The organism is Nocardia sp. NPDC056100, assembly GCF_042266325.1.
GTDB lineage: Bacteria > Actinomycetota > Actinomycetes > Mycobacteriales > Mycobacteriaceae > Nocardia.
The window spans coordinates 55768-281119 of sequence record NZ_JBHJVY010000004.1; the positions used below are offsets into that span (position 1 = coordinate 55768).

Below are 225352 nucleotides of genomic sequence, written 5' to 3' on the forward strand. Positions count from 1 at the left end.
GGAGACGCGTTGCTGGACAAGCTCTCCGAATCGGAGCGGGCGCGCGTGGAACGGGCGGCGGTGCTGCTGCCCGGGGTGGTCGATACGGCCAATTCCATCGCGGTGTTCAGCGCGAATGTGGGATGGCGGGATATCGAAGTCGGCTCGCGCTTCACCGAACGGTGGGCCATGCCGGTGGTGATCGAACACGATGTCGCGGCCGCCGGATGGGCCGAATGGCGCTTCGGGGCGGGTGGTGATCGTGACAGTGTGTGCGTGGTCATCATCGGCACCGGGATCAGCGGAACCCTCTCCGTCGGAGGGCGATTCGTGCGCGGCGGGATCGGGCAGGCCGGGGAGTACGGGCATATCGCGGTGCGGCCGGACGGACTGCCCTGCCCCTGCGGCAATACCGGCTGCGTGGAAACGGTCGCCTCGGCCGCTGCGATAGCGCGCGCCTACACCCGGCGAACGGGTATCGAATGTGACAGCGCGGCAATGGTATTCGAGCGACTTGCGGACGGCGGGGACGATGCCGACGCACGCGATGGCGGTACGCGCGTGTACGACGAGCACGCGCGCGCCGTGGTGGACGATGCCGTCGACGCACTCGCGGACGGCCTGCTCGGTGTCATCCACGCCGCCTGCCCCGAACGCATCGTGCTGGGCGGCGGTCTCGCCGGTGCGGGTGAAGCGCTCGCCCAGCCCCTGCGCGATGCGCTCGCCGCACGGCTGCGCGTCGTCCCCGCGCCCGAAGTGGTGTTGGGAGCCTTCGGCGCTCGCGCGGGCCTCACCGGCGCGGCGCTCTTCGCGCGGTACGGGGTGCTGGCATGAGGCGCGGGCTGAGCTCACCATCGCACCGAAATCCGCTGGTGCGCGGCCGGTGTGGATCCCGGCCAAAAGCACGCCGGGATGACGAGGGGCGGTCGCGTTGCGACGCCGGGCGGCGTGGTGTTGGGCGATATATGGATGGGGTGGGGGTATGAGTCGGTCTAGTCGGAGCAGGTCGCGGCGGAAGGCTGAAGTCGAGGACGCTGCGGTGAGTGTGCCTAGCTTCGCGGTGGATGCCGGGGTGCATATTCGCGGGCGGGTTTTCGCGCCGAGCCATGTGGTTGAGGATGGGGTGATATCCGTTCTGGGGGAACGGATTATCGCGGTGCGGACGCATGAGCAGTGGGCGGTGACGCATCCCGGGTCGGGGGAGTTGCCGTTCGAGGGGATGCTGTTGCCGGGGTTGGTGGACATTCATGTGCACGGTGGGGCGGGGCATCGGTTCGATACGGTCGATCAGGAGGAGGCCGCCGGGGCGGCGGCGTATCACCGGTCGCGGGGGAGCACCACCGTGCTAGCGGGGATAGTTACGGCCGCGCCCGACGATATGGTCGCGCAGGCGGCGGCGCTGCGGGAGCTGGCGCAGGACGGGGTGATCGGCGGGATATACGCCGAAGGGCCGTTCCTCTCCGAAACCCGCTGTGGCGCACAGGATGCGCGCTATCTCAGTGATCCAGATCCGGTGCTGGCGCGGCGGTTGCTCGAAGCTGCGGGCGGGCATCTGCGCATCATGACCATGGCACCCGAACGGGACGGGTACGCCACCGTGGCGAGTCTGCTCGCCGATCACGGGGTGACCGTCTCGCTCGGGCATACCGACGCCGAGTTCGGAGTCTTCCGGGATGCCGTGCAGCCCAACGGTGTTGCCCGCTCGGTCACGCATCTCGCCAACGGAATGCGGCCGCTGCATCATCGATCGGGCGGGCCGGTGGCGGCCGCCGTCGCGGCCGCCGCGCGCGGGCACGCCACCGTGGAACTCATCGGCGACGGGGTACATGTCGACGCCGGTTTCGGCGCACTGGTTTTCGCCGCCGCCCCACAGCGGATCGCACTCATCACCGATGCCATGTCCGCGGCCGGAATGCCGGACGGCGCGTACCGGCTCGGACCGCAGGAGGTTCAGGTCAGCGAGGGTGTGGCGCGCATCGCGAGCGGGTCCATCGCCGGTGGCACCGCGCATCTGCTGCGCTGCGTGGCCTGGGCGGTGTGGGAATGCGGTGCGTCCCTGGATGATTCGGTGCGCGCCGCCACCATGACCCCGGCGACCACGGCCGGGCTCACCGATATCGGGGATATCAAGCCGGGCGGATACGCCGACATCATCGCCGTGGACGAGCAGTTGGCATTGCGCCGGGTACTGCATCGCGGGCGGTGGTTGTCGTGATCCTCACGGTCACCATGAATCCTGCCTACGACCTCACCTATCGGCTGGAGAAGTTCGAATACGCTGCGGTGCAGCGCATTCCGGCGGTCGAACAGCGAGTCGGTGGTAAGGGCTTGAATGTCGCCCGGGTACTTCGCGCGCTCGGGCACGAGGTCGTGGCGATGGGATTCGCCGATGCGGCCTTCGCCCGCGCGGCCGCGGCGGAACTGCCGGTCGATTTCGTCGAAGCGCTCCCGTTCGTGCGGCGCACGGTCGTGCTCAGCGAGGCCGACGGCACCACCACCGGCCTGTGGGAACCCGGTGCGGCACTGAATGATCCGGCCGCCCCCGACGACCTGAAAGACCGCATCGCCGCCCGGCTGCCGCAGGCACGCGGCCTGGTCATCTCCGGCTCACTACCCGCCGGTCTCGACCCCGCCTTCCCCGCCGCCCTGGCCCGCCTCGCGATCCGCGCCGACGTACCGGTCATCTGCGATGTCGACGGCGAAGCCCTGCGGCAGGCCGCCAAGGTCGAGGGCGTCGTGCTCATGCCGAACGCAGACGAACTCGCCGCGCTACTGGGCGGGGTCGCGGGCGACCGTGCCGCGCCGGTCGGAGCTGTGCCGGACGATCCGGGGCGGCTGCTGGATGTGGTGCAGCCGCTACAGAAGTCGGGGGCGGCGGTGATCGTCGCGACGCGCGGCCGGGACGGGGTGTTCGCGATGGTGCGCGGTAAGGGCTGGTCCGCCGCGCCACCCGCCGAGATCAGCGGGAATCCGACCGGGGCGGGGGATGCGGCCGCCGCCGCGCTCATCGCGGGGTTGGCGGCGCTGCCCAAACTTCCGCGCCATATTCCGCCGGAGCTGCCGTTTCTGGCGACCGTCCCGCCCGGGTGGCTCGGTGCGCCCGAACTCGATTGGCCCGCACTGGTCGCCGAGGTGGTGGCAACCTCCGCCGCGGCCGTGGCCCGGCCGGTGGCGGGGGAGATCGATCTCGACCTACGCGCCCGCCTCATTCCGGAGATTCGGGTGCGGGAGTGGAACACCTGGCTCTACTAGGAGAATTCATGCTCACCCCGATTCCACGACTGATCGAACTGGCCCGGCCGGGCGGACTCGGCGCGTTCAATGTGATCACCCTCGAACACGCCGAGGCCATCGCCGCCGCCGCGGAAGCCGTGGAAAGGCCCGCGATCCTGCAGATTTCGGAGAACACCGCGCGCTATCACGGGAGTGTGAAACCGCTGGCCCGCGCCTGCCTGCAGATCGCGCAGGACAGTTCGGCGGCGCTCGCGGTGCATCTGGACCATGCCACCGAGATCGACCTGATCAAGGAGGCCGTCGAGGTCGGGATCGGCTCGGTCATGTACGACGGGGCGGCGCTCGACTATGCCGAGAATGTCGCTGTCACAGCGGAGATCGCGCGCTGGTGTCATGAGCGCGAGGTCTACGTCGAGGCCGAGCTGGGTGAGGTCGGCGGCAAGAACGGCGCGCACGTCCCGGGCGTGCGCACCGATCCGGACGAGGCGGTGGCCTTCGCCGCCGCGACCGGGGTGGACGCGCTCGCCGTCGCGGTCGGTTCGACGCACGCCATGCAGACCCGCGCCGCGACCCTGGACACCGATCTCATTGCGAGGTTGGCGAAGGCGCTGGATATCCCGTTGGTCTTGCACGGTTCCTCCGGTGTGCCCGATGATGGCCTGCGGTCTGCCGTGCGGCACGGCATGGTGAAGATCAATATCGGCACCCGGCTCAATATCGCGCTCACCGAAGCGGTCCGCACCGCGCTGGCGGCGGCCCCTGCCAGCTCCGATCCGCGAAAGTATCTGGGCCCGGGGCGGATCGGCATACAGCGCGATGTGGAACATCACCTCCGCGTACTCGGCACCAGAATCCTGCGGGCCGTACCGAACTGATCGGCCCGGACTGCCGCCTTTGCGAACCCTTTCACTGCCCATTCGCGAGGTTTGGGTCTTGCGCCCGTTGTGCTGACATGAACTAGTTGTCAGGGTGATCCTCACCGTGACCATGAACCCCGCCTACGACATGACCTATCGGGTCGAGCAGTTCGAACGGGGCCGCGCACACCGGGTGCGCTCGGTGGATCAGCGGCTCGGCGGCCGCGGCATCAATGTCAATCGGGTACTGAATCAGCTGGGCAAATACGCCCGCGCCACCGGATTCTCCGACCACTCCTTCGCCGCCGCGGCCGAATTGGAGATGCCCGTCGACTTCGTGCACGCCCTGCCCTGGGTGCGGCGCACCGTGGTGATCAGCGAATCCGGGGACGGCACCGCCACCGCGCTCTGGGAACCCGGACCGCGCATCTCCGAACCGCACGCGGTCGATCAACTGCGGGTACGGGTCGCGGGCATGCTCTCGGATATGAGCGGCATGGTCATCGCCGGATCACTACCCGGCGGCGTCGATCCCGGCCTGCCCGCCGAACTCGCCCGCACCGCCGTGCACGCCGGGGTGCCCACCATCTGCGACCTCGACGGTGCGGCGCTGGAACTCTCCGCGCGGGTACCCGGGATCATCCTGACCCCCAATACCGAAGAGCTGGAACGACTCACCGGCCGCCCCGCCACCACCGTCCCGGAGGTGCTGGCGGCGGTCGACCCGCTCATCGCCGACGGCGCGGGCGCGGTCATCGTGACCCGCGGCGGTGCGGGCATGATCGCGGTCACCGCCAATCGCGCGTGGTCCGCCGCCCTGCCCGAACCCCTCGCGGGCAACCCCACCGGCGCGGGCGACGCCGCGGTGGCGGCCATCATCGCGGGCCTCGCGGGCACCCGCACCCCCAACTGGCCCGCCCTGCTCACCGACGCCGTCGCCACTTCGGCCGCCGCCGTTGTCATTCCGGTCGCGGGCGAGATCGACCGGGTACTGCGCGACCGCTTGATGCCGACCGTTCGAGTCACCGAATTGGAACCGGTGGCCGCTCGCTCATAGTTAGCGGGTAATCCCCACGGCGGCTGTGCATGACTGTGGACAGGTGGCGCACGGCACTCTCGCACGGCGGCGTGGTGACCGGATCGGCTCGGCCCGGCGGGGTAAATTCGCTGGGATGCCGGATCTGCGGACCCCGTCCGACCACGGACAGGGAGTGGACGAGACGTACCGGATGCCGCGGGCGGTGCGCGCGGCACAGTTCATCGCGGTGCTCATGGCCCTGGTCGGAATCCTGTGCACGGCCTCCTCCGGCTGGTTGCTGGGAAGTAGTTCCGCCATCCAGACCGCGATTCCCTTCATCCCGGCGTGGCTGCTCGGGCTGGTGGCGTTGACCTTTCAGTCCGAGGGGCAGTCGGTGCGCATCGGCGCGATTCTGCTGGCCGTGCTCAATATGCTGTGGACGGTGCCGTCGATCACCGACGGGCATCCGCCGGGGCCGCTCGGGCCGATCACCTCACTCGTGGTGATAGTGCTGCTGTTTCGCCGGGAAGCCCGGGACTGGTTCGAACCGTCCGGCTGGTGAGGGTTCGGTAACCGGATTCGGGCGTCAGTCGTAACAGGCTCGAAATCAAGTCTGCCGATTCGCAATCTCGGTGCAATTCCCTGCTCCTATCGTGACCCTATGAGCTCGGGCGGAACAGGCATACACATCAGCGGTTTGAGCAAGACCTTCCGCTCCGGGCGGCGCAGCGTCGCCGCACTGGATTCGGTCGACCTGCATACCGACGAGGGCGCGTTCCTGTCGTTGCTCGGCCCGTCCGGCTGCGGGAAATCCACCATCCTGCGCATCCTCGCCGGACTCGACACCCCGAGCGCGGGCACCGCCCGCATCAATGGTGAGACACCCGCCGAACTGCGGCGCAGACATGAATTCGGCATCGCCTTCCAGGATTCGGCGCTGCTGCCCTGGCGCACCGTCGAATCCAATATCAAACTGCCTCTCCAGGTCGCCGGACTGCCCGCCGATCCCGGACTGATCGCGGACCTGATCGCGCTGGTCGGACTCGAGGGCTTCGAGAAGGCCAAACCCGCGCAGCTCTCCGGCGGTATGCGGCAACGGGTTTCGATCGCCCGCGCGCTGGTGGTGAAACCCAAGATCCTGCTGCTGGACGAACCCTTCGGCGCACTCGACGATATGACCCGGCAACGGCTCAATCTGGAACTGCTGCGCATCTGGACCGAAAAGCCCGCCACCACACTGATGGTCACGCACGGCATCGCCGAAGCCGTCTTCCTCTCCGATGTGGTCGCGGTGATGAGCCCGCGCCCGGGCCGCGTGGTCGAGGTGGTCGATATCGATCTGCCGCGCCCGCGCACCCCGGAAATGATGCGCACCACCGAATTCCACAAACTCTGCGACTATCTCTCCGAACTGCTGTTCGGGCGCACCGGACAGGGCGGGGTGGTGACCGAATGACAAGTACGGCAACCGAATCGGTGCGGGACGAGCCGCGCGGTGCGCTGAGCGCGCTGCGCGGGCAACTGCGCATCTCCACGCTCGGCGGCCTCGCGGGCATCGTGATCCTGGTGGGAGTGTGGGCGGTGCTCGCCGCACTGCACGTGGCCAATGGCACCGTGCCGGGACCGTGGCAGGTGCTGCACACCATGTACACCGACGGCTGGTCCCTGTACGGGCCGAACTTCAAGGTGACCGCCTGGGGCGCGCTCCAAGGTTTCGTGTGGGGGAACACCCTCGCCATCGTGCTGGCGCTGCTGGTGGTGCTGATCCCGCCGATCGAAATGCTCGTCACCCAGCTGGCCATCCTGAGCTACTGCACCCCGCTGCTGGCGCTCGGGCCGATCATCCTGGTGGTCTTCGGCGGGCGCACGCCGACCGTCTTCCTGGCCGCCATGTACTGCTTCTTCCCGACCATGGTCGGCGCGGTCTCCGGCCTGCGCTCGGCCGACGGCACCAGCTTGGACCTGGTGCGCGCCTACGGCGGCGGCCGCTGGCAGCGCATGCGGCGCGTGCAATTGGTGTCGGCGCTGCCGAATACCTTGGCGGCGTTGAAGATCGCCGCACCCTCGGCGGTGCTCGGCGCGATCATCGGCGAATATCTGGGCGGGGTGGACAGCGGTATCGGCGTCGCGCTGACCGCCGCGCAGACCGCGTACAACGTGCCGCGCACCTGGGGCATGGCCCTGGCCGCCGCCGCACTCGCCGGGCTCGGATACGCGGTGGTCGCCCTGATCGCCCGCGCCGCCCTGCCCTGGACCCGAGCAGAGGTGCGATGAAAGCCCTGAACATCCTGCGGCCCATTGCCGGATTCCTACTGCCGCTGGTGGTTTCGCTGATCCTGCTGGTCGTGCTCTGGTACGGCTTCCTACAGCTCTATCCACAGGTCGGGCTGGTCGGCAAGAGTCCGGGCGATGTGTGGAAGTACCTGGTCACCGGGCCTACCTCCGGGACCGCCCGGCACGCCATCTTCGCGGAGCTGCGAATCACGCTGCGCGACGCGGGAATCGGGTTCATCGCCGGTCTCGGCGGTGCGCTCGCGGTGGCGGCGCTGTTCGTCGGCGTTCCGGCGGTATCGCAGGCGTTCCTGCCGGTGGCCATGCTGCTGCGGTCGGTGCCGCTGGTCGCGCTGACCCCGATCATCGTGCTGGTATTCGGGCGCGGGCTGCTCGGCGTCACCGTCATGGCGGCCATCGTGGTGTTCTTCCCGGCGCTCGTCATGATCATGACGGCGTTGCGCGGAGCGCCGAAACAGGCGATGGAACTCGTTGCCGCGTACGGCGGTTCGCGCTGGACCGCCATGCGCATGGTGTCCGTGCCCGCGGCGCTGCCCTCGGTGTTCGCGGCCGCCCGGGTCTCGGTTCCGGGTGCGCTCATCGGCGCGCTACTGGGCGAATGGCTGGGCAGCGGAACGGGATTGGGCGCGGGGCTGATTCGCGCCATCCCGACGTTCCAATACAACCGGCTGTGGGCGTCCATCGCGCTGGTCACCGTCGTCTCGGTGTTCGCGTACGCGGTGGTCGGCGTGCTGGAGAAACTCGTGCTGGCGCGGTTCGCTCCGCAACAGGGCCGCGATTAGCCCCGCGGCAGGCCGCGATCTGCCCTGCGACAGACCGCGCTCGGCTCAGCGCGCGAGCAGCAGCAGCCCGGCCGCGACGATCTCGACGCCGCAGTAGAACCAGTTGGGATAGAAGCCGGTGGCATCGCCCAGCAACCGGGAGATGATGCGCCCCAACGCCATTCCGCCCAGCGCCGCCGCCACCGCGACGACCGCACCCGGGCGGATATCGCCCACGTCGGCGGCGGTCGCACCCAGCAGCGCCGCGATGGCCAGCCCGAACCCGCCGTAGACGGCCCGGATCTCCGAACGCGCCACCGGCGACTCGATGCGAATACCGAACGGCTGCGCCAGCGCCGCGGGCACGGCCAGCGCGTACAGGCCCATCAGCAGGAAGAACGCCGCGACGACGAGGATCAGAACGGTGCCCATGGGACCTCCCGGAAACGATGCGCCGCCCGCTGCGGCCACCATGCGATGATCGGCGCTGTGCCCGCCGACCCGCTTCCGGAAACGTGCTACCCGGCCACGGTGTGGCTCGGGCCGGGGTATGCGGTCTACCTCGGGCCGTCGCTGCGCCTGGACCCGCACTCCGGTTCGGTGCACTGCCTGGTGATCGGCGTCGACGCGCCGTTCACGCTGCGCATCGGCGATGACGAACAGGTGCTGCGCAGTGCGCTGATTCCGCCGCGCACCACCCATCAGGTGATCGCGGGCGGTGAGCGCATGCTGTTCCAGTACATCGATCCGGTCGCGATGGATGCGCGAATCACGGCCGCGCTGAAGACGATTCGCGCCGATATCGCGATGAACCCGGCCGCCGCCGAACTGGCCGCGGACGCCAATCTCTCGGTCTCGCGATTCCTGCACCTGTTCTCCGCCGAGACCGGCACCAGCTTCCGCCGCTACCGGAACTGGGCGCGCATGGCGCAGGTCATGCGCGCGGTGGCGGCGGGAGCCGATTTCACCACCGCGGCCGTCGACGCCGGATTCGCCTCACCGAGCCATTTCAGCGATACCTTCCACGCCATGTTCGGGCTGACCGCCGGTGCGCTGCTGCCGAACACGCGATTGGTGGTGTGCGGTGACGAACCCTGAGTCGCCCATCGCGCGTTAGTTAACCTGGCGCACACAAATACGTCGGCGAAAGCAAAATAATCGAAACTGAATGGCCCTAGGTTCGGTACATGAGTCGTTTGCGTCAGCCGGGTTCGGTTTCTCCCTTGTCCATGGATCGGCGATCCTTCCTTCGCGCCGCCGGGCTCACCGGCGCACTGGTCGCCGGCGGTGGCCTGCTCGCCGCGTGCGGAAAGGACTCGTCTAGCTCGGGTAACGGCAGCACCGCCGACGGATCCAAGTACGGGACCGTCGCGGTGCAGCTGTCCTGGCTGAAGAACATCGAATTCGCGGGTGAGTACTTCGCGGATTCGAAGGGGTATTTCAAGGACGCCGGATTCGGCTCGGTGAATCTGGTCGCCGGTGGCGCGGCCAGCACCTCGGTGGAGGCGGGCCTTGGCACCGGGAAGATCTGGATCGGCATGTCCGCGCCGCAGACCACCGCGCCCGCCGTCTTGGAGGGCTTGAACGCCAAGATCGTCGGCGCGACCTATCAGAAGAATCCGTTCTGCATCGTGAGCTCGGCCGCCAAACCCATCAACTCACCGCAGGATATGAAGGGCCGCAAAATCGGTGTGCAGGACACCAATCAGCTGATTTTCAACGCCCTGCTCACCGCCAACGGCATGACGCCCAACGATGTCACCATCGTGCCCGCGCAATTCGATCCGAGCCCGCTCGCCAACGGTGAGGTGGACGGCTGGGTCAGCTATGTCACCAATGAGCCGATCACCTTGAGCGCCAAGGGATTCGCGAACTCGAACTTCATGTTCGCCGATTACGGACTGCCGCTCACCGCGGAAACGCTCACCGTCAGCCAGCACACCATCGACAATGAGCGCGAGAAATTGAAGGCGTGGCTGGTCGCCGACATCAAGGGCTGGCGGGACGCGGTGGCCAATCCGGCCGAATCCGCGCGACTGGCCGTCGAGGTATACGGCAAGGATCAGCGCCTGGATCCGGAAGAGCAGAAGAAAGAGGCGATCGCGCAGAATGCGCTGGTGGTGTCACCGGAAACCCAGTTCGACGGACTGTTCACCATGAGCGACGCGTTGATCGCGCACAACATCACCGCGCTGGGCAAGGCCAAGATCGATATCACGGCCGACAAGCTGTTCGATATGTCGATTCTGAAAGAGGTCTACGCGGAACATCCGGAACTCAAGCAGGGCTGAGGATTTCGGCACTCCGGGAGTTACGACACCAGCGTGTGCCGCTGCGGCGGGCCACCCAGGCTCGACAGCGGTTCCGCGCTGGTGCTGTTCCGGGTCGCCAGCAGTTCGGCGGTGATCGAGACCGCGGTCTCGGCGGGGGTGCGCGCACCCAGATCCAGCCCCGCCGGGGCATGCAGTCGGGACAGCGTCTCGTCGTCGAAACCGCCGGCCTGCAGGGCCTCCATCCGATGCGCGTTCGCGGCCCGGGAACCCAGCGCTGCCAGGAACCCGAGCTCGGGTAGTCGCAAAGCGATCGTCAGCAGCGGTATCTCGAACTTCGCGTCATGTGAGAGCACCACAACCGCTGTGCTGGAATTGATCTCACCCGCCGCGGCGAGCGTATTGAGATAGCGGTGCGGCCAATCCACCACCACCTCGCAGCCGGGATAGGCATCGGCATTGGCGAAGGTGGGCCGGGCGTCGCACACCGTCACCCGATAACCGAGCAGCCGGGCCTGAATCGCCAGCGCACCGGCAATCGCATTGGCCCCCACGATGATCAGGCGCGGCGGCCGGGTGAACGAGGACACGAACACATCCGAATCCGGCAGCGACACCAACTCGGTGCCGTGCTTGCGATCGGTGATCAGATGCTGCCCGATCACATCCGGATCCGAATGCCACACCACGGTGAAAACGGTGACCTGCCGCTGCGCCGCGATATCCGCCGCCACATCCGGGAATTCCGGAAAATGCCTGCGCGAGAACGGTTCCGTGAAGACATCCAGGGTGCCGCCGCAATCCATACCGGCATCGAGGCCACTGCCCGGGGCGAAACGATGCAGACCCCGGCGACCGGTGCGCGCCGCCTCCACCGCAGCCTCGTATGCGGCCGCCTCGGCGCAACCCGCCGATACCGAACCGAAGGCCCGGCCCTCAGCGTCGACCACCATGGCCGCGCCGATCGGAAGCGGAGTGGAACCCATCGTGCGCACCAGCGTGGCGAGCCCGCCCGTCCGGCCGCTGTGCCACACCCGTAGCAGGTCGTCGACGATATCGCGCATCACTAGCTCCCGATCACCGTGTGCCGCACGGGTAGTCCCGGTCGATCCCCGTCGCTAGGTCATCACACGTGACGCACACCATATCCGCTCTTCCTCGCAAATAAGTCCCCGCCCCATAATTTCCTGTGGCATTCACCATCACGTCGGCCCAATGCGCGCGGCCCAATACCACCGGATGTCCCGGAGTCTTCCCGAAAAAGGCGCGCGCCAAACCGCTCTCGGCGATGCGCGCCGCCTCGATCACCCGGCGCACCACATCCGGGCCGACATCGGGCGTATCCACCGGCATGATCGCGACGTGACTCGGCGGGCCGGAAATCATGTCCGGAACGCTAATGCTCCCGGTGCGGGAATTATCGGCCGCAGTATTCCCCGCGGAGGTAATACCGTCGGCAGCAGTCCGCGCCGCAATGAATTCGCCGGGTGTGATTTCGCCCGGTGGAAAGGCGATTCCCGAAGGCGATGCGGGCGCGGTCACGAGACTCGGCGCGGCCGATACAGCAGCCAGACCCGCCTTCATCGAGGCGCTCACCCCGGTCGCCCAGTCCGACGCCCACACCGGATGCGCACCCTCGGGCACCGGGATGCGGGGCGTTTGCGAGACGAGCCGGCGTGGGCCGGAACCGGATTCGCCATCGCGCTGTGCCGGGCCGGTCGCACCCAGCACCACGAAGACTCGCGCACACCCGCCCGCCCGCAGCGCGTGCACCGCCGTGCGCAACCACGCGCCATCCTCGGCCAGCGCTTTCGGCATGCCGTAGCGGGTGCCTGCGCCCGCCGCCAGCACGATGCCGTCACAGCGTTCGGGGGTCATGCTGGGCAGGGTAACCCCGGGCGATGATCTTCGCCCCTCGAGTGGCGGGCGCGGTTGCCATCACCGATGCTGGAGGCGATGACGGACAACCCGATCGGCCTCGACGAATTCACCGCGCTACCCGAGGCGGCGGCGGTGGAATTACTGCTGACCTGCTGCTCCTCACCCGCCTGGGCGCGCGCCGTCGCCGCGCGGCGGCCCTTCGCCGGAATCGACGAACTGCTGCGCGCCGCCGATGCGGAACTCCGTGAGATCTCCCAAAGTGAAATGGAACGTGCCCTGTCCGGGCACCCGCGCATCGGCGATCGCCCGGACAGCGCCGCCTCCGCGCGCGAACAAGCCGGAATGGCCGACGCCGACACCGCCGTGCGCGCCGCGATCGCCGCCGGGAACCGCGACTACGAGGCAAAATTCGGGCAGGTGTACCTGGTGTGCGCCACCGGGCGGACGCCGGCCGAACTACTGGCCACGCTCACCGCTCGGCTCGGAAACGACCCGGATACCGAAAGGCGCATCGTGCGAGAGGAATTGGTGAAGATCAATCGAATCCGGCTGCGGCGGTTGCTCGATGCGGGAGCCGACGCGTGAGCACACTGAGCACCCACGTCCTGGACGCGGTCCTCGGCACACCCGCCGCCGACGTCACCGTGACGCTGTTCGCCTGGGACGGAACCGAATTGGCCACCGGCCGCACCGACGCCGACGGGCGGGTCGGCGCACTCGCCGAACTGCCGATCGGCGACTATCGGCTGCGCTTCGACACCGGTGGCTATTTCACCGCGCAGGGCATCGACGCGTTCTACCCTGAGGTGATCATCGCCTTCACCGTCACCGGGGACCGGCACTACCACGTGCCACTGCTGCTCTCACCCTTCGCGTACTCCACCTATCGAGGGAGCTGAGTCCCATGAATGCCGCTGCCGCACAGCACAATGACGGAGCACCGGTGAGCGCGCACGCGCGGGTCGGCAGTGGCGCGGCAGCGGCTCGTGACGCGGCGGCAGCGGCCGGTGACGTCGGCGTACTGATTATCGACGGCTGTGCCATCGCCACCGTCGACGCGGCCGGAACCGAATATCGGGACGGGCATGTCATCGTGCGCGGAAATCGAATCGAGGCGCTGGGAGCGGGGCCCGCGCCCGATGTGCCGGGGGCCACGCGCATCGACGGGCGGGGCTGCCTGCTCACGCCCGGGCTGATCAATACCCACCATCACCTCTACCAATGGGTCACGCGCGGGCTGGTGCCCGATGCCACGCTGTTCGAATGGCTCACCGCGCTCTATCCGATCTGGGCGGGGATCGACGCCGACGCCACCCGGATCGCCGCCACCGGTGGACTCGCCTCGCTGGCGCGCACCGGCTGCACCACGACCACCGATCATCACTACGTCTTCCCGCGCGACGCCGGTGATCTGCTGGCCGCCGAGATCGATGCCGCCGCACAGGTCGGGTTGCGCTTCCAGCCCTGCCGGGGCTCGATGGATCTGGGCCGCAGTGCGGGCGGGCTGCCGCCGGATTCGGTGGTCGAGACCCTGGACGACATTCTCGCGGCCAGTGCGGACGCGGTCGCCCGGTACCACGACCCCGGGTTCGACTCCATGCTCCGTATCGCGCTCGCACCGTGCTCGCCGTTCTCCGTATCCGCGGATCTGCTGCGCGAATCCGCGCTGCTGGCAAGGGAACTCGGGGTCCGGCTGCATACGCACGTCGCCGAAACCATGGACGAGCAGGAGTACTGCCTCGCCACGCACGGCGTCACGCCCGCCGAGTACATGGACAAACTCGGCTGGGTCGGGCCCGATGTGTGGTGGGCGCACGCCATTCACCTCGATGACAGCGCCATCGCGACCATGGCCCGCTCCGGCACCGGCGTCGCACACTGCCCCACCTCCAACGGTCGCCTCGGCGCGGGCATCGCCCGCACCGCCGACCTGCTCGCCGCCGGGGTCCCCGTCGGACTCGGTGTGGACGGCGCGGCCAGCAATGAGGCGAGTTCGCTCATCGAGGAACCCCGCAACGCGCTGTTCTTCGCCCGCCAGCGCGGCGGTCCACAGGCGCTGTCGGTACGCACCGCACTGGCGATGGCCACGATGGGCGGAGCCCGAACCCTCGGCCGCGCAACCGAAATCGGCTCCATCGAACCCGGAAAACTCGCGGACCTCGCGCTCTGGGACCTGTCGACACCCGCGCACGCGGGCATCGAAGATCCGGTCACCGCGCTGATCCTGGGTTCGGCTCCGCCGCTGGCCGCGCTGCTGGTGAACGGCCGAATCGTGGTGCGCCACGGCGAAATTCGAACCATCGACGAAGAACAGGTCGGTCGTGACGTCGCCCGGGCTCAAGCCGCCCTGGTGGCCAAGGCGGGCTGACGCCACCTTCGGAGACTCGGCCGCGATCCCGGCGCGCGGCCGCCGCGATCGGGGTATGCGGTGGGACGGAATGGTCGGATGATCGGATCATGGGGAAGAGTTACCCGCACGAAACAGGTGTGAGGGGTGTCGCAATCTCCGCGCAACTCGTGGCTCGTAATCTGAAAGGGAAGTCGTTACCAGCTGGCGCGGGGACGGCCCCGCAGGTGAGAGCAGGTGATGACAATGGATCTGGATACGATCCGAGAGGTGCTGATCGCCCGCGAACGGGCGGATCTGAAGGGATTGGGCGCGGGCACGGCGGTGCTCGCCGGGGGTACCTGGCTGTACTCCGAACCACAGGATCACCTGGAAAAGCTGATCGATATCACGCGCCTGGGATGGCCGCCGCTCACCATCGATGACGCGGGGCTGGAAATCGCCGCCACCTGCACACTCGATGAATTGGCCACGGGGGAGTACCCCGCGCGCTGGGGTGCGGTGCGGCTGTTCGAGCAGGCGTGCGGCGCGCTGGTCGCCTCGCACAAGATCCGGCGCACGGCCACGGTCGGCGGGAATGTCTGCCTGGCGCTCCCGGCGGGCGCGGTGGCGGCGGCCTTGACCGCACTTGGCGGATTCGGGCTGGTCTGGGGACCGCGCGGCGATCAATGGATTCCGCTGTCGCACTTCGTGACCGGCGTGGGGGAGACCGTCCTCATGCCCGGTGAGATGCTGCGGGCCATTCGGATACCGGAGTCGAATCTGCGCTCGCGCACCGCATTCCGCAAGCTCGCGCTCGCCCCGCTCGGCCGATCGGGAGTGGTGGTCATGGGCCGCCGCGATGCCGACGACGCGTGCGTGATCACCCTCAGCGCCGGGACCACCCGGCCGGTGGTGCTCGAGTTCTACTCGTTGCCGACCATCGGCGAACTGTCGGCAAAGGTCGCGGAGCTGAATTCCGCGCTCTGGTACGACGATCCGCACGGTGCGCCCGACTGGCGGCGGGAGATGAGCGGCCGCCTCGCCGCCGAGGTGCTCGCCGAATTGGGCGGGCGGCCATGAGATTCCAGGTCGACGGCGAAGCGGTGGACCGCGCCGCTCGCCCGGGGCAATGCCTGCGCACCCTCCTGCGCGAAACCGGCCACCAGGCCCCGAAGAAAGGTTGCGACGCCGGCGACTGCGGCGCGTGCACCGTCCTGGTCGACGGCGCGGCCGTGCACTCCTGCGTCTACCCCGCCCACCGGGCGGAAGGTCACACCATCACCACCGCCGCCGGACTCGGCACGGCTGAACCAACAGACCTGCAACGCCGATTCATCGAGAACGCCGCCTTCCAATGCGGCTTCTGCACCGCCGGAATGCTGGTCACCGCAACCGAATTGGAGCGAACGGGCGACCTCACCCCCGCCACCCTCCCCGAAAAACTCAAAGGCAACCTCTGCCGCTGCACCGGCTACCGCGCCATCACCGATGCGCTCACCTCCGGCCGCCCCGGCTGTGCCCCGAATGATGCGACCGTCCCTTGCGGCTCGCGGTCGGACGGGGTGGGGGCCGGGGTCGGGGCGCTCGCGGGTGGGCGGATTGTGCGCGGGGTGGAGCCGTTCACGATGGATGTCGATATGGGGGAGCAGGATTCGGGGAAGGTGCCGCCGGGGGAGGTGTTGCGGCTGGAGGTGGTGCGGAGTCCGCATGCGCATGCGCGGATCGTGTCGATCGATACCGCTGGGGCGGAGGCTGTTCCGGGGGTGCGGGCGGTATTCACGCACGCCGATGTGCCTGATCTGCTGTATTCCACTGCGCGCCATGAGATTCGCGAGGACGATCCGGACGATACGGTGATGCTCGATCGGATCGTGCGGTTCCGGGGCCAGCGGGTGGCGGCCGTGGTGGCGGATTCGCTGGCGGCCGCGCGGGCGGGGTGTCGTGCGATCAGGGTCGAATATGAGCTGTTGCCAGCGGTTTTCGATCCGGAAGAGGCGCTCGCGAAGCATGCGCCGCTGCTGCACGCCGAGAAGGGGCCGGAGTCGCGGATAGCCGATCCCGGGCGCAATGTGGTCGCTGCCGCGCAGGGCCGGGTCGGGGATGTCACCGCGGGGCTGAGCGCGGCCGTCGAGGTGGTGCAGGGGGAGTGGCGGACGCACCGGGTGCAGCATGTGCACCTGGAGACGCACGGCAGCATCGGCTGGCTGGATCGGGACGGGCGGCTGGTATTGCGCACCAGCACCCAGGTGCCGTTCCTGGTGCGTGATGAACTGTGCCGGTTGTTCGGGCTCGAGCGTTCGGGCATAAGGGTTTTCGCCACGCGCGTGGGCGGCGGCTTCGGCGCGAAACAGGAGATGTTCACCGAGGACTTGGTGGCCCTGGCCGTATTGAAGACCGGACTGCCGGTGCAGTACGAGCTGACCAGATCCGATGAATTCCTGACCACCTGCCGCCATCCCATGCGTGTGCGGGTCACCGCCGGGGCCGATGCCGACGGCCTGCTCACCGCACTCGCGGTCGATGTGCTCGCCGATGCCGGAGCCTACGGAAACCACAGCGCCGGAGTACTTTTCCACGGCGTCGGGGAATCCGTCGCCATCTACCGGTGCCCGAACAAGCGCGTCGACGGGCACGCGGTCTACACCAACAATGTCCCCTCCGGCGCGTTCCGCGGCTACGGCCTCGGCCAGGTCATGTTCGGCGTCGAATCCGCCCTCGACGAACTCGCCCGCCGAATCGGCCTGGACCCCTTCGAATTCCGCCGCCGCAATCTGGTGCGGGCCGGTGACGAACTGATCGGCGGTGCGGGCCACGCCGAACCGGACCTCACCATCGCCAGCTACGGCCTCGACCAATGCCTGGACCTGGCCGAACAGGCGCTGCGGCGCGGTAACGGCGTACCCGCCCCCGGCCCGGACTGGCTGATCGGCGAGGGTATGGCCCCCGCCATGATCGCCACCGTCCCGCCGCGCGGCCACACCTCCACCGCGCACGCCACCCTGCGCGCCGACGGAACGGTCGAACTACGCGCGGGCACAGCCGAATTCGGCAATGGCACCACCACCGTGCTGGCCCAGATCGCCGCCACCGTATTGGGCACCGATACCGCGCATATCGTCATCCGGCACGCCGACACCGATGTCACCGCCCATGACACCGGCGCTTTCGGCTCCACCGGCATCACCGTCGCCGGTCGCGCTGTGCACGCCGCCTGTGCACAACTTCGCGAACACGTCCTGCGTAGGGCGATCGCCCTTACCGGGGCGGACGCCGACCGGCACATCTTCGAACCCGGTGGCATTCGCGTCGATGGCAGATTCCTCACCGCCGCAACACTTGTCGCGGACGGTGAACTCACCGCCACCGCCACCCACGACGGCACCCCGCGTTCGGTCTCCTTCAATGTGCACGCCTTCCGCGTCGCGGTGCAGCCGGATACCGGTGAGGTGCGCATCCTGCACTCGGTGCAGGCCGCCGACGCGGGTACGGTCCTGAATCCGGTGCAATGCCGCGGTCAGGTGGAGGGCGGGGTGGCGCAGGCCATCGGTTCGGCGCTGTATGAGGAGATCCGCGTCGAACAGGGCGAGGTCATCACGAAAACCCTGCGGCACTACCACCTTCCGCAGCTCTCCGACCTGCCCCGCACCGAGGTGCTGTTCGCGGAGACCGCCGATCCGCTCGGCCCGCTGGGCGCGAAATCCATGAGCGAATCCCCGTACAACCCGGTGGCCCCGGCGCTCGCCAATGCCATCCGGGACGCGATAGGCGTTCGCCCGCAACAGCTTCCGATGACCGCGGATCGGATCTGGCGGCTGCTGCGTGATGCCCGAACGACAGCGGCCCCGCACCTGGGGGTGCGGGGCTGATGACCGTGCGGTCGTGACGGGCCGGGACCGTGTGGTCCCCGACCGATCAATGCGGTGCGATCGTGACTGATCAGGGTGGTGCGATCGTGACCGATCAGAACAGGGCGACCGCGATACCCAGTCCGGCCAGCGCGACGGCCTGGAGTCCGACCCGGTAGGGCAGGATGCTGTCCCAGCGATCCTGCAGCGCACGGGCATTCGCGGGAATGACACCGGATTTCGCGGCGGCGGTCTGTGCGGTGTTGACCGGCTTGGCGACCCGCACGTAGAAACCGAGCCAGCTCACCAGGGCCAGCACCGCGATCCCCGCGGCGATGGCCGCGCCGAAATGGCCCGACAGCAGGGCGGCCGCGGTGGTCAGCACGGCGGTGACGACGCCGCCCGCGCCGAAGATCGGCATCCGCTTATCGCCGTAGTAGTGCCCCCACCCGGCGGCGATCGTCACGGCCGCGTCGTCGAGGTGCTTGTTGACCGAGCGGGTGATGGCGGTCGCGGAGATATCGGTGCCGTAGACGGCCCCGTTGGCGAGGATGGCGGCGATGGCGAGGATCTGGCCGGTGGTGGTGAGCATGTCGGGTGCCTCTTCCGATTGATATCTAGCAACGCTAGGAACTGGAGCAACCATAACAGTAGCCCAGCTATGTTGTCTAGCGTTGCTAGATTTCAGTCCGGAAACCGGCGTTGATCAGGCAAAGAGATTGCGCACGAACGGAACCGAGTCCGGCAGCGAGGCATTCACGGTGCCATCGTGATTGGTCGGATAGGTGTGCAGCGTGACCGGCTGCCCGCCCGCCTGCAAGCGCGCCGCGAACGCCAGCGTCGCCGGGGTGATGACATCGGTGTCCAGCAGGCCCTGACCCAGGAAAAGCGGCTTGTCATAACCGGATTCGGGCAGTCCCATCACCCGGGTCAGCACACCGGGCAGATCCGGGATCTGCGACAGCGGGCGCGAGAACAGATCCCCGACGACCACATTGCCCGCGCTCAACTCCTCGCCGAGCGCCTCCAGGCAGGAGGTGTTCGCGTGATCGAGCCAGTACCGTCCCGAATCGGTCAGGTACGACTCGATATTCAGCTCCGGATACGTCGTACGCAGGCCGTTCAGGATGTACAGCACATATCCGGTGCTGTGCGGCGGCAGCTTGGCCGGCGGCACGCCCGGGCCCAGCGGCAGCAGAATGTCCTCGATATAGGCCGGTACGCCGGTGCCGACCGCACCCCGGTAATCGAGTCCCGGTCCGCCGAATTCGGTCGCGTAGCGCGCGGTGAAGACCGCCGCACCGCCGCCCTGGGACTGGCCGACCACCGCCCACTTATGCGACAGCGAGGAATAGTGGCTGGTCGCGGCCTTGACCGCGTCCACGACGTTATGCGCCTCGACCGTGCCGTTGAGGTACGGATGATCGCCCGGGGTGCCCAATCCGGCGTAGTCGGCGGCCACGATCGCGTAGCCCTGCTTCAACCAGGTGCCCAGGTAGGCCCAATCCCGTTCGCGCGCACCCGGACCGGCGATGGAGTACGCGCACTCGTCGCCGAGACCGATGGTGCCGTGCGCCCAAGCGATCACCGGCCAGCCCCCGGCGGGCGCGTCACCGGGCGGGAAGTAAACCGCGGCACTCGTGGTTGTGGGTCGGTCGCCCACGGTGGTGCTGCCGTAGAGAATGCGTTCCGCGCGGGCCGAGCCGGGCAGTACGGCGGCCGGTGCGAGCGGTTCCACCGAACTCACCGCGCCGATCTCGGTGGCAGGGGCTGCCATCGCGCTCGGCACGCTGACCAGCGCCGCGATCGAAGTGGCGGCCAGGGCCGTTGTGCACAGCCATCGTTTCCGCATCGAAGCTCTCCTTAGGTTCTCTGACGTCGCACCTGCGCTGGACGCGTGTCCAGATTAGGGCCTTTGGGGTACCCCGGGTGGTGTGCCCCACAGCCATCAAGATCACAATCGATTGTGAAGGTCCTCACAGCTCGCCGTCCATCGGCGCGTCGCGTGCCGGTGGCCGTCGTCACCCAAACAGTACGGGCGTTATGCAAAACTGCACGTCAGAGCTACTCGCAAGTAGATCTCCCGGCTGCAATTAACAAGCAAATTTCGCAGCATTAGCAAAAGCAGGGCCAAAGCTAGCCGGGATTCACACTTGCAACAGGTAGACGGACATTTTTTCCTGTGCCATCGTGTGGAAGTACACCTCGCGGGCATAGCAAGCCTGCAAATTGCCGCTCCAGCAGTGTCCGAATCATCGCGAGAGGGTTCGACCGGCGGGGCAACCGAGACCGAACGAAGAAGTGGAGTCAGAGATGTCGACTGTCGGCACCCCGAAGACCGCTGCGGAGATCCAGAACGACTGGGACACCAACCCCCGTTGGAAGGGCATCACCCGTAGCTACACCGCCGAGCAGGTTGTGAAGCTGCAGGGCACCGTTGTCGAGGAGCACACCCTCGCCCGCCGTGGTGCCGAGATCCTCTGGGATCTGGTCAACAACGAGGACTACATCAACTCCCTGGGCGCCCTCACCGGCAACCAGGCCGTGCAGCAGGTGCGCGCGGGCCTCAAGGCTATCTACCTGTCCGGTTGGCAGGTCGCCGGTGACGCGAACCTGTCCGGCCACACCTACCCGGACCAGTCGCTGTACCCGGCGAACTCGGTTCCGTCCGTGGTGCGTCGCATCAACAACGCGCTGCTGCGCGCCGACGAGATCGCCAAGGTCGAGGGTGACACCTCGGTCGCCAACTGGCTGGCCCCGATCGTCGCCGACGCCGAGGCCGGCTTCGGTGGCGCGCTGAACGCCTACGAGCTGCAGAAGGCCATGATCGCGGCCGGCGCCGCGGGCGTGCACTGGGAAGACCAGCTCGCCTCGGAGAAGAAGTGCGGCCACCTCGGTGGCAAGGTGCTGATCCCCACCCAGCAGCACATCCGCACCCTGACCTCGGCTCGCCTCGCGGCCGACGTCGCCGGTGTCCCGTCGGTCATCATCGCGCGCACCGACGCCGAGGCCGCCACCCTGATCACCTCCGATGTGGACGAGCGCGACCGCGAGTTCCTCGATGGCACCCGTACCGCCGAGGGCTTCTTCGGCGTGAAGAACGGCATCGAGCCCTGCATCGCGCGTGCCAAGGCCTACGCCCCGTACTCCGACCTCATCTGGATGGAGACCGGTGTGCCGGACCTCGAGGTCGCGCGCAAGTTCGCCGAGTCGGTTCGCAGCGAATTCCCGGACCAGCTGCTGGCCTACAACTGCTCGCCTTCGTTCAACTGGAAGGCGCACCTGGACGACGCGACCATCGCGAAGTTCCAGCGTGAGCTCGGCGCGATGGGCTTCAAGTTCCAGTTCATCACCCTGGCCGGCTTCCACTCGCTGAACTACGGCATGTTCGACCTGGCCTACGGCTACGCCCGCGAGGGCATGACCGCCTTCGTCGACCTGCAGGAGCGCGAGTTCAAGGCCGCTTCCGAGCGTGGCTTCACCGCCGTCAAGCACCAGCGTGAGGTCGGCGCCGGCTACTTCGACACCATCGCCACCACCGTGGACCCGAACACCTCCACCGCGGCCCTGAAGGGCTCGACCGAAGAGGGCCAGTTCCACTGAGCCATCCCGTGACCAGCTGTCACCCTGTGTGACAACGGGTTTCGAGATCTCACCTCGGGGCGGCAGTCGCATCACACCTTCCGCCGCCCCGGGGCCTGGAACCCGTCGAGGGGGATTCGTCCCCCTCGACGGTGTTCACCCGCCCTTCCCGTCGACAGCCCCGGCGGGGAGGGCATTTTCCTATAGCTTTTTGAATGAACGACCTTACGAAGGCGCAGGGTCACAAGTAAGTCCGACGCCTTCACCCATAAGCCACGACGGCTAACCAACAGCAGGAGCGGGACGTGAGCAGCGAGAAAATTCAGCGCGTTGGAATCATCGGCGCCGGACAGATGGGCGCGGGTATCGCCGAGGTTTGCGCTCGGGCACACGTCGATGTGCTCGTGTTCGAACAGACCCGTGAACTCGCCGCTGCCGGTCGCGCCCGCATCCTGCGGTCGCTGGACCGCGCCGTCTCCAGCGGCAAGATCTCCGAGCGTGAGCGCGAGCAGACCGCCTGGCGGCTGCGCTTCACCTCCGATCTCGCCGATTTCGCGGATCGTCAGCTGGTCGTCGAGGCCGTGCTGGAGAACGAAGATGTGAAGACCGCCATCTTCGCCGAGCTGGACAAGGTCGTCACCGACCCGAACGCCGTGCTCGCGTCCAACACCTCCTCCATCCCGATCATGAAGATCGCCGTCGCCACCAACAACCCCGAGCGGGTCGTCGGCATGCACTTCTTCAACCCGGTGCCGGTGTTGCCGCTGGTCGAACTGGTCACCACGCTCAAGACCACCGAGGCCGTCTCGCAGCGCGCCGAGCAGTTCGCCTCCGATGTGCTCGGCAAGCAGGTCGTGCGCTCCGCCGACCGCTCCGGCTTCGTCGTCAACGCGCTGCTGGTGCCGTACCTGCTCTCGTCCATCCGCATGGTCGAATCCGGTTTCGCCACCAAGGAAGACGTCGACAAGGCCATGGTGCTGGGCTGTGCCCACCCGATGGGCCCGCTGGCGCTGACCGACCTGGTCGGCCTCGACACCGTGAAGTCCATCGCCGACTCCATGTACGCCGAATTCAAGGAGCCGCTGTACTCCGCGCCTCCGCTGCTGATGCGCATGGTCGAAGCGGGTCTGCTGGGTAAGAAGTCCGGCGCGGGCTTCTACCAGTACAACCGCTGACGACTGGCACGCGGGTACGAGTCTTTCGTCGTCCGCGTGGGCATAAGCTGCAATAAAGGGCTGGTGTCACCGGCCAGCCCACTCGGGGTGGACTCGAGTCCATTCCAAATCAGGGCGCAAACTGTGCGGCGCTCACCTTCGGTGGTGGGCGCCGCACAGGTGACTTAAGGAGGAGTGGCGCGCTCATGGCCAACGTCACCGATGGCTTCGGATCAAGCATTCTGGGCTATCCCCGCATCGGACCGCACCGCGAACTCAAGCGTGCTCTCGAGTCTTATTGGCATGGAACGCTTTCTCGGGAAGAGCTGGTCGAGGTGGGTCGCGAGATCCAGGAATCCCAGTTCCTCGAGCTGGCTGCCACCGGGTTGACGCAGGTCCCCGGCAACACCTTCTCTTATTACGACCACGTGCTCGACAACGCGCTGCTCTTCGGTGCGGTGCCCAAGCGGTTCGAGCCGTATCGCGAGGGGCTGGATCCGCTCGATTTCTATTTCCTGATGGCGCGCGGCAATCCGGATGTGCCGCCGCTGGAATTGGTGCGGTTCTTCAATACGCCGTATCACTATCGGCAGCCCGAACTCGACACCGATACCGAATTCTCCCTGCACCCCGAGGCTTTGCTCGACGAATTCGATCGGGCCAAGGCGCGCGGCATCGAATTGCGGCCGGTCGTGCTCGGCCCGCTGTCGCTGCTGTTGCTGTCGAAGACCGGACACGTTCCGGGCGAGACCGAATTCGACAAACTGGTGCTGCTGGACAAGCTGCTACCCGTGTACGAGGAGCTGTTCGAGCTGCTCGCCAAGCGCGGCGCCACCTGTGTGCAGCTGGACGAGCCCTGCTTCACCAGTGACCGCTCGCCGTCCACCATCGAGGTGTTCGAGCAGGCGTACAACCGGCTCTCCAAAGCCTCGCTGCGGCCGCGACTGCTCGTCACCGGACAGTACGGCGATTTCGGTGAGGCCCTGGAAGCGTTGGCGCGCACCAAGGTCGAGGCCATCGGACTCGATCTGGCGAACTTTCGCATCCGGCCCGAGGATCTGGCCAAGATTCCCGGCATCGGCCGCAAGCGGCTGTACGCGGGCGTCATCAGCGGCACCAATGTGTGGCGCGCGGACCGCGTGGTCGCGCTGGAATACCTGAACGAGCTCGCCAAGGTGTGCCCGGACATGGTCGTCTCCACCGGTGCGACGCTGCTGCACGTGCCGTACGACCTGCTGGTGGAATACGACCTGGAAGAGCATGTCGCCGACCGGCTCGCCTTCGCGAAACAGAAGGTGCTGGAAGTGGTTTCGCTCGCCAAGGCGCTCACCGAAGGGCCTTCCGAGAAGTGGCGCAAGCGGCCCACCTCGGTGCACTTCAAGCAGAAACACGCTGTGCGGCAACGCGTTTACAACGTCACGCCGGAGATGCGCGAACGTGCGCCGTATGCCGAACGCCGGGTCGCGCAGCAGGCCAAGCTGAATCTGCCGCTGGTGCCCGCCACCACGCTCGGCTCGTTCCCGCAGACCAATGCCGGACGGCAGGCGCGCTACGAACTCGGTCAGGGACGGCTGTCCTACGACGACTACCGCAAGCGCATCGAAGCCGAGATCGAAGGCACCATCCGGTTGCAGGAGGACATCGGCCTCGACGTCTTCGTGCACGGTGAGCACGAACGCAATGACATGATCCAGTTCTTCGCCGAACAACTGGACGGCTTCGCCACCACCCACTTCGGCTGGGTGCAGGTGTACGGATCGCGTTGTGTGCGACCGCCGGTGCTGTACGGCGATGTGTCCCGCCCCGCGGCCATGTCGGTCGAATGGACCGCCTACGCGCAATCGCTCACCGAGAAGCCGGTCAAGGGCATGGTCACCGGACCGGTCACCATGCTGGCGCGCTCCTTCGTGCGCCAGGACCAGCCGCTGTTCGAGACCGCCGACCAAGTGGCGCTTGCCATTCGGGACGAAGTGGTGGATCTGGAGCGCGCCGGTATCGCCATCATCCAGGTGGACGAGCCGTCCATTCGCGAACTGCTGCCGCTGCGGGTCAAGGGGCGGGCTGAATACCTGCGCTGGGCCGTCGGCGCGTTCAAGCTCGCCACCTCGGGCGTGCTGCCGGAAACCCAGATCCACACGCATATCGGCTATTCCAGTCGCGGTGACGTGGTGCAGGCCATCGAGGAACTCGATGCCGACGTGACGGCCATCGTCGCCACCCGCTCCATCGAATGGGTGCTCAAGGCGCTGGAGGAAGACAATGCCGAGGGCCGCGGGCTCACCCACGGCGTCGGACCCGGTGTGTACGAAAGCCGTTCGGCGCGCATCCCGGATATCGACGAACTGGATGAGGCCCTCACCGCCGCTGCCGCGGCCGTGACACCGCAGCGGCTGTGGGCCAATCCGGACGGCGGGCTCAAGACCCGGCACCACTGGCAGCTCGATCCGTCACTGCGCAATATGGTCGCGGCCGCCCGCCGCGTCCGGCGGCGCGCGCTGGCGGCGGAAGCCGAAGCGGCGAAGTAACTTCCGCACGCGATACGACAGCGCGGCGGCACCGGATGTGATTCCGTGCCGCCGCGCTGTTTCGTATTCACGATCCCGTCACGATGAAGGAATTAGCCTGCGGGCATACTTCTTTCGAGACAGGAGGCGGATATGGATCCGACGGGTAAAGGGGATCAGCCGGACCCGGCCGAGAACACCAAGAGCTTCAATGAATCCGCGCAGAACAAGAGCGATCAGGTGGACCCGGATCAGCCCTGGAAGAGCGGGAACTAGTCGCCAACCACACACCCGTCGTTCCACCGTCCCGGTCGGCGCGGCCGATAGCCTGTGGCCGAGGTTGATTCGAGATAGGAGTACGACGGTGGGTCTGTTCGACAATCTGAAGGACGCGGCGGGCAAGGCGGCCGAACTGGCGAGCGAGCACGCGGACAAGCTCGACCCGCTGGTCGACAAGGTCGGCGACGTGGTCGACGAGCGCACCGAGGGCAAGTACGCCCAGCACATCGACAAGGTGCAGGACGCCGCCAAGAAAGCCCTGCACGAGCAGGCGCAGAAGTAGTTTCGGCCGGTCCCGCGCGGCAGTGCGCGGGACCTCCGGCGGGGCAGTAGTGGATCGCGCTCGGCGTTGAGCTGCCGGCGGCCACACTGCCGTCGGAATCCGCTAGTGCGTCACCAGCCGTTGTGGCTGTCGTGGCCGCTGTTGTGGTCGCGCTGGTAGCGGTCGCGGTAGTGGCCCCAGCAGTAGTTCCAGTCGAAGCCGCGGCTGTCGCGATCGCAGTACCAGTGGTAGTCGTCGCGGTCGTAATTGGTTGCGGCGGTGCCGGTTCCGGCGGGCAGGGCGGACGCGATGCCCGCGCCGAACGGGAGAATGAACAGGGTGGCCGCCAGGGCGGTGGTGATGCGCTTCGCGGTGGTGGTCATGTGGTCGGCTCCTCTTGCCTGGTCCCGGGAGGTGTTTCCCGATGCATGCAATGGTGCTGGTCAGCGGCCGAATACTCTGTCGTCGCATGGACACTGGAAGTGTGTCCGCGCCGACACTTCCGGGCGGGCTCTAGCGGTGATCGGCGACCTTCCACAACCGCACGGTGTTGTCGGCGCTGCCCGTGGCCAGCAGTGCGCCGTCGGGGCTGAACGCCACCGAATGCACCGCGTCCGAATGACCGCCCAGCGGATTTCCGATCGGTGTGCGAGTCCTGTTGTCCCACAGGCGAACCGTGCCGTCCCGGCTGCTGCTCGCCATGAGGCTTCCGTCCGGGCTGAAGGCGACCGCCAGCACCGGCTCGGCATGACCGCTCAGCGGATCCCCCGACGCGGCGCGAGTATCTGTGTCCCACAGGCGAATCGAGGCATCGTCACCGGCGGTGGCGAGCAACGTCCCGCCGGGGTGGAACGCCACCGCTCGTATCGCGCCGCGATGGCCCGCGAGAGCCGCACCCGAGGCGATGCCCGTTCCGCCGCGCCACAGTCGCGCCGTGGCGTCCTGGCTTCCGGTGGCGATCAGCGTGCCTTTCGGATGGAAGGCCACCGCGCGCACGGGGCCGGTGTGCCCGGTCATGGTGGTACCGGCGGGCTGGCGGGTCTGCACCGTCCACAGCTGCGCGGTGTTGTCGTCACTACAGGTCACCATAAGACTGCCGTCCGGGTGGAAGGCTATGCCGCGCACCGCGTTGGTATGCGCGGTCAGCGGCCCGCCGATCGGCTGGCGCGTATGCGCGTCCCACAGTCTCGCGGTGCGATCGTCGCCACCGGTGGCCAGCAGCTTGCCGTCGGGGCTGAACGCCACCGCGCGAATCGAATTGCTGTGCCCGGTAAGCGAATTGCCGCTCTCGGCACCGGTGTGCACATCGATCAGCCGGGTCGTATTGTCCTTGCCGCCCACCGCCAGCAGGGTGCCGTCCGGACTGAACGCGATCGTCATCACCTGCGTAGGCAGCGTGAGTTCACTTGGTACACCGGGTGTTTGCGTCGGCGCGGCCGTAGGCGTGGAGTTATCGCCGCCGCCGGTCAGTGCGATTCCGGTTGCCGCGGCGGCACCGCCGATGACCACGGCACCGCCGAACAGCGCCCACCGCCGGGTGAATCGGCGCGGTTGCCCGGTTGCCGTGGGCGGTGAGAGTGCGGTTTCCGCATCCTCGCCCTGCCAGATCAGCGGCGGTTCGGTGCGGTCCCGGCGGCCGGAATCGGTCGGAAAGTACTGTCCCGCAACAGTGGAGCCGGAGCGGTCCACGGCCTCGCGGGCCGCCGCGGCGAAGGTTGCGCAGTCGGGGAAACGGTCCTCCGGACGTTTGGCGAGGACTGTGGCGAGCACCTCGTCCAGGCCGTGCGGCAGTTCCGGGCGGTACTGGGTGGCGCGTGGAGGCGGGGCGTGCAGGTGGGCCGCGACCACGGCCGCGTCATCGGCGCGGGGGTACGGCGGTTCGCCGGTGAGGAGTTTGAACAGGGTGCAGCCCAAGGAGTACTGGTCGGCGCGGTGATCGGTCGGGCCGCCCGCGAAACGCTCGGGCGCGGCATACGCGAGGGTGGCGCTCACCCGGGAATTGGTCTCGGCGTCCTCGATACTGCGGGCGATCCCGAAATCGGTGACCACGGTGCGCTCGATACCGCCGATACCGCGCTCCACCAACAGATTCGCCGGTTTGATATCGCGATGCAGGATGCGATGCCGGTGCGCGTGATCGAGCGCGCGGCCCGCATCGCCGATCATCCGCACCGCCCATTCGGCGGATACCCGGCCGCCTTCGCGGGCGAGCATGGCGGCGGCGTCACCGCCGTCGATGTATTTCATGGAGATCCACAGCATGGGATCGCCCGGCGAATTGCGGTCGTAGATGGGCACGATATTCGGGTGGTCGAGGGTGGTGATGAGCGCGGCCTCACGCTCGAATCGCGCTCGCGCCCGGTAATCCTCGGCGAAGGTGTCATTGAGGACTTTGAGCGCGACCGACCGCTCCAGCCGGGGGTGGCGCGCCAGATACACCACGCCCATACCGCCCGCGCCCAATTGCCGTTCGATGGTGTAGCCCGCGAAATTTGCGCCCGCCTGCAATCGCATTCGGCTCCCACCCTCCGCGCCGTGCTCGCCGTCCAGCGACAGTATGCCGTGACGGCGGGCCGGGTCACCCGAGTTTGCCCGCCCTCCCGGTGGTTACGGGCGCGGCGCTCATCGGGTTCATTCGGCCGGGGGAGTGGTGCTCTTATCGCGCCGGAAGCGGTCGGCGAGTGGTTTGCGCTCGCGCGGTGCGGGTTCGGTCTCGGTCGGGGACTCGACTTCGTAGCGGCGGATGTACGCGCCGATGAACGCCTGCGCGGACGCGGTGACCGGGATGGCCAGTAGCGCGCCGGTCGCGCCGAACAGGGCCGCGCCCGCGAGCACCGCGCCGAACGCCACGGCCGGATGCATATCCAGGGTGGTCGCCGTAATGCGCGGTTGCAGCACGTAATTCTCGAACTGCTGATAGATCACGATGAAGCCGAGAATCCAGAGCGCGGTGCGCGGACTGTGCGATAGCGCCACCAGCACCGGCAGCGCCCCGGCCAGATAGGTGCCGACCGTCGGAATGAATTGGGAGACAACGCCGACCCAGAGCGCGAGCGCGATGGCGGAGGGGATATCGAGTATCCGCATGGCCACGAAATGCGCGATCGTGGAGCAGAGTGCCAGCAGCGCACGGGAATACAGGTAGCCGCCGGTCTTCTCGACCGCGATATCCCAGGCGCGCAACACATGTCGCTGCCGCTTGGGCGGCAGCACCGAGCACACGGCATTGCGGAAACGCGGTCCGTCGGCGGCGAAATAGTAGGTGAACAGCAGCACGCCCAGCGCCTGGAACAGCACGCCGATGGCGGTGGTGCCGATACCCCACACATCACCGGCCAGCCCTACCAGCCACGACTCCAGCTTGGAACTCAATTGCGAGGCGCGCTCGGTGATATCGGTACCCGAGAGCTCGGTGTGGAAGGTGCGGTTGATCCAGGCGACCAGATCCTCGGCATTATGCGGTGCGTTCTTCACCAGCGCGGTGACCTGATCGATCACCAGATCGCCCATGGCCCAGGCGAATCCGACGATCGCCACCAGCACGATCAGGAATACCGCACCGGTCGCCGGACCGCGCCGCCAGCCGCGCGCGGCCAGCTTGTTCACCGCCGGTTCGATGGCGAACGCCAGGAACAGCGACACCACCAGCACGGTCAACAGCCCCTGCAACTTCTGCAACGACCAGAAGGTGACCACGATCCCGGCCACCGTGGCTGCCGCGAGCAGGTACGCGCGCGGCAGCCACGGCGGAATCGCCACCGTCAGCCGCAATGGTGTGTCATCGTCCCCGCTCGCATCGATCCGCGCGGGTGTGTCGTTCTTCTCGGCCGCCTCGCCGGGCGCGCCGTCACTCTCATCGGGCACACCGCAAACGTAGCGGCGCGGCAGCTTTCCCGGTGGGAGCGGCGTGTTGTGCTACATGGTGGCGGCGTCGATGACGAAGCGGTAGCGGACGTCGCTGGCGACGACGCGGTCGTAGGCCTCGTCGATGCGGTCGGCGGAGATGACCTCGATTTCCGCGCCGATACCGTGTTCGGCGCAGAAGTTCAGCATCTCCTGGGTTTGCGCGATGCCGCCGATCATGGAGCCCGCCAGCGAGCGCCGGTAGCCCGCGATGGTGAAAGGCTTTACGCTGAGCGGGTTTTCGGGCAGGCCGAGGATCACCAGGGTGCCGTCCAGGGCCAGCAGTTTCATGTAGTCGTCGATGGGCAGATCCGCCGACACCGTATTGAGGATCAGGTCGAAGCGCCCGCGCAGCCCGCGGAAGGTCTGCCGATCGCTGGTCGCGTAGTAGTGGTGCGCGCCGAAGCGCTCACCGTCGGCCTGCTTGCTCAGCGAATGGCTCAGCACGGTGACCTCCGCGCCCATGGCGGCGGCGATCTTCACGCCCACATGCCCGAGCCCGCCCATACCGATGATGGCGACCCGCTTACCGGGCCCCGCACCCCAGTGCCGCAGCGGCGAGAAGAGCGTGACGCCAGCGCACAGCAGCGGCGCGGCCTCGTCCAGGCCGATGCCCTCCGGAATGCCGACCACGAAACCCTCGGTCACCACGATCTGCGTGGAGTATCCGCCCATGGTGTACCCGCCGGCCTGATCCTGCGCCGCAACCGGGGTGTTGTAGGTCATGGTCGCGCCCGGCTGGCAGTACTGCTCCTCGCCAGCCACGCACGGATCGCAGACGCCGCACGAATTCACCATGCAGCCCACCCCGACCCGATCCCCGACCTTGTGCCGGGTGACCTCGGAACCGACCGCGGCGACCAGGCCCGCGATCTCGTGCCCCGGTACGCAGGGGTAGCGGGTGCCGCCCCATTCATCGCGGGCGGTGTGGATATCGGAGTGGCAGATACCCGCGAATTTCACATCGATCAGCACATCTCGGGGTCCGAGTTCGCGGCGTTCGATGGCGAGCTTCTCGAACCGGCCATCGGGCGCGGAAACGGCATAGGCGGCAGCAGTGCTCATGCGTACATGCCTACCATTCCGGCGCGGCGTGCTCACGGCGCGCCGCCGGATCGGCATGCTGAAGCCCGTGGCGATTCTGCTGGCACTGGTGTCGATGTGCTCCACGTTCATCGGCGGACTGGTCGCGGACCGGCTCGGTGAGCGCAAACGCCTGGTCCTGGGCCTGGCCGCGGGCGTCATGCTCGGCGTGGTCGCCTTCGACCTGCTGCCCGAGGCGCTCGAACACGACACCCGCGTCGCACTCGGTGTTCCGGTGCCGCTGCTGGCCGCGGTGGTCGGCTTCTTCACCGTGCACATCGTGGAGCAGACGGTGGCGCTGCACACCGGGCACGAGGACGAATTCGGTACGCACCACCACGATTTCGCCTCGATCGGCCTGGTGGCCGCGGGCGGACTGGTGTTCCACAGCTTCCTGGACGGGCTCAGTATCGGACTCAGCTTCCAGGTCGGCGCGGCCACCGGGGCGGCCGTCGCCATCGCGGTGATCAGCCACGACTTCGCGGACGGCTTCAACACCTTCACCCTCACCACGCTGTACGGCAATGCCCGCAAACGCGGGCTGACCATGCTCGCCGCCGACGCCATCGCACCGGTATTCGGTGCTGTCGCAGGCACTTTCCTGAAGGTGCCATCGCAATTCGTCGGCATGTACCTCGGCTACTTCGCGGGTTTCCTGCTGTATCTGGCGACCGCGGACATCCTCCCGGAGGCGCACGCGGGCAAACCGTCCAAGGCCCCGCTGCTGCTCACCCTGCTCGGACTGGGTTTCATGCTCCTCATCGCCGCACTGAGCCACTGAAAACCTGGTACACCAATAGATACAGAGTTCGCAGCCGACGCAGCAGCGGAGGATTCCGATGTACGACCACCCGCGTCGCACGAACAATGCCGGTGGCGGACGACTATTCGCGCTGTTCTGCGTGGCCGTCGTCGGAATCACCGCGTTCCTGGGCTATCACGGTGATCTGGCGCGCTGGCCCTTCCGGCAGGATCCGCCCACCGCCAGCCTGATCGGACCGCCGCTGCCGCCGCTGGACACCCAACTGGTGTCACACCTGGTGGATCCGGTACTGGTGAACATCACCGCGGCCATGCGCCCGTACGGTCTCGGCGCATCCGGTTCCGGCATCGTGCTCACCGCGAACGGTGAGGTGCTCACCAGCCATCACGTCATCAAAGGCGCTGACACCGTATCGGTTTCGGATATCGGCACCGGTGCGACCTTCCCGGCCACCGTGCTCGGCTACGACTCCTCGGCCGATATCGCGCTCATCGCGCTCACCGGCGCGGACGGCCTGCCGATCGCGCGCATCGGGAGCTCCGCCGGATTGCGGCTCGGTGACCAGCTATTGGCCATCGGCAATGCGGGCGGCACCGGATCGCCGACGTCGGTCGGCGGTGCGATCACCGGTCTGGACAGCAGCATCGTGGCGCGCAACTCCGCGGATCTGTCGCGAAAGTCCTTGCACGGCTTGATCGAAGTCGCGGCCGCCGTCGCCGCCGGACAATCCGGCGGGGCGCTGGTGGATCGCTACGGCGCGGTCGTCGGCGTGGTCACCGCCGCCTCCGGAGATCTACAGGCGGCACTCGGCCGCGGACCCGAGGGCTATGCCGTGCCGATCGACGCCGCCATGGCCGTGGTGCGCCAAATCCGTTCCGGCACACCGACGGACACCGTGCACATCGGACCCACCGCCACCCTCGGCATCATCACCTCGGACGCGCAACCGGCGGGCGCGCGCATCGATGTGGCCGTGTACGGGCAACCGGCGTTCGCGGCCGGACTCGCCGAGGGGGAGGTGATCACCGCCATCGACGGCCGGGTCGTCGCGAGCACCCAAACCCTCAAGGCCGCACTGAATCTGCACAAACCCGATGACGTGGTGCGCCTGGATCTCACCGCACCCGGTGGCGGGCAGCGGACCGTGAACGTGACGCTCACGGTCGGGCCGCCCAACTAGCTCACAGGTGATCGCGCCAGTAATCCTGGAATTGGATGTACAGGATCAGAATCACCACCGCGTAGTAGATGGCGACGACGGTCCAGCGCCACTCCACCACGATCTGCAACAGTCCGCGGGACTTACCCCACAGTTGCCCGGTCACCACCGCCAGCAGCAGCGGCGTCACCGCCCACACCACCATGCACCACGGGCACAGCGCGTGAATCTGGAACACCGCCTGATAGATCAGCCAGCCGATGAACCCCATGCCGAGGACGAGCCCGGCCCACAGTCCGCCCCAAATCCAGCGCGGCAGACCGATATTGGCCACCGCGAGCACCCCGAGCGTCACCACCACCGAGAATCCGACCACACCGATGATCGGATTCGGGAAACCGAACGCCGCCGCCTGATCCGACTCCATGATCGTGGTGCAGGACAGCGTCGAATCGATACTGCACAGCGGTTTGAAACCGGGTTCGGTGAACAGCTTGAACTTGTCGACCAGCAGGGTCACCGACGCACCCCAGCCGATCAACGCGCCGATCAACAGCGGCCAGGCGGACCGGGGTGGAGCCGAGATGATCACTTCGCCGCGGCCTCGATGACCGGCTTCAGGCCGTTCGGGCTCATCAGCGACTGCTGATCGCTGATCTGCTTACCGTTCACGTACACCGAGGGGGTCGACTTGATGCCGGTGTCGAAAACGCCCTTGGTCTCATCCTTCACGAACGCCGCGTACTTCTGATCCTTGATGCCCTGTGCCACAGCGGGATCGGTGTAACCGACCGACGCGGCGATCTGAATCAGCTGATCGTCGGTCATGCCGTTGCCGCCCTCCTTGGGCTGCGCGCTGTACATCGCGGACAGCCAGGCCTGGAACTTCGACGGATCCGCCGAGGCGACCACGTAGGCCGCGCTCGCCGCGCGCGTGGAGAACTGGTTGCCGCTGGAGGCGCGGTCCAGGAACGAGATGATGTTGTACTCCACCACCGCGGTGCCGTTCTTCACCTCGTCCTCGAGCACGGCCGAGTTATTGCTCTCGAACATCTGGCAGGCCGGGCACTGCAGATCGGCCACGACCTGCACCCGTACCTTGGCGTCCGACTTGCCGATGCGGATCGCGCCGCCCTCGGTCAGATTCGGCGGCGTCGCGCCCGTGCTCGAGTCATGGGTGACGACCGGAGCGAACGACGAGGTGTTCTTGTCGTCGGACTTACGCATCGCCAGGCCGATACCGATGGCCGCGATCAAACCCACCAGGACGACACCCACGCCGACCTGAATGAGGATCTTGCGATTGCGATCGGCCTGTTGAGCCTTGGCCAGAGGATTCTTGCGATCACCCGGTTTGCTCACCGCGCGTTCACCACGCCTTTCGTAGTCACGACTGCTGCGGCCCCATCTTCACCCGCGAACCTGAGAGATTCCTGGTGAAACACCGCCGTTGTCGGCAACGGCGGTGTATGGGCGGCGCGAATCACGCCTGGGCGAGCTTCTTCTTCTCGGCTTCCACATCGAAAGTGGCGGCGGGCCAATCGAGTTTCAGGCCCTGCATGGCGTCGATGAGCAGTTCGGTCACGGCCAGGCGGGCGTACCACTTGGAATCGCAGGGGAGTACGTGCCAGGGCGCGTATTCGGTATTGGTGCGATCCAGGACCGCCTGGTACGCCTCCTGATACGCGGGCCAGTAGGCGCGCTCGGCGAGATCGTTGGGACTGTACTTCCAGTACTTGTCCGGGCGCTCCAGCCGCTGGGACAGGCGCTTCTTCTGCTCGTCGAGGGAGACGAACATGGCGACCTTGACCACCGTGGTGCCGTCGTCGACGAGTTTGCGCTCGAACTTGTTGATCTCGTCATAGCGCTTGCCCCACACCTCCGGCGGCACCAGATCGTGCACGCGCACCACGAGTACGTCCTCGTAGTGCGAGCGGTCGAAGACGCCGATCTGACCGCCGCGCGGCAGCTGCTTGCGAATGCGCCACAGGTAGTGGTGTTTCTTCTCCTCGGCGGTCGGCACACCGAAGGCCGCGTGATCCACACCCTGCGGATCCACCGAGCCGATCACATGCCGGACGATGCCGCCCTTGCCCGCGGTGTCCATGCCCTGCAACACCAGCAGCACACTGCGATTGTCGCCGTGCCTGCCGTTCGCGTAGAGCTTCTCCTGCAACTCCGACAAAACGCCTGCGCGCTCGGCCAGCAATTGCTCCCCGGCCTTCTTGTCACCCTTGAAACCGGGAGTCGCGGATGTGTTCAGTTCGCTGACCTGCACACCGTCGGCCCGCAGGGCTTTGGTGACCGGTTTCGACCAGGATGTTGCCTTCGCCATCCGTCATGCGTAACACGCGGCGCGGCCCGGTGGGGGCAAGCACGCCGAAATTCTCCCGGTGAACCCGAGGTGATCCGTATCCGAACGCCGGGTGTCCGGCCGGTTACACCCGGGCCAGGCGCACCAGATGTTCGGCCAGTTCGGCATCGCCGACCGGGGTGAGGGTGAGATCGGTGGCGGTGGTGAGCAGATAGCGGCCGTCACCGGTGAAATCCAGCCAGGTGCGATGCCGGGTGGGTGGGGACAGCGGATTCGCGGGCTCCACCGTGACGGTGATGAAACCGCGCCCGTCCACCGGCTCGCGCAATTTGCGGCGGAAGTTGTCGGCCGCCAGATCGGACGAATCCGGTTGGGCGGCAATATCTTCGGCATGCTCGCCCGGTTCGGCCGGAAGTAATACCGCGTGCTGCGGTTCGCTCATCTGGGCCTGCTGCCCGGCGGGCGCGGAGCCGATGATCTCCACCAGCTCCTGACCGAGTTGATCGGCGGGACAGATCATCACCGAGACGGCGTCCGGGAGCGCGACCAGAATGCCCGCGCGCTGCTGCGCCACCGCCGCGAAGGCGAGAATGCGGCGCGGCGCGGGATTGGTGCATTCGCCGTACAGCGTGACGGTGGTGGTGTCGGTGCGCGCGCACAGCATGAGCGCTGCGGACAGGTCCGGATCGGTGCGGCCCAGATAGCGGTGCCGCGGACGCGTGGCGGCGCTCGCGGTGCCGCGAGTCAGGGTGTCGAGGGGATAGGGGCGGCGTTCCAGCTCGGTTTCGCGGGTCCAGACCAGCGCGAATTCGTCCGGGGTCAGCATCCATTTCATGCAGAGTCCGGCCTGCTGTCCGTCAAGGACATACGGGCGTCCCCCTTTCCTGCGGTACGACCCTCCGTCCCGATCGCGACCCTACCGGAGCGTTTCGACGGCCGCGTCCCCTCGCGTAAGGGGGCTTACTGTGACGTACCGCACGGTAGGGTTCGGCGCGTCGGTGTGCGATCATCCCATCTTGGTCGAACGACCAGAGCTGTGTGCCGTTGTGCCGCAAACAGATAGCCGGAGGCAGAAATGCATATCGAATATCCGGCGGCGGCCGCGCCCACTCCGCGACCCGCGCGCCGCACCCGGGCGTCGAGCCTGGTGAGCGCCCTGCTCGCCGCCGGAACCCTGGCACTCACCGCCGGAACCGCCGGGGCCGCACCCATTCCCGCCCTGCCCGGACCGGACTTCCTCGGCACACCCGCCACCGCACAACCCGTCACCGGAGTGCCCGCGGTCCCGCAGCACCCCGGACTCGCCGCCAACGGGAACTCCGGCATCCACGGCGACGGCTGGATGAGTGACACCTACACCCGGCCCGGCCCACTCGGACATGACACCCGGGTTGACTCGCTGCTGCTCGGCAGCGAATGCGGATCGGTCGCCTTCGACCGCGCCGGGCGCATCATCTCCACCTGCCCCGGCCTCAATCCCGGTCTCTACCTGATCGATCCGGCTGGAATGAAGGTGCTCGGCAAATACGCGCTGCCGGGTCGCGGCCCGGGGGCGATGCTCGAGCCCGGAGCCTTCTCCAATTTCGGTGGCGGCGCGTACTTCTTCCTCGACAATCAGGACCGCGCGGTGGTCGGGTCCAGCAGCGGGCACGTCCAGATCTTCGCGGAAACCCCCGCGGCGGACGGCTTCACCCTCGAACACGACTACGACCTCACCGGCGCGCTGCGACCCGGCGAAACCCTGAACTCGGTGCTGCCCGACTCCAACGGCCTGCTCTGGTTCGTCACCAAGACCAACGGCGTCGTCGGCACCCTCGACACCGAAACCGGTGCGATACAGGTGATCCGGCTCGGCGACGGCGCGGAGGGCGAGATCGAGAACTCCTTCGCGGTCGGCAATGACGGCGACGTCTACATCGCCACCAACCGCGAAATGCTGCGCTTCGACGCCGGACCCGGCGGCAGCCCCGAGGTCACCTGGCGCATCGCCTACGCCAACAGCGGCCAGCGCAAACCCGGCCAGGTCGACGACGGCACCGGCACCACACCCACCGTGCTGCCCGGCGGCTACGTCGCCATCACCGATAACGCCGACCCCATGAACGTGGTCGTCTACCGCACCGCCCGCGACACCGCCCAGCGCGAAGTGTGCAGCGTCCCGGTCTTCGCGAAAGGCGCTGGGAATACCGAGAATTCGCTCATCGGCGCGGGAAACTCGCTGATCGTGGAGAACAATTTCGGCTACTCCGGACCCGAAGCCACCCTGGCGGGCCGCACCACCACCCCCGGCTTCGCCCGCGTCGACATCGACGCCGACGGCTGCCACCTGGTCTGGACCAACTCCACGGTCGCCGCGCCCAGCGTGGTCGCCAAACTCTCGCTCGCCACCGGACTGATCTACACCTACACCAAGGGCAACGACCCGACCGACCCCTGGTACTGGACGACCCTGGACTTCCGCACCGGAAACCTGGTGTGGCAGCGGCGATCCGGCTCCGGCCCGCAGTTCAACAACAACTACGCGGGCCTGGCCCTCGGCCCGGACGGCACCGCCTACCTCGGCGTCCTCGGCGGCCTCATCTCGCTGCGCGACGGCAGTTAGCTGACGCATCGTCAGCCGCCGACCGGCCCGGCGAACGGCAGCACCACCGTGCACCCCACGGGCACAGCGTGTTCCGGATCGAGTGCGTTCAGCACCACCCGCACCGCCACCGGGTCATAGGTGAGTTCGTTGTGCTCGGTGAAATCGGTCGCGCACAGGTCCTGGAGCACCGCGTTCCGCACATTCGGGCCGTCCAGCAGCCCGGTCGTATAGGGCGTGGAGATCTCGTCGTAGCGCGTAACCACCATGGTGAAACGGATATTCGGCGCTTTCGCAGGATCGGGATCGAGCGTGCGCAGGAACGGCTCACCCGGGGACAGGCCGCACGGGCCGCATTGGCGCAGCAGTTCCCGGCCCGGTTCCACGGCCGCGGCGAGCGGCTGTAGCGCGGCCAGACCGCTCACCGTGGATCCGTGCAGGGGAGCGGCCAGCGCGACGAAATGATCGACGTTCGGAATGCCGCCGAGCTGATTCAGGTAGTAGAAGGCCACCGCACCGCCGATCGAATGGGTTACCAGATCGACCTTTTCGGTACCGGTCGCGGCACGCACCTGATCGATGAACGCGGAGATCTGCCGCGCGCTGTCCTCGACAGGTGTGAAGGCGCCGATCAGCGGGCCCGCCGCACCCACCCCGTAGGTGGTGGTGAAGACACAGTATCCGGCCCGGGCGAGCACCGGAGACAGCGTGTTCCAGGAGATCGCGTCATTGGACAGGCCGTGCAACAGCACCACCGGATTCGGATGTGCCGCAGTGGGTTTGCAGTTCCAGTCGTTCGCGCCGGGCGGCGGCTGGCCGGGGCTGGTGAACTGGGCGGCGAGCCCGCCGGGATAGCTGTAGGACGGTTCGGGATCAGCCGCCGCGCTACCCGCCGCCAGGGTCGGCAGTGCGATCGTCAGGGTCGGCAGCGCGATCGTCAGTGCCAGCAGGCCGAATGTCCGGGCGGCGCGGATCTTCGCTGATCGCATTGCGGGACTCCATGTTTCGTGGACCGGTCGTCTCCCGCCGTCCCCTGCGCGGCGGGATGACCGACCGGTCGGTCACAGGTTAGCGTGAGTGGGTACCCTTCGGGAAGAGCCAATCGCCGAGAGGATTACATCGATGCCACGTCCGCCCGAACCGGGACGCAATGCCTTGCTCACCGCCGGAGCGGAAATCGCCGGGCGCGAAGGGATGCGCGGCCTCTCGGTCAATGCCGTGGTCGCCGCCGCCGGAATGGCGAAAGGCACCTTCTACCACCACTTTCCGGACCGCCGCAGCTATGTGGTCGCGCTGCATCACCGCTATCACGAGGAACTCGGCGCGGTCATCCTCGCGGCCATCGCCGGATGTGAACCCGGTGCGGAACGTTTGCGCACCGGTATCGCCGCGTATTTGGACGCCTGCCTGGCGACCAGCGGCACGAAAGCCTTTCTCGCGCAATCCCGTACCGATACCGACCTGATCGACCAGGTGCACGAGCGCAATCAACTGTTCGCCGCGATGATCGGCCCCGACCTGACCGAGCTGGGCTGGTCCGATCCCGAGCCGGTGGCGCTGCTGGTCATCGCCATGGTCGCCGAAACCGCGCTGGCCGAACTCTATTCGGCCGGTCCGCAGCCGGACCTGCGGGCCGCGCTGACGGCCCTGATGGAACGAGACCCCCGCCACCAAGGGTGAGCGGGGGTCTCGCGGGGGTATGGATCAGGCGACGTCGACGTCGATTGTCATGCCCGCCTTGCGAAGTCGATCGGTGAGGGCATCGCTCATCGCCGCGGCGGGGGTGAGAATACCTGCCAGCTCGGGCAATTGGTCGAAGGCCAGGGCCAGGCCGGACTGGCCGAGCATGACCGAGGTGGCGGCGTAGCCCGGATCGCCCTTACCGGCGAAGGTGCACACGTACTTCGCGCCCGAGGTGGTGTTCGCGAATGTCTTCATGGTGAACCAGCCGCTGTTGCGGGCCTTTTCGCTCGGACCGGTACCCGGCTTGGGCACCAGGCGGTCCAGCAGACGACGGCCGACGGCGACCCGGGACAGCACCGCGCCCGCCGCCATGCCCGCCACGATTCCGCCCGCCATACCCGCCGCCACCAGGGGAGCGGTGGCCGAGGTGCCCGCGCTCATCACCTCGCGGTAGCGGAAGTTCTTACCGTACGGCCAGCCCAGCAGGCCATTGCTGCGGCGCACGATCTTGGTGTTGTGCGCGCCCATGACGAAGGTGGCGACCCAGCCGCGCAGGCTCGGATCGATATTCGCCGCGCGCTCCAGCGCCTGATCGCTCTGCCGGCCGACATCGGGCTCGAGGGACTTGTCCGGGCTCAGCGAATACGGGTGCGACATGATCGCGCCCTTCTTCGGATCCGCGGCGATGGCCTCCATCATGGCGCGCCCGGAATCCACCGTGCCGCCGGAGACACCGCCCTTGAGCCAGGCCACCAGGGTGACATCGGTGAGTTCACCGGTGTTGTCGTCCACGCTGCGCTTGTACAGCTGATACACGCTCAGATCCGACGGAATCGAGTCGTAGCCCGCCGAATTCACGATCTTCGCGCCGGTCTCGGCGGCCCGATCCGCGAACCGGTCGATGCATTCGCGAATGAACAGCGGCTCACCGGTGAGATCGGCGTAGTGCGTGCCGTTCTCGGCGCACGCCTGCACCAGCGGCAACCCGTAGCGCAGGTACGGCCCGACCGTGGTCACCACGACCTTGGTGCGCGCCGCGAGCGCGTTCAGGCTGGCCTGATCCGTCGAATCCGCCTGTACCAGCGGCCATTCCGCGGCACCCGGGCCGAGTTCGGCGCGTACCGCCGCCAGCTTGTCCAGCGAGCGCCCGGCCAGTGCGATGCGTGCCCCGGCGGGTGCGGCCCCGATCAGATATTCCGCGGTCAGTTTGCCGACGAAACCCGTCGCGCCGAATAGCGCTAGGTCGAATTCCCTGTCTGCCATGATATTTCCCGTCCGGTGGGGTTACGCCTTCGCGGCGCGTTTGCGAGTGGTCTTCTTCTTGGGTCCGGTGGTCGGCGTCGGCGCGGGCCGGGTGGCCAGCCAATCCCGGTGTGCGATACCGAGTTCGGTGACCGGGTCCTCCTTGTACAGCCACTCCCGGGAGATGCGATGCCAATTCCCGGTCGCTTCCAGCTGCCCGAGCATGCCGAAGGTCAGGAAGTCCGCGCGCCGCGAGAACAGATGCTCCGGCGGCAGATTCTGCTGCTTCATTCCGGAGAACTCGCTGGCCCGCGGGTCGACGGCGAGAATGAAAGCGCCCGAGGCGAGCTCGGGCGTAATGGTGAGATCCTCATCGACCAGCGCCCATTCACAGGCCGCCAGCACGTACTCCAGACATTCCTCCGGGGTGATCTCGTCCGGGGAATCGATGACGCCGCGCTGAATCATCAAGTCGCGCAACTCTTCCGCATGATCCTCCGCGGCGGCGCGAATGCAGGTGGCCTCGAATTCGACGTGTTCGGGATCCATTCGGTTGTAGAGCCCGAAGTCCAGGAACGCCACCCGGCCGTCCGCGCCCAGCAGCAGATTGCCCGGATGCGGATCGCCGCAGAACTCGTTGAAGGTGAACAGCGAACCCACGTAGAACCGATAGATGATCTCGCCGATGCGATTGCGCTCCTCGGCGGGCAGCGCCCGGATCTCCTCGAACCCGCGCCCCGGGAAATACTCGCTCACCAGCACCCGCTGCGTGGACAGCTCCGGCATGGTGTCCGGCACCACGATGAACGGATGCCCGCGATACAGCGCCGCGATCTGCGACTGCGTATTCGCCTCGGCGACGTAATCGAGTTCGCTCTCCAGATTCAGCCGCAGCTCATCGAGTACCGCCGGGGTAACCCACGGCATGGCCGATTGCAGAATGCGCCGGAACATGGCCAGGTTCTTCAGATCCGCGCGCACCGCCGAATCGATGCCCGGGTACTGCACCTTCACCGCGACCGTGCGGCCGTCATGCAGCTTCGCCCGATAGACCTGCCCGATCGAGGCCGCCGCGATGGGTTCGGGTTCGAAATCGGCGAAGACCTCCTCCAGCGTCTTACCGAAATCCTCCTCGATGACCGCGCGCATCACCTCGAACGACACCGAGGGCGCGCTGTCGCGCAGCACCGCCAGGCGGCGCTGGAAACGTTCACGATGCTCGGGCGGCACCAGATCCAGATCCAGCACCGAGAGCATCTGCCCGAGCTTCATGGCGACGCCCTTCATGGTGCCCAGCACCATGACCATCTGCTCGGTGGCCCGGATCATCGACTCCTCGGCCATGCGCTCGCGCACCGCCTCCGAGCGCCCCCGCATCGATCGCCGCGTCTTCTGAGCTCGTATGGCATTACCGGCGACGGCCATTCCCAGCTTGGTTCCCCGCGCAAGCCTGGATGTGGGCAGCTCTTTCGCCATCAGTGACCCTCCATTGAACCGGCGCCCCCATTGGTGCCGAAGCGGGCGGAAACCAGACCCGCCTCCCCGAAACTCTAGCGCGCGGCTAAGAGCCGTCGAGGGTTGATTTTGCGGCCTGCGGTCTGGTACGGAACCTATTTTGGACGTACCCCTGGAGTTACCCAGACCTTACGAGATCAGTTGTCGCGTTGGGTCAGGGCTTGTTTTCCGGATCGGGTAGTACGTGCGGCTTGGAGTTGAAGTAATTCCGGTCACCGCCCGCGCGCACCATGCCCTCGATGGCGCTCCACGCCATCATGGTCAGGTAGTCGAGCATCTCCTCGCTGGACATCGTGCGGTTGGTGATCCACCAGTCCGTGGCCAGCTGGACGCCGCCGACCAGGACGTAGGCCCAGAGCATCGCGCCCTCGGTCTGCACCTTGCGGTCGAAGGCCTTGTCGATGATGACCGCCGACACCACCTGCGCGAACAATTTCTCGAAATCGGCGAGGGTCGAGGTGTCGGTCGAAGCGCCGTTGCCCATGATGAAGCGGTAGACGTCGGTATCGGCGTCGACGGTGTGCACGTACGCGGCGAGCGTATTGCGGACCAGCTGATACTCATCCAGATCATCGCTGATCGCCTCGTAGATGCGCGGCATCAGCGTGGTCTCGATGAACCGTTCCATGGTGGCCCGGGTGAGATCCTGCTTATCGGAGAAATACCGGTAGAGCACGGTTTTGGAGACGCCGATCTCCGCGGCGATCTCATCCATCCCGGCATCCCCGCCGCGGGCGCGAATGGCCGCGAGGGTGCCGTCGACGAGCTCTTCCCGGCGGTCGATCTTGTGTTGCTGCCAGCGCCTTTTGCGTCCGTCCTCTCGACCCGGTCGAGGGGTGGCGCCGTCGGCTCTGGCGCCGGCGTCGACGGCTCTTTGGGTGGACAGCGTGACTCCCGTGGTTCGTGTTGTGGGCTGGGCCTATTCAGCTTAAGCCTCGCATGCGCCGGATCGCCGACGTTCGGGACCGGCCCGGTGGCCGGGAGTAATTTCCGGGAAGCAGCAGAATGGAACATATGGAGCAACCTGCCGGCACCGCCGAGGTCCTCGAATCGAGCGGGCGTGCGTCGCAGCCCGCCCCCGCACCGGGTGGCGCCTTCGCCGACCTGCTGGGTGACGAAGGTAAAGCGAAGGACCTGTGGCGGATGAAGGCCATCGCCACCGCGTTCCTCGCCGCCGCCACCGTCATCTACCTGTTCTGCCGCTGGACCGAATCACGCGGCGCGGGCGGCGACTGGGTCGGCTACGTGCGGGCCGCGTCCGAGGCGGGCATGGTCGGCGCGCTCGCCGACTGGTTCGCCGTGACGGCGCTGTTCCGCCATCCGCTCGGCCTGCCGATCCCGCACACCGCCATCATCCGGAAGAAGAAGGATCAGCTCGGCGCGGGCCTGGGCGATTTCGTGCGTACCAATTTCCTCTCACCCGATGTGGTTGTGACGAAACTCAATTCCGCGCAGATCTCGTTCCGGCTGGGTCGCTGGATGGCCGATCCGGAGCACGCCGAACGCGTCGCCGAGGAGAGCGCCACCATGCTGCGCGCGTTCATCGGCGTGCTGCGCGATGAGGACGTCGAGCAGATCATCGACCAGACCATCGTCAAACGCGTCGCCGAACCGCTGTGGGGTCCGCCGCTGGGCAAGGTGCTCAAGGAGCTCATCGCGGACAACAGACAGGCGCCGCTGCTGGACCTGCTGGCCGAGCGCGCACACCAGTGGGCCCTGGACTCGCAGGAGACCCTGGACCGCATCGTGAACCGGGACGCGCCCTCATGGGCTCCGAAGTTCGTGAATTCGATGCTGGCCGAACGGATTTACCGCGAATTGGTGGAGTTCACCTGGAAGGTGCGCACGCAACCGGATCATGAGATCCGGCTGGCGGCGAATCGCTTCCTGGAGGATTTCGCGAACGATCTGCAATACGACGACGTCATGATCAAGAAGGCCGAGCGGGTCAAGGCCGAGCTCATGGGCCGCGCCGAGATCACCGGCCTGGCGCACGCGACCTGGCGCGCGGCCAAGCGGATGATCCTGGAGTCCGCCGAGGACCCGAATTCCACGCTGCGCCGCAAGGTTTCGGAGAATGTGCAGAACCTGGGCCAGCGCTTGTCGTCGGATGACGGCATGCGTGACAAGGTGGACGGGTGGCTGGAGCGCGGTGTCCGATACCTGGTCTCCAACTACGGTGATGAATTCGCCACGCTGGTCAGCGATACCGTTGCCCGGTGGGATGCCGACGAGGCCAGCCGCAAGATCGAATTGGCGGCGGGTCGCGATCTGCAATTCATCCGCATCAATGGCACGGTCGTCGGTTCCCTGGCGGGCCTTGCGATCTACGCCGTTTCAAATTTGCTGTTCAATGGCTGATCCCGGTACCGCCGGCGGTTTGCCGCAACGGTGCTAGCAGAGCGCTTGCAAGAGTTAGCACCCCCCTTTAGAATTGACCGCACAACCGCCGGAAGGTCAGTGATGACACACGATCCCGAGGTTCCCGAATCGATCGACGGCACACAGGCGGAGACGTCCGCCGCCGACGAACGAGCGGGCCGCGTAGCCAACGCGGCGCACGACATCGGGGGCTTCATCCGCGCGCAGCGTGAGGCCGCTCAGGTCTCCCTGCGTCAGCTGGCCCAGCTGGCGGGGGTGAGCAATCCGTATCTCAGCCAGATCGAGCGCGGACTGCGCAACCCGTCCGCCGAGGTGCTCGCGCAGATCGCGAAGGGTCTGCGGGTGTCCTCGGAGGTCTTGTACATGCGGGCCGGGTACCTCGAACAGAGGCCGCACGGCCCGGTCCGGGACGCACTGCTCGCCGATACGGAAATCTCCGAGCGGCAGAAGCAGGTCCTCCTGGACATCTATGAATCGTTCCGCCGAGAAAATGCGCAGAACGAGGACAGAGGGGACGCGACGAACCAATTGGGGGGCGCTCCCGGGGGAATCGAGGGCGCGAATGCCCTCAGGGACAACGAGGTTCCGATCCGTACTACCGAAGTTCCGCCACGCCAGGAGAACGAAACATCATGACTGAACCCACCCGTACCGCCACCGTGACCAAGCCGATCTACGCGACGGTCGGCGCCGGCGACGCCATCTACGCCTCCGTGCTCGACACCATCGACAAGGTCCGCACCCGTGCGGCCGCCGCCGATGTGAACGGCCGCGTCGAAGAGGCCCGCGAGCGCTTCGCGAACCTGCCGGCCGATGCCAAGGGCCAGGTCGACGTGGTGCGCCAGCGCATCGCCGCCCTGCCGTCCGAGCTGCCGGAGGACCTCGCCGGACTGCGCGAGAAGGCCACCCCCGAAGAGCTGCGCAAGCTGGTCGACCAGTACTACCACCAGCTGCTGGACCTCTACGCCGACCTGGCCGCCCGCGGCGAGGAGACCGTCGAGAAGATCAAGACCAGCAACCCGGCCTTCGAGGAGCGCTTCGGTCAGGTCGAGTCGCTGTACACCGATCTGGTGAACCAGGCGCAGGACGTCATCGGCAAGGTGTCCGATCAGGTCGCCCCGCTGCTGGGTGGCGCGAAGGAAGCGGCCGCTGAGGTCGAGGAGACCGTCGAGGCCGAGGTCGTCGGCGTGACCACCGAGTCCGAGCCCGCCGCCCCGGTCGCCGAGCCGGTCGCCCCCGCGAAGAAGGCTCCGGCCAAGAAGGCTCCGGCCAAGAAGGCCGCGCCCGCCGCCAAGAAGTAACAGGCGCTGAAACAACCTGCGGCCCTCGCGCATTCATTGCGCGGGGGCCGCGGTCGTCGTGTCGGCCGCGAGTAGCGGGAATGGGCGCGACAGCCCTCGTATGATGGGTGGGGTGATGGGAATTCCCGGGTTGATTCTGTCGGCGTTACTGCTGCTCGAGTTCGGCATGGTGGTGTTCGCCCTGGTGCATGCCCTGCGGCAGCGTTCGGACGCGTTCCCGGCGGTCGACAAGCTGACCAAGCCGGTGTGGCTGGCGATTCTGGTGGCTTCGCTGGGCGGGTTGCTGCTCACCCGGAATCCGGTCAATTTCCTCAGCCTCGCGGCGGTGATCGCGACGGGTGTGTACCTGGCCGATGTGCGGCCGAAGGTGGATGAGGTGCAGCGCGGGCCGCGCTGGTAGCTGTACACGGAGACTTTCGTCGGCCGTCTTCCCTGGTCAGGGGAGGGCGGCCGATTTTTTATTTTTCCGGGTGCTTGCACTAGCAAGCACGCTCTCGCGGAGTTACTGTATCTAGCAGTAACACAAAGGAGTGTGTCCCCATGCGAGCAATGCTGCGAGCGCACCGGGCGAACCTGCGTACCCGGACCTATGCCAACGCGGACCTGAACCCGCCGGCCGGTCCGTACGAGACCATTCCGGTCACCACCACCGACGGCGCGCGCCTGCGCGTACACGCCTACGGCCCCGCCGACGGCGATGTGCTGGTGCTGGTGCACGGCTGGACCTGCTGCCTCGAATACTGGAATCCGCAGATCAACGCCTTCGCGGGCGAATACCGCGTGATCGCCTACGACGTGCGCGGGCACGGTGAGAGCGAAGCGGGCACCGCGCCGCTCAGCACCGATCAGCTCGCCGATGATCTGCAGGCCGTGCTGGAGGCGTCCCTGAAGCCCGGCCAGCGCGCCGTCATCGTCGGCCACAGCCTCGGCGGTATGACCACGCAGGCGTGGGCCGGGCGGCATCCCGAGCAGGTGCGCAAGCGCGCCGCGGCGGTGCTGCTCACCAATACCGCCGCCGGACAGCTCATCGCCGAGACCACCGTGGTGCCGCTGTTCAATCGCGGCTTCCTGAAACTGCCCTTCAAGATGGGTCTGCTGGGCCTGAGCCTGCCGATCGTGTTCCCGCCGATCGCACCGGTGCAGTGGCTGTTCCGGCGGCAGATCATGAGCCTGGCCACGGTCGGCGATGTGGCGACCTTCGCGCAGGACATCGTGCGTTCCTGCCCGGCGCGGGTGCGCGGCCGGTTCGGCACGCTGCTCTCGCATTTGGATGTGGGGCGCGGCGCGGTGCATCTCACCGTGCCGACCTCGCTCGTCGCGGGCTCCGCCGATGACATGACCCCGGTCGTGCATTCGGATCGGATCGCCGAAATGCTCCGGGAGGCGGGCAGTCTCGACGGCTACCTGATTCTGCCGACCGGTCATCTCGGCAATGTCGAGGCGTACCAGGAGTTCAACGCCGAACTCGCGCGGGTTGCCCGCTCCGCCTTCGGAATTCCCGCGGCGGTTGTGGGCGCGTAGGCGGCAGGTGTGGGTTTCCCACCCCTGGGGGCCCTTCATCCGGGCACAAAACCTCGCCAGGATGTGTTCTAGGTAACAGCAGATTTCCGGTCCGCCGCCTCCGAAATGGCGAATGTGGTTGCGGCGGATGGGTATCCCAGGAAAGACGGGGCGCAATGCGGCGGGTTCGAAAAAACCCGCCGCTTGCTCTAGCAAGCACCACTGCTAGCGCGGTACTGTGCCCTGGAACACAAAGGAGTGCTCATGCTGGTAAAGCTTCCTGAGGCCGGTGCGGACATGATGACCGCGCCCTTCCGCAGCTCCCTACGGTCCCGCACCTACGCGACCGAGACCTTGAATACGCCCGTTCCGGCCGAGGTCATCCCCGTCACCACCCACGACGGCGCCCGCCTGCGCGTACACGCCTATGGCCCGGCCGACGCCGAGGTCATCGTGCTGGCGCACGGCTGGTCCTGCGCCCTCGAATACTGGAACCCGCAGATCAACGCCTTCGCCGGGGACTACCGCGTGATCGCCTTCGATCAGCGCGGCCACGGCGAGAGCGAGAGCGGCACACGGGCTTTCGGCGCCGAACAGCTCGCCGACGACTTCGCGCAGATCCTGGACGCGGTGTTGCGCCCCGGCCAGCGCGCGACCCTGGTCGGGCACAGCATGGGCGGTATGACCATCCAGGCGTGGGCCGAGCACTACCCGGAGCAGGTCGCCCAGCGCGCTTCGGCGGTGCTGCTGGCCACCACCGCCGCGCGGCAGATTCCCAACCGCGCCACCGTGATTCCGTTCCTGAACGATCTGGTGCCCGCCCCGAGCTGGGTGGCCAAGCTGATGTTCGGAACGCCGCTGCCGCTGCCCGGCGGTTCCGCCGTCGGCGCGATCGCCAAGTACCGCCTGATGACTCCGGCCGCGACCGCCGATGAGATCAACTTCGGCCTGTCCATCGTGCGGTCCTGCCGTCCGTCGGTGCGCGCCGCCGTGGCGCGTGGCCTGCTGCATCTCGACTTGCACGGTGCGGCAGCCAATCTCACGGTGCCGACCACGGTCATCGCCGGTTCGGCGGACCGCCTGCTGCCCGAAATCCATTCTCGTGAAATCGCCGACACCCTCGCCGATGCGGGTTACCTCGACCGCTACGTCATTCTGCCCACCGGTCACCTGGTGAATATCGAAGCGCCGCAAGCATTCAACGCCGAATTGCAGCGCACCATTCGCATGGGTCGCCGCGGGCTGGTCGCGGTCGCGGGCTGACAAAGGCTTTTTCCGGATAGCAGCAATGCCCCCTCCACAACGGCGTGGCGGGGGCATTGTGATGTCCGGGCGAAAAGTGTTTCAGGAGAACACGACTGTGCGGCGGCCGTGCACCAGCACCCGGCCCTCCAGATGCCAGCGCAGGCCGCGCGCCAGCACCACGCGTTCGATATCGCGGCCCTGGCGGACCATATCGTGCACGGTGTCGGCGTGATCGATGCGAGTGACGTCCTGTTCCAGGATCGGCCCGGCATCCAGTTCGGCGGTCACGTAGTGGCAGGTCGCGCCGATCAGCTTGACGCCGCGCGCGAACGCCTGGTGATACGGGCGCGCGCCGACGAAGGACGGCAGGAAGCTGTGATGGATATTGAGCGCCTTACCCGCCCAGTGCTCGCACAGTTCGGCGGGCAGCACCTGCATGAACCGGGCCAGCACCACCGCGTCCGGTTCGTGCGCGTCGACCAGTTTGCGGACCTCCTCGAAGGCCGGGCCGCGTTCGGCCGGATCCTTCGGGAACGGCACGTGATGGAAGGTGATGCCGTGCGCCTCGGTGATCGCCGCCAGATCCGGATGATTGCCGATGACGGCCTCGATGGTGGCGGGCAGTTCCCCGCTGGCCGCGCGGCCCAGTAGATCGTGCAGGCAGTGCGCGTCCTTGCTGACCAGCAGGACCGCGCGGCGGCGCACACCGGTGTCGAGCACATCCCATTCGGTGTCCGGTCCGAGTTCGGCGGCGACGGTGGTGAAGCGCTCGCGCAGTTCGTCCAGATCGAACGGGACGGTGGCGGCCTTGATGGCCTGCCGGGTGAAGAACCAGCCGGTATCCAGGTCGGAGTGGTATCCGGCCTCCACGATCGAACCGCCGAAATCGGCGATGAACGAGGTGATGCGGGCGATGATGCCCGGACGGTCCGGGCAGCCCAGGGTCAGCACGTAGCGACGGTCATCAGGGTTTGCCGGGGTGGAACTCATACCGGTAATAGTCGCAGTAAGCGCTGCTACAGCTCGTAGAAGGGGTCGGCGTAGCGGAATTCGCCCTTGATCTCCGGGTCGTAGGCGGCGAGGGCGCGGATCTGGAAATGCGAGGTCCAGTCCGCCTGGTCGGGTGCGATGCCGAGCCGGACGCCGGGCACGAAGCCGAAGCGCGGGTAGTAGTCGAGGCTGCCCAGCAGACCCACCAGGGGCTCGTCCAGGGCGTCCGCCGCGCCCAGGGCGGCGTGCATGAGGGCGGAGCCGATGCCGTGCGCCTGGGCGTCCGTACGGACGCCGATGGGGCCGAGGGCGAGCACCGGGAACGGGCCGACCCCGGCCCGGGTGAGGCAGACGTGGCCGACGATGTCGTCGTGCGATTCGGCCACCATGGACAGGGTCGGCATCCAGCCGGAACTATCGCGCAGCTGCCGGACCAGGCCGACTTCGACCGGGTCGGCGGTGGGGGCGGGGGAACCCGGCGGGCGGTCGCCATTGGCGTTCGCGAACTCGCGTGCGAAGGCGCTGCGGTGTACCGCGTCGATCGCGGCGTTGTCGCCGGTTCGTTCACGACGGATCAGCACAAGTACGAGTGTGGCCGACCGCGGTGGCGGCCCGCAATGAAATTCGCCACGCATATGCCAAACTCCATGCTCATGGCTGAGATTTCCCGTCGAGACGTGGCCGCGATGATCGACCACACCCTGCTCGCACCAGAAGCGACTGCTCAGGACGTCGACGCGCTGATCGATGAGGCCCGGGAACTAGGCGTGTTGGCGATTTGCGTATCGCCGTCCATGCTGCCGGTGCGCGCACCCGGGCTGATTGTCGCGACCGTCGCGGGATTTCCCTCCGGCAAACATCATTCGCTGGTGAAGGGCGCGGAAGCGCGACTCGCCGTGGAGCAGGGTGCGAACGAGGTCGATATGGTGATCGACGTCGGCGCGGCCCGCGCGGGCGATTACAACGCGGTGCTCGGCGACATCATCACCGTGCGCGAGGCCGTGGGTGACCGGGCCGTGCTGAAGGTGATCATCGAATCGGCGGCGCTGAGCGATGCGCAGATCGTCGAGGTGTGCCGGGCCGCGGAGAAGGCCGGAGCCGATTTCGTGAAGACCTCCACGGGTTTTCACCCCGCCGGGGGTGCGAGCGCGCACGCGGTGCGGCTGATGGCCGACACCGTCGGGGGGCGACTGGGTGTGAAGGCCAGCGGCGGCATCCGCACCTCGGAGGCGGCGGCCGAGATGATCGCCGCCGGAGCCACCCGCCTGGGTCTCTCACGCTCCCGCGAAGTCCTGCAAGGCTTTCCGGTCTGAAGACGCGAACGCCCGGACGGCGTCGGGCCGTCCGGGCGTTGCGGTAAGTGCTTGTCAGCAGGTCACATTGGTGGTCTTGCCGGTGGAATCGGTTGCCTCCAAGGTGGTTTTGCCACCCTTGAGGCTGACGTGGATTCCCGTCGAGGTGACCTCGACCTTGGTGGGCTGCAAGCCCATCGGGTAGGTCTGCAGGCTCTCGGTCATGAGTTCCACGATGCCCGAGACCAAATCGGTGGGCAGGCCGAAGCCGAGCAGTGAGGCGGACATGGTCTCCACCTCGACCTTGTCGCCGACGATCTTCGGCTTGACCTGGAGTTGTGCCAGGCCGCCGAGCACATTGAAGCTCAGCGTGCCCGCGCTCGGATCGGAGGTCGCGCCGGATACCAAGCCGCCCAGCGTTTTCACGATGCCGTCATTGCTCCAGTCCACCTCGGCCTCGGAGCTGCCGATGGTGCCGCCCGCGCGACCCTGATCCTGCACCTCGATGTCGTGGAAGGTGGCGTGCACGACCATGCCGACCGCCGGGCCGAACTTGGTGTCGTCACTGTCGACGGTCACCTTGCCGACCTTGTTGTCGAACATGGTGAGCAGCATGGGTTTCGCGCCGAACGAGACGTCGATCTTGGAGCCCATCTGCGCCTCGAACTGCGAACTGATGCAGTTCTCGACGGTGCGCCGGGCATACGCCTCGCCACCGGCCAGACCGCCGACCACGATCAGCGCGGCCACCAGTCCGACGATCAGGAGCGTCCGCTTCTTCCGGCTCTTGCGCGGCGAACCGCCTTCCCCGCCAGTGTTGTTCGCGGTGGGCGGCGGTGTGCCCGGCGGTGGCGGGGTGCCGCCGACGGTGGCGGCACCGGCCGCGTACGCGGCCGCCTCGCCCGGATCCAGTACCTGGGTGTGGTGTGAACCGGTGGTTCCAAGCACCTCGGTCGGATTCGGGCCGCTCCTACCGGCATCGGGATAACCGCCCTGGGCCGCTCCGCTCGCGGGGTCACCGCCCTGACCGTTGATGACCTGGGTGCGTTGATCGATGACCTCGGTGGCGGGCTCGGTGGCCTGGCCCTCATGCCACCATTCGGTCGCTCCGGCAGCGGGTTCGGCCTCGCCGCTCTGCTTGCTGAAAGCCGTGGTGGGGGCATCGCCCTCCGTGGTCGCCGGAGCCTGTGGTGCGTTCTTGCCGCCGATCACCTTGGTGGTGTCGTTGGTGCCGCCCGCGCCCGCCGGATAGGGCGCGCCGCCTAGGATCTCGGTCTGCGGTTCGGCGGTTTCGGGCTTGTCGAGACGGGCTGCCGGTGCGCCGGAATCGGCTGCGCCGGAGGGGATCTCGTAGTTCGCCGCGCCCGGGTGTGCGGGTGAGGTGCCATTCGCGCGCGAGGTCTCGGTATCGGGTTCCGGGCGCTTCGCGTCGTCCGAGGTGGGGTTCGAACTCATGCGGCCGATTCTTCCCGAGCTTTCTGTGTGAGCTCTGTGCTTCCGATGAGGTGTCGGTGGAGTCCGAGCTGATTGTGACGTAACACACAGGAGGTCGGCGTAGCCTGAGTGCATGGCTGGGAACCCCGCAGCGGAGCCGGACCCCGAACACGGCTGGCAGGCGCTGCAAGAGCTGGCCGGTCGGCACGCCGGATACTTCACCACCCGACAGGTGCTGCAAACGGGCTGCGAGGCGCGCATACGCGACGGCCTCCGCGACGGATCGGTGCTCCGCGCGGGCGTCGGACTGCTCCGCCTGGGCCGCTGGCCGGACGGGCCACTCGACGAATACGCCATGTGGTCGGCGTGGTTCGACGGCGCGGCCGCCGTCTCGCACCACAGCGCCGCCGAACTGCATGGTTTGGGCCGCCTGCGGCCGCGTTTCGTGCACATGTCCGCGCGCATCGGCCGTTTTCCGCTCTCCCCGCGCCTGGTGGTGCTGCGCCGCACCTTCGCCCGCAAGGATGTGGAATCCGCGGGCACCTTCCTGGTCACCACCCCGCTGCGCACGGTGCTGGATCTGGCCGAAGCGGGCATCGGCCAGGCCGCCCTCGACGAGGTCGTCGCCGACGCCGTCGCCATCCACCGCTGCGCCCGCGCCGAAATCCGTTCCGCCAGCGACGCTCTCCCACCCCCCACCGCCGCCCGCCTGCACCGCGCCCTGATCCGCGTCTGAAAGTTCGAGCTGGTGGGAGGGCCTGGGCGGGCTTTACAGAATTCGCTGTTCGTTCGGCTTGATTCGAGTTTTGCGCGCGCCGGTTTCGTGGCAGGGTGACCGGTATGGGGACGGTCCGTAATGGCATGTGGGATCTGGCTTTTCCACCCGGACCGCCCGAGCGGATCGCCGAGATGTTCTCGGCGGCGGTCGTCGCCGACGCGGTGCGCGAGTACGACGCGGATCTGGCGCAGTCGGTGGAGACGTGCCGGGACTGGCGGCATGATCATCGGCGCGTGTTCCGGGCCATGACCGCGCTGGCGGTGAGCGCGCCGGAAACCTCACTCGGAATCGCCGCGGCGGGGCTGCATTCGGTGCGCACCATGCTGCGATTCGCGGCCGGGCGCACCGTGACCGCGCTCGACGCGGTGGATGTGACGGCGGTGGCGCAAGGGTCGCGACTGGAGACCGAGGAGGTTTCCGGGACCGGTGCGGCGGTGCCGCGACTGGAGCTGCCGTGGCAGGGCAAGGTGCTGTTCGAGGACGAATTGCGGCGGCAGCTCGATGACTGGGAGCGGCGCGGGATCTTCGAACCCGGATTCGTTGCCGTGCTGCGGCGGGTGATCGACCATCCGGAGTGGTTGCGGCTGCCGGGTTTCCGGCTGTCGATCATCGGCGCGGCGGCGGAGTTGAGCCCGCTGCGGCCGCTGCTGGCCTGGGGCGCGGAGGTGCTCGCGGTGGACCGGCCGGGCCGGGCGCGCTGGGATCGATTGCGCGCCATGGCGAGTGCCGGTGCGGGGACCATGCGATTCCCGGTCGCCGCGGACGGGCCGGGCGTGGATATCACCAGATTCTTTCCGACCCTGGCGAAATGGCTGATCGCGCACACCGACGCGCGGCTCGCGCTGGGTCTGTACGCGGGACTGCCGGGGGCCGCCGGACTGCGGCTGGCGGCCGCCTCGGACGTGCTGGCCGAGCATCTGCTGCATGAGCGGCCCGATGCCGCACTGGCGCTGCACGGTTCATCGGCGGACTGCTACGCCGTTCCCGAATCGGTGGTGCTCGCGGCGCGGGAACAATTGGCGCGGCGCGGTATTCGCGGTGCCGCGCAGGACATCCTGCATCGGCTCTCGCCGAACTCCCTGTACCGCTTGAACTATCTGCGCCCGATCGTCGACGCCGACGGCGCGCGCTGGGGTCTGTTCGACAATCTGCCGTACCTCGGCGGCCCGGATTACGCCCTGGCGCAACGCCTGCCGCGCTGGCGCGCGGTCTCGGCGCACGCGGGCGGCCATACGGTCTCCTACACGGTCGCCCCGCCCGCGTGGACCACCTCGGTGCACCGGAGCTCATTGCGCACGGCCGCGCATCGCACCGTCGGCCATTTCGGCGTGGAGGTCTTCGATCCCGCTACCGCGCGAATCCTGCTGGCCGCCAAGCTCGTCGGCGATCTCATGGCCCCCGTTCCCGAGCCTTCCTCGAATCCCGAGGCGCTGTTCACCGCGGGTGCGGCGCACGGCGGGTTGTGGCGGCAGCCGTTCGCGCCGCGCTCGCTCGTCGCGCCCGCGGTGGTATCCGGGACCGTGCAGGAACTGCGGGATCGCGCGGCGAATGCCTTCGGCATCGGGAACCCGTAGAGATCAGTCGGGCAGGGGTGCGACGGCCGACCAGGGGATGGTGAGGAGGTTGTCGCGGAGGCGGCGACGGTAGGGGCGGAGCGGAAAACCCTCCTGGCGAAGGAGATTCGCGGCATGCCGCCAGCGGATGCGGGGGCCGTAGGGGGCCAGGGGCGCGGCGTGCGACCAGGCGCGGTCGGCGGCGGTCAGCAGGGCGTGGATGGGTTCGCCGGGGATGTTGCGGTGGATCAGGGCTTTCGGGAGGCGTTCGGCGATATCGGAGGGCTGGTCGACGGTGAAGGGGTCCCAGGCCAGGGTCAATGACAGCGGTCCGGTGCGGTCGAGCAGGACCCAGGCGCAACGGCGGCCGAGTTCATCGCAGGTGCCGTCGAGGAGCAGGCCGTCGGGGGCCAGGCCGGACAGGATGGTCGACCAGGCTTCGGGGACAGCGGATTCCGGGTATTGGCGCAGTACGTTGAAGGCGCGCACCAGGTTCGGGCGCAGGCCCGCGAGTTCGAAGCCGCCGCGGGCGAAGGTGACATTCTCCTGCGCGGGCACCACGCGGGCCGGATCGATTTCGAGTCCGGTCACGCGCAGATCCGGCCGAATGGTGCGCAGTCGCCGCGCCATTTCGAGGGTGGTGACCGGGCTGGCCCCGTAGCCGAGGTCGACGACCAAGGGATTCGGGGCATCCAGCAAACGGCTAGTGACCAAGGGGTCGTGCATGAGCCAGCGGTCCCCGCGGCGCAGCCGGTTGATACCGGTGGTGCCGCGGGTGATCGCCCCGATCGGTTTGATCAGGCGACGCGATGCTGTTGATCCAGCCAGCGCTGTGTCACCTCGGCCTCGGCTCGGAAAAGGTCGATCAGGTTCACCAGCATGAGCTGTTCGAGCTTGCGTCCGAGGAACGGTAGTTGCACGGTGGCGTACGAGGAGGTGCGCAGGGTGCACCCGGTCTCGGTCGGGAAGAGCCGCATGGTGCCCTCCAGGGTGCCGGGACCACCGGGCAGGAATGTGGTGTATTCGCCGGTCACCTCGGGTCCGAAGGCGCTGTAGCGCTCGGTGCGGGTGATCGTCATGTCCTTGCGCATGACGGCCTGCGCGAGATCGGGCAGGCTTTCGCGCGGCAGCACATGCCGGGTTTCCACCTCGATGCCGTTATCGCCGGATTCGAGGCGTACGAGATCGTTGGGAGAGTGTTTGCGCATCTCCTCGATCCGCGCGTCCCATAGGTCGCGGTTCTGCAGCGCCGCGTACACCTCTTTGGTGGTGTGCAGCGGATAGCGCGCGGAGTAGTCCAGTCGACGAGGCACGATCGGTCAGACTACTGCCGTGCGGGACATGTCCGTGCGAACTCGGGCAATCTCACTGCGAACTCGTGGCAATCGCATTGCGAAGCGGGGGTGGTCGCGGAGCGAATCGCTCAGTGCGAGCTCAGCCAGCTGTCGGTGAATTCGGCTTCGCGCTCCAGCAGTTCGGTGAGGTGTCCCTGGATGGCGGCCTCGATCTTCTTGCCGAAGAGCGGGATCTTCACCTCGATGGTGGCATCGACGGTGAAATCGGATCCGGTGCCCGCCTCGCGCATGATGAGGCTGCCGTTCACGGTGGCCGGAACGCCGTCCACGTGCGCTTCCACGGTGCCGCCCTGGCCGTTCCAGGTTTCGGTGCGCGGAATGACCAGATCGCCGGGGCGGACCGCGGTCACCTGCGGGGGCAGCTCGGACGCCGGGATCGCCTGGATCATCTCCACGCGCACGTCATCGCCGTTGATGCTGATCGATTCGATGCGCGCGTTCGGGCCGCCGACCGCTTCGATGCGGTCCTTCCAGTACTGCTCGTTGGCGAAGGCAGCGCGCACGGCGGCGGTGGAATGGGTCGAGTGCGCAGTGAAGGCCAGAGGTGTCGCCATGGTCGGACAGGCTACCGTCTGTGCCTGTGCGTACTACTGGGGTGGTGTCCTTCGACGACGTCCGGGACCGGTTGGCCGGGACCGGCGCGAGCCTGCGGGCCGCGGTGCCGCTGGCCGAGCTGACCACGCTGCGGGTCGGCGGCCCGGCCATCGTGGCCGAGTGCGTGTCCACCGAGTCGCTGGTGGCGACGGTGCGGGCGCTGGACGCGGCCGGTATTCCGGTGCTGCTCATCGCCGGTGGCTCGAATCTGCTCATCTCCGATGCCGGTTTCCCGGGTGTGGCGGTGCGCATCGCCAATGCCGGGGTGGAGCTCGGTGACGACTTCCTGATCGCGGAGGCGGGCGCGAATTGGGATGCGGTGGTGGCGAAGTCGGTCGCGGCGGGGCGGGGCGGCCTCGAATGCCTTTCCGGCATACCGGGTTCCGCCGGGGCGACGCCGGTGCAGAATGTCGGCGCGTACGGCGTCGAGGTGGCGGCGCTATTGCGCCGGGTGCGGCTGCTGGATCGGGCGAGCGGTGAGATCCGCTGGGTGGAACCGGGCGAGCTCGGATTCGGTTATCGCACTTCGGTGTTGAAGCACAGCGCTGCCGCGGTGGTGCTGGCGGTCGAATTCGCGCTGCGCGCGGATGGCTCCAGCGCACCGCTGGGGTACCGCGAATTGGCGAGCGCCCTGGACGCGCAGGAGGGGGAATCGCGTCCGGCGGAGCTGGTGCGCGCCGAGGTGCTGCGGCTGCGCGCGAGCAAGGGCATGGTGCTGGATGCGGCGGATCACGACACCTGGAGTGCGGGCTCGTTCTTCACCAATCCGATCGTTCCGGACAATCGGGTCGAGTCGGTGCGGGCGGCCATCGCCGCGCACCTCGGCGACGATGTGACGGTGCCCACATGGCCGGTGGACGGCGGGGTGAAGTTCTCGGCGGGCTGGTTGATCGAGCGCGCCGGTTTCGCCAAGGGTTTTCCGGGTACGGGCGCGCCCGCGCGACTGTCCACCAAACACACGTTGGCTCTGACCAATCGCGGTGCTGCCACTGCCGAGCAGCTCGCCGAACTCGCCCGCGAAGTTCGCCAGGGAGTTGCTGAGCGCTTCGAAATCCACCTCGAACCCGAACCTGTCACAGTGGGAGTCGCCCTGTAGGGGTGGCAGGTACCACGGTTTCGGCGGCTGGAGGACTCGGTTTGCGGGGGTAACGTCGAGGAAGTGAGTAGACGAGGATTCCCGGTCCGGCGGGCGACGGCTGTACTGGCCGCGCTACTGGCCGCGGTGGCGCTGGTGGCCGGATGCACGTCCGACAAGGGCGGAACCCCCGATAAACCTGCCGCTCCGGCCGCCAAGGTGACCCCCGAACCCGGCGATGGCGCACAGAATGTCAACCCGACCACACCCGTATCGGTCTCCGTCAGCGGCGGCCGCATCGACCAGGTGGCCCTGACCAACCCGAACGGTAAGCAGGTCACCGGCGAATTCAGCCCGGACCACAGTAAGTTCACCGTCAACGAGGCCCTGGGCTACGGCATCACCTACACCTGGTCCGGCACCGCCACCGGTACCGACAACAAGCCGGTGCCGATCGACGCGAAGTTCACCACCGTCAATCCCAAGACCGAGGTGAACGCGACGATCAATATCGCCGACGGTCAGGAGGTCGGCATCGCCGCGCCGATCATCCTGCAATTCAACAAGCACATCGACAACAAGGCCGCGGTCGAGAAGGCGCTCACCGTCACCACCACGCCCGCCGCCGAAGGCTCCTGGGCCTGGTTGCCGGATGACAACGGCGGCTCCCGCGCACACTGGCGGCCGCGCGAGTACTGGGTGCCCGGCACCGCCGTGCACGTGGGCGCGAAGCTCTACGGCCTCGATATGGGCGCGGGCTCGTTCGGCGCCGCGGACATCACCTCGGACTTCAAGATCGGCCGCTCGCAGATCGTGAAGGCCGTCGCCACCAGTCACCGCATGCAGGTGATCCGCGACGGACAGGTCGTATTCGACTTCCCGGTCAGCTACGGCGAGGGCAATGAGGACCGCAATGTGACGCGCTCCGGCGTGCACGTGGTGACGGAGAAGTACGAGGACTTCGTCATGTCGAATCCGCCGTTCTACACAAATGCCCGCGAACGCTGGGCCGTGCGCATCTCCAACAATGGCGAATTCATTCACGCCAACCCGGAATCGTCTGCCGCGCAGGGCAACACCAACGTCACCAACGGCTGCATCAACCTCAGCACCAATGACGCGCAGTCCTACTTCCCGACCGCGCTCTACGGTGATCCGGTGGAGGTGTCCGGCACCCGCATCAACCTCTCGGCCGCCGACGGCGACCTCTACGACTGGACCATCGACTGGGCCACCTGGAAGTCCATGTCCGCCATCCAGGGCGAACCGGCACCCGTGGTGACCGCCGCCCCCGTCCCCCCGCAGGCTCCCGGCGGTCGCTGACCGCAACGCTCACCGGCACGGCGCGGGCACTCGATACGAGTGCCCGCGCTGTCCCGTTTCCGGGCCTTGTACGGCCGCTCGCCCGCACGGGATGCGAACCCCGCCACCTCGCACTAGTCTCGCCGGACAGGCGCGGCGAGAGGCTCTACGGTGGTTGCGAGCAGAACGGCAACGACGACAACCGATTCCGGCCGCGAACTGAGCCCCTCGGAACGCTGGTTCTGGATCATCGACCGCATCTCCCCGGCGAATTGCGTCGGCAGGGTCCGGGTGCACGGGCGGCTGACCACGGAGCAAATCGAACGCGCGACCGCGGCGGTGCTCGCCGAATACCCGCTACTGCGCATGGGCGTCGTCGACACCGGTGACGGGCACCCGCGTGCCGAACCTCTCGATGAGCCGCGAATTCCGCTGCGGCAGTTCGGCTGCGCGGAGAACGACGCCTGGCAGCGCCATATCGACACCGAAATGATCACGCCGATCGAGGTGTCCGCGGGCTTCGCGCGTCTCACCGATATCGCCTATGCCCCGGGCACTTCCGGCGAACATCACGACCTCGTCCTGACGATCTCGCACATCATCGTGGACGGTCGCTCCCTGATGACCGTGCTGCGCAAGATCATCGAATACGCCGTGCGAGACGAGATCGAACCGGTCGCGAGCCGCCCACCCATCGCACCGTCCGATGACCTGATTCCCGTTGCGGCACGCGGATTCTGGCGCTACGTGTACACGACGATGTTCGACCAGGCGGCCGCTCTCGCCCTGCGGCCGCGACGGCTGCGCGGAAGCGCTCCGGTCGCACTGCCGGACCGGCTGACCCGGGTGGTCTATCGGAAGGTGCCCGCCGAACCGCTGGCCGAACTGGCTGACGACTGCCGCCGGGCCGGGGTCACGGTGCACGGGGTACTCGCGTCGGCGGTCGCACGAGCGATCGGAGAGGCATCGGGATCCACCGGCGGGATAGCGGGAATCGGCTCCCCGGTGGACTTCCGGGGTCTGCTGGAGCCGCAACCGGGGACGGACGAACTGGGCAACTACGCGCCCGTGCTGACGGCATTCGTGCGGTACGGGGCGGGTATCTCGCCGTGGAAGGCGGCGAGATCGGTGAACCGGCAGCTGTCGCGCGGTGTGCGGCAGCGGCGGCATCTGGCGACCGTGGCCGGAATGCGTTTCGGGACACCGCGCACCGTGCACACGGGCACGCGGATTGTCGAGATGGTGGATCGCCGCGCACCGTGGAATGTCTCGGTGACCAACCTGGGCCGCGCGGATTTCCCGGAAGAGGTTGGCGGCCTGCGTCTTTCGGGTATCACGGTGGCCGCCACCAACTCATGTGTCAGCGCGCTCACCGTGGCCATCGTGACCGCGCACGAGGAAATGCGAATCGCCTTCTGCTACGTCGACGGAGTACTGAACGCCGCGCAGACCGAACGCTTCGCCGACCGCGTGATCGCCGAAATCATTTCGCGCCCTGCGGTATAGCGCTACCTCTCCGTCATCCCGGCATGCTTTTGGCCGGGATCCACACATTTTGTGGTGCGCTGATCGGTGTGGATCCCGGCCAAAAACGCGCCGGGATGACGAGGGGATGGTGCGCGGAAAGGGTTCCTTGGCAGCGTATTTCAGTTGATTCGGGCGGCTAGTCGGGTGCGCAGGGCGGCGCGGTCGGGTTTGCTGGTGCGGCCGGAGACCGGGATTTCGTCGACGAGGATTATGTCGTCGGGGAGGGCGGAGATGTCGATCAGGGTGGGGAGTTCTTTGCGCAGGCGCGAAACGATATCCGCCGCATCGGGATCGGGGACTATGGCGAGAATGATGCGTTCGTCGCCTATTTCGTCGGGGAGGCCGATCATGATGGCTTGCCGCACACCGGGGATGGCATTGATGGCCGGTTCGTAGAGGCCGGGGTAGATATTGGTTTTGCCGCGCAGCATCATGTCTTTCTTGCGGCCCATGAGGATCAGGGTGTCGCCGTCCAGGCGGGCCAGGTCGCCGGTGCGGATCTCGGTCAGGGGTGGTTCGCCGAGGTAGCCGTGGCAGAGGTTGGGGCCGGACAGGATGAGTTCGCCGTCTTCGGCGATGGTGGCGGTGACGCCGTGCACCGGCGCGCCCAGGGGGTCTCCCGCACCGTCGAAGTCGAGTTTGGCGGTGCCGGAAGTTATTGCCACCGGCAGGATTTCGGTCATACCGTAGATGGCGAGGAATTCGCAGCCGGGGAGCGCCGCGCGGGCGCGGCGCAGCAGTGCCGTGGTGACCGGTGCGCCGCCGAGCGATATTTCGCGCAGGGTCGGGGGCGCGGTGAGTTTCCCGGTTTCGATGGCGGTCAGCACCACGGCCAGATCCGCCGGGGTGAAGAAGGCGTGTGTCGCGCCGGTGAGGTTCCGGGCGAATCCGATCGGTTCGATATGGGTGCCGAAGCGCGGGTAGCGCGGCATGGACCACTGCGCACCCGCCAGCAACGCGGGCAGTCCCATCATCAATTGTTCGGTGTGCAGGTGCGTGCCGGGTCCGAGGCTGCTGCGCCCGGCCATGGCGGCCAGGCCCGCGCCGAGTGAACCGCGGCTGTGCACAACGGCTTTGGGGGCCGCGGTGGTGCCGGAGGTGAAGACGATCAGCGCTTCGGCGGTCGGATCCGCGGCCGATTCCGCCGAATCGCTCGCGACGGGCGCGTCATCGAGCAGATGCCGCAGTGGTAGCGAGCCGCCCGGGGTTCCGGGCAGTCGCGGGCCACTGTGTATGTGCCGCACGGGAAGTCGCCCGAACGCGGGCAGGGACAGCCCCCGCATGCGGCCGACTCGGCTCAGTGGTCCGCTCAACATATAGAGCAGCGATTCCGTTGCCGCCCAAGCGGGTTCAACCAGTCCGACGCGTCGTGCGAACAGCTCCGGACCGACCCCCGGATCCACGAACACGATGGTTCCACCCGCCGCGATGGTCCCGAAGATCAGCACCACCGCGTCCACGCACGGCCGAATGGAGAACAGCATTCGATCGCCCGCCCGGAAACCATTGGCGCGCAGGCGTTCCGAGACCGTGGTGATCCGGTCGTCGAGTTCGGCGAAGCTGAGCGGGCGTTCCCCGACCATGCCCAGTGCCGGACTGTCCGGCTTGTTCCGGACCTGTTCGCGCAGCAGATACAGGAAGTCGCTCGCCGGTGCGGTCACCGAATATCCACCAGTTCCGGTTTGTAGCGGTGATCGGCGTACCAGGCGAGGGTCTTTCGCACGCCCCAGGCGCGCACCCGCCGGTTGGACGCGTGCACGCGCACATCGCGCCGCAGCCCGTAGTCGGTGGTGAGCATGCGCACCGCGTTCACCAGCGCCCGATCCTCGTGCAGATCCTCGATGGCGGTGCGCGGGAACCCGCCCGCGGCTTCGTACAGTTCGCTGGTGATCGCCATATTGCAGCCGGGCGTCATGACGTACGGTCCCAGATAGCGCGGGTCCTGATTACCGGGCCGCAGTTTGCCGAACGCGGACGCCACTTCCAGCACGATCCGGATGATGGTCCGGTCCCGCCAGCGCACGCCCTCATCGGTGCGGGGGATGAGCTGTCCGCTGACCAGCCGCAGCCCGGAGTCGAATCCGGCGTTGATCCGCTCGATCCACTCCGGATAGGGCAGGCAGTCGGCGTCGGTGCGGGCCAGCCGGGTGGCTCCACCCGCGATGGCGTACCGCATTCCGGTGTCGGAGGCGGCCCCGGTGCCCTTCTGGGTTTCGGTGATGATCTCGACGCGCATTTCCGGATGCGCGGCCGCGAACGCCTCGATCACGCCGACGGTGCCGTCGGTGGAGTTGTTGTCCACCACGACCAGCGTGAATTTCGGGTCCCGCTGGGCGGCGAGCGCGTCCAGCGTGGCGGATATGCCGTGCTCTTCGTTGTATGCGGGCACGATCACCCAGAGTTCGCTCATGATCATCCCTCCGGCGTCGATTATGCCGGAGGCAGGCGATACGCGATGGCCGCGGCGGCGGGCCCCGCTCCGGCGGCCACGAACAGCGCCACGTCGGCGGTGGCGAGTCTGCCGCTGTCCCGGGCCGCGAGATAGGCGGCGGGCAGGGCGGAGGTGTGCGCATCGCCCTCGACGTCGGCGGCCTGCACGGCATCGGCGGGCAGGCCCAGCCGGGCGGCGAGCAGCGCCGGGAAATCGGCTGTCGGACGACTGCAGATCAACAGGGTGCGTGCCGGATCGGCCTCGGCGACCTCGAGCGCTTCGCTGGCGGCCGAAACCGCATGGTGCAGTAGGTCTTCCACGGTATTGACGGTCCGGTCCACGATGATGGTGGAGCGCCCGGTGCTGCCCATCTCGGGTAGTCGCACATAGCCGACCGGTTCGGGCGTCGCCGCGGTCGCGCTGATGTGCAGCGCGCCGAACCCGGCCGCGCCCTCGCCCTGCTCCAGCAGCAGTGCCGCACCGACCGGGGTGATCGGGAAACCATCCTGTGGCGCAGTGGATTTCGACGGATGCGCGTCTCCGCTGACCACCAGCACCCGATGCACGTTCGGCGCCTGCAACAGCGCCTGGCTCACCTGGATGGCGTTGAGCACACCGCAGGCGCCGTTCATCAGATCGAAGGACAGGCAGGGCACATCGCCGCTGTGATATTCGAGCCCGATGCCGGCGGCCTGCTGTACGAGCGCGGACATGGCCGGTTCCACCATGTTCGAATCCCGGTAGACGCCGGTATTGATCAGCGCGTCGATCTGTTCGGGTGCGCTGCCCGCCTCGGCGATGGCGCGTTTGGCGGCCGCCGCGGCCTGTTCGATGGAACTGCCGCAACCGGTTTCGACGGCGACGGCGGAAATAACAATATTCATGCTCATCACACCCGCAGTTCTCCGAGAGTCACCGACAGAAACCCCGCTACTACACCGGAGGCCGCGGGCACCATCAGCACCTTCGCTCCGGACGCTAGCCGCTGCTGTCGCAGCGCGTCGTGCAAAACCACGAAATGCGAGGTGGAGGCCGTATTTCCGTACCGGTCCAGGACCGCGATACCGGGCGGAACGGCGGCGTCGAATTCACGCTCGGCGATTTTGTTGATCAATTCGACTGCGGGACCGCTGAATTGGTGGTGAATGACGTGGTCATAGCCTTCGGCGGCGAAATCGCTGTTCCGTTCGGCCAGGAAATCCCGTTGCCGCGTGGTCCACAGCAGGTAGCGGGATTCGTTGTGCATGGCGCGATTGTCGGTGTACAGCGCGATGCCCGGACTGCGGTCGCTGGGCATGCCGAGGCACAGTTGCGCGAAGGCGGCGCTGGTATTGAGTTCGATGTAATCGATGCCCTCGTCGGCGGTGCCCGCGTTGTCGAGGATGACCGCGGCCGCACCGTCGCCGACGGTGAGCGAGGCGAACTGCGGATCGTACTTCTCGGACATCTCGCGCACGGCGGTATCGGAGATGGGGGTGATGTATTCGCCGGACACCACCAGCCCGTTCTTGACGATGCCCGCGCGAATCATGCGTTCCAGCACCAGCACCCCGGTCAGCATGCCCGCGCAGGCGTTGGAGACGTCGAAGTGGATGGCTCCGGTAGCGCCGAGTTCATTGCGCAGCAGCAGCGCGAAGGACGGCTCGACCCAGAAGTCGTCCTCGCGTATCCGCGTGATCGAACAGGAGATGACGATATCCAGTTCGTTCGCCGCGTAGCCGGAGTTGGCCAGCGCGCCGTGTGCGGCGGCGAGCGCGACGGTGAACGAGTCCTCGCGCTGTCCGTCGGCGTCCACGCCGCAGCGGCGGCGATGTTTGACGCCGCTGACCTTCTCCAAGTCGATGGGGGATTCGACGTCGAGTTGCGTCAGCAGCTCGGCGGTAGATACTTCCAGGGTGGGCAGGTAGGAGCCCACCGCCTCGATTCGTGCTCGCACCATGTGATCACTCCAAACTGCCCACGGTTGCGGCGACGGTAGCAGTGCCGGTATTGCCAATATGAAAATTCCGCAATTCACTTTGTGTGAAGTGAACTACATTGGGACGCAACATGATCAACGCAGCCACCCGGCACGAACTGACGCTGCTCGCCGCCGGTCAACCCTGGCTGCCCGCCGTCCTGCTGGCGGGCCGCGCCGCCAAACCCATCCGCAAACTGCCCAAACTCGGCTGGTTCGTCGCCGATCCCCTGGTCGCGCGGCAGATCTTCAATGACAGCAACCACTTCAGCATCGTCGCCGAGGGCGCGGCCGGGCACTGGTGGGCGCAGGTCATCGGCGACTGGGTCGAGGACCTGTTCGAAGGGCCCGGGCACACCGCGCTGCGCACCAAGGTCCGCGACCTGTTCACCGCCGCGCACACCGATGCCCTGGTGGACGGGGTGCTCGGACCCGCGCTGAAGCAGATCACCGCCGACCTCGCCGACGGTAAGACCGTGGACATCGCCGAACGCGCGCGCGTGCTGGTCGGGCGCAGCGTCTCCGATCTGGTCGGCATGCGGCCCGCCGATATCGCCGCCATCTTCGCCGAGGACGGCGCGGCGCTCGACGAGAGCGATGATCCGGACCAGCCCTTCCGGATCCTGTTCGAACACGTCGAGGAATTGGTCAACCTCGCCATGGGGACAATGGCGTCAACCACCCTGGACCCGGTGGCCGTGGCGCGCGCCCGCACCCTGGCCACCAAACTCGCCACCTCGGTGCCCGACGCCTACGAACGCGCCGATCCCGCCACCACGCTCGGCCGCTGCCGTGAACTCGGCCTGGAACTCGAACACGCCTCGGGCCTGGCCATTCTCATGGCCGTCGCCGGAACCGACACCCTCGCCAGCGCCATGACCCGCATGGTCGCGCTACTGCACGACAGCGGTGATCACCGGGAACTGATCGCACGGCCCGAGCGCATGCCCGATGCCGTGCGCGAGACGCTGCGCGTCACCAGTCCGGCCTATCTGGTCGGGCGGTCGGTGATCGGTGATGTGGAGGTCGCGGGGCGGCAGCTGCGCGCGGGCGAGCACGTCAAAATCCTGACCTGGTCGATCAACAACGCGGCCGGGCCGTTCAGCATCGACCGCGACTACAACCCCGAGACCCGGCAGCTGTGGTTCGGCGGCGGCCGTCACCTCTGCGTCGGGCTGCAACTGGTGCACTCGGAGCTGACGTCACTGCTGGAAGCCTTGACCGCCAACGGCCGCCCGTGGGAGATCGTCGAACGGCGTTACCGCCGAAAGGTTTTCATCCCCACCTACGAGACCCTGCGAATTCGCTTGCTGCCCTAGCGGATTCAGCGGCGCGCGAAGCGGCCGGCCTCGGCCTGATCGCGCGGCTTCACCACGATGGTGTCCAGGTTGACGTGCGCCGGGCGCGAGGCGACGAAGCCGATGATCTCGGCGATGTCCTGCGCCACAAGGGGATCGATGCCCTGGTACACCTTGGCGGCGCGGTCGGCGTCACCGTCGAAGCGCACCAGCGAGAACTCGGTCTCCACCGCACCGGGCGCGATCTCGGTCAGCCGCACCGGCTGGCCCAGCAGCTCACCACGCAGGGTCCGGTGCAGCACCGCCTGCGCGTGCTTGGCGGAGGTGTAGCCGGAACCGTTGTCGTAGTGCGTCATCGCCGCCACCGAGGTGATGGTGACGATCAGGCCGTCGCCCGAGGCGATCAGCTTGGGCAGCAGCGCCTTGGTGAGGCGCAGCGTGCCCAGCACATTGGTCTCCCACATCCAGCGCCAGTCATCCAGATCGGCGTCGGCGACCGAGGCCAAACCCTTTGCGCCACCGGCATTGTTGACCAGCACGTTGACCGCGCCGATCGCCTCGGTGAACGCGCGCACCGACTCCTCGTCGGTGACATCGAGCGGCAGCGCCGTGCCGCCGATCTCCGCGGCCAGCTTCTCCAGCCGATCGACCCGCCGCGCTCCGACGTACACGTGGTACCCCTGCTTCGCGAGCTCCCGGGCAGTAGCCTCCCCGATTCCCGAACTTGCCCCGGTCACAACAGCGGTACGAATGCTCATGTCATGAGCTTAGGCAAGGGTCGGAAAACGCTCCCGGTTAGCCTGACCGGTATGGCAATTCGGGAAGTGGTCAGCGCGGACGGCACGAATATCGTTTACCGGGTCACCGGACCCGAAGGCGCACGACCTCTGGTGCTGTTGCACGGTTGGTCCGGAACCCTGCGCTGCTGGGGCCGCGCCGCCGACGACCTGGCCGGGCGTTTCCGGGTGATCGCCCTCGATCTGCGCGGGCACGGCTACTCCGACGCCCCCGACGCCGGATACGACGATCCGAAGAACTGGGCCGCCGATGTGGCGGCCGTGCTGGCCGCGGAGGGCATCTCCGCCGGTGCGGTGCTGCTCGGCTGGTCCTACGGCGGCATCGTGCTCAGCGACTACCTCACCGCCTACGGCACCGCCGCCGTCGCGGGCGTCGTCTACACCGGTTCTCAGGCCGGTATCGGCAAGAACGTGCCCGGGGCCGCGACCGGCCCGGCCATGCAGAAGGCCATTCCGGACGTGTTCGAGGAGAGCGCCGGTCGCGCCATGCGCGGTTTCGCGGCCTTCGGCAATGCCAATACCGGTCCCGGCCGGGATAAGGGCGGCGATGCCCAGCGCCTGTTCGGCGGCAGCGTCGCGACCCTGCCCCGGGTGCGCAAGGCGCTGTTCTATCGGACGGTCGACAACACCGAAACCCTCGCGAACCTCGATGTCCCGGTCTTCGTCATGCACGGTGAGGCCGACCCGGTGGTGCCGGTCGAGAACGGCCGGTACATCGCCGATACCGTCCCGAATTCGAGCACCTCGTTCTGGCCGCAAGCCCAGCACGGCCTGTTCATCGAGGACCCTGAACGCTTCGTGGCAGAGCTCACCGGCTTCGTCGAAACCCTGTCCTGACCGGGGCTTCCCATGTGAGAGAGGTCACTAGGTCGGGTAACCCACGTATATTCGCTTACCGCGGGCGTGCACACTGGTGTAGTGAGTCAACGTTCCGACCTACGGCCCAATCGGATTGCCGTGCTATCGGTGCACACCTCACCCCTGGCCCAACCGGGTACCGGCGATGCCGGCGGCATGAATGTGTACGTCCTGCAGACGGCCATCGAATTGGCTCGCCGCGGTACCCAGGTGGAGATCTTCACCCGGGCCACCTCCTCGAATGACGAACCCCTGGTGGAAGCCGCGCCGGGGGTGCTGGTTCGCAATGTCGTGGCCGGGCCGTTCGAGGGTCTGGACAAGCATGATCTGCCCACCCAGCTGTGCCCCTTCGCGGGTGAGGTGCTGCGGCAGGAGGCCCGGCATCTGCCCGGGCATTACGACCTGATCCATTCGCACTACTGGTTGTCCGGACAGGTGGGGTGGCTGGCACGCGATCGCTGGCGGGTGCCGATGGTGCACACCGCGCACACCCTGGCCGCGGTCAAGAATCTGTATCTGGCCGAGGGGGACACCCCCGAACCGGCCGCCCGCGTGATCGGTGAGAAGCAGATCGTCGCGGAGGCGGACCGGCTGGTCGCCAATACCGGTGAGGAAGCCCGGCAGCTCGTCGAGCTGTACGGCGCGGATCCCGAACACATCGATGTGGTGCTGCCCGGCGCGGACCTGAACAGGTACCGCCCGGGTGATCGCGCCGCCGCGCGCGCCGAACTCGGCCTGCCCGACAATGAGCGAATCGTGGCTTTCATCGGGCGAATTCAGCCGTTGAAGGCACCCGACGTGCTGGTCCGCGCGGCCGCACAGGTGCTGGCCGAGGAGGCCGCGCTACCGCAGCGCCCCGGGCGGCCGCTGCGCGTGCTGATCGTCGGCGGGCCCTCCGGCAGTGGCCTGGAGCGCCCCGACGCGCTCATCGAATTGGCTGCGGCACTGGGCATTTCCGATCGCGTCACCTTCCTGCCGCCGCAGCCGCCGCATCGCCTGGTGCAGGTGTACCGGGCGGCGGATCTGGTGGCGGTGCCCAGCTATAACGAATCCTTCGGCCTGGTCGCCATCGAGGCGCAGGCCAGCGGCACCCCCGTGCTGGCCGCCGATGTGGGCGGGCTCGGCACGGCCGTGCGCGACGGCGTCACCGGGCTGCTGGTGCCCGGCCACCGCACCCCCGAGTGGGCGAGCGCGCTGCGCTCGCTGCTGGAGAATCCGGGCCGCCTGGACGTGATGGGCGCGGCCGCGGTCGAACACGCCGCGAACTTCTCCTGGGCGCATACCGCCGACGGCATGCTGGACAGTTACGCCGCCGCGCTCGGCCAGTCCCGGGACCGCCGCAATCGCACCGGTAGCGTGCACACCGAAACCAATCAAGCCAGATCACTGGCGCTCTGGCGGCGCCGGATGGGAGCCGTACGCCGATGAGCGACCCCGTACAACCGGGTGATAGCGCCGCGCCTTCGAACGGTGCAGGGGCACAGTCGAATCCCGGTGGGGCCGAGGCCACCGCGCGGATCGTCGACCAGACGCTGCGCGACCGCGAGATCGAATACTCGCGCGAGGCCGACGGCACCTTCGTGGTGGTGCTGCCCGGTGAGCGCAAACTCAAGACGGTCATCGGCGTCACGGTCGGCAAGCACGGCATTCGCATGGAATCCTTCGTCTGCCGTAAACCGGACGAGAATTTCGAGGGCGTCTACAAATTCCTGCTGCGCCGCAATCGCCGCCTCTACGGCGTGGCGTACACGATCGACAAGGTCGGCGATATCTACCTGGTGGGCCGCCTGTCCAACCACGCCGTCACCCCCGATGAACTCGACACCTGGTTCGGTCAGATCCTCGAGGCCGTGGACGCCGATTTCAACACCCTGCTGGAATTGGGATTCGCGGAATCCATTCGCCGGGAATGGAAATGGCGGGTCTCGCGCGGGGAATCGCTGAAGAACCTGCGTGCCTTCGAACACCTCGTCGACGCCGAGGACAAGCTGTAGTCTCCCCGCCATGGTGGCATTGGCGCTGGATATCGGTGCGACGAAATTCGCGGCGGGCATTGTCGGCGCGGACGGCGGAGTGGAATCCGTCCGCCGCATCCAGGTTCCCGAGACGAAGGTCTGGACGGCCTGTCTGGAACTGCTGCTGACCGTCGCGGGCACCGCCGAGGTGACCGCGGTCGGCATCGGCGCGGCCGGACCGGTGGATGTGCGCACCGGCGTGACCGGACCGCTCAATATCCCGGAGTGGGTGGACGGTTTCCGGCTGGTGGACGCGGTCCGGGAGTTGTTCCCGGACGCGAGGATTCGGTTCGCCATCGACGGCGTCTGCCTGGTGCTGGCCGAACAGCGCTTCGGCGCGGCGCGCGGGGTGCCGAATGTGCTGGCGCTGACGGTGTCCTCCGGGATCGGCGGCGGCGTCATCTCCGATGACCGGGTTGTCATGGGCCGCACCGGAAATGGCGGGCATATCGGCCACATCATCGTTCCCGGTAACGAAGAGCCCTGCGCCTGCGGCGGTTTCGGCTGCGTCGAAGCCGTGGCCAGCGGGAAATCCTCGGTGCGCTGGGCGCGCGGGCAGGGATGGACCGGCAGCACCGGAATCGAACTGTCGAAAGCCGCGCACGCCGGGGACGAGATCGCGGTGGCGGCGCTGCATCGCGCGGGCACCGCCATCGGGGCGGCGGTCGCGTCGGCGGCGGCGCTGCTCGACACCGATCTGGTCGTCATCGGCGGCGGCTTCGCGCAATCGGGGGAGCCGCTCTGGGGTCCGCTGCGCGAGTCGGCCGCCGCGCACGCGCGGCTGACATTCCTGCGTGAGCTCCGTGTCGTTCCCTCCGAACTCACTGATCAGGCCACCCTCGTGGGCGCCGCGCTGCTCGTGGAAAGATGACCCCCATGACGTACACCCTCGTGCTGCTGCGCCACGGCGAGAGCGAATGGAATGCCCTCAACCTGTTCACCGGCTGGGTGGACGTCCGTCTCACGGATAAGGGTGTCGCCGAAGGCAAGCGTGCCGGTGAATTGCTGGCCGAGCACGGGATTCTGCCCGATATCGTCTACACCTCGCTGCTGCGCCGTGCCATCAGCACCGCCAATAACGCGCTCGACGCCTGTGACCGGCATTGGATTCCGGTCGTGCGCGATTGGCGTCTGAACGAGCGGCATTACGGTGCGCTGCAGGGCAAGAACAAGGCGGAGATCAAGGACGAGTACGGCGACGAGCAGTTCATGCTGTGGCGCCGCAGCTATGACACCCCGCCGCCGCCGATCGAGGCGGGCAGCGAATACAGCCAGGACGCCGATCCGCGCTACGCCGGTATCGATGTGCCGCTGACCGAATGCCTCAAGGATGTCGTGGCTCGGATGGTGCCGTACTGGGAGGACACCATCTCCCAGGATGTCACCGCCGGTAAGACGGTTCTCATTGCGGCGCACGGTAATTCGCTGCGTGCGCTGGTGAAGCACCTGGAGGGCATCTCGGACGACGCGATCGCCGAGCTGAACATCCCCACTGGTATTCCGCTCAAGTACGAGCTGGACGAGAACCTGCGCCCGCTGGGCCCGGGTGAGTACCTGGATCCGGAGGCCGCGGCCGCCGGTGCCGCCGCCGTCGCCAATCAGGGTGGCAAGTAACAGTAAGTAACGCGAACGCGCTGTAGCCGGATTACTTGGCTACAGCGCGTTTTTCATTTCTCCGGACAATTCGTGTCTCACGCTTATTCATAGCGTGAATGACTTACGATGTGATGCACCTCTCAGTACGGCACCGTAGGGTATTCCGCCGCAAGGCATTTCAAATTTGCCGGAATTTGCCCATTTAAAACGGTACGTGTAACCGGGGTTTGCAACTTACTTCTCGGTAGTTATGCTCTGGACGTTCGACCATTTGCGAGAGGTAGATCACGTTCGATGAAGCACGCGCTACGGGCCACTGTGCTAGCCACGGCAGCCACTCTTTTCGTTCCTTTGACCGCCATCACAGCGGACGCGGCCCCGATTCCGGCCGGTCCCGACGGTGGCGCGGCGGGAGCGGCCTGGACCGCCACCGAAGACGGTCAGCAGCAGTACCCGAACGTATTCATCGAATGGGACGTCCCCATCACGATGAGCGACGGAACCGTGTTGAAGGGCAACGTCTATCACCCGGCGGACGCCTCGGGCCGCCCCATCGACACCCCCACGCCGACCGTGCTGAACCTGACGCCCTACACCAAACTGGTGTCGAACGTCGCGGACAGCGCCTTCGCGATTCCCGGCCTGGGCGACGCCCTGGTCAATGTGTTCCGGAACATCAACCTCTCCGGCACCCCCATCTCCGGCTTCGGTGAACTGCTGAATGCCGCGGGCAACGGCGAACTCCGCAACTTCTCCGTCGACCGCCAGCTCATCAAATCCGGATACACGCAGGTCGTCGTGGACGTGCGCGGTACCGGATTCTCGCAGGGCGAATGGGACATGCTGCGCGGCCGCGAGCAGCAGGACACCGTCGAAACCATCGACTGGGCGTCCAAGCAGAGCTGGTCCAACGGCCGGGTCGGCATGAACGGACTGTCCTACAGCGCCATCAACCAGGTGCAGGCCGCGGAGAAGCAGCCGCCCGCGCTGAAGGCCATCTTCCCGATCGTGCCCGGCAGCGACCTCGTCGACGATGTGCTCGCGCCCGGTGGCGGCTTCGGTTTCAACTTCATCCCGCTGTGGCTGAGCGCCATCAACGGGCTCAAGTGGGTGCCGGATCTGGCCTCGATCGCGCAGGGCAAGTTCGACTTCAAGTGGTTGCAGGACCGCGCCGACGATCCGTTCACCTATCTGGACGTGCTCATGTCGGCGTACACCAGCACCGATATGAACAGCCTCGACCCGCGCGTGAAGGCGATGCTCAACGATCTGTCGTCCGAGCGCAAGGATTGGCTCGGCGATCCGAGCCGCATCCAGGTGCCGACCTTCGTCACCGGCGGCTGGCACGACCTGTTCACCTACTCGGAATCCAAGATCTACAACGAGATTCCGCTGCCCGCCGGGCAGAAGCAGCTGCTCATGGGCAACACCTACCACGTCACCTCGGGGTCGGAAGCCGGTCGCCCCGGCCTGCCGCCGCGCCTGGACGTGCTGCAGCGCGCCTGGTTCGACAAGTGGCTCAAGGGAATCGACAACGGCATCGACAAGTACGGCCCGGTCACCCTGCGCCAGCAGGGCGGCGGCTGGATCACCCAGGGCGGCTTCGGCACCTCCGCGCCCTCGGAGGAGGCCGCGCGCTACCGCCGCATGTACCTGTCGTCGCAGCGCAGCGGCACCGCCAACAGCCTGTACGACGGTTCGCTGACCGCCGAGGCCAATGGCGATACCGACCGGCTCAGTGTCGCAATGGGTTTGACCACGCTGTGCTCGAATGACGCCGCACAGGGCAGCGCCGGTGTGCTGTCCATCATCGACGGCTGCGCGCTGGATTCACGGGTCGCCGAGCTGAACGGGCTGACCTTCACCAGCGCCCCGGTCGCCGAGGCCACCACCATCTCCGGCCCGATCGCGGTGCACCTCAACACCGTTCAGGACGCCGCCGACGGCTACTGGACCGTCACCGTCAATGACGTTGCGCCCGACGGTAAATCGACCGTGCTGACCTCCGGGCAGATGATGGCGTCCATGCGTCAGATCGACGAGGCCAACAGCGCGCGCTCGGAGAACGGCGACTACACCGATCCCCGCGCCCTCACCTCGCTGGACAAGAGTGAGCCGACGGTGCCGGGCGAGGCCACCACCCTCGATATCGCGCTCAGCGGTACCCAGGGTCTGCTGCAGCCGGGACACCGGTTGCGGGTGGACGTTTTCGCGGGCAACTTCCCCAAGGGCCTGCCGATTCTGCCGATGCTCATCGATACCGGTCTGAAGCCGCAGCATGTGCAGCTCGACCCGAATCGTCCGAGCTTCGTGAATGTCCCGGTTCGCGGTAACACCGGCTGGTGATTCCGCTCTTCCGGGCCTGAAATCCGAGTGTGCACAACGGCGTGCACACTCGGTTTTTCTTTTTTTGTGCAGTTTCACGGACTTCCGGGGAAACTGTCCCAGACTGTTGTCTCCGCACCTAGCTTGGCGACCATGCCGCTCCTGTTGCGAGTCGCGGTGGCCATGACGGCCGCCGTGGCGCTGACGCAGTTCGTCTCACCCACCGCCGCCGCCGAACCCGTCGGCCCGGACGGCGGTGCCACCGGCGCGGAATGGGCTGCGACGGAAGATAATCCACAGGTTTATCCCAATGTGTACATCGATTGGGATGTGCCCATCACCATGAGCGACGGGACCGTGCTCAAGGGGAACGTCTACCATCCGGCCGATGCGTCCGGGCAGCCGATCACCGCGCCGACGCCGACCATCGTGAACCTCACGCCCTATACGAAACTCGGGTCCATGATCGCGGATTCGGCGCTCTCGGTGCCGGGACTGTCGGATCTGCTGGTGCAGGCGTTCCGGAATATCGATCTGTCCGGTACACCGATCTCGGGATTGACCGACCTCACCAAGGCGCTCGGCGGGGGACTGCTGCGCACCTTCACCGTCGACCGGCAGCTCATCAAATCCGGGTACACCCAGGTCGTGGTCGATGTGCGCGGAACCGGCTTCTCCCAAGGGGATTGGAACCTGCTCGGGGCGCGGGAACAACAGGACACCGCCGAGGTCATCGACTGGGCGGCGCGGCAGGGCTGGTCCACCGGGGATATCGGGATGAGCGGCATCTCCTACTCGGGACTCAACCAATTGCAGGTGGCCGCGAAACAGCCGCCCGCGTTGAAGGCCATCTTCCCGGTCGTGCCCAGCCGCAACCCCTTCCGCGATCTGGTCGCACCCGGCGGGGCCGTCGGCGCGGCCTTCATGCCGCTGTGGCTGGCGGCCGTCAACGGCGGCAAGCTCGTTCCCGATATGACCGCGCTGCTCCAGGGGCGGTTCGATATGCGCTGGCTCGCCGACAGATTGGCCGATCCGTTCACCTTCGTGGACGCGTTCCTGGAAGTGTTCCTGCAACCGAATATCGATCAGCTCAGCCCCAAACTGCGGGCGCTGCTGGAGTCCGGCAGCGATATGCGGCAGGCGTGGGAAACCGATCCGACGCGAATCACGGTGCCCACCTTCATCACCAGCGGTTGGCATGACGTCTTCGTCAACTCACAGGCCGATGTGTACCGGCGAATCCCGTTGCCACCCGGGCAGAAACAGATCCTCGTCGGCGACGGCTACCACATCTCCAACGGCAATGAATCCGGCCGCCCCGGCCTGCCGCCGCGCATGGATGTGCTGCAACGGGCCTGGTTCGACAAGTGGCTCAAGGGAATCGACAACGGCATCGACCGGTACGGTCCGGTCACCATGAAGGAACAGGGCGGCGGCTGGATCACCGCCGCCGCCTTCCCGCAGGCCGAGACCGACTACCGCCGCATGTACCTGTCCGCCGCGCCCAGCGGCACCGGCGGGCACAGCGCGCACGACGGTTCACTGTTCGGCGCACCGGGCGAGAGCGTCGACACCCTCACCGTCGCACCGGGTCTCACCGGACTGTGCTCCCGCGACGCGGCACAGGAGACCATCGGCATCATCTCGGTCATCGACGCCTGCGGTAAGGACTCGCGCATCTGGGAATCCAACGGCCTGACCTTCACCAGCACGCCGGTCGCCGAGCCGACCACCATCTCCGGACCCATTGCGGTGCACCTGAATACGGTGCACGACGCCGCCGACGGCTACTGGGTCGCCACCGTCAACGACGTCGCCCCCGACGGACAATCCATCACCCTGTCCTCCGGGCAGCTCGTCGCCTCCCTCCGCGCCATCGACGAATCCCGCAGCACCCGCCTGCCCAACGGCGACTACACCGATCCCGTCCCCGATATCTCCCTGGACACCCGCCGGCGCACCATCCCCGGAGTCCCGGTCACCCTGGACATCTCCATCCCCGGCGTAGACGCCGTCCTGCAACCCGGCCACCGCCTGCGCGTCGACGTCTACGCCGGCAACTTCCCGAAGGGCCTGCCCCCCTTGGCAATCCTGCTCGACTCCGGCCTGCTCCCACAGCACCTGCTCCTCGACCCGGCCGAGCCGAGCTACGTGAACCTCCCCGTCCGAGGCAACCCCGGCTGGTAAGGGCTTACTCGTCCACCTCGGCGAAGGTCGCGTCCAGCGGCGGGAACATGGCGCGAGAGTCGTTGCCGCCGAACCACTGTCCGACCACGAACGCCGAGGTTGCTTCCATGTACCGGGCCTGGGCGAGGCCGCCTGCGTGGCACGGCCGGAGTTTCAGGTCCTCGGTCAATGAGCTGACGCGCGCGATGGCGTCCGGGTTGTCGCCGCAGAGCGGGACCAGCAGGGTGCGGCCTTCGAATTCGAGCTGTGCCCCGACATAGACCTCGGCGGCGCACAGGTTGAAACCCTTCACCACATGGGCGTCCGGGACGGTGGCCGCGATGCGCTCGGCGACGGCGTCCTCGGTCAGCGTGAATGTCCCGAGGTCGGGCCGAAAGGCATTGGTGCAATCGATGAGGATGCGGCCGGTCAGTGCCGGGCCGATCCCCTCGAGTATTTCGGTCAGGGCGGCGACGGGCACGGCCAGTAGCACCGCTTCGCCGAATTCCGCCGCCTCGGCGATACTCGTCGACCGGGCATTGTCACTCCCGTCCCGCGCCCTGATCTCCGCGACCACCTCCTGGGCTTTCGTCGCATCGCGTGCCCCGATCACGATGTCGTGCCCGGCGGCGGCCCAGCCGCCGCCGAGGGCTCGCGCCATGGCTCCCGCGCCGATGATTCCGATTCGCATGTGAACTCCTGTGTCGTGGTTGCGAATTCGACGTTAGGAATTCCGATACGCACTCGCGGGTGCGCAATGGTGCTGGCAGGCTGGAACCGTGACGATCGAGATGGCCGCGCCCGAGGTGGTGGAGTTCCCGGAGTACGGGGACTACGAATCCGATTGCCCCGCCCGCCTGGCGGTGGACATCTTCGGCAACTCCTGGCTGACCGTGATCGTCTACACCCTGCGCGAAGGCCCGCTGCGCCCGATCGAATTGCAGCGCGCGATCGGCGGCATCAGTCAGAAGATGCTCACCCAGACCCTGCGCCGCATGGAACGGATGGGATTGCTGGAACGTCGCCGCTACGCCGAAGCACCCCCGCGCGTGGAGTACGAGCTGACGGCCGCGGGCATCGATCTGCTCACCCCGATCCTGGCCCTGGGCGTGTGGGCCGATCGGCACGGCGATGCCGTCCGCGTGGCCCTGTACGGCGACCCCGAGGACTGAACCGGCCCTACCTCGTGTTTGCCACAAAAATGCCGAACGCCGCCCCCGACCAGTCGAAACATTGCGTGAACGGCGGGCCAACTCCCGTCGAAGCCCCTGTGACCTGCGTGAAACTTCCTGCACCCGGGGTTGGCGACGGCTGAGTCGACCGTACGATTCAAAGCGTGAGCGTTCCACAGGCCGTGCTGTTGGCAGTCCTGGCGGCCGTCGTTGGACTGGCAGTCGGTGGATTGCTCATTCCGTATGTCAATGCCCGGCAGGAGCGGATTCGCGCCGCCACCGATTCGGGCCTGACCATGTCGCAGGTCCTGGACCTGATCGTGCTCGCCTCCGAGAGCGGTATCGCCGTGGTCGACCAGTACCGCGATGTGGTGCTGGTGAACCCGCGGGCCGAGGAGCTGGGCATAGTCCACGACCGGCTGCTCGACGAACGCGCCTGGGCCGCCGTACAGCAGGTGCTCGCGGGCGGCAGCGATATCGAATTCGAGCTGACCGCGAAAATCCCGCTGCCGGGCCGCGCGCGACTCGCAGTCCGGGGTGTTGCCAGGCCGCTGTCGCAGGAGAACCCGAACTTCGTGGTCCTTTTCGCCGACGACGATTCCGAACAGGCCCGCATGGAGGCCACCCGCCGCGACTTCGTCGCCAATGTCAGCCATGAGCTCAAGACGCCGGTGAGCGCCATGAGCCTGTTGGCTGAGGCATTGCTGGAATCGGCGGACGATCCGGAATCGGTGCGGCACTTCGGCGAACGCCTGCACGGCGAGGCCCGCCGCATGGGCAAGATGGTCACCGAGCTGATCGCACTGTCCCGCCTGCAGGGCGCGGAGAAACTGCCCGAACTCGAAGCCGTCGACGTGGACAGCGTCGTCAACCAGGCCATCGAGCGCTCCCGGACCGCCGCGGAAGCCGCGGGCATCACGGTGAGCACCGATTCCACCAGTGGCCTCGAGGTGATCGGCGATCAGACCCTGCTGGTGACCGCGCTATCGAACCTGGTGGAGAACGCCATCGCGTATTCGCCGCGCGGATCGCAGGTTTCGGTGAGCCGGGCACTGCGCGGGGGCCACGTGAATATCGCGGTCACCGATCGCGGTATCGGCATCGCCAAGGAAGACCAGGAACGCGTCTTCGAAAGATTCTTCCGGGCCGACAAGGCGCGTTCGCGCGCCACCGGCGGTACCGGGCTCGGGCTGGCTATCGTCAAGCACGTAGCGGCCAACCACAGCGGTGAGGTCACCCTGTGGAGCAAATTGGGCACGGGGTCCACATTCACCCTGCGTATCCCGTCCCACCCCGCCGATCTCAATGGCGGCGACAAAAGACTTTCCGCCGGGATTCCGGCGGCGAAGAAGGAAACCGGCCCGCGCCCCCTCGGGCGGGCCAGAACCAACGGTGTGGAGGCAACCCGATGACGAGTGTGCTGATCGTCGAGGACGAGGAGTCGCTGGCCGATCCGCTCGCATTCCTGCTGCGCAAGGAGGGGTTCGAGGTCACCGTGGTCGGTGACGGCCCGTCCGCGCTGGCCGAGTTCGACCGGTCCGGGGCGGACATCGTCCTTCTCGACCTCATGCTGCCCGGCATGAGCGGCACCGATGTGTGCAAGCAGTTGCGCGCCCGCGGCAGTGTCCCCGTGATCATGGTGACCGCGCGCGACAGCGAAATCGACAAGGTGGTCGGCCTGGAACTGGGCGCCGACGACTACGTCACCAAGCCCTACTCCTCGCGCGAGCTCATCGCCCGCATCCGCGCCGTGCTGCGCCGCGGTGTCGGCGAGGAGGCCGACAGCGGCGGTGAGACCAGCGTGCTGGAGGCCGGTCCGGTCCGCATGGACGTGGATCGCCACACGGTGCAGGTGAACGGCAAGGCGGTGACCCTGCCGCTCAAGGAGTTCGATCTGCTCGAATACCTGCTCCGCAACTCCGGCCGAGTGCTGACCCGCGGCCAGCTCATCGACCGCGTGTGGGGCGCCGACTACGTCGGTGACACCAAAACCCTCGACGTGCACGTCAAGCGCCTGCGCTCCAAGATCGAATCGGACCCGGCCAAGCCGGAACACCTGGTCACGGTCCGCGGCCTCGGCTACAAGCTCGAGGCTTAGAAACCAGAAGACCGCGCTCTCTTCGAAATTCGAAGAGAGCGCGGTCTGCGGTGTGCGGGAACGTCCGCTCCGATGCTCGGCCCCCACCAAAACGCCCCGCTTCGATATCGAAGCGGGGCGTGAATTGTCTTGTGCTGCTTATGCGGCGGGGTCGGACTGCATCGTGTAGACCCAGCCCGGGCCCAGGCCCGGGATGTCCTGCTGGGCGAGGTTGATCCAGCCCAGGTCGTCCTGCTGCTTGCAGTCGTAGTACGCCACATCCTGGCCGTTGCCGCGGCAGGCGATGGTCCGGGTGGTGCCGTAGGGGCTGACGATGATCAGCTTGCCGCTGTCCTTGGCGCTGAGCACGTTCAGGTCGTTGTACGGCACGAAGTTGGCGGTGACATCCGAGAACTTGGCGGGATCGGTGTTATCGGCACCGGCGTGCGGCGCGAGGGTGAGAACAACACCGGCGGCCAGCGCGGCGACGGTGAGCGATTTCTTGATCATGGGCAGGATGTCTAACACGTTTCGGTGAATCAGCAGTAGCGAGCCGATGTCGCGCGCACTTCCCATCGCTCACATTCCGAGGTCACGACGCCGGTAGATCTTCGAAACACCTTTCCGCGCAGCCTGATTCGAATGCCGTCCGAGATTCGGGCCGGTTCACCCGCTGTACACCTGTCGCGGTTGCCACACCTGTAACGCGGCCCAGCGGACGCCGCCTCGCGAACGCCCGCTGTAACCGCTGTCACTTCCGGGTCAGCTGCCCGCGCTGCCGGTCAATCCGCCGAGCAGGCCGCCGAGGGCCTTGTTCGCGCTGCCGGAGCTGCCGCCGGGGGTGCCCGGATTGCCGCCGCCGGGCGTGCCCGGGTTGGCCGGATCGGTGACGGTCACGGCGATGGTCTTGGTGCTGCCGCCCTGGGAGGCGGTGAGCAGATGCTGTCCCGGGGTGGTGGGCTTCCAGGTGATGCTGGAGAAGCCGACCGGCCACGGCACCTTGGGACCGCTCAGGTCATTGCCGTTGTCGGTCCAGTAGACGAGCAGGCCGATGCCCGCGCCGCTGAGATTCGCGGTGAGCGTGTACTCGGTGTTGATGGTGTGCGGATCGCTGCCGGACACGGTGATCGAGTCCACGGTCGCGCTCGCCTGGGGTGCGGCCAGGACGATGATCGCGGCGGCGGTGGCGAGACCGGCGACGCCGCTGCCGAGTCGCCGGGACATGCTGTTCATGCTGGTGGTTCCGTTCACTTGCCGTTGCCGGTGGTGCCGCTGCTGCCGCTGCCGAGCGGTCCGGCGGGTCCGAAACCGCTGCCGGAGCTGGAGCTGCCCGAGCCTAACGGCTTATCGGCCACCGTGACGGTCGTGGATTGGGTGCTGCCGCCCTGTTCGACGGTGATGATGTGCTGGCCCTTGGTGGACGGCTTCCAGGTGATGCTGGAGTGCCCGACCGGCCACGGCACCTTGGGGCTGCCGATGAACTGCCCGTTATCGCTGAAGTACACGAGCAGGCCGATGGACGCGCCGCTGAGGGTCGCCGAAATGGTGTATTCGGTGTCGACCTGGAAGTTCGAGCCTTCGACGGTGACGGTGTCGACCGCCGCGCAGGCCGTTGGCGCCGCGATGACGGCCGCCGCGGCGATGGCGGCGAAGCCGGTGATCCCCGCACCCGCTCGGCGGGCGGTGATCCTCGGTGGTGCGATGCGCATGGGTGTATCTCCTTCCGGTGAGTGAAATGTAGCTATTTCGTAATACTCGAGCAAGCGTCCGATTGGTTTCGGTGGGCGTGCCGGATCCCGGGGATTTCCGCCACGCCCACCTCTACCCGGCCCGCACTGCCCGCGCGCCGCGCCCGGAACTAGGAGCTGCCGAGCAATCCGCCGAGCAGCTTGCCCGCACTGCCGGAACCGAGACTGCCGGTGCCGCTACCGCTGCTGCCGCCACCCGGGGTAGTCGTCGCCGGGGGAGTGGTGGTCGGCGGCGTCGTGGGCGGCGTCGTCGGCGGGGTGGTCGGGGGAGTGGTCGGCGGGGTGGTGGTCGATCCGCTCGACACGTTCACCACGACCGATTTGGTGCTGCCGCCCTGCGACGCGGTCAGGATGTGCTGTCCGGGCGTGGTCGGCGTCCAGTCGATGGAGGCGTGCCCCACCGGCCACGGCACCTTCGCGCCGCTGAAGTCATTGCCGTTATCGCTCCAGTACACGAGCAGGCCGATGCTCGCACCGCTCAGATCGGCGCTGAGCGTGTAGGTGTTGCCCACCCGGAAGTCCGACCCGGCGATGCTGACGGTGTCCACGGTGGCCTGGGCGGACGGGGACATCGCGACGACGACGGCCGCACCCGCGGCCACGGTCAGCCCGGCGATGCCCGCGCCGAGCGTGCGGCGAGAGTTGTTACTGCGCATGGTTTCTCCTGTGCATACCTGGGGATGAATCCGCGCCCCAGGGGATTTCGAAAGGTTCGGTGTCAGAGACCGAACGGGAGCAGGCCGTTCGAGCTGCCGGTGCCGCCGCCATTGGGCTTGGTGGTCGTCGTCGGCGGAGCCGTGGTCGTCACCGGAGGTTCGGTGGTCGGCGGCGTCGTGGTCGGCGGGACCGTGGTGGTCGGGGGGACCGTGGTGGTCGGCGGCTCGGTCGTCGGCGGCACCGTGGTGGGCGGTGTCGTCGTGGTCGGCGGCACCGTCGTGGTGGGCGGTTCGGTGGTGGGCGGCACCGTGGTCGTGGGCGGGACCGTGGTGGTCGGGGGCACCGTCGTGGTCGGCGGCTCGGTCGTCGGCGGCACCGTGGTCGGGGGGACCGTGGTGGTCGGCGGCACGGTGGTGGTCGGGGTGGACCCGTCCGTCACGGTCACCGAGAGCGATTTGGTGCTGCTGCCCTGTGATGCCGTGATCACATGCTGCCCAACGGTTTTCGGCGTCCAGTCCAGACTGGCGTGCCCCACCGGCCAGGGCACCTTGCCGGCCGGGGTGAGGTTGGTGCCGTTATCGCTCCAGTAGATGAGCAGGCCGATGGAGGCGCCGCCGAGATCGGCGTTGAGGGTGTAGGTGTTGCCGACCTTCAGGTCCAGGCTCGACACGCTGATCGAGTTGACCGCGGCGTTGGCCGCAGGGGCGTCGGGCGCCGCGAGGACGGCGATGACGCCCGTCGCGACGGCGAGTCCGGCCAGGCCCGCGCCGAGGACGCGCCGGTTGGGCGGGGTGTTGCTCATGTGCTTCTCCTGTGCTGCGACCCACAGGATGTGGGTCCGTCGCACAGTAGGTGAGCAGTGAAGTGAAAATAGGTACTTTCAGAAAGTTACCCGCGAGTTCTGTTAACCCCGTTTAGTGGCCGTGGCCTTCTTCGACCCGGTCGCGGGCTTGGCCGCCGCGCTCCCCGCGCCGACCGTTTTATCCGCCTTCGCGGCGGCCGCGCGCACGCTTTCGGCCGCCTTGTCGGCGATGGCGGCCTCGTCCGCGGCCTTTTGCTCGGCGATAACCGTGGCCGGATGCACCGCCACGATCCCCAGTCCCTGCCGCCGCCGGCAGTGCTGTGCCAACTCGTCGTAGGCGGGCTGGCCGAGCAGTTCGATCAACTCGGGCGCGTACGCCTGCCACACCGGCCGGGTGCCGACATGCGCGTCCGGGGATCCGGTGCAGTACCAATTCAGATCCAACCCGCCCGGCCCCCAGCCGCGCCGGTCGTACTCGCCGATGACCGTCCGCAGGATCTCCACCCCGTCCGGCCGGTCCACCCAGTCCTGGGTGCGGCGAATCGGCAGCTGCCAGCACACCTCCGGCTTGACCGTGAGCGGCTCCAGGCCCTCGCGCAGCGCCATGGTGTGCAGCGCGCAGCCGATGCCCTTGTCGAACCCGGGACGGTTGAGGAAGATGCACGCGCCGTCCACCCGCCGGGTGCGCAGTGCGGGCTCGTCGTCGAGGTCGTCCTCTTCCAGATACAGCTTCTTGCGGACCTTGCCCTTGTCGTCCTGGGCCATCGGCATCAGCTGCCAATCCTCGAGTGTGAGCATTTTCACAGCCCGGGCCAGCTTCTTGCCATCCTCCTCATCGGAGAGGAACGCGCCGTGCGAACAGCAGCCGTCATCCTCGCGCCCGGCGATGATGCCCTGGCATGCCGGAGTGCCGAAAACGCACGTCCAGCGCGACAATAGCCAGGTCATATCGGCGGCAATCAAATGCTCGTCATTAGCTGGGTCGACGAACTCGATCCACTCACGCGGGAAGTCGAGCTCTACTTCGGGAGCCGGGTCGATCTTCGCCGCTGGTCGCAGCCCGGTCGGGCCACTCGCGGATGCACCTGCCGTCACACCGCGGAACGCTAACAGCTCAGTCGCCTGGCCTGAAGTCGTGACGCACCCAGTACCGTGTTCTTGTGCGGCTAGGTGTACTCGATGTGGGAAGTAATACCGTCCACCTGCTGGTGGTGGACGCGCATCGCGGTGGCCACCCGATGCCTATGAGCTCTACGAAGGCCACGTTGCGGCTATCGGAGAGCCTGGACGACCAGGGTCGGATCACGCCCGCGGGAGCCGCCAGGCTCACCGCGACAGTGGCCGAATTCTCAAGTATCGCAAAGACTTCCGGGTGCGCGGAGTTGATGGCCTTCGCCACATCCGCGGTCCGCGAGGCGGCGAATTCGGAAGAGGTGCTGGCCCGGGTGCGCTCGGAGACCGGGGTCAATCTCCAGGTCTTGACGGGATCGGAGGAGGCCCGCCACACCTTCCTGGCGGTGCGCCGCTGGTACGGCTGGAGCGCGGGGCGAATCCTCAATCTGGATATCGGCGGCGGCTCGCTCGAAATGAGCAATGGCGCGGATGAGCAACCCGATGTCGCTCTCTCGTTGCAGCTGGGCGCCGGGCGGCTCACCCGGGATTGGCTGCGGCACGATCCGCCGGGCAAGCGCCGGGTGGCGGTGCTGCGCGATTGGCTCGACGCCGAGCTGGTGCTGCCGTCCAAACAGCTGCTGGAGGTCGGCCGCCCGGATCTGGCGGTGGGCACGTCCAAAACGTTCCGTTCGCTGGCCAGATTGACCGGCGCCGCCCCCTCTGCCGCGGGTCCGCGGGTGCGGCGTACCCTCACGAGTTCCGGCCTGCGGCAACTGATTGCGTTCATATCGAGAATGACAGCCGCGGACCGGGCAGAATTGGAAGGCGTGAGTTCCGATCGGTCACAGCAATTGGTGGCCGGCGCGCTGGTCGCGGAGGCGAGTATGCGGGCATTGTCACTGGATACGCTGGAAATCTGTCCCTGGGCACTGCGTGAGGGATTGATCCTGCGAAAACTTGATACCGACCTGGGTAGCGAACCGATAACTGGCGGACCGAACGGTGGCCAGCCGGGCACGATCGAAACGGTGTCTCGATGACCGAGGATATAAGTCAACTGTCCGTAGCCGAGCTCTTGGCGCGCAACGGGCAGGGCGCGGCGCCCAATGCGGGCGGCGGGCGCAGACGTCGGAGTGGGCGCGGCATTTCGGTCGCGGATCTGACCGGCGATATGCCTGTGGTGCGGAATGGTTCGTCCTCGCACGCGGCATCGGATGAAGGGGACGACGCGCCCGAGGGCGCCGCGGCAGCTCCCACGGCCCAACCTAATTCGGGCGAATCGGACTATTCAAACTATTCGAATTATTCTGACTACTCGAACTTTCCGGAGTACTCGGACTTTTCCTATAGCTCGCCCACCCCGCAGGCCGACTTCCCGGACTACTCCGGGTACACCGCCCCCGCCGATCCAGAGCCCGCCTACTCCCCGCTCTCCGGCCCCATCTCGTACTACGACCCGCTCGCCGCCCCCGAACCCCCCTCGCTACCCGAGCCGTCCGGCTACCAATGGTCGGGCGGCTCCGACCTTTCCAACGGCCACGCCGCCCCGGAGCAGCCCCGCTCGGGCCGTCGCCGCAAGCCCGACCCGCTCGATGCCGACGTATCGCTGGCCGAGCTCGAGGACCCGTCCGCCGCACCGCGCCCGGAGGGCGGCCGACGCCGCCGCTTCGATCCCGAGGACGACACCACCGACGAGGTGCGCCCCTTCCGGGGTGGCCGCTCCGACGGCGCGCCCGCCGGAAACGACAGCGCCATGGGCGCATTGGACAGCGCGGGCCGCGCCCGCCAATTCGACGCCGCACCCGCCTGGTCGCCGGAACCGCGCACCCCGGGCTTCGATCCCGCGGCCGCGTCGCTCGCTCCGCCTCCCACGCAGGCCGCTCCCGCCGCCCCGCCGCTGTCCCGTTCGGCCCGCCGCCATGCCGAGGCGCAGCGCGCGGCCGAGGCCGAACGCCAGAGCGCCCCACCCGCCCGGCCCGAACCGCAGCAGTGGCAGCAACCGGAACCGCAGCCGTGGCAGCAGGATCCGCGGCGGCAGCCGGAGCCGTGGCAGAACGGCGCGCGCCGTCCCGAGGCCGACTGGCAGCAGGACGCACCGCGCCAGCCGCAGCCGCCACAGCCGCAGTCCTGGCAGGAGCCGGAGCAGTGGCATGACGACGAACCGCCCGCCCCGCCCCGGGACGATCGCCGCAACGGCCGAGCCGGACAGGACGCGGGCCGCAACGGTCGCGGCGGCCGCGACGCCGGTCGCGCCGCGGCCGAATCCGGTCGCGGGTCGCTGCCCGCGTGGTCGGCGCGAAGACGTGGGGACGGCGCGCCCGCCCCGCAGCCCGATCCGCGCGATCAGGCCGCCATTCCGACCACGGCCTGGACCTCCCCGGATCAGGATCAGCAGCTGGTGTCCGGCGGTACGGTTGCCGGGGATCTGCTGCACAATGCGCTCGAGCGGGAAGATCAACGCGCGGAACAGGATTCGCGGCGCGGCGGCAAACGGCGCGCCGCCGGTTCGCGCCGTCGCGGTCACCATGACGACCATCCGGATCCGGATGAGCATCTGACCGACGTCTACTCCCCGCTCGACGATGACGACGACTACGACGACGATGACGATTACGACGACGAGCCGCGTACCTCGGTGGCCGAGCGCTTCTCGGCGCTCACCTCGAAGTTCACCGCGCGCGCCGGATCGCTCACCGCCGGAAGGAAATCCGCGTCGCCGCGGGCGGCCGGAGCGCGGCTCGCCACCGAGGACGAGAACCGCCGTCAGTGGCTGGTGCTCGGCGGGCAGAGTCTGGGCGCGGCGGTCGCGGGCATGTTGCTGTTCAAGGGTTTCGAGCGCATGTGGGAAATGCTCCCGTGGGTTGCCCTGGCGCTGGCGATGATCGTGATCCTCGGTTTGGTCGCGCTCGTTCGTGTGTTGCGGCGCACCGATGACATTTTCAGCACTGTGATTGCCGTCGTCGTAGGCGTCTTTGTGACGCTGGGACCGCTAGCCTTTCTACTCAGTACGAACTGAGCAGGGAGCGGGCAGTGGGGCATAACGCGCAGGGGGCGAACGACAATCGAGCGGGGCGAAGGGAAGTCCGGATCGGACTTTCCAGCGCCTCGGTCTATCCGGAGAACACCGAGGCGGCCTTCCGGTACGCGGCCGAACTCGGTTACGACGGTGTGGAATTGATGGTGTGGGCGGAACCGGCCAGCCAGAGCATCTCCACCGTCCAATCGTTCTCGCACAAATACGACATTCCGGTGCTGGCGGTGCACGCACCGTGTCTGCTGATCTCGCAACGGGTCTGGGGGTCGGACCCGATCGCGAAGCTCACCCGCAGCGTGCACACCGCCGAGGCGCTGGGCGCGGCCACCGTGGTGGTGCATCCGCCGTTCCGCTGGCAGCGCCGCTACGCCGAGGGTTTCGCCGCGCAGGTGGCCGAGCTGGAGAACTCCAGTCCGGTCGCGGTGGCGGTGGAGAACATGTTCCCGATGCGGGTGGACACCCTCTTCGGGCGCGGTGACACCTCGATCAAACGGCTGGAGCGGCGCGGCGGTCCCGGACCGTCCATCACCACCTTCAGCCCGTCCTACGATCCGACCGATACCGGTTTCCGGCATTACACGCTGGACAGTTCGCACACCGCGACGGCCGGAATGGATCCGCTGCTGCTGGCCGATCGCATGGGCCGGGGCCTGACCCATCTGCATCTGGCCGACGGCCGCGGCGCGGCCACCGACGAGCACCTGATCCCCGGCGAGGGCACCCAGCCGGTGGCCGAACTCTGTGAACTGGTGCTGGCCAACGGTTTCGAGGGTCAGGCGGTGATCGAGGTCAATACCCAGATGGCCCGCACCACCATGGATCGCGCCGCCATGTTGAACCGCGCGCTGGTTTTCGCGCGTAGGCATCTGAACGGCATCGCGCCGACCCCGGAAGCCGCGCTCGCGCCGCGGCCCGAGCCCACCGGCGTCAGTCGCGGCTGATCCGGCCCGGTGCGCTCCGGACCCGCCAGTGATTCCCGCCACGGGACGGTGAGTTAGCCGGTCGGTCGCTTGTACGCTGTACAAACCGACAGTGGAGAGGACTAGCGGATGACAACGGAGTTGACCGTCGATCTGGAACCGGCGACCCGCGCCGACGCGCCCTTCAGCCGCGTCTGCGCGGTGACCGAACTCCCCTCGGACGATCCGGGTATCGGCCGCTACGCCGGTGTCATCGAATCGATCTGGACCATCGGCAAGAAGCTGCACGGCGGCACCATGGTCGCGGGCAGCGCCGCGGCCGCCACCGAATGGCTGCGCCGCACCGCCCCCGAGCGCGCCGAGATGTTCCCCATCGCCGCCAGCTCCGATTTCCTCGGCGCACCCGATCCGGGCGCGGTCGAATACGAGGTCCGCACCCGCAAGATCGGCCGCCAGATCTGCCTCATCGACGCGAGCCTGATCCAGAACGGCCGCACCCTCGTGCACACGGCCTTCACATTCAGCCACCTCGACGATGACGCGGCCCCGGTCTACTCCGCCGACCACGCGCAGGACATGCCCGCCGAACCCGGTGACTCGGCCCTGAGCTACGACGACGAGAACCCGATGGGCAAGCTTGTCCATGTGGCACAAGGCTCTTCGGTCGCCATCGACACCGAGTGGGCGCGCTTCCTCTCCGGCGAAACCGCCGAACCCCGTCTGCGCCTGTGGATTCGACCCTTCGAGGGCGATGAGCAGGATCCGGACGTCGCCGCGTTCTTCGCCCTGATGGCCGCCGACATGTCCCCGCCGGTTCCCATGAACCTCGGCCATTTCGGCTGGGCCCCAACGGTTCAGATCACCACCTACCTACGCCGCCGCCCGGTGCCGGGCTGGTTGCGCGTCATCGCGAGCGCCCGCGAAGTCGGCGGCCGCATGTTCGACGAGGATCAACTCGTGATCGACTCCACCGGCGCGATCATCGCCCAAAGTCGCCAATTGGCCTTGATTCCACAATCGCGATAGCGGAATTCATCCGCTGTAATGCTCGAACCCCGCGGTTTCGAATGCGATGCCGCACGCATTAGCCTTGATTTCCATGACAAGAGTTGCGGTGATCGGCGGAGGCCGGATCGGGGAGGCGCTGCTGGCCGGGCTCCTCGAATCCGGGCGGGCGAGCAAGGATCTGGTGGTGGTCGAGTCGGTTCCGGCGCGCGCGGAGTTGCTGGCGCAGCGTTTCGGAATCCGGGTTACCGATGTGGTGGCCGAGGCCGCCGTCGGCGCCGATCTGATCGTGATCGCCGTGAAGCCGCAGGATGTGGACGGCGTGGTCACCGAGCTGGCCAAGGCCGAACTGGGTGAGTCGGTGACCGAGCCGGTGATCGTTTCGCTGGCCGCGGGCGTGCCGACCATCAAGTACGAGGCCAAACTGCCCGCCGGTTTCCCGGTGGTGCGGGTGATGGCCAATACCCCGATGCTGGTGGGCCAGGGCATGAGCGCCATCGCGCCGGGCCGCTACGCCCGCAAGGAGCAGCTGGCGCTGGTCACCGAGGTGCTGGAGTCGGTCGGCAAGGTGGTGACGGTCTCCGAGGCGCAGATGGACGCGGTGACCGCGGTCTCGGGTTCGGGTCCGGCGTACTTCTTCCTGATCGTCGAGGCCATGATCGACGCCTCGGTGGGCCTGGGCCTGACCCGCGATGTGGCGACCCAGCTGGTGGTGCAGACCATGCTCGGCTCGGCCGCGCTGCTGGAGGAGTCCGAGCAGAGTGCGGTGGAGTTGCGCGCGGCCGTCACCTCGCCCGCCGGGACCACCGCCGCGGGTTTGCGGGAGTTGGAGCGGGCTTCGGTGCGTTCGGCCTTCCACGAGGCGCTCAATGCCGCGAAACGCCGTTCCGCCGAACTCGGTGCGAGTGCTGATTAGGCTTACTTCCCAGTAGCTCGTTTGCTGCCGGGCCCCGACTCGCCACAGCAAAGGCTGATTTCTCACACCCGTCGCAGCAATCCCACTGGTCCCGCTAAGCTTCAAGGAGCACGTGCGTGTCTGTTCCGCCGGTGGGGAAGCCGGCGGCGCGGACGTGCCGGAGGTCAGTGGCGCAATGATGTCTGGAAACAGCCAAGCGAGGTCCGCGAACACCCCAGTCAGCGCAGCCAGCGGAAACATTCTCGGCGGAGGAACGCAGTTCCTCACCGTCGCCGAGGTGGCGAGTCTGATGCGGGTATCGAAAATGACCGTGTACCGATTGGTGCACTCCGGAGAGCTGCCCGCGGTGCGGGTCGGCCGATCTTTCCGGGTGCACGCGAAAGCGGTGCACGACTACCTGGAGACGTCCTACTTCGACGCGGGGTGAACCCGCGCTAGTGGTGGCGTAGAGCGGAACGAGCGGGCGGTGCGGTTCTCCGCACCCACCCGTTTCGTTCGCTCGTCGGTGGCCCGGTAACATGAACCGGCATCCTGTACGTGCCGGTGGTGCCGTCGGGTCCATGTCGGCCCGTTACGGGTAGGACTTGTACAGGGTTGAAAGTGTGCTCCCCGCGAAGGTGGGGGTGACCCGAGAGAACGCGAGGAACAACCCTATGGGTTCTGTGATCAAGAAGCGCCGTAAGCGCATGTCGAAGAAGAAGCACCGCAAGCTGCTTCGTCGTACGCGCGTGCAGCGCAGGAAACTCGGCAAGTAAGCGCTACGTCGTAGCTGGAGCCCGTCACCTCAGGTGGCGGGCTTCCGCTTTTTTTACGGTGACAGAACTCATCGTTAGATCCTGGTTAATACCCTTCGGAGAGCCCTGGTCGCGCGGTTACCCTTGGAGCGCGGGAAAACTAGAAATGGGGGCTTGCGAGTGGGATCCGGTGCGACAGGTGCGGGCACCCGGGACGGTTCGGCGCCCAAGATCGTAATGGTGACCGGCGCCAGCCGGTTCTTCGGCGGCAATGTGGTGGCCAGGTTGGCGGCCGACCCTGCCATCGAACGCATTATCGCGGTCGACGCCAAACAGCCGAGCCGGGAGTTGCTGCGCCGCATGGGCCGGGCCGAATTCGTGCGCGCCGATATTCGAAATCCGTTGATACGCAAGGTGATCGACGGAAATCAGGTGGACACGGTGGTGCATCCCGCAGCACTGTCGCGCCCGCCGGCCGGTGGGGGCCGGGCGGCGATGAAGGATATGAATGTGCTGGGCGCCATGCAGTTGTTCGCGGTGTGCCGCAAGGCAGCCGGCGTGCGCCGCGTGGTGGTGCGGTCCTCGTCCGCCGTTTACGGGTGCAGCGCAAAGGATCCGGTGAAATTCACCGAGGAAATGAGCGCGCGCACGCCACCGCGCGGCTGGTTCGCGCGGGATATGGTCGAGGTGGAGGGATTCGTGCGCGGTTTGGCGCGGCGCCGTCCCGATATCTGCACCGCGATATTGCGTTTCCCGCCGATCGTGGGACCGCAGTTGGCGAATCGCGGTGTGCAGTATTTCCGTTCGCCGGTGACGCCCACCATTCTGGGGCGGGATCCGCGCATGCAACTGCTGCATGAGGAGGACGCGATCGCCTCGCTCACCCATGCCGCGCTCGAGGCTCCCGGCGGCACCTTCAATGTCGCGGGTGATGGTGCGATGGCTCTGTCGCAGGCGATTCGCCGGGCGGGCCGCATCGAAATGCCGGTGCCCTACAGCATGTTTCGCACCATCGGCCGCACCCTGATGGGTCCGGTCATGCGGGAGTTCACCGCAGAGCAAATCGACTATTTCCATTTCGGCTGTGGCCTGGACACCACCAGGATGCGCAGCGAACTCGGTTTCGAACCGCGCTGGACAACGGTGCAGGCTTTCGACGACTTCATAGGGGGCGCAGCGTTGCGGCCCGTGATCGATCCTCGCTGGATCGACGCCGCAGAGAACAAACTTCTCGGCCTGCTCGGGGCCGGGACGGGAGCACACCAATGAGTGATGTAGCGAAGGTGATTCGACTTCACGACGTGGATATCGAGGCGCGGCATCGTCCGTCGCGCGTCTGGCCGGGGGAACCGGCCCTCAAACCGGTCACCTCGCTGACCGATCGGCTCGCCGAAACCGAAGCGCGCCAGCCCAAATCATTGAGCGAGACGATTCGGGGGGCGGTGGCCGAGGGGGTCGGCCGCACCGCCGATTTCGCGCGCCGCCGTTTGACCGGTGACTATCAGGTCGACGAATTCGGTTTGGACGAGCACCTTTTGGAGACGGTGATCCTGCCGCTGCTGCGTCCGCTCGCGGAACTGTGGTTCCGGGTGGAAGTCAGTGGGATCGAGAATATTCCGGAGGCGGGCGGCGCGCTGATCGTCGCCAATCACGCGGGCACCTTCCCGATCGACGGCATGATGCTGCAACTGGCGGTGCACGACAAGCATCCCAAACAGCGCGCGCTGCGGCTGCTGGCCGCGGATCTGATTTTCGAATTGCCGATCGTCGGCGGTATGGCGCGCAAGGCCGGGCATACCCTGGCCTGCCCCGCGGACGCCGAAAGGCTTTTGCGCGCGGGCGAAGTCGCGGGAGTATTCCCGGAGGGCTACAAGGGCATCGGCAAGCCGTTCGGCGACCGGTACAAGTTGCAGCGTTTCGGCCGTGGCGGTTTCGTCGCGGCAGCGGTGCGCACCGGCGTGCCGATCATTCCGTGCTCGATCGTTGGTTCGGAGGAGATCTACCCGAAGATCGCCGATCTGAAGCCGCTCGCGCGCCTGCTCGGCATCCCGTATTTCCCGGTGACGCCGACCTTCCCGCATCTGGGCCCGCTGGGCGCGATTCCGTTCCCGTCGAAGTGGTACATCGAATTCGGTGAGCCGATTCCGACGAGCGAATACGAGCCCTCGGACGCCGATGATCCGATGACCATGTTCGAGATCACCGATCAGGTGCGCGAAACCATTCAGGGCACGCTGTACAAGAATCTGACCAAGCGCCGTAATCCGTTCACCGGATAGCGATTTCGCACGGCGGCGACAAACGAATCGGCCCCGTCCACCTGGACCGGGCCGATTGTCGTTGCTGCGCCGCTGTTTTCGCTCAGCTGGCCTTCGCCTCGCGTTTGCGGGAGATCACCGCGGCGGCCGCGCCACCGGCCGCGCCGAGCGCCAGCGCGGTGGGCACGCCGACCTTGGCGGCCTTGCGCCCGGTGCGGAAATCGCGAATCTCCCAGCCGCGGTTCTTCGCGACCTCGCGGAGGTCCGCGTCCGGATTGATCGCCACCGCGGTGCCGACCAGCGAGAGCATGGGAACGTCATTGTGGCTGTCGGAGTAGGCCGTACAGCGTTTGAGGTTCAATCCCTCCCGGATGGCGAGCGTGCGCACCGCGTGCGCCTTGCCCAGCCCGTGCAGGATGTCCCCGACCAGACGGCCGGTGAACACCCCGTCGTGGCTCTCGGCCACGGTGCCGAGCGCACCGGTGAGTCCTAGTCGCTTCGCGATGACCTGCGCCAACTCCACCGGCGTCGCCGTCACCAGCCACACCTGCTGACCGGCGTCCAGGTGCATCTGGGCGAGTGCGCGGGTGCCGGGCCAGATCTTGTCGGCGATGATCTCGTCGTAGATCTCCTCGCCGAGCGCGGCGAGTTCGGCGGTGGGGCGGCCGGCGATGAACTCCAGCGCGCGCTCCTTACCGCTGCTCATATCGGCGCTGTTCTCTTTGCCGGTGACCCGGAATTTCACCTGTTTCCAGGCGATATCGACCAGGTCGGAGGTCTTGAAGTATTTGCGGGCGGCCAGCCCGCGGGCGAAGTGCACGATGGACGCGCCCTGCACCATGGTGTTGTCCACATCGAAGAACGCGGCCGCGGTCAGGTCGCGCGGGATCGCGGGACGCGGCTCGTCGTAGAGGGCCAATTCGGCGTCGTGCAGCGCGAGCGCGGCATCGGCGCTGGCCTCACCGGCCAGATTGGCGCGGACCTCTTCCTCGCTGGGACCGAATGGGCTGCGGGTGATTCTGGTGAACTGGTCCTGTAGACCCTGTCCCCAGCGGGCCGGGAATTCCCCGAATCGGCCCGCGATCAATCCCGACCGCGAGTCCTTCGAACCCGTTCCGGCCTCTTTCGATCGTTCCGGCACCAGTACCTCCGCCTGTTAGCGCGAACAAGTCCACAGTAACGCCCACCGGTGACCACAACGTAGACGGCGAACAACATGACGGGTGTTGAATGTTCAGCATGAGCGTTTCCACGCATTCGGTGACCCTGTTGACCCGCAATGGCTGCGGTCTGTGCTCGGTCGCGCTGGAGCAATTGCGGCCCATCTGCGCCGATTTCGGTGTCGAGATCGCGCTGGTGGATGTGGACGAGGCTGCGGCCACCGATCCGGGCCTGCGCGCGGAATACGGCGATCGGCTGCCGGTGGTGCTGCTCAACGGCCGTGAGCACAGCTATTTCGATGTGGACGAGCCGCGCTTACGCGCCGATCTGGCGCGCTGAAACAGCGGGTCGTCCGGTTCGGTCCCCACCGGTCCCGACGCCACCCCGTAACCGGGCGTTCGAGTGTTCGATTCCCGGCGCGTTGCATGGCGGGTTCCCGTTTCGCGGGGTTGAATGATCCCGGGGCAGGAGGCCCCCCGCAAAGTGACTGAATTCACCGACTTTGTGCAGGGCTTCACAAGCGGTTACGGTGGTGGCACGCAACCCCGCCTTCAGCGGAAGCGACCCCGAACCCCTGACTCGACCTCGTCTGTTATGACCGCCCCGTTGACGGTCACCGGCGTCGGGTCGACAAAAGAACCCGGACACTCACCCCCGGCCGGACGAGGAGCGCAAGCGACGTGACAGAGCAGCATGAGACGCCACCGAGTGGTGTCTCCGGCAGGGCTCTGCAGAAGGACATCCCGCAGGCCACAGTGGCGCGTCTCGCCACTTATCTGCGGGTGCTCGCCGTACTCGCCGACGATGCTGTTGCCATCGTATCGAGTGAGGAACTGGCTGTCGCGGCGGGTGTCGGTTCCGCCAAATTGCGCAAGGATCTTTCCTTCCTCGGACCCAACGGCGTACGCGGTGTCGGGTACGACGTGATCAAGCTGCGCGACCGCATCGAAGACGTGCTCGGGCTCTCCGAGGGTCATCGGGTGGTGCTGGTCGGCGCGGGTCATCTGGGCCGGGCGCTGGTCGGCTACGGCGGTTTCCGGCGGCGCGGTTTCGCCATGGTCGGGCTGTTCGACAACGATCCCGCGGTGATCGGCACCCAGGTGTGCGGATTACCGGTGCGCGATGTGGCCGAATTGACCGGTGCGGTGGCCGAACTGGAGCCGACCATAGCGGTCATCACCACCCCGGACGCCGCCGCGCAGGGCGTATGCGACCTGCTGGTCGCCGCCGGGGTGTTGTGCATTCTGAGCTTTTCGCCCGTCGCATTGGACGCGCCGCCGCACGTAGAGGTGCGGCGGGTTGATCTCGCGGTGGAGATGCAGCTGCTCTCCTTCGAGCTGGCCCGCAATGCGGAGGCCGAACGGGAGCCGGTAGCCGCGGTGGGCGATTCGGTGGGCGTGATCTACACGCCGGAGGCAACCAGCAAGGGAGCGGTGGTCCAGCCATGAGTGTGCTTCTCGTCGGGATCTCACATCGCAGCGCGCCGGTGGCGGTGCTCGAGAAGATCGCGATCACCGAGCACGATCGACCCAAGCTGACCGAGTTGATGCTGGCCTCCAGCCACGTCTCCGAAGCCATGATCGTCTCCACCTGCAATCGCGTCGAGATCTACGCCGTGGTCGACGCCTTCCACCCCGCGCTCGGCGAGATCAGCGAATTGCTGACCAAGCATTCCGGGCTGCCACTGCCCGAACTCACCAAGCACGCCTACGTCCGCTACGCCGAGGCCGCCGCCGAACACCTGTTCGCGGTGGCCTCCGGACTGGATTCGATGGTGGTGGGCGAGCAGCAGGTGCTCAGCCAGATTCGCGCCGCCTACGCGGCCTCCGATTCCCAGCAGGCCGCCGGGCGCACCCTGCACGAGCTGGCGCAGCATTCGCTGCGGGTCGGCAAGCGGGTGCATTCGGAGACCGGGATCGATCGCGCGGGCGCGTCGGTGGTCTCGGTGGCGCTGGACCGGGCGCGGCTGGTGCTGGGCCCGCTGGAGGGTCGCACCGCGCTGGTGCTCGGTGCGGGCGCCATGGGCGGACTCGCGGTGGCGCAGCTGGCCCGGGCCGGGGTCGCGCGCATCATCGTGGTGAACCGGACGCTGGAACGTGCTGAGCGCCTTGCCAATACGGCCACCACCATGCACGGCGTCGCCGCCGAGGCAATGGATATGGACCGGCTCGTGGACGCGATGGCGGCCGCCGAAGTGGTGGTCACCTGTACCGGCGCGGTGGGCACCGTGATGACCATCGCCGATGTGCACCTGGCGCTTTCGGCCCCGGGCGCGAGCGAGCAGCTGGTCATCTGCGATCTGGGCCTGCCGCGCGATGTGGACCATGCGGTCGCCGGATTGCCCGGCGTCACCGTCATCGATATCGAGACGCTGCAGCGCGATCCGTCGGCAGGTGCTGCCGCCGACGACACCGCCGCCGCACGCGCCATCGTGGCCGCCGAACTCACCAAATACCTTGCCGGACAGCGCATGGCCGAGGTCACCCCGACCGTGGCCGCGCTGCGGCAGATGGCCGCCGATGTGGTCGAGGGCGAGCTATTGCGCCTGGATTCGCGACTACCCGGGCTCGACGCCGCACATCGCGAGGAAGTGGCGCGCACCGTGCGCCGCGTTGTCGACAAACTGCTGCACGCGCCGACGGTGCGGGTCAAGCAGCTGGCTTCCACACCCGGCGGCGACAGTTACGCCGAGGCGCTGCGGGAGCTGTTCGAACTCAAACCCGGTGCGGCGCAGGCGGTTGCGGCTCCGATGGAGATCGCCACCCCCGCCGGGGCGCTGGCCGATGATTTCACCGCCGCCCACTCGGGGGACGAACAGGGGCTGACCGCATGACCGGAGCGATGGTGCAGGACACACAGACAGGGCGGGAAGCCGTGCCGGACACATTGCGTGGAACCGTGGACGCGCCGTGGCGCATCGGAACCCGAGGCTCGCTGCTGGCCCTGACCCAGGCCGGGCATGTGCGCGACGCGCTCGTCGCGGCCGGGCAGCAGGCCGAACTGGTGATCGTCAAGACCGCCGGGGATCAGTCCTCCGCGCCGGTGCAGACCATCGGTGTCGGTGTCTTCACCGCCGCGCTGCGTGACGAATTGGCCTTGGGCACAGTCGATATCGCGGTGCACTCGTACAAGGATCTGCCGACCGCGCAGGATCCGCGCTTCGATATCGCGGCCATTCCGCCGCGCCAGGATCCGCGCGACGCCCTGGTGGCGCGCGACGGCCTGGTGCTGGGCGAGCTGCCCGCCGGTTCGAAGATCGGCACCTCCGCGCCGCGCCGCGCCTCGCAGCTGCTGGCGCTGGGCCTCGGGGTCGAGATCGTGCCGCTGCGCGGCAATCTCGACACCAGAATCTCCAAAGTCGCCAATGGTGAACTCGATGCCGTCGTGGTGGCCCGGGCCGGGCTGGCCCGCATCAACCGGCTCGATGTCGTGACCGAATCGCTGGAGCCGGTGCAGATGCTGCCCGCTCCCGCGCAGGGCGCGCTCGCTGTCGAATGCCGCAGCGAGGACACCGAACTCGTGACCATCCTGTCCGCCCTCGACGATGCCGGCACCCGTGCCGCCATCACCGCGGAGCGGGCGCTGCTGGCCGAACTGGAGGCGGGTTGCACCGCCCCGATCGGCGCGCTGGCCGAGGTCGTCGAATCCCTCGACGATGACGGCCGGGTGGTGGATGAACTGTCGCTGCGCGGATGTGTGGCGGCGATCGATGGCTCGGACACCATCCGGGCCTCTGTGGTCGGCTCGCTCGCGGACGCCGCGGAACTGGGCCGTGCACTGGCGCGTGAGCTCTTGGAGCTGGGGGCGCGCGACCTGCTCAGTGACCCCGGGGACAGCACACCGGTGGCCGAGCAATCCGACGACAGCAGCAGCAATCCCAGCCCAATGGAGAACATTCGATGAGCCGAGCGACGAAGAAGCACCCGGGTCGGATCCTTTTCGTTGGATCCGGGCCCGGTGATCCTGCGCTGCTCACCGTGCGTGCCCGCGAGGTGCTCGCCCGGGCCGAGCTTGCATTCACCGATCCCGATGTCGACAAGGGCGTGCTCGCCCTGATCGGCATCGCGGGCGAACCGGGCCCCGACGGGCAGCTGCCCGTCGATGTGCGCCCGGCGCTGGGTGATGCCGCCGAGGTCGCCAAGACGCTGATCGCCGAGGCCCGCAACGGTTTCGACGTGGTGCGCCTGGTGTCCGGCGATCCGCTGACCACCGATTCGGTGATCCAGGAGGTCAACGCCGTCACCCGCTCGCACCTGATGTTCGAGGTGCTGCCGGGTCTGTCGGCCGGAACCACGGTGCCCGCGTACGCGGGCATCGAATTGGGCTCCAGCCACACCGAGGTGGATGTGCGCGGTGAGGTGGACTGGGCGGCCGTCGCGGCCGCACCCGGCCCGCTGGTGCTGCACGCCACCTCCGGGCATCTGGCCGAGACCGCCAGCGCGCTGGTGGAACACGGTATGGCCCCGCAGACCCCGGTGGCGGTGACCGTGCGCGGCACCACCCGGCAGCAGCGCACCATCGACGCCACCCTGGCCACACTGAACAACGCGGCCTCGGAAATGGTCGGCCCGCTGGTCGTCACGGTCGGCAAAGAGGTCGAGAAGCGCGCCAAGACCTCCTGGTGGGAGTCGCGGGCGCTGTACGGCTGGACCGTGCTCGTCCCGCGCACCAAGGAGCAGGCGGGCGAGATGAGCGAGAAGCTCGTCATGCACGGCGCGATCCCGATGGAGGTTCCGACCATCGCGGTCGAGCCGCCACGCAGTCCGGCGCAGATGGAGCGCGCGGTCAAGGGTCTGGTCGACGGCCGCTACCAGTGGGTGGTCTTCACCTCCACCAACGCGGTGCGCGCGGTGTGGGAGAAGTTCGGCGAATTCGGTTTGGACGCACGGGCTTTCTCCGGTGTGAAGATCGCCTGTGTCGGCGAGGCCACCGCGGAGAAGGTGCGCTCGTTCGGCATCAACCCGGAGCTGATCCCGAGCGGGGAGCAGTCCTCCGAGGGCCTGCTGGCCGATTTCCCGCCCTACGACGACGTTTTCGACCCGGTGAACCGGGTGCTGCTGCCGCGCGCGGATATCGCCACCGAGACGCTCGCCGAGGGTTTGCGCGACCGCGGCTGGGAGATCGACGACGTCACCGCGTACCGCACCGTGCGCGCTTCCCCGCCGCCGGCGGAGACCCGCGAGATGATCAAGACCGGCGGGTTCGACGCGGTGCTGTTCACCTCGTCCTCCACCGTCCGCAATCTGGTCGGTATCGCCGGTAAGCCGCACGCGCGCACCATCGTGGCCTGCATCGGCCCCAAGACCGCCGAGACGGCAATCGAATTCGGCCTGCGCGTGGACGTGCAGCCGGAGATCGCCCAGGTCGGCCCGCTGGTCGAGGCGCTCGCCGAGCATGCCGCGCATCTGCGCGCCGAGGGTCTGCTGCCGCCGCCGCGCAAGAAGAGCCGCCGCAGCCGCTAGCGAATTCGGCAGTCGCCGAAGCGTTCGCAGTCTCGGAACCGAGCCCCGCATCCACCGATGCGGGGCTCGGTCATTTCCGTGCGGTCTGTTCGCGGGCCCGTTCGCGGGACGTGGAATCCACTGCCCAAGAAAGTATCGGCATTTCACCTTCGCGTCCTCCCGCTAACGTTCAGCATCGGGTTCGAAACAGACAAAAAGGATGCGTTTTCGTGAAGCGAATGATTGTGAACACGGTTGCCGCGGTTGCCCTTTCGAGCGGTCTGCTCGCGGCCGGAACGGGTGCCGCGCTCGCCGCGCCGTCGGGCCTGCCCCTGGAACCGGCGCAGGATGTGGCCGGGCCGCTCGACCCGTTCTTCGGCAGCGGCTCCGCCTCCGGTTCCGCACTGCTGGCCAAGTGCCTGACGAGCGGTTCCTCGCGCATTCCGGGTGACCCGATGGGTTTCCCGATCGTGTGCATCTGACGCGTTGATCGGCCCGGTGCGGAATCGCTGCCCGGTCCGCGAAAATCCGGGGTCCGGCAGGCCCTCTCGTCGTGACGACGAGAGGGCCTGTTCTTTTCACCCCGAAATCAGCGCTGGGCCTGCATCATGCGGCGCACCATGCGGCAGGTCGCATCCGAAGGCCAGTGCACGCCAACGGTTTCCGCGGTTTCGCGGATCTTGTCGTTGGTGGCGATATCGGCGCTGAAGGCGCCGGAATCCAATAGCGCGATGGCCAGGCGCATGGCCTTGAGCCGCCGATTGTGCTGGATGTACCACGAGCGCGGCCGGCCCGCGGGCAGCGGCTGTTTGAACAGCGGCCGCCAGGTGTGATCGATCACGTCCCCCTTCTTGGGTACCGCTGCCTCATCGGACATGTTTGTCTTGCTGGACATGTTGGGTACGGCTGCAAGCACGACCAATCCTCCCGTCGCGATCAGAGTTCGAGGCGAGAAATCCCGCCGCGATCTCTTCGAACACATCTTCGATTCTACTCGCGACCACCGACAAAGTCTGCTGCTCACAATGCTTTCCGGGCCGTCCGCGACGCGGTGCGGGCCACTCGCGACGGGTATACGGGACGGGCATATCATCGCCGTATGACCGGAATGGACCGCCCACGGCGGTTGCGCCGTACCCCAGCTCTACGTCGCCTCGTGGCCGAAACCACCCTGCAGCCACGGCAATTGGTGCTCCCCATGTTCGTCGCCGACGGGCTCGACGAACCGCGTGAGATCTCCTCCATGCCGGGCGTCTACCAGCATTCGATGGATTCGCTGCGCAAGGCCGCGGTCGAGGCCGTCGCCGCCGGGGTGGGCGGGCTCATGCTGTTCGGGGTGCCGCGCCCCGAGGACAAGGACGCGGACGGATCGCAGGCCAGCGATCCCGAGGGCATTCTCAATCGCGGACTGCGCGCACTCGTGCACGAGGTCGGCGGATCCACGGTCGTCATGGCCGACACCTGCCTGGACGAATTCACCGATCACGGCCACTGCGGCGTCATCGGCAAGGACGGCGGCGTCGACAATGACGCCACGCTGCGCCGCTACGTGGATATGGCCATCGCGCAGGCCGAGACCGGTGCGGATCTGCTCGGCACCAGCGGCATGATGGACGGTCAGGTCGGCGCGATCCGCGAGGGTCTGGACGCCGCCGGGCACACCGATACCGCGATCCTGGCCTACGCCGCCAAGTACGCCTCGGCGTTCTACGGTCCGTTCCGGGAGGCGGTGGGTTCCTCGCTGGAGGGCGATCGCCGCACCTATCAGCAGGATCCGGCGAACCGGCGCGAGGCCATCCGCGAACTGGAGCTCGATCTCATGGAGGGCGCGGACATCGTCATGGTGAAGCCCGCCATGTCGTATCTGGACATCCTGCGCGATGTCGCCGACCGTTCCACGGTGCCGGTGGCGGCGTACCAGATCTCCGGCGAGTACGCGATGATCACCGCGGCCGCGCAGAACGGCTGGATCGATCGGCGGGCCGCGATTCTGGAGTCGCTGTTGGGTATTCGGCGCGCGGGGGCGGATATGGTGCTGACCTACTGGGCCACCGAAGCCGCGCACTGGCTTGTCTGAACAGGCTCTGCCCACGGTGAATCCGATGATCCCCCCGACCGGCGCGCGCCCGGTGCCCGAGGATGTGCGCACCTCCGCTCAACTCTGGTGCGCCGCGCTGGCGGTCGGCGTGGTGCAGGCGATCGCGGTGCTGCTCGCGCAGTTGGGGCAGCGAGGTGAGTTGGCGCAGAAGCTGTTCGAGCAGGAGCAGGGTTCGCGCCAGCCGGTGACGCTGGCGGCCGCGCAGGTGCAGGTGCTGGTGGGTCTGGTGCTGATCACGCTGCTGTGGCTGGTGCTCACGGGTGCGGGCACGGCCGTGGTCTTCCAGCTGTGGCGCGGAAAGAATTGGGCGCGAGCGATTCTCACCGGATACGGGTTGTTCCTGATCCTGGGCGCGGTGCTGGTGATGTTCGGGGTGAACACCCAGACCGGGACCGCGGGCGTGATCGCGGGCGGTGCTTCGATCGTGCAGGCGGTGCTGGCGGGCGGGGCCGTATTCCTTTGCTACCGAATCGAATCGGAGCCGTACTTCCGGCCCGGACCGCGGTGAGTACTGCGGAGTTTGTTACCGGCGTACTACCGGGTATGGTGAGGGCTGTCACAGAGAGTTCGGGAACCGGAAGTCGCTCGTCATGCGTTGTGCCATGGTGCGTTCGGCTCCGGAGAGGCGGAGGCAACGATGCGAGTGGTTATTCAGCAACCACACAGCCTTCGGCGCGATGTGCTGGGGTTGAGTCTGCTTTTCCTGTTCGGACTGCTCACCCTCGCCGTGCTGCTGATTCCCAGCCTGCTGGCCTGAGCACACCGCTCGCAGTGTGCCGTTCGTCCGTTTCGCGCGGTCCGGCTAGGTTCTACCTATGAGTGACCCCGTCGCGAACGTGCTGTTCTCCGAGCCCGGTGCGCGCTATCGCACCATTGCCTACGGTCCCGTGCTGTGTGGAATCGTGCTGGCGCTGGAGGTCATTCGCGGCGGCGAGGCGCACTGGTTCGGATTGATCTTCTGCGGGCTGCTGCTGGCCGGTTTCGTCTGGTTGCAGGTGATCGCCGGAAAACGGCATATCAGCGTCGAACTCACCCCCGACACGCTGCGCGAGGGCACCGAAACGCTGCCGCTGCGCAACATTGCCGAAGTGTTGCCCGAGATCGATGAAGAGTCCTGGGATGATGAGGACTGGGAGTCGGCGCGCGCACTCGGGGAACTCACCGGGGTGCCGCGGCGGCGCAAGGGCATCGGACTGAAACTGCGCGACGGCAGTCTGGTGCAGGCGTGGGCGCGCGATCACCACACGCTGCGCGCGGAATTGACCGCGGCGGTGGCGGCGCTCGACGGAACCGCGGCACCCGCGGCCGAGAGCGCGGTGGCCGACGCCGGACCGGCCGAGGGCGACGAGGAGAAGGAGGCGCGGTGATGCGGTGGCTCGCCGTGCTCGCCGAATTCGTGGTCGCCGCGGTGCTCGCCGCCGCGGCGGTGTGGTGCTGGCGCAATGGCATTCACACCACGTGGTTCAAACCGTCGGGGGATGTGCCCGGTTTCTCCGCGACCCGGTATTCGGGTCCGTGGCTGGCCGGAGCGGCGGCGCTGGTGATCATCGCCGGACTCGTCGGCATCGATCTGGTGGCGCGGGCGCTGCAGCCGACACGCCGCGCGCAGGTGCGCGAAGAGCACTGATTGCCGGTGTTCCGGGGGAGTGCGGGCGGAGAATGGAAGCCATGACGCTGATGCCTACACCCGCGTTCTCCTGGCAAGACCTACTGCCGGTCCAATTGAACTGCCTGCTCAGCACGGGCTTCGCCGCCCTGTGCCTGGGCATTCCGCTGTCGTAGCGGCGGCTGGCTCAGCCCACCGCCGCTACGACAGCCGAAAAGTGTTCAGCCCCAGTTCTGGTAAACATCCAGCACTCGCCCGCCGCGCGATCCGGGGGCATTGACATAGATGACGACGGAGCCGTCGGGATGGTCGGCGGCTTCGGACACCACCTGCCGCAGTGAGGCGTGCACGCCGCCGGTGTCGTCCTTGTAGATCGTGGTATCCGGCTTGAGCCCCGCACCCATTCGGCTCAGCGGTACGAACATGCTCACCACCGCGGGCACCGGGCCACCGGCCAGCCCGGCGGTCTCATCGTGGGAGAGCGCGAGCCCGATCCGTCCTTGATCGGGCTGCATGATCGGCGTCCCGGCGGCCGCCGTTCCGGCGCACGTCAGCACCCCCGCCGAAACTCCCGCTGCCACCAGTACTCCCGCACCGACACGCGCCACCCGCATACAGTTCAGCCCTCTCTCGATGTCTGATACCTGGATCGTGAGATTACGCACCAGCAACTATCCAGCGATCGATGTTGTCCCCGAACCATTCCGGCGTGTTGCCTCGATGCCACCGCATCCCCGCCAGCCGCACCGGCGCGTCGAGAGCGGTGCGAGGTCTCCGGCTATTGCGTTGCGCCGCGGTGTGGTGCGCGGGCTCGGGGGTCGGGTGCGCTGGGGCTGAGCTTCTTGCGGATGCGGAGGGCAGCGCGGGATGCGAGGATGTCGGGTTGGGCTGTGGGACAGCGCACTCTCCTACACCCTGTCGTCGACGGGGATGCGACGGCTGAGAGACTGGGGGACGTGAGTTCTTCTCCGCGTGTGAGCCAGGCGTCGGTGCCGGTCTCAGCCCAGCTTTTCGAACGCGCCGCGGCGGTCATTCCGGGTGGCGTGAATTCGCCGGTGCGGGCCTTCAATTCGGTGGGCGGGACGCCGCGGTTCATCGCATCCGCGAGCGGCTACACGCTGACCGATGCCGACGGCAACGACTACATCGACCTGGTGTGTTCGTGGGGTCCGATGATCCTCGGGCACGCGCACCCCGAGGTCGTCGAGGCCGTGCAGCGCGCCGCCGTCGGCGGGCTGTCGTTCGGTGCGCCGACCGAGGCGGAGATTCTGCTGGCCGAGGCCATCGCGGCGCGGGTGGAACCCGTCGAGCGGGTGCGGCTGGTGAACTCCGGTACCGAGGCCACCATGAGCGCGGTCCGGCTGGCGCGCGGTTTCACCGGACGCTCCAAGATCATCAAGTTCAGCGGTTGCTATCACGGGCATGTGGACGCGCTGCTCGCCGACGCCGGATCGGGCGTCGCGACGCTGGGCCTGCCGACCTCGCCGGGCGTCACCGGTGCGCAGGCGGCCGACACCATCGTGCTGCCGTACAACGATCTCGAGGCCGTGGCCGCGGCGTTCGCCGCCAATCCCGGGCAGATCGCGTGCGTGATCACCGAGGCCGCCGCGGGCAATATGGGCGCGGTCGCACCGCTGCCCGGTTTCAACGCGGGGCTGCGCAAGCTCACGCAGGACAATGGCGCGCTGCTCATCATGGATGAGGTCATGACCGGATTCCGGGTGAGCGCGGCCGGTTGGTACGGACTCGAGGGTGTGGCGGGCGACCTCTACACCTTCGGCAAGGTGATGAGCGGCGGCCTGCCCGCGGCGGCTTTCGGTGGTCGCGCCGAGATCATGAATCATCTGGCCCCGCTCGGCCCGGTCTATCAGGCGGGCACGCTGTCGGGTAATCCGGTCGCGGTGGCGGCGGGTCTGGCCACGCTGCGCGCCGCCGATGCCGAGGTTTATGCCGCGCTGGATCGCAATTCGAAGCGGCTCGGCACGCTGCTGGGTGATGCGCTCGCGGCCGAAGGCGTCCGGCATCAGGTGCAATTCGCAGGCAATATGGTGAGCGTGTTCTTCGCCGACACCCCGGTCACCGACTATGCCGCCGCCAAGGCGGCCGAGACCTGGCGTTTCCCCGCCTTCTTCCATGCCCTGCTCGCGGCGGGCGTGTACGCGCCCCCGAGCGCCTTCGAGGCCTGGTTCGTCTCCGCGGCACTCGACGAGGACGCATTCGATCGCATCGCCGCCGCCCTCCCCGCCGCCGCGCGTGCCGCGGCCGCCGCCACCCCCGAAGGATCCGCCGCGTGACCTCCCAGCCCGAGACCGGTCTACCCGCCCCGGCCCCCGTCCCCCTCACCCCCGCCGAGGCCTCCCGCCTGCTGGACTCCATCCGCCAGGCCGAAGACGAACTCGCCGAAACCGGCGAGAACATCGCGGTCTCCCCGGCCGAATCCGCAACCCCCGCAGCCGAATCCACAGCACCTGTGGCTGAGGCTGCTGCGGCCGGGAACGCCGCGCCTGCCGCCGCCAAATCGAAGAAGGCGCCGCGCAGGAAGAAGACTGCCGCTCCGAAGCCCGATGCCGAGTCGCCGGTCGCGTCCGCTGCCGAGACCGAGGCCGTTGATGTGGTCGACGAAAATCCCGATGTCGCGGGTGAAGCGGTGAGCGCGGAGCAGGAGGCGTCGCCCGCCGATCTCGCCGCGATCGTCGCCGAGTGGAATGCCGCGTCGGCCGCCGATGCGAGCCGGTCCGCCGCTGCCGTCGCCGCCGCGGTGGAGGACGCCGATCGGGCCGACGCGGGTGCCGCCGCGGTGGATTTCTTCGCCGACGCGGTGTCGATCGGTGAGCCTGCCAAGGCCGATGTGGTTTCGGCCGGTCTTGATACGGCCGCCACCGGTTTCGCCGCTGTCGTCGAGGTGGCGGCGGATGAACCGTCCGCTGCCGATGCGCATACCGATGCGGATGATGCCGTGACCGAGTCCTCGGGCGTGACGGAGACTTCGACCGCAGTCGAGGCCGGTGAAAGCGCGCTCGCCGCAAGCGGTTTCGTGCTGCCCGGTGATGTGGCCGACGATGTCGAGACCATCGTGCACGTGATGCGGCACGGTGAGGTGCACAATCCCAAGGGGATTCTGTACGGCCGCCTGCCCGGATTCCAGTTGTCGGTGACGGGGCGGGCGCAGGCGCAGGCCGTGGCGCGTTCGCTGGCCGATCACGATATCGCGCTGGTGGTGGCGTCGCCGCTGCAGCGCGCGCAGGAGACCGCGGAACCCATTGCGGCACATCACGGTGTGATCATTCGTACCGATGACAATCTGATCGAGGCGGGCAATACCTTCGAGGGCCTGCGGGTGTCGATGAGTGACGGCGCACTGCGCAAGCCCCGGCACTGGTGGAAGATGCGCGATCCGTTCACCCCGTCCTGGGGTGAGCCGTATCTGCAGATCGCGCATCGCATGCTGGCCGCGGTGAACAAGGCCCGGGTCGAGGCGGCGGGCCGCGAGGCCGTGCTGGTCTCGCATCAGCTGCCGGTGTGGACGCTGCGCCGTTTCCTGCAGGGCCAGCGCCTGTGGCATGACCCGCGTAACCGGCAGTGCTCGCTCGCGTCGATGACTTCGCTTGTGTACCAGGGCGATACGCTGATCGATATCGTCTACAGCGAACCCGCGGGCGCCTCGGATCCCAAGGTGACGGGGGCATGAGCCGGTCCGCGTCCCGGCCCGGTCGTATCGTGTCGATCCTGCTGGCGAGCCTGTCCCTGGTGGCGGTGCTCGCCGGTTGCTCGACCGCGGGCAAGGACGCGGTGGCGCAGGGCGGGACCTTCGATTTCGTCTCGCCCGGCGGTAAGACCGATATCTTCTACGATCCGCCGGAATCGCGTGGCACCATCGGCAAGCTGTCCGGCCCGGATTTGATGACGGCGGGGAAGACCACCTCGGTGGACGACTTCCCCGGCAAGGTCGTCGTCATCAATCTGTGGGGTCAGTGGTGTGGCCCGTGTCGCGCGGAAGCGCCTGCGCTGGAACAGGTTTACGAGGCCACCCGGGACAAGGGCGTGGCCTTCCTGGGTATCAACGTGCGCGATAACCAGCAGGACAAGGCGCAGGATTTCGTCACCGACAACAAGGTCGGCTACCCGTCGATCTATGACCCGTCGATGCGGAGTCTGCTCGCGCTGGGCGGCAAATTCCCGACCAGCGTCATTCCGACCACGATCGTGCTGGACCGCGATCACCGTGTCGCCGCGGTGTTCCTGCGTTCGCTGCTCGCCTCGGATCTGCAGCCGACGGTGGACAAGCTGGCCAAGGAAGGTCAGCAGTGAGCGTGACAGTCCTTGCCAGCGTGGGTGATTCGTTCCAGCAGACCGCCGCCACCGGCCCGCTGCTGCTCGCGCTCGGCGCGTGCGTGCTGGCGGGCCTGGTGTCGTTCGCGTCGCCGTGCGTGGTGCCGCTGGTGCCCGGCTACCTCTCCTATCTCGCGGGTGTGGTCGGTGCGGAAGCGCCGCCGGTGACGGTGGAATCCGCGCAGCGCACCGCGGTCGCCGAACGCAATCGCGGTCGTATGCGAGTGGCGGGCGCGGCCGGATTGTTCGTACTCGGCTTCACCGTCGTTTTCGTGCTGGCCTCGGCCACCGTCTTCGGCACCATTCAAGCCTTGAACGTGAATCGTGAACTGCTGCAACGCATCGGCGGCGGCGTCACGATTCTGATGGGCCTCGCCTTCATCGGCTTGATTCCGGCATTGCAGCGCGATACCCGCATGGAACCGCGCCGCCTGAGCGGCCTGATCGGCGCACCGCTGCTGGGCGCGGTGTTCGCGCTCGGCTGGACGCCGTGCCTGGGCCCCACGCTGTCGGGTGTGATGGCGGTGTCCGCGGGCACCGAGGGCACCACCGCCGCGCGCGGTGTCGCCCTCATCGTGGCCTACTGCCTGGGCCTGGGCCTGCCCTTCGTGATCCTGGCGTTCGGTTCGGCGACCGCGTTGCGCGGTGTCGGCTGGTTGCGCCGTAATTCCCGCACCATTCAGGTGATCGGCGGCATCCTGCTGGTTGTCGTCGGCATCGCCCTGGTGACCGGGGCGTGGGACCAGTTCATCTCCTGGATCCGCGACGCCTTCGTCTCGAATGTGACCCTGCCGATCTGATGACTGCCACCGTCGAAACCCCCGCCCCCGCCCGCCCGCCGCGACAGTCGTTGCCGCGCAAGGCTTTCGCCGTGCTGCGCAATACCTGGCGCGGTTTGACCAGTATGCGCACCGCGCTCATGCTGCTGTTCCTGCTGGCGCTGGCCGCGATTCCGGGCGCACTGCTGCCGCAGCGCAGTCTGAACAAGCAGAAGGTCGATCAGTACATCGCGGACCGGGCGACGCTGGGTCCGTGGATGGATCGCCTGCAATTGTTCGACGTGTTCTCCAGCGCGTGGTTCACGGCCGTCTATGTGCTGCTTTTCGTTTCGCTGGTGGGCTGCATTCTGCCGCGCGTGCTCGATCACTATCGGGCATTGCGCACGCCGCCGGTGAAAGCGCCGCGCAATCTGTCGCGGTTGCCGCACAACTTCAGCGGTTCCGATGCCGCCACGCCGGATGCGGTGATCGAGCGGGCGCGTAAGGAATTGCGCGGCTGGCGCACCGTGGTGCAGCCGGGCACGCGCGAGGGTGAGATCACGCTCTCGGCGGAGAAGGGCTACACCCGCGAGGCGGGCAATCTGGTTTTCCATTTGGCGCTGGTGGGTCTGCTGGCCGCGATCGCCATCGGCAAATTGTTCGGGTACGAGGGCAATGTGGTGGTCATCGCCGATGACGGCCCGGGTTTCTGCACCACGTCCCCGGCGGTATTCGATTCGTTCCGCGCGGGCAATGTGAACGACGGCACCGGTTTGTCGCCGATGTGTGTGCGGGTCAAGGACTTCAAGGCCGACTATCTGGAGAACGGGCAGGCCGCCATGTTCTCCTCGAATATCCAGTATCAGTCGGGTGCGGATCTGGAGTCGGGGACCTGGCGGGACACCAGCATTCAGGTGAATCATCCGCTGCGGGTCGCGGGGGACCGGGTTTATTTGCAGGGCCACGGTTTCGCGCCGACGTTCACGGTGACGTTCCCGAATGGCAAGACCCGCACCGAGACGATTCAGTGGAAGCCGGATGACGCGACCACATTCCTGTCCTCGGGTGTGCTGCGCATCGATCCGCCGGGCGGTATGTATCCGAGCGAGGATGAGCGGCGTAAGCATCAGGTCGCGATCCAGGGTTTGTTCGCGCCGACCGCGCTGCTGCACGGTTCGCTGCTGACCTCGATGTATCCGGCAATGCGGGATTCGATGGTCGCTGTCGATATCTATCAGGGCGATACGGGCCTGGATACCGGTCGCGCGCAGTCGCTGTTCTCGCTGGATCCGGAGATGATCAAGCAGGGGCGGCTGGTCAAGGAGCAGCGGGTGAATTTGAAGCCCGGTGACACCTCGACGCTGTCCGACGGCACCAAGGTGACCTTCGACGGCGCCAAGGAATTCGTGAATCTGCAGGTGTCGCATGATCCGGCGCAGCAGTGGGTGCTGATCTGCGCGCTCACCATGATGGCGGGTCTGCTGGTGTCGCTGCTGGTGAAGCGGCGGCGCATCTGGTTGCGGGTGTACCCCGGCGCCGAGGCCGATGGAGTACGACGTACCGTAGTAGAAATGGGTGGATTGGCCCGCACCGACCAGGCCGGTTGGGGCGGCGAATTCGACCGACTGCGTGAGCGGCTGCTGACCGAGAACACGGGAGACAAGTAATGCCGATCGACGAGAACATCGCCTCCTACAGCGATCTCGCCTTCAAATCGGCCATCGTGATCTACGCGCTGGTCTGGATCATGCTGGTGTGGCAGTTCGCCATCACCCGCAGCGTGCCCACCACCGCGCGGGAACTGGTCACCGCGGGCGGCGGCTCGGACAAGGCTGGCGAACCCGCCCCGGACGTGCCCGGCCGCGTGGTGCCGACCGAGCGCGCCAAGCGCCCGTTCCCGGAACGCCTGGGCAATATGGCTTTCGCGGTGCTGTTCGTCGGCTTCGGCGCGCACGCGGTATCGATTGTGCTGCGCGGCTTCGCGACTCACCGTTTCCCGCTCGGCAATATGTTCGAGTTCATCAGCATGGCCTGTGCCGCCGCGATTTTGCTGGGCCTGGTGCTGCTGCGTGATCAGCGCTACCGCGCCATGTGGGCGTTCCTGCTGGTGCCGGTGCTGGTGCTGCTGTTCCTGGCGGGCACCAAACTGCATGTCGACGCGGCCCCCGTGGTTCCGGCCCTGAAGTCCTACTGGCTGCCCATCCACGTCACCGTCGTCTCCATCGGCAGCGGTGTCTTCCTGGTGTCGGGTGTGGCGAGTCTGCTGTTCCTGTTCCGCATGTGGCAGCCCGCGGGCCTCGAATCCGACAACCTGCTCGGCCAGCTGGCCCGCCGCCTCCCCGACGCCCAGCTGCTGGACCGGCTCGCCTACCGCACCACCATCATCGGCTTCCCCATTTTCGGCACCGGCGTAATCCTCGGCGCGATTTGGGCCGAAGCCGCCTGGGGCCGCTTCTGGGGCTGGGATCCGAAGGAAACCTGCTCCTTCATCGCCTGGGTCCTGTACGCCGCCTATTTGCATGCCCGCGCCACCTCCGGCTGGCGGGATACGAAGGCCGCGTGGATCAATATCGCGGGTTTCGTGGCGATGCTTTTCAACCTCTTCATCATCAATATCGTGGTGAGCGGTCTGCATTCGTATGCGGGCTTGAACTAATACCTTTCGGCCCCGGTGGCCGATCGCAGTGTCGCCGAACACAATTGGCCCGAGTGCGCATAACGGTACTCGGGCTTGATTTGCCGACCGCGATCGGATAGAACTTGTTCCGTTGCCTTTCGCAACGTGAAACGTTCTGCGCGCCATCTCATTCGAGCGCGCACGGGGTCGGGAGAATTAGGAAAATCATGCGTCGCACCATGCGTAATTTCGGTCGTAAGGCTCTTATCGCGGCATTGCCGCTCGCCGTCGGCATTGCCGTCGTCGGGTCGGGAACCGCCTCCGCCGACGCTCCTGTCGGAATCCTCCAGCCCGCCGCCGTGACGCAGGTGATCTCGGCCGAGCAGGCCCCGATCGCGGTGCAGCAGGCCGCTCCGGTCGCCGAGGCCGCGGCCGTCGTCGAACAGCCTGCCGTGCAGGACGAGGTGCAGCCGGTCGCGGCCGCGCAGGAGATCGCCACCAATCCCAATGCGGCCAACCATGATCCGCTGGGCAACGGCGCCGCCGCCGGCGCGATTGTCGGCGCCGTGGTCGGCGCGGTCGTCTGTGCCGCCACCATTGTCGGTATCGTGCTCATCCCGCTGTGCGCCCTCGGCCCGGCCTTCCAGGGCGCGCTCGTCGGCCTGATCGTCGGGGCCATCGCCCCCGACGTCATCCCGCAGGTTCTGCCCTGATCCCTCGGGGTAGGTAGCTCCATATTTTTGGGGGCAGTCGAATTCGATTCGACTGCCCCCGAACTGTTTTCGGGGGCAGGGGTGTGTGCCGGGGCACTCGCCGGACGGCCCTGCGGCGAATGAGTGCGACATCACGTCACAGTAATCTTCAGTCGATACCGCGGGTGCTTGTACTGTGCTGATGTCTGTTACAGCATGTACCGGAAACCCTTGGGAGAAGACGTGATCGACCCCGCGACAGCCGTCCTGCCGGTCGGCATCTGGCTCACCCTGCGCGTCGCCTCACACCTCGGCGGCGGCACCGACCTCGACTATCGGGGGCGCGAACAGCGCGCCGCCTACACGCTCACTCATCAGCCGCGCGGGCTAGCGCATATAGGGCGTCGCCTGCACCCAGTGAAAACCGCGGGAGACCGCGGGGAAGTGGTCCAGGGGGACCAGCGTCAGCCGCATATGGATCGGGCGGCCCGCTAGCGAACCATCCAGGATCAGTTGATTCGGTTGCGGCTGTTCGTAGTTCAGGCTGGCGAACGTCCGCGCCGAATCCTGGGCGATGGTGATGGTGCGCCGGTCGGTATCGATCTCGGCCGGGAAAGCCAGCAGGGAATCGTCCATGCGCTGTGCGGTGACGGCGGTCGGGATATCGAAGATGATGCGCCGCAAGCGATCCGAGGCGTTCGGCAGGCCGCCGTGCGATCCGTCGCGGAAATCGACCAGGGCGGGCACCTGCTGACCGGCGACGGTGTATTCGGTGACATTCCAGATGCCGTACAGCGGCGACTGCGGGCGCGCGCTGCCGTAGGTCTGCCAGCCGTCGTACCCCTCGCTGATGGCGGTGAACAGCAGCCAGCCACCGAAAATCAGTTGGGCCGCAAGCATTATCCGATTCCCGCGGCGGCTGCCGAAGCGCAGTTCCGGAACGCGCGCGGGCACCGTCCGGCCGATCAGCGCCCGCACCGTGCGTCCGATATCGGGGGTCGCGAGCACCACCGCGAGGATGAGCAATTGCAGTGAGAAGATCTTCACCGGCACGTCGAACGTCAAATTCAGCAGCGCCACCTGCAATGTCACGATGAACGCGAGCACCGCCCCCAGCCCCGCGGTGACCGGCAGCACCAGCAGCAGCGCCGCCGTGACTTCCGCTGCCCCCAAAGCGATTTCATACGGTTCGGACAGCGACGTCTGTGCCCACAGCACCGACATCGGACTCATATCCCCGAACGGTTCCACCAGTCGCTGCAGAATCATCGACATCTGCGACGGCAGCAATTTCACCATCCCGTACAGCAGCAGCGCACTCACCAGTGCGGCCCGCAGCAGCAGTCGGAACCACCCGTACAGCCGCGCGTAGTCCCCGCGCCGCCGATCCAGCACCGACCACACCCCGGTCGCCGCGATCGCCACCAGCAACCAGGTGAACACCGAAACCCACTGCGCCGCAGTATCTCCACTCCCCGTAGGCGTGAAATCGACCACGGTGCCGAACACCTGCGATCCGACCCAATCGGTCAGCGGATGCAATGCCGTCCACGTCCCCAACTCGGTCACCGACTCCTGCGACACCCCGAGTGACCGAAACAGCGCCGTCGCCAGCCACACCCCCGCCATCCCCAGCCCCACGAACACGAACCCGAACCGAAAAGCCATGCGCACCAACGGATGCCATCGATCCACCCCGCCCGGCTCGGTATCCGCCCCAACCACCTCGGCCGTCAACTGCGCAACCACGATCTTCCCTCCCACGGCCTCGACGGCCAATTCCTTTGCAGGTCAGAACGTTATTGCGCCCCCCGCCCCCGGTGAATCCGGCAAAACCCTTGCCCCAACCCCCACTGCCCCCAGAATTTGTGCCCCCGATTTACGATCGGCATATCCGTCACGAGCCAGGAGTAGCGAATGCACGCCAAACGCATAGTCACCAATCTGCCGGTGGCCGATATCGAGGCCGCGAAAGGTTTCTACATCGACTTTCTCGGCCTGAGCGTCGAAGAGTTCAATCTGGGCTGGGTGGCCCGCTACACCTCGCCGGAGACCGGCGCGAATCTGCAACTCGTCAGCGGTGATGCCACCGCACCGGTCGATTCGGCGATCTCGGTGATGACCGACGACGTCGACGCCGCCTACGCGGAGGCGATGAAACTCGGCTACGAAATCGTCCATCCGCTGACCACAGAGGAATGGGGCATCCGCCGCTTCTTCGTCCGCGACCCCGACGGCAACGTACTCAATATCGCCGCCCACCGCGACTGACGCCATCTGGGCGGGTGATCGGCCGATCCGATACCCTTCGCCGAGGAAATGATTCGGTACGAGGGGGAGATCATGACTGAATTCGCTGCGCCCGCATCGGATGCGGAGCTCTTGCGGCGCATCGGGCAGATAGCGGAGCAGGCCGGACTCGGGGCGCATCGGTCCGCGTATCCGGCCGCGCCGGCCAATTGGGGTGCGGTGCGGACCGCGTTCTTCCTGATGCTCGGCGGGGTGACGTTGACCGCCATCGGAGTGGCGGCGAATCTGGAATGGTTGCAGGGGCTCGCGGGATTCTTCTCCGTGGTGATGATCGGAACGGTGCTCATCGGGGTCGTGCGGACGTGGCGATATGACCGGAAGGTCGGGGGTAGTCGGCTCGATCTCTTCGAGCACGGCATGGTGACCGCACAGCCGGGCGGGGTGGTCGCGTTCCGATACGAGACGGCCGAGGTACTACAGCGAATCACCGAGCACTACCGCAATGGCGTCTTTCAGGGCACGACGTATCACTACACGTTCGCGGGTCCCGATGGCGCTCGCGCGGTGGTCAACGAAGCCGTCGCGAATGTACTGACCTGGGGACCCGAGATCCAGCAGGCAGTCACCACCGCCCAGTTGCCGAGGGTCGCTGCCCGGGTGCGCGCCGGCGAGCGGGTGGCCTTCGGCGATCTGTGGATCTCGGCCACCGAGGTGGGTTCCGGCCGCAAGTCCGTCGGATGGGATCGAGCGGAGCAACTGGTCGTCGTCTCGGGTAGTGCGTCGATCGGCGTGGACGGCAAATTCTTCGGGCTTTCCACGACGCCGATCAGCCGGATTCCGAATTTCTTTGTCTTCCAGGCGCTTTTCGAGCACCTGCGGTCATCGCACGGGCGTATTTCCGCCGTCGACTGAGGCGTACCGGCGAAAACGCAGCAGCGGGCCGAGTTCGCCTGGGACGGTGGCGAATCGAGTCAGACCGAGGCGTTCCAGGAGAACGGCGGAGGCGGTGTTCGCCTCGTCCACTTCACCGAAAACCGCTGGGAGACGGAGGGTTTCGAAGGCGTAGTCGATCACCGCGTGCGCCGCTTCGGAAGCGTAGCCCCGCCTCCATGACTCGGGGGTCAGGCTGTAGTAGATCTCCTGGCCCAGGTCGTCCAAGGGGCGCAGGCCCGCGGTGCCGATGAAGGTGTCGGTGGTGATGAGCCAGAGGCCGTGGCCGGCGGTGGTGAAGGTGTGTTGGCTGGTGGTGATGGTGTGGGAAATCTCTTCGGGGGTGAGGGTTTTGCCGTCGAAGAGGAATTCGCGGACCGCGGGGGTGGTCCAGTGGGCGAGCAGGGTGGGGTGGTCGGCGGGGGTGGCCGGGGTGAGGGTCAGGCGCGCGGTGGTGAGGGTGGATGCGGGCATTTCGCCGATTCTGGTTGGGGCGGGGGCGATGCGCACATGAATATCCCCGCCGGGCGGTAGCGGCGGCGGGGATGCGGGGGAGTCAGGGGGCGGTGTCGCCGAGGTCGGCGTTGGCCAGTTTCACCGCTTCGGCGGTGGCTTCCTTGGCGCGGGCGCGGTCCCATTTGTGGTTGTCGGTGTGATTGTTCTCCGCGACCTTGGCCTGCATCGGTTCGAGCAGGGGATCGGGGGGCGGGCCGGTGCCGGAGGCCAGGCGGGCGTCGTCGACTTCGCGGCGTTGCTCACGGCGTTCGGCGGCATGGGTGTCGCCCTGCTTGCGGCGTGCGTCCTGTGAGAGGTTCTCTTCCTTGTCCATGGGGCACCTTCCGGTCGCGTCGGGTGACACCAGTATGCGCTCGGAAAAAGAGGCCGGTCGGTTTGCTAGAAGAATGCCGACCGGACCTCGAAAACATCAGTGATCGGGAGAACCGGGTTCGCCGTCCCGGTGCTGGCGGGATAACCGCCAGAGAAAATCGGGATCGTCATCGGGACCGATGATGCGGTTGCGTGGTGCCGATGCTGTGCCGGTGCGGGCCGGTCGCTGGGGGCCGAAAGCTTTCCAGCACAACATCGCGACGGCCACTACCGCGATCAGTGCCAACAGGTACGTCACGTCGCTCACCTCCTGCCAACGAGGGTAATCCGTGTCCGTACCCGCGGCACCGCGGAAACGGTAAATAGGGGTTAGACGCGGGTCGCCTCGGTGGTGAGAGACCGGAGAAGCTGCAGAACTTCGCTTTCGCGGAACCGGCGGTGACCGCCCGGAGTCCGCAATGAGCCGAGCCGTCCCGCATGAGCCCACCGGGTAACGGTCTTCGGATCGACATGGAACATTGCTGCTACCTGGCCGGGGGTGAGCAGGGTGTCCTGGCTGTTGACGGAACCCATTACGCGGCTCGCCGCGGTGAACGCAGTCATTCGCAAACCTTTCCGTTTTGTCAGATCCCTCATCAGTAGCGACATCGTTGCACTGCACCCCCCGAGTGTTCGAACAGTCTCGATTTGGTAAAGGGGAAGTAATAGACAAAACGGATATCCGTACTGTGTTCGCGGTCACTGACTACTCCGGAGTAGCGAATATCCAGCGACATTCGGGCGGAGGGCACCGCATATGCCCGAATCCCCGTCACCTAGGCTGTCAGCGTGAGTGACGCAACCCCACCGGAGAGCGCGGGCCGCCGGCTGGCCAAACATCTGGCCCTCTACACCGTCGCCCGGCTCGGCCTGGTCGTCGTCATCGCCGCGATCATCCTGGGCGTGGCCGCCATCGTGAAGGTCGACATCCCGCTCATCGTGGCCGCGCTGTTCGCGCTGCTCATCGCCATGCCGCTGTCGCTGCTGCTGTTCAAGAAGCTGCGGACGCAGGTGAACAAGGACATCGCCGCCGTGGACGCCAAGCGGCGCAGTGATCGCGAACAGCTCATGACGCGACTACGCGGCGAAGACCAGTGAAACGCTGCGATCGCTCGGCGCCCCGCGACTGGGTCGACAACGCGGTCCGGCTGATCGACGCGGACGCCCAGCGCAGCGCCGATACCCATCTGCTGCGCTATCCACTGCCCGCCGAATGGGGCGTGCAGCTGTACCTCAAGGACGAATCCACCCATATCACCGGCAGTCTCAAGCATCGGCTGGCGAGATCGCTGTTCCTGTATGCCATCTGCAATGGCTGGATCAGCGAGGGCACCACGGTGGTGGAGGCCTCGTCCGGTTCGACCGCCATCAGCGAGGCGTACTTCGCGAAACTGCTGGGCCTGGACTTCGTGGCGGTCATGCCCGCCACCACCTCGCCGGAGAAGATCGCGCTCATCGAGGCGCAGGGCGGCCGCAGCCACCTGGTCGAAAAAGGCCCCGAAATCTATACCGAGGCAGCGCGTTTGGCGCGCGAGTGCGACGGCCACTATATGGACCAGTTCACGCACGCCGAGCGGGCGACGGACTGGCGCGGCAATAACAACATCGCCGAATCGATCTTCCAGCAGCTGGCTCTGGAGACGCATCCGGTGCCGGAGTGGATCGTGGTCGGCGCGGGCACGGGCGGCACCAGCGCGACCATCGGCCGCTATATCCGGTATCGCCGCCACGCCACCAAACTGGCCGTGGTCGATCCGGAGAATTCGGCCTTCTACGGCGGCTATGAGCTCTCCGACGCGGGTTATCAGACCGGGATGGGTTCCCGGATCGAGGGGATCGGCCGCCCGCGGGTGGAGCCGTCCTTCGTCGGCCAGGTCGTGGACTGCATGCTCGAGGTGCCGGACGCGGGTTCCATCGCGGCCGCGCGGCATGCGAGCCGGGTGCTCGGCCGCCGGGTCGGCGGATCCACCGGCACCAATCTGTGGGGTGCGTTTGCCCTGATTGCCGACATGATCGCGGCCGGTCGCACCGGCAGTGTGGTCACTCTGCTCTGTGATGGCGGGGACCGTTATGCCGGAACCTATTTCAATGACGCGTGGGTTGCCGGTCAAGGGCTGAGCCTGGACGAACCGACCGCGATCATCGATCGATTCATCGCCACCGGTACTTGGTCGGGCTAGTTTTCGCACCGCACAGGGCTCGGCTGAGAAGGGCCGCTCACCCCTCCGATTGATTGCTGATGATTTGCTGTAACGGTTGGGTTGGTGCTTGCTCGCGAAGTGAAGCATTCATGTTCGGTCGTTCGGGGGATAACTCCCGCGTCTCATCGGCGTTAATAGCCCTTGACGCTTTTGGCATTTCGCGCAGCACTGGACGAGTGACCGCCATGGGTTGATCGACCCCCGCGCCGACCACCAACATCCAGGACTGCAGGGTCGAGGAGGTGCGCCAGATGTTCATTCGCAACTCGGTGATGGCGAGGGTTTTCGGATCGCGCACCACCTTGCTGCGATCGCGTCGCTCACTGGACAGACTCTCATCGCGCCACATGGCCTCGAACTCCGGACTCGCCGTGCAGTTCTCGATAATCCGCGAAGTGTGCTGATCGGGGCCATGCCGGGCGAGCAGCATGCGGAACATGCCGAGGGTCTGCCGCGTCTCGCTCTCCCAATCGACCAGTACGGTCCGGGCCACCGGATTCAGCAGTAGCCATTCCACGTAGTTGGTGCCGGGGTCGAGCTGCGGGAAGGTCTCCGCGTGCGCGGCATTCACGGCCAGCACGTCCAGGGTGCCGGAGATGTACGCCGCGATCTTGGGGTTGAGCAGGTGCAGGTACTCCAGATCGGTGGCGGTCGGATGATCCGGGGTGCCACGCGGGAACGGCCCCTCGGCCAGGGTGAGCGCGTATTCGAACTCGACGGCCCGCAGTTCCAGTGCGGTGCCGAGGGATTCGATGACGCGGCGGGAGGGATTCGCGCCGCCCTCGATCTTGGTCAGATAGGGCACGGACAGGTTGGCGAGCCATGCCAGTTGCGGGCGGGTGAGGTTCGCGATTGTCCGGCGCTGGCGAATGTACTCGCCGAACGTGGGTACTCCATTCATTACTTAGGGTGACCTTACTAGGGTGGGGCGGTATCCCGTTTTCGCCCCAGTTTGAAACAACAACAAATCTGAAGTCGCGCCGGGTCGCCCCGGTTTCCGGTCGTGTCAATTTTCGTTGACACGCTCGCGACGTCAACGTAAATTGACGTCATGAGTGAAGCAACGACTCTGGCGGCCGCCGCCGGCAGCCCCGACCCGCAGGTCGGACTCCGCGCGGTCCTCGCCCTGCGCCGGCTGCTCGAGCGACTCGAGGCCATCCAGGTCACCAATGCCCGCAAGCAGGGCTGGTCCTGGCAGGCCATCGCCGACTCGCTCGAGGTCAGCAGGCAGGCGGTCCACCAGAAGTACAACCGGAAGGGCGGTATCCGCTGATGTTCGAACGATTCGACAAGGCGGCCAAATACGCGATCGTCATCGCGCAGGAGGAAGCACGCGAACTGCGTTCGCCAGCCGTCGAAATGGAGCATGTGCTGCTCGGGCTGCTGGTCAGCCCGGACGCGGGGCTCAAACAGGTGCTCGCCGATCACGGCTACACCGCCGAAGGCGTGCGAGAAGCGCTGGCGCGCAAGCGAACCACCGAACCCCTCGGTGAAGAGGACGCGGCCGCGCTGCGCTCCATCGGCATCGATCTCGACGCCGTGCGGGAAAGCCTGGAGGCCACCTTCGGCGAGGACGCGCTCGAACGGGCGGTCCCGGTGGAGGAACCCAGGCGCGGGCGCATGCGCGGCTGGGGAATCGCCAACGGGCACATCCCCTTCGACCGGGACGCCAAGAAAGTATTGGAGCTGTCCCTGCGCGAGGCGCTCACCCGGGGTGACGATCGCATCGAGGCCGGGCACATTCTGCTCGGCATCCTGCGCGCCCCCAATGCCGCGACGCGGCGACTGCTCGGCGACGAGACCGCGACCAAGACGCTGCGCGCCGCCGTCGGCGACTACCTCGATCACGCGGCCTGAGGCGGACGGGGTGCGAACGCGTGTGAAGATCACCCTCCGACGCGTTCGCGCCCTACGATCGGGGCATGACGCTCCTGCTACGTCTGCTGATCAACGGTGTGGCCATCTGGCTCGCGTCCGTATGGGTCGGCGGAATCGAGATCCACGGTCCCGACGATCCGGCCACGACCACCGACAAGATCCTCGTCATCGCGGTGATCACGGTCATCTTCACCATCGTGAACGCGCTGGTGAAGCCGCTGGTGAAACTGCTGTCACTGCCGCTGGTGGTGTTGACGCTCGGGCTCTTCCTGCTGATCGTCAACGCGCTCATGCTGTGGCTGACCTCGAAGATCACCGAGCACACCGATTACCAGCTGCATGTGAACGGATTCTGGGCCGCGTTCTGGGGCGCCATCATCATCACACTGGTGAACTGGGTGCTCGGCGTGCTCGTCCCCGACGAGGACTGAACGACTCAGCCGAAGGCCAGCGCCAGTCCGGTCACGACCGACCAGATCAACAGCGCCAGGCCCGTACCGGCAAGGGCGGGAATGAGTCCCGGCCCGTTCTTGCCGGTGCGGACCGGCTCATTGGCCTTGATCGCCAGCGGCAGCGCGAGCAGACCGGCCAGCGCCCACGGGGTGCGCGCGGCCAATGCCAGCGTGGCCAGGAACGGGACCGCCAACAGCACGATATGCAGTGTGCGCGTACGGGTATCGCCCAGGCGCACCGCGAGCGTGGTCTTACCGGTGACCGAATCGGTCGGGATATCGCGCAGATTATTGGTGACCAGCACCGCGCTGGAGAACGCGCCCACCGCGACCGCACAGGCCAATCCGGCCCAATCGACGCGTCCGGCCTGTACGAACTGGGTGCCGAGCACCGCGACCAGGCCGAAGAACACGAAGACCGCGATCTCACCGAAACCGCTGTAGCCGTAAGGATTTCGGCCGCCGGTGTAGAACCAGGCCCCGGCCAGGCAGGCCGCGCCCACGATCAGCAGCCACCAGGCGCTGGTCAGGACCAGGATCAAGCCGATCACAGCGCCCAGGACCAGGCAGCCGATGGCGGCATTGCGGACCGCCTGGGGCGACGCCAATTTGGAGCCGACCAGGCGCAGCGGCCCGACCCGCTCGTCATCGGTGCCGCGAATACCGTCGGAATAGTCGTTGGCGTAGTTCACGCCGATGATGAGGGACAGCGAAAGCAGCAGGCACAGCACCGCTTTCCACCACACCGCCCCGTCGATCGAGGCGGCGGCCCCCGTGCCCGCCAGGACCGGAGCGATCGCGTTCGGCAGAGTGCGCGGCCGAGCGCCCTCGATCCACTGTGCTGCTGTAGCCATGTATCGCAGCCTAGTGCGAGGGTTCCGGCCGCACCCGTCAGCGTGTCGGGCGGGGCGCGCTCATGGTTCCGCGGCGGGCCGCGCTCAGGCTTCCACGGCGGGCCGTGCTCAGGCTTCCGCGGCGGCCTTCAATTGCGCGAGGCCCTTCTCGAAGTCCTTGCCGATCATGGAATCCATCGGCATGAGCTTGGCCATGAACGCCATCAGGCCGCTGCGCTCACCGGTCATCCGCCAGCTGACGGCGGTGCCCTCGGGTTGCGCGATGAATTCGAAGGTGACCTGATTGGTGTTCCGGATCGGCTTCTCGAAATTCAATCGAATGCCGATGGCCTGCGAGGTGACCGAGGTGATCTCCATATCGCCGCGGCCCGCCTTGCGGTTGCCACTCCAGAAATACCGGGCGCCGATACCGCGATCGGCCCCGCTGTACGTGCGTTCCATGGCCGGATCCAAACCCTCCCACGGTGACCACTGCTGCCACTGGTGGAAGTCGTCGACGAGTGCTTGGATCCGGGCGGGATCGGCCTTGATGACCGTTTCCCGGTGGATGTCGAATGCGGCCATGATCGCCAGCGTAGGGGACCGCACCGACGGATCCGGTGAATCGGGCGTCCTCCGCGTCGCTCACCTAGGATTGGCAAGGAATGTTTTCGGAAACAGGCAGTGCCAACGGCGCCGGGAGTACCCGGCCGGCACCCGCGAGCGACACGGTCCTGCTGGCCCTGCTGGGCGAGGTCGCCGTACGTCGCGACGGCGGGCTCGCACCCGTACCCGGAGCCCGGGCGCGCCTGCTGGTCGCGGCCCTGGCCACGCATCCCGGTCGCAGCCGCAGCGCGCAGGCCCTGATCGACGACGTCTGGGGTGAGGATCCGCCGCGCGCCCCGATGAACGCGCTGCACACCCAGGTCTCGCGGTTGCGTTCCACCCTGCCCGAGGGCGCGCTGGAGATCGGCCCCGCCGGATACCGCCTGGTGTTGCGCTCCGATCAGGTCGACCTGACCCTGGCTCAGCAGCTGGAAAACCAAGCGCGCCAGGCGCATACGCGCGGCGACGACACCCACTGCCTGGCTCTGATCGCCGAGGCCCGCACGCTCTGGCGCGGTGATCCGGCCGCCGATCTGCCCGCCGGATCGGTCGCGGACGAACTCACCGAACTCGCCACCGCCCGCCGTCACGGCCTGGACACCCTCGAACTCGCCGCCCGCGAAGCCGTCGGCGATCTGGCCGGAGCCCTCGAGCTGGCCCGATCCGCGGCCGCCGCACAACCTTTCGACGAACCCGCGCACGGCACCCTCATGCGCCTGCTCGCCGCCGCCGGGCGCACCAACGAAGCCCTGGACGTATTCGCCTCCCTCCGAACCCGTTTGGTCGATCAACTCGGCGCGGACCCGGGCCCCGCACTCACCGCCATGAACACCGCCCTGCTCCGCGGCGAACCGCTACCTGGAGCGCAATCACCCGGGTCGGGTAGTGGTTCGCCGGGCTCGAACAACTACGGTTCCGGTGCGAATAACCCTGCCGGGCAACGTTATTCGACGGACGAGCGGCCGGGAATCGGAACGGATCGAAGCCTTCAGCCGAATCCCGTCGGGCATGGTTCGAGCGACTCCGGCGCGGGCTGGGGTTCGGCGCAGAGTCTGCGGCGGATGGCCGCGGCACAGCACGCGGCTGGAACGCGCGATGCCGGTGACGGCGCCGGGGTGGGGATCGGATTGCGGGCCGCGCCGAATCCGCTGCTCGGGCGCGAAGCCGATATCGATGCGCTGGAAGGACTGCTGCGCACGTCGCGGGTGACCACGGTGCTCGGTCCGGGAGGCACTGGCAAGACCCGGGTCGCCAATGAGCTCGGCGCGCGCGTTGCACACGAATGCACGGTGGCGCTGGTCGAATTGGCATCGCTGCGCGCGGATCCGGCAGGGGAAGCCGAGACCCGGGTGGAGATCGAGGCCGCCATCGCGACCACGCTCGGGGTGGGCGAGTTCAGCCGCGACACCAATATTCTGCGGGCCACACGCACCCGGGATCTGGGGCAGCGATTGCGCGAGGCGCTGTCCGCGCGGCCCATCCTGCTGATTCTCGACAATTGCGAACATCTGGTGGACGCGGTCGCCGAACTGGTCGCCGATCTGGTGGGGGCCAGCGATCAGCTGACGGTGCTCACCACCAGTCGCGCGCCACTGCAGATCACGGCGGAAACGGTATACCCTTTGCCGCCCTTGACCATCGACGCGCAGGGTTCACCGGCCACCGAACTGTTCATCGCGCGGGCGCGCGCGGTGCGGCCGTCGGTGCGCTTGGATCCGGAGGTGGTGGCGCGACTGTGCCGCACCCTGGACGGTCTGCCGCTGGCCATCGAACTCGCCGCCGCGCGCACCCGCACCATGAGCGTGGAGGAGATCGAGTCCCGGCTCGATCACCGTTTCGCGCTGTTGCGCAGCGGTGATCGCAGTTCCCCGGAACGGCATCGCACCCTGCACGCGGTAATCGAGTGGAGCTGGAACCTGCTCGACGGGGAACAGCGCGCCGCACTGCGCCGACTGTGCCGATTCCCGGCAGGATTCACGCTGGCCGCGGCCGAGATCGTGCTCGCCGGATCCGATATCACCGATGCCGCGGCCGCTGTCGACGGTCTGGTGGGCCAATCCTTGCTCACCGTGCTGGAATCCGATGATCCCGAATACGACGGCACCCGCTACCGCATGTTGGAGACGGTGCGCGAATACGGTGAGGAACAGTTCGCCGTCACCGGGGACGCCGATCTGGTGATGGACCGGATGGCCTGCTGGGCAAGGGAATTCGCGCTCCTCTCGGCGCGCCGGTATCACGGCGACGATCAGGTGGCGGTGGTGCTCGGCGTCGCCGCCGAGGCCGACAACCTGAACGCGGTGCTGCGGTACGCCGTCGACCGCGGTGACACCGCGACCGCGCACGCTGTGTACCCGGTCCTTGCCATGCTGTGGATGATGCGCGGCGCGCACCTGGAACTGATGAGCTGGTCCTCCCGCATGGCGACCATGCCGCTGCGCACCGGCGCGCTCGGCGCGGAGGAAGCCGATCTGCAGATGTTCGGGCAGCTCATTCTGGGCCTGCACATGATGTTCCTGGGCGGTGAGGGCAATCGCGATGTCATGCGCGTGCGCACCCGGGTACGGCGACTGCTGCGCAGCGGAGGTCCGCTCAGCCCGGCCTTCCGTTTCCTCGGCGAACTGGCGGCGCTGACCAGGAACGGTGTGCAGCTGGGCCGGAAATTCTGCGAGGGCACGCATTCGCCGGACGCGCACACCCGGGTGGTGGCGCTGCTGTTCCGCGCCAATGTCCGGGAGAACTCCGGCGATGTATACGGCTCCATCCGAGATGCGGTGCGCGCCTTGACAACCGGTGCGCAGGACGATCTGTGGGGCACCGCCATGGTGTGCCAGCACCTGGGCGGCATGTACGCGCAGTCCGCGCGCTACACCGATTCGGTGGAGTACTACCGGCGCGCCGCCGAACTGCTCACCACGCTGCGCGCCTATGACGAGAGTGTGGAGATCCGCAGCTATCTGGCGGTCTCGCTGACCGGCACCGGACAGCTCGACCAGGCGCGGCGGGAACTCGCGCCACTGCTGCCCGGCGCGGGTATCGATCCGGCCGTGGTGCACGTCGACGTGCCGCCGAATCACCGGCGCGCCACCGTGACCGCCGGGCTGGCGGAACTCGAACTGGCCGAGGGCGATATCGATACCGGATTGGCCCGCTTCCGGCAGGCCCTGCGGTTGATGGCCTGGCCGCACGGCGCGGTCGCACCCGGTCCCGGCGATCTCATGGTGGCCTCGGCGGTGATCGACGCGCACGTATTGCACGGGCATCTGGCCGAGATCGACGAATTGGTAGCGCAGTTGGTCGGATTGGCCGTGCTCAAGCTCGGGCAGTTCTGGGATCTGCCGCAGATCGGCGCCGTCGCCACGGCCGTCGGCAGCTATCTACTCACGTCCGGGCGCGATCTCGACCGGGGGCTGGAGATTCTCGTGCTCGCGCCGAAAGTCTTCGCGCGGCAGGACTATCCGTCCATGCACTGGCGGCGGCACATCGAGCTGAACCTGCCCGCGGTGGGCGCGGAACGCCTCGAAGCGGCGACGCGTGCGGCGACCCGCTGGAATCGGCGCGGTGCCTCGGAGCGGATCATGGAATTGATGCGCGAGGTACACGAAAACCGCTGATTCGCGCGGCCGGTGCGCCCGGTCGGCGGTATCGCGGGCGCGGTGTCGGCCCGGTCATTCGGCCCGCGAGCGTGCTGCGCGGGCCGAATGTCCTTGCAGGTCAGTCTTTCTCGGCGAATTCCGGAGCTTGCTCGGCGGTGCCGGTCGGCTCCTGTGTGCGTAGCAGCCGCCAGCCGATCAGACCCAACGCGCCCGCGCCCAGGATCAGCAGCACGGTGGTGTCGGACACCGCTCGACCCAGGCGCTGCACCGCCGCTTCCAGGTGGAATTCGGTTTCCGCGCCCAGCAGGCCCGGCAGACCCGAGGTGCCGTCGAAGAGCAGGAATACGGTGCCCAGCAGAATGAAGAACAGTCCGGAAATCAGTGCGGTGGTGTGCAATTCCAATTTTCCGATGCTGAATGACCTGCCGCGCAACCACTTCCGCCGACCCAGATCGAAACGGTCCCAGCACGCCGCCAACGCGAACAGCGGGGCCGCCATGCCGAGCGCGTAGACCGCCAGTAGCAGACCGCCCTCGACCGGTGAGCCGCCGACCGCGGCCACCGCCAGAATGGAACCGAGAATCGGCCCGGCGCAGAATCCGGCCAGGCCGTAGACCAGGCCGAGCAGATACACCGCACCGGATCGTTCGGGGCGGCCCTGTTTCGCCGCCGCACGCTGGGCGAAGCCGAAACTGAAACCGCGCCCGAGGATCTGCAGCACGCCCAGACCGATGATGGTCCAGCCGCCGATGGTGATGAGCAGTTCGCGATTGTTCGAGAACAGTTGTCCCGCAAACGATCCCGCGATGCCGAGCGGTACCAGCGTGGTGGCCAGGCCCAGATAGAACATGCCGGTGCGAGCCAGCAGTCTGCCGCTCGAGGTGAACGAGTACGCGAAGAAGCTCGGCAGCAGCAGTGCGCTGCACGGGCTCAGCAGTGCCAGCAGGCCGCCCAGGAAGGCCGCGAAAAAGCCTACGGTGCCGCTCATTCCGCGTTCCCCGACGCGATATTCGCTGCCGCCTCGATCACGGCGGAGAACTGTTCGATGGGTTGCGCGCCGAGCACCGGGCGGCCGTTGACCAGGAAGGTCGGTGTGGAGGACGCGCCGAGCGAATACGCTTCGGCGGCATCGCGCTGGACGGCCGCGGTGGCGGCGGGGGAGTCCTGATCCGCGCGGAACTTCGCGATATCCGGTACGCCCGCCTGTTCGGCGAATTCGGCCAGCCGGTTCGGGGTCAGCACGCCGGTGTTCTTCTTCTCGGGCGCGTTCGCCTGCACGGTGTTGTGGAATTCCCAGAATCTGCCCTGCTGGGCGGCCGCCCACGCGGCACGGGCCGCGTTCTCCGATTCCGCGCCGAAGATGGGGAAATTGCGCCATTCGATGCGCAGCACACCCTGATCCACATATTTCGCGATGAGCTTCGGTTCGATGGTGCGGCCGAAGGTGCGGCAGAACGAGCACTGGAAATCCGAGTACTCGATCATCACCACGGGGGCGTCGGCACGGCCGAGTGCGAGCGGATCGCTCGCATCGCGGCGCGCCAGTTTCGCGAGTTCGGCGAACATGGGATTGGTGGTGGCGGTGGCCGCTTCCGGCGTGGATTTCTTTTCGCCGCCGAGCATTTGGAAACCGGCGATGGCGAGCAGGCAGGCCGCCGCGAACAATGCGAGCCCGGCGAACATCTTCCTATTGCCGCTCGGACGCTTCTTACGAGTTTTGGACATGCGAATACCCCTGGACGACTCGGGTCCTGATCGATGTGAAATGTGCTGGAAGACATGGCTGTACGCCGGGTCTCCTAAATGATCAGCACCGTCGTCAGATGGGGGGATGTCACGGGCAGCGTCGGCCCGCGCGGCTGGATGTCATAGGAAAGCCACTGGGTGGCGGGGAGTTCCGGGATCACCGCGAATACCGGCGTGAGCAGCTGATCCGCCGCGGCACGCGGTGGTGCGGCGACCTGGCCGATCGGGTCCGAACCCTGTTGATCCCGGCGCTCGCAGAAGGGCGAGTGAATGGTCGTCGCGGTATCGGCGGGCGCTACCGCCGCCTGTACCGAAACCTGTTGTGTCGAACCCCAATCCGCGACCGCGGCGAGCAATCCGACAATGGCGAAAAGGCCCATCAGCAGCGCAGCACACGACAGCCGGAATGACTTCCGGCTGTGCGGGGCAGGATGGGAATTCACCGCCCCGACCATAACAGCCGAACTCGCGGGCACGGCAAAATGCCCGCCCACCGGGGATTCGGCGGACGGGCATTCGGCGTGCTTCGGGTTATGCGTGCCGCATGTAGGCGCGCAGTGCGAGCGGGGCGAACACGATGATCACCACGACGCCGCCGATGAGCGACCACGCCAGGTTGGCGGTGACGCCGGTCCCGTTCATGAGCTCGCGGGCGGTATTGCACATGTAGTAGATCGGGTTGGCCTTGTTGATGCCCTGCAACCAGCCCGGCATCTTGTCGACCGGTGCGAAGGTGCCGCCCATGAAGGTCAGCGGGAACATGATCATCATCGAGATGCCCTGCACCGAGGCCGCGCTCTTACCGGTGACGCCGACCAGCGCCCAGATCCAGCTGATGGCGAAGGAGCAGAACACCACGACCAGTCCGGCCGCCACGACACCGAGCACGCCGCCCTCGGGACGGTAGCCGAGCGCGAGACCGACGATCACGGTGAGCGTGGTCGCCAGACCGTAGCGCACCATATCGGCCAGCAGTGCGCCCGCCAGCGCCGAAATACGGGCGATGGGAAGGGATTTGAAGCGATCGAAGACGCCCTTGTCCATATCCTCACGCAGCTGGGTGCCGGTGGCGACCGAGGTCAGCACCACCGTCTGCACCAGAATGCCGGGAATGAGCAGCGGCAGATAACCCGAGACGCTGCCGCCGATCGAGCCGCCGAAAATGTAGGCGAACAGCGCGGTGAACAGGATCGGCTGCACGGTGACGTCGAACAGCTGCTCCGGATTGTGCCGGATCTTCAGCAGGCCGCGGTACGCCATGGTCAGCGAGTTCTGCGCGGTCTTCTTGAGGCTGATGTGATTGCTGACATCGGGAATCGGGGCCGGGGCGACCTGTTTGGTCAGGTCCGGCGAGGTGAGTGTGGTGGTCATGCCGCGCTCTTTTCGGTATCGGCGGAGTCGTCTTCGGCACCGTGTCCGGTGAGCGCGAAGAACACCTCGTCCAGGCTGGGCTTGCTGACATTGATTTCTTCGACCCGAATGTCGTGCTCGCGCAACCGGATCAGGATGTCGGTGGTGATGGCGGGATCGGGCAGCGGTGCGGTGATGCGGCCCGCCTCGGGGGAGACGGTCGCCTCGACGGTCTTGCCCTCGGCGCGGGACAGGTACTCCGAGACCAGGGCGCGGGCCTCATCGATGCGGCCGCGGTCCTCCAGGGTGAGCTGCAGCGCGGACAGGCCGACCGAGCCCTTCAATTCGTCGGAGGTGCCGTCGGCGATGACCTTGCCGCGATCGATGACCGCGATCCGGTCGGCCAGTTGATCGGCCTCGTCCAGGTACTGCGTGGTGAGCAGTACGGTCGAGCCCTCACGCACCAGGCGGCGGATGGTCTCCCACATCTGGGCGCGGGTGCGCGGGTCCAGACCGGTGGTCGGCTCGTCCAGGAACAGCAGCGGCGGGGTGGAGATCAGGCTGGCGGCCAGATCGAGTCGACGCCGCATACCGCCGGAGAAGTTCTCCAGGGCCTTGTTGGCGGCCTCCTCGAGTCCGAACTCCTCCAGCAGTTCGGCGGCCTTGCGCCGGGAGTCGGCCTTGGACAGGCCGAGCAGCCGCGAAAAGATAATGAGATTCTCGGTGGCCGTGAGCTTTTCGTCGACCGAGGCGTACTGCCCGGTCACGCCGATCAGCGAGCGGACCGCGGTGGGTTCGGTCAGCACATCGCGGCCGAAGATGCGGGCGCTGCCGCCATCGGGCTTCAGCAGGGTGGCGAGCATGCGAATGGTGGTGGTCTTCCCGGCGCCGTTCGGGCCGAGTACGCCGTACACCGCGCCGCGCGGAACCGCCAGGCTCACGCCGTCGACAGCCCGCTGCTCCCCGAAGATCTTGACCAGGTCATTCGCCTCGATGGCGAGTGCCTCAGCAGGTGTGTATGAAGTCATGACCCATACTCTGCGGACCCGGACTTACACGCCCCTTGCATGACGATTGCGCGCCGACGCAAGCCGGTGACGGCACTCACGCAAGCCGGTCGCGCGAGCGCGCAAGCTGGCGTGGCGAGACCCGCTCGAGCCTGCGGTGACCCTCATGAGCAGCGCATTCGTCACCGCCGCCGCGCGTTCCCAGGCATTCGGACCCGCGCTTGTTAGCCTGGCCACACGTTCTTGCTCGACCTGCTTTTCGTTCCCGGTTCGTCCCGTGCGTATGGATTGCGAGGTTCCGTTGAGAGTCGTTCCCGTCGCCCTGACCACGGCCCTGGCCGCGCTGACCGCGGTCGTGACCACCGTCACCGCGCATGCCACGCCGCTCGCGGTGGACGCCCCGGATTCGCATGCCGCGCAAGCGGACGATCCGGGCTCGAACCAGCTGCTGCTGACCTGCCCGCCGACGCCGGACGCCGATGACCCGCTCGCGCCGATCCCGCCGCGGGATCCGCTGTGCGGTGAGAACGATATGCAGCTCACCGGGGATGTGTACCTGCGCAGCAACGCCTATCGGCGGCTGTCGACCATCTACGGCCCGGACGTGGCGGTCAGCCTGATCGGCAACAATCACTATCAGCTGCGCGATCATTCGGGGAATCTGATCCTCGGCGAGGACCGCAGCACGCTGCATCATGTGCCGTTCGGGCGGGAGATCCCGCCGCCGCTGCCGGGCAATACCGCCGATCTGACACCGCATGAGCAGGCGGTCCGGGAAGGCATGTCCCGGGTGACGGTCGGGCTCATGCAGGGTGTGGTCTACACCGGCGATCTCACCGATATGTCCGCCTACCTGACCACGCCGATCGGCTCGCTGATCGTGCAGGCGCCGGGCACCGGAACCGATCCATTGCAGCCGGGACCCGGCGGTGAACGAGAGTTGCAACTGCTCAACAACTTCCAGGTGCTGGACGCGCACGGCCGCTACGTCATGGGCAATACGCTCACGCTCGGTTCGCCGATGGCGTTGTGGCCCAACGCTGCGGTGCCCTGCCCCGTCGGCACCGTCCCCATCTCCCGGCTGCCCTCGGCCGACAAGCTGCCCCGCAATGCGGCGGACCTGCCGGATCCGGTGTGCAAGGCCCCGGCCACCGTCCCGATCACCGGATTCATCGACGATCCGGCGGCGGACCCGGCCGCCCCGCCCGCACCCGGGACCAAGCCGAATCCCGATCCGGTGCAGCGGCAGAAGGACATCAACGACGCGTACAGCGCGGTGGGCACCCAGTTCGGTCTCGCGGTCAGCGTCGGCGGCCTGGTCGGCGGTATGACCGGGCTCATCATCGGTTGTCTCGCAGGCGGAATCGGCGCGGGCACGGCGGGCACCTTCTCCGCGGCGCTCGCGGGCACCGCCACCGGATTCGCGGGCGGCTGCCTCACCGGCGCGGCCCTGCTCGGCGCGATGGGCGGCACCATCGGCAGTCTCGCGATCGGTGTTCCGGTCGGCATCATCTCGGGCGTGAACGCCTACAACACCCTGCGACTCCAGGGCGATGTGGCGCGCAACCCGATCGCGGACCTCGCCCCCGCGCCGAAGGCACCAGAGGTGTCGCCGCTCATCACCGCGGGCGTCCCACCGGAAGTCGCCGCGGCCGTTCCGCCACAACTGATTCCGGCGGTTGCCGACTTCATCGCTCCGGTGGCACCGCAACTGGCGGCCGATCTGAAAGCGCCACAGGATGTTCCGCCGATCGCACCGATGGACGGTCTGACCCAACTCGCCGCGAGTGTGGCCCCGATGATCGCCAACGCGATACCCGCGCTCTTCGGCCAGCCCGCCGAGCCCGCCCCGGGGGCGTAGACCCCCCGACGGGACGGTCAGTTGGAGGAGGTGCTGAGGAGATACTCGCGGAGCGCGGCGCGGTCGGGTTTGCCGACGCCGCGCATCGGGAGTTCTTGCAGCACAGCGAGTTCGCGCGGGGCGGCGATGGCGTCGAGTTCGGCGACCACGTGGTCGCGGAGTTCGTCCAGGGTGGGGGCGGTCGCGCCGGGGGCGGTGACGATCGCGGTGACCACGCGCTGACCCAGGCGGGAATCGGGCAGGCCCAGGACCACGCATTCGGAGATGGCCGGATGGGTGATCAGCACCGCCTCGACCACCTGGGGCAGCACCAGCAGCCCGCCGGTCATGATGGCTTCGTCGAGCCGCCCGGTGACGGTGAGGACGCCGTCCTCGAAGCTGCCCGCGTCCTCGGTGCGGAACCAGCCGGGTTCGGCGAAGGCCGGATGGTCGGGCTGATTGCGGTAGCCCTTGGCCAGGGTCGCGCCGCCGAGCAGGACGCGGCCGTCCTCGATGCGGACCTCGGTGCCGTCCAAGGGGATTCCCTCGTAGACGCAGCCGCCGCAGGTTTCGCTCATACCGTAGGTGCGGAAGATGGTGATGCCCGCCGCGCGAGCGCGTTCCAGCACCGGTTTCGGGGTGGCCGCGCCGCCGATGAGCACGGCGTCGAGCTGCGCCAGCGCCGCGGTGGCGGCGGGTTCGTCCAGGGCCTTGATGAGCTGGGTCGGCACCAGCGAGGTGTACCGGCGCGGTCCGCGCATCCCGGCGATGGCCGCGGCCAGCCCCTCGGGCAGGAAGCCGCCGGACACATCGAGCACGGCCGGTTCGGTCCCGGCCTGAATGCTGCGCAGCAGCACCTGGATGCCCGCGATGTGATGGGTCGGCAGCGCCAGCAACCACTGTCCGGGCCCGCCCAGGCGGGTGTGCGTGGCCTCCCCGCTGGCGCGCAGCGCGGCGGCGGAGAGCATGGCGCCCTTGGGAATTCCGGTGGTGCCGGAGGTGGTGACGACCAGCGCCACCTCGTCGTCGATCTCCTCGCCGGGCCGCAGGCTGCTGCTGAGCCGCTGTGCCTCGCGGCGGTCGGCGGTGGGTATGGGTAGCCAGGCGGGGCCGTTGCCCTCGAGGGCTTCCCGCAGGTGCGGCAATACATCGCCCACCGATGCACCGGTGGGCATGGGGAGGGTGCGGAGGGTATTGCTCACGTTCGCGATCGTGTCATGTGATGGGGTGGCCGCGCACCTGTGGGGGTCCGAGGCCGGGGGTCGATGGTGGTCGGTCGGTCAGTCGGACGTCGGTGTCGCCAGTGGCCATCCACCGGCTGCCAGCCGGGAGGCCACTCGGGCGATATCGTCCTCGCCGGGTTGTTCCTTGGCAACTCGGGAAATGGCGGCCTCGATATCGGCGCGTTCGATCTCGCCGGTGGCGACGCGTTCGCTCACCAGCTCCTCGACGACCAGGTGTACTTCGTAATCGGTGAGCCGCCGGTGCAGCACCGCGAGCAGCGCCACGTAATCGGACTGCGGAATGCCCTGTGGATACCCGGCTTTGAGCCAGTCCAGGACTTTTTGCAGCACGTTCTGGCGCGGCGGGGTGCGCGCCGGATCGGTGTTCGGCTGTTCCGGAGTAGTCAGCTGCGTGCCTTTCTTCCCGTGGCGTCAGGCGCCGAGCAGATGGATGCCGAGCCGGCTCGCGAGGAAGCCGCGTGCGATGAAGAGCACACCGACCACCACCGCGATCATGACCACGGCGAAGCAGAGCGCGGAGATGGCGACCGCGGTGGTGCGCGCCGCTCCGGTCGCGCCGTCGTCCAGTTGCGAGCGGTAGCGAATGCCGAACGCGAAGATGACGGGCAGTCCGGCCCCGAAGACCAAGGCGGCCAGCGTGACCCGCCACAGATCGCTGATATTGGACAGGAAGGTGTGCACGGCGTCGCTCCTATCCGATTCCATTGCCGACGGTGTCGTCACTGCGCAACGCGGCGCTCGGCGGCGCGGCGTCGCCGGTGGGTCCGGCCGCCGCGTGCTCGGCCTTCCAGTCGGCATTCACGTTGTGCGAGTTGACCTCGGTGCGCTTGGAGCGCCGCCAGATCGCTCCGGCCGCCGCGAGCAGCAGCGCGAACACCACGAGTACGCCCGCGGTGCCGCCGATGGCGTTCAGGATGGCCCAGCACAGCGCGCCGACCACACCGGCCAGCGGCAGGGTCAGCACCCATGCCACCACCATGCGGCCGAGCACGCCCCAGCGCACTTCCGCGCCGGGCCGTCCGATGCCCGAACCCAGGATGGATCCGGTCACGGTCTGCGTGGTGGACAGCGGCAGGCCGAAGTGCGCGGAGGTGAGAATGATCGCCGCACTGGTGGATTCGGCCGCGAAGCCCTGCGGCGGCGCGATATCGACCAGGCCCTTGCCGAGCGTGCGGATGATGCGCCAGCCGCCCAGGCAGGTGCCCGCGGCGATGGCGACCGCGCAGGACACGATCACCCACAGCGGCAGCGGATCGCTGGCCTTGGCCGAACCGTGCGCGATCAACGCCAGGAAGATGATGCCCATGGTCTTCTGCGCGTCATTGGTGCCGTGCGCGAGCGAGACCAGCGAGGCGGAACCGATCTGCCCCCACCGGAATCCGCCCTCGACGGTCTTCTCATTGCTGCCGCGCGTGATTCGGTACACGGCCCACGAGCCGAGCGCGGCGACCAGCGCGGCGACCACGGGTGCGGCCAGCGCCGGAATGATGATCTTGGCGAGTACGCCCTTGCTGCCCGCCGCCCAGATGACGCCGTCCCAGCCCAGCGCCGCGATGGTCGCGCCGATGAGCCCGCCGAACAGCGCGTGCGAGGAACTCGACGGCAAACCCAACAGCCAGGTGAACAGATTCCACAGAATGCCGCCGACCAGTCCCGCGAAGACGATGTCGAGCAGGGCCCGGCCGCTGACTTCGGAGAGGTCGACAATGCCCTCGGCGACCGTCGCGGCGACCGCGACACTCAGGAAGGCGCCCACGAGATTGAGCCCGCCGGAAAGGAGTACGGCTGTTCGAGGGGGGAGCGCACCGGTGGCGATCGAGGTGGCCATCGCGTTCGCGGTGTCGTGGAATCCGTTGGTGAAGTCGAATACCAGGGCCGTGAGAACAACGATCAGCAGAACGAGCAGTTCGGCAGACACACCGTTCAGTTTGCGCTACGGCATTCATCCGTTGTTAACCGGTGCCCCCCGACACGCCTCACAGTTACTCGCGTGCTAAGGCTTTCGAACATCCCGGCGAATCGGATGGTCGGCGGGGATCTCCACCAGCACTATCGGCACGTCATCCGGATCACGCACCCACATTTCGATCAGGCCCCACGGTTCGCGAGTCGGCTTGCGGTCGATGGCGACTCCCGCGAGCGCGAGTTCGGCGGCGGCGTCCGAACAATCGCGCACCTGCAACCAGATCGCCCCCGCGAATCCCGCCGGTCCCGCGCCGCGCCCGTGCCCCGCGACTTCGAGCAGGCCCTGTCCCGCGAAGAACACGGTGCCGCCCGGATACTCCCGGGCAATCGCCAATCCGAGCGTGTCCCGGTAGAACTCCAGCGTCCGCTGATAGTCCGCGGGCCGCAGGATCAAGCGACTGCTCAGGATCTCCATGGCTTCTACAGTGTCAGAAGTAGTACGGGTACGGGGACCAGTCCGGGTCACGCTTCTGCAGGAACGAATCGCGGCCCTCGACGGCCTCATCGGTCATGTACGCCAGGCGGGTGGCCTCACCGGCGAACAGCTGCTGTCCGACCAGACCGTCATCGCTGAGGTTGAACGCGTACTTGAGCATGCGGATCGCCTGCGGTGACTTGCCGAGGATCTCACCGGTCCATTCCAGCGCCACATCCTCGAGCCGATCGTGATCCACGACCTCGTTGACCGCGCCCATGAAATGCATCTCCTCGGCGGTGTACGGCCGCCCCAGGAAGAAGATCTCGCGAGCCCGCTTCTGCCCCACCATCTTCGCCAGGTACGCGCTGCCGTAGCCGCCGTCGAACGAGCCCACATCGGCGTCGGTCTGCTTGAACCGGGCGTGCTCGCGGCTGGCGAGGGTGAGATCACAGGTGACGTGCAGGCTGTGCCCGCCGCCCGCGGCCCAGCCGTTCACCAGCGCGATGACCACCTTCGGCATGAAGCGGATGAGCCGCTGCACCTCGAGGATGTGCAGTCGCCCCGCGCGCGCCGGATCGACGGTGTCGGCGGTCTCGCCCTCGGCGTACTGGTAGCCGCTGCGCCCGCGAATCCGCTGATCGCCGCCGGAGCAGAAGGCCCAGCCGCCGTCCTTGGGGCTCGGGCCGTTACCGGTGAGCAGCACCGCGCCCACATCGGAGGTCATGCGCGCGTGATCGAGCGTGCGGTACAGCTCGTCGACGGTGTGCGGGCGGAAGGCATTGCGCACCTCGGGCCGATCGAACGCGATCCGGACCGTGCCCTGCTCCACATGCCGGTGGTACGTGATGTCGGTGAGGTCTTCGAATCCAGGGACGGGTTTCCACAGCGCTTCATTGAAGGTCACCCTCAAGAACATAGCGGGGCCCTATGGACGTAACGCAAGGTGACAACTTATTTCGGGTCGATCGGCGGTTACTCCGGGGTACGCCCGAAACTCGCTGGCTACGCGATCGCGAACATGCGGTGCGGCGCGATGGGGTACCCACGAAAGGCGCCGAAAAACCTGCGGGGGCACCGGAGGTGGTCGCTTGTTCGAGTGAATGGTGCGAATGTGAAACGCTGCCAAGGGATTGCGGAGGCTTTACAGTGCAGTAGCTGCCCTGGCAGTCGAGGCGCGTCTGCATCATGTGTGCGGGAACATCGGTGCGTATAGTTCTGTGCGCTCGTTCATCGAAAAACTATCCGGAGGAACCTGAAAGTGGTTGCAGCACTGTCTGAATCCCTGCTCGATGACGCCAAGCGTCCGGCCTTCCTGGCCGACGCCAAAGAGGTTCTGGATGCTGAGGTGTCGGACAAGGGCGGCGCGTCGGGTCTGGCCGTCAAGGGCGGCTACGCCGCGGTGAAGAAGGTCAGCCCGACCATCGTCGGCGATGCGCTGGAGTCCTTCATCCCGAAGTTCGTCGCGTCCCTGGAGCCGTTCTGGTCCGAGTACCAGGCTTCCGGCGCCGGCTCGTTCGCCGACCTGCTGGTTTCCAAGCAGGACGAGGTTTCCGAGGCGCTGCTCTCGGTCACCGATGAGCGTGCGGCCGCCTCCTCGCGTCCCGCGCTGACCAAGGTCTACAACTCCATGCGGTCCTCGGCGAAGAAGCATGTGGCCGAGGCGCTTCCGCGCGTCGGCGCGCTGGTCCAGCGTCACGCCTGATCAACCGTTGATCAAACGACCGGTTCGCGGCCCGTGTTCGGGCCGCGAACCCGGTTATCGGTAGTGCTGTCCGAGCCGAGCTCGGACAGGCTCACCCCGCGGCTTTGCCGACCCGCCAGTAGCCGGTGAAGGTGATGTCCGCCTTGGGGATTCCGCGTTCCTGCGCCCAGTAGCGGCGCAGGCCGGAGGCCAGTTTCTGTTCGCCCGCGACGAAGGCGTAGACGCCCGTGGCGGGAATCTCCTGCCCGCGCACCGCTTCCGCGACCACCGAGCCGACTTCGGCATTCGAATCCGCGCGAATCACCCAGTGCACCTCGACGCCCTCGGGCGCGTCGAATTCCTGGGCATCTTCCGGATTCGGGATCTCCAGGTAGGCAGCGCCTTTCAGATCGCGGGGCGCGGAGCGCAGAATGCCCGCGATGCCGGGGACCGCGCTTTCATCGCCCACCAAAAGAGACCAATTGGTATTTTCTGGGGCCTGATAGGTGATGCCCTCATCCAGCAATCCGACTTTGTCGCCGGGCGTCGCGCCGCCCGCCCAGTTCGAGGCCGGGCTGTCATCGCCGTGCGAGAAGAAGTCGATATCGATCTCGGCGGTGCTGCCGAATTCGCCGAAGCCCGCGGCGCGGTAATCGCGCACGGTGTAATTGCGCACCAGCGGCCGATGTTCCTTGCCCATCATGAGGTACTGCGCATACCAGCCGAGCGTGCTGGCGGAGGTGGGGAGTTTCAGGCTGCCGTCGCGGCCCGGCAGGAACAGTCGGAACCACTGGTCGAATCCCATGGCGGTGAAGCCAGCCAGCCCGTCGCCGCCCAGGGTGACGCGCACGAAGTTCGGGCTGATCCGTTTGCTCGCGAGCACCTGTGCGGTGAGGATCTCCCGGTGCTCGGGCTTGACGTATTTGGGTCGCTTCGACATGAGCTTAGGTTAGCAAACCCTAAGTATAGATGACAGGTGTGAGCGGGCTGACGCAGCGCGGAATTCGACTGTCTGAGAGGCTGGGAGGGTGAATCCTTCGACAGCACAGGCGCACGTCATCGTGGACGAGCTCGCGCGCGGCGGAGTCCGAGACGTGGTCCTGTGCCCGGGATCGCGAAATGCCCCACTGGCCTTCGCATTACAGGCCGCCGACGCCGCCGGGCGGATCCGGCTGCACATGCGCATCGACGAGCGCAGCGCCGGATTCCTGGCCATCGGCCTCGCCTCGTCCAGCGGCCGCCCGGTTCCGGTCGTGATGACCTCCGGCACCGCCGTCGCCAACCTCGGCCCCGCGGTACTCGAAGCGAACTACGCGCGCCTGCCGCTGATCGTGCTCAGCGCCAACCGGCCCTACGAGATGCTCGGCACCGGCGCGAATCAGACCGTCGAACAATTCGGGCTGTTCGGCAGCCAGGTGCGCGCCGCCATCAGCCTCGGACTCGCCGAGGCCGAAGCCGGTGAACCGCTCTACCCCACGCAGAACAGCGTGTGGCGCTCCGCGGTGTGCCGGGTGCTCGCCGCCGCGCGCGGCACCCGCTCCGGCAATGCCGGACCCGTGCACTTCGATATCCCGCTGCGCGAACCGCTGGTACCCGATATGGCCGCCGGTGATCCACTGCCGCTCGGCCGGGACGGCGATAGGCCGTGGACCGCAACGCAGTACGCCACCCTGGATGTCCCGCTCGATATCGATCTGAGCCTGGACACCGTGGTCATCTCCGGTCACGGCGCGGGGCATCGGCCCGAACTCGCGGCGCTGCCGACCGTCGCCGAACCGACCGCGCCCATGCACGGACCCGCACTGCATCCGCTGGCGCTGGGACTGCTGAAGCCGAAACAGGCCATCATCACCGGGCGGCCGACGCTGCACCGGCAGGTGTCCAAGGTGCTCGCCGATCCCGAGGTGACGGTATTCGCGCTCACCACCGGCCCGCGCTGGCCCGATGTGTCGGGCAATGTGGTCGGCACCGGCACCCGGGCGGTCACCACCGGCGCACCGCGTCCGGAATGGCTGGAACAGTGCCGCGATCTCAATGAGCGGGCCGTCGCGGTGGTGCGCGCGGAACTCGCCGGACATCCGAAGCCGACCGGGTTGCATGTCGCGGCCGTCGTACTGGACGCACTGCACGAGGGTGATCAGCTGCTGCTCGGTGCGTCCAATCCGGTGCGCGACGCGGCACTGGTCTCGCACCCGCGCACCGGGATTCGCGTGCTGTCCAACCGCGGGGTCGCGGGCATCGACGGCACCGTCTCGGCCGCCGTCGGCGCGGCCCTGACCCATCCCGGCCGCACGGTGGCGCTGATGGGCGATCTCACCTTCCTGCACGACGCCTCCGGCCTGCTGGTCGGACCCGGCGAACCGCGGCCCGAGGACCTCACCATCGTGGTCGCCAATGACGACGGCGGCGGCATCTTCGAACTCCTGGAACAGGGCGATCCGCAGTACGCGGGCGTCTTCGAACGGGTCTTCGGCACCCCGCACGGTATGGACCTGGCCGCGCTCTGCGCCGCCTACCGCGTCCCGCACCGCCAGGTCGACCCGGCCGAATTGGCCGAGGCGCTCACCGGTCACGCGCACGGCATCCGGGTGCTCGAGGTCGCCACCGAACGCTCCAGCCTGCGTGAACTGCATGCCACCGTGCGCGCGGGCATCTCCGCCTGAGACGCTGAAAACCGTTGTGGCGGTGCGGGTCCGCACCGCCACAACGCGATTCATCGATCGTCGGCGCGGCCCCGCCGGAATGACGGGTCGCCGGGATGACGTCGATCAGGCGTCGGTAGCGCCCGCCCCCTCGTAGTCGTCGTCCAGCGGGACCGGGATGGACTGTTCCACCAGATCCGCCTCATCGGCGGTCCAGCCGAGATCATCCTCCGGGAGCGGTGTGACCTCGGCGTCCGGCTCGATCACCTCGGTCTGCTGCTCCAGATAATCGGCCTCGGGCACGGCATCGATTCGATCGGTCATCACAATGCTCCTCTCCGCCATATCGGCAAAGCCAGGTGAAGTCGGGCAGCTTCGAGCCTGCCCCGCATTCGGCGACACGGCAACCCGGACACGGCTCAATCGACGGGCGCGCCGAACCATTTCGGCAGGTGGGCGTGGAGATCTCGCTGATCTTCACCGATCCACGCCACATGTCCGTCCGGGCGCAGCAGAACGGCCGGGGCGTCGAGTTCCTCACTGATATCGACGATATGGTCGACGCGGTCGGCCCAGCCGTCGACGGTGAGGCGACCGGTTTGATCGAGCAGCAGGCCGCGGCCGGTGTGCATGAGGTCGTAGAGGCGGCCGCGTTTCAGCGGGATATCGCGCAGGCGGCGGCCGATCAGATCGTCTTCGACGCCGAAGTCGTAGCGGATATCGACGGCGATGATGCCCTCGAGCAGGCGGCGGTTCACCTCGTCGATGGTCATCAGCTTCGTCAGGAGATGGCGCAGCGCACGGGCATTCGGGTCCAGGGACATCAATTGCATTTGGGCGCGGGTGTTTTCGAGCACATCGGCGGCGACGGGCCGACGTTCGGCGGCGTAGGTGTCCAGCAGATTCGCGGGGCCCCAGCCGTTCACGACCGCGGCCAGTTTCCAGCCGATATTGAACGCGTCCTGCACCCCGAGATTGAGACCCTGCCCGCCCATGGGCGGATGGACGTGCGCGGCATCGCCCGCCAGCAGCACCCGGCCGGAGCGGTAGTCGTCGGCGAGGCGGGTGCCGTCACCGAAGCGGGAGAGCCAGCGCGGGGAGTGCACACCGAAATCGGTGCCCGCGGTGGCGCGCAGCTGCCGCCGGAATTCATCCAGCGTGGGCGAGACGGTGCGATCCTCGGCCACCCCGGCGGCTGGAGCCACCACCCGGTACGCGCCGTCGGCCAGCGGCATCGCACCGAACAGCCGCTGGGTCTTGCGCACCTCGGCCACAATCGCATTCAGTGTTTCCGGCGGTTCGGTCAGTTCGACCTCGCCGACCAGGGTGTCGACCCGGCTGGGCTCGCCGGGAAAACCGATGCCCAGCAGTTTTCGCACCGTACTGCGGCCGCCGTCGCAGCCGATGAGATAGCGCGAGCGCAGTCGGGTGCCGTCGGCGAGGTCGATATCGACGCCCTCGGCATCCTGGTCGAATCCGATCAGCTCACTGCCGCGCCGGATTTCGACGCCGAGTTCGGCGGCGCGTTCGGCGAGCAGGCGTTCGGTGACGGGCTGCATGATGCTCAGCACATAGTCGTGCGAAGTGTCGAGCAGACCCGGCTGCGGTGCGGGAATGCCCGCGAAGAAGCCGCCGAGCGGATACCGCGTGCCGAGCGCCAGGAATCGATCCAGCAGCCCGCGCTGGTCCATGATCTCGATGGTGCGCGCGTGGATTCCCATCGCGCGCACGATCGCAGTGGGCTCGGCCTCTCGCTCCAGTACGACCGTGCGCACCCCGTGCAGTCGTAGTTCATTCGCCACCATCAATCCGGTCGGTCCGCCCCCGGCCACGATCACGTCGATCATGTGCTGTCCCCTCGATCATTTGCGCTGGTACTGGCTTCGGCCGACGATTGTGCGGCATCGATGGGGTCTTGCCGCAAGCCCCGGGGTGCGCTATATGTTGAATGGGGCAAGAGAGTGACGTAACCTCCTTGCCTTTTCTCATGACCTCCGCTCATAGCCGCCACGCCGGACGTGTGACCAGGTCTTATGGCACGCGCCCGGGGACGCGGCTAACCTCGAAACCGGGACAATCGCGGCGCTCGCCGGACAACGCAGGTCAGGGGAGTGGCTGCGCTGTTTCCGAAATCCAGCGGGATTGGGTTTGAAAGGCACTGCAGGACAATAGGTTTGGAGCTCACGTGGTAAAGGCAACGCATCCGGCATCGACCGTCGCACCCCGCCCGCATACCGAGACTCCGCCCCCGAGTCCCAGTCCCTGGTACGAAGGCTCGCTCTGGTGGGACGCCAAGAGCGTCGTGGTGACCCGGGCCGTCGAGCCGGGCGTCATCGCCACCACCCCGCACCTGGTGGTACCCGCCGAATTCGGCCGCTTCGCCTTCCTGCTCTCCTCCTACGGCGAGGAGGCCATGCAATTGGCCCGCGACCCCCGGGTGGTCATCCAATCCGGTGATTGGCGCGGCCGCCCCGCCATCGGCTCCCGCCAGCACTACGGCACCGCACGCATAGTCGGCGATCCCGGCCTGTCCCACCGCATCCAGGACGGCATGCGCATCAAATACGGCGCGCGCACCAAACTGGCCCGCATGGCCCACCGTTTCGCCAACGGCTCGGTGCCCTACGGCGATGTGGTGGCCCTGGTGGAGTTGCACCCGCACCGCCCGCTCATGATCGCGCCCTGAGGCCGATCGCGCATCGAGCGGTGCGCTCGTTCATCGGGCGGCAGCGCTCATTCATCGGGCGGCAGCGCTCATTCATCGGGAAGTAGCGCATTGTCGGCCGGGTGCTCCACGAGTGCGAGTACCCGGCCCGCCATGAACCTGGCGGTTCGGACCGAGGTGCCGGTGCGGGTCACCTCGCTGACTTCGACGACGCCGCGCGCGATGCGCACCTCCACGCGGCGGCCCGCTCGGCTGGCTGTTATTTCGTAATTTCTGGTTCCGTCGCCCATATCGACGACGATCTCCACGCGATCACCCTTCATCTATCAATTCTCCTCGCTACCAGGGCTTTTCGCGAGGAAAGCGGCTCGAAATCGGCTAACGAACGGGTTGCGAATCGGTGCCTTCGGCGGTGAAAACTCCTGCCTCCGCGGCGATTACGGCCGCTGCCACGGCGGCGGTGGCGGCAGCTTCGTCGGGGGGTGCGGCGCTGGTGAGCAGGCGGTAGTAGAGGGGTGCGGACACTGCGGACAGGACTGCGCGCGGGTCGGTGCCGGGTGGGATTTCGCCCCGGGTGACGGCGTAGTCGACGCAGGGGGACCATTCGGTGAGGCGGGTGTCGTAGAAGGCGTGCAGGGCGGCGGCGGCCGTGTCGTCGGTGGTTCCGGCGGCGATGAGGGCGCGGAAGAGGCGGCCCTGGCGGGGGTCGGTGAGTGTCTTGGTCACCAGGCGGGCATTGGCCAGCAGATCGCCGCGTAGTGAACCCGTATTGCTATGCGGCAGTGAGGTTTCCGCCATATCCACGAGCAGATCGGCGACCAGTCCGGCGGGGGTGCGCCAGCGGCGGTAGACGGTGGTCTTGCCGACCTCGGCGCGGGCGGCGACCTCGCCCAGATCCAGGTGCGCGTAGCCGCGTTCGGCGAGCAGGTCACCGGCGGCGTGCAGGACCGCTTCGCGAACGCGGGCGGTGCGCCCGCCGGGGCGGATCGAACCGGGTGCGGTGGTGTCCGAGGTCATAACGGGGCTCCAGTTCCATTTGCGTCCAGGTGAGTGTACTGTCTGTTTTGTTAATGAAACTGTAGTGCCGTTAGAGGTTGGTCATGGAATACCGTCGGCTCGGTGCGTCAGGTCTGCTGGTTCCGGCGTTGAGCTTCGGCGCGGGCACCTTCGGTGGGCGCGGTGAACTGTTCAGCGCGTGGGGCGATACCGATGTGGCGCAGGCCCGCAGGCTGGTGGATATCAATCTGGAGGCGGGCGTCACCATGTTCGATACCGCCGACGTCTACTCCGACGGCGCGTCGGAAGAAGTGCTCGGCCAGGCCCTCTCGGGTCGTCGCGACCGGGTGCTGATCTCGGCCAAGGCGGGTCTGCCCACCGGTCCCGGACCGAATGACGCGGGCACCGGCCGGGCCAGGCTGATCGGCGCGGTGGAGGGATCGCTGCGGCGGCTCGGCACCGAATACATCGATCTGTTCCAGCTGCACGCCTTCGATGCGGGTACCCCGGTCGAGGAAACCCTTGCGGCACTGGATGATCTGGTCCGCGCGGGCAAGATCCGCTATGTCGGCGCATCCAATTTCGCGGGCTGGCAGCTGATGAAATCCCTTGCGGCCGCGGACAAGAACGGCTTCCCGCGCTATGTCGCGCACCAGGTCTACTACTCGCTCGCCGGACGCGATTACGAATGGGAGCTGATGCCGCTCGGTGTCGATCAAGGTGTCGGCGCGGTGGTGTGGAGCCCGCTCGGCTGGGGCCGTCTCACCGGCAAAATCCGTCGCGGGCAACCACTTCCGGCGGGCAGTCGATTGCATCAGACCGCCGCGGCCGGACCGCCGGTGGATGACGAGAAGCTCTACGACATCGTCGACGTGCTCGACGAACTCGCCGCTGAGACCGGCCACACCGTGCCGCAGCTCGCGCTGAACTGGCTGCTGTCCCGCCCCACCGTGGCGACCGTCATCGTCGGCGCGCGCAATGAGGAGCAACTGCGGCAGAACCTCGGCGCGGTCGGCTGGAGCCTGGACGCCGAGCAGATCGCTCGCCTGGACAAGGCGAGCGCGGTGACCCCGCCGTATCCCTACTACCCGTACTACCGGCTGCCGGATTTCGCGCGGCTCAACCCGCCCGCCGTCTGACACCCGCCGCCCGAATCACGGCGCGGAGTACAGCCCCGCCGCCAGCACCGGCCAGGACGTCTTCAGATCGTCCTGCCAGTAGCCCCACGAATGCGTGCCGGTGGGACGGTAATTGAAGGTGGCGGGAATGCCGAGTGAATCCAGCTTCTGCTGCAGCGTGACGGTGGACAGTTCGACATTCGCCTCGATGAAGCCGCCGAGCGCCACCGTCTGCGGCGTCTCCGACGGCTTCTCCATCCGGAACTTACCGCCCGGCACATCCCAGATTCCCGGAATTCCGGTGCCGGAGGAGATGAAAAGTTTGGTGCCGCGCAGCTTTTCGGCATTCAGCGTGGGATCGTTGGCCGCCCAGAGCGGATCGTTCTCCGGCCCCCACATATTCGTGACATCGCCGCCGCCGTACAACTCGGTGACGGCCTTCACGGCTTCGCGCGCGATCGGCGTGGTGGTTTGATACAGGCCGCTGTAGGACGCGGCGCTGCGGAACATGCCGGGATGCGCGATGGCCATGTTCAGAATGGGCAGTCCGGCCATGGAGATTCCGGCAATCGCGTTGACCCGGTTGGTATTCAGCGCGGCATCGATGAGCGGCGGCAGTTCCTCGGCGAGATAGGTGCTCCACCGGTTGACCCCGAGCGCGGGATCGGTCTTGACCCAGTCGGTGTACCAGGCGAAGGCGCCGCCGACGATCTGCACCACATTGATGTTCTTATCGGACAGGAATTCCAGTGCGTCCGTGCGCAATTGCCAGGTGGCGTCGTCGACGCCGCCACCCGCGCCATTGAGCAGGTACAGGGTGGGGCGCGGTGCGGAGGTGTCCTCGGGGCGCAGCACGTCCACCGGGAAGGTCTGGTTCATGGCGGCGGAGAACACCGTGAGCCGAATATTGCGGGCGTCCTTGATCTCGACGTTCTTGATATATGAACCGTCGGCCGATTTCGCCGTGCTGTTCACCGCCGCTGCGGCCGGGGTGTCGGCGGTGGCGGGATATCCGCCCAGTGCGATCGATACGGTCGCCGCCAGGGCCGCCATTGCGATACGCCCGGTGATTCGTGGGTTCAAGACCTGCCCCTCCATGAAAAACGCAACGTTTCACATCGTAGGGGCGGGACCCGGGGGAATCCACCGCCGCGCTGCCCCGAGAAATCCGGGCGCGATCAATACACGTCGCGCACGTACCGTTTCTCGGCGACGAGTTGCTTCTTGAACGCCAGCGCGCCGTCCTCGCTCAATTTCCCGTGAATGCGAGCGATTTTCAGCAGCGCGTCATCGACATCCTTGGCCATGCGCGCGGCATCACCGCAGACGTAGAAGTGCCCGCCGTCGCACAGCCACGACCACAATTCCGCACCGTGCTCGATCATGCGGTGCTGCACATAGATTCGCTCCCGCTGATCCCGTGAGAACGCCAGATCCAGCCGGGTCAGGAAACCCGAGCGGAACATATCCTCCAGTTCGGTGCGGTAGTAGAAGTGCTCGTGCGCGTGCTGATCGCCGAAGAACAGCCAATTGCGGCCCTTGCAGCCCAGCGCCCGGCGCTCGTGCAGGAAACCGCGGAACGGCGCGATACCGGTGCCTGGGCCGACCATGATCATCGGCGCGTTCGGATCCAGCGGCGGCCGGAAATGCGGTGCGCGCTGCAGGAAGATCGGCACCTCGGCATCCGCGCGATCGGCCAGGAAGGTCGAGCAGACCCCACCGCGGCGCGCCGAATCCGCGGTCACCGGAGCGCCGTAGCGCACCACGCCGACGGTCAACTGCACCTCGTGCGGGCTCACCAGCGGACTCGACGAAATCGAATACTGGCGCGGCTGCAGCCTTTTCAGCACGCCCAGCCACTCCACCAGATCGGCCCGCACCGGGAAATCACGCAGCACATCCACCGGCTGCCGATCCCACAGATACCCGTCCAGTTCATTGCGATTGTCCCGGCGCAGCAACTTCGCCAGTCGCACACTGGAATTGCGCTCCCCGATGAACGACAGCAGATCCGTGCTCACCTTGGTGATATCGAATCGGGTGCGCAGCGCCTCGGCGAGCGGGATCTCCCGATCATCGGCCTCGATGGTGCGGCGACCGTCCAAACCGGTGGCGTGCAGCCATTCCGCCACCAGCGCATCGGAATTGGACGGCCGAATCCCCAGCGAATCCCCGACCTCATAGCTCGCGTCCAGTCCGCGCAGATCGAAGCCGAACTGCCGCACCTCTTTCACGGATCCCCGGGAGAGCAGCTCATTGCGCGCCACCCGCGCCGCAACCGGTGCGGTGCGGGTGAACTGCGCGGTGGCGGTGGCCGTCACCGTGGAGCCGCCGCTCCGGCGCGGGCTCGCCGGTGCCGGTGCGGGCGCCGGCGCCGGTCCCGGGTCGGCCGGGGCGTCCACCAGCGCGGCGATCACCTCGGTGAGCCAGCGCTCGGAGAGCTCTTCGTGATCGGGCTCGCTGTCCACCCGGGGGAGCAGGCGGATCGCGCCGCGCTTGGCGAAGAGTTCGTCGAGTTTGCGGCCGTGACCGCAGAAATCGTCATAGGAGGAGTCGCCGAGGGCGAAGACGGCGTAGCGCATGCCGTTCAGCCGAGTTTCGCTGTCGCTCAATCGATCCCAGAAGTCCGAACCGTTGTCCGGCGGTCCGCCGTCGCCGAAGGTGCTGCTGATCACCAGTACGTCGCCGGTCAGATCGCCGAGTTGCGCGGCATCCATATCCAGCAGTCGAGGCGTGAAATCGGCATCGGCCAGTGTGGTCGCGACACCGGCCGCGAGTTCTTCCGAGGTGCCGGTCTGCGAGGCCCAGAGCACCGTCACGGTCCGGGTGTCGGCGGTGACCCCACCGGCCGCACCGTCCACGGCGCTGCCGTCATTCCCCGAGGGTGTCGAGAGGGTGTGCGGGCCACGGGAATACATGCCCGCGAGGAGCCCGTCGATCCACATCCGGCTGCCCGCCGAGATCGGTGCGGTCTCCGGCAGCACCGGTACACCGTTCACCGGAATCGATTGCAGCGCGGCGAGATAGCCGCCGAGATAGATCCGCTCGGTCTCGCTCAGCGTCGGTGCGGTGGCGCGCTCCAGGCCGAGCATCGCCGACAGCGGATGCACACCGGCATCGGGCGCGGTGACCGTCGCGGATGCGGTCACGGGTTCGGGCCGCGCCGGTGCGGCGACCACGGCGACCTTGCGCAACCGCACCGCGCACGCCTTGAATTCGGGTTGTAGCGAGGCCGGATCGACGGCGTCATTGGTGACGGCATTGATGGTCAGGTATTCACCCTGCTCGTCATTCCAGTGGAACGGCGCGAAGCAGTTGCCCGGCAGCACCCGATCGCTGATCCGCACCGGCAGTACGGCTCGCCCACGGCGGGAGGCGATTTCGAGCTGATCGCCCTCGCGGACCTCCAGTGCGGCGGCGTCCTGCGGATGCACCTCCAGGAACGGCTCACCATTCAGCTTCACCAGTTTGGCGACCTTGCCGGTCTTGGTCATGGTGTGCCACTGATGTTGCAGGCGACCGGTATTGAGCACGAACGGGTGATCCTCATCCGGCATCTCGGCGGGCAGCAGATGCGGGCGTGGATAGAAGACCGCGCGGCGACTCGGGGTGGCGAACGCCAGCCGGGGCCGATGCCCCTCGGCATCGGTGTACAGCTCCTGGCTGACACCGTCGTTCACATAGCGAATCGGATTGCGCCGCTGTGCCGGATCCGGGCACGGCCACTGCATCGGTCCGTCGCGCAGGGCGTCATAGGTGATACCGCGCAGATCGTATCCGGTGTTCGGATTCGTGAATTGCCTTATCTCCTCGAAGATTTCGGAGCTGTCGGCATAGTCGAATCCCGGAAATCCCATGGCCGTGGCGACCTGTGCGATCAACCGCCAATCCGGTCGCGCGTCACCGATCGGCGGTACCGACTGACGCAGCAGGGTGAGGTTGCGTTCCGAATTCACCATCACCGCATCGGACTCCGCCCACAGCGTGGCGGGCAGCAGCAGATCGGCGTAGGCGTTGGTGGCGGTATCGGTGTACACGTCCTGGGCGATCACCAGCTCCGCGGCTTCCAGTCCGGCGATCACATTGCGCCGATTGGCCATGGAGGCAACGGGATTGCTGCACACGATCCAGCACGCCTTGATATCGCCGTCGGCGAGACCGCGGAACATCTCGACGGTGCCCGGTCCGGCCGCATCGCGAATGGTTCCGGGTTCGAGCCCCCACGCGGTCTCCACGAAGGTCCGGTCCGCGGCGGACAGCAGGTTGCGCTGACCGGGCAATCCCGGTCCCATATAACCCATTTCGCGCCCGCCCATGGCATTGGGCTGCCCGGTCAGCGAGAACGGTCCGGAGCCGGTGCGGCAGATGGCTCCGGTGGCCAAATGCAGGTTGATGATGGCATTGCTGGTCCAGGTGCCGTGCGTGGACTGATTCACGCCCATGGTCCACAGCGACATCCATTCGCCCGCCGCGCCGATCCATTCGGCGGCGGTGCGGATATCGGCCTCGGGCACCCCGGTCAGTTGCGCGACCAGATCGGGGGAGTAGTCGGCCAGGAATTCCGGCATCGACTCCCAGCCCTCGGTGTGCTCGGCGATGAATTCGGCGTCCACGTCACCGTTTTCGACCAGCAGATGCAGCAGCCCGTTCAGCAGCGCCAGATCGGTGCCCGGCTTGATCTGCAGGAACAGATCCGCGCGCGCGGCGGTATCGGTGCGGCGCGGATCCACCACGATGAGTTTCGCGCCCGCCTTGAGCCGATCGGCCATGCGCAGGAACAGAATCGGATGACAGTCGGCCATATTCGCGCCGATGGCGAAGAACAGATCCGCGTGATCGAGATCGTCATACGATCCGGGCGGCCCGTCCGCGCCCAGGGACTGCTTGTAGCCGGTGGCCGCGCTCGCCATGCAGAGCCGGGAATTGGCCTCCATATGCACGGTCCGGATATGGCCCTTGGCCAATTTCGTCGCCAGATACTGGGCTTCGATGGACATCTGCCCGGAAACGTAGAGCGACACCGCATCCGGGCCGTGCGCGTCGAGGATCTCGCGCAGTCGCCGCCCCGCCTCCAGCACGGCCTCGTCCACCGGGACCGGCACCGGCGGCTGTCCGCGTTCGGGACGCCGGTAGGCCGATTCCATCCGCCCGTCCGCGCGCATCATCTCCGCGTGCGTGGCGCCCTTGGTGCACAGGCGGCCCGCGTTCACCGGATGCAGCCTGTCGCCGCTCACCTTGGCGATCACGGGTGCGCCCGCGGCATCGAGCGTGGTGTGCACGGTCATACCGCAGCCGACCCCGCAGTACGAGCACGCGGTCCGGACGCTCGTCGAGGGTGCGCTGGAATCCGGCATGGTTCCGATCTTCGTCATCCCCGATTGCGCCGGATTTACCGAAGGTTATCTCCAGGTGACTTTTCCCCTCACAACCGTTCACCGCCGCCGTGAGGTGCGAAAACAGTGTGAAAACGGCCACAGGGCCGGGCGGCTCAGCCGAGCTTGTAGCCGCGATGCAGGGCCACCGCGCCACCGGAGAGATTGCGCCACTTGACCTGCGACCAGCCCGCGTCCGCGATGCGCAGCGCCAGCTGCGACTGGGTCGGCCAGGCCCGAATGGAGTCGGCCAGGTAGATGTAGGCCTCCGGATTGCTGGACACCCGCTTGGCGACCGCGGGCAGCGCCTTCATCAGGTACTCCATGTAGACCGTCCGGAACAGCGCGAAGGTCGGTGTGGAGAACTCCGCCACCACCAGCCGCCCGCCCGGCTTGGTCACCCGCAGCATCTCGCGCAGCGCGAGATCCGGATCGGACACATTGCGCAGGCCGTACGAGATGGTCACCGCGTCGAAGGACTCATCCGCGAACGGCAGCGCCATGGCATCGCCCGCCACCATCGGCACCCTGCGGAACCGACCGGCGGACAGCATGCCCTGCGAGAAATCGGCTGCCACGCACCACGCCCCGGACTTGGCGAGTTCCAGGGTCGACACCCCGGTTCCGGCCGCCAGATCCAGCACTCGCTCACCGGGCCGCAGCGCCAAGGCTTTCCGGGTCGCCCACCGCCAATAGCGGTCCTGACCACCGGAAATCAGCGTATTGGTGAGGTCATAGCGCTTGGCAACACCGTCGAACATGGAAGCGACCTCATGCGGCTGCTTGTCCAACGAAGCCGTAACCAATTCCCGCCGCTCTGTTTTCGCCACACCCGCACATTAGCTCGCGTCGCGCGTACGCGACCAACGCCTGCGCGCCGCGCCGAACCAGCGCGCCGGAGGCGATCCGAGCAGCCACAGCGCGGGCAGCGCCACCAGCCACGTCACCACGATCACCGAGGCCGCCGGGATGATCGCGACACGGGCGTCGCGGCCCGCGACACGCACCAGGTCCGGATCGCCGCGCCGGTACTCGACATTGATGCGCTCACCCGCGGTCAGCTTGGTCGGGTACAGCACGCCGACCTTCGGATTGTGGGTCTCGCCGTCGGGGGTCACGAAGGTGACCGCGGAACGCAGTCGCCCGGCCGACAGCACCTCACCGCTGGTGGTGCCCATATCCGAGCTGATCAGATGGTCATCGCGCCAGGCCGCGAGCACCAGCAGCACCGAGAGCACGCTGATCGCGCAGGCCGCGACGGCGATCACCATCCGGGTGCGCCGGAAGCGACTCGCCGATGGCTGCGCCTGTACGCCGCTCGCCTCCGGAGCGGTGACAGACTGGCTGGTTTCCGACACTTCACCAGGCTATTCCATGACTGGACTACGGTAGCCGCCATGTCCCGTAAATTCAGCTTCACCGTGCAGTACAGCGTTCCGGTAGAAGAGCTTCACCGGGCACTGACCAACGACGAGATGTGGAACGCCCGCTTCGCGGACGCCACCACGGCAACACTGGACCTGTCCCACCCGGACGGCCCGGGCACGATTCGCATCCATATGACCGAAAAAGCACCCGAAGACAAGATTCCCGGCCTCGTGAAGAAGGTTCTCAAGAGCGACCTCGTGCTCGAGCGCACCGACACCTGGGGCGCACTGGAGGGCGATATCGCCAAGGGCACCTTCGCGGGCGCCTCCGGCGGCATCACCACCGAGATGGAGGGCACCTTCGAATTGCGGCCCACCGCCGAGGGTTCCGAGCTCGAGGCCGCCGGCGTCGTGACCGTCAAGGTCCCGCTGGTAGGCGGCGCCATCGAGCCGCTGGTGGAAAACCTGCTGGAGAAGGTGATGAACAGCGAGCGCAAGTCCGTCGAGGCATGGTTCGCCGCGCAGAACGCCTGATCGGCTCGTAACTGTTCCAACCGAGAACCGTTGATACCGGCGGCTTCTCACGTTCGAGGGGTACCCCGTGGCTGCGCCCACCCGCAGCCACGGGATTCCATGACGGCCCGCGGACTCCGCTACCGCGCTCGTGGGAGCGCTACTGCGCCCGGGTGGGATCGAATTCGCGATTCTCCACCAGCACCAGCCAGTTCCCGGAATTGTCGCGAATGATCGCCTCCACCCCGTACGGCCGCTCGGCCGGGGGCTGTACGAATTCCACGCCCTTGGCGGTGAGCTCCTCGAAAGTCTTGTGGCAGTCGTCGGTACGCAACCCCAGCGCACCGTGCGTGCCATTGGCCAGCGACCGCCGGATCGCCTCGGCCAGCTGCTCGTCCAGCGGCGGTCCGGGGACCATCAGGGTCACCTCCAGCTCCAGATGATCCGGATGCGCCACGGTCACCCAGCGGAAGCCGTTCTCGCCCATGGTCACATCGCTGACCTCGACGAATCCGAGCTTATCGAGATACCAGGCCTTGGCCTCGGACTGATCGGTCACGTAGACGGTGGTGAGGGAAACGTTCGTAATGGTCGTCATGCGATAAGGCTATGGACTCGCCCGCCCGGCACGCTTCTCCGAAATTGCGGTGAGTGTGACGTAACCCGCGGGAAATGAGTCGGCAAAGCCAGCTCTACATGAGCCGACGAGTCTCGATCACGGAAACCGCTCACCCACGAGCCTGATCGAGGAGTTATCGGTGGTCGAAGTACAAACCCGCGCGGCGAATTCCGTCGCGGCGACCAAGGAGACGCTGGAGGACTACACCCTCCGGTTCGCCCCGCGCAGTTACCGCACCTGGAGTCCGGCGGTGGTGGGCGTCTCGGCGCTCGGCGGCATCGCGTACCTCGCCGACTTCTCCATCGGCGCGAATATCGGCATCGCCAACGGCACCGGCAACGCGCTGCTCGGCATCGGCATTTTCGCGATCGTCATCATGCTGACCGGTTTCCCGCTCGCCTACTACGCCGCGCGCTACAACATCGACCTGGATCTGATCACCCGCGGCAGCGGATTCGGATACAAGGGGTCGATCGTCACCAATGTGGTGTTCGCGTCGTTCACCTTCATCTTCTTCGCGCTCGAGGGCTCGATCATGGCGCAGGGCCTGAAACTCGGCCTGCACGTGCCACTTCCGCTCGGCTATCTCGCCTCGACGCTGCTGATCTTCCCACTGGTCATCTACGGCATGAAGACGCTCACCAAACTCCAGGTGTGGACCACCCCGCTGTGGCTGCTGCTGATGGTGCTGCCGTTCGTGTTCCTGCTGGTGCGGCATCCGGATTCGGTCGGCACCTTTCTCGCTTACGGGGGCAAGGACGGACAGGGCGTGAGCCTGACCGGAGCGCTGCTCGCCGCCGGTGTCTGCCTCTCGCTCATCGCGCAGATCGCCGAGCAGATCGACTACCTGCGCTTCATGCCGCCCAAAACCCCTGAGAACAAGCGCAGTTGGTGGGGCTGGATGCTGCTCGCCGGACCCGGCTGGGTGCTGTTCGGCGCCATCAAGCAGGTCGTCGGCCTGTTCCTCGCGGTCTACCTGATCGCGAATCTGCCCGGCGCACAGGACATCGCGAATCAGCCCGTGCACCAGTTCCTGGAGATCTACCGGGACATGATGCCCGCCTGGCTCGCCATGACCCTCGCGGTGGTGCTGGTCGTCATCAGCCAGATCAAAATCAATGTCACCAACGCCTATTCGGGTTCGCTGGCCTGGACCAACTCCTTCACCCGCATCACCAAGAACTACCCCGGCCGACTGGTCTTCCTCGGGCTCAATCTGCTCATCGCGCTGATCCTGATGGAAGCCAATATGTTCGACTTCCTGAACAATATCCTCGGCTTCTACGCCAACTGCGGCATCGCCTGGATCGTCACCGTCGCAACCGATATCGCGGTCAACAAGTACCTGTTGAAGATCTCGCCCAAGCAGCCGGAATTCCGGCGCGGCATGCTCTACGACTACAACCCGGTCGGCCTGGTCGGCTTCGGGCTGTCCGCGGTGCTGTCGATCATGACGTTCTTCGGGATCTTCGGTGAGACGCTGAAGCCTTACTCGCCGATCATCGCGGTCATCGTGTCCTTCGTCGCGACACCGCTGACGGCGATCCTCACCAAAGGCAAGTACTACCTGCGCCGCACCGACGACGGCATCGACGCGCCCATGTTCGATGAGCACGGCAATCCGTCGGGGGAGACCCTCACCTGCCACATCACCGGTATCGACTTCGAACGACCGGACATGATCGCCTCCCCGGTGCCCGGACCCGAAGGGGAGATCCAGTACATCAGCTCACTGGCGCTCTCGACCGACAAGACCGGCATCCACGTGCTGCCACCGCAGTGAAAACCGCTGCTACAGCAGCGGTTTGCGATCCGAGAGCCCGTGCATGAAGACGTAACAGCCGGGAATATGGGGAGCGCCCTCGGCGGCGAACTTGGCCTGATACTCCGAGGGCGACATCCCCACCAGTTCGGTGAACTTGCTGCTGAACGAACCCAGACTGCTGTAGCCGACCATCATGCACGCCTCGGTCACCGTGATATTGGTGGCGCGCAACAGATCCTGCGCCCGCTCGATCCGGCGCTCGGCCAGATACAGGGCGGGCGTCTTCCCGTAGGTGGCGGCGAAACAGCGCAGGAAGTGATACTTCGACACCCCGGCCGCCGCCGCCAGACTTGCCAGATCCAAAGGCTCCGCGTAATTCCGGTCGGCCAGATCCCGTGCCCGCCGCAGATGCGGGAGCAGATCCTCGGGAACCGGCCGGGGAGTCATGCGAAGGGCTGGAGCTTGTCGAATCGCATCGAGGCCCGGCCCGCACCGCGCCACAATCGCGCGGTCAGATCCAGATCCTCATCGGTGACCAGATTGCCCATCACCCGGACCGCGGTGCGCTGCAACAGCTGTGAGCGCATCACCGGCGGACCGCCGAACGGCACCGCGCGCGGATGCGTGGCCAGCGCCGCCAGCCGCCGCGCCACCGAATAGGTGCGGCCGTAGCGCTCGCGCAGCATATCCGGCCAGATCCGGGTCAGATCCGGCTCGTCCAGCAGGCCCGAAAGCATATGGCCGCCTTCGAGTCCGTAATCGATGCCCTCGCCGTTGAGCGGATTCACACAGCCCGCGGCATCGCCGACCAGCACCCAATTGCGGCCCGCCACATTGGATACCGCACCGCCCATGGGCAGCAGCGCCGAAGCGACCGCGCGCGCTTCACCTTCGAAGCCCCACTCCTCGCGGCGCAGCGAGACGTAGTGCTGCAAAAGCGGTTTCAGCGCGATATGCGAGGGTCGCTTTTCCGTCGCCAGCGAACCGACGCCGATATTGACCTCGCCGTTGCCGAGTGGGAACACCCACCCGTAGCCCGGCACCAATTCATTGTTCGCGTCCCGCAATTCGAGATGCGAGGAAATCCACGGATCATCGTGCCGCTCGGACTTGATATACGCCCGCGCCGCCGTCCCGTACGCGTATTCGCGATGCCAGGTGCGCCCCAGCAGTTTTCCGACCGGCGACCGCACCCCGTCCGCCACGATGAGCACCTTGCAGGACACCGCCCGCAGCCCGCCCTCGGTCTTCACGGTGACCCCGGTGACCCGATCCCCGTCCCGCGCCACCTCCACGACCTTCGCGCCCTCGACCATGCGCGCGCCGAACTTCACCGCGGTATCGCGCAATTTGTCATCGAGTTCGGTTCGCGGAACGGCGCTTCCGTACACCGGGAACGATCCGGCGGGCCACGGCAGCAACGCCTCACGCCCGAACCCGGCCATCCGCAGCCCGTGATTGACCGTATGCCCGCGCACCCACTCCCCGAGCCCGAGATGCTCCAACTCGGCCGTCGCACGCGGCGTCAACCCATCCCCGCACGTCTTGTCCCGCGGGAACACCGCCGAATCCAGCAGCAGCACATCACGCCCCGCCTGCGCCGCCCACGCCGCCGCCGCCGACCCCGCCGGACCCGCCCCAACCACCAGCACATCGGCATGCGCGGGCAGAACATCCGAGGTGTGCCCCTGCTCCGGCGCGATTTCCGCTGAACCCATGGCGTCAATACTTGCAGCCCATCGTGATCGGTGTCGATGCGGCTGCGCCTTGTGCACGTGCATATCGACACCCGCGACGGCGACCGACGCCATACTGCAGTGTTCTGTTGCTCGCACTACGGTGGTGTGCATAGGGGGCTGGGTGCATACACGCTAGGTTCTTTGGCGTGGGGTCGGACGCGGCACTGGGAGATGAAATGAGCGCATCGGCTGTGAGCGATGAGAGCACGGTGGTGGCGGGGGTGGATCTCGGCGATCCCGAGCTCGCGGTAACAGTGCGTAAGGGCCTGGTCCAGGTAGAGGATCTGCTGATCACCGAACTGTCCGACGGCGAGGATTTCCTGCAGGAGGCGGCGCTGCATCTGGCCAAGGCCGGAGGGAAGCGCTTCCGGCCGCTGTTCACCATTCTCACCGGACAGCTCGGCCCGAATCCGGACAGCCCGGACCTGATCACCGCGGGGACGGTGGTCGAACTCGTGCACCTGGCGACCCTCTACCACGACGACGTCATGGACGAGGCCCCGATCCGGCGCGGCGCACCCAGCGTGAACTCCCGCTGGGGCAACAGCGTCGCCATCCTGGCCGGCGACTACCTGTTCGCGCACGCCTCGCGCCTGGTCTCCACCCTCGGCCCGGACGCGGTGCGCATCATCGCCGAAACCTTCGCCGAACTGGTCACCGGCCAGATGCGGGAAACCATCGGCGCCCGGCAATCCCAGGATCCGGTCGAGCACTACCTGCGCGTGGTGTGGGAGAAGACCGGTTCGCTCATCGCGGCCTCGGGTCGCTTCGGCGGCACCTTCTCCGGCGCGGACCTGGACCATGTGGAGCGCCTGGCCCGGCTCGGCGACGCGGTCGGCACCGCCTTCCAGATCTCCGACGACATCATCGACATCTCCTCGGTGTCCGAACAGTCCGGCAAAACCCCCGGCACCGATCTGCGCGAGGGCGTGCACACCCTGCCCGTGCTCTACGCGCTGCGCGATGAGGGTTCCGAGGGCGATCGCCTGCGCAAACTGCTGGCCCGCCCGCTGGAGACCGACGCCGAGGTCGAAGAGGCCCTGGATCTGCTCTCCCGCTCCCGCGGCATGGTGCTGGCCAAGGAGAAGCTGCACGGCTACGCCGATATCGCGCACGCCGAACTGTCCGCGCTGCCCGGCGGCCCGGCCAACGAGGCCCTCGAGCGGCTGGTCCGTTACACGATCGAACGAGTCGGCTGACAGGGGAACTTCGGAGCCGCCTTCCATCGTTGAGCAGGAGTAACGCAACGATGGAGGGGGCGCGGCAAAGGAGATCGGATGCACTCGCACGGGTATGCCAACGGCTTGAAGACCTTCGGGCTGCTGGTGGGCATGTCGGCGCTGATCGTGTTCGCCGGGGCCCTGTTTCGCAGTCCGACGATTCTGATCCTGTCGATTCTGATCGCCGTGGGCATGAACGCCTACGCGTATTTCAACAGCGACAAACTCGCGTTGAAAGCCATGCACGCACAACCGGTGACCGAACTCGAGGCGCCGGTCATGTATCGCATTGTGCGCGAATTGGCCACCGCCGCAAGGCAACCCATGCCGCGGCTGTACATCAGTCCCACCAACGCGCCCAATGCCTTCGCCACCGGGCGCAATCCGCGCAATGCCGCGGTCTGCTGCACCACGGGCATTCTGCAAATCCTGGACGAGCGCGAATTACGCGCGGTGCTGGGTCATGAACTCTCGCACGTCTACAACCGCGACATTCTGATCTCGTCGGTCGCGGGCGCATTGGCCTCGGTCATCTCCGGCCTCGCGAACCTGGCTTTCTTCGCCAGCGCCTTCGGTGGCAATCGCGATGGCGAGGGCCCGAATGTCATTGGCATTCTTCTGGTTTCGCTGCTCGGCCCGATCGCGGCCTCGCTCATCAAGCTGGCCGTCTCGCGATCCCGCGAATATCAGGCCGACGAGGACGGCGCGGCCCTCACCGGTGACCCCCTGGCGCTCGCCTCAGCCCTCCGCAAGCTCGAACGCGGGGTGCAGGCCGCCCCGCTCCCGCCGGAGCCTCAGCTGACCGCACAGTCGCACCTGATGATCGCCAACCCCTTCCGCGCGGGCGACAAGATGGCACGCTGGTTCTCCACCCACCCGCCGATGGCCGACCGCATCGCCCGCCTGGAAGCCATGGCGGGCGGCACCAGCGGCCCGGCGGCGGGCCCCCGCGAGTACTGAGACATGAAAAAAGAGGGTTCGGGACATCCTGTCCCGAACCCTCTTTCGCTGTTCCTAGCGGTAATTCACGAACTGCAGCGCGACCTCGAAATCGCCGTTGCGCAGCAGTGATTGGACCGCCTGCAGATCATCGCGGCTCTTGGAGCTGACCCGCAGCTCCTCACCCTGAATCTGCGCCTTGACGCCCTTGGGCCCCTCGTCGCGGATCTTCTTGGTGATCTTCTTGGCCTGCTCGGTGGTGATGCCCTGCACGAGCTCGCCTGTGATTTTGTACACCTTGCCCGACGCCTGCGGATCGCCCGCGTCGAACGCCTTCATGGAGATATCCCGGCGAATCAGCTTCTCCTTGAACACATCCAGAGCCGCCTTGACGCGGTCTTCGGAATCGGCGGTGAGGATGATCTTCTCCTCGCCCGACCATTCGATGCTCGCGCCGGTGCCGCGGAAGTCGTAGCGGGTGGCCAGCTCTTTGGCCGCGATGTTCAGCGCGTTGTCCACCTCCTGACGGTCGACCTTGCTGACGACATCGAACGACGAATCGGCCACGCGTGTGCTCCTGTCCGAGATCGGAAAGTTGGGGGTTGCCCCGCCGAAGGTAGTCCGTCCGGCACCGCGTTTTCCAGCCGGTTTGCATTCCGGGCGGGTGTTCGATGTATTCTCGTCACCGCGCTGCAAGGCGTACCCAGGCAGATTGCCCGAGCGGCCAATGGGAGCGGACTGTAAATCCGTCGGCGAAAGCCTACGTAGGTTCGAATCCTACATCTGCCACCGCGAAACCCCCCGAGACCGGATCCGGTCTCGGGGGGTTTCGTGTTTTTCACCCTAGGTCGCGGGTGTGGTCGACGCCGTTGTCGACCAGCATGCGGCCTTGACCAAGGAGTACCCACTCCAAACGCGGTAAAAACCTCCGATGACCAGCCGGTTTGGAGAGTGGGCGAGATGTTGTGTAACCTCGTTCAAGTCTTCAGCGCCCGGTTCGAAAGACCGGAGCAACGCAGACATGCCCCCTTAGCTCAGTCGGCAGAGCGTTTCCATGGTAAGGAAAAGGTCAACGGTTCGATTCCGTTAGGGGGCTCGCCGGATTGCCGGTGGTGTCACTCGGCATCCAGATCGATGGACCGGGCTCGCGCCGCCGCGAATCCTCGCATGGCGGTGTAGCTCAGTTGGTAGAGCAAACGACTCATAATCGTTGTGTCGCCGGTTCAAGTCCGGCCATCGCTACCCATACTGATTAACCACATCAGGCTTACCGGAAAGAGGGCGCATCGTGGCCGCGAAGTCCACTGATATCCGGCCAAAGATCACCTTGGCCTGCGAGCAGTGCAAGCACCGTAATTACATCACCAAGAAGAACCGGCGTAACGACCCGGATCGTCTCGAGCTCAAGAAGTTCTGCCCGAACTGCGGTACCCACCGGGCCCACCGCGAGTCTCGCTAACTTAACCCCGCGCGTTCTACCGCGTGGAAGAAGTGCCGGATCGTCTCGTCACTACGTCCTCCCTACCAGGGGACAGTGGCACTCGGTCCGGCACTTGGTGTATATAGCGGTGGTTCAGCGCTCTGCCGATTCCGGTGACGGGATCAGATAGGTGACTTCCTGCCGTGACAATCAACACCGAAATCGAGATCGAATTGGGCAACTCCGAGGCGCTCGACCCGAGCGAGGTTTTCGATCCCGCCGCGCACGCCGCCGCCATGGTCGGCCACCACTACCGGGTGGAGGACTACTACGAGGTCGGCCGCGAGAAGGTGCGTGAATACGCCCGCGCCGTGCAGGACTACCACCCCGTGCACTGGGACGAGGACATCGCCCAGGAATACGGCTACGACAGCCTGGTCGCCCCGCTCAGTTTCATCTCCCTGGTCGGAATCCTGGCCCAGCGCAAGCTCTTCGAGCAGATCGTCACCGGCTACGACCTGAGCCAGATCATGCAGACCGATCAGATCCTGGAATTCCACCGCCCGATCAAGGCCGGCGACCAGTTGACCTGCATCGTCTACCTGCACTCGTTCCGCCAGGCGTTCGGCGGCGACATCATCGTCACCAAGAACGACGTCGTCGACCAGCACGACGAACTGGTGCTCACCACCTACACCACCCTGATCGGCCGCAGCGGCGGTGATATCGATCCCAATGTCGGTGACGCGGTGCGCAATGTGCTCATGCACGGCGTCGGGCCGGAGGAGACCCCGGATCACAAGCCGCGCACGCTCGCGGTCGCGGATCTGCAGCCCCAGCCCGTGCCGGTCACGCTGCCGGGCAAGATCGTGCCGAGCAAGCACGCGCTGCGCTTCGAGGACGTGACCGTCGGCGATCCGCTGCCCACCCGCGTGGTGCGCCTCACCCGCGGCGATCTGGTGAACTACGCCGGCGTCTCCGGCGATGCCAACCCGATCCACTGGAGCGATGAGGTCGTCAAGCTCGTCGGCCTGGAAAACGTTGTGGCGCATGGCATGTTGACCATGGGCCTGGGTGGCGGCTTCGTCACCTCCTGGCTCGGCGATCCGGGCGCGGTGAAGGAGTACAACGTCCGTTTCACCAGTCCGGTGTACGTGCCCATCGACCAGGCCGCCGAGATCGAGTACACCGGCAAGGTGAAGTCGGTCGATCCGGAAACCCGCACCGCCGTGATCGCCATCGTCGCCAAATCACAGGGTCGCAAGATCTTCGGCCGCGCCACCGCGACCGTCCAATTGGCCTGATTCGACCGGTGACCCCCGATTGGCGATTGCCGCGCGAGGTAACGTAGACTCGGCAATCTGGGGTCACCAGCCGCTGCGCGCTGCTCCGAGGAGCGGCGCGTATGTATGTGAGGGCCCTGCTGTACAACTGAAGAGATACTGTGGTCGGACATTGAGCAATCGGCGTCCAACCGAAGGGGCGTAGCTCAATTGGCAGAGCAGCGGTCTCCAAAACCGCAGGTTGCAGGTTCAAGTCCTGTCGCCCCTGCCCTTAATGCCAGCGACGAGGAAGGATCGACGTGAGCGACGAGCGGGATACTCGCCACGAAGATGGCGATGACACCGCCGCAGTGGCTCGTCCGAGCGGCAAGCGGTCCGCCCGGCGTCGAAATACGTCGGCCACGACCGTGGCGACGATCGATCGACCCACGTCATCGGCGAAGGCAAGCAAGAAGTCCGGCAAGGCCGGTCGTGGCGGTACGGGCAATCCGTTCAAGCGCCTGGTGAAGTTCCTCAAAGAAGTAATCGCGGAACTGCGCAAGGTGATCTGGCCGAACCGCAAGCAGATGGTCACCTATACGAGCGTTGTTCTGGTGTTCGTGATCTTCATGATCGCGTACATCAGCGGGTTGGATCTGGCGTTCATCAAGGGTGTCAACTGGCTGTTCGGCTAGCTGACCGTCGGCGCCGGTAACCGTTCCCCGAGCAGAGGCGGGGCGCGGGGCCATCCGCCGGGTACCCCCCGGCGCGCACAGGATTACGTGACGACAAGGAAGCGAGTGCCCCAGTGAGCACCCCGGAGAACGGCACAACCGACGAATTCCAGGTCGACGAGCTGGTGGAGGAGACCACCGACGTCGATGAATTCGTGGACCCCGCCGACACGGAGGACGCTGAGCCGACCGCCGAAGAGCTGGCCGCACCCGTCGATGCCGAACCCGCCGATCCCGTCGCCGAAATGAAGGCCGCGCTGCGCCGCGCCCCCGGTGACTGGTACGTGATCCACTCCTACGCCGGTTACGAGAACAAGGTGAAGACCAATCTCGAGACCCGCGTGCAGAACCTCGGTCTCGAGGACTACATCTTCCAGGTCGAGGTTCCGACCGAAGAGGTCACCGAGATCAAGAACGGCCAGCGCAAGAACGTCAATCGCAAGGTGCTGCCGGGTTACATCCTGGTCCGCATGGAGCTGAACGACGAGTCCTGGGGCGCGGTCCGCAATACCCCCGGTGTGACCGGTTTCGTCGGCGCCACCTCGCGCCCGTCGCCGCTGTCCATCGACGATGTGGTGAAGTTCCTGGTCCCGGCCGCCAAGCAGCAGAAGCCCACCGCGGCAGCCGCTTCCGGCTCCGGCGAGACCTCGGGCGAGACCCCGATCATCAAGCCCACCATCGATGTGGACTTCGAGGTCGGCGAGTCCGTCACGGTCATGGACGGTCCGTTCGCCACCCTTCCGGCCAGCATTTCCGAGATCAATGCCGAGCAGCAGAAGCTCAAGGTGCTCGTCTCGATCTTCGGCCGTGAAACCCCGGTCGAGCTGGCGTTCACTCAGGTCGCCAAGATCTGACACACACTTGCAAACCGCAAGAACCTAACCAAGGACGAAAGATGCCCCCGAAGAAGAAGAAGGTTTCTGGGCTTATCAAGCTCCAGATCAAGGCCGGTGCGGCCAATCCGGCTCCGCCCGTTGGTCCCGCGCTGGGTCAGCACGGCGTCAACATCATGGAGTTCTGCAAGGCTTACAACGCCGCGACCGAGTCGCAGCGCGGGAACATCATCCCGGTCGAGATCACGGTCTACGAAGATCGTTCTTTCGATTTCAAGCTGAAGACCCCGCCTGCCTCGCAGCTGCTGCTCAAGGCCGCCGGTGTGCAGAAGGGCTCCGCCGAGCCGCACCGCAACAAGGTCGCGCAGGTCACCATGGATCAGATCCGTGAGATCGCCAAGACCAAGGCCGAAGATCTGAACGCCAACGATATCGATCAGGCCGCCAAGATCATCGCCGGTACCGCTCGCTCGATGGGTATCACCGTCGCGGAGTAGCCCTTTCGGCTGCAACTCCCGTGGGAGGGCCCGCCTGGCCCGAAAACCACGTCTGAACTTACGAACAGGACAGAACAACATGGCAAAACGAAGCAAGGCTTATCTCGAGGCGGCCGCCAAGGTCGACCGCGACTCGCTGTACGCACCGCTGGCCGCCGCGCGGCTCGCGAAGGAGACCGCCACCACGAAGACCGACGCGACCGTCGAGGTCGCCGTCCGTCTCGGTGTCGATCCCCGCAAGGCCGACCAGATGGTCCGCGGCACCGTCAACCTGCCGCACGGCACCGGTAAGACCGCCCGCGTCATCGTGTTCGCCGTCGGTGACAAGGCCGCCGAGGCCGAGGCCGCCGGTGCGGACGCCGTTGGCGCCGAGGACCTGATCGAGCGCATCCAGGGCGGTTGGCTGGACTTCGACGCCGCGATCGCCACCCCGGATCAGATGGCCAAGGTCGGTCGTATCGCTCGCGTGCTGGGCCCGCGTGGCCTGATGCCGAACCCGAAGACCGGCACCGTCACCCCCGATGTGACCAAGGCCGTCAACGACATCAAGGGCGGCAAGATCAACTTCCGCGTCGACAAGCAGGCCAACCTGCACTTCGTCATCGGCAAGGCGTCCTTCGACGACAAGAAGCTGGCGGAGAACTACGGCGCCGCCCTCGACGAGATCCTGCGCGTCAAGCCCTCCACCGCGAAGGGCCGCTACCTCAAGAAGGTGACGTTCTCGACGAACACCGGACCGGGCATCCCGGTGGATCCGAACCGCACCCGCAACTTCGCCGAAGAAGACTGATTTCTTCGACGGGCGAGCGTAGCAACGCACAAGCCTGAAGGGCCGGTACAGGGAAACCTGTACCGGCCCTTCGCTTTTCAGAGATCGTGCAGATTGCAGAGTGCGCTGCCGGGATTCACCCCGCACAGCAGTTTGGCGATCAGCGCGGGCAGCGGATTGACGAACGCGGTGGATCCGGCTTGGAGCAGACTGGAACCGGCGTCGACTCCGGCCGAGCCGGTGCCCTTCGGCGGCAGGACGACGTCGGCGTTCGCCGGGGCGGCCGCCATTCCCGCGATGCCGACGCAAAGTGCCGCTGCGGCAAGGGTTTTGGTGAGCTTCTGGCTCATGGTGTTGACCTCCATGCTGGGTTGGTCGAACCCTAGCCGCGCTCCGGAAAATTGAAATACCTCAGTTTCACTGGCTTGTGAGGGGGCCCGTTTTGGCGGATAGATGCACGTCCGCTATGCTGGTCCACGGTCACCGACCCGTTCGATGACCACCCAATCGTTCTACCGAAGACCGTTGGTTGCTGCCGCGAGGCAGTCGAAGGTCCAGCGTTACTGCTGGCGGCCCACGCAGGGAGAGCCGAGGTTGGGAAACCACTGCGAGTAATCGCCTTGTGTTTCTTATGCGCCCCGGGACTCTGCGTCCGCGGGGCGTTTGCTTTATCGCTGGCCCCTGGCGGAAGTCGGTAGTTCATCACGAACCGACCATCCAGAGAGGAGGCGAAGTATGGCAAACGCAGAGAAGGTCACCGCGGTAGCGGAGATCACGGAGCAGTTCAAGAGCTCGACGGCGACTGTCGTCACGGAATACCGTGGCCTGTCGGTCAGCAAGATCACCGAGCTGCGTCGTGCGCTCGGCAGCAATGTCAGCTACTCCGTCGCCAAGAACACCCTGGTCAAGCGTGCCGCCGCCGAGGCGGGCGTCGAAGGCCTGGATGACTTGTTCGTCGGTCCGACCGCCATCACCTTCATCAAGGGTGAGCCGGTCGACGCCGCGAAGGCGCTCAAGGCCTTCGCCAAGGACAACAAGGCGCTGATCATCAAGGGCGGCTACATGGACGGCGTCGCGCTGTCCGTTGCCGAAGTTGAGCGGATCGCCGACCTGGAGTCCCGCGAGGTCCTGCTGGCCAAGCTGGCCGGCGCCATGAAGGGCAACCTGTCGAAGGCCGCGGCGCTGTTCGCAGCCCCCGGCAACCAGCTCGCCCGCCTGTTCGCGGCGCTCGAGGAGAAGAAGGCGAACGAGGGTGGCGCTGCCGCTCCCGCCGCCGAGGCTCCTGCGGCCGACGCCGAATAAGTCACCACCCCAAACCTATTCGTCACCGCTCGCGCGGGGATGAACCACCGAAAGGAAACATCAATGGCTAACGTTGACGAGCTGCTCGAAACCTTCTCCGGCATGACCCTGCTCGAGCTCTCCGAGTTCGTGAAGGCGTTCGAGGACAAGTTCGAGGTCACCGCGGCTGCCCCCGTGGCCGTCGCCGCCGCCGGTGGCGCTGCCCCGGTCGAGGCCGCCGAAGAGCAGGACGAGTTCGATGTTGTCATCGAGTCGGCCGGCGACAAGAAGATCCAGGTCATCAAGGTCGTTCGCGAGATCGTCTCCGGCCTGGGCCTGAAGGAAGCCAAGGACCTCGTCGAGAGCGCCCCGAAGGCCATCCTGGAGAAGGTCAACAAGGAGGCCGCCGACGCCGCCAAGGCCAAGCTCGAAGAGGCCGGCGCCAAGATCACCGTCAAGTAATTCTTGCCGGTATCCCCTAGGGACTACGGAGTTGATGTGGGGGCTTCCCCCACACCCCCGAGAACCTAAGGACGCAATACTTGAAAAGAGCGGTTCCCCTTGGGGGGCCGCTCTTTTCGCGTATTCCAGTCCTCGTAATAACGTCGTTATTGCCCGCTCCGGAATGTTTCGTTACTGACCGGTCAGGTCTCGGTGTCCGAGACGGGGCTTATGCGATACAGTGACCGGACCTACTGTGATGCGCCACACCGCGCAATGCATCAGTGCAATTAGTGCAAGTGAGGGTCGCCGCAGTGGGGCGCTCGTCGGAGAAATTGTGGAGGTTGGCGTGGGCGTCGAGGTCAGGACCGAAGGCATCACCAAGTCGTTCGGTTCGCAACGGATTTGGCAGGACGTCTCACTGACGCTGCCGTCGGGGGAAGTCAGCGCGTTGCTCGGCCCCTCCGGTACCGGTAAGTCGGTGTTCCTGAAGTCGCTGATCGGCCTGTTGCGGCCGGAGCGCGGTTCCATCTACATCGACGGCACCGATATCACCACCTGCTCCAACAAGGAGCTCTACGAGATTCGTAAGTTGTTCGGCGTTCTGTTCCAGGACGGCGCGCTCTTCGGCTCGATGAACCTGTTCGACAATGTCGCGTTCCCGCTTCGTGAGCACACGAAGAAGAGTGAATCCGATATCAAGAAGATCGTCATGGAGAAGCTCGAGCTGACCGGTCTGCTCGGCGCCGAAGGCAAGCTCCCGGGCGAGATCTCCGGCGGTATGCGCAAGCGCGCCGGCCTGGCCCGCGCCCTGGTGCTGGACCCGCAGATCATCCTGGTCGACGAGCCGGACTCCGGTCTGGATCCCGTTCGTACCACCTATCTTTCGCAGCTGTTGATCGATATCAACGCGCAGATCGACGCGACGATCCTGATCGTCACGCACAACATCAACCTGGCGCGTTCGGTGCCGGACAACATCGGCATGCTGTTCCGCCGCAACCTGGTCATGTTCGGCCCCCGCGAGGTGCTGCTGACCTCGGACGAGCCGGTGGTGAAGCAGTTCCTGAACGGCCGCATGCAGGGCCCGATCGGTATGTCCGAGGAGAAGGACGAATCGCAGATGGCCCGCGAGCAGGCCATGTTCGACGCCGGTCACCACGCCGGTGGCGCGGAAGAGGTCGAGGGCATCATCCCGCAGATGAAGGCGCAGCCGGGTATGCCCGTGCGTGCCGCCGTGGGCCGTCGCCGTGAGCGCGTGCGTCAGATCCTGCACACCCTGCCGCCCGCCGCGCAGGAGGCGATCCGGCACTCCATGGAGGAGAACGGGGACGCCGACACACAGGTGATGCCCGCCTACACGGGCGGGTATGACGCCACCGTTCGCCACAACCTGACTAACGGGTAACATACCGCCCGTGAATCAAACCCTGACGCGGCTGCGCACCCCGGTCGAGTCGGGTCTTGCCCAGGCCGGCAACATCTTCGCGCTCCTATTGGATGTTATGCGGAAGACTTTCCGCCGGCCCTTCCAGTGGCGGGAATTCATCGAACAGTCGTGGTTCATCGCGAGTGTCTCGATTCTTCCCGCCGCCCTGGTGGCAATCCCGTTCGGCGCAGTGGTAGCCCTGCAGACCGGCTCGCTCATCAAGCAGCTCGGCGCAGAAGCATTCACCGGTGCCACCAGCGTGCTCGCAACCGTGCAGCAAGCCGCTCCGGTGGTCACCGCCCTGATCATCGCCGGTGCCGCCGGCTCCGCCGTGGCCGCCGATCTCGGCTCGCGCACCATTCGCGAGGAGATCGACGCCATGGAGGTGCTGGGCATCGATCCCATTCAGCGCCTGGTGGTTCCGCGCGTGCTCGGCATGATGCTGGTCGCGCTGCTCATGAACGGCTTGGTCGCGGTCGTCGGCATCTGCGGCGGCTATTTCTTCAATGTGGGTCTGCAGGGCGGTACGCCCGGCGCCTACCTGGCTTCGTTCTCCGCGCTCGCCCAGTTGCCCGACCTTTGGATCGGCGAGATCAAGGCCCTCATCTTCGGACTCGTGGCCGGCGTCATCGCCGCCTACAAGGGTCTGCATCCAAAAGGGGGACCGAAAGGAGTAGGTGACGCCGTGAACCAGTCCGTGGTTATCACGTTCCTGGTGCTGTTCTTCCTGAACCTGGTGCTGACCCTGATTTACCTTCAGGTCGTCCCGGCCAAGGGCGCGTGATCCATGGTTGTTTCGCAGCGCACCAACGCGATTCAGCGGGGGGCGCGCCGGTTCTCCGGTGTCGCCAAGGCGCCCATCAACCTGGTCGATCGCGCGGGCGATCAGATGTCGTTCTACACCCGGGCCGTCACCTCGATCCCGAAGACGCTGGTGCACTACCGCAAGGAGGTCATGCGGCTGCTGGCCGAGGTGACCTTCGGTTCGGGTGCGCTGGCGGTCATCGGCGGCACCATCGGCGTCATCGTCTTCATGTCGGCGTCGGTCGGTGTGGTCGTCGGCCTGCAGGGTTTCAAGGCCCTGGATTCGCTGGGTTCCGGTGTGCTCACCGGCTTCCTGACCGGGTACATCAATACCCGTGAACTCGCGCCCCTCGTTGCGGCGCTGGCACTTTCGGCCACGGTCGGTTGTGGTTTCACCGCGCAATTGGGCGCCATGCGCATCTCCGAGGAGATCGACGCGCTCGAGGTGATGGCGGTGCCCGGTGTGCCGTTCCTGGTGACCACGCGCGTGATCGCCGGCTTCATGGCGGTGATTCCGCTCTACATCGTCGGCCTGCTCGGCACGTATGTGGCGTCGCGGTTGATCAGCATCTACTTCAACGGGCAGTCGAGTGGTTCCTATGACCACTACTTCCAATTGTTCCTGCCACCAGAAGATGTCATCTATTCATTCCTGAAGGTGCTCGTCTTCGCGTTCGTCATCATCCTGGTGCACTGCTACTACGGCTTCAATGCCAGTGGCGGCCCGGCGGGCGTGGGTGTCGCGGTGGGTCGCGCGGTGCGCGCCGCCATCGTGCTGATCAATGTGCTCGATTTCTTCCTCAGCCTTGCCATTTGGGGCACGACCACGACGGTGCGGGTGGCCGGATGAGTAATCCAGAGCGCGTGCTTTTCTGGCGACGGACCGAGAAGCTGCGCAAGCGCACCATGGGCGTGCTGTTCTTCGTGGTGGTCGCGGTGTTCCTGTGGAGCACCATCGCCATCTACAACAAGCAGTTCGTGGATACGGTCCGGGTGAACCTGCTGACCGATACCGTCGGAAACGCCTTGACCCGCAACGCGGATGTGAAGGTCCGCGGTGTGACGGTCGGCGAAGTGCGCTCCAGTTCCTATGACGGCCATCAGGTGAAGCTGGACCTGGCGCTGGATCCGGCGAAGGCCGACAAGATCCCGGCCAATGTCACCGCGCGCCTGCTGCCCAAGACGCTCTTCGGTGAGCGCTATGTCGAATTGGTGTGGCCGCAGCAGCCGGACGGCAAATTCATCACCGAGGGCATGACCCTGCATCAGGACACCAGCGGGCACGCCATCGAGGTGAGCCAGCTGCTCGATCATCTGCTGCCGCTGCTGCAGGCGCTGCCGCCGCAGTACCTGGCCTCCACGCTCGGCGCGATCTCGCAGGCGCTGCAGGGACAGGGCACCGAACTCGGCAAGACCATCGATCGCCTGGACGACATCTTCACCCAGGTGAATACCGAACTGCCGACGCTGCAAGAGGATTTGAAGAGCTTCGCCGATGTGGCCGCGGTGTATTCCGATGCCGCACCGCAATTGGTGGACGCGCTGGACAATCTGCGCACCACCAACGCGACCATCATCCAGAAGCGGCCGCAGATCGATCAGCTGCTCGCCACGCTGACCCCCAGCTCCTCGGATCTGGCGGACTTCCTGCAGGCCAACCGCGACAACATCATCGATGTGGCGGCGGATTCGCGGCCCGCGCTGGAAGCGCTGGCCAAGTATTCGCCCGGCTACACCTGTGCGCTGAAGAACTTCGCGCAGATGAAGCCGCGCATCGACGACCTGTTCGGCAAGGGCACAGATCTGCCCGGTTCGCGCGTGACGGTGGAGATCGTCAATCCGCGCGGCCGCTATGTGCCCAATCAGGATGAGCCGCGCTGGTTCGATCCCCGTGGCACCATGTGCATTCCGGAGTACCCGCTGACGGTCGACCCGGGCCAGTACACCAACGGTTCGGCCAATGACGGTTCCTACCAGCCGCCCAGCCGCACCCCGGGTGATCAGGCCATCGGGCTCATGCCCGCACCGCAGTACAAGGTGTTCGGCCCGCACGCGCCGACCACCGCCGGATCTCCGCAGGAGCAGCAGACGCTGAACACGATCTACGGTGCGGCCAACGGTGTTTCGCCGGAGCAGGTGCCCAGCTGGATGTCGCGCATCGCGGCCCCGGCCTTCCGCGGCAGCGAGGTGACCATCCGATGAGGGACCTGCTGCGCGGTCTCGGCGGCACGCTGACCAAACTCGTCATCTTCATCGTGGTGACGGTGCTCGCGACCGGCATGCTGGCGCTGACCATCGCCAATTACGGTGGTGGCGGCACCAAGTTCAATGCCCGCTTCACCGATGTGACCTCGCTGAATCCCGGTGACGAGGTGCGCATCGCCGGTGTGCGCGTCGGCAAGGTGACCAAGGTCGCCATTGTCGACAAGCGGCTGGCGAACGTGGAATTCGAAGTGACGGACCGCAATTGGCTGCCCGCCTCGACCACCGCGACCATCAAGTACCGGAACCTGGTCGGCCAGCGCTATATCGCGCTGGAGCAGGGTGCGGGGGAGCAGGGGCGCAAGCTCAACAAGGGCGGCACCATCTCGCTCGAGCACACCAAGCCCGCGCTGAATCTGACCGAGCTGTTCAACGGTTTCCGGCCGCTGTTCCAGACGCTCACCCCGGATGATGTGAACAAGCTGTCCTACAACATCATTCAGGTGTTCCAGGGCGAGAAGGGCACCATCACCGATCTGGTCGCCAATACCGCCGCGCTGACCAATAAGCTCGCCGACAAGGACGCCGTCATCGGTGAGGTGGTCAAGAACCTCAACGCGATCCTGGACGCGGTGAATCAGCATGACGGACAGCTGGATCAGCTGATCGTCAATACCGAAGCGCTGGTCACCGGATTGAACGCGGATCGCGGCACCATCGGCTCCGCGGTCACCTCGCTCGGCAATCTGGCCTCGGCCACCGCCGATCTGCTGGTGCCGGTGCGGCCGAACCTGCAGGGCGCGATCGCGGGCCTGAACCAGTTGACCGGGACGCTGAACGATCGGTCCGACGAGGTCAACGAGGGTCTGGCGAATCTGCCGATCAAGATGGACAAGCTGGGCCGCGCCGCGAGCTACGGCTCCTGGTTCCAGTTCTACCTGTGCGGTATCGATATCGTCGCGGGTCCGGGTACGGCCGACGCGCCGCAGCTGAATCTGCCTCCGGCCATTGCGAATATGCCGACTGTCAATCAGCCGGTGTACACCAATCCGGCTCCCCGCTGCCATGGAAAGGGAGGCCGCTGATGGATGACCGGGTCGTGCTCGGTAAGCGCAGTCCGGCGTTCATGGGCGGACTGGGCCTGGTCCTGGTGCTGTTGGTCACCATGTCCGCGTTCAGCCTCGACAAGCTGCCCATCCTGGGCGCCGGCACCAAATACACCGCCGAATTCTCCGAGGCCGCGGGCCTGAAGAAGGGCAATGAGGTCCGCATCGCGGGCGTCAAGGTCGGCCAGGTGCAGGATGTGCGCCTGGACGGTGACAAGGTGCTGGTCGACTTCCGCACCCAGGACGCCTGGATCGGCAATGAGACCACCGCGTCCATCCAGATCAAGACGCTGCTCGGGCAGAAGTATCTGGCGCTGGATCCCAAGGGCGCGGATCCCGCCGATCCGTCCAAGGCGATTCCGTTGTCCCGCACGGTTTCCCCCTATGACGTGGTGGACGCGTTCAGCGATGCCGCCGCCGATATCGAGGACACCAAGACCGATCAGCTGGCGCAGAGCTTCCGGGTGCTCTCGGAGGCGTTCTCCGGCACCCCGGCCGATATCCGCGGTTCCATCGACGGCGTCGCCCGGCTCTCGGAGACCATCGCCAAGCGCGATGACCAGCTCAAGAAGCTGTTCGGCGCGACCAAGAAGACCACCCAGGTGCTCGCGGACCGCAATGCCGAATTCGAGCGGCTCATCGGCAATGGCGGGCAGCTGCTCGCCGAGCTGAATATGCGGCAGCAGTCCATCGCGCAATTGCTCACCGGTGCGAAAACCATTGCGGCCGAACTGACCGCGCTGGTGCACGATAACGAGGAGCAGATCGGCCCGGCGCTGACCAACCTGCGCAAGACCATCGATCTGCTGAACGCGAACCAGGCGAACATCTCCAAGACGCTCACCCTGGCGGCCCCGTTCTACGGTCTCTACGCGAACGTGCTTGGCACCGGCCGCTGGTTCGACGCGGTGATCACCAACCTGATCCCGCCCGCCCTGCCCGATGTGCCGGGCGACCGTGCGCCGATCCGAAAGATGGGAGGCTAGCGATGGCGACCAATCCGCTGACCGCCCTGCGGGCGTCCAGTACCAAGAGCAAGCTCATCGCCGGTGTGGCGGTGCTGGCCGTACTGGCCGCCGGACTGGCGTGGTGGGGGCTGGACAAGCTCAACACCACCACCATCACCGCGTACTTCGATAAATCGGTCGGCATCTACGAGGGTTCGGATGTCCGGATTCTCGGTGTGCCGGTCGGCAAGGTCGCCTCGGTGACCCCCGAGGGCGAGCAGGTCAAGGTGGTGCTGAACGTCGATCGCAAATACGACGTGCCCGCCGACGCCAAGGCCGCCCAGATCACCCCGTCGGTGGTCTCGGACCGGTACATCCAGCTCGCGCCCGCCTACAAGGGCGGTCCGAAGATGGGGCGCAACGCCACCATCCCGAAGGATCGCACCGCGACCCCGGTCGAGGTGGACCGGCTGTACAAGAGCATCACCGAACTCTCCGATGCCCTCGGCCCCAATGGCGCGAACAAGGACGGCGCGGTCAATGACCTCGCCCGCACCGCCGCACAGAACCTCGCGGGCAATGGCGACGCGCTCGCCAACAGCTTCACGCAGCTGTCCAAAGCCGCTGCGACGCTGTCGGATTCGCGTACCGACATCTTCGATACGGTGAAGAATCTGCAGTCCTTCGTGCGGATGCTCTCCGATAACGACGCGCAGGTGCGGACGTTCAATTCGCAGCTGTCGTCGCTGGCGGGATTCCTGGCCGATGAGCGCCGCGATCTCGGTGACGCGCTGAGCCTGCTGTCCGTCGCGCTCGGCGATGTGGCCCGGTTCATCGACAACAACCGGGAACTGGTGCAGTCCAACGCCGATGCGCTGACCTCGCTCACCAAAACCCTCGCCGATCAGCGCGACGATCTGGCCAAGGCGCTGCCGCTCATCCCGACGGCGCTGAGCAACCTGATCAACGTCCACAACGGTGAGACCGGCACCCTGGACATGCGGCCCAACTTCACCGATCTGCAGAACCCGTTCGGGGTGATCTGCAAGATGCTGGATCTGGGCAAGCTGCGACCGGGCGATCCCAAGTTCGACGCCATCTCGCGTCAGCTCAAGCCGATTCTGGACAACTGCGGGATCATCACCGATCAGCTCACCGCGGGCGTGAAGACGCCGTCGCTGGTGCTGCCGTTCGGCATCCTCAGCGGTGACAATGTGCAGCGCAATACGGTGCCCGGATCCGTACCGGGTGTGCCGTCCGATCAGCAGCCGCCGTCGACGCAGGAAGGTGGACAGCGATGAGCCGCAAGCGCATTCCCGCGCGGGCGCGCACCGCCGCCCTGGCGCGCCGCAGCACCGTCGCGCTCGCGGCGACGCTCGGCGCGGCGACGTTCGCGGTCGCGGGCTGCGGCAACGGCGCGTTCAGCGTGCCGCTGCCCGGTGGCGCGGACGTGGGCGATCACCCCATGCACCTGGATATCCGCTTCTCCGATGTGCTGGATCTGGTCCCGCAGTCGACGGTGAAGGTGGACGGCGTCGCCGTCGGCCGGGTCGACAAGATCGAACTCGCGCCGGACGGCTGGACCGCCAGCATCAAGGCCGTGGTGAACAAATCGGTGAACCTGCCCGCCAATGCGCGGGCCGAGGTGCGCCAGTCCAATCTGCTCGGCGAGAAGTTCGTCGAATTGTCCGCTCCCGCAAACGATCCCGATCAGGCGCGGTTGAAGGACGGTTCCACCATCAAGGTCGAGAACACCCGCACCGCCACCGAGGTGGAGCAGGTGCTGGGCGCGCTCTCGCTGCTGCTCAACGGCGGCGGCGTGGCCCAGCTGCAGCCCATCGTGGTCGAGCTGAACAAGGCCCTGGACGGCCGCGACGCCAAGGTGCGCTCGCTGCTGGAACAGGCCAACACCCTCATCAACGGGTTGAATCAGCAGGTCGACGACATCACCCGCGCGCTGGACGGGCTCAACACCCTCGGCAGCCGGGTCGGTCAGCAGACCGAGCAGATCGGCAAGATTCTCGACGAGCTGCCGCAGGGCATCAAGATTCTCAATGAGCAACGGCCGCAACTGATTCAGCTGCTCACCCAGCTGGATCGGGTGGGCCAGGCCGGGTTCGACGTGCTGGATCACTCCAAGGAGAACCTGATCACCGACCTGAGCTCGCTGCGGCCCACGCTGCAGGAGCTCGGCAAGTCGGCGGGCGATCTGGTGACCGCGTTCCCGCTCATCCCGACCTATCCGTTCCCAGACGAGGCGATCAAGTCCGCGTTCGGCGGTCAGGTCAACACCTGGCTGTCGGTGGACCTCGAGGTCGGCACCCTGCTGTCGAATCTCGGTGTGGGCAAACCGGATCCGACATACCTGCCGCCCAACGGCCGCCAGGTCAACGTCGATCCGAGCAACCCGTACTACAACGGCAACGGACCGCGCGGTGGCTGGCCCACCGTCTCACTGCTGCCGCTGCCGCCCACCGTGGCCCGCCCGACCGGGGCCCCCGCACCGTTCGATCCGCTGGGATCGATTCTCGACCAGCTGGGAGTGGGTGGTCCGCGATGAGCCGTCTGGTACGCAACCAGCTGATCCTGTTCGTGATCATCGCGGTACTCGGCGTCACCTTCGTGGGCGCCAAGTACGTGCGGTTGAACAATATGCTCGGCTTCGGCCTCTACAAGGTCACCCTGCAGATCAACGACACCCCCGAGCAACCCGCGGGCACGGGCAACCTGTCCAAGGGCGCGGAGGTCACCTACCGCGGTGTGCCGGTCGGCCGGGTCGGCGATCTCGACATCACACCCGACGGCGTCATCATCACGCTCGAAATGGACTCCGGTAAGCCGAAAGTCCCGCTCAGCGCGAAGGCCGTCATCGCGGACCGCTCCGCCATCGGTGAGCAGTACGTGGACCTGCAGCCCACCAACAACGGTGCGCCGTACCTGAAGGACGGTTCGGTCATCACCGGCGCGGTGCTGCCCATCCGGGTCGAGGAACTGCTCTCCAGCGTCGACCACTTCGCCCAGACCACCGACCTCGCGGCGCTCAGCACCGCGGTCACCGAACTGGGTAAAGCCTTCGACGGCAAGGGCAATGACCTCAAGGTGCTGGTCGAATCGCTCAACAAGTTCACCGCCACCGGCGTGGACTCGCTGCCGCAGACCCTGGCCCTGATCCGGGACGCGCGCGGCGTGCTCGCCACCCAGTCCGAGCAGGGCCCGGCCATCCGCAATTTCAGCGACGGGCTGGACAAGCTCTCCGCGCAGCTGCGCTCCAGTGATCCGGATATCCGCCGGCTCATCGGCACCAGCACCAGCGCGGGCGCGCAATTGCAGAAGCTGATCCAGGAATCCGGTCCGGCCCTGACCCAGGACCTGACCAACCTGCGCACGCTGCTGCTCACCATCTCGCCCAAGTTCTACGCACTCGGCCCGGTGCTGCAGATGCTGCCGCTGCTGTCCATCGGCGCGTCGGCCACGGCCCCCGGTGACGGCACCACCCACTTCGGCCTAGTGCTGGAAACCAACAACCCGCCCGCCTGCACCGTCGGCTACGAGGGCACCCAGGCCATCATCGACCAGATGAAGGCGCAGAACCCCAACTTCGACGATTCGCGCGACGATTTCCCCTTCAACACCGAGGCGAAATGCGCTGTCCCGCAAGGCAGTGAGACCGCCGTTCGTGGCGGCGCGCACGCCGAGACGGCCGACCCCAGCGTCCCGCAGCCGTGGGATGACAAGCCCAAGTACGACCCGGAGAAGCTCAACCTGAACCCGGTCGCCAATCAGTTGGCCACGCTCATGGGCGTGACCACCAAGCGGTGACGCGCCGCGCCGTAATCCGGCCGCGCGTCCGCCGTCAGTACCCCGGCGTGTGCCATCGACCCCGATGGCGCACGCCTCAGGCGTGGAAATGCGCATAGCCGACGTGGTTCGGCGCGGAGAGGAAAGTATGGTGGCGGCGTGAGCCAGCAAAAGGACAGCAACCAGGGGGAACACCCCGGCGACCCGATCGGGACCCCGGCCGGACCGACCCTGGAGCCGAACTCCCCAGCTGGCTCCGCGCCCGCGGACGCCCCCGTCGACGCGGCGGCGGGCGATCCCACCGTCGCCCTCGGCAAGGCCGCAGCCGCCGATATCGCCGACGACGGTGACTCCGGCGCTTCCACCGCGGCGGCCGACGCCCCTGCCGATGCGGCGGATGCCGACGCGGATTCGGCGGCCGTCGCGGACCGGGCCACGCCCGATGCGGACGCGGTTCCGCTCGGCGAGTCCGGCGATGCGGCCGGTGCCGGGGCCGCCCGCGGCAAGGGTTCGGCCAAGAGTGAAACCGCCTCCGCCGCAAAGGAATCCGGTGCTTCGGCGGCGAATTCGGCTGCGGCCGAGGCGAGTACCCCGCGCCGCGTCGTCACCCTCGCGTCCATCGCGCTGCTGGCCGTCGCGGCCGTCGCCGCGGCCTGGTTCGGCGGCACCTGGATCGTGGGCGGGCTGCTGCGGGACAAGCCGCGCGGCGACGCCCGCGATGCCGCGCTGGCGGCCGCACAGCAGGCCGCGATCAACATCACCTCGATGAACCTGAACGACATCGACGGATCGCTGGCGCTGGCCCGCTCCTCGATGACCGGCGATCTGCTGGACGCCTCCACCAAGAACGAGGCGCAGATCAAGAAGACCGCCGCCGATTCCAATGTCAACACCACCTCCAAGGTGGTCGGCGGGGCTATCACCGAGCTCAACTCGGAGCGGGATCAGGCCGGTGCGCTGGTCGTGCTGGAGGTGACCGAATCCGGGGCCGGTAAGCCCACCGGCCGCCTGCGCTACACCTGGTCGGTGGACGTCGTCCTGAAGGACGGGGTCTGGAAGGCCGATCAGGTCGAGGCGGTGGCCGATCCGGTCTCGGTCGGCGGCAGCGCCCCCGCCCAGCAGGCCCCGGCCGACCCGACCACCCCGCCCGCCCCGCAACCGGGTAACTAGGAGACCGCGATCATGGCCAATCGACGCCCCGTCAATCGCGTCAGCTCCAAGCGCCGCCCCGCCGCCCAGCGCGGCAGCGGTAACCGCACCACCGCAGCCGACGTCCAGAAGACCGAATCGCCGCGCGGCGCAACGGGTTCCGGCCGCGGCGCGATCACTTCCGCGCAGGGTGGCGCCACCCGTGCCACCGGCCGCCCCGGTGCGTCCCAGCGCGGCCCCGGCCTGTCGAAGAACCAGTCCGCGCCCGCACAGCGCCCCCCTGCCCGTCCTGGCGATTTCTGGCGCAACTGGCGGCTCGCGATCATCTGCGGTACCGCGGCGGTCCTACTGGCCGCCCTGGCCGTCGTGGGGGCCCTGAAACCGGGTGTGGACGACGGCAACCGGGCCTATGTCGACAACTCCTCGACCGATGAGGTGAAGGCGGCCGCCCGCAACGCCCTCATCACGATCTACGGCTACAACGCCAAGGACATCGACAAGTTCCGCGATACCGCCCGCGGGGTGATGACCGGCAAGATGCTCGAGGAGTTCGACAAGGACAAGCTCCTGGACACCGGTATCGACGCAATCAAGCAGACCCAGACCGACACCAAGGCCACCGCCGACCCGATCGGGGTGACCCTTCTCACCGGCGACCACGCGGAACTGCTGGTCAACCTGAATATCGCCGCCATCAAGGACGGCAAACCGCAGCCCCTGGCCGCGGGCCCGATCGTGCTGCGCATGCAGAAGGTCGGCGGCAAATGGCTCGCGGCGGAGATCGCCGACCGCTGACCGCCCCGCTCCGGCGAACGCGCCGGTGAGCGGCGGTATCCGGTGACCGGACATGACATACCCGGCGACGGCCCCCGATTTCCGGGGGCCGTCGCGCCGTTTCCGGGCCCATTGCGCGACGTAGCCGGGTGATCTTGTACTGGGGCAGGGGATCTCGCGGTTTGTCAACTTCTCGCGCCACTTGACGAGTTTCGTCCGACCCGTCACGCTATTCACAACAGCGGCGGCTGTCACAGGGGACAAGACGCCGACGAGGGCCTCGAGGAACGCAGCCAGCGGACACCGAGCCCGGTCGGCACCGGGGTGTGGCACCGCCGACGTGGTCTTCACTTCGCAGCGATGCGGTGTGGTCACCACCGCGACACGCTTCGGCGCGTTAGCCCTCCGGGGCTCGCCACGGGTGGTACTTTGACACCCCCGTAGGTTTGGGTGTAGTTTTGGACGTTGCGCTGGCTGCCTCCTGTCCATACCTTGATCGCATCGACGAAAGTTCCACCTTCCGGTGTTACTTCCGCTGTTTGCTGCCTCGGTTTCGGTTGGGTCGTCACCAGCGGAATTCGTAGCAGACAAGCGACGGTCGCGGACCACCACGCGACGCGCGTGAGGTGCTGGAAGGACGCATCTTGGCAGTCTCCACCCAGACCAAGGCCGGTATTCCCGGAGCCCCGAAGCGGGTGTCTTTCGCGAAGATTCGTGAGCCCCTCGAGGTTCCGGGTCTTCTCGATCTACAAACCGATTCGTTCGCCTGGCTGGTCGGTGCACCGACTTGGCGGGAAAAGGCAGTCGCCCGAGGCGACGTCAACCCCTTCGGCGGGCTCGAGGAGGTGCTCGAGGAGCTCTCGCCGATCGAGGACTTCTCCGGTTCCATGTCGCTGTCCTTCTCCGACCCGCGCTTCGAAGAGGTCAAGGCCTCCATCGAGGAGTGCAAGGACAAGGACATGACCTACGCGGCGCCGCTCTTCGTGACCGCGGAGTTCATCAACAACAACACCGGTGAGATCAAGTCTCAGACGGTCTTCATGGGTGATTTCCCGATGATGACCGACAAGGGCACGTTCATCATCAATGGCACCGAGCGTGTTGTCGTTTCGCAGCTGGTCCGTTCGCCGGGCGTGTACTTCGACGATTCCATCGACAAGTCCACCGAGAAGACGCTGCACTCCGTGCGCGTCATCCCCTCGCGTGGCGCGTGGCTGGAATTCGATGTCGACAAGCGCGACACCGTCGGCGTGCGTATCGACCGCAAGCGCCGGCAGCCGGTCACCGTGCTGCTCAAGGCGCTGGGCCTGACCACCGAAGAGATCGTGGAGCGCTTCGGCTTCTCCGAGATCATGATGTCCACCCTGGAGAAGGACAGCACTCCGGGTCAGGACGAGGCGCTGCTGGATATCTACCGCAAGCTGCGTCCGGGCGAGCCGCCGACCAAGGAGTCCGCGCAGACCCTGCTGGAGAACCTGTTCTTCAAGGAGAAGCGCTACGACCTGGCGCGCGTCGGTCGCTACAAGATCAACAAGAAGCTCGGCCTGAACCTGGACAAGCCCGTCACCGGTTCGACGCTGACCAAGGAAGACATCGTCGCGACGATCGAATACCTGGTCCGTCTGCACCAGGGCGATCGCATGATGACCGCTCCCGGCGGCTCCGAGGTCCCGGTCGACGTCGATGACATCGACCACTTCGGTAACCGTCGTCTGCGTACCGTCGGCGAGCTGATCCAGAACCAGATCCGCGTCGGCCTCTCGCGTATGGAACGCGTCGTGCGCGAGCGCATGACGACCCAGGACGTCGAGGCGATCACGCCGCAGACCCTGATCAACATCCGTCCCGTCGTGGCCGCGATCAAGGAGTTCTTCGGAACCTCCCAGCTGTCGCAGTTCATGGACCAGAACAACCCGCTCTCGGGTCTGACCCACAAGCGCCGCCTGTCGGCTCTTGGCCCGGGTGGTCTGTCCCGTGAGCGCGCCGGCCTGGAAGTCCGTGACGTCCACCCGTCGCACTACGGCCGCATGTGCCCGATCGAGACCCCGGAAGGCCCGAACATCGGCCTGATCGGTTCGCTGTCGGTGTACGCGCGGGTCAACCCGTTCGGTTTCATCGAGACCCCGTACCGCAAGGTCGAGAACGGCCGCGTCACCGATGAGGTCAAGTACCTCACCGCTGATGAGGAAGACCGCCACATCCGCGCCCAGGCGAACTCGCCGGTCGACTTGGACGGCAACTTCCTCGAGGCCCGCGTCCTCGCCCGCCACGGCAACGAGGAAATGGAATACGTCGGCGCGCAAGAGGTCGACTACATGGACGTCTCGCCGCGCCAGATGGTGTCGGTCGCGACCGCCATGATTCCGTTCCTCGAGCATGACGACGCCAACCGTGCCCTGATGGGCGCGAACATGCAGCGTCAGGCCGTGCCGCTGATCCGTTCCGAGTCGCCGCTGGTCGGCACCGGTATGGAGCTGCGCGCCGCCGTCGACGCCGGCGATGTCGTCGTGAACGCCAAAGCCGGTGTGGTGGAAGAGGTTTCGGCCGACTTCATCACCGTCATGCATGACGACGGCACCCGCCGCTCGTACCGCATGCGCAAGTTCGAGCGCTCCAACCAGGGCACCTGCGCCAACCAGCGTCCGATCGTGGACGAGGGTATGCGCGTGGAGGCCGGGCATGTGCTCGCCGACGGCCCCTGCACCGAGAACGGTGAGATGGCGCTCGGCAAGAACCTGCTCGTGGCGATCATGCCGTGGGAAGGCCACAACTACGAGGACGCGATCATCCTGTCGCAGCGCCTCGTGGAGGATGACGTGCTCACCTCGATTCACATCGAGGAGCACGAGATCGACGCTCGCGACACCAAGCTCGGTGCCGAGGAGATCACCCGGGATATCCCGAACGTCTCCGACGAGGTCCTCGCGGATCTCGACGAGCGCGGCATCGTCCGCATCGGCGCCGAGGTTCGCGACGGCGACATCCTGGTCGGCAAGGTCACCCCCAAGGGTGAAACCGAGCTGACCCCGGAAGAGCGCCTGCTGCGCGCCATCTTCGGTGAGAAGGCTCGCGAAGTTCGCGATACCTCGCTCAAGGTGCCGCACGGTGAGTCCGGCAAGGTCATCGGCGTCCGCGTGTTCTCGCGTGACGACGACGACGATCTGCCCCCCGGCGTGAATGAACTGGTCCGCGTCTACGTTGCACAGAAGCGCAAGATCCAGGACGGCGACAAGCTCGCCGGTCGCCACGGCAACAAGGGTGTCATCGGCAAGATCCTCCCGCAGGAAGATATGCCGTTCCTCCCGGACGGCACCCCGGTCGACATCATCCTGAACACGCACGGTGTGCCGCGTCGTATGAACATCGGTCAGGTGCTGGAAACCCATCTGGGTTACATCGCCAAGACCGGCTGGCAGGTCGACGGCTCTCCCGAGTGGGCCAAGCGCCTGCCGGAGGAGATGATCGGCCAGCCCGCCGACACCAATATCGCCACCCCGGTATTCGACGGTGCGCGCGAGGAAGAGCTGACCGGCCTGCTCGGTTCGACTCTGCCGAACCGCGACGGCGAGAAGATGATCGACGACAACGGTAAGGCTGTACTGCTCGACGGCCGCTCCGGCGAGCCGTTCCCGTACCCGGTCTCAGTCGGCTACATGTACATCCTGAAGCTGCACCACCTGGTGGATGACAAGATCCACGCGCGTTCGACGGGTCCGTACTCGATGATCACGCAGCAGCCCCTCGGTGGTAAGGCCCAGTTCGGTGGTCAGCGCTTCGGTGAAATGGAGTGCTGGGCGATGCAGGCGTACGGCGCCGCCTACACCCTGCAGGAACTGCTCACCATCAAGTCCGACGATGTCGTTGGCCGCGTGAAGGTTTACGAGGCGATCGTCAAGGGCGAGAACATCCCGGAGCCGGGTATTCCGGAGTCGTTCAAGGTTCTGCTCAAGGAACTCCAGTCGCTGTGCCTGAACGTCGAGGTGCTGTCCTCGGACGGCGCCGCGATCGAAATGCGCGATGGCGATGACGAGGACCTGGAGCGCGCCGCGGCGAACCTGGGCATCAACCTGTCCCGCAACGAGGCTGCGACGGTCGACGACCTGGCGCAGTAAGAGCGATCGGTCTGGGAGCGCTCCGAGCGCATTGCGAAAAGCGCTCCCAGGCAACGGATTTAGCGACTTTTGCTCATACTCAACCCGAACAGGGGAAAGGAAGTTACGTGCTAGACGTCAACTTCTTCGATGAACTCCGGATCGGCCTGGCGACCGCTGAAGACATCCGCCAGTGGTCGTTCGGCGAGGTGAAGAAGCCGGAGACCATCAACTACCGCACGCTGAAGCCGGAGAAGGATGGCCTCTTCTGCGAGAAGATCTTCGGTCCCACCCGGGACTGGGAGTGCTACTGCGGTAAGTACAAGCGTGTCCGCTTCAAGGGCATCATCTGCGAGCGCTGTGGCGTCGAGGTAACTCGTGCCAAGGTGCGCCGTGAGCGGATGGGCCATATCGAGCTGGCCGCTCCGGTTACCCACATCTGGTACTTCAAGGGCGTCCCCTCGCGCTTGGGCTACCTGCTCGACCTGGCGCCGAAGGATCTGGAAAAGATCATCTACTTCGCCGCCTACGTGATCGTCGGCGTCGACGACGAACTGCGGCACAACGAACTCTCCACCCTCGAAGCCGAGATGGAGGTCGAGAAGAAGAACGTCGCCGACCAGCGCGATTCCGATCTCGAGGCCCGCGCACAGAAGCTCGAGGCGGATATCGCCGAGCTCGAGGCCGAGGGCGCCAAGTCCGATGTGCGCCGCAAGGTGAAGGACGGCGGCGAGCGCGAAATGCGTCAGCTGCGCGACCGCGCCCAGCGTGAGCTGGACCGTCTCGACGAGATCTGGACCACCTTCACCAAGCTTTCGGTGAAGCAGCTGATCATCGACGAGGTCATCTACCGCGAGCTGCAGGACCGCTACGGCGAGTACTTCACCGGCGCCATGGGTGCGGAAGCCATCCAGAAGCTGATGGAGAACTTCGACATCCCGGCCGAGGCCGAGAACCTGCGCGAGATCATCCGTACCGGTAAGGGCCAAAAGAAGCTTCGCGCGCTGAAGCGTCTGAAGGTCGTGGCCGCGTTCCAGACCAACGGCAATTCGCCGATGGGCATGGTCCTGGATGCCGTTCCGGTGATCCCGCCGGAGCTGCGCCCGATGGTGCAGCTCGACGGTGGCCGCTTCGCGACCTCCGACCTGAACGATCTGTACCGTCGCGTCATCAACCGCAACAACCGGTTGAAGCGTCTGATCGATCTGGGTGCGCCGGAGATCATCGTCAACAACGAGAAGCGCATGCTTCAGGAGTCCGTTGACGCGCTGTTCGACAACGGCCGTCGTGGCCGTCCGGTCACCGGTCCGGGTAACCGCCCGCTGAAGTCCCTGAGCGATCTGCTCAAGGGCAAGCAGGGTCGTTTCCGTCAGAACCTGCTCGGTAAGCGTGTCGACTACTCGGGCCGTTCGGTCATCGTGGTCGGTCCGCAGCTCAAGCTGCACCAGTGTGGTCTGCCGAAGCTGATGGCGCTCGAGCTGTTCAAGCCGTTCGTCATGAAGCGTCTGGTGGATCTCAACCACGCGCAGAACATCAAGTCCGCCAAGCGGATGGTCGAGCGTCAGCGCGCTCAGGTGTGGGATGTCCTCGAAGAGGTCATCTCGGAGCACCCGGTGCTGCTGAACCGCGCGCCCACCCTGCACCGCCTGGGTATCCAGGCCTTCGAGCCGCTGCTGGTCGAAGGTAAGGCCATCCAGCTGCATCCGCTCGTGTGTGAGGCGTTCAACGCCGACTTCGACGGTGACCAGATGGCCGTGCACCTTCCGCTGTCCGCGGAGGCGCAGGCCGAGGCGCGCATCCTGATGCTGTCCTCGAACAACATCCTGTCGCCCGCCTCGGGTCGTCCGCTCGCCATGCCGCGACTGGACATGGTGACCGGTCTGTACTACCTGACTCGCCTCGAAGAGGGCGCGAAGGGCGAGTACCGCGCGGCCGCAAAGGATTCCGCCGAGTTCGGCGTGTACTCCTCGCCGGCCGAGGCGCAGATGGCCGTCGACCGCGGTGAGCTCACCGTGCGTTCGCTGATCAAGGTCCGCCTGACCACGCAGCGTCCGCCGAAGGAGATCGAGGCCGAGCTGTTCCCGAACGGCTGGCAGCGTGGTGACGCGTGGACCGCGAAGACGACCCTGGGTCGCGTGGTCTTCAATGAGCTGCTCCCCGCGGATTACGCGTACATCGACGAGCCGATGCCGAAGAAGCGTCAGGCGGCGATCATCAACGATCTCGCCGAGCGTTACCCGATGATTGTCGTGGCGCAGACCGTCGACAAGCTGAAGGACGCGGGCTTCTACTGGGCGACTCGTTCCGGTGTCACCGTCTCCATGTCGGACGTGCTCGTTCCGCCGGAGAAGGCGGAGATCATGGCGCGTTACGACGCGCAGGCCGATCAGATCGAGAAGAAGTACCAGCGTGGTGCTTTGGACCACCAGGAGCGCAACAACGCCCTGGTCAAGATCTGGCAGGAAGCCACCGAAGAGGTCGGTAAGGCGCTGCGCGCGCACTACCCGTCCGATAACCCGATCATCACGATCGTCGACTCGGGCGCCACGGGTAACTTCACCCAGACCCGTACCCTCGCGGGTATGAAGGGCCTGGTGACGAACCCGAAGGGTGAGTTCATCCCGCAGCCGATCAAGTCCTCCTTCCGTGAGGGCCTGACGGTTCTGGAGTACTTCATCAACACCCACGGTGCGCGAAAGGGTCTGGCCGACACCGCGCTTCGTACCGCCGACTCGGGTTACCTGACCCGTCGTCTGGTGGACGTGTCGCAGGACGTCATCGTGCGCGAGACCGACTGTGGCACCGAACGCGGCATCGTGGTGCCGATCGCGGAGCGGCAGGCCGACGGCTCGCTCATCCGTGACGCGCACGTCGAGACCAGCACCTTCGCTCGTACGCTGGCCACCGACGCGCTGGACGCCAAGGGCAACGTCATCATCGAGAAGGGTCACGATCTCGGCGACCCGGCCCTCGAGACGCTGCTGGACGCCGGTATCACCGAGGTGAAGGTCCGCTCCGTGCTGACCTGCACCACCGGTACCGGTGTGTGTGCCACCTGCTACGGCCGTTCGATGGCCACCGGCAAGCTCGTCGATATCGGCGAGGCCGTCGGTATCGTCGCGGCGCAGTCCATCGGTGAGCCGGGTACCCAGCTGACCATGCGTACCTTCCACCAGGGTGGTGTCGCGGGTGACGACATCACGGGTGGTCTGCCCCGAGTGCAGGAGCTCTTCGAAGCTCGTGTGCCCAAGGGCAAGGCGCCCATCGCGGAGGTCTCGGGTCGCGTGCGGCTCGAGGACGACGATCGCTTCTACAAGATCACGATCATTCCGGACGACGGTTCGGAAGAGGTCTTGTACGACAAGCTCTCGAAGCGTCAGCGTCTGCGCGTGTTCAAGCATGAGGACGGCTCCGAGCGTCTGCTCGCCGACGGCGATCATGTGGAAGTCGGCCAGCAGCTGCTGGAGGGCTCCGCGGATCCGCACGAGGTGCTGCGCGTGATGGGCCCCCGTCAGGTGCAGATCCACCTGGTCCACGAGGTCCAGGAGGTCTACCGCTCGCAGGGTGTGTCGATCCACGACAAGCACATCGAGGTCATCGTCCGGCAGATGCTGCGTCGTGTGACCATCATCGATTCGGGTGCGACCGAGTTCCTGCCCGGTTCGCTCGTCGAGCGCGCCGAGTTCGAGAACTCGAACCGTCGCGTGGTCGCCGAGGGCGCCGAGCCGGCCGCAGGCCGTCCGGTCCTGATGGGTATCACGAAGGCGTCGCTGGCCACCGATTCGTGGCTGTCGGCGGCCTCCTTCCAGGAGACGACTCGTGTCTTGACGGACGCGGCGATCAACTGCCGCTCCGACAAGCTGATCGGCCTGAAGGAGAACGTGATCATCGGTAAGTTGATCCCGGCCGGTACCGGTATCAACCGCTACCGCAACATCCAGGTGCAGCCCACCGAGGAAGCCCGCCAGGCCGCGTACGCGGTGCCGTCCTACGACGACACCTACTACAGCCCGGACGGCTTCGGCACCACCACCGGTGCCGCGGTTCCGCTGGACGACTACGGCTTCAGCGATTACCGCTAAGCCTTAGCTGGACAACAGCATTCGGCCCCCGCTCCGATCTCGGAGCGGGGGCCTTTTGTGTTTGCGGGCGTCTCACCTCGGGTTTTTCGTTCACGTCGGCGAGCGATGCGAGTACGCTGCTGATTGCCTGGACCCGGTGATTCCTCAGTGAGAGGGGTTGGTGTGCGAGCTTTTCGGCGTATTCCCGCGGTGTTGCTCGGTGCCGCGCTGCTTTCCGCGACCATGGTGGGGACCGCGGCCGCGGGACCGGGGGACGGGCTCGGCGGGTGTTCGAAGGGCAACGTGCTGACTTCGAATCGGGTGCCGGGGACCGGGAGCGCGGGGCAGAGTGTGCGGCGCACGGCGGAGCTGTGGGAGTGCTCGAGTCCGTTGTTGCCCGGAATCGTGTCCGGACGGTTCACCGGCGAATTGCCTTGGAACACTTTCGGTGTCACGACCGCGGCGACATTCACGTGGTCGGATGGGAGTGTCAGCACGGCGACCGGATTGCCGAATACGCTGTGGGCCATCACCTCCGGGCCCGCGACCGGTCATACCGTGCAATTCCAGCTGTCGATGCCGATGAACGGCGACTGGTACTACACCGACAACAGTATGGCGGTCGTGGGCGCGAGGTTCCTGGAGTAACGGGGTCAGTTGCCCTGCGGCGGCGCGGGGAGCGCTTCGAAGGCTGGGGCGAGGGCGTCCGACGCGCCGGGGACGAGGCTGTTGGCGTAGCCGAGGGCGGCGTCGATGGCGGGCTGGCCGCCGGACTGCTGCAGGCCGATGGCCGCGCCGATGATGCCGCCGATGACCGCGCCTACGGGTGCGGTGATGATGTCGAAGACGAACAGTCCGGCGGGGAAGCCGAGCAGGAAGCCGATGGCAGCGCCGATGCCCGCGCCGGTCAGGATGCCCTGCTGGTTGGCTTGGACCACATCGAAGAAGCGCTGCTGGGCGCTGATATCCCGGAGCGGGGTGGGGGTTTGGGCGACCGGGGTGAGGGTCAGGTTCCGGTGGTCGGCGTCGATCGCCGAGGTGAATTCGATCTTCTTCCCGGCGATGTCGTACTTCAGCGGAATGGTGCCGATCACCCGCCCCGAGTCATCGGTGGCTATGACGGCTTCACCGTCCCAGGTGTTCAGGAAGCGGCCGGACAGCAGGCCGGTCACGGTGGAGCGATAGTCGTCGCTGACGCGGGACTGGTACGCGACTCCGTGGTCGACTCCGTGGAGTCGCAGGTCGTTCTGGCTGTCCTCGGTCGCCGGGATGGCGGTCGCGGTGGCGGACAGTGCGACTGCGGCGGTCAGGCTGAGTAGCACTGGCGCAATGGTCTTGGTTATTCCCATGTGGTGGTGCCCCTAGCGATTGCGGGCTGCGCGGAGCCCGAGATTTGCTGACGAAGGTACCGGGGCCGGTGGATAAGCGAAACCCTTTCGTCGCATATGCGCCGTTCCCCACACCGCCGGATACGCGAAGTTCGCTCCGAATTCGGCTATCCGCAGCGCTATTCCGATTTCCCGGCCGAATTCGGCAGTGCGTGCGCGATCCGTTCGGCGGCCGCGCGCAGTCGCTCCTCGAGTTCGGGAGAGTCGCGCACCTCGAACGGTACGTTCAGCGAAATAAGCCGCGTCGCAAGCCATTCCGGGTCGTCATCGCGTTCACCCCGGAGCCGGCAACTGTCCGCCCCCGAGGTGTCGAGTTCGCCGGGGGCGTCGCCGAGCCGCCCGGCGATCCGATACCCGGGCGCGTGGATGGTGATATCCATCCGATAAGGCGTTGTACCCCAATCGGTTCGGTCTCCTATGACATAGGCGGCGGCGTCCGCTGCGGGCAATTCGCGCGGTGTGAACCGTGCGCCGGTCGGCTGCGGCTTTTCGATTCGGTCGATTCGAAAACTGCGCCAGGCGTCGCGATCCACATCGAATCCGACCAGGTACCAGCGCCGGTGCACGGTGGCGAGGCCATTGGGTTCGACATTGCGGCGGGTTTCGTTTCCGGCGGCATCGCGATAGGCGAAGCGGACGCGTTCCCGGTTGGTGGCGGTGGCGGCAAGTGTCGCCAGTACTTCCGGATCGGCGACGGGTCCGTCGCCGCCGAAGGTGGCGGTGGCGGCCCCGATCACCCGTACGCGCCGCCGAAGTTTGTGCGGCAGCACCTGTTCCAGTTTGGCGAGGGCGCGTACCGAGGCTTCCTCGATTCCGGCCACGGCCTGTCCGGCCGCCGCGCGCAGGCCGACCGCGATGGCCACGGCCTCCTCATCGTCGAGCAGCAGCGGGGGTAGTGCCGCGCCCGCCGCGAGCCGGTAGCCGCCGGTGACGCCGAGGGTGGCTTCGACGGGGTAGCCGAGATCGCGCAGCCGGTCGATATCGCGCCGCACCGTGCGATCGGTGACGCCGAGCCGGGTGGCGAGTTCGCTGCCCGGCCATTCGCGCGGTGTCTGCAAGAGGGACAGCAGTCGCAGCAGCCGGGCGGGTGTGTCGTTCATGGTTGTCATAATGCCCCAGAACTAGGACTGGAATGGTCCTAGATGCTTCCTAACGTGGTTCTCGAACGACATATTCGCTACTTCAGGAGCTCACGATGAATGCCATTCGCCCGTTCCGCATCGATATCCCGCAGGCGGATCTGGATGATCTGCGCGAGCGGCTGCGGCACACCCGCTGGTCGGCGCAGACGCCGGGCAAGGGGTGGGAGCGCGGTGTTCCGGTCGACTACCTGCGCGAGCTGGCCGACTACTGGGGCGCCGAATTCGACTGGCGCGCACAGGAAGCCGAATTGAATCGGTTTCCGCAATTCCGGACCGAGCTGGACGGCCTCGACGTGCATTTCCTGCACGTGCGCTCACCGGAGCCGAACGCGGTGCCGCTGCTGCTGGCGCACGGCTGGCCGAATTCGTTCGTGGAGTTCAGCCGCACCATCGGCCCGCTCACCGATCCGCGGGCGCACGGGCTGGATCCGGCGCTCGCCTTCGATGTGGTGATCCCCTCGATCCCGGGTTTCGCCTTCTCGGAGGCCCCGCGCGAGCTGGGTATGACGATCCCCCGGGTGGCGCGCATGTTCACCGCGTTGATGGCCCGCCTCGGCTATGACCGCTACGGGGTGCAGGGTGGCGATCTGGGCGCGTACATCGTGCCCGAGATGGCGCTGGCGGCACCGGAACACGTGATCGGCGCGCATATCGACGGTGGCCTCGGCATGCCGACGGCCGATGACGTGCCCGGTATGACGGCGGATGAGCGCGCCGAATGGGATGCCATGCAGGGGTGGATGACCGCCGTCAGCCATCACTCCCTGCTGCACGCCGCCCCGCAGACCTTCGCGCACGCCTGGACCGATTCACCGGTGGGGCTGGCGGCCTGGCTGATGCACAAGTTCAAGGATTTCACCCCGCTGGCCGATCAGGTGGAGGACGTCATGCCCCGCGATCTGCTGCTCACCAATATCAGCCTGTACTGGTTCACCAATACGATGGCCAGTTCGTCGTGGCCCATGTTCGATGGTCCGGCCCCGATCGGTTCCAGCTGGCCGAAGGGCCAACGGGTGGTTCCGACCGGGGTGTACGGCGGCGGTTCGGCCCTGATGCGCCGACTCGCGGAGCGGGACAACGACATCGCGCACTGGCCGTCCGGCAATACCGGCAATCACTTCATCGCGATGGAGGTGCCGGATATGCACGTGGCCGATATTCGCGCCTTCTTCAGCGCGGTTCGCTGAGGGTCGGTTCGTCGGCGATCTCGGCGGGTTCGCCGAGTCGCACGACCACGACACCGGCCAGAATCAGTACGCCGCCGAGCAATTGGATCAGGTGCGGGGTCTGGCCGAGCAGTGCCCACGCGAAGATGATGGCCGCGAGCACTTCGGACAGGGCGGCGAAGGAGGCCAGCCGGGAGCCGAGCGCGCGGGTGGCCGCGATACCGGTGACGTAGGCGAGTGCGGCGGTGATGACGGCGAGCGCGAGCAGCGGCAGCCACCATTGCGTGGTGAATCCGTGGAAGGCAACGGGTTTCGTGCTCGCGTCCAGCGGGACGATGCCGATGAGCCCGGCCAGCAGGATGCCGGTGCCGCCGACCAGCAGGCCGCCGGTGGCGAGCACGGTGCCGGGTACGGCGTCGCCCGCACTGCCGGAGAGGATGAAATAGCCTGCCGCGCCGACCATTGCGCCCAGCGCCCACAGGATGCCGACCCAACTGGTCGGCACGTCGGAGTTCAGGTCGAGCACCAGGATGAGTCCGGCGATGCCGATGAGTGCGCCGAGAATCGTTACGCGGCCGGGCTTTTGGCTGTGCCGCAGCCACAGCCAGGCGATGACGGCGATGGGCGCGGTGTATTCGATGAGCAGGGCGACGCCGACGTCCATATGCGCGACGGCGTTGAAGTAGGAGAGCTGGGCTCCGGCGACCGCGAGTAGGCCGTAGCCGATGAGCAGGGATTTATTGCGGCGCAGCAGCTCCCAGTTCCCGTGCAGCTGGTAGACGGCGACCGGTGCGAGCACGGCCGCGCCGATCAGCACGCGCACGATGACGACCGCGGCCGGACTCCAGCCCGAATCGATGAGCCCGCGCGCGAGCGCGCCGGAGAGGCCGAAGGACGATGCGGACAGCGCCGCGAGGAGCAGGCCGTTGCCGAGTCGGCTGCGCACGGGGGTGTCATGTGTCAACGTCGCCATGACTAATGACGCTAAGTGGCGTGTGTGTAATATGTCAACATGCTTTTTGCTGATGACACGGTGGCATCGCTGGCCGCCGCCGTAGATCTGGTGAATTCGGCGGAACCCCCGGATACGATGACCGAAATCACCCAGTTGAAGGACTTCTTCGTCCGGCACGGCTACACCGGCACCCGCACCGGCGGCGCGGCCGAACTGGAGGCGGTGCGCGCCCAGCGCGCCCCCATGCGCCGCCTGCTCACCAGTGACCGCGATACCGCCGTGCGGCTGGTGAACGACATCCTGGCCGAACATCGCGCCGTCCCGCAGCTGGTCCGCCACGACGACCTCGACTATCACATCCACGCCGTACCCGCCGCCGACCCGCTGCCGGTCCGCATCGCCGTGGAAACCGCCATGGCCATGATCGACCTCATCCGCGCGAACGAACTCAGCCGCCTGGCGATCTGCGCCGACGACACCTGCGAGGGCATCGTCCTGGACCTGTCCCGCAACCGTTCCCGCCGCTACTGCAGCACCGCCTGCGGCAATCGCAATGCGGTGGCGGCATATCGCGCCCGCCAGCGCTGAAAGTTCCTACGCCAGCCAGGAATTCACCCAGGCGTTCCCGATGCGCGCCGCGCGCTCGGGCGGCATGCGCTCGGGTTCGGTGATGACCGAGATGGAGAGTCCGTCGAGCAGGGCCAGCAATGCCGCCGCGGCATCGGCGGATTCGCTCTCGCGTTCCGGATTCGACCGTGCGAGAACGCGATTCAGTAGCTCTTCGGTGCCCTGCCACTGCTCCCGGTGCAGCGCCGCGATCTGCGGATCATGGGCCGCGCGCGCCGCCAGCGCGAACCAGACCCGGGAGAGCCGATGGTCATGGGCCGGGGTGAGCAGCAGTTCGGTCAGCTTGCGCAATTGGTCCGCCGGGGCCAGATCGGCGATCCCGGATTCGGTGAACCGGCGCGCGGCATGTTCCCGGACGTACAGCCAGACCGATTGCAGCAGATCGCTTTTGGTGGCGAAGTAGTACTGCACGGTGCCGATGGACACCCCGGCGCGGGTGGCGACATCGCGAATGCTGACACCCTCCATACCGTTCTCGGCGATGGCGTCGGCGAGGCGTTCCAGCAGATCGCCGCGCCGATCGGCGTCGCGGCTAGTAGCGGCCACGACGTCCTCGCGAGCCCCGGTAGTACCGCCACGCCTGCGCCCCGACCTGCTGGGCCAGTGCGAGCGGTTCGCGGCGCTGATCTCCACGCGCTGCCCGGTCGGCGACCGCTGCGAAGAACAGCAGCAGCAATCCGATGCCGCCGACGCCGAAGTACAGTGCGTCGCCGATCATGCCGACCATGAATCGCGCCGAATCATGTTCCTCGCCTTCCAATCCCGGCATGATGACGCCGATCTGCAACCAGTGCAGGCCCTCCGCGATCAGCCAGGCCAGCGCGCCGAGCAGCAGCGCCGCCCCGGCGACCGGATAGCGCCGCAGCATGCTCACTCCGGCCACGAGCGTACCGGCGGCCAGGGTGAGCACCGCGATCTCGCTCACCTCGAACAGCAGTGGCGCGCTCATGCCCGGACCTCCCGCCGCAGTCGCACGGCCACGAGCAGCAGCAGCCAGGCTCCGGCGAGGAACAGGTTGCGCAGTCCCGCACCGAATTCCATGCGTTCGGTCATGCCATGGGTTCCGCCGCCGCCGAACCACATGGCGCGTTCGGTGAGCATGCCGATGCCGGAGCCCAGCAGGGCCAAGGCGGCGGCGACGAGCGCGTAGCCCAGCGCGGCCCCCATGCGCCGCCGGTAGTACAGCACCAGGCCCGCCCCGACCACCGGCGCGCAGAGGCCGAGAAATTCGATGACGCGAAGCATGATCACACCCCTCTCATACGACTGTATGAGTCGAACCATACGCTCGTATGACAGCTCGGGCAATGGGTCACCCGGCGGGAAACGACGACGGGCGCGGGAACGGGATGCTTGTTAGCGTGCTCCGAACGCTCTACAAGTCCAATGGGGTTCTCCGGAGACAATGACTATGAATACGCAAGCGGCCCTGCGTCCTTACGATGTGGTGCTGGTCGGCGGTGGGATCATGAGCGCGACACTCGGCATCCTGCTCAAACATGTGGAACCGACCTGGTCGATTGCGGTGTACGAGCGATTGCCCGAACTCGCGGCGGAGGCGTCCGCACCTTGGAACAATGCCGGTACCGGGCATGCCGGACTGTGCGAACTCGACTACACGCCCGAGAATCCGGACGGCGGTATCGATATCGCCGAGGCGATCCGCGTCAATGAGCATTTCCAGCAGAGCCGGCAATTATGGGCCTCGCTGGTCGAGGCCGAAATAGTGGGTAAGCCGGACACTTTCATCAATCCGGTGCCGCATATGGCCCTGGTGCACGGCACCGACGATGTGGACTATCTGCGGCGCAGATTCGAAACTCTGTCCGCCCAGCCGCTTTTCAGCGGAATGCGGTTCAGTGCCGAATCCAAGACCATCGAGGGCTGGGCGCCGCTGCTCACCGAGCGCCGCGGCCTGTACGAACCGTTCGCGGTGACCCGCGATGTCACCGGCACCGATGTCGATTACGGTTCGCTCACCCGGCAGATGTTCGCGCACCTGGAGGCGTCCGGGGTGGAGGTTCATCGGCGGTGCGAAGTCCGCGGCATGCGCAAGAACAATGACGGCTCCTGGCAATTGCGCATTCACCAGTTCACCGATAACGATCGCCTCACCCGCTGGGTGGATACCCGATTCGTTTTCGCGGGCGCGGGCGGCTGGGCGCTGAAACTCCTGCAGAATGCCGGACTTCCGCAGGTGCAGGGCTACGGACTGCTTCCGGTGAGCGGGCGATTCCTACGCTGCGACAATCCCGAACTCGTCGCCCAGCATCATGCCAAGGTGTACGGCCGGGCCAAGCGCGGGGCGCTGCCGATATCGCTGCCGCACTTGGATACTCGCGTGATCGACGGTAAACGCGCACTGCTGTTCGGACCCTATGCCGGCGCGAATCCGAAACTCCTGAAGCACGGTTCGATGCTCGATACCGCGGCCTCGCTGCGCTCACACAATGTGGGTTCGCTGGCCTCGGTGCACAAGGGCGATTCCGGGCTGATCCGGCTGCTGCTGACCCAGATGACCGCCACCCGCGGCCGGAAGATGGCGGTACTGCGCGAATTCGCGCCCGCCGCCAATAACGGTGACTGGACCATGATCAAGGCCGGGCAGTACGCCCAGCTGGTCAAGCGTGACGCGAACGGCAGGGGTGTACTGCAATTCGGCACCGAGGTGGTGTCGTCCGCGGACGGCAGTATCGCGGGGGTGCTGGGCGCGTCGTCCGAGGCGTCCTCGGCGGTGTCGATCCTGCTGGATGTGCTCGAGCGGTGTTTCCCGCGCTACCGCGGATTGTGGACGGCGTCGCTGCGCGATCTGATCCCCTCGCTGGGGCAGAGTCTGGCCGCGGATACCCGGCTGGCGCGGCACACCATGTCGCGCACGGCGGAGGTGCTGGGGCTGGTGGCCCCGGACAATCTGCCGTGACCATGGACAACATCGCCCCGCACCCGGTATAGAAATTGGAACACGTTTCAATTTCTGTAGGAGATGCGATGGACAGCGCCACCATGGGCGATCTGGTGATGGCCGGATTCAAGAAGCTCGGCTTCATCCAGTTCACCGGTATCGAGGCGGTGGAATTCGCCAGCGGCCGCAATGCGGTCGCCATGGCTCCGCGCCCCGAACACCTCAACCACAATGGCGATATCCACGCCGCCCTGCTGTTCGGCCTCGCCGAGACCGCCGCCATGGGCGCGTCCATCTCCGGCATCGTCGACCTGATGGGCGAGACCTTCATCGTCGCCCGCGACGGCCGCATCACCTATCTGGCCCGCGCCAAGGGCGAACTCGGCCCGTTCACCGCGACCTCTGTGCTCGACCCGGACCTCGTCGCCAAAACCCGCGCGGATATCCAGTCCCACACCGAAATTGAACTCGAGGTCCCGGTCACCATCACCGACAGCACCGGAAAAGCCGTAGCCTCAGCCGCTTTCACCGCCGTCATCCGCCCCCGCCGCAAGTAGCAGCCCCGCCCTTCGTCGTTAGCGGATCAGCGCTCGCTGTCCAGCATGGCCATCTGGGCTTCGGCGTAGCGGCCACCCGCTACCTGGTCGGCGGGCACGGCCGCCTCGATCGCGGCCAGTTCCGCCTCGGACAGCTGGATGTCCACGGCCGCAACGGCTTCGGTCCAGCGTTCGGGGCGGCGCGCGCCGATGATCGGCACGATATCGTCACCGCGCGAAAGCACCCAGGCGATGGCCAGTTGCGCCACGCTCACCTGGTGCGCCGCCGCGATCTCGGCGAGCGCCTCCACCAATCGCAGGTTGGCGGTGAGGTTCTCGCCCTGGAAGCGCGGGCTGTGCGCGCGGAAGTCGCTCGGCGCGAATTGCGCTCCGCCGCGCAGGGAATCGCTGAGCAGGCCGCGCGAGAGCACCCCGTACGCGGTGATGCCGATGCCGAGTTCCCGTGCGGCGGGCAGGATTTCCTTCTCGATACCGCGCGTGATGAGCGCGTACTCGATCTGCAGATCGGCGATCGGGTGTACGGCGGCGGCTCGGCGCAGCGTCTCCGCGCCCACCTCGGACAGGCCGATATGCCGAATGTATCCGGCCTGCACCAGCTCCGCGAGCCCGCCGACGGTCTCCTCGATCGGCACGTTCGGGTCCAGCCGCGCGGGGCGGTAGATATCGATGTAATCGGTGCCGAGCCGCTGCATGGAGTACGCCAGGAAATTCCGCGTCGCCGCGGGCCGGGTATCCACCCCGCCGAATTCGCCACCCGGCCCGCGCAGCGCTCCGTATTTCACGCTGAGCAGCACGTCTTCGCGCTTGCGCTCGGTCAGCGCCTGGCGGATCAGCGCTTCGTTATGCCCCATCCCGTAGAAGTCGCCGGTGTCGATGAGGTTCGCGCCCGAGTCGATGGCCGCGTGCACGGTGGCGATCGAGGTCGCCTCGTCACTGGCCCCGTACATTCCGGACATTCCCATGGCCCCGAGGCCGATGCGCGAAACGACGGGCCCGGTCGTGCCGAGCTGAACGGTGCTGAGGTTCTTGGTCATGACACGAGCCTGCGCCCCGAATCCGAGGATCGGGAGAGGACCGCTCATCCAGGGATCGGCGATCCCTGGTTCCCGCGCGCTCGGACCAGGCGATTCGCGTGCCGTAACCCCGTGGCGGCCAGGGTGTGAGCATGGCGGGATACGAGGTGTCGAGCCGGTGCGGGCGAGGCAGGGATCGTTGGTACCTGGATAGGTGGGCGCGGACGCGGGAGAGTGGGGGAGTGAATCGCGACGAATTAGCCGACTTCCTGCGGCGGCATCGAGAGGCCCTGCAACCGGCCGCCGTCGGGCTGCCCGAGGGCCCGCGGCGTCGCACGCCGGGACTGCGCCGCGATGAGGTGGCGATGCTCGCGGGTATGTCGACCGATTACTATACGCGGCTGGAGCAGGCGCGCGGGCCGCGACCGTCCACGCAGGTGCTGGCCGCGCTGGCGCGGGCGCTGCGGTTCACCGATAACGAGCGCGATCACCTCTACCACCTGGCCGGGCAGCAGCCGCCCGCGCGCGGCGGCGATACCCATGTGGGCCCGGGCATTCTGCACGTGCTCACCAAGCTCGATGACACGCCCGCCTGCGTGGTCTCGGACCTCGGCGAGTTCGTGGTTCAGAACCGCATGCACACGCTGATCTCCGGTGACTATTCGCAGCGGCGCGGCCTGGACCGCTGCGTCCCGTGGCTGTGGTTCACCTCCCCGCCGGAGCGCGAGAAGTTCCCCGTGGAGGATTGGGACACCATGGCCCGCAATCACGTGGCGGGCCTGCGCGCCACCGCCGCGGCCCGCTCCGGCGATGCCGACGTCACCGAGCTGGTGGCCCGATTGCGTTCCGCCAGCACCGAATTCGAGGCACTCTGGGATGAGCACGAGATCCGCGACCGCTCCGGCCACAACAAGCGCATGATCCACCCCGAGGTCGGCCTGCTGGACCTGGTCTGCGAACCCCTGCTCACCCCCAGCGCCACCCGCCGCCTCCTGGTCTACTACCCCAAGCCGGGCACCGACACCCAGGAAAAGCTCGACCTGCTCCGCGTCATCGGCACCCAAACGCTCACGCTCTGAACGACTTTCACGCATTCGGCCCCGGACCGTACGGTCCGGGGCCGAATCATGGTGCGGGGCAGGCGCTCAGCAGCGGCGCTTGCGGGGTTTCAGATGCAGCGGCGGGAGTGGTGGCGCGGGGATGCGCTGGTCCGGGGTGTGGCCCTCGATATCCGGGAAGCGCACGAGATCGTGTGCCTCCCAGGCGTTTCGGGCGTCCTCGATCTCCTCGTGGCTGCGCGCCACGAAGTTCCACCACATGACCAGGTCATCGGCGAAGGGTTCGCCGCCGACCAGGATGGCGTGCCCGCCCGCGCCACTGGTGAGCGGCAGTTCGGTGCGATCACTGCCCAGGTAGAACAGGCTGCCGGGGGTGACCTCGGTGCCGTCGGCGGTGATCGAACCCTCGATGACCAGCAGCGCGTGCTCGAATTCGGGGTTCAGCGGCAGCGTGAGTTCCGCGCCCGCGTCGACGTTCAGGTCCGCGCCGACGATCGGGGTGTAGGCGGTGGCGGGTGAGGTGTGCCCGGCCAGCGAGCCGATCAGCACCACACCGTGCAGCCCGTCCAGCTTGAACTCCGGCAGATCCCGATGCTGTTCGAAATGCGGTGCGACACCGGCGCTTTCCCGCGGCAGCGCGATCCACAACTGGAGTCCGGCCCCCGATTCGTGCCCGGCCACCCGATATTCCGAATGCGCTATCCCGCGCCCGGAGGTCATCAGGTTCAACTGCCCCGGCCGGATCTCCACATCCGACCCGACACTGTCGCGATGCCGGATGCGCCCGTTCAAAGGCCAAGTGACGGTTTGCAATCCGATATGCGGATGCGGATCGATATCGTGCCCGTCCGGATGCGCCTCCGACCCGGATCCGAAATTGTCCAGGAAGCACCACGCGCCGACGGTCGGCAGATCGCGCTGCGGCAGCGACCGGAATACGGTCACACCGCGCACGCCGCCGAGCGGCACCTCACGGGAGGGGAAGAAGACCGCGCGCGGACCGGGCCGCCCGGAGGCCTCGCACAGCGATTCCTCCGGATGCGATTCCAGGTCACTCATCGTTTGATGCCCTTGCCGACCACGTGCTCATCGTAGTCGGGGTGCTTGTCCAGCCAGGCTTTGATGAATGGGCAGCGCGGCACGATGACGCGCCCGCGCGCGATCACATCCTCGATGGCTTGGCGGGCGAGTACGCTGCCCAGGCCCTTGCCGCCGAACGCGGGATCCACCTCGGTGTGGATGAAGATGGTGTCGTTATCGCGCTCGCGGTATTCGGTGAAGCCGGCGAGCGAGTTGCCGTACCAGACTTCATAGCGGTGTTGCGAGTCATTGCGGACGACGGTCGCCGCCACGGCTTGTTCGCTCATTGTTCAGTTCTCCTTTCGTACCCGCACCGGATGCTTGCTCATGATCGAGACCCGGTTGAAGGCGCCGATCGTGGTCGCGGCCCAGATGAGGACGGACACCTGGTCATCCGACAGGTGTTGCCGCGCAGCAGCATACTGAAGTTCGATGGCCGCTTCGCCCGGTAGCGCGGTGACGGTTTCGGCGAGGACGAGCGCGGCCCGCTCCTGGTCGGAGTAGAGGTGCGGGCTGCGCTCCCAAGCGTCCAGTACGGCTAGTTGCTGGGTGGTGACCCCGGCCTCCTGAGCGGCCCGGAAGTGCACATCGAGGCAGTAGGCGCAGCCATTGAGCTGGGAGACGCGCACGTTCACCAACTCCATCACCGCCCGGCCGAGATCGACTGCGGCAGCGGCGTTTCGCACGGCGGCGGCCACACTGTTGAGCGCGTGAAAGACCTCTGGTGTCTGTTTGTCTATCCAGACACGGTCATGGGATACGAGCGACTGCATAGTGGAGGCATCGTATGCCGCGAAGCTGAACCCCGCCCTCCGGTTCGGCGATCACGGCCTGTGATTCTGAATTGGGGCGTGTTCGGAATACCGGGCGGCCCGCCGAGGTTGCGACACCGCAGAATGTCGATCACGAATCTCGGAGCGGCCATGAGCCCAACAGCGAGCGATGGTGCGCGGGTCCGCACCCGCGTACGGATACCGCTGACCTTCGCCGACGGCTACGCCACCACCGCCGAGGCCGTCACCTTCGACGGTCTCGCCGACGGACGCGAACACCTGGCACTGATCCTGGGCGAGGCGGGGGACACCCCGCTGGTGCGACTGCATTCGGAGTGTTTGACCGGCGATGTCTTCGGGTCCGCCCGCTGTGACTGCGGACCGCAACTGCGCGAGGCCGTGCAGTTGATCAGCGAGGCCGGGGGCATCCTGCTCTACCTGCGCCAGGAGGGCCGCGATATCGGGCTCTACAACAAGCTGGACGCCTACGCGCTGCAGGACGGCGGCCTGGACACCTATCAGGCCAATGCCGCGCTCGGCCTGCCCGAGGACGCCCGCGACTACACCGCCGCCGCGCAGATGCTCGGCGCGCTCGGCGTCGGCGAACTGGATCTGCTCACCAACAATCCGGAGAAGGCGCGCCAGCTGACCGAACTCGGTGTGCGGCTGCGCGATACCGTCCCGACCGGTGTGCATTCCACGCCGGACAACCTGCGCTACCTGCGCGCCAAGGTCGACCACACCGGCCACACCATCAGCCTCGCGGGCTGAGTGGCCGAAACGCGTTGAGCCCGTCACCTTTCCGGTGACGGGCTCGATTCGTTTCATGCTCCTGCGGGGGCGCGCTCAGGTCGTGCGGGTGAGTTCCTGATCGGCGATCGGAGTGCACGCGAGCACGGTGCGCCAGTCCGGCCCCGGAACGCCCTCGTAGTGGGCGATCTTGCAATCCAGTACGGCGACAGTCTGTTTCAGCTCCTCGATCTGGGCGAGTACCTCCGCGCGGGTGTGGCGGAACATGTCCAGGCGTTCGGGGAAGGTGTGCTCACCCGCGCGCACGAGTTCGGCGTAGCGCACCATATCGGCCACCGACATGCCGGTGCGGCGCAGTTTTCCGATGAGCGAGAGCCAATCCAGATCGCGATCGTTGAACCGGCGCTGCCCGGCGTGATCGCGGCCGACGTAGTTCAGCAGGCCGATGCGCTCGTACCAGCGCAGGGTGTCCCGGGTGAGCCCGCTGCGCTCGGACACCTCGCCGATCGAATAGCGCGGCCGCTCGTACTCGGGGCCGTGCTGAACCGACGCCTCCAACGATGCTGTCGAACCCATCTGCCCACCCTTCCGTGCCTGGACTCTCACCGCCGCCGGGGCGCTCGGCCCCGGCATCGACGCTACCGACTTGGAGTGCACTCCAAGCAAGCCCATTCTGCCCGGATTCGGCCGGGGCCGCGATTGCTCCGGCGTGCCGGGGTGCGAGGTTCGTTTCCACACTGAATAGCGGCCGATACGCGCCTACGCTGGGGGCATGGCAAAAGACATTGATCGGGTTCGGGCGCGCTCCGCGCTGGAGACCGTGAAGGAACAGCCGGTCATCGCGGCCATCGCCGCACTGCCGGTGGTCGCGGTATTCGGCGTCGTGTGGTGGCTGCTCGGGTTCTTCCCGGCGCTCCTGCTGCTGCTCGTGGTGGGCGGCGTGGTCGTCTGGCGGGGCAAACTACTCGGCTAGCCCGCATCTCCCGGCACCACCCGCGATCACCGCCTCCCCGGGTCGCGGAGTGCTATCGCGGCACGTGGAAGGTGACCAGCTCGCCCGTGCCGGTGTCGATGTCCGCCCAGGGGCGGTCGAATTCCAGGACGGCCAGCGCCGAGGTGGGGAATTTCGTGCTGAGCTGATCCGCCGCGGCCGAATCCCGGTTGGCGGCCAGTTCCCATGCGGTCCACGGCATCCCGGGGGAGTGCCCGATCATCAGCAGCGTCCGCACCGATTCGTCCGCCAGCCGCGCCAATTCGATGAGCGCGTGCGGCGACGCCTCGTAGATGGATTTCTCGTACGTCACCGGGGCGGTGATGCCGGTCGCGGCGAGCGTTTCGCGGGTGCGGGTGGCGGTCGAGCAGTACACCGCGTCGATGGGCGGCTGGGTGGCGCGCAGCCAGTCTCCGGCCAGTCCGGCCTCGCGCAGACCGCGCGGCGCGAGCGGTCGTTCATGGTCCGCCACGCCGTCCGGGTAGCCGGATTTGCCGTGGCGCATCAAGATGAGAGTCCGTGCCATGCGCACTACGGTATGCCCCGCCGTTCTACCTGCCGAGACTGGTCTCACATCAACCGATCCCGCTCCCGGCAGGAGACGCGCCTCACACTCGAGGCACACTGAATGGTGGTGCCACACCTGCGTGCCGCAAGGCTCCGGAGCGCCGATATATTAGAACGTGTTCTACCCGCCCTGCTCGAACCCCGAGCGGAGTAGCACCACGCGACTGTTTCGAGGATCTGCGAGATATGGCCTATGTGATCACGCAGCGTTGTTGCAACGACGCCAGCTGCGTACCCGAGTGTCCGGTCGATTGCATTCGTCCCACCCCTGAGCAACGCGAGTTCGCCTCGACCGAACAGCTCTATATCGACCCCGATACCTGCATCGACTGCGGCGCGTGCGTAGACGCCTGCCCGGTCGACGCCATCTTCTCCGAGGACGACCTACTGGCGTCGCTGGCGAGATTCAAGGACATCAATGCCGCGTACTTCGTGCGGCATCCCCTGGAATCGAACTTCGAACCGCTGGTGCCGCCGACTCGCGCGCCCAAGGATCTGGGCACCCTGCGGGTCGCGATCGTCGGTGCGGGACCGGCCGCGTGCTACGCGGCCGAGGAGCTATTGCGCCGCGCCGATGTCGAGGTCGAGCTGTTCGATCGCCTGCCCACCCCCTACGGCCTGGTGCGCGCGGGTGTCGCCCCCGATCACCCGGGCACCAAGTCGGTGGCGAGCCTGTTCGAATCCGCCTTCCGTCGGGACGCGCTGCAGTACCGCCTCAATGTCGAGGTGGGCAAGCACGTTTCGCACGAGGAACTGCTCGCGCATCACCACGCCGTGCTCTACGCGCACGGCGCCTCCACCGACCGCAAACTCGACGTACCCGGTGAGGACCTGCCCGGCAGCCACTCCGCCACCGAGTTCGTGGCCTGGTACAACGGGCATCCGGATTTCGCGGACCGCGAATTCGACCTCTCGGGCGAGCGGGCCGTCATCGTCGGCAACGGCAATGTGGCCCTGGACGTCGCGCGCGTGCTGACCGTCGATCCGGACGAGCTGGCCAAGACCGATATCGCCGATCACGCCCTGGACGCGCTGCGCCGCAGCAACATCAAGGAAGTGGTGGTGCTGGGTCGTCGCGGTCCGCTGCAGGCCGCGTACACCTCCTCGGAGTTCCTGGCGCTGGCGCATCTGAAGGGCGTCGACGTGATCGTCGACCCCAACGATCTGGTGCTCGATCCGGCCAGCCAGGCCGAATTGGATCACGCCGACGTGGAACCGTCGCTGGCGCTCAAGTACACCCTCGCCAAGGAGTACGCGGGCGCGACGGCAAAGCCGGGCAATAAGCGAATCGTCTTCCACTACCTGGTTTCCCCCACCGCCATCACCGGTGACGGCAAGGTGGAGACGGTCGAGTACGTGCACAACGAACTCGTCGAGGAGAACGGCCGCACCGTGGCCCGCCCCTCGGAGCGCACCAACAAGCTGGAAGCCTCACTGGTGCTGCGGTCCATCGGCTACCGCGGCGCGCCCATCGCCGATATCCCGTTCGACGAGACCCGGGGCGTGGTGCCCAATGCCGCGGGCCGGGTCGTGGACGCCGACGGCAATCCGGTGCAGGGCGTGTACGTCTCGGGCTGGATCAAGCGCGGCCCGCGCGGCGTCATCGGCTCCAACCGGGTCGATTCGCAGGAGACCGTCGATCATCTGATCGCCGATTTCACCGCCGGCAAACTCGCTGCCCCGCAGTCGAATCGCGCGGACCTGGACGCGCTGCTGTCCGAGCGGCAGCCCGATATGGTCGGCCGCGAGGGCTGGAAGGCCATCGATCAGGCCGAGCGCACCGCGGGCAAGGCCGCCGGCCGCCCCCGCGTGAAGTTCACCAGTCTGGCGGATCTGCTCAAGGCCGCCAAGGGCTGATCGCGGTACCTTCATACGACTGCGGCCCATCCGATTCGGATGGGCCGCAGTCGTATTCGAGGGTGCGTCAATTGGCGCGCAGGGCGATGGTGAGGCCGTCCTTGGCGCACGCGGACGGTGTGGCCGGATCGGGCTGGGCATTGCAGGACCAGCCGTCGATGGTGGCGGCGTCCGTATCGCTGATGGTGCGGGCGTAGGTGGTCGCCACATTGATGGCCTCGGTGCAGCCGACGCGCCCGGCGGGCGTGGCGACGGCGATCACCGTGCGGGTGCCGCCGCCCGCGTCGGTGACGGTGCCGCAGTTGACGTCATCGAGTTTGGCCGGTGTCGTGGTGGGCGGCGGTGTAGTCGGCGGCACGGGCGGGTTGGGTGCCGCCGCACCGCGCAGGCCGATGAGGAAACCGTCCTTGAAGCAGATGTGCGGAATCACGGTGTCCGGCTGCGGTTCGCAGGTCCAGCCGTCCACCTGGACCGCATCGCCGGTGCGGGTGGCGTTGACGTAATCGCTGGCGACGGTAATTGCCTCGGTACATCCGGGGCGGCCCGCCTGATTGGCGTACGCGATGACATTCGCGCTCGCGCCATTGGCTCCGGTTATCGGCCCGCAATCGGCATCGGAGAGGGTCTGCGTGGTGGGCACCGGCGGTCGGGTCGGATTGGGCGGCAAGGTCGGCGGCGGTACCGGCTTACCGCCGATCGTGGTGGTCGCACCGGCCGTCGTGGTGGTCGGCTTGGTGGTCGAAGTGCCGCTGCTCTTGGCCGAATCCGAGGAATGCCCGCACGCGGTGAGGGCGATCAGCGCGGGCGCGACCACGATGAGCGCGCAGCGGGTGAGTCTCATGCCGGTGATCTCCTGTCCTCGATCACCGGATGGCGATCGGTTGCGGAGAGTGTGGCAGGCAAACATTCAGCGATTGCGCTTTTGCCGGGAATGTCCGGCAACCAAGCGAATTCGGGCCGCCCGCGGATCCCGCGCCCGGACTCATACCGTCGGCAGCGGCCCGATCCGCACCGTCGTGGTGGTGATACCGCCGACCACGAACCACAGCCGCAGCACCGGATGCCCGGTCCGATCGCCGGGCTCATAGCGGCTGCGCACGGTCACATGCTGGCGCGCCAGCACCGGCGCGATGTATTCGATGACCGCGCGATGCGGTCCCGCCACCAGTTTCGGATAATCCACCAGATACTGCTCCACGGCCTGCCAATACGCGGCATTGTTCACGTGGTTGTACTGGTCGATATCGGTGGCGCGCACCGGATAGGTCAGATCGGTATCCGATTCCGGCGGCGTGTGATCGACGAGCCAGGGCCGCCAGCGCAATCGATGTTCACTGGTGGTGCGGGCGAGTTCGGCCAGGCCCTCATCGCTGATGCGAGTCGGCATATTGGTGAACTCGTTGATATTGATCCAGAAGCCCTCGGTCTCGATGAGACCGCCGTTCTCGCTGGTGATGCGCACCCGCATATTCGTCCACCGCGTCGACATGGCCGAACACCAACGGGTCAATTCCACCCGGTCCGGCCAGTGGATGGGTTTGACCACATCCACCACGGTGCGCCGTACGATCCAGGCCGGATCGGTGCGATGGAAGAACCCGGAATGCATTTCCTCCCAGGCGATATCTTGCAAATAGCGGGCGATGGCATCGAACCGTAACCGCTGATAGGGGTCCACGTCGCCAGCCCGGACGGGCCACGCCGAAGCGAAGCCCATGCCCTCCTGGGGAAGCGGGGCTAGTGGCTGATCGTGTGACACTGGTGCTCCTCGCGCTGCACGGTGTGCCGCGTTTCGTGCGGTGCTTGCTGTGACATGACTTTACGGGGCGTGCGTCACACACTCGCGTCGAGTCGTCCGATACTCCTATCAGCCGGGACCGACGTGCGCCCGGGAATGACAGCCGGAAGCCCGGCCCGTAGCCTTTTCCCGTTGAGGACAGCACCATGGGAGGGCACACGGGTGGCCGCAACGAACAGGGCCGGAACGCGATTCGGGCAATATGAATTGCGGCGACTATTGGGCGTCGGCGGTATGGGCGAGGTGTACGAGGCCCACGACACCGTTCGCGATCGCACGGTCGCGCTGAAACTGCTCGATACCCAGCTGGCCAAATCACCCACCTATGTGGAACGTTTCCGCCGCGAATCCCGCACCGCCGCCCGCCTGCAGGAACCGCACGTCATTCCGGTGCACGACTGGGGCGAGGTGGACGGCGTGCTGTTCATCGATATGCGCCTGGTCCGCGGACAGGATCTGCACGACCATCTCACCGCGCACGGACCACTGCGACCGCAGCAGGCCGTCGAGGTGATCGAACAGGTCGCCGCCGCCCTGGACGCCGCACACGAGAGCGGTCTGGTGCACCGCGATATCAAACCCGCGAACATTCTGCTCACCGGCGAACTATTCGCGTACCTGGTGGATTTCGGTATCGCGCACGCGGAATCGGATGTGCAGCTCACCAGTGCCAACAGCGCGATCGGCTCCTTCGCGTATATGGCCCCCGAACGTTTCGAACACCACACCGCGGTCTCCGCGAGCACCGATATCTACGCGCTCGCCTGTGTGCTGTACCAAAGCCTCACCGGGCGGCCGCCTTTCCTGCGGGACAGCAATCTGGCCACCGTGCACGCGCATATGCTCACCCCGCCGCCGCGCCCCAGCGCCCGGCCGGGGGTGCCGCCGAGTTTCGACCGGGTGGTCGCCACCGGCATGGCGAAAGACGCGGCCGACCGGTACGCCACGGCCGGAGACCTGGCCCGCGCGGCGCGCGCCGCCCTCTCCGAATTCGCGCCGGTACGCCCCGGCGACGAGCAGCCCCTGCCCGAAACCCGGCCGCAAATCACCACGCCACCGGAATCCGCTGTCCCCCAGGCGCTTCCGCATGGACGCCCGCAGCCGGGCCCGCAGCGTCCCGTGCCGGGACCCGGGCAGCGGCGTGCCGACCCGGTGGAGCGACCGCCCGTACCGGCAGCGGTTCAGCCGCCGCGCCCCGGCGTGCCGCGCGCACATCCATCCGTGCCGTCACAGGTCCAGCCGCACCCGGTGATGCCGCGTGAGCACCCGTCCGCCCCGTTGCCCTCCTCGCCGCGCGAGCGTGGCTCGCGGCCGATTCTCATCGGAGCACTGCTGGTGGGGGTGCTGGTGACCGGTGCTGTGCTCGCCTGGCTGCTGGTGCACGGTAGCGGCGGCGGGGGCGGGACCACCGCGACCGGCACCACCGGACCCGTCACCCGCACCCTCGCGCCCTTCAGCGGAACCGTATCCGCCACGGACGCACAGGGTTTCACCGATGGGCCGCGTTGCAACGCCTACGATCCGGCGTACGCCATCGGCCGCACCGCCGCGTCCCGGGTGCTCATCTGCCGGACCAGCGCGGGTCGCTACTACTACAAGGGTTTCCGGATCAGCGACAGCGCGGTCAAGGAGATCGACGATCCGACGCCGGACGGGTCCGGCGGGTTCACCGCGGTCAACACCGCCGACAACACCCGGTATCACCTGTCCGCGACCGCGCTGTCCATCGACAAGGACGGCACTCAACTCGCGAACGAGCAGATGATCGAATACGCGCATCGCTGAACCCGGTTCCTTCAGGGTCATGACACCGGGGCTCGCGCGCCGTAGCCTTTTCCTGGGGCTGGAAACAGACAGGGGAGGCTGCGCCCGTGGCCGCAGGAGACAGGGCCGGAGCTCGGTTCGGACAATACGAATTGCGACGCCTACTCGGCGTCGGGGGGATGGGCGAGGTCTACGAGGCCTACGACACCGTCCGCGATCGCACGGTCGCCCTCAAACTGCTGGATGTGGAACTGGCGAAATCGCCCACCTACGTGGAGCGCTTCCGCCGCGAATCCCATACCGCCGCCCGCCTGCAGGAACCGCATGTCATCCCGGTGCACGACTGGGGTGAGGTGGACGGTGTCCTGTTCATCGATATGCGCCTGGTGCGCGGCCGCGATCTCAAGGCCCACCTGTCCGAGGAGGGGCCGCTGCCGCCGCAGTCCGCGGTCACCGTGGTGGAGCAGATCGCCGCCGCACTGGACGCCGCGCATCAGATCGGCCTGGTGCACCGCGATATCAAACCCGCGAATATTCTGCTCACCGGCGAATTGTTCGCGTACCTGGTGGATTTCGGTATCGCGCACGCGGAATCGGATGTGCAGCTGACGAGTATGGGCAGCGCCATCGGATCATTCGCGTATATGGCCCCCGAACGGTTCGAGCAGAGCGCCGCGGTCTCGGCGAGCGCGGATATCTACGCCCTCGGCTGCGTGCTGTACGAAAGCCTCACCGGCGAAATACCTTTCAAGACCGACAGCAATCTGGCCACCATCCGCGCGCATATGATGACCCCGCCGCCGCGCCCCAGCGCCCGCCCCGGCATACCCGCCGGATTCGACCAGGTCATCGCGACCGCGATGGCGAAGAACCCGGCCCACCGCTACGCCACCGCCGGACAACTCGCCCGCGCCGCCCGCACCGCGGTCCTGCACGCCGAGAACCAGATCACCCGCACCTCCGCCCCCGCGACCGTCGTGGTCCCGCCCAACCCCTACCCGGGCTCCGCACATCCGTCCCGGCCGAACCGCACCTCCGATCAGCGATCCGGCCCCCTCGGCTTCGCCGATCCGGGTGGTTATCCCGGCCAGGACTCTGGTTCGCGGGGTTTCACCGACTCGGGTTCCGGACCGGTCGGCTACGGTCAGGGGCCGCTGGGCTTCGCCGGTCCAGGTGGCACGCTCGGGTATGGCGGGCATCCGTCCGGGCCGGTCGACTATCAGGCGTCGCAGCCGACGCGGTACGGCGTGCCGACCGGGCTGCCGCGCGAACATCCTTCGGCCCCATTGCCTTTGCCGCCCCGGGCGCGCAGCAGTATGCCGGTGGTGGTCGGTGCGCTGGTCGGCATGGTGCTGGTGCTCGGCGGGGTGCTGGGCTGGTTGCTGTTGTCCGGCAAGGACAATGGCGGCACCGCTACCGGCGGAGGCGGGACGTCGATCGCGCCGCCCACCATGCTCACCGCGACCAATGCGGGTACCGCCACCTCCGGGGCGATATCGCGGCCCACCACCCCGGTCACCACGCCCAGCCCCGCGCTGTCGCCGTTCATCGGAGCGGTATCCGGTACGGACGCACAGGGTTTCGCGGGCAGCCCGCGCTGCAATGCCGATAACCCGGCCTACGCCATCGGCCGCACCGCCGCCTCCCGGGTGCTGGTGTGCCGCACCGGCGTCGGCCGCTACTACTACAAGGGCTATCGCATCAGCGACGGCGCGGGCATCGAACTCGACGATCCGGTCCCCGACGGCAGCGGCGGATTCACCGCGACCAACCCCGGCGACGGCACGCAATATCGCCTCACCGCGGCCACCCTGACCATCGTGAAGGGCGGGAATGTGCTGGCGAACGAGACGATGATCGAATACTCGCATCGCTGAGCGCAGCAATCTCCGGCACGCCGACGGTGACACGCCGCAGGTCCATGGGTTACGTTCGGCGGAGTATCCAAAGGTGGATTGATCGGAGTGTTGGCATGCGCGCAGCCGTGGTGAGCAAGCTGGAAGGCCCGGAGAGCATCGAGGTGCTCGATATGCCCGAGCCCGCCGCCTATCCCGGCGGCGTGGTCATCGAGGTGCACGCCGCCGGCATCGCCTTCCCGGACGTGCTCATGACGCGCGGCCAGTACCAGATGAAGCCGCAACTGCCGTACATCGTCGGCTGCGAGGTCGCGGGCATCGTGCGCGAAGCTCCCGAGGGCTCGCACGTGGCGGCCGGTGACCGCGTGGTCGCGCTGACCCTGCTCGGCAACGCCGCCGCCGAACTCGCCGTCACACCCGCCGAAATGGTGTTCACACTGCCCGACAATGTCTCCCTGGAGGCCGGTGCGGGCGTGCTGTTCAACGATCTGACCGTGCACTTCTGCCTCACCAAGCGCGGCCGCCTGGCCCCCGGCGAAACCGTGCTGGTGCACGGCGCGGCCGGTGGAATCGGCACCTCCACGCTGCGCATGGCCAAGGCGCTCGGCGCGGGCCGGGTGATCGCGGTGGTCAGCACCGAGGAGAAGGCCGAGGTCGCGCGCGCCAACGGAGCTACCGATGTGGTGCTCACCGACGGCTGGCTGGCCGCGGTCAAGGAACTCACCGGCGGGCGCGGTGTGGACATCGTGCTCGATCCCGTCGGCGGCGACCGCTTCACCGACAGCATTCGCTCGCTCGCGTCCGCGGGCCGGGTGCTGGTGGTCGGCTTCACCGCGGGCGATATCCCCACCGTGAAGGTGAATCGCCTGCTGCTCAAGAACGTCGAGGTGATCGGCGCGGCCTGGGGCGAATGGGTGATGTCGCATCCCGGCTACCTGCAGGAGCAGTGGGCCGAGGTCGCGCCGCTGCTCGCCAACGGTGATATCGCGCCACCCGAACCGGTGCTGTACAGCCTCGCGCACACCGCCGAGGCGGTCTCCGCGCTCGATAAGCGCACCGCCACCGGCAAAGTCGTCGTCACCCTGCGCTGAGCACTCGCGGACCACCGGACTCCCGTAGCGTGCGTGAATTGTGAAGCTCACCAACCGGGTTCTGAATCGCACACTGCTGGCGCGCCAGCACCTGCTGGAGCGCTCCACGCTCACCGCGCCGCAGCTGTGCGACCACCTGATCGGCCTGCAGGCGCAGGACATGCTGCCGCCGTTCATCGCATTATGGAGTCGCACGGTCGATTTCGATCCCGCGGTGGTGTCGGCGGCACTGGACGACCGGTCACTGGTGCGAATCACGTTGATGCGCGGCACCATTCACCTCGTCACACCGCCGGACGCGTTGCGCATCGCACCGCATATCCAGCCCGAGCTCGAAAAGGTGCCGTTCCGTAAGGGATTCAACTACGGGGCCATGGTCGGCCTCGACCCCGACGAGGTGCGCGCGCACGGCGAGAAGGTGCTCGGCGACGAACCCATGAGCGCCGCCGATATGCGCGCCCAGGCCGCGGCGCTGTACCCGGACCGCGATCCCGGTGCGGTGCTGCAAACCTGGCTGTACCAGCTGCCCGTCCTGCAAACCCCGCCGCGCGGCCGCTGGAAGGACAGCAGCCGCCCGGTCTGGTCGCGCGTGGAACCCTGGCTGGGCGCACCCCTGGACCCCGGCTACCCGTTCGAGGAACTGCTGCTCCGCTACCTGCGCGCCTTCGGCCCCGCGACCACCATGGACATGCAGACCTGGTCTCGGCTCACCGGCCTGAAGACCGCCGTCGCGAAACTCGGCGACCGCGTCCGCACCTACACCGACGACCGCGGCCGCACCCTCTACGACGCCGCCGACGCCGAACTCGCCGACCCGGACCTGCCCGCCCCCGTCCGCCTGCTCGGCTGGTACGACAACGCGCTGCTCTCACACCAGGACCGCACCCGCATCATCCCCGACGGCGCGGCACCGCCATTGCGCGCCTTCGCCTCCCAGGTCTCCGCCATCCTGGTCGACGGCCACCTCTCCGCCCTCTACAAAATCTTCCCCACCGGCGACACCGCCCGCCTCCGCATCAGCCCCACCCGCACCCTGACCCGCCCGGAACACGCCGACATCGAAGCCGAAGCCCACGCCTTGCTGTCCTTCGTCGAACCCGACCGCACCCCGGTCGTCGAAATCCTCGCCCCTGGCGCAGATCTCAAACCCTGACCGCACCACCCCCCCGGTCATACCGGCGCGCGGGCTCGGTTGGATGCAATTCAGGTTTCCCCGGCGGCATGCAGGCTTAACCGGCATGCAATACATGCTCGATAGGCTCGATTCACGGCGTTCATGGCTGAAACGGACGCATGTGCACCGCTCCGACCGGGCGGGCGAACCAGCCGCATTTCCCGGAGGAATGCCGCATGGTGCCCAGCGCAGCCCTGTCCACTGTCATCTCTGATGTCACCGTCTATGCCGCGACCGAGTCCGGCCCGCAATGGGTTTCGGGGCGGGATGTGGTCGTCGAGGACGGTCTGATCACCGCTATCGGTCCGGCGGGTGCGTCCATCTCTCCCGAGGCATTCGCGCCCGGGCCGGGTGGTTCGGTGCCGCGTCGCGTCGACGGGCGTGGCGGCCATCTGATTCCCGGGTTCGTGAATACGCACACCCATCTTCAGCAGTCCGTGCTGCGCGGGGCGGGGGAGGGGCTGCCGCTGCTCGAATGGTTGCACTGCGTGGGTGAATTCACGGTGGCGGCCACACCGGAGCAGACGTATATCGCGGCGCTCGCGGGTGGTCTGGAACTGCTGCGCAGCGGGGTGACGACCGTGGTCGAGCATATGTGGCCGAATTCGTCGGAGCAGGTGCACGCGGCCGCCCTGCGGGCACTGGATGAGCTCGGTATCCGGGTGGTCTTCGGCCGCGGCCTCGCGGATCGCGCGGACCCGACGCGCAAGTGGGGGATGGATCCCCGCCTGGTGCAACCGCTTTCGGAGGTGTTCGCGCACATCGACGAGCTGGACAAGGAGCTGGCGGGGTCGCGCATCAGCACCGCGCTGGCCGTGCCGAATCCGCGCTGCCTCACCCCGGAAGGCATGGCCGCCGTGCGCGATTACGCCGACCGCACCGGCAAAACCCTGTCCATCCACCTGCTGGAAACCAGCACCGACGAGGACATGTGCCGACTGCATGCAGCCTGTTCGGCGGTCGAGTACCTGGACGCGGGCGGCCTGCTCGGCCCGCGCACCCTCGCCGTGCACTGCTGCAAGCTCGATGAGCGCGGTCGCGCGGTATTCGCCGAACGCGGAGTCGCGGTGTCCTACAACCCGCTGAGCAATATGCGGCTCGGCAGCGGTGTCGCCCCGATACCCGAAATGCTCTCCGCCGGAATCGATGTCGGCCTGGGTGTGGACGGCGCTGCCTCCAATGACACCCAGGACATGCTGCTGGCGCTGCGCATGGGCGCGTACCTGCAACGCGCCGCGCATCAGCGCGCCGATCTGCTCGGTTTCCACGACATGATGCGCCTGGCCACCCGGGGCGCGGCCCGCGCACTGGGTTCTCCCGCAACGCATTCCGGCGTAGCCGTAGGCGACCGCGCGGACCTCACCCTGCTGCGCTTCGACCGCGATTTCGCCTGCCTGCCGGTCCGTGACCCCGGCGCGACGCTGCTCACCACCGGCTCACCCCGCGTGGTCGACACGGTGTGGGTGGACGGTGAGCCGGTGATCCGCGACGGCCGCAGCACCCGGGTGGACGAACGGGAGCTCGTACGGATGCTCAGTCACATGCAATGACAGTTAATCAACTGGAAACAGTCGCACGATTGCATGTAATTCAACTCCATAAGACTGTTCCCATGCACACGGTGCACGCAATGCCCGGCAGTGCGAGGTACTCGATCCGAGAGAGAAGGTGAGCGCGGTGGTCCTGCACGACACGGTGCCCAGCCCGGCCGCAACCCGTCCGCGTACCCCGGCGGCGAATACCCCGGACTCCCCGGAGATCTCGTTCGCGGGCATCGGTAAACGCTTCGCGGACAAAGGTTCCGGTGCGGTCGTCGCACTGACCGATATCGACCTGGAAGTCCGGCGCGGCGAATTCGTCGCCGTCGTAGGCCCTTCCGGATGCGGTAAGTCCACGCTGCTGCGACTGGCCGCGGGCCTGGACTCCCCGACCTCGGGAACCGTTGCGGTGCAAACCGATTCGGTCGGCTTCATCTTCCAGGAAGCCACCCTGCTGCCCTGGCGCAAAGTACTGCGCAATGTCGAACTCAGCGCCGAACTGCGCGGTATCGACCGCACGGCCCGGCGCGAACGCGCCACTCGCGCCCTCGCCGCCGTCGGGCTCGCCGATTTCGCGGGCAAACTCCCCGGTCAGCTCTCCGGCGGTATGCGCATGCGCGTCTCGCTGGCCCGCGCGCTCACCCTGGAACCCGAACTCATGCTGCTCGACGAACCGTTCGGCGCACTCGACGAGATCACCCGCCTGGGCATGCAGGAGGAATTGCTGCGCCTGTACCGCGACAACGCCTTCACCGCCCTGTTCATCACCCATTCGGTCTCCGAGGCGGTCTTCCTGGCCAGCCGGGTGGTGGTCATGTCGGCCCGCCCCGGCCGCATCCACCAGATCCTCGATATCGATCTGCCGTATCCGCGCGACCGCGAGCTGCGCTTCGAGCCCGCCTTCACCGAACTGGTGGCCCGGGTCTCGCATTCCCTGAAAGAGGCTTCGTGATGGTAGGACTGGCCGTCTCCGCCCCGATGCGCTCGGCTCCCGCCTGGCGTATCCCGTATCACCTGCTGCGCAAAACCGTTGTGCCGCTGGTCTGTACCGGTTTGGCGCTGGCCGCCTGGTACACCGTCTCGCTGGTGCTGCTGGCCCCCGAACGCCGTTTCCTGCTGCCGCCGCCGCATCAGGTGTTCCGCGAATCCCTTTCGGACCCGGCGAAACTGGAGGTGATGCTGCGCGCCCTCGCGGTGACCGCGCGGGTGGCGGTCACCGGCCTGTTCTTCGCCGCCCTGATCGGCATCGCCGTCGGCGTGCTGATGAGCCAGGCGAAAGCGGTCGAACGCGTGGTGTATCCGTACGCGGTTGTGCTGCAAGCCATCCCGGTGCTCGCCGTGGTCCCGCTGATCGGCCTCTGGTTCGGTTACGGCCTGACCGCCCGCACCATGGTCTGCGTACTGATCGCGGTGCACCCGATCATCGCCATGACCCTCTTCGGCATTCAATCCGTCGACGGCAATCTGCGTGAACTCTTCACGCTCGGCCGCGCGAATCGACTGCGCCGCTTGATATCCCTGGAACTCCCCGCCGCTCTGCCATCCATCATGACCAGCCTGCGCACCGCCGCCGGGCTCGCCGTCACCGGCGCGGTGATCGGCGACATGTTCTTCGCCAAGGGCAAACCCGGTATCGGCACCCTGCTCGACACCTATCGCGCCCGGCTGCAATCGGAGGATCTGCTCGCCGCGCTGCTGCTGGCCGCACTCTTCGGTGTCGCGGTATTCGCCCTGTTCACCGCCATCCAGCGGCTGACCGTCGGCCGCTGGCACGCCTCCGGGCGCTGAATCGCCCTCGCCCCCTTCCTCTCCTCTATCAACAGCCTGTGGAGAACTCATGCACAACTCCCTGCGCCGACTCGGCACCACCGCCCTCGCCGCCGCCGTAATCATCACCGCCGCAGCCTGTTCCAGCTCCGACGAGGACTCGGCGGCGGTACAACTCCCCGCCGCGCCCGCCGAACAACAACTTGCCGGTGCCTGCCCCGCCACCGTGGTGGTGCAGTTGCAGTGGGAACCCGAAACCGATTCCGGCCCCATCTTCGGCCTGCTCGGACCGGGTTACCGCGTCGATTCCGATAACAACAAAGTCGTCGGACCGCTGGTCGTCGACGGTAAGGACACCGGCGTCAAACTGGAGATCCGCGCCGGCGGACCGGCCATCGGGTTCCAGACCGTGCCCTCGCAGATGTACGTGGACTCCTCGATCACCCTGGGCCTGAGTCATTCCGAGCACGCCATCGCCGCCGCGGACAAACAACCCATCATCGCGGTCACCACCCTGCTGCGCGGCAGCCCGCAAATGCTGATGTGGGATCCCAAAACCCATCCGGACTGGCACGGCATCGCCGATATGGGCAAAGCCGGTGTGCCCGTGGTGGTTTCCCAGGGTCAGCTCTATCCCGACTGGCTGGTCTCGCGCGGCCTGCTGCGCGCCGATCAGATCGACAACTCCTTCGACAACGGCCCCTCCCGCTTCGTCGCCGATCCCCGCATCGCCCAGCAGGGCTTCGCCAACTCCGAACCGTACGTGTACGAGCACGAGGTGCAGGCGTGGAACAAGCCGATCGCCTACCAACTGCTGCGCGATACCGGCTATGAGGGATACGCCCGCACGGTCAACGTCCGCAAGGACAAACTGAACGAGCTGCGCCCCTGCCTGCAGAAGCTGGTGCCCATGATCCAAAGGGCCACAGCGCAATTCCGCGCCGACCCGTCGCACGTCAACGATCTCGTCGTCGACGTGGTCGCCAAGAGCGCCAACTTCACCCCGTACAGCGCGGGCCAGGCCGCCTTCGGCTCCAAGGCCCTGATCGACAACGGCCTCATCGGCAATGACACCGACGGTGTGCTCGGCAGCTTCGACGAAGCCCGGGTACAGCGCCTCATCGACCAATTCGCGCCCATCCTGCGCAAGGGCGGCTCGACGGTCCCCGCCGGACTCACCGCCCGCGATCTGGTCGACAAAGAGTTCCTCGACACCACCGTCACCGCGAGCTGACCGAAACCCGCTACCGGACAAGGAATCCCATGAGCAACGACACCGCAGAAATCGCGCGCGAGAAGCAGATGGGCGGACTCGGCGCGGAAGCCGCCCGGGCGATCGCCGTCATCGACCTCACCGATTTCGAGGACCGCCGCGCCGAGATCACCGAACAGCTGTGGACCGCCGCCACCGAGATCGGCTTCTTCCAGCTCTCCGGACACGGCATCCCGCAGGAACAGATCGACGCCGTATTCGCGCTCACCGCTGGCTTTTTCGAACTGCCCGAACCGGTGAAAGCCCAGTACCCACTGGTCAAAGCCGATAACGCCGGATGGGAGAGCCTGAGCCAGGTACGGCCCTCCATCGGCGTCCCCGATCAGAAGGAGTCGTACCAGATCACCCGGCCGCATATGACCGGACGCTGGCCCAGCGAAGCCGAACTGGCCGGATTCACCGCCGCCATACTGGATTTCGAGAACCGGTGCTGGCAGGTCGCCATGCGGGTGCTGTCCTGCTTCGCCGACCGGCTCGGCCTGCCCCGCGAACACTTCACCGCCGCACACGATCCCGGCTCCGAGCACTACCAATCCACGCTGCGGCTGCTGCACTACTTCGCCGTACCGCCCGAGCTGCGTGATGTCCCCGGCCGCTGGCGGGCGGGAGCGCACACCGACTTCGACTGCCTCACACTGCTTTTCCAGCGCGACGGACAGGGCGGTCTGCAGGTCTGCCCCGGCAAGGAGATGGACGCGCAGCAGTGGACCTCCATCACCCCGTCCTCGGCGCTCATCACCTGCAATATCGGTGACATGCTCACCCGCTGGAGCGATGACCTGCTGCCCTCGAACTTCCACCGCGTCCGCAGTCCCGGCGCGGACGAATACCAGGGCGAGCGCTACAGCATCGCCTACTTCGCCCAGGCCGACCGCGACGCCATAATCCAAGGCCCGCAGGGCGTCTACCCGCCCGTCACCGCCGCCGACTTCCTCGCCGAGCGGGTGCGCGCCAACTACCGGCCGCAAGGGTAATTTCGTACCGAATCAGGAAAGGACGGCCATGACCGAACCGGACAGCGAGCTACTCGGCCCCTCGGTACACCGGCAACTCCGCCAGCTCGTCCTGTCCGGTGAACTGGAACCGGGCGCGCCGCTGAGCGTGCTCGCCCTGTCCACCCGCCTCGGGGTGAGCCGCAGCCCGGTGCGCGAAGCCGTTCAGCAACTCATCTACGAGGGTCTGGCCGTGAACGTCCCGCACGCGGGCGCTCGGGTCGCGGTCGTCGACGACGGCCAGATCCGCGATGTCCTCGAGGTGCGCGCGGTGCTGGACGGCCTCGCGGCGGCGGGCGCGGCCACCCGCGTCACCGAATTCGATCTCGGCAAACTCAGCACCATGCTCACCGGGCAGGAGGCCAACCTCCGCGATAACGCCGACCCCGCCCGCGACGCCACCCTCGACCTGGAATTCCACACCTTCATCCGCGACCGCTCCGGAAACCGCACGCTCGCCGACGAACTCGCCCGCCTCGAAGCCCAGGCCCACCTCTACCGCGGCGACCTGTGGACACACCCCCGCAACCGCCGCACGGCCCTGCGCGAACACCGCCGCATCCTCGAAGCCCTCGAATCCGGCGACCCCCGCGAAGCCCGCACCGCCGCCGAAGCCCACGTCTGCGGCCTGATAACCCGCATGACCCGGCTCTGAGCGTCCCCCCGTCATCCCGGCATGCTCTTGGCCGGGATCCACACCTCGCTAGTGCGAATTGCGGTACGCCGGAGCCTTACTCGATCCGGACGGGGCCAGCGTGCGCAACAGCGGCAGCGTGCGCTGGGTGACCACCGTCGACAACACGATCACACTGTGCGACCGCGAAATGGACGTGCTGCGATCGATGCTCAGCAGCACGCTCTGCAATCCGGCATGCGAATCCGCGCCGATCCGGCACAGCACATCGCTGGACCCGGTGGTGGCGTACGCCTCCAGCACACCGGGGATGGCCTCCAGATCCGCCGCCACCGCCTCCAGCGCGCCCTGCGCGATCTCCAGCGTCACGAACGCCTGTACATCGAAACCCGCTGCGGTGACATCGATCTGGGGATCATAGGAGGCGATCACACCCGCCTCCTCCATGCGCGCTATGCGTGATTGCACCGTCGCGCGCGCGACCCGGGTGCGCCGGGACAGCTCGAGAATCCCAGCCTTCTGGTACTCGTGCATGGCGGTCAGAATGGCCAGGTCCAATTCGTCCAGCTTGGCCGGAGTGCGTGCCATGGCGGGACCTCCGCTTCAGGGGTGTCGAGGTATTCAAATTGTCCAGCACGAGGCCCGAGATGGTGGCGTAATCCGCCAGGGTGTCTACTCGAACTCGCCGATATTGCTCAGCTGACCCCCGTGACGATTTGCTGGACACATGAGCATCGAGGTTGCTGCACAGCGGCTCGCCGAGACAGAGTCCGATGATCTCCGCCAACTGGTCGGGCTGATCGATCACGACGCGGCCGCCGACCCCTTCCCCGTCATCGGCTGGGACGCGCTGGTCTGGACGGTCGGCAACGCCACCCAGACCGCGCACTTCCTGGAATCCGCCTTCGGCATGCGCCTGGAGGCCTACTCCGGCCCCGAAACCGGAAACCGCGACCACAAGGCCTTCGTATTACGAAGCGGCGGAGCACGTTTCGTGGTGCGCGGCGCGGTAGACCCGGACAGCCCGCTCATCGCCCACCACGACCGGCACGGCGACGGCGTCACCGATATCGCTCTCGAGGTCCCCGACGTGGACCGCTGCATCGCCCGGGCCCGCGAACAGGGCGCGACCGTCCTGATCGAACCGCACGACGACACCGACGAATTCGGCACCGTCCGCTCCGCCGCCATCGCCACCTACGGCGACACCCGGCACACCCTCATCGACCGCTCCCGCTACGACGGTCCCTATCTCCCCGGCTTCATCGCGCGCCGTTCGAATTTCGAGCCCCGCCCGGGCGCACCGAAGCGCGTCTTCCAGGCCATCGACCACGTGGTCGGCAATGTGGAACTCGGGCGGATGGACGAATGGGTCGAGTTCTACCGCCGCGTCATGGGATTCGAGAACATGGCCGAATTCGTCGGCGACGATATCGCCACCGAATACTCCGCGCTCATGAGCAAGGTGGTCGCCAATGGCAATCACCGCGTCAAATTCCCGCTCAACGAACCCGCGGTGAGCCGCAAGCGTTCCCAGATCGACGAATACCTGGAGTTCTATCGGGGCCCGGGCGTCCAGCACATCGCGCTCGCCACCGGTGACATCCTCACCGCCGTCGACACCCTGCGCCGCGAGGGCGTCGAATTCCTGGACACCCCCGACACCTATTACGAAGACGCCGAACTCCGTTCGCGCATCGGCCACGTCCGCGCCCCCGTCGAGGAACTGCAGAGCCGCGGCATCCTGGTCGACCGCGACGAGGACGGCTATCTCCTGCAGATCTTCTGCAAGCCCATCACCGACCGCCCCACCGTTTTCTTCGAACTCATCGAACGGCACGGTTCCCTCGGCTTCGGCAAGGGCAATTTCAAGGCCCTCTTCCAAGCCATCGAACGCGAGCAGGAGGCCCGCGGAAACCTCTGAGCTTCGCGACCGGAAAGCCCTGAGCTGCACCGCGACCGCGTGGCGAGCCGCTCCGCCGAGCGGCTCGCGCCGAACCCAGTAGAGTTCACGCCATGCGGATGACGTCGGCGATCGTCACGGGGCTGAGCCTCGCGTTGCTGCTGTCGGCGTGTGGGGGAAGCGGCGATTCGGACACTCCCAGCGGACCTTTGCGACCACCTCCGAAGGTGGCCACGCTGGGTCCGTTCGTGGGCGAATGCGGCCACCTCACCGACGACGAAGTACGCGATATCGGCGGTTTGGGCACCGTGTCCTCGGTCTTCAAGAACGCGGTCGGCTGCAATTGGCAGGCCGCCGGAATGACCTCGGCGAGCGTCACCTTCGCCTCCTACCGCGGCAGCCCCATCGATCGCGAGAAGGCGTGGGTGGCCAGCGTCGGCCGCAATCCGCAGACCATCGACGTCGGCGGTAAGAAGGGCTTCCAGGCCCTGGACCCGCGCGGCAGCGTCTGCGACCTCGCGGTCCAACTCGATGACGACTTCTTCGAATGGTCCATGTCCTACGGCGTCTTCGGTGCGGGCAATCTGGGCAATCCGTGCGACCGCACCCACAAGATGGCCGAACTGACCGTGCAGCGGCTCGGATGAGGGGGAGTACGGGCATGCAGCGAACCCGGGGCGCGGCGCTGCTCGCGGTGCTGGCCCTGACCACCGTGGTCGCCGGTTGCGGCAACACCGTGCCCGGCACCGCGCTCCCCGCGGGCGGGACCACGAGCACCGGCGGCGGCAAGATCAACACCAATTTCGACAAGCTGCTGCGCGAATGCGAGGTCGTCTCCAATGACGACATCGCCAAGACCGTCGGCGAGGGCACCTACGCCAACCCGTCCTTCAACGGCGCGGTCTGCATGTGGGATCTGTCCGGCGGCACGGCGGGCAGCGGCATGGTGACCCTCAGCTGGTACGAGGAGGGTTCGCTCGCGAACGAGAAGTCCAATAACGACCGGCTCGGATATGTGACCAATGACATAACCGTGCAGGGCCGTCGCTCACTGGAGACCCATCGCCCCAACGACCCGGATTCCTGCGGTGTCAGCGCGCCCGCGGCCGACACCGGGATCGTCGGCTGGTGGGTGAACTATCGGGCCGGTTCCAGTCACGGCGATCCGTGCGAAGCGGCCCGCAAGCTGGTGGAGTTGACTCTCAATCTCGCGCGATAGCCCCTTTACCAGCCCCGGTGCGGGGACCCCTTTTTGCCCCCTTGAAAGCGTGCGGGTATCGTGGACCGCTGTGCCCGGAAGCATTCGGGCAGGTTTGTGCGCAGTACGTAGGCCAGCGAGAGCGGCTGACCGTTCCAGCGTGCCCGGATTCCGGGAAACGCGCTGCGCATGACACGCCCGACCTCGTGGCAAGGAAATGCCGTGGGAACTGGGCGGAAAGCTCGAATGACCAAGACATGAAGTTCCAGACACCTGGTTACTAATAAGGAAAGCCGGTCTATGCCAACCATCAACCAGCTGGTCCGCAAGGGTCGTCGCGACAAGGTCTCCAAGACCAAGACCGCGGCCCTGAAGGGGAGCCCGCAGCGTCGTGGCGTGTGCACCCGCGTGTACACCACGACCCCGAAGAAGCCGAACTCCGCGCTGCGTAAGGTCGCGCGTGTTCGCCTGACCAGCGCGGTCGAGGTCACGGCGTACATCCCCGGCGAAGGCCACAACCTGCAGGAGCACTCGATGGTGCTCGTTCGCGGCGGTCGTGTGAAGGACCTCCCCGGTGTGCGCTACAAGATCATCCGCGGTTCGCTCGACACCCAGGGTGTGAAGAACCGCAAGCAGGCTCGCAGCCGTTACGGCGCCAAGAAGGAGAAGAGCTGATATGCCACGCAAGGGCCCCGCACCCAAGCGTCCGCTGATCAACGACCCGGTCTACGGGTCCCCGCTGGTCACTCAGCTGGTCAACAAGATCCTGCTGGACGGCAAGAAGTCCACCGCCGAGCGCATCGTCTACGGCGCCCTCGAGCAGGCGCGCGAGAAGACCGGCACCGATCCGGTCGTCACCCTCAAGCGCGCGCTGGACAACGTCAAGCCCGCCCTCGAGGTGAAGCCCCGCCGCGTCGGTGGCGCCACCTACCAGGTGCCGATCGAGGTCCGTCCGGGCCGCGCGAACACCCTGGCGCTGCGCTGGCTGGTCAACTACTCGCGCGCACGTCGTGAGAAGACCATGGTCGAGCGTCTGGCCAACGAACTGCTGGATGCCAGCAATGGTCTGGGCGCTTCGGTGAAGCGTCGCGAGGACACCCACAAGATGGCCGAGTCCAACCGGGCGTTCGCGCACTACCGCTGGTGATTGGACGCCCGGCCCGTCCCCTTGCGGGGATGGGCCGGGAGTCGAGTCACAGTCCGGCGCCGCGGTCGAGTCACCTGTTCACAGGGCACTCACCTGCTGCGCCGGGCGTTGACACAGTGATGACCGCTGGAGAAGCCAGGGTCGTTCCCGAAGTTCCCAACTAGCTACGAGCGGGGAAGATTTCCGTGGCACAGGAAGTGCTCACAGACCTGAACAAGGTCCGCAACATCGGCATCATGGCCCACATCGATGCGGGTAAAACGACCACGACCGAACGCATCCTCTTCTACACCGGCATCACGTACAAGATCGGTGAAGTTCACGATGGCGCCGCCACCATGGACTGGATGGCGCAGGAGCAGGAACGCGGCATCACGATTACGTCGGCCGCGACGACCTGTTACTGGAACAACAACCAGATCAACATCATCGACACCCCCGGGCACGTCGACTTCACCGTCGAGGTGGAGCGTTCGCTCCGCGTCCTCGACGGCGCCGTCGCCGTCTTCGACGGTAAAGAGGGCGTCGAGCCGCAGTCCGAGCAGGTGTGGCGTCAGGCCGACAAGTACGACGTGCCGCGCATCTGCTTCGTCAACAAGATGGACAAGCTCGGTGCGGACTTCTACTTCACCGTGCAGACCATCAAGGACCGCCTGGGCGCGCGCCCGCTGGTGATCCAGCTCCCGATCGGCGCCGAGGATACCTTCGAGGGCATCGTCGACCTGGTCGAGAACAACGCCAAGGTGTGGCGCGGCGACACCAAGCTCGGTGAGGCCTACGAGGTCGTCGAGATCCCGGCCGACCTCAAGGAGCGCGCCGAGCAGTACCGCCAGGAGCTGCTCGAGACCGTCGCCGAGTCGGACGAGGCGCTGCTGGAGAAGTTCTTCGGTGGCGAAGAGCTCTCGATCGAAGAGGTCAAGGGCGCCATCCGCAAGATGACCGTGGCCTCCGAGCTGTACCCGGTGCTGTGTGGTTCGGCGTTCAAGAACAAGGGCGTTCAGCCCATGCTCGACGCCGTCGTCGACTACCTCCCGACCCCGCTGGACGTCGAGTCCGTGCAGGGCCACGTGCCGGGCAAGGAAGACGAAGTCCTCACCCGCAAGCCGTCCGTCGACGAGCCGTTCGCGGCGCTGGCGTTCAAGATCGCCACGCACCCGTTCTTCGGCAAGCTGACCTACGTGCGCGTGTACTCCGGCCGGGTCGACTCCGGTGCCCAGGTCATCAACGCGACCAAGGGCAAGAAGGAGCGTCTGGGCAAGCTGTTCCAGATGCACTCCAACAAGGAGAACCCGGTTCCCGAGGGCGTCGCCGGCCACATCTACGCGGTCATCGGCCTCAAGGACACCACCACCGGTGACACCCTGTGCGATCCGCAGAACCAGATCGTGCTGGAGTCCATGACCTTCCCGGACCCGGTTATCCAGGTCGCGATCGAGCCGAAGACCAAGGCCGATCAGGAGAAGCTCGGCGGCGCGATCCAGAAGTTCGCCGAAGAGGACCCCACCTTCAATGTGAAGCTGGATCAGGAGACCGGCCAGACCATCATCGGTGGTATGGGCGAGCTCCAGCTCGACATCTACGTGGACCGCATGAAGCGCGAGTTCAAGGTCGAGGCGAACATCGGTAAGCCGCAGGTCGCGTACCGCGAGACCATCACCAAGACGGTCGAGAAGCACGAGTACACCCACAAGAAGCAGACCGGTGGCTCGGGCCAGTTCGCCCGCGTGATCATCGCTCTGGCCCCGCTGGTCGATGCCGAGGACGGCGCGACCTACGAGTTCCAGAACAAGGTCACGGGTGGTCGCGTTCCGCGCGAGTACATCCCTTCGGTGGATGCCGGCATCCAGGACGCCATGCAGTACGGCGTGCTGGCGGGCTTCCCGCTGGTGAACGTGAGCGCGTCGCTGCTCGATGGCGCCTACCACGAGGTCGACTCCTCGGAAATGGCGTTCAAGATCGCCGGTTCCGCGGCCCTCAAGGAAGCGGCCCGCAAGGCCGGTCCGGTGATCCTCGAGCCGCTGATGGCGGTCGAGGTCATCACGCCCGAGGATTACATGGGCGAAGTGATCGGCGACCTGAACTCTCGCCGTGGCCAGATCCAGGCCATGGAGGAGCGCAGTGGTGCCCGTGTCGTCAAGGCGCTGGTTCCGCTTTCGGAGATGTTCGGCTACATCGGTGACCTGCGGTCCAAGACCCAGGGCCGGGCCAACTTCTCCATGGTGTTCAATTCGTACGCAGAGGTTCCGGCCAATGTGTCGAAGGAGATCATCGCCAAGGCGACCGGCGAATAGCCTCCGGTTTCCTGATCGACCCCCAGTTATTCAAACCTGCACTGCTGCAAAAAAGCACGCACTAACTAGTCCAGGAGGACCACAGTGGCGAAGGCGAAGTTCGAGCGGACGAAGCCCCACGTCAACATCGGCACCATTGGTCACGTCGACCACGGCAAGACCACGCTGACCGCGGCGATCACCAAGGTGCTGGCTGACAAGTACCCGGACCTGAACGCGGCGTTCGCGTTCGACCAGATCGACAAGGCGCCGGAGGAGAAGGCTCGTGGTATCACGATCAACATCTCCCACGTCGAGTACCAGACCGAGAAGCGCCACTACGCCCACGTAGACGCCCCCGGCCACGCCGACTACATCAAGAACATGATCACCGGTGCCGCGCAGATGGACGGCGCGATCCTGGTCGTGGCCGCCACCGACGGCCCGATGCCGCAGACTCGCGAGCACGTGCTGCTCGCCCGTCAGGTCGGCGTGCCCTACATCCTGGTCGCGCTGAACAAGTCGGACATGGTCGACGACGAGGAAATCCTCGAGCTCGTCGAGATGGAGGTCCGCGAACTGCTGGCCGCTCAGGAGTTCGACGAGGATGCGCCGGTCGTGCGCGTCTCCGGTCTGAAGGCGCTCGAGGGCGACCCGAAGTGGGCCGAGTCCATCGTCGAGCTGATGAACGCCGTCGACGAGTCGATCCCGGACCCGGTCCGTGAGACCGACAAGCCCTTCCTGATGCCGATCGAGGACGTCTTCACGATCACCGGTCGTGGCACCGTCGTCACCGGTCGTATCGAGCGTGGCATCGTGAACGTGAACGAGGAAGTCGAGATCGTCGGCATCCGCGAGAAGACCACGAAGACCACCATCACCGGCATCGAGATGTTCCGCAAGCTGCTCGACAACGGCCAGGCGGGCGACAACGTCGGTCTGCTGGTTCGTGGCATCAAGCGTGAAGATGTCGAGCGCGGCCAGGTCGTCGTGAAGCCGGGCACCACCACTCCGCACACGGAGTTCGAGGGCCAGGCGTACATCCTGTCGAAGGACGAGGGCGGCCGCCACACCCCGTTCTTCAACAACTACCGCCCGCAGTTCTACTTCCGTACCACGGACGTGACCGGCGTCGTTACCCTCCCCGAGGGCACCGAGATGGTCATGCCCGGCGACAACACCGAGATGAGCGTCAAGCTGATCCAGCCGGTCGCCATGGACGAGGGCCTGCGTTTCGCGATCCGTGAGGGTGGCCGCACCGTCGGTGCCGGTCGCGTCACCAAGATCATCAAGTGATTTAGTTTCCTGAATCGCTGAGAAGGGCCGTTCCCCTTGGGGAGCGGCCCTTTTCGCTGTCTGAAAGACTTTCCCGGTGCGCTCTCCACTGACTCTCGCCGCCGCTCAGATCCCCTGCGTTCCCATCGATATCGAGCAGAACGTGGCCGCGCACGCGGCCGTGCTGGCCGATGCCGCGGCGGCGGGCGCGCGGGTGGTGCTGTTCACCGAGTTGTCGCTTACCGGCTACGAGCTGGAATCGATCGCCACCCGGCTTCCGGAACTCGCTGTGCGCGAGGATGATTCGCGATTGCAGCCGCTGCGCGCGGCGTGCGCGCGGTATGGCGTGTACGCCATCGTCGGCGGAATATTCGCGGTCGAGAACGGATATACCCTGTCCGCCTTGGTATTCGATGATCGCGGCGAGCTGGCCGCCACCTACGCCAAGCGGCATCTACACGGCATAGAAGCCGAAATATTCACTCCCGGAACCGATTTCACGGTGCTGGAGGTCGACGGCCACCGTCTCGGCCTGGCCATCTGCGCGGATGTGAATTATCCCGAACACGCGGCGGGAGTGGTGGCCGCGGGTGCGGAGATCTATCTGGCGGGCGCGCTCTACCTGTCCGGCAAGGAAATCCGCCGGGATGGCCATATGAGTGCGCGAGCCGTCGAAAACAATTGCTGGACAGTTCTTTCCGCGTACACGGGTGAGTTCGAGGGTAATCGCACCACCGGTGGCAGCGGTATCTGGTCGCCGGACGGCATGCTGTTCGCCCGTGCGGATCCGGGCGTGGATCTGGTGGTCGCGACGCTGGGGGGTCAGTCCCCGGCGGGTTCGTCCCGGCCGTAGATGGGATCGCCGTTATCGTCGACCCAGTCCGATATCGCCGTCCCCGAGATCATGCCGCCGGTGCCCGGCAGTATCGTCATCGGCCGGTTGTCGGCATAGGTTTCGGACATGCGAGCCGCCTCCGCCCGATTCTCGTCGGTGACCTCCGGCTCGGGGACGGCCGGGCGTTCTTCCTCTCGTCCTGCTGTGCTCATAGTGCAGACCTGCCCGAATCCGAGCAGGCCAAACGCCGATTCAGGCGGTGGGTACCGAACCGAGTCGTTGTGCGCCGAGCAGGCGGCCGGAGTCGAAGGCCGCCGCGGCGGCGGGCATGACGCCGGGGCGGTTGCTGGTGAGCACCCGGGTGACGGCGGTGCCGGCGGTGGGGCGGCCGAGCGCGTCCATGCGCCGCAGGGTTTGGGCGGCAACGGCTTCGGCGCTGTCGAAGACCCGGATGCCCGGCGGCAGCGCGGCCAGGATGGCATCGATGACCAGGGGATAGTGTGTGCAGCCCAGCACGATGCCCTCGGTGTCGGCGGGGGTGCGTGCGGCGGCGCTGGTGATGGCCGCGGTGACGGCGGGCAGATCGCCGCGGTCGATGGCGTCGGCCAGTCCGTGGCAGGCGACCCCGGTGACCTCGGCCTCGCCCGCGAACCGGGCGATGAGGTCGGCCTGGTAGGCGCTGGCGGTGGTGGCGGCGGTCGCCCAGACGGCTACTTTCCGGCAGGCCGCGGCGGCGGGTTTGATGGCCGGGACGGTGCCGATGACCGGTACGCCGGGCCCGACTTCGGCGCGCAGCGGTTCCAGTGCGGTGACGCTGGCCGTATTGCAGGGCACCACAATGACTTCCGCGCCTTCGCGCAGGGAGGCGCGGGCGGTTTCGAGCACGCGGTCGATAACCCACGGCTCGGGTTTGGGTCCCCAGGGCGCGCCGTCGGGGTCCATTTGCAGCAGTAGATCGATATCGGGCCGCAGCTTGCGCAACCACGCCCCTGTGGGCAGCATCCCGAGTCCGGAATCGATGAGCGCGACGATCACACGTGCCACGGTAGTGAAGGGCTCCGGTCCCTCGCGAACCGCGGGTCCGGATTGCGGCTTTACCTGCGAGGTAATTGGGTTCGGCGCGGGGTGGTTCTAGCGTTCGAGGCGGTCGCCGTGGATGGGCGGCCGGTTCGAGCGAAGGAGTGCCTCATGTCCG

The 225352-nt window shown here is 66.8% G+C and carries 227 protein-coding genes, 4 tRNA genes and 1 pseudogene (2 of these 232 running past the window's edge); 144 read left to right on the forward strand and 88 right to left on the reverse strand.

What is annotated here, in order from left to right; all coding sequences use genetic code 11:
- The 9 genes from ACFC0O_RS30855 to ACFC0O_RS30895 all read left to right on the forward strand — a co-directional run.
- A protein-coding gene (locus ACFC0O_RS30855) for an ROK family protein (protein WP_375964090.1) crosses the window boundary here: on the forward strand, positions 1-813 show its 3' portion. The gene continues 171 nt to the left of window position 1, outside the view; the window shows 813 of its 984 coding nt (coding positions 172-984); the start codon falls outside the window, past its left edge; it ends in the stop codon at positions 811-813.
- A 205-nt stretch (positions 814-1018) separates the two neighbouring features.
- Positions 1019-2194 (forward strand): N-acetylglucosamine-6-phosphate deacetylase, encoded by a 1176-nt coding sequence (locus ACFC0O_RS30860; protein WP_375964092.1) that lies wholly within the window; start codon positions 1019-1021, stop codon positions 2192-2194.
- Positions 2191-3231, forward strand: coding sequence for a PfkB family carbohydrate kinase (locus tag ACFC0O_RS30865; protein WP_375964094.1), 1041 nt, complete (start codon positions 2191-2193; stop codon positions 3229-3231). Before ACFC0O_RS30860 ends, ACFC0O_RS30865 begins: the two co-directional genes overlap by 4 nt.
- Positions 3232-3239: 8 nt before the next feature.
- Entirely contained in the window at positions 3240-4088 is an 849-nt protein-coding gene (locus tag ACFC0O_RS30870) for a class II fructose-bisphosphate aldolase (protein ID WP_364649375.1), read from the forward strand.
- Between the two features lie 106 nt (positions 4089-4194).
- On the forward strand, positions 4195-5127 hold the full coding sequence (locus tag ACFC0O_RS30875) for a hexose kinase (RefSeq protein ID WP_375964097.1): 933 nt from the start codon (positions 4195-4197) through the stop codon (positions 5125-5127).
- Between the two features lie 115 nt (positions 5128-5242).
- On the forward strand, positions 5243-5650 hold the full coding sequence (locus ACFC0O_RS30880) for a hypothetical protein (RefSeq protein ID WP_375964099.1): 408 nt from the start codon (positions 5243-5245) through the stop codon (positions 5648-5650).
- A 99-nt stretch (positions 5651-5749) separates the two neighbouring features.
- Positions 5750-6544, forward strand: coding sequence for an ABC transporter ATP-binding protein (locus ACFC0O_RS30885; RefSeq protein WP_375964101.1), 795 nt, complete (start codon positions 5750-5752; stop codon positions 6542-6544).
- Positions 6541-7362 (forward strand): ABC transporter permease, encoded by an 822-nt coding sequence (locus tag ACFC0O_RS30890; protein WP_375964103.1) that lies wholly within the window; start codon positions 6541-6543, stop codon positions 7360-7362. The genes ACFC0O_RS30885 and ACFC0O_RS30890 overlap by 4 nt, the downstream gene beginning before the upstream one ends.
- The gene (locus ACFC0O_RS30895; protein ID WP_375964105.1) at positions 7359-8162 is read left to right on the forward strand and encodes an ABC transporter permease; all 804 of its coding nucleotides are present in this window, start codon (positions 7359-7361) and stop codon (positions 8160-8162) included. Before ACFC0O_RS30890 ends, ACFC0O_RS30895 begins: the two co-directional genes overlap by 4 nt.
- A gap of 45 nt (positions 8163-8207) precedes the next feature.
- Here the strand turns inward: ACFC0O_RS30895 and ACFC0O_RS30900 are convergent, their stop codons facing one another.
- Positions 8208-8573, reverse strand: a complete 366-nt coding sequence (locus ACFC0O_RS30900; protein ID WP_375964107.1) for a DUF4345 domain-containing protein — start codon at positions 8571-8573, stop codon at positions 8208-8210.
- Positions 8574-8630: 57 nt separating this feature from the next.
- Here ACFC0O_RS30900 and ACFC0O_RS30905 point away from each other — a divergent pair, with 57 nt between their 5' ends.
- Positions 8631-9239, forward strand: coding sequence for a helix-turn-helix domain-containing protein (locus tag ACFC0O_RS30905; protein WP_375964110.1), 609 nt, complete (start codon positions 8631-8633; stop codon positions 9237-9239).
- 89 nt (positions 9240-9328) lie between these two features.
- Positions 9329-10432, forward strand: coding sequence for an ABC transporter substrate-binding protein (locus ACFC0O_RS30910; protein WP_375964112.1), 1104 nt, complete (start codon positions 9329-9331; stop codon positions 10430-10432).
- A gap of 20 nt (positions 10433-10452) precedes the next feature.
- Here ACFC0O_RS30910 and ACFC0O_RS30915 read toward each other — a convergent pair whose 3' ends face one another.
- Positions 10453-11475, reverse strand: a complete 1023-nt coding sequence (locus ACFC0O_RS30915) for an XdhC family protein (RefSeq protein WP_375964114.1) — start codon at positions 11473-11475, stop codon at positions 10453-10455.
- A gap of 13 nt (positions 11476-11488) precedes the next feature.
- Positions 11489-12289, reverse strand: coding sequence for an NTP transferase domain-containing protein (locus tag ACFC0O_RS30920; RefSeq protein ID WP_375964116.1), 801 nt, complete (start codon positions 12287-12289; stop codon positions 11489-11491).
- A 78-nt stretch (positions 12290-12367) separates the two neighbouring features.
- Between ACFC0O_RS30920 and uraD the strand changes: the two genes are divergently transcribed.
- The 5 genes from uraD to ACFC0O_RS30945 all read left to right on the forward strand — a co-directional run bounded on the left by uraD (position 12368) and on the right by ACFC0O_RS30945 (position 18487).
- The gene (uraD, locus tag ACFC0O_RS30925) at positions 12368-12877 is read left to right on the forward strand and encodes a 2-oxo-4-hydroxy-4-carboxy-5-ureidoimidazoline decarboxylase (RefSeq protein WP_364649343.1); all 510 of its coding nucleotides are present in this window, start codon (positions 12368-12370) and stop codon (positions 12875-12877) included.
- Complete coding sequence (uraH, locus tag ACFC0O_RS30930) at positions 12874-13191, forward strand: hydroxyisourate hydrolase (protein WP_375964118.1); 318 nt, start codon at positions 12874-12876, stop codon at positions 13189-13191. Before uraD ends, uraH begins: the two co-directional genes overlap by 4 nt.
- Before the next feature lie 5 nt (positions 13192-13196).
- Complete coding sequence (locus ACFC0O_RS30935) at positions 13197-14660, forward strand: 8-oxoguanine deaminase (protein WP_375964120.1); 1464 nt, start codon at positions 13197-13199, stop codon at positions 14658-14660.
- A 225-nt stretch (positions 14661-14885) separates the two neighbouring features.
- Positions 14886-15701, forward strand: coding sequence for an FAD binding domain-containing protein (locus tag ACFC0O_RS30940; protein WP_375964123.1), 816 nt, complete (start codon positions 14886-14888; stop codon positions 15699-15701).
- Positions 15698-18487, forward strand: coding sequence for a molybdopterin-dependent oxidoreductase (locus ACFC0O_RS30945; protein ID WP_375964125.1), 2790 nt, complete (start codon positions 15698-15700; stop codon positions 18485-18487). Before ACFC0O_RS30940 ends, ACFC0O_RS30945 begins: the two co-directional genes overlap by 4 nt.
- 94 nt (positions 18488-18581) lie before the next feature.
- On the opposite strand, the gene ACFC0O_RS30950 is transcribed toward ACFC0O_RS30945, so the two are convergent.
- Positions 18582-19058 carry a DUF1772 domain-containing protein gene (locus ACFC0O_RS30950; RefSeq protein ID WP_375964128.1) on the reverse strand — a complete coding sequence of 159 codons (477 nt, stop codon included), beginning with the start codon at positions 19056-19058 and terminating at the stop codon, positions 18582-18584.
- 114 nt (positions 19059-19172) lie between these two features.
- Positions 19173-20318 carry a lipase family protein gene (locus ACFC0O_RS30955; protein WP_375964131.1) on the reverse strand — a complete coding sequence of 382 codons (1146 nt, stop codon included), beginning with the start codon at positions 20316-20318 and terminating at the stop codon, positions 19173-19175.
- A 461-nt stretch (positions 20319-20779) separates the two neighbouring features.
- On the opposite strand from ACFC0O_RS30955, the gene aceA reads away from it, so the two are divergent.
- The 5 genes from aceA to ACFC0O_RS30980 all read left to right on the forward strand — a co-directional run bounded on the left by aceA (position 20780) and on the right by ACFC0O_RS30980 (position 26268).
- Positions 20780-22069: an isocitrate lyase gene (gene aceA / locus ACFC0O_RS30960; protein WP_330184579.1), complete on the forward strand. Its 1290-nt coding sequence runs from the start codon at positions 20780-20782 to the stop codon at positions 22067-22069.
- Positions 22070-22353: 284 nt separating this feature from the next.
- Complete coding sequence (locus ACFC0O_RS30965) at positions 22354-23223, forward strand: 3-hydroxybutyryl-CoA dehydrogenase (RefSeq protein ID WP_364649319.1); 870 nt, start codon at positions 22354-22356, stop codon at positions 23221-23223.
- Between the two features lie 185 nt (positions 23224-23408).
- Positions 23409-25727 (forward strand): 5-methyltetrahydropteroyltriglutamate--homocysteine S-methyltransferase, encoded by a 2319-nt coding sequence (metE, locus tag ACFC0O_RS30970; RefSeq protein ID WP_375964134.1) that lies wholly within the window; start codon positions 23409-23411, stop codon positions 25725-25727.
- Between the two features lie 132 nt (positions 25728-25859).
- Positions 25860-25982 (forward strand): hypothetical protein, encoded by a 123-nt coding sequence (locus tag ACFC0O_RS30975; RefSeq protein ID WP_364649313.1) that lies wholly within the window; start codon positions 25860-25862, stop codon positions 25980-25982.
- Between the two features lie 88 nt (positions 25983-26070).
- Entirely contained in the window at positions 26071-26268 is a 198-nt protein-coding gene (locus tag ACFC0O_RS30980) for an antitoxin (RefSeq protein WP_375964137.1), read from the forward strand.
- A gap of 110 nt (positions 26269-26378) precedes the next feature.
- Here ACFC0O_RS30980 and ACFC0O_RS30985 read toward each other — a convergent pair whose 3' ends face one another.
- The 4 genes from ACFC0O_RS30985 to ACFC0O_RS31000 form a co-directional block, all read right to left on the reverse strand.
- Positions 26379-26630 carry a hypothetical protein gene (locus tag ACFC0O_RS30985; protein ID WP_375964139.1) on the reverse strand — a complete coding sequence of 84 codons (252 nt, stop codon included), beginning with the start codon at positions 26628-26630 and terminating at the stop codon, positions 26379-26381.
- A 130-nt stretch (positions 26631-26760) separates the two neighbouring features.
- Positions 26761-28761 carry a WD40 repeat domain-containing serine/threonine protein kinase gene (locus ACFC0O_RS30990; protein WP_375964141.1) on the reverse strand — a complete coding sequence of 667 codons (2001 nt, stop codon included), beginning with the start codon at positions 28759-28761 and terminating at the stop codon, positions 26761-26763.
- 117 nt (positions 28762-28878) lie between these two features.
- The gene (locus ACFC0O_RS30995) at positions 28879-30111 is read right to left on the reverse strand and encodes an AI-2E family transporter (protein WP_375964143.1); all 1233 of its coding nucleotides are present in this window, start codon (positions 30109-30111) and stop codon (positions 28879-28881) included.
- A gap of 51 nt (positions 30112-30162) precedes the next feature.
- Positions 30163-31215: an NAD(P)-dependent alcohol dehydrogenase gene (locus ACFC0O_RS31000; protein WP_375964145.1), complete on the reverse strand. Its 1053-nt coding sequence runs from the start codon at positions 31213-31215 to the stop codon at positions 30163-30165.
- Between the two features lie 55 nt (positions 31216-31270).
- Between ACFC0O_RS31000 and ACFC0O_RS31005 the strand changes: the two genes are divergently transcribed.
- Together ACFC0O_RS31005 and ACFC0O_RS31010 are read left to right on the forward strand one after the other, a co-directional pair.
- Positions 31271-32014, forward strand: a complete 744-nt coding sequence (locus ACFC0O_RS31005; protein ID WP_375964147.1) for a ZIP family metal transporter — start codon at positions 31271-31273, stop codon at positions 32012-32014.
- 58 nt (positions 32015-32072) lie between these two features.
- The gene (locus ACFC0O_RS31010) at positions 32073-33176 is read left to right on the forward strand and encodes a S1C family serine protease (protein ID WP_375964150.1); all 1104 of its coding nucleotides are present in this window, start codon (positions 32073-32075) and stop codon (positions 33174-33176) included.
- Position 33177: 1 nt separating this feature from the next.
- Here ACFC0O_RS31010 and ACFC0O_RS31015 read toward each other — a convergent pair whose 3' ends face one another.
- The 4 genes from ACFC0O_RS31015 to ACFC0O_RS31030 all read right to left on the reverse strand — a co-directional run bounded on the left by ACFC0O_RS31015 (position 33178) and on the right by ACFC0O_RS31030 (position 36304).
- The gene (locus ACFC0O_RS31015; RefSeq protein ID WP_364649289.1) at positions 33178-33747 is read right to left on the reverse strand and encodes a vitamin K epoxide reductase family protein; all 570 of its coding nucleotides are present in this window, start codon (positions 33745-33747) and stop codon (positions 33178-33180) included.
- Positions 33744-34517: a DsbA family protein gene (locus ACFC0O_RS31020; protein ID WP_375964152.1), complete on the reverse strand. Its 774-nt coding sequence runs from the start codon at positions 34515-34517 to the stop codon at positions 33744-33746. Before ACFC0O_RS31020 ends, ACFC0O_RS31015 begins: the two co-directional genes overlap by 4 nt.
- A 121-nt stretch (positions 34518-34638) precedes the next feature.
- Entirely contained in the window at positions 34639-35490 is an 852-nt protein-coding gene (locus tag ACFC0O_RS31025) for a polyphosphate kinase 2 family protein (protein ID WP_375964154.1), read from the reverse strand.
- 103 nt (positions 35491-35593) lie between these two features.
- A complete protein-coding gene (locus ACFC0O_RS31030) occupies positions 35594-36304 on the reverse strand; it encodes an ESX secretion-associated protein EspG (RefSeq protein WP_375964156.1) in 711 nt (236 codons plus the stop codon).
- Between the two features lie 240 nt (positions 36305-36544).
- On the opposite strand from ACFC0O_RS31030, the gene ACFC0O_RS31035 reads away from it, so the two are divergent.
- Positions 36545-38071 carry a hypothetical protein gene (locus ACFC0O_RS31035; RefSeq protein WP_375964158.1) on the forward strand — a complete coding sequence of 509 codons (1527 nt, stop codon included), beginning with the start codon at positions 36545-36547 and terminating at the stop codon, positions 38069-38071.
- Positions 38072-38082: 11 nt separating this feature from the next.
- Here ACFC0O_RS31035 and ACFC0O_RS31040 read toward each other — a convergent pair whose 3' ends face one another.
- On the reverse strand, positions 38083-39039 hold the full coding sequence (locus ACFC0O_RS31040; RefSeq protein WP_375964161.1) for an esterase/lipase family protein: 957 nt from the start codon (positions 39037-39039) through the stop codon (positions 38083-38085).
- Positions 39040-39172: 133 nt separating this feature from the next.
- Here ACFC0O_RS31040 and ACFC0O_RS31045 point away from each other — a divergent pair, with 133 nt between their 5' ends.
- Positions 39173-39730, forward strand: coding sequence for a TetR/AcrR family transcriptional regulator (locus ACFC0O_RS31045; RefSeq protein ID WP_375964163.1), 558 nt, complete (start codon positions 39173-39175; stop codon positions 39728-39730).
- 24 nt (positions 39731-39754) lie between these two features.
- On the opposite strand, the gene ACFC0O_RS31050 is transcribed toward ACFC0O_RS31045, so the two are convergent.
- The 3 genes from ACFC0O_RS31050 to ACFC0O_RS31060 all read right to left on the reverse strand — a co-directional run bounded on the left by ACFC0O_RS31050 (position 39755) and on the right by ACFC0O_RS31060 (position 43376).
- Positions 39755-40996 (reverse strand): saccharopine dehydrogenase family protein, encoded by a 1242-nt coding sequence (locus ACFC0O_RS31050; protein ID WP_375964165.1) that lies wholly within the window; start codon positions 40994-40996, stop codon positions 39755-39757.
- Between the two features lie 21 nt (positions 40997-41017).
- Positions 41018-42451 (reverse strand): ABC1 kinase family protein, encoded by a 1434-nt coding sequence (locus tag ACFC0O_RS31055; RefSeq protein ID WP_375964167.1) that lies wholly within the window; start codon positions 42449-42451, stop codon positions 41018-41020.
- Between the two features lie 193 nt (positions 42452-42644).
- On the reverse strand, positions 42645-43376 hold the full coding sequence (locus tag ACFC0O_RS31060) for a TetR/AcrR family transcriptional regulator (protein WP_375966344.1): 732 nt from the start codon (positions 43374-43376) through the stop codon (positions 42645-42647).
- A 128-nt stretch (positions 43377-43504) separates the two neighbouring features.
- On the opposite strand from ACFC0O_RS31060, the gene ACFC0O_RS31065 reads away from it, so the two are divergent.
- The 6 genes from ACFC0O_RS31065 to ACFC0O_RS31090 all read left to right on the forward strand — a co-directional run bounded on the left by ACFC0O_RS31065 (position 43505) and on the right by ACFC0O_RS31090 (position 48936).
- A complete protein-coding gene (locus ACFC0O_RS31065) occupies positions 43505-44851 on the forward strand; it encodes a DUF445 family protein (RefSeq protein WP_364649262.1) in 1347 nt (448 codons plus the stop codon).
- Positions 44852-44953: 102 nt separating this feature from the next.
- Positions 44954-45508 (forward strand): helix-turn-helix transcriptional regulator, encoded by a 555-nt coding sequence (locus tag ACFC0O_RS31070; RefSeq protein WP_364649258.1) that lies wholly within the window; start codon positions 44954-44956, stop codon positions 45506-45508.
- A complete protein-coding gene (locus ACFC0O_RS31075) occupies positions 45505-46173 on the forward strand; it encodes a heparin-binding hemagglutinin (protein ID WP_375964170.1) in 669 nt (222 codons plus the stop codon). The genes ACFC0O_RS31070 and ACFC0O_RS31075 overlap by 4 nt, the downstream gene beginning before the upstream one ends.
- Before the next feature lie 103 nt (positions 46174-46276).
- On the forward strand, positions 46277-46573 hold the full coding sequence (locus ACFC0O_RS31080; protein WP_364649252.1) for a DUF2516 family protein: 297 nt from the start codon (positions 46277-46279) through the stop codon (positions 46571-46573).
- 140 nt (positions 46574-46713) lie between these two features.
- Positions 46714-47694, forward strand: a complete 981-nt coding sequence (locus ACFC0O_RS31085) for an alpha/beta hydrolase (RefSeq protein WP_375964172.1) — start codon at positions 46714-46716, stop codon at positions 47692-47694.
- A gap of 243 nt (positions 47695-47937) precedes the next feature.
- Complete coding sequence (locus ACFC0O_RS31090) at positions 47938-48936, forward strand: alpha/beta fold hydrolase (protein ID WP_375964175.1); 999 nt, start codon at positions 47938-47940, stop codon at positions 48934-48936.
- Positions 48937-49017: 81 nt separating this feature from the next.
- Here ACFC0O_RS31090 and purU read toward each other — a convergent pair whose 3' ends face one another.
- Both purU and ACFC0O_RS31100 read right to left on the reverse strand, forming a co-directional pair.
- Positions 49018-49908 (reverse strand): formyltetrahydrofolate deformylase, encoded by an 891-nt coding sequence (gene purU, locus ACFC0O_RS31095; RefSeq protein WP_375964177.1) that lies wholly within the window; start codon positions 49906-49908, stop codon positions 49018-49020.
- Between the two features lie 26 nt (positions 49909-49934).
- Entirely contained in the window at positions 49935-50489 is a 555-nt protein-coding gene (locus ACFC0O_RS31100) for a GNAT family N-acetyltransferase (RefSeq protein ID WP_375964180.1), read from the reverse strand.
- 72 nt (positions 50490-50561) lie between these two features.
- On the opposite strand from ACFC0O_RS31100, the gene deoC reads away from it, so the two are divergent.
- Positions 50562-51221, forward strand: a complete 660-nt coding sequence (gene deoC / locus ACFC0O_RS31105) for a deoxyribose-phosphate aldolase (protein ID WP_375964182.1) — start codon at positions 50562-50564, stop codon at positions 51219-51221.
- A 54-nt stretch (positions 51222-51275) separates the two neighbouring features.
- Here deoC and ACFC0O_RS31110 read toward each other — a convergent pair whose 3' ends face one another.
- Entirely contained in the window at positions 51276-52655 is a 1380-nt protein-coding gene (locus ACFC0O_RS31110) for an LmeA family phospholipid-binding protein (RefSeq protein ID WP_375964185.1), read from the reverse strand.
- Between the two features lie 112 nt (positions 52656-52767).
- On the opposite strand from ACFC0O_RS31110, the gene ACFC0O_RS31115 reads away from it, so the two are divergent.
- Both ACFC0O_RS31115 and ACFC0O_RS31120 read left to right on the forward strand, forming a co-directional pair.
- On the forward strand, positions 52768-53370 hold the full coding sequence (locus tag ACFC0O_RS31115; RefSeq protein WP_364649233.1) for a type IV toxin-antitoxin system AbiEi family antitoxin domain-containing protein: 603 nt from the start codon (positions 52768-52770) through the stop codon (positions 53368-53370).
- 104 nt (positions 53371-53474) lie between these two features.
- Positions 53475-54986 carry a hypothetical protein gene (locus tag ACFC0O_RS31120; RefSeq protein WP_375964188.1) on the forward strand — a complete coding sequence of 504 codons (1512 nt, stop codon included), beginning with the start codon at positions 53475-53477 and terminating at the stop codon, positions 54984-54986.
- Between the two features lie 3 nt (positions 54987-54989).
- Here the strand turns inward: ACFC0O_RS31120 and ACFC0O_RS31125 are convergent, their stop codons facing one another.
- The 3 genes from ACFC0O_RS31125 to ACFC0O_RS31135 form a co-directional block, all read right to left on the reverse strand.
- Positions 54990-55691, reverse strand: coding sequence for a class I SAM-dependent methyltransferase (locus ACFC0O_RS31125; protein ID WP_375964190.1), 702 nt, complete (start codon positions 55689-55691; stop codon positions 54990-54992).
- 71 nt (positions 55692-55762) lie between these two features.
- Positions 55763-56278, reverse strand: coding sequence for a DUF2505 domain-containing protein (locus tag ACFC0O_RS31130; protein WP_375964193.1), 516 nt, complete (start codon positions 56276-56278; stop codon positions 55763-55765).
- A 110-nt stretch (positions 56279-56388) separates the two neighbouring features.
- Positions 56389-56874, reverse strand: a complete 486-nt coding sequence (locus ACFC0O_RS31135) for a DUF2505 domain-containing protein (protein WP_375964196.1) — start codon at positions 56872-56874, stop codon at positions 56389-56391.
- A gap of 44 nt (positions 56875-56918) precedes the next feature.
- Between ACFC0O_RS31135 and ACFC0O_RS31140 the strand changes: the two genes are divergently transcribed.
- The 3 genes from ACFC0O_RS31140 to ACFC0O_RS31150 all read left to right on the forward strand — a co-directional run bounded on the left by ACFC0O_RS31140 (position 56919) and on the right by ACFC0O_RS31150 (position 60797).
- On the forward strand, positions 56919-58010 hold the full coding sequence (locus ACFC0O_RS31140; RefSeq protein WP_375966347.1) for a UDP-N-acetylmuramate dehydrogenase: 1092 nt from the start codon (positions 56919-56921) through the stop codon (positions 58008-58010).
- A 63-nt stretch (positions 58011-58073) separates the two neighbouring features.
- Entirely contained in the window at positions 58074-59312 is a 1239-nt protein-coding gene (locus tag ACFC0O_RS31145; RefSeq protein ID WP_375964197.1) for an Ig-like domain-containing protein, read from the forward strand.
- Positions 59313-59462: 150 nt separating this feature from the next.
- Entirely contained in the window at positions 59463-60797 is a 1335-nt protein-coding gene (locus ACFC0O_RS31150) for a hypothetical protein (protein WP_375964200.1), read from the forward strand.
- A 140-nt stretch (positions 60798-60937) separates the two neighbouring features.
- On the opposite strand, the gene ACFC0O_RS31155 is transcribed toward ACFC0O_RS31150, so the two are convergent.
- The 4 genes from ACFC0O_RS31155 to ACFC0O_RS31170 are packed head-to-tail and all read right to left on the reverse strand — an operon-like array spanning position 60938 to position 65188.
- The gene (locus ACFC0O_RS31155) at positions 60938-62479 is read right to left on the reverse strand and encodes a class I adenylate-forming enzyme family protein (RefSeq protein WP_375964203.1); all 1542 of its coding nucleotides are present in this window, start codon (positions 62477-62479) and stop codon (positions 60938-60940) included.
- The gene (locus ACFC0O_RS31160) at positions 62476-63228 is read right to left on the reverse strand and encodes a glycosyltransferase family 2 protein (protein ID WP_375964206.1); all 753 of its coding nucleotides are present in this window, start codon (positions 63226-63228) and stop codon (positions 62476-62478) included. The genes ACFC0O_RS31155 and ACFC0O_RS31160 overlap by 4 nt, the downstream gene beginning before the upstream one ends.
- A gap of 20 nt (positions 63229-63248) precedes the next feature.
- Positions 63249-64133 (reverse strand): hypothetical protein, encoded by an 885-nt coding sequence (locus ACFC0O_RS31165; protein ID WP_375964209.1) that lies wholly within the window; start codon positions 64131-64133, stop codon positions 63249-63251.
- A gap of 5 nt (positions 64134-64138) precedes the next feature.
- Entirely contained in the window at positions 64139-65188 is a 1050-nt protein-coding gene (locus ACFC0O_RS31170; protein ID WP_375964212.1) for a 3-oxoacyl-ACP synthase III family protein, read from the reverse strand.
- Between the two features lie 110 nt (positions 65189-65298).
- Here ACFC0O_RS31170 and ACFC0O_RS31175 point away from each other — a divergent pair, with 110 nt between their 5' ends.
- Positions 65299-66525 (forward strand): cytochrome P450, encoded by a 1227-nt coding sequence (locus tag ACFC0O_RS31175; protein ID WP_375964215.1) that lies wholly within the window; start codon positions 65299-65301, stop codon positions 66523-66525.
- A gap of 5 nt (positions 66526-66530) precedes the next feature.
- On the opposite strand, the gene ACFC0O_RS31180 is transcribed toward ACFC0O_RS31175, so the two are convergent.
- Positions 66531-67262: an SDR family NAD(P)-dependent oxidoreductase gene (locus ACFC0O_RS31180; RefSeq protein WP_375964218.1), complete on the reverse strand. Its 732-nt coding sequence runs from the start codon at positions 67260-67262 to the stop codon at positions 66531-66533.
- Positions 67263-67313: 51 nt separating this feature from the next.
- On the opposite strand from ACFC0O_RS31180, the gene ACFC0O_RS31185 reads away from it, so the two are divergent.
- From ACFC0O_RS31185 to ACFC0O_RS31215, 7 genes are all read left to right on the forward strand, one after another.
- Positions 67314-68138 carry an alpha/beta fold hydrolase gene (locus ACFC0O_RS31185; protein WP_375964221.1) on the forward strand — a complete coding sequence of 275 codons (825 nt, stop codon included), beginning with the start codon at positions 67314-67316 and terminating at the stop codon, positions 68136-68138.
- A gap of 81 nt (positions 68139-68219) precedes the next feature.
- Positions 68220-69587 carry a D-inositol-3-phosphate glycosyltransferase gene (gene mshA, locus ACFC0O_RS31190; RefSeq protein WP_375964224.1) on the forward strand — a complete coding sequence of 456 codons (1368 nt, stop codon included), beginning with the start codon at positions 68220-68222 and terminating at the stop codon, positions 69585-69587.
- Positions 69584-70153: a YbjN domain-containing protein gene (locus ACFC0O_RS31195; protein ID WP_375964227.1), complete on the forward strand. Its 570-nt coding sequence runs from the start codon at positions 69584-69586 to the stop codon at positions 70151-70153. Before mshA ends, ACFC0O_RS31195 begins: the two co-directional genes overlap by 4 nt.
- Positions 70154-70163: 10 nt before the next feature.
- Positions 70164-71045, forward strand: coding sequence for an ROK family protein (locus ACFC0O_RS31200; protein ID WP_375964230.1), 882 nt, complete (start codon positions 70164-70166; stop codon positions 71043-71045).
- A 5-nt stretch (positions 71046-71050) separates the two neighbouring features.
- Positions 71051-71788 carry a phosphoglyceromutase gene (locus ACFC0O_RS31205; protein ID WP_375964233.1) on the forward strand — a complete coding sequence of 246 codons (738 nt, stop codon included), beginning with the start codon at positions 71051-71053 and terminating at the stop codon, positions 71786-71788.
- A gap of 276 nt (positions 71789-72064) precedes the next feature.
- Entirely contained in the window at positions 72065-74116 is a 2052-nt protein-coding gene (locus ACFC0O_RS31210; protein WP_364649182.1) for a CocE/NonD family hydrolase, read from the forward strand.
- A 132-nt stretch (positions 74117-74248) separates the two neighbouring features.
- Positions 74249-76282 (forward strand): CocE/NonD family hydrolase, encoded by a 2034-nt coding sequence (locus ACFC0O_RS31215; RefSeq protein ID WP_375964236.1) that lies wholly within the window; start codon positions 74249-74251, stop codon positions 76280-76282.
- Between the two features lie 4 nt (positions 76283-76286).
- On the opposite strand, the gene ACFC0O_RS31220 is transcribed toward ACFC0O_RS31215, so the two are convergent.
- A complete protein-coding gene (locus ACFC0O_RS31220) occupies positions 76287-76952 on the reverse strand; it encodes an NADPH-dependent F420 reductase (RefSeq protein WP_375964239.1) in 666 nt (221 codons plus the stop codon).
- Positions 76953-77040: 88 nt separating this feature from the next.
- Here ACFC0O_RS31220 and ACFC0O_RS31225 point away from each other — a divergent pair, with 88 nt between their 5' ends.
- From ACFC0O_RS31225 to ACFC0O_RS31235, 3 genes are all read left to right on the forward strand, one after another.
- Complete coding sequence (locus tag ACFC0O_RS31225) at positions 77041-77433, forward strand: winged helix-turn-helix transcriptional regulator (protein WP_375964241.1); 393 nt, start codon at positions 77041-77043, stop codon at positions 77431-77433.
- 164 nt (positions 77434-77597) lie between these two features.
- The gene (locus tag ACFC0O_RS31230) at positions 77598-78845 is read left to right on the forward strand and encodes an ATP-binding protein (protein ID WP_364649173.1); all 1248 of its coding nucleotides are present in this window, start codon (positions 77598-77600) and stop codon (positions 78843-78845) included.
- Positions 78842-79531: a response regulator transcription factor gene (locus ACFC0O_RS31235; protein ID WP_364649170.1), complete on the forward strand. Its 690-nt coding sequence runs from the start codon at positions 78842-78844 to the stop codon at positions 79529-79531. The genes ACFC0O_RS31230 and ACFC0O_RS31235 overlap by 4 nt, the downstream gene beginning before the upstream one ends.
- A gap of 138 nt (positions 79532-79669) precedes the next feature.
- On the opposite strand, the gene ACFC0O_RS31240 is transcribed toward ACFC0O_RS31235, so the two are convergent.
- From ACFC0O_RS31240 to ACFC0O_RS31265, 6 genes and pseudogenes are all read right to left on the reverse strand, one after another.
- On the reverse strand, positions 79670-80086 hold the full coding sequence (locus ACFC0O_RS31240) for a hypothetical protein (RefSeq protein ID WP_375964245.1): 417 nt from the start codon (positions 80084-80086) through the stop codon (positions 79670-79672).
- Between the two features lie 186 nt (positions 80087-80272).
- Positions 80273-80743 carry a hypothetical protein gene (locus tag ACFC0O_RS31245; protein WP_364649164.1) on the reverse strand — a complete coding sequence of 157 codons (471 nt, stop codon included), beginning with the start codon at positions 80741-80743 and terminating at the stop codon, positions 80273-80275.
- A 14-nt stretch (positions 80744-80757) separates the two neighbouring features.
- Positions 80758-81219, reverse strand: coding sequence for a hypothetical protein (locus ACFC0O_RS31250; protein ID WP_364649161.1), 462 nt, complete (start codon positions 81217-81219; stop codon positions 80758-80760).
- A 149-nt stretch (positions 81220-81368) separates the two neighbouring features.
- On the reverse strand, positions 81369-81914 hold the full coding sequence (locus tag ACFC0O_RS31255; protein ID WP_375964247.1) for a hypothetical protein: 546 nt from the start codon (positions 81912-81914) through the stop codon (positions 81369-81371).
- A gap of 62 nt (positions 81915-81976) precedes the next feature.
- Entirely contained in the window at positions 81977-82717 is a 741-nt protein-coding gene (locus tag ACFC0O_RS31260) for a hypothetical protein (RefSeq protein WP_364649155.1), read from the reverse strand.
- Positions 82718-82966: 249 nt separating this feature from the next.
- Positions 82967-83758: pseudogene (locus ACFC0O_RS31265) on the reverse strand (hypothetical protein); the annotation flags it as partial.
- 119 nt (positions 83759-83877) lie between these two features.
- Here ACFC0O_RS31265 and ACFC0O_RS31270 point away from each other — a divergent pair.
- From ACFC0O_RS31270 to ACFC0O_RS31310, 9 genes are all read left to right on the forward strand, one after another.
- The gene (locus ACFC0O_RS31270; protein WP_375964250.1) at positions 83878-84870 is read left to right on the forward strand and encodes a hypothetical protein; all 993 of its coding nucleotides are present in this window, start codon (positions 83878-83880) and stop codon (positions 84868-84870) included.
- Positions 84867-86846, forward strand: a complete 1980-nt coding sequence (locus ACFC0O_RS31275) for a hypothetical protein (protein WP_375964252.1) — start codon at positions 84867-84869, stop codon at positions 86844-86846. The genes ACFC0O_RS31270 and ACFC0O_RS31275 overlap by 4 nt, the downstream gene beginning before the upstream one ends.
- Before the next feature lie 14 nt (positions 86847-86860).
- Positions 86861-87805, forward strand: a complete 945-nt coding sequence (locus tag ACFC0O_RS31280) for a sugar phosphate isomerase/epimerase family protein (RefSeq protein ID WP_375964255.1) — start codon at positions 86861-86863, stop codon at positions 87803-87805.
- Between the two features lie 108 nt (positions 87806-87913).
- On the forward strand, positions 87914-88810 hold the full coding sequence (locus ACFC0O_RS31285; protein WP_375964257.1) for a thioesterase family protein: 897 nt from the start codon (positions 87914-87916) through the stop codon (positions 88808-88810).
- Positions 88811-88883: 73 nt separating this feature from the next.
- Positions 88884-89705 (forward strand): pyrroline-5-carboxylate reductase, encoded by an 822-nt coding sequence (gene proC / locus ACFC0O_RS31290; protein ID WP_375964260.1) that lies wholly within the window; start codon positions 88884-88886, stop codon positions 89703-89705.
- A gap of 178 nt (positions 89706-89883) precedes the next feature.
- Entirely contained in the window at positions 89884-90132 is a 249-nt protein-coding gene (locus ACFC0O_RS31295) for a helix-turn-helix domain-containing protein (protein WP_375964263.1), read from the forward strand.
- 226 nt (positions 90133-90358) lie between these two features.
- A complete protein-coding gene (locus tag ACFC0O_RS31300; protein ID WP_003402602.1) occupies positions 90359-90460 on the forward strand; it encodes a 30S ribosomal protein bS22 in 102 nt (33 codons plus the stop codon).
- A 216-nt stretch (positions 90461-90676) separates the two neighbouring features.
- Positions 90677-91708, forward strand: coding sequence for an NAD-dependent epimerase/dehydratase family protein (locus ACFC0O_RS31305; RefSeq protein ID WP_364643011.1), 1032 nt, complete (start codon positions 90677-90679; stop codon positions 91706-91708).
- A complete protein-coding gene (locus ACFC0O_RS31310; RefSeq protein WP_375964265.1) occupies positions 91705-92718 on the forward strand; it encodes a lysophospholipid acyltransferase family protein in 1014 nt (337 codons plus the stop codon). The genes ACFC0O_RS31305 and ACFC0O_RS31310 overlap by 4 nt, the downstream gene beginning before the upstream one ends.
- Before the next feature lie 82 nt (positions 92719-92800).
- On the opposite strand, the gene ACFC0O_RS31315 is transcribed toward ACFC0O_RS31310, so the two are convergent.
- Entirely contained in the window at positions 92801-93838 is a 1038-nt protein-coding gene (locus ACFC0O_RS31315; protein ID WP_375964267.1) for an HAD family hydrolase, read from the reverse strand.
- Positions 93839-93936: 98 nt separating this feature from the next.
- Between ACFC0O_RS31315 and ACFC0O_RS31320 the strand changes: the two genes are divergently transcribed.
- The 6 genes from ACFC0O_RS31320 to ACFC0O_RS31345 all read left to right on the forward strand — a co-directional run bounded on the left by ACFC0O_RS31320 (position 93937) and on the right by ACFC0O_RS31345 (position 99781).
- A complete protein-coding gene (locus tag ACFC0O_RS31320; protein WP_375964270.1) occupies positions 93937-94197 on the forward strand; it encodes a glutaredoxin family protein in 261 nt (86 codons plus the stop codon).
- Positions 94198-94538: 341 nt separating this feature from the next.
- Positions 94539-95306: a redox-sensing transcriptional repressor Rex gene (locus tag ACFC0O_RS31325; protein WP_364642942.1), complete on the forward strand. Its 768-nt coding sequence runs from the start codon at positions 94539-94541 to the stop codon at positions 95304-95306.
- Positions 95303-96691: a glutamyl-tRNA reductase gene (locus ACFC0O_RS31330; protein ID WP_375964273.1), complete on the forward strand. Its 1389-nt coding sequence runs from the start codon at positions 95303-95305 to the stop codon at positions 96689-96691. Before ACFC0O_RS31325 ends, ACFC0O_RS31330 begins: the two co-directional genes overlap by 4 nt.
- A complete protein-coding gene (gene hemC / locus ACFC0O_RS31335) occupies positions 96688-97761 on the forward strand; it encodes a hydroxymethylbilane synthase (RefSeq protein ID WP_375964275.1) in 1074 nt (357 codons plus the stop codon). Before ACFC0O_RS31330 ends, hemC begins: the two co-directional genes overlap by 4 nt.
- Positions 97758-99320 (forward strand): bifunctional uroporphyrinogen-III C-methyltransferase/uroporphyrinogen-III synthase, encoded by a 1563-nt coding sequence (locus ACFC0O_RS31340; protein WP_364642936.1) that lies wholly within the window; start codon positions 97758-97760, stop codon positions 99318-99320. The genes hemC and ACFC0O_RS31340 overlap by 4 nt, the downstream gene beginning before the upstream one ends.
- A 209-nt stretch (positions 99321-99529) precedes the next feature.
- Positions 99530-99781 carry a hypothetical protein gene (locus ACFC0O_RS31345; RefSeq protein ID WP_375964279.1) on the forward strand — a complete coding sequence of 84 codons (252 nt, stop codon included), beginning with the start codon at positions 99530-99532 and terminating at the stop codon, positions 99779-99781.
- Positions 99782-99888: 107 nt separating this feature from the next.
- Here ACFC0O_RS31345 and ACFC0O_RS31350 read toward each other — a convergent pair whose 3' ends face one another.
- The gene (locus ACFC0O_RS31350) at positions 99889-100194 is read right to left on the reverse strand and encodes a hypothetical protein (RefSeq protein ID WP_375964282.1); all 306 of its coding nucleotides are present in this window, start codon (positions 100192-100194) and stop codon (positions 99889-99891) included.
- A 204-nt stretch (positions 100195-100398) separates the two neighbouring features.
- Between ACFC0O_RS31350 and hemB the strand changes: the two genes are divergently transcribed.
- The 4 genes from hemB (at position 100399) to ACFC0O_RS31370 (ending at position 103024) form a co-directional block, all read left to right on the forward strand.
- The gene (hemB, locus tag ACFC0O_RS31355; protein WP_375964285.1) at positions 100399-101376 is read left to right on the forward strand and encodes a porphobilinogen synthase; all 978 of its coding nucleotides are present in this window, start codon (positions 100399-100401) and stop codon (positions 101374-101376) included.
- Between the two features lie 25 nt (positions 101377-101401).
- Positions 101402-101905 (forward strand): hypothetical protein, encoded by a 504-nt coding sequence (locus ACFC0O_RS31360; protein WP_375964288.1) that lies wholly within the window; start codon positions 101402-101404, stop codon positions 101903-101905.
- 307 nt (positions 101906-102212) lie between these two features.
- A complete protein-coding gene (locus ACFC0O_RS31365) occupies positions 102213-102764 on the forward strand; it encodes a hypothetical protein (protein WP_375964290.1) in 552 nt (183 codons plus the stop codon).
- Complete coding sequence (locus ACFC0O_RS31370; RefSeq protein ID WP_375964293.1) at positions 102764-103024, forward strand: hypothetical protein; 261 nt, start codon at positions 102764-102766, stop codon at positions 103022-103024. Before ACFC0O_RS31365 ends, ACFC0O_RS31370 begins: the two co-directional genes overlap by 1 nt.
- A gap of 200 nt (positions 103025-103224) precedes the next feature.
- Here the strand turns inward: ACFC0O_RS31370 and ACFC0O_RS31375 are convergent, their stop codons facing one another.
- The gene (locus ACFC0O_RS31375) at positions 103225-103617 is read right to left on the reverse strand and encodes a hypothetical protein (RefSeq protein ID WP_375964296.1); all 393 of its coding nucleotides are present in this window, start codon (positions 103615-103617) and stop codon (positions 103225-103227) included.
- A gap of 342 nt (positions 103618-103959) precedes the next feature.
- On the opposite strand from ACFC0O_RS31375, the gene hemL reads away from it, so the two are divergent.
- The 7 genes from hemL to ACFC0O_RS31410 all read left to right on the forward strand — a co-directional run bounded on the left by hemL (position 103960) and on the right by ACFC0O_RS31410 (position 111420).
- A complete protein-coding gene (hemL, locus tag ACFC0O_RS31380; RefSeq protein WP_375964299.1) occupies positions 103960-105297 on the forward strand; it encodes a glutamate-1-semialdehyde 2,1-aminomutase in 1338 nt (445 codons plus the stop codon).
- Positions 105298-106085: 788 nt separating this feature from the next.
- Entirely contained in the window at positions 106086-106691 is a 606-nt protein-coding gene (locus tag ACFC0O_RS31385) for a histidine phosphatase family protein (protein ID WP_364643007.1), read from the forward strand.
- Positions 106688-107311 carry a TlpA disulfide reductase family protein gene (locus ACFC0O_RS31390; protein WP_364642919.1) on the forward strand — a complete coding sequence of 208 codons (624 nt, stop codon included), beginning with the start codon at positions 106688-106690 and terminating at the stop codon, positions 107309-107311. The genes ACFC0O_RS31385 and ACFC0O_RS31390 overlap by 4 nt, the downstream gene beginning before the upstream one ends.
- 2 nt (positions 107312-107313) lie before the next feature.
- The gene (locus ACFC0O_RS31395) at positions 107314-108132 is read left to right on the forward strand and encodes a cytochrome c biogenesis CcdA family protein (RefSeq protein WP_364643005.1); all 819 of its coding nucleotides are present in this window, start codon (positions 107314-107316) and stop codon (positions 108130-108132) included.
- A complete protein-coding gene (locus ACFC0O_RS31400; protein WP_375964301.1) occupies positions 108132-109757 on the forward strand; it encodes a cytochrome c biogenesis protein ResB in 1626 nt (541 codons plus the stop codon). The genes ACFC0O_RS31395 and ACFC0O_RS31400 overlap by 1 nt, the downstream gene beginning before the upstream one ends.
- Positions 109757-110746 carry a c-type cytochrome biogenesis protein CcsB gene (ccsB, locus tag ACFC0O_RS31405; protein ID WP_375964303.1) on the forward strand — a complete coding sequence of 330 codons (990 nt, stop codon included), beginning with the start codon at positions 109757-109759 and terminating at the stop codon, positions 110744-110746. The genes ACFC0O_RS31400 and ccsB overlap by 1 nt, the downstream gene beginning before the upstream one ends.
- Positions 110747-110934: 188 nt before the next feature.
- Positions 110935-111420: a hypothetical protein gene (locus ACFC0O_RS31410; protein ID WP_364642913.1), complete on the forward strand. Its 486-nt coding sequence runs from the start codon at positions 110935-110937 to the stop codon at positions 111418-111420.
- A 366-nt stretch (positions 111421-111786) separates the two neighbouring features.
- On the opposite strand, the gene ACFC0O_RS31415 is transcribed toward ACFC0O_RS31410, so the two are convergent.
- The gene (locus tag ACFC0O_RS31415) at positions 111787-113148 is read right to left on the reverse strand and encodes a DoxX family protein (RefSeq protein ID WP_375964306.1); all 1362 of its coding nucleotides are present in this window, start codon (positions 113146-113148) and stop codon (positions 111787-111789) included.
- A gap of 168 nt (positions 113149-113316) precedes the next feature.
- Between ACFC0O_RS31415 and ACFC0O_RS31420 the strand changes: the two genes are divergently transcribed.
- Together ACFC0O_RS31420 and ACFC0O_RS31425 are read left to right on the forward strand one after the other, a co-directional pair.
- Complete coding sequence (locus ACFC0O_RS31420) at positions 113317-113670, forward strand: glyoxalase superfamily protein (RefSeq protein ID WP_375964308.1); 354 nt, start codon at positions 113317-113319, stop codon at positions 113668-113670.
- Between the two features lie 72 nt (positions 113671-113742).
- On the forward strand, positions 113743-114561 hold the full coding sequence (locus ACFC0O_RS31425) for a DUF6585 family protein (protein ID WP_375964311.1): 819 nt from the start codon (positions 113743-113745) through the stop codon (positions 114559-114561).
- Here ACFC0O_RS31425 and ACFC0O_RS31430 read toward each other — a convergent pair.
- The 4 genes from ACFC0O_RS31430 to ACFC0O_RS31445 all read right to left on the reverse strand — a co-directional run bounded on the left by ACFC0O_RS31430 (position 114529) and on the right by ACFC0O_RS31445 (position 116010).
- Positions 114529-115053 (reverse strand): GNAT family N-acetyltransferase, encoded by a 525-nt coding sequence (locus ACFC0O_RS31430; protein WP_375964313.1) that lies wholly within the window; start codon positions 115051-115053, stop codon positions 114529-114531. The genes ACFC0O_RS31425 and ACFC0O_RS31430 overlap by 33 nt on opposite strands.
- 82 nt (positions 115054-115135) lie before the next feature.
- Positions 115136-115408, reverse strand: coding sequence for a hypothetical protein (locus tag ACFC0O_RS31435; RefSeq protein ID WP_375964315.1), 273 nt, complete (start codon positions 115406-115408; stop codon positions 115136-115138).
- 96 nt (positions 115409-115504) lie between these two features.
- Positions 115505-115705 carry a hypothetical protein gene (locus ACFC0O_RS31440; protein ID WP_309230565.1) on the reverse strand — a complete coding sequence of 67 codons (201 nt, stop codon included), beginning with the start codon at positions 115703-115705 and terminating at the stop codon, positions 115505-115507.
- A 71-nt stretch (positions 115706-115776) separates the two neighbouring features.
- Positions 115777-116010, reverse strand: coding sequence for a BldC family transcriptional regulator (locus ACFC0O_RS31445; protein ID WP_067567119.1), 234 nt, complete (start codon positions 116008-116010; stop codon positions 115777-115779).
- A gap of 225 nt (positions 116011-116235) precedes the next feature.
- On the opposite strand from ACFC0O_RS31445, the gene ACFC0O_RS31450 reads away from it, so the two are divergent.
- Positions 116236-116544, forward strand: coding sequence for a DUF4229 domain-containing protein (locus tag ACFC0O_RS31450; protein ID WP_375964319.1), 309 nt, complete (start codon positions 116236-116238; stop codon positions 116542-116544).
- Entirely contained in the window at positions 116541-117626 is a 1086-nt protein-coding gene (locus ACFC0O_RS31455; RefSeq protein ID WP_375964321.1) for a PLP-dependent cysteine synthase family protein, read from the forward strand. Before ACFC0O_RS31450 ends, ACFC0O_RS31455 begins: the two co-directional genes overlap by 4 nt.
- 37 nt (positions 117627-117663) lie before the next feature.
- Here the strand turns inward: ACFC0O_RS31455 and ACFC0O_RS31460 are convergent, their stop codons facing one another.
- On the reverse strand, positions 117664-118548 hold the full coding sequence (locus ACFC0O_RS31460) for a helix-turn-helix domain-containing protein (protein WP_375964323.1): 885 nt from the start codon (positions 118546-118548) through the stop codon (positions 117664-117666).
- 150 nt (positions 118549-118698) lie between these two features.
- Between ACFC0O_RS31460 and ACFC0O_RS31465 the strand changes: the two genes are divergently transcribed.
- From ACFC0O_RS31465 to ACFC0O_RS31475, 3 genes are all read left to right on the forward strand, one after another.
- Positions 118699-118920: a helix-turn-helix domain-containing protein gene (locus ACFC0O_RS31465; protein ID WP_375964325.1), complete on the forward strand. Its 222-nt coding sequence runs from the start codon at positions 118699-118701 to the stop codon at positions 118918-118920.
- Positions 118920-119504 carry a Clp protease N-terminal domain-containing protein gene (locus tag ACFC0O_RS31470; RefSeq protein ID WP_375964328.1) on the forward strand — a complete coding sequence of 195 codons (585 nt, stop codon included), beginning with the start codon at positions 118920-118922 and terminating at the stop codon, positions 119502-119504. The genes ACFC0O_RS31465 and ACFC0O_RS31470 overlap by 1 nt, the downstream gene beginning before the upstream one ends.
- Before the next feature lie 65 nt (positions 119505-119569).
- Positions 119570-119956 (forward strand): phage holin family protein, encoded by a 387-nt coding sequence (locus tag ACFC0O_RS31475; protein ID WP_364642894.1) that lies wholly within the window; start codon positions 119570-119572, stop codon positions 119954-119956.
- 5 nt (positions 119957-119961) lie between these two features.
- Here the strand turns inward: ACFC0O_RS31475 and ACFC0O_RS31480 are convergent, their stop codons facing one another.
- The gene (locus tag ACFC0O_RS31480; protein ID WP_364642892.1) at positions 119962-120831 is read right to left on the reverse strand and encodes a 1,4-dihydroxy-2-naphthoate polyprenyltransferase; all 870 of its coding nucleotides are present in this window, start codon (positions 120829-120831) and stop codon (positions 119962-119964) included.
- Between the two features lie 108 nt (positions 120832-120939).
- Positions 120940-121395: an SRPBCC family protein gene (locus tag ACFC0O_RS31485; protein ID WP_364642890.1), complete on the reverse strand. Its 456-nt coding sequence runs from the start codon at positions 121393-121395 to the stop codon at positions 120940-120942.
- Positions 121396-121475: 80 nt separating this feature from the next.
- On the opposite strand from ACFC0O_RS31485, the gene ACFC0O_RS31490 reads away from it, so the two are divergent.
- Entirely contained in the window at positions 121476-125030 is a 3555-nt protein-coding gene (locus tag ACFC0O_RS31490) for a BTAD domain-containing putative transcriptional regulator (RefSeq protein ID WP_375964331.1), read from the forward strand.
- Between the two features lie 100 nt (positions 125031-125130).
- On the opposite strand, the gene ACFC0O_RS31495 is transcribed toward ACFC0O_RS31490, so the two are convergent.
- From ACFC0O_RS31495 to ACFC0O_RS31515, 5 genes are all read right to left on the reverse strand, one after another.
- Complete coding sequence (locus tag ACFC0O_RS31495) at positions 125131-126000, reverse strand: cytochrome c biogenesis CcdA family protein (RefSeq protein WP_375964334.1); 870 nt, start codon at positions 125998-126000, stop codon at positions 125131-125133.
- Positions 125997-126737: a DsbA family protein gene (locus tag ACFC0O_RS31500; protein WP_375964336.1), complete on the reverse strand. Its 741-nt coding sequence runs from the start codon at positions 126735-126737 to the stop codon at positions 125997-125999. The genes ACFC0O_RS31495 and ACFC0O_RS31500 overlap by 4 nt, the downstream gene beginning before the upstream one ends.
- A gap of 74 nt (positions 126738-126811) precedes the next feature.
- Entirely contained in the window at positions 126812-127201 is a 390-nt protein-coding gene (locus ACFC0O_RS31505) for a hypothetical protein (protein WP_375964338.1), read from the reverse strand.
- Positions 127202-127289: 88 nt separating this feature from the next.
- The gene (locus ACFC0O_RS31510) at positions 127290-128129 is read right to left on the reverse strand and encodes an ABC transporter permease (protein ID WP_375964340.1); all 840 of its coding nucleotides are present in this window, start codon (positions 128127-128129) and stop codon (positions 127290-127292) included.
- On the reverse strand, positions 128126-129136 hold the full coding sequence (locus ACFC0O_RS31515) for an ATP-binding cassette domain-containing protein (RefSeq protein WP_364642879.1): 1011 nt from the start codon (positions 129134-129136) through the stop codon (positions 128126-128128). Before ACFC0O_RS31515 ends, ACFC0O_RS31510 begins: the two co-directional genes overlap by 4 nt.
- 280 nt (positions 129137-129416) lie before the next feature.
- Here ACFC0O_RS31515 and ACFC0O_RS31520 point away from each other — a divergent pair, with 280 nt between their 5' ends.
- Positions 129417-130976: a hypothetical protein gene (locus tag ACFC0O_RS31520; RefSeq protein ID WP_375964343.1), complete on the forward strand. Its 1560-nt coding sequence runs from the start codon at positions 129417-129419 to the stop codon at positions 130974-130976.
- Positions 130977-130993: 17 nt separating this feature from the next.
- On the opposite strand, the gene menE is transcribed toward ACFC0O_RS31520, so the two are convergent.
- From menE to ACFC0O_RS31550, 6 genes are all read right to left on the reverse strand, one after another.
- Entirely contained in the window at positions 130994-132130 is a 1137-nt protein-coding gene (menE, locus tag ACFC0O_RS31525; protein WP_375966352.1) for an o-succinylbenzoate--CoA ligase, read from the reverse strand.
- Positions 132131-132235: 105 nt separating this feature from the next.
- Positions 132236-132529: a DUF3349 domain-containing protein gene (locus tag ACFC0O_RS31530; protein WP_364642875.1), complete on the reverse strand. Its 294-nt coding sequence runs from the start codon at positions 132527-132529 to the stop codon at positions 132236-132238.
- An 81-nt stretch (positions 132530-132610) separates the two neighbouring features.
- Positions 132611-132904: a hypothetical protein gene (locus ACFC0O_RS31535; RefSeq protein ID WP_375964345.1), complete on the reverse strand. Its 294-nt coding sequence runs from the start codon at positions 132902-132904 to the stop codon at positions 132611-132613.
- On the reverse strand, positions 132891-134117 hold the full coding sequence (locus ACFC0O_RS31540; RefSeq protein WP_375964348.1) for an anion permease: 1227 nt from the start codon (positions 134115-134117) through the stop codon (positions 132891-132893). Before ACFC0O_RS31540 ends, ACFC0O_RS31535 begins: the two co-directional genes overlap by 14 nt.
- Positions 134118-134192: 75 nt before the next feature.
- Positions 134193-134579: a VOC family protein gene (locus ACFC0O_RS31545; protein ID WP_375964350.1), complete on the reverse strand. Its 387-nt coding sequence runs from the start codon at positions 134577-134579 to the stop codon at positions 134193-134195.
- 13 nt (positions 134580-134592) lie between these two features.
- Positions 134593-135486, reverse strand: coding sequence for a 1,4-dihydroxy-2-naphthoyl-CoA synthase (locus ACFC0O_RS31550; RefSeq protein ID WP_364642869.1), 894 nt, complete (start codon positions 135484-135486; stop codon positions 134593-134595).
- Between the two features lie 354 nt (positions 135487-135840).
- Between ACFC0O_RS31550 and ACFC0O_RS31555 the strand changes: the two genes are divergently transcribed.
- Positions 135841-136284: a DUF6918 family protein gene (locus tag ACFC0O_RS31555; protein ID WP_364642867.1), complete on the forward strand. Its 444-nt coding sequence runs from the start codon at positions 135841-135843 to the stop codon at positions 136282-136284.
- Positions 136285-136375: 91 nt separating this feature from the next.
- On the opposite strand, the gene ACFC0O_RS31560 is transcribed toward ACFC0O_RS31555, so the two are convergent.
- Positions 136376-137203 (reverse strand): siderophore-interacting protein, encoded by an 828-nt coding sequence (locus ACFC0O_RS31560; protein ID WP_375964353.1) that lies wholly within the window; start codon positions 137201-137203, stop codon positions 136376-136378.
- 88 nt (positions 137204-137291) lie between these two features.
- Between ACFC0O_RS31560 and menD the strand changes: the two genes are divergently transcribed.
- Entirely contained in the window at positions 137292-138926 is a 1635-nt protein-coding gene (gene menD / locus ACFC0O_RS31565; RefSeq protein ID WP_375964356.1) for a 2-succinyl-5-enolpyruvyl-6-hydroxy-3-cyclohexene-1-carboxylic-acid synthase, read from the forward strand.
- A gap of 105 nt (positions 138927-139031) precedes the next feature.
- Here the strand turns inward: menD and ACFC0O_RS31570 are convergent, their stop codons facing one another.
- Together ACFC0O_RS31570 and rox are read right to left on the reverse strand one after the other, a co-directional pair.
- The gene (locus tag ACFC0O_RS31570; RefSeq protein ID WP_375964358.1) at positions 139032-139229 is read right to left on the reverse strand and encodes a hypothetical protein; all 198 of its coding nucleotides are present in this window, start codon (positions 139227-139229) and stop codon (positions 139032-139034) included.
- A 95-nt stretch (positions 139230-139324) separates the two neighbouring features.
- A complete protein-coding gene (rox, locus tag ACFC0O_RS31575) occupies positions 139325-140752 on the reverse strand; it encodes a rifampin monooxygenase (protein ID WP_375964361.1) in 1428 nt (475 codons plus the stop codon).
- 338 nt (positions 140753-141090) lie between these two features.
- Between rox and ACFC0O_RS31580 the strand changes: the two genes are divergently transcribed.
- Positions 141091-141591: a hypothetical protein gene (locus ACFC0O_RS31580; protein WP_375964363.1), complete on the forward strand. Its 501-nt coding sequence runs from the start codon at positions 141091-141093 to the stop codon at positions 141589-141591.
- A 68-nt stretch (positions 141592-141659) separates the two neighbouring features.
- Here ACFC0O_RS31580 and ACFC0O_RS31585 read toward each other — a convergent pair whose 3' ends face one another.
- Both ACFC0O_RS31585 and ACFC0O_RS31590 read right to left on the reverse strand, forming a co-directional pair.
- Positions 141660-141893: a hypothetical protein gene (locus ACFC0O_RS31585; protein ID WP_375964366.1), complete on the reverse strand. Its 234-nt coding sequence runs from the start codon at positions 141891-141893 to the stop codon at positions 141660-141662.
- 55 nt (positions 141894-141948) lie between these two features.
- Positions 141949-142587 (reverse strand): TetR/AcrR family transcriptional regulator, encoded by a 639-nt coding sequence (locus ACFC0O_RS31590; protein ID WP_375964368.1) that lies wholly within the window; start codon positions 142585-142587, stop codon positions 141949-141951.
- Between the two features lie 83 nt (positions 142588-142670).
- Here ACFC0O_RS31590 and ACFC0O_RS31595 point away from each other — a divergent pair, with 83 nt between their 5' ends.
- A complete protein-coding gene (locus tag ACFC0O_RS31595) occupies positions 142671-143705 on the forward strand; it encodes an aldo/keto reductase (RefSeq protein WP_375964370.1) in 1035 nt (344 codons plus the stop codon).
- A 15-nt stretch (positions 143706-143720) separates the two neighbouring features.
- Here ACFC0O_RS31595 and ACFC0O_RS31600 read toward each other — a convergent pair whose 3' ends face one another.
- The 4 genes from ACFC0O_RS31600 to ACFC0O_RS31615 all read right to left on the reverse strand — a co-directional run bounded on the left by ACFC0O_RS31600 (position 143721) and on the right by ACFC0O_RS31615 (position 150327).
- Positions 143721-144767 (reverse strand): alpha/beta hydrolase, encoded by a 1047-nt coding sequence (locus ACFC0O_RS31600; RefSeq protein ID WP_375964373.1) that lies wholly within the window; start codon positions 144765-144767, stop codon positions 143721-143723.
- A 95-nt stretch (positions 144768-144862) separates the two neighbouring features.
- A complete protein-coding gene (locus ACFC0O_RS31605) occupies positions 144863-149056 on the reverse strand; it encodes a molybdopterin-dependent oxidoreductase (RefSeq protein WP_375964375.1) in 4194 nt (1397 codons plus the stop codon).
- A gap of 116 nt (positions 149057-149172) precedes the next feature.
- Positions 149173-149886: a demethylmenaquinone methyltransferase gene (locus ACFC0O_RS31610; RefSeq protein WP_375964377.1), complete on the reverse strand. Its 714-nt coding sequence runs from the start codon at positions 149884-149886 to the stop codon at positions 149173-149175.
- 9 nt (positions 149887-149895) lie between these two features.
- Positions 149896-150327, reverse strand: coding sequence for a DUF3592 domain-containing protein (locus ACFC0O_RS31615; protein ID WP_364643001.1), 432 nt, complete (start codon positions 150325-150327; stop codon positions 149896-149898).
- 126 nt (positions 150328-150453) lie between these two features.
- Between ACFC0O_RS31615 and ACFC0O_RS31620 the strand changes: the two genes are divergently transcribed.
- Positions 150454-150957, forward strand: coding sequence for a DUF2505 domain-containing protein (locus tag ACFC0O_RS31620; protein ID WP_364642837.1), 504 nt, complete (start codon positions 150454-150456; stop codon positions 150955-150957).
- A 139-nt stretch (positions 150958-151096) separates the two neighbouring features.
- On the opposite strand, the gene ACFC0O_RS31625 is transcribed toward ACFC0O_RS31620, so the two are convergent.
- Positions 151097-151534, reverse strand: a complete 438-nt coding sequence (locus ACFC0O_RS31625; RefSeq protein WP_375964380.1) for a VOC family protein — start codon at positions 151532-151534, stop codon at positions 151097-151099.
- 160 nt (positions 151535-151694) lie between these two features.
- Between ACFC0O_RS31625 and ACFC0O_RS31630 the strand changes: the two genes are divergently transcribed.
- Complete coding sequence (locus ACFC0O_RS31630) at positions 151695-153338, forward strand: purine-cytosine permease family protein (protein WP_375964382.1); 1644 nt, start codon at positions 151695-151697, stop codon at positions 153336-153338.
- 9 nt (positions 153339-153347) lie between these two features.
- On the opposite strand, the gene ACFC0O_RS31635 is transcribed toward ACFC0O_RS31630, so the two are convergent.
- Both ACFC0O_RS31635 and ACFC0O_RS31640 read right to left on the reverse strand, forming a co-directional pair.
- Positions 153348-153767, reverse strand: coding sequence for a helix-turn-helix transcriptional regulator (locus tag ACFC0O_RS31635; protein WP_375964384.1), 420 nt, complete (start codon positions 153765-153767; stop codon positions 153348-153350).
- Complete coding sequence (locus ACFC0O_RS31640) at positions 153764-155038, reverse strand: geranylgeranyl reductase family protein (protein ID WP_375964386.1); 1275 nt, start codon at positions 155036-155038, stop codon at positions 153764-153766. Before ACFC0O_RS31640 ends, ACFC0O_RS31635 begins: the two co-directional genes overlap by 4 nt.
- Positions 155039-155235: 197 nt before the next feature.
- Here ACFC0O_RS31640 and ACFC0O_RS31645 point away from each other — a divergent pair, with 197 nt between their 5' ends.
- Entirely contained in the window at positions 155236-156258 is a 1023-nt protein-coding gene (locus ACFC0O_RS31645) for a polyprenyl synthetase family protein (RefSeq protein WP_375964389.1), read from the forward strand.
- 78 nt (positions 156259-156336) lie between these two features.
- Positions 156337-157239 carry a zinc metalloprotease HtpX gene (htpX, locus tag ACFC0O_RS31650; RefSeq protein WP_375964391.1) on the forward strand — a complete coding sequence of 301 codons (903 nt, stop codon included), beginning with the start codon at positions 156337-156339 and terminating at the stop codon, positions 157237-157239.
- Positions 157240-157293: 54 nt separating this feature from the next.
- Here the strand turns inward: htpX and ACFC0O_RS31655 are convergent, their stop codons facing one another.
- Positions 157294-157785 carry a YajQ family cyclic di-GMP-binding protein gene (locus ACFC0O_RS31655; protein WP_364642827.1) on the reverse strand — a complete coding sequence of 164 codons (492 nt, stop codon included), beginning with the start codon at positions 157783-157785 and terminating at the stop codon, positions 157294-157296.
- Between the two features lie 139 nt (positions 157786-157924).
- Between ACFC0O_RS31655 and ACFC0O_RS31660 the strand changes: the two genes are divergently transcribed.
- From ACFC0O_RS31660 to rplA, 10 genes are all read left to right on the forward strand, one after another.
- A tRNA-Tyr gene (locus ACFC0O_RS31660) sits at positions 157925-158007 on the forward strand.
- 234 nt (positions 158008-158241) lie between these two features.
- Positions 158242-158314, forward strand: a tRNA-Thr gene (locus ACFC0O_RS31665).
- Positions 158315-158387: 73 nt separating this feature from the next.
- Positions 158388-158460: transfer RNA gene (locus ACFC0O_RS31670), tRNA-Met, on the forward strand.
- 46 nt (positions 158461-158506) lie between these two features.
- Positions 158507-158677, forward strand: a complete 171-nt coding sequence (rpmG, locus tag ACFC0O_RS31675) for a 50S ribosomal protein L33 (protein WP_029925945.1) — start codon at positions 158507-158509, stop codon at positions 158675-158677.
- Between the two features lie 257 nt (positions 158678-158934).
- A complete protein-coding gene (locus ACFC0O_RS31680) occupies positions 158935-159942 on the forward strand; it encodes a fused (3R)-hydroxyacyl-ACP dehydratase subunits HadA/HadB (protein ID WP_375966355.1) in 1008 nt (335 codons plus the stop codon).
- Between the two features lie 174 nt (positions 159943-160116).
- Positions 160117-160189, forward strand: a tRNA-Trp gene (locus ACFC0O_RS31685).
- 31 nt (positions 160190-160220) lie between these two features.
- Entirely contained in the window at positions 160221-160595 is a 375-nt protein-coding gene (gene secE / locus ACFC0O_RS31690; protein WP_375964394.1) for a preprotein translocase subunit SecE, read from the forward strand.
- A gap of 113 nt (positions 160596-160708) precedes the next feature.
- Complete coding sequence (nusG, locus tag ACFC0O_RS31695) at positions 160709-161488, forward strand: transcription termination/antitermination protein NusG (RefSeq protein WP_375964396.1); 780 nt, start codon at positions 160709-160711, stop codon at positions 161486-161488.
- A 41-nt stretch (positions 161489-161529) separates the two neighbouring features.
- Complete coding sequence (rplK, locus tag ACFC0O_RS31700; protein ID WP_364642821.1) at positions 161530-161964, forward strand: 50S ribosomal protein L11; 435 nt, start codon at positions 161530-161532, stop codon at positions 161962-161964.
- Between the two features lie 79 nt (positions 161965-162043).
- Entirely contained in the window at positions 162044-162754 is a 711-nt protein-coding gene (gene rplA, locus ACFC0O_RS31705) for a 50S ribosomal protein L1 (protein WP_364642819.1), read from the forward strand.
- 77 nt (positions 162755-162831) lie between these two features.
- On the opposite strand, the gene ACFC0O_RS31710 is transcribed toward rplA, so the two are convergent.
- On the reverse strand, positions 162832-163083 hold the full coding sequence (locus tag ACFC0O_RS31710) for a hypothetical protein (protein ID WP_375964399.1): 252 nt from the start codon (positions 163081-163083) through the stop codon (positions 162832-162834).
- A 385-nt stretch (positions 163084-163468) separates the two neighbouring features.
- Here ACFC0O_RS31710 and rplJ point away from each other — a divergent pair, with 385 nt between their 5' ends.
- The 16 genes from rplJ to ACFC0O_RS31790 all read left to right on the forward strand — a co-directional run bounded on the left by rplJ (position 163469) and on the right by ACFC0O_RS31790 (position 185464).
- On the forward strand, positions 163469-164035 hold the full coding sequence (rplJ, locus tag ACFC0O_RS31715) for a 50S ribosomal protein L10 (RefSeq protein ID WP_364642815.1): 567 nt from the start codon (positions 163469-163471) through the stop codon (positions 164033-164035).
- Positions 164036-164098: 63 nt separating this feature from the next.
- A complete protein-coding gene (rplL, locus tag ACFC0O_RS31720) occupies positions 164099-164476 on the forward strand; it encodes a 50S ribosomal protein L7/L12 (RefSeq protein WP_364642813.1) in 378 nt (125 codons plus the stop codon).
- A gap of 328 nt (positions 164477-164804) precedes the next feature.
- Positions 164805-165863: an ABC transporter ATP-binding protein gene (locus ACFC0O_RS31725; protein WP_364642811.1), complete on the forward strand. Its 1059-nt coding sequence runs from the start codon at positions 164805-164807 to the stop codon at positions 165861-165863.
- Between the two features lie 97 nt (positions 165864-165960).
- Entirely contained in the window at positions 165961-166668 is a 708-nt protein-coding gene (locus tag ACFC0O_RS31730; protein ID WP_364642997.1) for an ABC transporter permease, read from the forward strand.
- A gap of 3 nt (positions 166669-166671) precedes the next feature.
- On the forward strand, positions 166672-167538 hold the full coding sequence (locus ACFC0O_RS31735; protein ID WP_375964403.1) for an MlaE family ABC transporter permease: 867 nt from the start codon (positions 166672-166674) through the stop codon (positions 167536-167538).
- On the forward strand, positions 167535-168890 hold the full coding sequence (locus ACFC0O_RS31740; protein WP_375964405.1) for an MCE family protein: 1356 nt from the start codon (positions 167535-167537) through the stop codon (positions 168888-168890). The genes ACFC0O_RS31735 and ACFC0O_RS31740 overlap by 4 nt, the downstream gene beginning before the upstream one ends.
- Positions 168887-169975 carry an MCE family protein gene (locus ACFC0O_RS31745; RefSeq protein WP_375964407.1) on the forward strand — a complete coding sequence of 363 codons (1089 nt, stop codon included), beginning with the start codon at positions 168887-168889 and terminating at the stop codon, positions 169973-169975. Before ACFC0O_RS31740 ends, ACFC0O_RS31745 begins: the two co-directional genes overlap by 4 nt.
- Positions 169975-170982, forward strand: a complete 1008-nt coding sequence (locus ACFC0O_RS31750) for an MCE family protein (protein ID WP_375964410.1) — start codon at positions 169975-169977, stop codon at positions 170980-170982. Before ACFC0O_RS31745 ends, ACFC0O_RS31750 begins: the two co-directional genes overlap by 1 nt.
- A 2-nt stretch (positions 170983-170984) precedes the next feature.
- Positions 170985-172244: an MCE family protein gene (locus ACFC0O_RS31755; RefSeq protein WP_364642803.1), complete on the forward strand. Its 1260-nt coding sequence runs from the start codon at positions 170985-170987 to the stop codon at positions 172242-172244.
- Positions 172241-173503: an MCE family protein gene (locus tag ACFC0O_RS31760; RefSeq protein WP_375964413.1), complete on the forward strand. Its 1263-nt coding sequence runs from the start codon at positions 172241-172243 to the stop codon at positions 173501-173503. Before ACFC0O_RS31755 ends, ACFC0O_RS31760 begins: the two co-directional genes overlap by 4 nt.
- A complete protein-coding gene (locus tag ACFC0O_RS31765) occupies positions 173500-174762 on the forward strand; it encodes an MlaD family protein (protein WP_375964415.1) in 1263 nt (420 codons plus the stop codon). The genes ACFC0O_RS31760 and ACFC0O_RS31765 overlap by 4 nt, the downstream gene beginning before the upstream one ends.
- 138 nt (positions 174763-174900) lie before the next feature.
- Positions 174901-175911, forward strand: coding sequence for a hypothetical protein (locus ACFC0O_RS31770; protein WP_375964418.1), 1011 nt, complete (start codon positions 174901-174903; stop codon positions 175909-175911).
- A gap of 12 nt (positions 175912-175923) precedes the next feature.
- Entirely contained in the window at positions 175924-176685 is a 762-nt protein-coding gene (locus ACFC0O_RS31775) for a hypothetical protein (protein ID WP_375964420.1), read from the forward strand.
- Positions 176686-177290: 605 nt separating this feature from the next.
- Positions 177291-180776: a DNA-directed RNA polymerase subunit beta gene (locus tag ACFC0O_RS31780; protein ID WP_375964423.1), complete on the forward strand. Its 3486-nt coding sequence runs from the start codon at positions 177291-177293 to the stop codon at positions 180774-180776.
- Between the two features lie 107 nt (positions 180777-180883).
- Positions 180884-184837 carry a DNA-directed RNA polymerase subunit beta' gene (locus tag ACFC0O_RS31785; RefSeq protein ID WP_375964426.1) on the forward strand — a complete coding sequence of 1318 codons (3954 nt, stop codon included), beginning with the start codon at positions 180884-180886 and terminating at the stop codon, positions 184835-184837.
- Positions 184838-184999: 162 nt separating this feature from the next.
- Positions 185000-185464: a hypothetical protein gene (locus ACFC0O_RS31790; RefSeq protein ID WP_375964428.1), complete on the forward strand. Its 465-nt coding sequence runs from the start codon at positions 185000-185002 to the stop codon at positions 185462-185464.
- Positions 185465-185469: 5 nt separating this feature from the next.
- Here ACFC0O_RS31790 and ACFC0O_RS31795 read toward each other — a convergent pair whose 3' ends face one another.
- Entirely contained in the window at positions 185470-186165 is a 696-nt protein-coding gene (locus ACFC0O_RS31795; RefSeq protein ID WP_375964430.1) for a hypothetical protein, read from the reverse strand.
- Between the two features lie 158 nt (positions 186166-186323).
- Entirely contained in the window at positions 186324-187304 is a 981-nt protein-coding gene (locus ACFC0O_RS31800; protein ID WP_375964433.1) for a helix-turn-helix transcriptional regulator, read from the reverse strand.
- Between the two features lie 95 nt (positions 187305-187399).
- On the opposite strand from ACFC0O_RS31800, the gene ACFC0O_RS31805 reads away from it, so the two are divergent.
- On the forward strand, positions 187400-188533 hold the full coding sequence (locus ACFC0O_RS31805) for an epoxide hydrolase family protein (RefSeq protein WP_375964435.1): 1134 nt from the start codon (positions 187400-187402) through the stop codon (positions 188531-188533).
- On the opposite strand, the gene ACFC0O_RS31810 is transcribed toward ACFC0O_RS31805, so the two are convergent.
- Complete coding sequence (locus tag ACFC0O_RS31810; protein ID WP_375964437.1) at positions 188517-189485, reverse strand: DMT family transporter; 969 nt, start codon at positions 189483-189485, stop codon at positions 188517-188519. The genes ACFC0O_RS31805 and ACFC0O_RS31810 overlap by 17 nt on opposite strands.
- A gap of 39 nt (positions 189486-189524) precedes the next feature.
- Here ACFC0O_RS31810 and ACFC0O_RS31815 point away from each other — a divergent pair, with 39 nt between their 5' ends.
- The gene (locus ACFC0O_RS31815; protein WP_375964439.1) at positions 189525-190055 is read left to right on the forward strand and encodes a CGNR zinc finger domain-containing protein; all 531 of its coding nucleotides are present in this window, start codon (positions 189525-189527) and stop codon (positions 190053-190055) included.
- A 6-nt stretch (positions 190056-190061) separates the two neighbouring features.
- Here the strand turns inward: ACFC0O_RS31815 and ACFC0O_RS31820 are convergent, their stop codons facing one another.
- The 3 genes from ACFC0O_RS31820 to ACFC0O_RS31830 are packed head-to-tail and all read right to left on the reverse strand — an operon-like array spanning position 190062 to position 191345.
- Positions 190062-190640: a TetR/AcrR family transcriptional regulator gene (locus tag ACFC0O_RS31820; RefSeq protein WP_375964441.1), complete on the reverse strand. Its 579-nt coding sequence runs from the start codon at positions 190638-190640 to the stop codon at positions 190062-190064.
- Positions 190627-191043, reverse strand: a complete 417-nt coding sequence (locus tag ACFC0O_RS31825; RefSeq protein ID WP_375964444.1) for a hypothetical protein — start codon at positions 191041-191043, stop codon at positions 190627-190629. The genes ACFC0O_RS31820 and ACFC0O_RS31825 overlap by 14 nt, the downstream gene beginning before the upstream one ends.
- Entirely contained in the window at positions 191040-191345 is a 306-nt protein-coding gene (locus ACFC0O_RS31830; protein WP_375964447.1) for a hypothetical protein, read from the reverse strand. The genes ACFC0O_RS31825 and ACFC0O_RS31830 overlap by 4 nt, the downstream gene beginning before the upstream one ends.
- A gap of 160 nt (positions 191346-191505) precedes the next feature.
- On the opposite strand from ACFC0O_RS31830, the gene mqo reads away from it, so the two are divergent.
- Both mqo and ACFC0O_RS31840 read left to right on the forward strand, forming a co-directional pair.
- Positions 191506-193014: a malate dehydrogenase (quinone) gene (gene mqo, locus ACFC0O_RS31835; RefSeq protein ID WP_375964449.1), complete on the forward strand. Its 1509-nt coding sequence runs from the start codon at positions 191506-191508 to the stop codon at positions 193012-193014.
- Between the two features lie 68 nt (positions 193015-193082).
- Entirely contained in the window at positions 193083-193553 is a 471-nt protein-coding gene (locus ACFC0O_RS31840) for a DUF4442 domain-containing protein (protein ID WP_364642756.1), read from the forward strand.
- 26 nt (positions 193554-193579) lie between these two features.
- Here ACFC0O_RS31840 and ACFC0O_RS31845 read toward each other — a convergent pair whose 3' ends face one another.
- Positions 193580-194587 (reverse strand): aldo/keto reductase, encoded by a 1008-nt coding sequence (locus ACFC0O_RS31845; RefSeq protein ID WP_375964451.1) that lies wholly within the window; start codon positions 194585-194587, stop codon positions 193580-193582.
- Positions 194588-194808: 221 nt separating this feature from the next.
- On the opposite strand from ACFC0O_RS31845, the gene ACFC0O_RS31850 reads away from it, so the two are divergent.
- Entirely contained in the window at positions 194809-195645 is an 837-nt protein-coding gene (locus ACFC0O_RS31850) for a helix-turn-helix transcriptional regulator (RefSeq protein ID WP_375964454.1), read from the forward strand.
- A gap of 66 nt (positions 195646-195711) precedes the next feature.
- On the opposite strand, the gene ACFC0O_RS31855 is transcribed toward ACFC0O_RS31850, so the two are convergent.
- The 3 genes from ACFC0O_RS31855 to ACFC0O_RS31865 are packed head-to-tail and all read right to left on the reverse strand — an operon-like array spanning position 195712 to position 197477.
- A complete protein-coding gene (locus tag ACFC0O_RS31855; RefSeq protein ID WP_375964456.1) occupies positions 195712-196683 on the reverse strand; it encodes a pirin family protein in 972 nt (323 codons plus the stop codon).
- Complete coding sequence (locus ACFC0O_RS31860; protein WP_364642747.1) at positions 196680-196991, reverse strand: GNAT family N-acetyltransferase; 312 nt, start codon at positions 196989-196991, stop codon at positions 196680-196682. The genes ACFC0O_RS31855 and ACFC0O_RS31860 overlap by 4 nt, the downstream gene beginning before the upstream one ends.
- A gap of 3 nt (positions 196992-196994) precedes the next feature.
- Positions 196995-197477 (reverse strand): carboxymuconolactone decarboxylase family protein, encoded by a 483-nt coding sequence (locus tag ACFC0O_RS31865; RefSeq protein WP_375964459.1) that lies wholly within the window; start codon positions 197475-197477, stop codon positions 196995-196997.
- Positions 197478-197627: 150 nt separating this feature from the next.
- Here ACFC0O_RS31865 and ribA point away from each other — a divergent pair, with 150 nt between their 5' ends.
- The gene (gene ribA, locus ACFC0O_RS31870) at positions 197628-198248 is read left to right on the forward strand and encodes a GTP cyclohydrolase II (RefSeq protein ID WP_375964461.1); all 621 of its coding nucleotides are present in this window, start codon (positions 197628-197630) and stop codon (positions 198246-198248) included.
- 75 nt (positions 198249-198323) lie between these two features.
- On the opposite strand, the gene ACFC0O_RS31875 is transcribed toward ribA, so the two are convergent.
- Entirely contained in the window at positions 198324-198803 is a 480-nt protein-coding gene (locus ACFC0O_RS31875) for a MerR family transcriptional regulator (protein ID WP_375964464.1), read from the reverse strand.
- A gap of 196 nt (positions 198804-198999) precedes the next feature.
- Between ACFC0O_RS31875 and ACFC0O_RS31880 the strand changes: the two genes are divergently transcribed.
- Complete coding sequence (locus ACFC0O_RS31880; RefSeq protein ID WP_364642735.1) at positions 199000-199200, forward strand: hypothetical protein; 201 nt, start codon at positions 199000-199002, stop codon at positions 199198-199200.
- A gap of 52 nt (positions 199201-199252) precedes the next feature.
- Here ACFC0O_RS31880 and ACFC0O_RS31885 read toward each other — a convergent pair whose 3' ends face one another.
- Positions 199253-199744, reverse strand: a complete 492-nt coding sequence (locus tag ACFC0O_RS31885; RefSeq protein ID WP_375964467.1) for a histidine phosphatase family protein — start codon at positions 199742-199744, stop codon at positions 199253-199255.
- A gap of 227 nt (positions 199745-199971) precedes the next feature.
- On the opposite strand from ACFC0O_RS31885, the gene ACFC0O_RS31890 reads away from it, so the two are divergent.
- On the forward strand, positions 199972-201642 hold the full coding sequence (locus ACFC0O_RS31890) for an FAD-dependent oxidoreductase (RefSeq protein WP_375964469.1): 1671 nt from the start codon (positions 199972-199974) through the stop codon (positions 201640-201642).
- Between the two features lie 67 nt (positions 201643-201709).
- On the opposite strand, the gene ACFC0O_RS31895 is transcribed toward ACFC0O_RS31890, so the two are convergent.
- Positions 201710-202483: a hypothetical protein gene (locus ACFC0O_RS31895; RefSeq protein ID WP_375964471.1), complete on the reverse strand. Its 774-nt coding sequence runs from the start codon at positions 202481-202483 to the stop codon at positions 201710-201712.
- 141 nt (positions 202484-202624) lie between these two features.
- Complete coding sequence (locus ACFC0O_RS31900) at positions 202625-203401, reverse strand: acyl-[acyl-carrier-protein] thioesterase (protein ID WP_375964474.1); 777 nt, start codon at positions 203399-203401, stop codon at positions 202625-202627.
- A 171-nt stretch (positions 203402-203572) separates the two neighbouring features.
- On the opposite strand from ACFC0O_RS31900, the gene ACFC0O_RS31905 reads away from it, so the two are divergent.
- From ACFC0O_RS31905 to ACFC0O_RS31950, 10 genes are all read left to right on the forward strand, one after another.
- A complete protein-coding gene (locus ACFC0O_RS31905; RefSeq protein ID WP_375964476.1) occupies positions 203573-205225 on the forward strand; it encodes a protein kinase in 1653 nt (550 codons plus the stop codon).
- 158 nt (positions 205226-205383) lie between these two features.
- Positions 205384-207081: a serine/threonine-protein kinase gene (locus ACFC0O_RS31910; protein WP_375964478.1), complete on the forward strand. Its 1698-nt coding sequence runs from the start codon at positions 205384-205386 to the stop codon at positions 207079-207081.
- Between the two features lie 95 nt (positions 207082-207176).
- Positions 207177-208151, forward strand: a complete 975-nt coding sequence (locus ACFC0O_RS31915) for an NADPH:quinone oxidoreductase family protein (protein ID WP_375964480.1) — start codon at positions 207177-207179, stop codon at positions 208149-208151.
- 40 nt (positions 208152-208191) lie between these two features.
- A complete protein-coding gene (locus tag ACFC0O_RS31920) occupies positions 208192-209304 on the forward strand; it encodes a winged helix DNA-binding domain-containing protein (RefSeq protein ID WP_375964483.1) in 1113 nt (370 codons plus the stop codon).
- Positions 209305-209501: 197 nt separating this feature from the next.
- Positions 209502-210875 carry an amidohydrolase family protein gene (locus tag ACFC0O_RS31925; RefSeq protein ID WP_375964486.1) on the forward strand — a complete coding sequence of 458 codons (1374 nt, stop codon included), beginning with the start codon at positions 209502-209504 and terminating at the stop codon, positions 210873-210875.
- Between the two features lie 208 nt (positions 210876-211083).
- Positions 211084-211815: an ABC transporter ATP-binding protein gene (locus ACFC0O_RS31930; RefSeq protein ID WP_375966358.1), complete on the forward strand. Its 732-nt coding sequence runs from the start codon at positions 211084-211086 to the stop codon at positions 211813-211815.
- Positions 211816-211841: 26 nt separating this feature from the next.
- Positions 211842-212651 carry an ABC transporter permease gene (locus ACFC0O_RS31935; RefSeq protein WP_375966360.1) on the forward strand — a complete coding sequence of 270 codons (810 nt, stop codon included), beginning with the start codon at positions 211842-211844 and terminating at the stop codon, positions 212649-212651.
- A 49-nt stretch (positions 212652-212700) separates the two neighbouring features.
- A complete protein-coding gene (locus tag ACFC0O_RS31940; protein ID WP_375964489.1) occupies positions 212701-213864 on the forward strand; it encodes a nitrate ABC transporter substrate-binding protein in 1164 nt (387 codons plus the stop codon).
- 29 nt (positions 213865-213893) lie between these two features.
- On the forward strand, positions 213894-214877 hold the full coding sequence (locus ACFC0O_RS31945) for an isopenicillin N synthase family dioxygenase (protein WP_375964491.1): 984 nt from the start codon (positions 213894-213896) through the stop codon (positions 214875-214877).
- A gap of 28 nt (positions 214878-214905) precedes the next feature.
- Positions 214906-215550: a GntR family transcriptional regulator gene (locus ACFC0O_RS31950; RefSeq protein ID WP_375964494.1), complete on the forward strand. Its 645-nt coding sequence runs from the start codon at positions 214906-214908 to the stop codon at positions 215548-215550.
- 48 nt (positions 215551-215598) lie between these two features.
- On the opposite strand, the gene ACFC0O_RS31955 is transcribed toward ACFC0O_RS31950, so the two are convergent.
- Positions 215599-216117, reverse strand: coding sequence for an Lrp/AsnC ligand binding domain-containing protein (locus tag ACFC0O_RS31955; protein WP_364642696.1), 519 nt, complete (start codon positions 216115-216117; stop codon positions 215599-215601).
- Positions 216118-216256: 139 nt separating this feature from the next.
- Between ACFC0O_RS31955 and hppD the strand changes: the two genes are divergently transcribed.
- The 8 genes from hppD to ACFC0O_RS31995 all read left to right on the forward strand — a co-directional run bounded on the left by hppD (position 216257) and on the right by ACFC0O_RS31995 (position 224175).
- The gene (gene hppD / locus ACFC0O_RS31960; protein WP_364642693.1) at positions 216257-217453 is read left to right on the forward strand and encodes a 4-hydroxyphenylpyruvate dioxygenase; all 1197 of its coding nucleotides are present in this window, start codon (positions 216257-216259) and stop codon (positions 217451-217453) included.
- A 92-nt stretch (positions 217454-217545) separates the two neighbouring features.
- Positions 217546-218079 (forward strand): DUF3558 domain-containing protein, encoded by a 534-nt coding sequence (locus ACFC0O_RS31965; protein ID WP_364642690.1) that lies wholly within the window; start codon positions 217546-217548, stop codon positions 218077-218079.
- Between the two features lie 14 nt (positions 218080-218093).
- Positions 218094-218651, forward strand: coding sequence for a DUF3558 domain-containing protein (locus tag ACFC0O_RS31970; protein WP_375964499.1), 558 nt, complete (start codon positions 218094-218096; stop codon positions 218649-218651).
- A 279-nt stretch (positions 218652-218930) separates the two neighbouring features.
- On the forward strand, positions 218931-219305 hold the full coding sequence (gene rpsL, locus ACFC0O_RS31975) for a 30S ribosomal protein S12 (protein WP_019049359.1): 375 nt from the start codon (positions 218931-218933) through the stop codon (positions 219303-219305).
- A gap of 1 nt (position 219306) precedes the next feature.
- Positions 219307-219777: a 30S ribosomal protein S7 gene (gene rpsG / locus ACFC0O_RS31980; protein WP_364642683.1), complete on the forward strand. Its 471-nt coding sequence runs from the start codon at positions 219307-219309 to the stop codon at positions 219775-219777.
- 185 nt (positions 219778-219962) lie between these two features.
- Positions 219963-222068: an elongation factor G gene (gene fusA, locus ACFC0O_RS31985; RefSeq protein WP_364642680.1), complete on the forward strand. Its 2106-nt coding sequence runs from the start codon at positions 219963-219965 to the stop codon at positions 222066-222068.
- 84 nt (positions 222069-222152) lie between these two features.
- Entirely contained in the window at positions 222153-223343 is a 1191-nt protein-coding gene (gene tuf, locus ACFC0O_RS31990; RefSeq protein ID WP_375964502.1) for an elongation factor Tu, read from the forward strand.
- 76 nt (positions 223344-223419) lie between these two features.
- The gene (locus ACFC0O_RS31995; RefSeq protein ID WP_375964504.1) at positions 223420-224175 is read left to right on the forward strand and encodes a carbon-nitrogen hydrolase family protein; all 756 of its coding nucleotides are present in this window, start codon (positions 223420-223422) and stop codon (positions 224173-224175) included.
- Here ACFC0O_RS31995 and ACFC0O_RS32000 read toward each other — a convergent pair.
- Both ACFC0O_RS32000 and ACFC0O_RS32005 read right to left on the reverse strand, forming a co-directional pair.
- Positions 224145-224369, reverse strand: a complete 225-nt coding sequence (locus tag ACFC0O_RS32000) for a hypothetical protein (RefSeq protein WP_375964506.1) — start codon at positions 224367-224369, stop codon at positions 224145-224147. The genes ACFC0O_RS31995 and ACFC0O_RS32000 overlap by 31 nt on opposite strands.
- 40 nt (positions 224370-224409) lie before the next feature.
- Positions 224410-225192 carry an aspartate/glutamate racemase family protein gene (locus tag ACFC0O_RS32005; RefSeq protein WP_364642668.1) on the reverse strand — a complete coding sequence of 261 codons (783 nt, stop codon included), beginning with the start codon at positions 225190-225192 and terminating at the stop codon, positions 224410-224412.
- Positions 225193-225345: 153 nt separating this feature from the next.
- Between ACFC0O_RS32005 and ACFC0O_RS32010 the strand changes: the two genes are divergently transcribed.
- A protein-coding gene (locus ACFC0O_RS32010; RefSeq protein ID WP_375964508.1) for a DUF1330 domain-containing protein crosses the window boundary here: on the forward strand, positions 225346-225352 show its 5' portion. The gene runs 332 nt beyond the window's last position; only the first 7 of its 339 coding nucleotides appear in the window; the start codon lies at positions 225346-225348; the stop codon falls past the right edge of the window.

What these genes read in the sequence shown, in the direction of transcription:
- ACFC0O_RS30870 (WP_364649375.1), top strand. Translation starts at nt 3,240, where the DNA reads ATGCTCACCCCGATTCCACGACTGATCGAACTGGCCCGGCCGGGCGGA.
- ACFC0O_RS30880 (WP_375964099.1), top strand. Translation starts at nt 5,243, where the DNA reads ATGCCGGATCTGCGGACCCCGTCCGACCACGGACAGGGAGTGGACGAG.
- ACFC0O_RS30885 (WP_375964101.1), top strand. Translation starts at nt 5,750, where the DNA reads ATGAGCTCGGGCGGAACAGGCATACACATCAGCGGTTTGAGCAAGACC.
- ACFC0O_RS30890 (WP_375964103.1), top strand. Translation starts at nt 6,541, where the DNA reads ATGACAAGTACGGCAACCGAATCGGTGCGGGACGAGCCGCGCGGTGCG.
- ACFC0O_RS30895 (WP_375964105.1), top strand. Translation starts at nt 7,359, where the DNA reads ATGAAAGCCCTGAACATCCTGCGGCCCATTGCCGGATTCCTACTGCCG.
- ACFC0O_RS30900 (WP_375964107.1), bottom strand. Translation starts at nt 8,573, where the DNA reads ATGGGCACCGTTCTGATCCTCGTCGTCGCGGCGTTCTTCCTGCTGATG.
- ACFC0O_RS30910 (WP_375964112.1), top strand. Translation starts at nt 9,329, where the DNA reads ATGAGTCGTTTGCGTCAGCCGGGTTCGGTTTCTCCCTTGTCCATGGAT.
- ACFC0O_RS30915 (WP_375964114.1), bottom strand. Translation starts at nt 11,475, where the DNA reads ATGCGCGATATCGTCGACGACCTGCTACGGGTGTGGCACAGCGGCCGG.
- ACFC0O_RS30920 (WP_375964116.1), bottom strand. Translation starts at nt 12,289, where the DNA reads ATGACCCCCGAACGCTGTGACGGCATCGTGCTGGCGGCGGGCGCAGGC.
- uraD (WP_364649343.1), top strand. Translation starts at nt 12,368, where the DNA reads ATGACGGACAACCCGATCGGCCTCGACGAATTCACCGCGCTACCCGAG.
- ACFC0O_RS30935 (WP_375964120.1), top strand. Translation starts at nt 13,197, where the DNA reads ATGAATGCCGCTGCCGCACAGCACAATGACGGAGCACCGGTGAGCGCG.
- ACFC0O_RS30940 (WP_375964123.1), top strand. Translation starts at nt 14,886, where the DNA reads ATGGATCTGGATACGATCCGAGAGGTGCTGATCGCCCGCGAACGGGCG.
- ACFC0O_RS30945 (WP_375964125.1), top strand. Translation starts at nt 15,698, where the DNA reads ATGAGATTCCAGGTCGACGGCGAAGCGGTGGACCGCGCCGCTCGCCCG.
- ACFC0O_RS30950 (WP_375964128.1), bottom strand. Translation starts at nt 19,058, where the DNA reads ATGCTCACCACCACCGGCCAGATCCTCGCCATCGCCGCCATCCTCGCC.
- ACFC0O_RS30955 (WP_375964131.1), bottom strand. Translation starts at nt 20,318, where the DNA reads ATGCGGAAACGATGGCTGTGCACAACGGCCCTGGCCGCCACTTCGATC.
- aceA (WP_330184579.1), top strand. Translation starts at nt 20,780, where the DNA reads ATGTCGACTGTCGGCACCCCGAAGACCGCTGCGGAGATCCAGAACGAC.
- metE (WP_375964134.1), top strand. Translation starts at nt 23,409, where the DNA reads ATGGCCAACGTCACCGATGGCTTCGGATCAAGCATTCTGGGCTATCCC.
- ACFC0O_RS30975 (WP_364649313.1), top strand. Translation starts at nt 25,860, where the DNA reads ATGGATCCGACGGGTAAAGGGGATCAGCCGGACCCGGCCGAGAACACC.
- ACFC0O_RS30985 (WP_375964139.1), bottom strand. Translation starts at nt 26,630, where the DNA reads ATGACCACCACCGCGAAGCGCATCACCACCGCCCTGGCGGCCACCCTG.
- ACFC0O_RS30990 (WP_375964141.1), bottom strand. Translation starts at nt 28,761, where the DNA reads ATGCGATTGCAGGCGGGCGCAAATTTCGCGGGCTACACCATCGAACGG.
- ACFC0O_RS31000 (WP_375964145.1), bottom strand. Translation starts at nt 31,215, where the DNA reads ATGAGCACTGCTGCCGCCTATGCCGTTTCCGCGCCCGATGGCCGGTTC.
- ACFC0O_RS31005 (WP_375964147.1), top strand. Translation starts at nt 31,271, where the DNA reads ATGCTGAAGCCCGTGGCGATTCTGCTGGCACTGGTGTCGATGTGCTCC.
- ACFC0O_RS31010 (WP_375964150.1), top strand. Translation starts at nt 32,073, where the DNA reads ATGTACGACCACCCGCGTCGCACGAACAATGCCGGTGGCGGACGACTA.
- ACFC0O_RS31025 (WP_375964154.1), bottom strand. Translation starts at nt 35,490, where the DNA reads ATGGCGAAGGCAACATCCTGGTCGAAACCGGTCACCAAAGCCCTGCGG.
- ACFC0O_RS31030 (WP_375964156.1), bottom strand. Translation starts at nt 36,304, where the DNA reads ATGAAATGGATGCTGACCCCGGACGAATTCGCGCTGGTCTGGACCCGC.
- ACFC0O_RS31035 (WP_375964158.1), top strand. Translation starts at nt 36,545, where the DNA reads ATGCATATCGAATATCCGGCGGCGGCCGCGCCCACTCCGCGACCCGCG.
- ACFC0O_RS31040 (WP_375964161.1), bottom strand. Translation starts at nt 39,039, where the DNA reads ATGCGATCAGCGAAGATCCGCGCCGCCCGGACATTCGGCCTGCTGGCA.
- ACFC0O_RS31045 (WP_375964163.1), top strand. Translation starts at nt 39,173, where the DNA reads ATGCCACGTCCGCCCGAACCGGGACGCAATGCCTTGCTCACCGCCGGA.
- ACFC0O_RS31050 (WP_375964165.1), bottom strand. Translation starts at nt 40,996, where the DNA reads ATGGCAGACAGGGAATTCGACCTAGCGCTATTCGGCGCGACGGGTTTC.
- ACFC0O_RS31055 (WP_375964167.1), bottom strand. Translation starts at nt 42,451, where the DNA reads ATGGCGAAAGAGCTGCCCACATCCAGGCTTGCGCGGGGAACCAAGCTG.
- ACFC0O_RS31065 (WP_364649262.1), top strand. Translation starts at nt 43,505, where the DNA reads ATGGAGCAACCTGCCGGCACCGCCGAGGTCCTCGAATCGAGCGGGCGT.
- ACFC0O_RS31070 (WP_364649258.1), top strand. Translation starts at nt 44,954, where the DNA reads ATGACACACGATCCCGAGGTTCCCGAATCGATCGACGGCACACAGGCG.
- ACFC0O_RS31075 (WP_375964170.1), top strand. Translation starts at nt 45,505, where the DNA reads ATGACTGAACCCACCCGTACCGCCACCGTGACCAAGCCGATCTACGCG.
- ACFC0O_RS31080 (WP_364649252.1), top strand. Translation starts at nt 46,277, where the DNA reads ATGGGTGGGGTGATGGGAATTCCCGGGTTGATTCTGTCGGCGTTACTG.
- ACFC0O_RS31085 (WP_375964172.1), top strand. Translation starts at nt 46,714, where the DNA reads ATGCGAGCAATGCTGCGAGCGCACCGGGCGAACCTGCGTACCCGGACC.
- ACFC0O_RS31090 (WP_375964175.1), top strand. Translation starts at nt 47,938, where the DNA reads ATGCTGGTAAAGCTTCCTGAGGCCGGTGCGGACATGATGACCGCGCCC.
- purU (WP_375964177.1), bottom strand. Translation starts at nt 49,908, where the DNA reads ATGAGTTCCACCCCGGCAAACCCTGATGACCGTCGCTACGTGCTGACC.
- deoC (WP_375964182.1), top strand. Translation starts at nt 50,562, where the DNA reads ATGGCTGAGATTTCCCGTCGAGACGTGGCCGCGATGATCGACCACACC.
- ACFC0O_RS31110 (WP_375964185.1), bottom strand. Translation starts at nt 52,655, where the DNA reads ATGAGTTCGAACCCCACCTCGGACGACGCGAAGCGCCCGGAACCCGAT.
- ACFC0O_RS31115 (WP_364649233.1), top strand. Translation starts at nt 52,768, where the DNA reads ATGGCTGGGAACCCCGCAGCGGAGCCGGACCCCGAACACGGCTGGCAG.
- ACFC0O_RS31120 (WP_375964188.1), top strand. Translation starts at nt 53,475, where the DNA reads ATGGGGACGGTCCGTAATGGCATGTGGGATCTGGCTTTTCCACCCGGA.
- ACFC0O_RS31125 (WP_375964190.1), bottom strand. Translation starts at nt 55,691, where the DNA reads ATGCACGACCCCTTGGTCACTAGCCGTTTGCTGGATGCCCCGAATCCC.
- ACFC0O_RS31135 (WP_375964196.1), bottom strand. Translation starts at nt 56,874, where the DNA reads ATGGCGACACCTCTGGCCTTCACTGCGCACTCGACCCATTCCACCGCC.
- ACFC0O_RS31160 (WP_375964206.1), bottom strand. Translation starts at nt 63,228, where the DNA reads ATGAGCGAACTCTGGGTGATCGTGCCCGCATACAACGAAGAGCACGGC.
- ACFC0O_RS31165 (WP_375964209.1), bottom strand. Translation starts at nt 64,133, where the DNA reads ATGAATATTGTTATTTCCGCCGTCGCCGTCGAAACCGGTTGCGGCAGT.
- ACFC0O_RS31170 (WP_375964212.1), bottom strand. Translation starts at nt 65,188, where the DNA reads ATGGTGCGAGCACGAATCGAGGCGGTGGGCTCCTACCTGCCCACCCTG.
- ACFC0O_RS31175 (WP_375964215.1), top strand. Translation starts at nt 65,299, where the DNA reads ATGATCAACGCAGCCACCCGGCACGAACTGACGCTGCTCGCCGCCGGT.
- ACFC0O_RS31180 (WP_375964218.1), bottom strand. Translation starts at nt 67,262, where the DNA reads ATGAGCATTCGTACCGCTGTTGTGACCGGGGCAAGTTCGGGAATCGGG.
- ACFC0O_RS31185 (WP_375964221.1), top strand. Translation starts at nt 67,314, where the DNA reads ATGGCAATTCGGGAAGTGGTCAGCGCGGACGGCACGAATATCGTTTAC.
- ACFC0O_RS31195 (WP_375964227.1), top strand. Translation starts at nt 69,584, where the DNA reads ATGAGCGACCCCGTACAACCGGGTGATAGCGCCGCGCCTTCGAACGGT.
- ACFC0O_RS31200 (WP_375964230.1), top strand. Translation starts at nt 70,164, where the DNA reads ATGGTGGCATTGGCGCTGGATATCGGTGCGACGAAATTCGCGGCGGGC.
- ACFC0O_RS31205 (WP_375964233.1), top strand. Translation starts at nt 71,051, where the DNA reads ATGACGTACACCCTCGTGCTGCTGCGCCACGGCGAGAGCGAATGGAAT.
- ACFC0O_RS31210 (WP_364649182.1), top strand. Translation starts at nt 72,065, where the DNA reads ATGAAGCACGCGCTACGGGCCACTGTGCTAGCCACGGCAGCCACTCTT.
- ACFC0O_RS31215 (WP_375964236.1), top strand. Translation starts at nt 74,249, where the DNA reads ATGCCGCTCCTGTTGCGAGTCGCGGTGGCCATGACGGCCGCCGTGGCG.
- ACFC0O_RS31220 (WP_375964239.1), bottom strand. Translation starts at nt 76,952, where the DNA reads ATGCGAATCGGAATCATCGGCGCGGGAGCCATGGCGCGAGCCCTCGGC.
- ACFC0O_RS31235 (WP_364649170.1), top strand. Translation starts at nt 78,842, where the DNA reads ATGACGAGTGTGCTGATCGTCGAGGACGAGGAGTCGCTGGCCGATCCG.
- ACFC0O_RS31240 (WP_375964245.1), bottom strand. Translation starts at nt 80,086, where the DNA reads ATGGGAAGTGCGCGCGACATCGGCTCGCTACTGCTGATTCACCGAAAC.
- ACFC0O_RS31245 (WP_364649164.1), bottom strand. Translation starts at nt 80,743, where the DNA reads ATGAACAGCATGTCCCGGCGACTCGGCAGCGGCGTCGCCGGTCTCGCC.
- ACFC0O_RS31250 (WP_364649161.1), bottom strand. Translation starts at nt 81,219, where the DNA reads ATGCGCATCGCACCACCGAGGATCACCGCCCGCCGAGCGGGTGCGGGG.
- ACFC0O_RS31255 (WP_375964247.1), bottom strand. Translation starts at nt 81,914, where the DNA reads ATGCGCAGTAACAACTCTCGCCGCACGCTCGGCGCGGGCATCGCCGGG.
- ACFC0O_RS31260 (WP_364649155.1), bottom strand. Translation starts at nt 82,717, where the DNA reads ATGAGCAACACCCCGCCCAACCGGCGCGTCCTCGGCGCGGGCCTGGCC.
- ACFC0O_RS31275 (WP_375964252.1), top strand. Translation starts at nt 84,867, where the DNA reads ATGACCGAGGATATAAGTCAACTGTCCGTAGCCGAGCTCTTGGCGCGC.
- ACFC0O_RS31285 (WP_375964257.1), top strand. Translation starts at nt 87,914, where the DNA reads ATGACAACGGAGTTGACCGTCGATCTGGAACCGGCGACCCGCGCCGAC.
- proC (WP_375964260.1), top strand. Translation starts at nt 88,884, where the DNA reads ATGACAAGAGTTGCGGTGATCGGCGGAGGCCGGATCGGGGAGGCGCTG.
- ACFC0O_RS31295 (WP_375964263.1), top strand. Translation starts at nt 89,884, where the DNA reads ATGTCTGGAAACAGCCAAGCGAGGTCCGCGAACACCCCAGTCAGCGCA.
- ACFC0O_RS31300 (WP_003402602.1), top strand. Translation starts at nt 90,359, where the DNA reads ATGGGTTCTGTGATCAAGAAGCGCCGTAAGCGCATGTCGAAGAAGAAG.
- ACFC0O_RS31305 (WP_364643011.1), top strand. Translation starts at nt 90,677, where the DNA reads ATGGTGACCGGCGCCAGCCGGTTCTTCGGCGGCAATGTGGTGGCCAGG.
- ACFC0O_RS31310 (WP_375964265.1), top strand. Translation starts at nt 91,705, where the DNA reads ATGAGTGATGTAGCGAAGGTGATTCGACTTCACGACGTGGATATCGAG.
- ACFC0O_RS31320 (WP_375964270.1), top strand. Translation starts at nt 93,937, where the DNA reads ATGAGCGTTTCCACGCATTCGGTGACCCTGTTGACCCGCAATGGCTGC.
- ACFC0O_RS31330 (WP_375964273.1), top strand. Translation starts at nt 95,303, where the DNA reads ATGAGTGTGCTTCTCGTCGGGATCTCACATCGCAGCGCGCCGGTGGCG.
- hemC (WP_375964275.1), top strand. Translation starts at nt 96,688, where the DNA reads ATGACCGGAGCGATGGTGCAGGACACACAGACAGGGCGGGAAGCCGTG.
- ACFC0O_RS31340 (WP_364642936.1), top strand. Translation starts at nt 97,758, where the DNA reads ATGAGCCGAGCGACGAAGAAGCACCCGGGTCGGATCCTTTTCGTTGGA.
- ACFC0O_RS31350 (WP_375964282.1), bottom strand. Translation starts at nt 100,194, where the DNA reads ATGTCCAGCAAGACAAACATGTCCGATGAGGCAGCGGTACCCAAGAAG.
- hemB (WP_375964285.1), top strand. Translation starts at nt 100,399, where the DNA reads ATGACCGGAATGGACCGCCCACGGCGGTTGCGCCGTACCCCAGCTCTA.
- ACFC0O_RS31360 (WP_375964288.1), top strand. Translation starts at nt 101,402, where the DNA reads ATGATCCCCCCGACCGGCGCGCGCCCGGTGCCCGAGGATGTGCGCACC.
- ACFC0O_RS31365 (WP_375964290.1), top strand. Translation starts at nt 102,213, where the DNA reads ATGAGTGACCCCGTCGCGAACGTGCTGTTCTCCGAGCCCGGTGCGCGC.
- ACFC0O_RS31370 (WP_375964293.1), top strand. Translation starts at nt 102,764, where the DNA reads ATGCGGTGGCTCGCCGTGCTCGCCGAATTCGTGGTCGCCGCGGTGCTC.
- ACFC0O_RS31375 (WP_375964296.1), bottom strand. Translation starts at nt 103,617, where the DNA reads ATGCGGGTGGCGCGTGTCGGTGCGGGAGTACTGGTGGCAGCGGGAGTT.
- ACFC0O_RS31385 (WP_364643007.1), top strand. Translation starts at nt 106,086, where the DNA reads ATGCGGCACGGTGAGGTGCACAATCCCAAGGGGATTCTGTACGGCCGC.
- ACFC0O_RS31390 (WP_364642919.1), top strand. Translation starts at nt 106,688, where the DNA reads ATGAGCCGGTCCGCGTCCCGGCCCGGTCGTATCGTGTCGATCCTGCTG.
- ACFC0O_RS31400 (WP_375964301.1), top strand. Translation starts at nt 108,132, where the DNA reads ATGACTGCCACCGTCGAAACCCCCGCCCCCGCCCGCCCGCCGCGACAG.
- ccsB (WP_375964303.1), top strand. Translation starts at nt 109,757, where the DNA reads ATGCCGATCGACGAGAACATCGCCTCCTACAGCGATCTCGCCTTCAAA.
- ACFC0O_RS31410 (WP_364642913.1), top strand. Translation starts at nt 110,935, where the DNA reads ATGCGTCGCACCATGCGTAATTTCGGTCGTAAGGCTCTTATCGCGGCA.
- ACFC0O_RS31420 (WP_375964308.1), top strand. Translation starts at nt 113,317, where the DNA reads ATGCACGCCAAACGCATAGTCACCAATCTGCCGGTGGCCGATATCGAG.
- ACFC0O_RS31425 (WP_375964311.1), top strand. Translation starts at nt 113,743, where the DNA reads ATGACTGAATTCGCTGCGCCCGCATCGGATGCGGAGCTCTTGCGGCGC.
- ACFC0O_RS31430 (WP_375964313.1), bottom strand. Translation starts at nt 115,053, where the DNA reads ATGCCCGCATCCACCCTCACCACCGCGCGCCTGACCCTCACCCCGGCC.
- ACFC0O_RS31435 (WP_375964315.1), bottom strand. Translation starts at nt 115,408, where the DNA reads ATGGACAAGGAAGAGAACCTCTCACAGGACGCACGCCGCAAGCAGGGC.
- ACFC0O_RS31445 (WP_067567119.1), bottom strand. Translation starts at nt 116,010, where the DNA reads ATGACTGCGTTCACCGCGGCGAGCCGCGTAATGGGTTCCGTCAACAGC.
- ACFC0O_RS31460 (WP_375964323.1), bottom strand. Translation starts at nt 118,548, where the DNA reads ATGAATGGAGTACCCACGTTCGGCGAGTACATTCGCCAGCGCCGGACA.
- ACFC0O_RS31465 (WP_375964325.1), top strand. Translation starts at nt 118,699, where the DNA reads ATGAGTGAAGCAACGACTCTGGCGGCCGCCGCCGGCAGCCCCGACCCG.
- ACFC0O_RS31470 (WP_375964328.1), top strand. Translation starts at nt 118,920, where the DNA reads ATGTTCGAACGATTCGACAAGGCGGCCAAATACGCGATCGTCATCGCG.
- ACFC0O_RS31475 (WP_364642894.1), top strand. Translation starts at nt 119,570, where the DNA reads ATGACGCTCCTGCTACGTCTGCTGATCAACGGTGTGGCCATCTGGCTC.
- ACFC0O_RS31480 (WP_364642892.1), bottom strand. Translation starts at nt 120,831, where the DNA reads ATGGCTACAGCAGCACAGTGGATCGAGGGCGCTCGGCCGCGCACTCTG.
- ACFC0O_RS31485 (WP_364642890.1), bottom strand. Translation starts at nt 121,395, where the DNA reads ATGGCCGCATTCGACATCCACCGGGAAACGGTCATCAAGGCCGATCCC.
- ACFC0O_RS31490 (WP_375964331.1), top strand. Translation starts at nt 121,476, where the DNA reads ATGTTTTCGGAAACAGGCAGTGCCAACGGCGCCGGGAGTACCCGGCCG.
- ACFC0O_RS31495 (WP_375964334.1), bottom strand. Translation starts at nt 126,000, where the DNA reads ATGAGCGGCACCGTAGGCTTTTTCGCGGCCTTCCTGGGCGGCCTGCTG.
- ACFC0O_RS31500 (WP_375964336.1), bottom strand. Translation starts at nt 126,737, where the DNA reads ATGTCCAAAACTCGTAAGAAGCGTCCGAGCGGCAATAGGAAGATGTTC.
- ACFC0O_RS31510 (WP_375964340.1), bottom strand. Translation starts at nt 128,129, where the DNA reads ATGACCACCACACTCACCTCGCCGGACCTGACCAAACAGGTCGCCCCG.
- ACFC0O_RS31515 (WP_364642879.1), bottom strand. Translation starts at nt 129,136, where the DNA reads ATGACTTCATACACACCTGCTGAGGCACTCGCCATCGAGGCGAATGAC.
- menE (WP_375966352.1), bottom strand. Translation starts at nt 132,130, where the DNA reads ATGCCCACCGGTGCATCGGTGGGCGATGTATTGCCGCACCTGCGGGAA.
- ACFC0O_RS31535 (WP_375964345.1), bottom strand. Translation starts at nt 132,904, where the DNA reads ATGGAATCGGATAGGAGCGACGCCGTGCACACCTTCCTGTCCAATATC.
- ACFC0O_RS31545 (WP_375964350.1), bottom strand. Translation starts at nt 134,579, where the DNA reads ATGGAGATCCTGAGCAGTCGCTTGATCCTGCGGCCCGCGGACTATCAG.
- ACFC0O_RS31560 (WP_375964353.1), bottom strand. Translation starts at nt 137,203, where the DNA reads ATGTCGAAGCGACCCAAATACGTCAAGCCCGAGCACCGGGAGATCCTC.
- ACFC0O_RS31570 (WP_375964358.1), bottom strand. Translation starts at nt 139,229, where the DNA reads ATGACCGATCGAATCGATGCCGTGCCCGAGGCCGATTATCTGGAGCAG.
- rox (WP_375964361.1), bottom strand. Translation starts at nt 140,752, where the DNA reads ATGATCGACGTGATCGTGGCCGGGGGCGGACCGACCGGATTGATGGTG.
- ACFC0O_RS31585 (WP_375964366.1), bottom strand. Translation starts at nt 141,893, where the DNA reads ATGAAGGGTGATCGCGTGGAGATCGTCGTCGATATGGGCGACGGAACC.
- ACFC0O_RS31590 (WP_375964368.1), bottom strand. Translation starts at nt 142,587, where the DNA reads ATGACCTCGGACACCACCGCACCCGGTTCGATCCGCCCCGGCGGGCGC.
- ACFC0O_RS31595 (WP_375964370.1), top strand. Translation starts at nt 142,671, where the DNA reads ATGGAATACCGTCGGCTCGGTGCGTCAGGTCTGCTGGTTCCGGCGTTG.
- ACFC0O_RS31605 (WP_375964375.1), bottom strand. Translation starts at nt 149,056, where the DNA reads ATGACGAAGATCGGAACCATGCCGGATTCCAGCGCACCCTCGACGAGC.
- ACFC0O_RS31615 (WP_364643001.1), bottom strand. Translation starts at nt 150,327, where the DNA reads ATGGTGATCGCCGTCGCGGCCTGCGCGATCAGCGTGCTCTCGGTGCTG.
- ACFC0O_RS31620 (WP_364642837.1), top strand. Translation starts at nt 150,454, where the DNA reads ATGTCCCGTAAATTCAGCTTCACCGTGCAGTACAGCGTTCCGGTAGAA.
- ACFC0O_RS31625 (WP_375964380.1), bottom strand. Translation starts at nt 151,534, where the DNA reads ATGACGACCATTACGAACGTTTCCCTCACCACCGTCTACGTGACCGAT.
- ACFC0O_RS31635 (WP_375964384.1), bottom strand. Translation starts at nt 153,767, where the DNA reads ATGACTCCCCGGCCGGTTCCCGAGGATCTGCTCCCGCATCTGCGGCGG.
- ACFC0O_RS31640 (WP_375964386.1), bottom strand. Translation starts at nt 155,038, where the DNA reads ATGGGTTCAGCGGAAATCGCGCCGGAGCAGGGGCACACCTCGGATGTT.
- ACFC0O_RS31645 (WP_375964389.1), top strand. Translation starts at nt 155,236, where the DNA reads ATGAGCGCATCGGCTGTGAGCGATGAGAGCACGGTGGTGGCGGGGGTG.
- htpX (WP_375964391.1), top strand. Translation starts at nt 156,337, where the DNA reads ATGCACTCGCACGGGTATGCCAACGGCTTGAAGACCTTCGGGCTGCTG.
- ACFC0O_RS31680 (WP_375966355.1), top strand. Translation starts at nt 158,935, where the DNA reads ATGGTCGGCCACCACTACCGGGTGGAGGACTACTACGAGGTCGGCCGC.
- rplK (WP_364642821.1), top strand. Translation starts at nt 161,530, where the DNA reads ATGCCCCCGAAGAAGAAGAAGGTTTCTGGGCTTATCAAGCTCCAGATC.
- rplA (WP_364642819.1), top strand. Translation starts at nt 162,044, where the DNA reads ATGGCAAAACGAAGCAAGGCTTATCTCGAGGCGGCCGCCAAGGTCGAC.
- ACFC0O_RS31710 (WP_375964399.1), bottom strand. Translation starts at nt 163,083, where the DNA reads ATGAGCCAGAAGCTCACCAAAACCCTTGCCGCAGCGGCACTTTGCGTC.
- rplJ (WP_364642815.1), top strand. Translation starts at nt 163,469, where the DNA reads ATGGCAAACGCAGAGAAGGTCACCGCGGTAGCGGAGATCACGGAGCAG.
- rplL (WP_364642813.1), top strand. Translation starts at nt 164,099, where the DNA reads ATGGCTAACGTTGACGAGCTGCTCGAAACCTTCTCCGGCATGACCCTG.
- ACFC0O_RS31730 (WP_364642997.1), top strand. Translation starts at nt 165,961, where the DNA reads ATGCGGAAGACTTTCCGCCGGCCCTTCCAGTGGCGGGAATTCATCGAA.
- ACFC0O_RS31735 (WP_375964403.1), top strand. Translation starts at nt 166,672, where the DNA reads ATGGTTGTTTCGCAGCGCACCAACGCGATTCAGCGGGGGGCGCGCCGG.
- ACFC0O_RS31740 (WP_375964405.1), top strand. Translation starts at nt 167,535, where the DNA reads ATGAGTAATCCAGAGCGCGTGCTTTTCTGGCGACGGACCGAGAAGCTG.
- ACFC0O_RS31745 (WP_375964407.1), top strand. Translation starts at nt 168,887, where the DNA reads ATGAGGGACCTGCTGCGCGGTCTCGGCGGCACGCTGACCAAACTCGTC.
- ACFC0O_RS31750 (WP_375964410.1), top strand. Translation starts at nt 169,975, where the DNA reads ATGGATGACCGGGTCGTGCTCGGTAAGCGCAGTCCGGCGTTCATGGGC.
- ACFC0O_RS31755 (WP_364642803.1), top strand. Translation starts at nt 170,985, where the DNA reads ATGGCGACCAATCCGCTGACCGCCCTGCGGGCGTCCAGTACCAAGAGC.
- ACFC0O_RS31760 (WP_375964413.1), top strand. Translation starts at nt 172,241, where the DNA reads ATGAGCCGCAAGCGCATTCCCGCGCGGGCGCGCACCGCCGCCCTGGCG.
- ACFC0O_RS31765 (WP_375964415.1), top strand. Translation starts at nt 173,500, where the DNA reads ATGAGCCGTCTGGTACGCAACCAGCTGATCCTGTTCGTGATCATCGCG.
- ACFC0O_RS31775 (WP_375964420.1), top strand. Translation starts at nt 175,924, where the DNA reads ATGGCCAATCGACGCCCCGTCAATCGCGTCAGCTCCAAGCGCCGCCCC.
- ACFC0O_RS31795 (WP_375964430.1), bottom strand. Translation starts at nt 186,165, where the DNA reads ATGGGAATAACCAAGACCATTGCGCCAGTGCTACTCAGCCTGACCGCC.
- ACFC0O_RS31800 (WP_375964433.1), bottom strand. Translation starts at nt 187,304, where the DNA reads ATGAACGACACACCCGCCCGGCTGCTGCGACTGCTGTCCCTCTTGCAG.
- ACFC0O_RS31805 (WP_375964435.1), top strand. Translation starts at nt 187,400, where the DNA reads ATGAATGCCATTCGCCCGTTCCGCATCGATATCCCGCAGGCGGATCTG.
- ACFC0O_RS31810 (WP_375964437.1), bottom strand. Translation starts at nt 189,485, where the DNA reads ATGGCGACGTTGACACATGACACCCCCGTGCGCAGCCGACTCGGCAAC.
- ACFC0O_RS31815 (WP_375964439.1), top strand. Translation starts at nt 189,525, where the DNA reads ATGCTTTTTGCTGATGACACGGTGGCATCGCTGGCCGCCGCCGTAGAT.
- ACFC0O_RS31825 (WP_375964444.1), bottom strand. Translation starts at nt 191,043, where the DNA reads ATGAGCGCGCCACTGCTGTTCGAGGTGAGCGAGATCGCGGTGCTCACC.
- mqo (WP_375964449.1), top strand. Translation starts at nt 191,506, where the DNA reads ATGAATACGCAAGCGGCCCTGCGTCCTTACGATGTGGTGCTGGTCGGC.
- ACFC0O_RS31840 (WP_364642756.1), top strand. Translation starts at nt 193,083, where the DNA reads ATGGACAGCGCCACCATGGGCGATCTGGTGATGGCCGGATTCAAGAAG.
- ACFC0O_RS31845 (WP_375964451.1), bottom strand. Translation starts at nt 194,587, where the DNA reads ATGACCAAGAACCTCAGCACCGTTCAGCTCGGCACGACCGGGCCCGTC.
- ACFC0O_RS31855 (WP_375964456.1), bottom strand. Translation starts at nt 196,683, where the DNA reads ATGAGTGACCTGGAATCGCATCCGGAGGAATCGCTGTGCGAGGCCTCC.
- ACFC0O_RS31860 (WP_364642747.1), bottom strand. Translation starts at nt 196,991, where the DNA reads ATGAGCGAACAAGCCGTGGCGGCGACCGTCGTCCGCAATGACTCGCAA.
- ACFC0O_RS31865 (WP_375964459.1), bottom strand. Translation starts at nt 197,477, where the DNA reads ATGCAGTCGCTCGTATCCCATGACCGTGTCTGGATAGACAAACAGACA.
- ribA (WP_375964461.1), top strand. Translation starts at nt 197,628, where the DNA reads ATGAGCCCAACAGCGAGCGATGGTGCGCGGGTCCGCACCCGCGTACGG.
- ACFC0O_RS31875 (WP_375964464.1), bottom strand. Translation starts at nt 198,803, where the DNA reads ATGGGTTCGACAGCATCGTTGGAGGCGTCGGTTCAGCACGGCCCCGAG.
- ACFC0O_RS31880 (WP_364642735.1), top strand. Translation starts at nt 199,000, where the DNA reads ATGGCAAAAGACATTGATCGGGTTCGGGCGCGCTCCGCGCTGGAGACC.
- ACFC0O_RS31885 (WP_375964467.1), bottom strand. Translation starts at nt 199,744, where the DNA reads ATGGCACGGACTCTCATCTTGATGCGCCACGGCAAATCCGGCTACCCG.
- ACFC0O_RS31890 (WP_375964469.1), top strand. Translation starts at nt 199,972, where the DNA reads ATGGCCTATGTGATCACGCAGCGTTGTTGCAACGACGCCAGCTGCGTA.
- ACFC0O_RS31895 (WP_375964471.1), bottom strand. Translation starts at nt 202,483, where the DNA reads ATGAGACTCACCCGCTGCGCGCTCATCGTGGTCGCGCCCGCGCTGATC.
- ACFC0O_RS31910 (WP_375964478.1), top strand. Translation starts at nt 205,384, where the DNA reads ATGGGCGAGGTCTACGAGGCCTACGACACCGTCCGCGATCGCACGGTC.
- ACFC0O_RS31915 (WP_375964480.1), top strand. Translation starts at nt 207,177, where the DNA reads ATGCGCGCAGCCGTGGTGAGCAAGCTGGAAGGCCCGGAGAGCATCGAG.
- ACFC0O_RS31925 (WP_375964486.1), top strand. Translation starts at nt 209,502, where the DNA reads ATGGTGCCCAGCGCAGCCCTGTCCACTGTCATCTCTGATGTCACCGTC.
- ACFC0O_RS31935 (WP_375966360.1), top strand. Translation starts at nt 211,842, where the DNA reads ATGCGCTCGGCTCCCGCCTGGCGTATCCCGTATCACCTGCTGCGCAAA.
- ACFC0O_RS31940 (WP_375964489.1), top strand. Translation starts at nt 212,701, where the DNA reads ATGCACAACTCCCTGCGCCGACTCGGCACCACCGCCCTCGCCGCCGCC.
- ACFC0O_RS31945 (WP_375964491.1), top strand. Translation starts at nt 213,894, where the DNA reads ATGAGCAACGACACCGCAGAAATCGCGCGCGAGAAGCAGATGGGCGGA.
- ACFC0O_RS31950 (WP_375964494.1), top strand. Translation starts at nt 214,906, where the DNA reads ATGACCGAACCGGACAGCGAGCTACTCGGCCCCTCGGTACACCGGCAA.
- ACFC0O_RS31955 (WP_364642696.1), bottom strand. Translation starts at nt 216,117, where the DNA reads ATGGCACGCACTCCGGCCAAGCTGGACGAATTGGACCTGGCCATTCTG.
- hppD (WP_364642693.1), top strand. Translation starts at nt 216,257, where the DNA reads ATGAGCATCGAGGTTGCTGCACAGCGGCTCGCCGAGACAGAGTCCGAT.
- ACFC0O_RS31965 (WP_364642690.1), top strand. Translation starts at nt 217,546, where the DNA reads ATGCGGATGACGTCGGCGATCGTCACGGGGCTGAGCCTCGCGTTGCTG.
- ACFC0O_RS31970 (WP_375964499.1), top strand. Translation starts at nt 218,094, where the DNA reads ATGCAGCGAACCCGGGGCGCGGCGCTGCTCGCGGTGCTGGCCCTGACC.
- rpsL (WP_019049359.1), top strand. Translation starts at nt 218,931, where the DNA reads ATGCCAACCATCAACCAGCTGGTCCGCAAGGGTCGTCGCGACAAGGTC.
- rpsG (WP_364642683.1), top strand. Translation starts at nt 219,307, where the DNA reads ATGCCACGCAAGGGCCCCGCACCCAAGCGTCCGCTGATCAACGACCCG.
- ACFC0O_RS32000 (WP_375964506.1), bottom strand. Translation starts at nt 224,369, where the DNA reads ATGAGCACAGCAGGACGAGAGGAAGAACGCCCGGCCGTCCCCGAGCCG.